Here is a 218896-nt window from a genome sequence, read left to right as displayed (position 1 = left end):
AGGGGCCGTCTGCGGCGTTGCCCGCGCTTGCAAGGCACCAGCCTTGGCTAGCGCGCGGGCGCCTTGCATCCAGCCCCTTCCCGGCACAACGCGATCCCCTGAAATAGCGTTCACAGGCCCTAGCCAGCACAAGAAGACGGCGCGCCATGCAAACGTCGGCGCTGTCTGGCAGACAGCGCTTGGTATGCGATCAGCATCCGAAGGCCACCCGCTCTTCTTTCCTCCCCTTCCTCCAGGAGTCTTGTGCAATGCCTTCCCCCAAGAACACGATCTGCCTGTGGTTCAACAACGATGCCGAAGAAGCCGCACGCTTTTACGCCGCCACCCTTCCGGGCAGCACCATGGGCACCGTGCATTACGCGCCCGGTGACTACCCGGACGGCAAGAAGGGCCAGGCCCTGATGGTGGACTTCACCGTGGCGGGCATCCCCTGCGTGGGCCTCAACGGCGGGCCGACCTTTCCGCAGACCGAGGCTTTCTCCTTCCAGATCGCCACCGACGACCAGGCCGAAACCGACCGGCTGTGGAACGCGATCATCGGCAACGGGGGCAAGGCCAGCGACTGCGGCTGGTGCAAGGACCGCTGGGGCGTTTCGTGGCAGATCACGCCGCGCGCGCTGGTGGCGGGCGTCACCCACAAGGACCCGGCCGTCGCCAAGCGCGTCTTCGACGCCATGATGACCATGCAGAAGATCGACATCGCGAAGATCGAGGCGGCGATGAAGGGGTGAGGCGAGCGGGGCTTTGCGCGCCCGCATGTCATTGCGGCCCAGTGATGACGCGCAGCCCCTGCAGTCGCGAGACATCGCGGTCATGCGTCACCAGCGCCGCGGCGCCCACTTCAAGGGCCGTGGCCGCCTGCAGCGCGTCTGGCAGGCGCAGGCCACCGAGCGTGCGCAGGCGGGCGGCGGCAACAGCGATGGCTTGTGTGACGGGCTCGATGTGGAAGCCGGCCAATTCGGCCTCGTAGCGCATGGCCAGCACCTCCTGGCCGTGCTTGAAAGGCCCGGCCAGCACCTCGGCCACGGCAATGGCAGAGATGGCGATCTGTACCTTGCCGTCGCGATGCAGCTCGAACAAGCCCTCGAATCGCGGCGCGAACTCGGGGTGGTCGTCCAGCAGATAGATAAGCGGCGCGCTGTCCACGACAACAAGATCGCCTTCGCACAGCCCGCCCCACAGCGCGGCGCCTGCCTTGCGCCTGGCCGCCTTGGGTGCCGCGCCAGGCTTTCTTCGGGGACTCAAGCATCCTCCCACTCGTCGCGCAGATCGGCCACATGGCGCGCGGGCGACGAGCCCCAAAGCCCCGTGCCCGTGCCACGCAGGCTCAAGAAATTGGAGGGGCGCCGCGTAGCCTGGGCCAGCAGCGTGGGCGAGACGATGGCCGCATAGGGCTTTCCATGCCGCGTGAGCAGGCTGGGCTCGCCCGCATTCGCACGCGAAGCAAGTTCGGGCAGGTTGTTGCGGCCTTGCTCCAGGCCAACGGTGCGAAGGGACATGCCGGGCTCCTTATTTCTGTACGAACTGTACGCTTTTCCGCGAATGCGGTCATCTGTGAGCCCGGGCCCGCTCGTTCGCAAGTGAATTGAATTCACAAATCCAGTTCCCGCGCGACGGCTGGTGGAGCCAAGGGATAACCCTCACAGTTCATCCCATCATGCCCATCGCTCTTCTTGCCCTCACCGCCGGCGCCTTTGGCATCGGCACCACCGAGTTCGTCATCATGGGCCTGCTGCTGCAAGTTTCGGCGGACCTCCATGTCTCCATTGCGGCCGCGGGCCTGCTGATCTCGGGCTACGCCATCGGCGTGGCCATCGGCGCGCCGGTACTCACCATCGCCACGCGGCGGCTGCCGCGCAAGACGGTGCTGCTGGCCCTGATGGGCGTCTTCACGCTGGGCAACATCGCCTGCGCGCTGGCGCCCAGCTACGAGGCGCTGATGGCCGCGCGGGTCATCACCTCGCTCGCGCACGGCACCTTCTTCGGCGTGGGCTCGGTGGTGGCCACCGGCCTGGTGCCGCCGGAAAAGCGCGCCTCGGCCATCGCCATCATGTTCACGGGCCTGACGGCCGCCACGCTGCTGGGCGTGCCGGCCGGCGCCTGGCTGGGCCTGCACCTGGGCTGGCGCTCCACCTTCTGGGCCGTGGCCCTGATCGGCATCGTGGCGCTGGCCGTGCTGGCGCGCTTCGTGCCGCGCGACGCCGCACGCATCGAGCCCGCACCGCTGCGCGAGGAACTGGCCGTGCTGGCCCGCCCGCAGGTCTGGCTGGGCCTGGGCATGACCGTGCTGGGCTTTGCCGGCGTCTTCGCCTTCTACACCTACGTGCAGCCGGTGCTGACCCAGGTCACGGGCCTGTCGGAAGGCGCGGTGTCGCCGGTGCTGCTGCTCTTTGGCGGCGGCCTGGCCGTGGGCAACCTGCTGGGCGGCAAGCTGGCCGACAAGGCACCGATGCCTGCGGTGATCGGCACCCTGCTCGCGCTGGCCGCCGTGCTGGCCGTGGCGCGCTGGGCCATGCCGCAGGCCGTGGTCGCCATCGTCTTCATCGGCCTGCTGGGCGTAGTGGCCTTCGCCACGGTGGCGCCACTGCAGGTGCGGGTGCTGGAAAAGGCCGCGGGCGCGGGGCAGAACCTCGCGTCCAGTCTCAACATCGCGGCTTTCAACCTGGGCAACGCGCTGGGTGCATGGGTCGGCGGCGTGGTGATCGTGCGCAGCCCGGGCCTGCCCGGCCTGCAGAACCTGGGCCTGGCGGCGGCCGGCCTCACGGCCGCGGGTTTGCTGATCGCGCTGTGGAGCCATGCGCTGGACCGGCGCCGCGCGCCAGCGAGCTGCGCCGCGGCCTGAGCGCTTCCCTTCATTTCCTCAACAAAGGAGTCACTTCATGGAACAACGACTGCTGGGCCGCTCCGGCCTGCGCGTGCCCGCCCTCGGCTTCGGTGCCGGCACCTTCGGGGGCCAGGGCCCGCTGTTCAGCGCCTGGGGCCAGACCGACGTGCAGGGCGCGCGGCGCCTGATCGACATCTGCCTGGAAGCGGGTGTCAATCTCTTCGACACGGCCGACGTGTATTCGGCCGGGGCCTCGGAAGAAATTCTGGGCGCTGCACTCGAAGGCCGGCGCCATGCGGCGCTCATCTCGACCAAGGTCACGCTGCGCACGGGCGACGGGCCCAACGACGCGGGCTGGTCGCGCCACCACCTGACCGAGGCCACGCACGCCGCGCTGCGGCGCCTGAAGACCGATCACATCGACATCCTGCAACTGCACGCCTTCGATGCACACACGCCCGTCGAGCAGATGCTGCGCACGCTCGACGAGCTGGTGCGCGCGGGCAAGGTGCGGGCCATCGGCGCGTCCAACTTCGCGGGCTGGCAGCTCATGAAGGCGCTCGCGGCCGCGGACAGGCTGGGCACCGAGCGCTTCGTGGCCAACCAGACCTACTACTCGCTGATCGGCCGCGACTACGAATGGGAGCTGATGCCGCTGGGCCTGGACCAGGGCGTGGGCGCGCTGGTGTGGAGCCCGCTGGGCTGGGGGCGCCTGACGGGCAAGATCCGCCGCGGTGCTCCGCTGCCCGCAGGCAGCCGGCTGCACGAAACCGCCGGCTTCGCGCCGCCCGTGGGCGAGGAACGGCTCTACCGCGTGGTCGATGCGCTGCTGCAGGTGGCCGAGGAAAGCGGCCGGACCGTGCCGCAGGTGGCCATCAACTGGCTGCTGCAGCGCCCCACCGTGGCCAGCGTGCTGATCGGCGCGCGCGACGAAGCGCAGCTGCGGCAGAACCTGGGCGCCGTGGGCTGGAACCTGACGCCGGCGCAGGTCGCGACGCTCGACGCCGCCAGCGCCGTGACGCCGCCCTACCCGCACTACCCCTACTGGAACGGCCAGTTCACCGAACTGGCGCCGCCGGCCGTGCCGCTGGCGCTGGGCTGAAGCCGCTCAGCGCTTGCGTCCGCCAAAAACCAGCAGCGCGCCGCCCACCACGATGATGGCGATGCTGGCCCATTGCGGGATCAGCACGTTCTCCTGCTCCTTGACCGACAGCTCCAGCGGGCCGATCTTGGCCTGGTGCGTTTCCTTGGTGAAGCTGAAGCCCCCCGTGCCCAGGCCAGCGATGCCTAGCACGATGAGGACGATGCCGATGATGCGGATGGGGGTCATGGAGCTTTCCTTGCGCGGACGGAAATGAGGACGCTGCGAGTATCCACGCCTGCGGACAGCGACCTAGCGCCGCACTACAAAGGGTGGATCTGTCCCGGATCGGGCCGGTGCAGCCACTGCGCCCATTCGTCGGCCAGCGCCTGCGCCATGCGCACGGCCTGGCCCCAGGCCGCGATGCGGGCGTCGGTGTTACCGCCGTAGCCGGTGAAGTCCTTGCGGTCGGGCAGCTTGGCGCGCGGCAGGCTGGCCACCCATTCGGGGCTGGGCGCCAGCACGAGCATGCGGTCCAGGAAGGGCGTGGCGCGATGGCGCCAGCGCAGGCCCTTGTCCAGCCAGCCCGGCACCACGGCGCGCTGGAAATGCGGATACAGCACGATGCCCTCGGTGGCGCGGTACTTCAGGTGCAGGTGGTAGTCGGTGATGCCGCCGTCCCAGTAGGCGCCGGGCGGCGCGCCCGGGATGTCGTGCACGGCCTGCAGCACGAAGGGAATGGAGCACGACGCCTGCAGCGCCGGGTGGAAGCTGCCTTCATCCAGGGGCAGCTGGCGCGTGCGGTAGTCCAGCGTGTCGAAGGGCAAGGCCGCGCCGCCGGTGGAGAACACGCAGCGTTCAAGCCAGCCGCCCAGGCTGCGCCGGCTCAGCGAATTGCTGGCAAAGGCGCCCAGGTAGCCGGCCACCGTGCGTGCGCGGCCCTCGCGGCCCAGGATGTGGCGCCCGCGCGCCGTGACCACGTGCAGCCGAAAGCGCGGATGGCGCAGCACCTCGGCCGCGCGCGGGCCGAAGAAGCCGCGCAGGTCGGCGCCGAAACGCGCGCTCACGTCGGCGGCCGTCAGGCGCGGCGCACCCGGCGCGGTGTCGAAGCGCTGGTGCACGTAATCGTGCGAGAAGCGGGCGAAGGCCTCGGCCGCGTCGTCCAGGCAGGCCGTGGCCAGCCGCCAGGCGCCGATGGAGGCGCCCACCAGGTCGATGGGCTGGTTCGACTGCGGCAGCCAGTGGCCGAAGATGTGCTGGTCCAGCGGCCCCAGGATCAGCCCCTTGGGCCCGCCTGCCGCGCCCGGAATCACGCGCACATCGGCAGGCGCCAGGCCCTGGCGCGCAATGTGTTCGCGCGCGGCGGGGCCGGCAAAAAGACGCAGGGCTTTCATGAAAGGGCGACAAGGCCTTGGCGGATGGCGGGCCGCGATTGTGCAAGAGCGGCACGGCGCCTGCAGCGCAGTGGGCGACACCCGACTGCCCCGGTCGCGGCAAGGCGATGCGAGGGCGCCCGCGCGCGGCAGCGAAGACAATAGCCGGTTCTGCGCCCCGGCCCGCCGGGCCGCCTTTTTCTGCCAGTCGCCGCCCTGCGCGACCCCCTGGACTGCAACGATGACCGACGCACAACCCCTTTCCTTCTTCGCCCGCCTGGGCCTGGCCTTTTCGGTGCTGGGCGATGGCCGCCTGGCGGCCCGCCTGCAGGCGCTGCGCAATGGCGCGGCGCCCGTTGAGGCCGTGGCCCCTGCAGCCACGCCTGCACCCGTGACCCCGCCCGCACCCGCACCGGCCGCCGTGCGCGCCACCGCGAATGTCGATGCCGCCCTGCAACTGCTGGCCGCGCTGCAGCGCGAGGCCCGATTCGTCGATTTCCTGCAGGAGGACATCGCCGCCTATTCCGACGCCGAGGTGGGCGGCGCCGCGCGCATGCTGCATGGCGGTGCACGCAAGGTGCTGCAGGAGAGCTTCGACCTCGAACCCGTGCGCACCGAAAGCGAAGGCAGCCGCCTGACATTGCCGGCCGGCTTCGACGCCTCGGCCGTGCGCCTGACCGGCAACGTCGTGGGCCAGGCGCCCTTCACGGGCACGCTGCAGCACAAGGGCTGGCGCGCCACGGCCGTGCGCCTGCCGGCGCTGACCGAAGGCCATGACGCGCGCGTGATCGCCGCGGCGGAGGTGGAGCTTTGAACAGCCAGAACGGCGCGCGCTACGCCATCGGCATCGACCTGGGCACCACGCACAGCGCGCTGGCGTTTGTCGATTTGCAGGCCGGCGATGCCGCGGGCCCGCAGGTGCTGCCCATCCCGCAGCAAAGCGGCCCCGGCGCGGTGCAGGACTTCGGCCTGCTGCCCTCCTTCCTGTACCTCCCGCATGCGAGCGAGTTCGCGCCCGGCGACCTGGCCCTGCCCTGGCCCGCGGCGCCCGGCGCCGAGCCGGCGCCCATCGTCGGGGAGCTGGCGCGCAGCCACGGCGCGCTCACGCCGATCCGCCTGGTCTCCAGTGCCAAGAGCTGGCTGGGCCATGCGGGCGTGGACCGGCGTGCGCCGATCCTGCCGGCCGACGCGCCGCCCGAAGTGACCCGGCTGTCGCCGCTGGCCGCCAGCACCTGCTACCTGCAGCACCTGCGCGCGGCCTGGAACCAGCGCCATCCCGAGGCGCCCTTCGACCAGCAGGCCGTCACCGTCACCATCCCGGCCTCTTTCGATCCGGCCGCGCGCGAGCTGACGGCCGAAGCGGCCCAGGCCGCGGGGTACCAGGGCATCACGCTGCTGGAGGAACCGCAGGCCGCGCTCTACAGCTGGATCGCCGGCAGCGCGGGCGACTGGCGCAAGCAGGTCAAGGTGGGTGACGTGATCCTGGTGGTGGACGTGGGCGGCGGCACCAGCGACTTCTCGCTGATCGCCGTGACCGAGGATGCCGGCAACCTGCAGCTCACGCGCGTGGCCGTGGGCGAGCACATCCTGCTGGGCGGCGACAACATGGACCTGGCGCTGGCCCACGGCGTGGCGCGCGGGCTGGCCGCCGAAGGCAAGACGCTGGATGCGTGGCAGATGCGCGCGCTGACCTACGCCTGCCGTCTGGCCAAGGAACAGCTGCTGAGCGACGCGCAGTTGCCCGGCGTGCCGCTGGTCGTGCCCAGCCGCGGCTCCAAACTGATCGGCGGCGCCATCCGCACCGAACTTCGGCGCGAGCTGCTCGATGCCATCCTGCTCGAAGGCTTCTTCCCGGCCGTGGCAAGCGATGCGCGGCCCGTCAGCCGGCCGCGCGCGGGCCTCACGCAGATCGGCCTGCCCTATGCGCAGGATGCCGCCGTCACGCGCCACCTGGCCGCGCTGCTGGGCCGGCAGGTGGGCGCCACGGCGCAGCTGGCGGGCTTTGCACCGGCCGAGGGCGCGCGCTTCCTGCACCCCACGGCCGTGCTCTTCAACGGCGGCGTGTTCAAGTCGCAGCTGCTGGCCACGCGCGTGCTGGACACGCTCAACGCCTGGCTGGCCGCCGACGGCGCGCCGGCCGCGCGCCTGCTGCAGGGCGCCGACATGGATCACGCCGTGGCGCGCGGCGCGGCCTACTACGGCCAGGCGCGCGGCGGCCAGGGCATCCGCATCCGCGGTGGCACGGCCCAGGCCTATTACGTGGGCATCGAATCGAGCATGCCGGCCGTGCCCGGCCTGGAGCCGCCCGTGCAGGCGCTGTGCGTGGCGCCCTTCGGCATGGAGGAAGGCACCGAAGCGCCGCTGCCGCCGCAGCAACTGGGCCTGGTGGTGGGCGAATCCGTGGGCTTTCGCTTCTTCGGCTCGTCGGTGCGGCGCGAGGACCAGCCCGGCACCTTGCTGGACTTCTGGGGCCCCGAGGAGCTGCAGGAGCTGGCCGGCATCGAAGCCACCTTGCCGGCCGACGGCCGCGCCGTGGGCGAGGTGGTGCCGGTGCAGCTGCGCGCCCGCGTGACCGAGATCGGCACGCTGGAACTGCTGGCCGAAGCCGCAGGCGGCGCGCAGTGGAAGGTGGAATTCGACGTTCGGCACGGGGGATGACGGCCCGCTTCCACGTCGGCATCGACCTGGGCACCACCCACACCGTGCTGGCCTTCGCGCCGGTCGAGGGCGGCGCGATTCAGGTCTTCGGCATCGCGCAAAGCGTGGCCGCTGGCGAGGTGGCCACGCGCCCTCTCCTGCCCTCGCTGCGCTTTCATGCCCAGGCCAGCGCGCTGGCCGCCGCCGACCTGGGCCTGCCCTGGCCTTCGCCCGAGCGCGCGGTGCTGGGCGCCTTCGCGCGCGAGCTGGGCCAGCAGACGCCGGGCCGGCTGGTGGCCAGCGCCAAGAGCTGGCTCTCGCATCCGGCCGTGGACCGCACGGCCCCCATCCTGCCCTGGGGCGCGCCCGAAGATGTGGACAAGGTCTCGCCGCTGGAGGCCAGCGCGAGCTACCTGCGCCATCTGCGCCAGGCCTGGGACCATGCGCACCCTGCCGCGCCGCTGGCGCAGCAGGCCATCGTGCTCACCGTGCCGGCCTCTTTCGACGAAGGCGCCCGCCAGCTCACGCTGCAGGCGGCTGCGCTGGCCGGCCTGCCGCAGGTCCATCTGCTGGAGGAACCTCAGGCCGCCTTCTACGACTGGGTGCATGCGCGGCGCGGGCAACTGGCCCAGGCGCTGGCCGGCACGCGCCGGCTGCTGGTGGTGGACGTGGGCGGCGGCACCACCGACCTGAGCCTGATCGACATCACGCTCGACGCCCAGGGCCAGCCGCAGCTGGCACGCACCGGCGTGGGCGAGCACCTGGTGCTGGGTGGCGACAACATGGACCTGGCGCTGGCGCGCTGGATCGAACCGCGCCTGTCGGGCAGCGGCCAGGCCGGCGCGCCGCGGCTCAGCGCCGTGCAGCTGGCCCAGCTCACGCAGCGCTGCCGCAGCGCCAAGGAGCGGCTGCTGGCCGCCGACGGACCGCTGGACACCACCGTCACGCTACAAGGCGGCGGCAGCCGGCTGATCGGCGGCGCGCGCTCGGCCCCGCTCACGCGGGCCGACGTGGACGGCTTGCTGATCGACGGCTTCTTCCCGCAGGTGGCGGCCGATGCCAGGCCGCGGCGCGCGCGGGCTGCGCTGGTCGAATTCGGCCTGCCCTATGCCAGCGATGCGGCCATCACGCGCCACATCGCCGCCTTCCTGCAGGACCAGGGCGGCGCCCTGCCCGACGCCGTGTTGCTCAATGGCGGCGTCTTCCATGCCGCCGCGCTGCGCGAGCGCCTGCTGGCCACCCTGCGCAGCTGGCAGCCGGCCGGCGCGACACCGATGCGCCTGCTCGATGCGCCGCAGCTCGATGCCGCCGTGGCCCGTGGCGCGGTGGCCTTTGCGATGGCGCGCGCCGGCCAGGCACCGCGCATCCGCAGTGCCGCCGCGCGCGCCTACTACCTGCTGCTGGACGACGGCCAGGGCGTGTGCCTGCTGCCCCATGGCGCGCCCGAAGGCGAGGTGCAGCGGCTGGATTCACAGCGCTTTGGCCTGCGCCTGGGCCGGCCCGTGCGCTTCAGGCTGGCCACCAGCTCGGTCGACCTGAAGCACCGGGCCGGCGAGCTGATGGCACCGCAGGCCGCCTTGCTGCCGCTGCCGCCCATCGCCACCGTGCTCCACCCACCGGCCGGCGCCGCTGCCGCCCCGGCGCCATTGCCGCAAGTGCAGGTCCGGCTGGAAGCGCAGATCACCGAAGTCGGCACGCTGCAGGTGCATTGCGTGGCGGTGGCCGATGCGCGCCAGCGCTGGCAGCTCGAATTCCAGCTTCGCGGCGACGCGGCAACTCCCTCGCAGCCGGCCGGATCCGCGCCGCGCGCCCACCCCCGGCTGGACGAAGCGCTGGCGGCCATCGCCCGCGTCTACGGCGACAGGAAGAAGGACGTGGACGCGAAGGAGGTGCGCCAGCTGCGCGGCACGCTGGAGCGCCTGCTGGGCGAGCGCGCGCGGTGGGACGCACCACTGCTGCGTGCGCTCTTCGACGCCCTGCTGCAGGGCGCGCGCCGCCGCCGCCGTTCGCTGCAGCACGAGCGCAGCTGGTTCAACCTCGCGGGCTTCACCCTGCGCCCAGGCTATGGCGACGCGCTGGACGACTGGCGCATGCAGCAGATGTGGGAACTGTTTGGCCCGGGCATCGCGCACAGCCACGACAGCCAGCAATGGTCTGAGTGGTGGACCTTGTGGCGCCGCATTGCCGGCGGACTGGACAGCCAGGCGCAGGAGATGGTCTACGAGGTCATCGCCTACTACCTGCAGCCCGAAGGCGGCACCGACATCGCCAGGCCCGAAGGCCCGCCCATGCAGGCGCTGGACGAGCTGCTGCGCATGGCCGCGGCCTTCGAGCGCATCGCGCCCGCGCACAAGACGCAGTTCGGCGGCTGGCTGCTGCAGCGCCTGCAGCGCAGCCCCGCTGCGCACCTGTGGTGGGCGCTGGGCAGGCTGGGCGCGCGCCAGCCGCTTTATGCCAGTGCGCACCACGTGCTGCCCGCTGCCACCGCGCAGGCCTGGCTGGCGCACATCGACGCCGAACACCCCGACTGGGCGCGGCAGGAGGCCGCGGCCTTCGCCGTGGCGCAGATCGCACGCGCCACCGGCGACCGCGCGCGCGACCTGCCGCAAGCGATGCGCCTGCAACTGGCCGATCAACTCGACGCCGCGCGCGCCGCGCCCAGCTGGGCCGCGGGGCTCAGAGAGGTGCAAGCGCTGGACGAGCAGGACACGCGGCGCGTGTTTGGCGACGACATGCCCGCGGGGCTGGTGCTGCTGCGCTAGGAATTTCCCGCGCGCTTTCGCTTTACTTCCTGCTGCTCCCCAGCGGCAGATACAGCGTCAGCGCCGCGCTGGTCGCCGCTCTGAAGCCAAAGCCTTCGTAGAACTGCACCACCCGGGCGTCCTTGGCGTCGACGATCAGCACCCGAATGCCCATCGTCTGCCGCACGGACAAGGCCAGATTGACTGCATGGCCCAACAGCAACGGGCCGTGGCCCCTGCCCTGCTCGTCAACGGAGATGGCCAATCGCCCCATGCGCATGGCCGGCACCGGATAGGCCGGCAGCCGCTTGCGGTCTTCCTCGCGCAATTCGTGCAGATGCAGCTGTGCCGCCGACAGCGAGCAGTAGCCCAGGATTCGGGTGGGCTGCGCATCGTCGATCAGCACATGCGTGGTGGCAATCCCGTCGTGCTGGTGTTGCCCTGCGCGGGTGCGCAGGTAGTCGTCCAGCGCCGCGACGCCGCAGGTGAAGCCCTCACGGTCATGCTGGCGGCCATCAAGGACGGCAACGGTCAATGCCATGCCTTAGCGCTTCGTCAAGCGGGCGGCGGCATCCATCGCCTGCTTCAGGCGGGCATTGGGGACGAAGGGCGCGTCCAGTGCATCCAGAAAGCGACGCGACTCGGCTGCCGACAAGGTGACGACCGTGTTGGCTGCGATGGTGGTGTCCGCTTCGCGCAGCACCGCATCGCGCACGAAGGACGACACCGGCAAGCCGCGCAATGCAGCGGCTTTGGCAATGCGCTCCTTGTCGCGCGCTTCCAGGCGAAGATCCAGGCGGGCGGTGGCGGTGGTCATGGCAAAGCTCCTTGTGTACGGAATTATGCCGTACACAAACTCACTGAGGCGTCAGCAGGTCGCTAGACCAGATCCCGCAGCCGCAACAAGGCCTGTCGTTGCGCCCGGCAGACCTCGCGAAAGCCCTCGCTGATGCGCGAATCACCGGCCGCGCGCTCCCAGAACACCAGCGCGGCCACGCAGGCCTCCAGCCAGGCGGGGCGCTGCTCGGGCAAGGGCAGCGCGAAGTCGGGCTCGGGCGTGCGCACCTCGCCGCCGGCCAGCGGGGCGAAGCGCATGGGGAGCATGTCGTAGGCGGGTGCAAGCCGCAGATGCCCGGCTTCGGGCACGAAGGCCAGGTTGCCGGCGTGCATGTCGGTGTTGGCCACGAGCCGACCGAACCACCACAGCCGCAGCACGGCGGCCCGGTCGGCCGCATCGATGCGTCCCTGCGCCGCCAGCTGGCCCGTGAGCGTGGGCCAGTCGCCGAAGGCGCTGCCCACGAAGGCCGCATTGAGCACGTCCAGCGCCACCAGCGGGCTGCGGCCCGCCTCGCCATGGCGGTCGAAGCGCTCCACCTCCAGGAAGGTGCGTCCCTGCGCCTGCAGCACGCGGCTGGGCGCGGCACGCAGCCCGGTCAGGCTGGCGGCCTGGCTCAGCGCCAGGTGTTCGCAGACCAGCAGATCGGCCCAGCGGCGCACGGTGGCCGAGTCTTCGGCGCCCGAGAACTTGACGATCACATGCGGCGTGGCCGCGCCCTGCAGCTCGCGGCGCGCCGTGAACTTGGGGAATTCGCCGGCCGCGCTGGAGCCGGCGACGCCGGTGGCCACCGCCTGCGCGGCCTGGGCCGCATAGTGCAGGGGCTGGTCTGCAGGCGCGACCGGATCGGTGCCGCGCGCGCGTTCGGCCAGCCACAGCGCGGTGGCGGCCTCGCCCACCACCCAGTCGCCGCTGAGGTCGCTGCCGGTCTGGCTGATTGCGAACAGCGCGTCGTCATCGCTCCACTGCGCCACATCGGCCGGCACCTGCAGCCGCAGGTGTTCGGCGCGCGCAAACTGCCGGCCCATGTAGCCCTGCGGGCGCATCTGGTGCAGCGGGTACGGCAGCCCGGGCCACCAGCCATCGCGCGCTTCCTCGGGTGCAGGCCAGTCGCTGCCGGCCAGGTCCATCAGGCTGCCTGCAGGCGCCACCAGCGAAAGCGGCGGCGCGGCTTGCAGGCGGCCCTGCATGTCCACGCGGTGCACGGGCAAGGTCATGGGGCCGCCGCGCAGCGCCCGGCCCAGCGCGTGGCGGCTGCGGCGGGCCTTGCCTGCGCTCAGCGCCTCACCGGGTTCCAGCCGGGCCAGCAGGCGGTGCACGGTGGGCACGCTGATGCCCAGGGCCGCGGCCAGGTCGCCCGCAGACGCAGCAGGCATGCGGCGCAGCTGGCGCCTCAACGCATCCACGGAAACGGTGGCAGCAGGCATTTCATTGAGAAGATTATTGCTTCGATTTTATCGAAGAACTTTCAATGAAAACAACGCTATTTTCCGATTCCAGCTTTCGTATTGAGAGGATTCTCGAGGCTTTTACCGGCGCAATCCCTGCAGCTTGGCAAAGGCATTGGCCATCTGTCCGCCGGGCTGCGGCGCGCTGTCGCGGCGCGAGCCCTGGTGCTGCCCGCGGCCGGCGCCTTCGAAGCGGTTCTCGCGCGGGCCATCGCGCCTTGCAGGCGACGCATCCAGGCGCATCGACAGGCCGATGCGCTTGCGCGCCACGTCCACCTCCATCACCTTGACCTTCACGATGTCGCCGGTCTTGACGATCTCGCGCGCGTCGTTGACGAACTTGTTGGCCAGCTGGCTCACATGGACCAGCCCGTCCTGGTGGACACCCAGGTCCACGAAGGCGCCGAACTGCGCCACGTTGCTCACCGTGCCCTCGAGGACCATGCCCTCCTTGAGGTCGGTGATGTCTTCCACGCCCTCGTTGAAACGCGCGACCTTGAAGTCCGGGCGCGGGTCGCGGCCGGGCTTTTCCAGCTCGCCCAGGATGTCCTTGACGGTGATGACGCCGAACTTCTCGTTGGCGAACAGCTCGGGCTTCAAGGTCTTGAGCATCTCGGCCCGGCCCATCAGCTCGGCCACGGGCTTGCCGGTCTTTTCGATGATCTTCTCGACCAGCGGGTAGGTCTCGGGGTGCACGCCGGTCATGTCCAGCGGGTCGGCACCGCCGCGGATGCGCAAAAAGCCGGCGCTCTGCTCGAAGGCCTTGGGGCCGAAGCCGCTCACCTCCATGAGCTGCTTGCGCGTGCCGAAGGCGCCGTTGGCCTCGCGCCAGCGCACCACGGCCTTGGCCACGCTGGGCGTGAGGCCCGAGACGCGCGACAGCAGCGGCACGCTGGCGGTGTTCAGGTCCACGCCCACCGAGTTCACGCAGTCCTCGACCACCGCGCCCAGCGTGCGCGCCAGCTCGCTCTGGTTCACGTCGTGCTGGTACTGGCCCACGCCGATGCTCTTGGGGTCGATCTTCACCAGCTCGGCCAGTGGGTCCTGCAGCCGCCGCGCGATGCTGGCGGCACCGCGCAGGCTCACGTCCACGTCGGGCATTTCCTGGCTCGCGTATTCGCTGGCCGAATAGACCGAGGCGCCAGCCTCGCTGACCACCACCTTCTCGACCTTCATCTCGGGCGCGCCGGCCTGGGCGGCCATCCTGGCCAGCAGCTTGATCAGGTCGCCCGCGAGCTTGTCGGTCTCGCGGCTGGCGGTGCCGTTGCCGATCGCGATCAGATTCACGCCATGCTTGGCACACAGCTTGCCCAGCGTGTGCAGCGAGCCTTCCCAGTCCTTGCGCGGCTCGTGCGGGAAGACGGTGGCGGTGTCCACCAGCTTGCCGGTGGCGTCGACCACGGCCACCTTCACGCCGGTGCGGATGCCCGGGTCCAGCCCCATCACCACGCGCGGGCCGGCCGGCGCGGCCAGCAGCAGGTCGCGCAGGTTGTCGGCAAAGACCTTGATCGCCACCTTCTCGGCGTCTTCGCGCAGGCGGGTGAACAGGTCGCGCTCGCTCGACAGGCTCAGCTTCACGCGCCAGGTCCAGGCGATGCACTTGCGGATCAGGTCGTCGGCCTTGCGGCCCGCGTGGCTCCAGCCCAGGTGCAGGGCGATGCGCCCTTCGGCCACGCTGGGCTTGCCGGGCTCGGGCTCCACGGGCAGCACCAGCTTCGCATCCAGGATCTCGAGCTGCCGCCCGCGGAACACCGCCAGCGCGCGGTGCGAGGGCACGCGGCCGATCGGCTCGTCATAGTCGAAGTAGTCGCGGAACTTGGCCACGTCGGCGTTGTTCTCGTCCTTGCCCGCCACCAGCGAGGACTTGAGCAGCCCCTCCGCCCACAGCCATTCGCGCAGCGACTGCACCAGCGCCGGGTCTTCGGCCCAGCGCTCCGAGAGGATGTCGCGCACGCCGTCGAGCACGGCGGGCACGGTGGAGAAATCGGGGCCCGGCTTGCCATCGTCCAGCGTGGTGGCGGGCTTGAGGAAGGCCTGCGCTTCCACGGCCGGGTCCAGCGTGGGGTCGGCCAGCAGCCTGTCGGCCAGCGGCTCGATGCCGAACTCGCGGGCGATCTGGCCCTTGGTGCGGCGCTTCTGCTTGAAGGGCAGGTAGATGTCTTCCAGCTCCTGCTTGGTGGGCGCGGTGGCGATGGCGATGCGCAGCTGATCGGTCAGCTTGCCCTGCTCGTCGATGGCCTTGAGCACCGCGCCGCGACGCTCTTCCAGCTCGCGCAGGTAGACCAGCCGCACTTCCAGTTCGCGCAACTGGGCGTCGTCCAGCCCGCCCGTGGCCTCCTTGCGGTAGCGCGCGATGAAGGGCACCGTGGCCCCTCCATCCAGCAAATCGGTCGCGGCCTGAACCTGGTGCTCGCCCACCTTCAGCTCGGTGGCGATCTGGCGAATGATCTTCTGCATCTTCTGGCGCTCTTGCCCTGGGGAAAAGCGCGGAAGTTTGCCATAGGGCCCCGGCCCGGCCGGCGGGTTGCCGCCAAGCGGCTTCAGTCTGGCGCCGCGGGGCCGGCGCGCAGCCGGGCCATCGGGACCAGCAACTGGATCACCGTACCGCCCTGCGGGCCCGACTCGATGCTCAGCCGCCCTCCCAGAAGCTGCGCGCGCCGCCGCATGCCCGGCAGCCCCTTGCCCAGCGAGCCGCGCCGGCCCGGGCGGATGCCGCGCCCGTCGTCGGCCACGCACAGCAGCAGGCTGTCGATCTCGAGCCGGTGGCGGCACAGCACCGTCACCGTGCGGGCCTTCGAATGGTTGATCACGTTGGCCAGCGCCTCCTGCGTCAGTCGCAGCACATGCTTGGCCGCGTCGCCGCGTACATGGCTCAGGCTGTCTTCGTTGGTCACCAGCCATTCCATGCGGATGTGGGCCGCGGCCAGCAGCGGGTCCATGCGGTAGCGCAGGCTGGCCAGGTGGCTCATCAGCGAGCAGTCGGCCTCCATGCCATCGACCAGCAGCTTCAGCTCGATCAGGCAGCTTTGCAGCGCCTGGGCGGTGCGCCGCTGCGCGGGCGAGCTGGCATCGAGCGAGGACAGGATGCTCACCAGTTGCGAGCCCACGCCGTCGTGCAGCTCCTGCGCCAGCTCGTCGCGGTGCATCCAGCCGCTGGGCACGGGTTCGCGCATGCGAAAGCGCGAGGCCAGCCAGTACGCGAACAGCGCCAGCGCAAACAGGAAGTGCTGGCCCGACGCCGCCCATGGTTGCTGACGGCTGGTTTCCCAGTCGCTCAACAGCATGCCCAGGCCGCAGATCGTGATCAGCAGCGCCATCCAGCGCATGGCCTGAGGCCGCCTGCGCAGCTCGCGCACCAGCAGCAGCGCCACCACGAGCGCCCCCAGCACATTCAGCCCCAGCCACAACTGCAGCGGCCAAAGGCCGGCCGCGGCGGCCAGCCGGTGCAGCGCGGGTGCGTCCGGCGCCAGCGCCAGGGCGCTGCCGGCCAGTGCGAAGGCCAGCCAGCACAGCATGCCGATGCGCCCGCGCGGCCACGACGAATGGCACTGCAGCAGCAACAACAGGGCCGACGCCAGCAGGAGCCACTGGCAGCCCAGGCGCGCCAGCGCGGCAGCGGCCGCGTGACCGGGCAGGTGTTGCAGAACCAGCGAGCTGCACAGGCACAGCAGCCAGGCCAGCATCGCGGCGCCGAAGGCCCAGTCCTGAGGCCGCGGGGCCGCACGGCTGATCCAGGCCACGCCGAACAGCGCTCCCAGCGCCAGCACCACGGCGGCAGCGCTCGTGGGCATCGGGCGTCCCCGCCTGGGCGCAGCGGCCTCAGATCATCCAGTGCCGCTGCAGGGCCAGGCTGACGGCCTGCGCGCGGGTGCGCACATGCAGCTTGCGATAGATGTTCTTGATGTGCGTATTCACGGTCTGCACGCTCACCTGCAGGCGCTGCCCGATCTCGGGGCTGGTGAAACCCACCGACACCAGCTGCAGGATCTCGCGCTCGCGCTCGGACAGCCGTTCGCAGCTGCGCGACGCCGATTCGCCCTGGCGCAGCGCGCGCGCCGGCGGGGCCTGCACCCGGCCCTCGAAGCGATGCAGCAGGCGCCGCGCCAGGTTGGGCGTGATGGCCGCGCCGCCGTTGACCACCTGCAGCACGGCCTGCGCGAAGCTGCCGAACCAGGAGCTCTTGACCAGGTAGCCCGTCGCGCCCATCTCGAAGGCCTGCATGGCGCGGGCTTCGTCCTCGAAGGAAGACACCACCACCGCTTCGGCATTCGGGTGCTCGGCCTTCATCTGCTCGATGAGCTGGAAGCCCGTGCCGTCGGGCAGCTCCAGGTCCACCAGCATCACGTCGAAGGCATGGCGCGAGATCAGGCGCCGGGCCTCGCGCACCGTCGAAGCCTGCGCCTGCAGGCTCACGCGCAGGTCCGCCGTGAGGTTCTGCGCGATCACGCGCCGGATGTGCGGGTCGTCATCGACCAGCAGCACGCGCACCGGCTGCTCGGGCTGGCCCTGCAGGAAGTCCGGCCACATGACGGAGCCGAAGCCCACCTCGCCTGCCAGCACGGTCGCGCCCCGGGTGGGCCAGGGACCAGCGGAAACATTTGTCTCTTCCATGCTTCAGCCCTCATGAGTTTTTGTTCACACACAACAGTCGAGGCGCAACGAAGACATGCTAAGTGTGAATTAGTAATGCGTAAAGACTATTTTTCGGCCTATTTCTTTCAGAAATTCACACGAAAGTTTGCGTTTTGTTTCGTTTAACGCTTTCAGTTTCTTTTTTCAAAGGAGAGCTATTTGCTCCCCTTACGAGAGCAATGCAGCAGATGGCGCCCGGGGTTGCCGAAGCCTTTGCGCAGGCCCGCATGCCAGACGGCCTGTGCGTCCGCCGTATCCACTTGTAGCGATTGGCGGCTGCCGCAGCGCTGCTGAAACTGGAACCCGACAAAGCCACAAGCCTGGGGCTCCAGCGAGGGAGGAAGGGCCGGCAATGTCAAGCACCGGGCCGGCTGCACGCGCAGGGCCGACTCGGGACATCCGTGAGTCAGTCCAACCTCTTTCTTGGAGAGTTCATCATGAAGGCAATCCTGATCCTGGCTACCGCGCTTGCAGCGGGTTCCGTCTTCGCTCAGTCGGCCGACCGCTCCGGCGGTGGCGGCGGCAACCCGCACACCACCCCCGTCTGCACGACCTGCGAAGGCGCCGGCATCTACGTGGGCGCATCCCTGACCCAGACCACCACGGTACGCGACTCGCTGGTCAAGAACGTCGCAGAAGGCGGCTGGGGCAGCGGCGAAGCCAAGGCCGTGCAGAACATCTCGAGCAACACCTATGGCGTGAAGATCGGTGCGGCCACGCGGCAGACCACCTCGCTGAACGACGCGCTGGTGATCAACGTGGCCGACGGCAGTGGCGCCACGGCCGGCCAGAACCTGTCCAGCAACATGGGCGCCGTGCACGTGAATGCCAGCCTGACCCAGTCGGTCTCGGCCAGCGCCGGCTCTGCCATCGTGAACATGGCCAAGGGCAAGGCCCGCGCCGTGCAGAACCTGTCGAGCAACAACGCCTGCGAGGCCTGCCTCTGACCTGAAGAGGGAAGCGCGAGCCGGCCGTGGCGCAGCGAACCGCCGCCGGCTCGCGGGCAGGAGGAGAAGCAGAACAACAAGGACGAAGCGCAACGCGCAACGACAGCGCGGGGAGTCGGACCGCACAACGAGGGGTACAGCCATGATTCGGAGCTTCTTGCACATCTGGGCGGCCGCGGCGGCGCTGTTCGCCGCACAGGCGGTGTGGTCGCAGGGCGCGCCGGGGTCGGACCCGATCGTGCTGCAGGGCCGCGTGAGCTACCTGGAACTGCCCACCGCCGCACCCGCACGGTCCAAGGAAATCGACCGCGCCATCACCATGCCCCCGCGCATCCAGGCCAAGGTCAACCGCTACGAGGCCAAGGCCTTCGCCGCCCTCGAAGGCGCCGACGGCACCCTGCACAGCGGGCAGGACGTGATCAGCACCTCCAGCGGCAATGCGCTGGAGCGCAACTGCACCCAGAGCCTGGCCAGCACCAGCGCGCCGGCCGGCGCGGGGCCCTCGGGCCGCTATGGCGTGGGCGGCGCGGCCGACCAGGTGGTCGTGCTGCGCGGCGACCTCGTGAACATCTGCCGTTGAGCCCCCGCGCGCCGCGCGCGCCTTGGCCCTCATCCATCCATTGAGCTGACACGCCGGCCTCGCGGCAGGGAGACAAGCATGAGAAGCACCAATGCCTGCGCGCAGGCCGGCCGGGCCCTGGGCCTGAGCCTTGTGTGGCCCCTGATGGCCCTGGCCGTGCTGCTGGCCGGCTGCGCCGCCCCGCTGTCACCCAAGGAGGACGCCCGGCTCCAGTCCTATGCCAGCATCAGCGACCGGCCCGCCGTGCGCCCCGTGCGCTCGATGTCCAGCTTCAGCGATTCGCTGGCCTGCATGGACCGCATGATGCGCGACGCCGAGATCCCGACCACGCTGATCACCAGCAAGCAGATCCCGGACTACTCCGGCCGCGTGCCCGTGGCCACCAAGGACATGGTGATCACCGCGCTGTCGCAGATGTCGCGCCTGTCCAATGCCTTCCGCTACGTGGACTTCGAAGTGGACATCGCGCGCCAGGACACGGTGCAGAACCTCACGACCCTGCTGCTCAACAACAACCAGATGCAGCTGCAGCGCCCGGCGCTGTACATGTCGGGCGCGATCTCCTTCGTGGACCAGAACGTGCTCAACGCCAGCCACGGCGCGGGCATCTCGGGCGAGCGGGTGGAGATCGGCTACAGCCGCAGCCGCGGCGCCACCGTGATCGGGCTGGAGCTGCACCTGGGCGACTTTCGCACGCGCACCATCATCCCGGGGCTGGACTCGGCCAACGAGGTGATCATCGGCAACTCCGGCCAGGGGCTGGACCTGGCCGGCAAGATCGGCAGCTACGGCGTGCAGTTCAACGTGGGCCGCGAACTGGCCCAGGGCGCGGGCGCGGCCACGCGCACGCTGGTGGAACTGGCCGTGATCGAGCTGGCCGGCAAGTGGACCCGCCTGCCCTACTGGCGCTGCCTGACGCTGGACAACACCCACCCCGAATTCCAGCGCCAGCTGCGCCAGTGGTACGACGCGGGCAACTGGGTCTCGAACGTGCGACTGGTGGAACGCTATCTGGTCAGCCAGGGCTACCTGCCCAACCAGGCGCAGCCGCTGGCTTCCAGCAGCCCGATGCTGCGCGACGCGGTGGGGCGCTTCCAGACCGACCGCGGCATGGTGGTCACCGGCGTGATCGACTTCCCGACCTACGAGCGGGCCATGCGCGACTTCGTGGCCACGGGCGAGGATGGTTCGCTCACCCGCATCGGCTGGCCCGTGGCCCCGGGCCTGGCAATGGAGATGGCGTCCTTCACCTTGGACATGCAGATCGAGAACCCGGTGCGCGACCGAACGGCCTTCGAGGCCGGCACGCAGATCTTCGCTTCGGCCACCGTGTCGCGGGCCGCGCACCTGTTCTGCTACTTGCATGACTCCAACGGCAATGTGGTGCGCATCCAGCCCAACATGGCCAACCCGTCGACCCTGGTTTCGGCCAACCAGGCGATCCGCCTGCCCGACTGGATGGTGCCCTACCCCGCCTTCGTGCTGGAAGCGGGCACGCAGGGCCGCGAATCGCTCATGTGCGTGGCCACGCCGCAGGACCCGCTGCCGCGCCTGCCCGCGGAGCTGCAGGGCCCGTCGCTGCGGCCCATCCAGCGCATGCCCGGGCTGCAGGCCGTGCTCGACCATTTCATCGCCGCCGTGGGGGCGGACAACGTCGCCTCGCAGAAGCTCGAATGGCGGGTGCTGCCGCGCGCACCGCAGCCAGCACCGGTGTCGGTCCCGCGCCCACGCCCCGGCAGCGCAGCCGGCACTTCGACCTGAGGCCGCCGGGCCGCAGCACCTGCACTGCCGCGCGCGCCGCGGGCCGGCGCCGCGCGAGAGGACGAGCCACATGCGCCACACGATCTCCATCCGCCTCCTGTGGGCCGGCAGCGCGCTATCGATGCTGCTTGCGTGGGCGCCGGCCCGCGCGGCCGGCGATGCACCGGTGCCCGGCCCGGCCGTGCCGGAGCTGGAGGCCAGCCCGCCCGCGTCGTCGACCATCGAGCTGCAGCCGGCTGCGCCGCCGCGCATCGAAGGCCGCCCGCGCGACGCCCGGCCCGTGCTGCGCGCGCCCTCCGCTGCGGCGCCCGAGCCCCTGCAACTGCCCGGCGACGGCCGCGCGGGCGCCGTGGAGCGCGAGCTGCAGCGCCTGATGCGCGTGGCCTATGCAGGCGGGGCCTATGGCAGCACGGCCGCCTCGGCGCAGGCGGCCTGGCAGCTGGGCCTGATCCACCTGCATGGCGCGGGTGTGCCGGCCAACACGGCTTCGGCGCAGCAATGGTTCGCGCGCGCGGCGCGGCTGGGGCTGGAACCCTGGGCCTTCGCAGGCCTGGCCTGGTGCGAGATGGAGGGCTGCGCGGGCCCGCCCGACCTGGCCGCGGCCGAGCGCGCGCTGGCCCGTCTGCGACCGGCCCACCCCGCACGCGCGGACTACCTGGCCTGGCTGCTGGACACCCGCCAGAGCCCCCTCGCGGCAAGCGGCCCCGCGTCGATCCAGCCCGCACTGCCCGCGCCACCTGCACGCACGCCCGAGCGCCAGGGCCTGCTGCGCGCGGCCGCAGCCGGCGATCTGCAGGCCAACATCGAACTGGGCATCGAGGCCTTTGCCGAGCAGCGGCTCGCGCAGTCGGCGCAGTATTTCCGCCGTGCGGCGGCTCGCTCGGCGGTGGCCGGCGCCAACCTCGGCATCGTGCAGGCCCGGCAGGCTGCCGGCGCCGTGGGAGGGCCTTCCACCGCCGCGCCCGCCGAGGGCGCCCCCGCGCAAGCCGCGCTGGCCCAGGCGCGCAAGTACCACCGCGGCGACGGCGTGCCGGCGAACTTTGCCGAGGCCATCCGCTTCTACCGCCTGGCCGAGCAGCGCGGCAGCAGCGAAGCGCGGCGCATGCTGGCGCTGATCGCGTCCAGGCCCGCGCCGGACGGCGGCTTCAATGTGCAGTGGATGCAGCAACTGGCCCATGTGGACCCGGGCCCCACGCTGCCCGCCGTGGGCGGCGCGGCGGGGCTGAACCCGCTGCAGCGCGAGCCCACGCCGCTGTTCGATCAGCTGCCGCCGGCGTGGCAGCGGCGCGTGACGCCGCTGGCGCGCTGAAGCGCGGCGGGCTTCATCAGCCCTGCTGGCAACGCAGCGCCGCGCCGCCCTGCAGCGCCGCGATCTGCTGCGCCAGCGCCTCGGCCGCGCGGGCCGTGAGCCGCTGTGCGCCCTGGGCCACGGCCTCCATCTGCGCGCCGACCGGCTCGCTGCCGCTCCAGCCGCAGGCACCTGCATCGCTGCCGTCGGGCCGACGCAGCCGCCATTGCAGCCGCGCACTCACCTGCTCGGCGGGCACGGCATCGAAGGCCTGCACCTGCACGCTCGCGCGCCACACGGTCTGGCCCTGCACGCGGCCGGCGCGGCTCACGTCGGCCGCGCCCAGCCGCTGGGCCACCGCGGCAGACAGTGCGTCGCGCAATTCCTGTTCGAAGGAGGAGGCCCAGCGGTGCTGCTCCAGCACCTGCAGCTGCGCCACGTCGGCGCCGCCGCGGCGCAGCACCATCTGCGGCCGGGCCAGGCGCTCGGGCACGGCCACGGGGCCGATCTCGATGGCCAGGCCGGGCTGGGCGGGGGCCGGTGCGGCCAGGCCTGCCGCAGGTGGCGGCGCGCTCAGCGTGTAGTAGCGGTCAGGGTCGCTGGCACAGCCGGCCAGCAGCACCAGGGCCGCCACGCTGCCCAGCCCGAGGCGGGCGCGCGAAAAGAGAACGTTCATGGGCGAGGGTCCTTGGGCTTGCCGCGCAGCAGTGATTCGGGATGGCGTTCGAGGTAGTCGGTCAGCACCCGCACGGAGGCCGCCGTGCGCGAAAGCTCCTGCAGCGTCTGGCGCAGGTCCTGCTGCAGCGGCGCGTCCTCGGCCAGGGTCCGGCCGGCGGTGTCGATGGTCTTGCGCGCGTCCTTCAGCGCGGCGGCGATCTCGGGCGTCACGTCGTTGCGGATCGCGGCCACCGTGCTTTCGGCGCTGGTCAGGGTGCTGTTGAGCGTGGCCAGCGAGCGCCGCACGTCGGCCGCCAGTTCCTCGAAGGGAATGCGGTTGATCTTGGTGGCGATCTCCTGCACCTGCGACTGCAGCTCGTCCAGGCTGTTGGCCACCGTGGGCAGCTCGATGGGCGTCTGCTCGGTGTCCACCTTCACGGGCTTTTCCTTGGGGAAGAAGTCCAGCGCCACGTAGATCTGGCCCGTGAGCAGGTTGCCCGTGCGCAGCTGCGCGCGCAGGCCGCGCTCGATCAGGAAGCGCAGCCGCTCGGCCTGCGTGAAACGCGACTCGGGCAGCGGCTCGCCGGTGTTGTTCAGGTCGGCGCGGCGCAGCCGGTCGGGGTAGACCGTGACCAGCACCGGCATGCGGAACTCGCGCTCGGCGCGGTCGAACTGCACGCCGATGGACTTGACCTCGCCGATCACCACGCCGCGGAAGTCCACCGGCGCGCCCGGCGAGAGGCCGCGCAGCGACTGGTTGAAGTACATCAGCAGGGTCTGCGAGGGGCCGTCGGGCGCCTTCATGGCGGCGGTCTCGTCCTTGGCCAGGACGAAGCTGGTGTCGGCCTCGGCCAGCGGGCCCGAGAGGTCGTCGGGTGCCTGGAAGGCGATGCCGCCCAGCAGGATGGAGGCCAGCGACTGGGTGCGCAGCATCACGCCGCTGGCGCCCACCTGCACGTCCAGGCCGCTGGCGTGCCAGAAGCGCGTGTTGACGCCCACGAATCGGTCATAGGGGGCGTTGACGAAGGCACGCAAGGTCACGCCCTTGCCGTCCTCGTCGAGGTTGAAGGAGGAGATCTGCCCCACCTTGATGCGGCGGTAGTAGACGGGCGAGCCGATGTCCAGCGAGCCGATGTCGCGCGCGCGCAGCGTGAACTGCTTGCCCTGCGCATCGCGCGTGACGATGGGTGGCAGCTCCAGCCCCTCGAACTCCTCGCTGGTCTCGGCCGCCACGCCCGCGTCGGCGCCGATGTAGGCGCCCGAAAGCAGCGTGCCCAGGCCCGAGATGCCGGAGGTGTCCAGCCGGGGGCGCACCACCCAGTAGCGCGCGTCTTTCGCGGTGAAGCCCTCGCGCGCGTCCTTGTCGAGCTGGACCCGCACGCGCACGTGCGAGCGGTCGCGCGCCAGGCGGATGTTCTGCACGGTGCCGATCTGCACGTCCTTGTACTTCACGCTGGTCTTGCCCGCCTCCAGCCCTTCGGCGGTCTTGAAGGTCAGCACGACTTCGGGGCCACGGTTCCAGAGGATCCTGGCCACCAGCGTCACGCCCACCAGCGCGGCCACGATGGGGATCAACCAGATCAGCGAGGGCACCCAGTCGCGGCGCCGCACCACGCGCGGCTCGGCCATTGCGGGAGGTGCTGCAGGAGGGGATTGAGGCTGTTCTTCTTCAGTCATTCGCAGTCGGTGAAGGCGGCGGGGATTCTCTCAAAGGCAGGTCCCAGCTCAGCCGGGGATCGAAGCTCAGCGAGGCCAGCATGGTCAGCACCACCACCGCGCCAAAGGCGGCAATGCCCACGCCGGCCTCCACCACGGCGAAGCCCTGGATCTGCACCAGCCCGGCCAGCAGTGCCACGACGAAGACGTCGAGCATGGACCAGCGGCCGATGAACTCCAGCAGCTGATACAGCCGCGCCCTTTCGCGCTGGCGCCAGTCGCTGCCGCTCTGGGCCATCGCCACCAGCACGAACAGTGCCGCCAGCTTGAACAGCGGCACCAGGAAGCTGGCGGTGAAGATCAGCGCCGCCAGGCCGTAGGAGCCGCTGACCCAGAAGAAGATCACGCCGCTGAGGATGGTGTCCTGCTGCGTGCCGAACAGGCTCTTGGTGATCATCACCGGCAGCAGATTGGCCGGCAGGTACATGATGACGGCGGCGATCAGCAGGGCCCAGGTGCGCTGGATGCTGTGCGGCTTGCGTGCGTGCAGCGTGGCGCCGCAGCGCCCGCAGCGCGCGCCCTCGTGGGCATCGCGCCACACGGCGTTGCAGCGGTGGCAACTGATCAGGCCCATCTGCCCGGCCGTCAGCGCCTCGCCCTGCGCGGGCGCCACCGCGGTGTAGGGCGTGGCCTGGGCGGCCAGCGCGTCCAGCCGCGCCTGCAGGCGTGCGCTGCGCCTCACGCCATGCCTTTCATCTCGTCGGCCTCGCGCACGTCCTGCTGCGTGGGGCCATCGAAAGCCAGCTCCCAGAAACCGCGCGGGTCGAAAGACACCACCACCGTCAGCAGCACCGTGAGCCCCACGAAAGCCCACAGCGCAGCGCCGGCCACCACCGTCGCCATGCCGGAGAGCTTGATGATCGCCACCAGCACGCCCAGCAGGAACACCTCGACCATGCCCCAGGGGCGCAGCGCCTGCAGCAGGCCCACCAGCGCCGCAAAGCCCGGCGGCCGCGTGCCGCGCGCCAGCGGCACCAGCAAATAGCACAGCACGCTCAGCTGCACGAGCGGGAACAGCAAGGTGGTGGCCAGCACCAGCAGCGCCACTTCCGACATGCCCTCCCCCGCCAGCGTGAGCACGGCGCCGGCGAGCGTGGTCTGGCTGTGCAGGCCCTGCAGCTCGATCTCGACGATGGGGAACAGGTTGGCGATCGCGAACAGGATCAGGCTGGCCACCGCCAGCGGCAGCAGTCGACGCTGCTGCATGCCCGCGTGGCGCGCCAGCTCGGTGCCGCAGCGCGCGCAATGCGCGATCTCGCGCGGGCGCAGCGCGGGCCGTCGGTAGACCGCATCGCAGCCTTCGCACACCACCAGTCCGTTGACTTCTTTCATGTGCGCGGGATTTTGCGCGATGCAACAAGCACCCTGCCCGCAGCCGCGGCGTCGGCTGACGCGCGCGCTGGTCTTTTGTGAGCAGCTACTTATTTTGCCCGGATGGATTGATTAAAAATATTTGGCCCGGGTAGAATTTGAATCATGTCTACAGACACCTCTTCCGACCCTCCCTCCGAGCCTCCTGCGCCTTCGGTGCTGATCGCCTTCGCGGGCCATCGGCGCATTGCCACCGGCACGCGCGACGAAGTGCTGGCCGTGCTGCGAGCGCAGGCGGACGGCGCGACCGCCGTCGTGTTCGAGCAGGACAGCGGCACCCGCGTCGAGCTGGACCTGCGCCCCGAAGGCAGCGGGCCCGAGCACGCGCCCGACGAAGCACCCGCGCGCGGCGTGGGCCGGCCCAAGCTGGGCGTGGTAGCGCGCGAAGTGACGCTGCTGCCGCGCCACTGGGACTGGCTCAGCCGCCAGCCCGGCGGCGCTTCGGTGGCGCTGCGCCGGCTCATCGACGAGGCCCGGCGCAACTATGCGGAGCGCGACAGTGTGCGCGCCGCGCGCGAAGCCGCCTACCGCGTGATGAGCCTGCTGGGCAGCGAGCTGCCGGGCTTCGAGGAAGCCTCCCGCTCGCTCTTCGCCGGCGAGCGCGCGCGCTTCGACAGCTACGTGAGCGACTGGCCCGCCGACCTGGCGCAGTACGTGCGCCAGCTGGCCGAGCCGGGCTGGGACGCGAGCACGCCGCCGTCGGCCTGAGCACGCGCATGCCCTCTTCTGCTGCAAAGGCCGCGGCCGTGCCAGGCCGCGCCAACGAAGCCATCGCGCCGCCTGCCGAAGGCACGACAACGCATGAGCGCCACGGCCAGCGGCCGCTGTGGCAGACCTTCCTGTTCTTCCTCGCGCCCATGCTGCTGGCCAACATCCTGCAGTCGCTGTCGGGCACGCTGAACAACGTGTTCGTGGGCCAGATGCTGGGCGTCAACGCGATGGCCGCGGTCTCCAGCTTCTTCCCGGTGATGTTCTTCTTCATCGCCTTCGTGATCGGCCTGGGCGCGGGCAGCTCGGTGCTGATCGGCCAGGCCTGGGGTGCGCAGGATGCCGCCAAAGCCCGTGCCATTGCCGGCACCGCGCTGAGCGTGACAGTGCTTTTCGGCCTGCTGATCGCGGTGCTGGGCGGGCTGTTCACCGACGTGCTGCTGCGCCTGCTGGGCACGCCGGCCGACATCCTGCCCGAGGCCACGCGCTACGCGCGCATCATGCTGGTGGCGATGCCGGGGCTGTTCGTGTTCCTGCTGGCCACCTCGCTGCTGCGCGGCGTGGGCGACACCATGACGCCGATGTTCACGCTGCTGATCTCCACCGGCGTGGGGCTGCTGCTCACGCCGGCCCTGATCCGCGGCTGGTTCGGCCTGCCGCCCCAGGGCGTGGCCAGCGCGGCCTGGGGGTCGGTGGCCGCCTTCGTCGTCGCGCTGCTGTGGATGGGCCGGCACCTGCGCCACAAGCGCAGCCCGCTCGCGCCCGACGCGCGGCTCATGCCGCACCTGCGCATCGATGCGGCCCTGCTGCGCAGCGTGCTGCGCGTGGGTGTGCCCACGGGCGTGCAGATGATCGTGGTGGCCGGCGCCGAGCTGGCGCTGCTGACCATGGTCAACGACTTCGGCGCACCCGCCACCGCCGCCTACGGCGCGGTGAACCAGGTGGTGGCCTATGTGCAGTTCCCGGCCATCTCGATCGCCATCACGGCCTCCATCCTCGGTGCGCAGGCCATCGGCGCAGGCCAGGTGCAGCGGCTGGGTGCCATCACGCGCACGGCGCTGGGCATGAACCTGCTGCTCACGGGCAGCCTGGTGGGGCTGGGCTACCTGTTCTCGCGTCCGCTGATGAGCCTGTTCATCACCGACCCTGCAGTGATCGAGATCGCCCAGCGCCTGCTGCACATCATGCTGTGGAGCCTGGTGATCTTCGGCATGGGCTCGGCCCTGTCGGGCATCATGCGCGCCAGCGGCACGGTGCTGGTGCCCACGCTGATCTCGGTGCTGTGCATCGTGCTGATCGAGGTGCCGGTGGCCTGGTTCATGAGCCGCCGGATCGGGCTGGACGGCGTGTGGATCGCCTACCCGGTCTTCTTCGGCTGCATGCTGGCGCTGCAGGCGGCCTACTACCGCTTCGTATGGCGCAAGAAAGCGATTCGCCGCCTGGTCTGAACGGCCGGCCCGTGCTCTATTCCTTTCGCCGCTGCCCCTATGCGATGCGGGCGCGGCTGGCGTTGCTGGCCAGCGGCCAGGCCTGCACGCTGCGCGAAGTGGTGCTGCGCGACAAGCCCGCGGCGCTGCTGGCGGCTTCGCCCAAAGGCACCGTGCCGGTGCTGCAGCTGGCCGACGGGGTGGTGATCGACCAGAGCCTTGACATCATGCGATGGGCGCTCGCACGCCAGGACCCGCTGGGCTGGCTGGTGGGCGACGGCGAGGCGATGCAGGCCCTGATCGCGCAGTGCGATGGCCCCTTCAAGCAGGCCCTGGACGCCTACAAGTACCCCGAGCGCCATCCGCAGTGGGCGCCGGGTGCTGCGCGCGACGCGATCGCCGCGCAGGCCGCGGCCCTCGATGCGCGCCTGCAGTCGCAAGCCTTCCTGTTCGGGCCGCAGGCCCGCCTGGCCGACGTGGCATGGATGCCCTTCGTGCGCCAGGCCGCGCAGGTGGATGCAGCCTGGTTCGGCGCGCAGCCCTGGCCGCGCCTGCAGGCCTGGCTGCAGCAGTGGGTGCAAAGCCCGCTGTTCGAGCGCGCGATGCGCAAGCTGCCGCCCTGGCAGCCGGGGCAGCCCGACGAGGTCTTCGCCTGCGCCAGTTAGCGAACGCGCAGCACGCTGAACACGCCCGCCGCGAGCGCGCACACGGCCGCCAGGCCCAGCGCGATCAGCGGCCCCTGCCCCGCCTGCGGCGGCCAGAGGCTGAAGATGCCCGCCAGCAGCACCGCCCCCAAGGTCTGGCCCGTGAGCCGCGCCGTGCCCTGCATGCCGCTGGCCGCGCCGCTGCGCGACAGCGGCGCCGAACGCACGATCGTGTGGTTGTTGGGCGACTGGAACAGCGCAAAACCCACGCCGCACAGCGCCAGGCGCCAGACCATGGACAGGTCGCTCGCCCCGTCGGGCAGCAGGGCCAGCAGCGACAGGCCGAAGGCCATCAGCACCATGCCGGCACCACCCATCAGCCCGTCGGGCACGCGACCGATCAGCCGCGCCACCACCGGCCCCATGGCCACGATGGCCAGCGGCCAGGCCGTGATCAGCAGGCCCGCCTGCAGATGCGAGCGGCCCCAGCTGTCCAGCAGCAGGAAGGGCAGCGAGAGATAGGCCAGCGTCTGCGCCGAGAAGGCACTGACGGAAGCGCCCATGGACAGCGCGAACACGGGGATGCGCAGCAGATCGACCGGGAACAGCGGCGCCACGCGCCTGCGCTGGCGCTGCACGTGCACCGCGCCCACCAGCAGCCCCGCGGCCAGCAGCGCCAGCCCGTCCAGCGGCAGCGCGGCGGCGCCTGCATCGCGCACGGCCAGGCGGTCGGCGCCCAGGAAGATCAGCGCGAACATCAGCACGTTGAGCAGCACGTCCAGCGGCGCGATGCGTGCGCCCGGCGCGGCGCGGCTCACGTTGGGCGGCAGGGCACGCCGGCCCAGCAGCATCACCAGCAGCCCCAGCGGCAGGTTGAGCGCAAAAAGCCAGGGCCAGTCCGCCACCGACAGGATGGCTGCCGCCACCGTGGGCCCGGCCACCGATGCGGTGGCCACCACCATCGAATTGATGGCCATGCCGCGACCCAGTTGCCCGGGCGCAAAGATCAGCCGCACCAGCGCCGCGTTCACGCTCATCACGCCGGCCGCGCCCAGGCCCTGCAGCGCACGCGCGGCGATCAGCAGCTCCAGCGAGGGCGCCACCATCGCGCCCAGCGAGGCCAGTGCGAACAGCGCCATGCCGCACAGGTACACGCGGCGGTAGCCGATCAGATCGCCCAGCGTGGCCAGCGGCAGCAGCATGACCAGCGTGGCGATCTGGTAGGCGTTGACCACCCAGATCGCATGCGGCGCCGAGGCCGAGAAGCTGCGCGCGATGTCGGGCAGCGCCAGGTTGAGGATGGTGCCGTCGAGCACCGCCAGCGCGATGCCCAGCACCAGCACGCCCATGGCGCGCCAGCGCTGCGCAGCGGGCAGACCTTGCTGGGGCACCTCCGCCAGGGAGGCGCTCACTGGGGTGCCTTCGGACGGCCGGGCGCCGCTCATGCGGCCGCGACCGCGCGGCCGCGCCAGCCCAGCGTGCCCAGGGCGGTGGCCAGCGACAGCAGCGCGCAGATGGCCATGCCCGTGACCATGGGCAGCGGCCGGCTGCTGGCCACCAGGCCGATCAGCGCCATGGCCGCGGCGCCGCCGAGCATCTGCAGTGTGCCCATCAGTGCCGACGCGGTGCCCGCGATGGCGCCATGCGCCTCGAGCGCCAGCACCGCGGTGGTGGGCACCACCTGCCCCATGAAGGCACTGGCGCAGAAAAACAGCACGATCAGCACGGCCAGCGAATCGCCGCCCGCGGCGAAGAACAGCCACATCGCCGCCACCAGCAGGGCCGAAGCCAGCGCCGAAAAGCGCACCAGCGGCACCAGGCCGAAGCGCCGGCCCAGCAGGCCGTTGAGCTGTGCCGCGCCGATGAAGGCCGCCGCATTGAGCGCAAAGGCCAGACTGTACTGCGTGGGCGTCAGGCCATAGTGCTCGATCATCACGAAGGAGGAGTTGGCCAGGTAGGTGAAGAAGCCCGCCATGCCGAAGCCGCCGATGGCCACCAGGCCGAGGTAGTGCCGGTCGCGCAGCAGGTGCGCGTAGGCGCGCCAGGCCGCACCCAGGCTGCTTTGCACGCGCGCCTCGGGGCCGCGGGTTTCCTGCAGCGAACTGGCCATCAGCGCCATGCCGGCCAGCGCCGCCACGGCCACGGCCCAGAACACGGTCCGCCAGCCGGTCCAGGCGATGACGGCGCTGCCCGCCAGGGGCGCCAGGATGGGCGAGACGCTGAAGACCAGCATCAGCAGCGACATCAGCCGGGCCGCATCCACGCCGGTGTGCAGGTCGCGCACCACGGCGCGCGGCACCGCCATGCCCGCGGCCGCGCCCAGCCCCTGGATGAAGCGCAGCGCCACCAGCACATGGATGTCGGTGGCCAGCGCGCAGCCCACGCTGGCCAGCGCAAAAAGGCCCAGGCCGAAGTACAGCGCAGGCTTGCGGCCCAGCATGTCCGACACCGGCCCGTAGACCAGCTGGCCCAGGCCGATGGCCACGAAAAAGACCGTCAGGCTCAACTGCACGGTCTGCATGTCGGCCCCCAGGTCGCGCCCGATCAGCGGCAGCGCGGGCAGGTACATGTCGATGGCAAAGGGGCCGATGGCCGAAAGAAGGCCCAGCACCAGCGCCAGGCCCAGGAATCGCGGGGAAGAACTCATGGCCGGATTGTCGCCAGCGCCCGCCGCCCGCGCTGCGGCGGCTGCGGCTGACCGTGCCCGCTGCTCGGGCAAGGGCGCGCGCCGGCTCAGCTCTCGGGCTCGGCGGGTTGCGCGGGCGCTGCTTCGGCTGGGCGGGCCGAGGGTGCCAGCGCCTGCAGCACGCGCAGCACGCTTTCATTGGCGGTGCCCAGCCGGCGCAGGCCGCCCTGCACGGCCGCCGAGGCCTGCGCGTCCTGGGATTGCAGGGGGGCCAGCTGTGCCAGGCGCTCGAGCTTGCGCGGTATCTGCTCGATCAGCGCCAGGGCGCGCTGGCGCTGGCGTTCGCGCTCGGCAGGGTCGGCGCCTTCATCGTCGTCGGGCTCGATGAGATCGGCATGGGCCTGCCGGGCAGCCTCGGACAGGTCCTCGGCGTCGGCGCGCGTCCACGCCTGCATCACCTCCAGCATCATCAGAAGCTGCAGGCTGTTCAGCGCAGTCAGCCGTACACGCTCGAGCAAGCCCAAGGTCCGCCTCCGAGGTCGATTCCATGCATCGCCAGCTCCCTGGTTCTGCGCAAGCCCCATGCGGCGAGGCCTGCCCGTCGTTGTTGTTGTGGTCGTGCGCCGCAAGCCCATTGCATGGCGGCTTTGGCGGCGATCCATCTTAGGCATTTTGTTAACGCTTCCCAAGAGGGTTGAGCGGCCCGGGCGCGCTCCGGCTGGATCTGCGCCGGCTCAACAGGGCATCCGTCACAGCGGCTGTGGCACGATCCGCGCATGCTCGAACCCACCCGCCGCATTCCCTACCGCACCTGGCCGGCCAGCCTGGCCATCGTGGCGAGCATCGCGGCCTATGTGGGCGGCCTGCAGCTGTGGGACCGGCGAACGCCCGCGATGCGCGCGCTGCCGGCCGAGCAGATGCTCTCGGTGGGTCAGGCCCGCTTCGTGCCGGCGCCCGAGTGGCGGCTCGACGTCGCGCGCTCACGCGCAGGCCAATCGCTGGTGCTGATCAAAAGCGGCCATACCTTCTCGGTCAGGACCGCGCGCTGGATCGGCGGACCCGAAGGGCCGCTGGACCGCCAGCAGCGCATGATCGAGTACGGCGAGCGGCTGCGCATCGAAGGCCAGGTGACGGACTTCTACACCGACTGGGGGCTGCAGGGCATCACCTTCGCCTACTACGGCCCCAAGCTCAGCGGACGCTTCTGGCAGATGGTGGATCCGGCCCGCCAGTCGCTGGTGCAGGTGGATTTCTACGGCCCCAACGACGATGCGCTGGCGGCCTCCGCAGCGCTGGACGATGCGCGGCGCATGCTGGCCTCCATGGACCTGGAGGCTTCCTCGTGAACGCGCCTGCCCATGCGCTGGGCGCGCCGGCCAGGCCGACCGAATGGCCCATCGGCACCGACGCTTTCTTCCAGCCGCGCCGCGCCGCCTTCTGGCTGCTGGCGCTGTGGCTGGTCAACGGGCTGTTCTACACCCTGGCGCTCTTTGCCACGGGCTTCAGGGTGGTGCCCATCGCGGCGGGCCTGGGCCTGGTGGTGTGGAGCCTGTACACCCTGGCCTTCGTCGCGCTGTTCCGCGCGCTCGATCTGCTCGAGCATCTGCCCACCGAAGCCTATGTGCTGGCCTTCGCCTGGGGCGGCCTGGGCGCGGTGCATCTGGCGCTGCCGGCCAACGGCGCCATCCAGAGCCTGACGGCCAAGCTGATCTCGCCCGAGTTCGCCGCCGTCTGGGGACCGGCGCTGGCCGGCCCCATCACCGAGGAGTTCCTCAAGCTGGTGGGCGTGCTGCTGCTCGTGCTCGTGGCGCGCAACCAGTTCCAGACCGAGCTGTCGGTGCTGGTGGTCGGCGCCATGGCCGGGCTGGGCTTCCAGGTGGTGGAGAACCTCAGCTACACCGTGCGGGCCGCCCTCACCTTCCCGCTGGACAACCAGTGGCTGCCCGTGCTGCTGAACCTGGGCACGCGCGGCCTGCTGGCCGGCCTGTGGACGCACGCCGCCTACACCACGCTGGCCGCCTACGGCGTGGCCTGGTACCTGCGCCACACCGAACGCAGCCTGGCCACGCGCCTGGCCGTCGCCGGCCTGTGCTTTGGGCTGGCCTGGTTCATGCACTTCTTCTGGAACTCGCCCTGGCTCGAAGACCGCTTCAGCGAAGGCCCGCTCGGGTTGACGCTGCTGCTGATCACCAAGGGCCTGCCCGTGCTGGCCGCGGCCGCCATGGTGTGGCGTGCCGCGGCGCGCGAAACCGGTGCCCATCTGCACAGCCTGGCCTCGTGGTTCGTGCCCGAACGCGAACTGCTGCGTGACGACGAGTGGCGGCGCCTCGGATCACCCCTGGAGCGCTGGCGCGTGCGCCGCGAGTTGGGGCGCCAGCACGGCCGCCGCGCGCGGCGCCTGAAGACGCGGCTGCAGCGCGAGCAGTTGCGGCTGGTGATGAAGGCCGGCACCCATGGCCGGGGCGCCCACACCCTGCGCCATGAAGTGGCGATCCGGCGCATCCGCGCCAAGCTCGATGCCGTGCTTCTGGCCCAGGCTGCGCCGCGCTGATTCAGAACAGCTGCGCCTGCCCGCCCGGCTGCGCGCCTTCGATGGCCAGCATGCGCAGCTTCAGCGCCACGCCGCCCGGCGCCGAAAAGCCGCCCTGCCAGCCGCGCGCGCCCATCACCCGGTGGCAGGGCACGACGGGCGCAAACGGGTTGGCGCCCAAGGCCTGGCCCACCGCGCGGGCCAGCGTCTTGTCGCCCAGCTCTTCGGCGATGTCGCCATAGGTGCGCACCTGCCCGGGTGCGATGGCGCGTGCGGTTGTATAGAGGCGCAGCTGGAAGTCGCTGAGGCCGCCGGGGTCGAGCACGATCTCGCGCAGATCGCGCGGCTCGCCCGCCAGCAGGGCCTGCACGCCTTCGACGGCGCTGGCCACCGCGGTCGGCCATGCGGCGGGCTCGCATTCAGGCAGGCTCGCAAACTCGCGCGCAAACCTTGAGCGCAGGCGCTGCGCGCTGCCGTCGGCCTCGGGCAGGCGCACGCAGCGCAAGCCGCGCGGGCCCCAGGCCAGGCCGCAATGCCCGACGGCGGTGGCAAACACGGCCCAGCCCGCGGCAGTGGCACAGGGGTTGACGGCGTCGTTCATCGGTGCGGTGCGTGGGTGCGCGGCGGTAGAAGAAAAAAAGAAAAGGGCCCGAAGGCCCTTTCCATTTTGCAGCGGTCGCCGGGAATCAGCGCACCACGGCCAGCTGCGTGCGTTGGCCACCCTTGTAGGTGTACAGCGTCAGCGCACCGCCCTTGATGTCACCCTTCTCGTCGAAGGTGATGGGGCCGGTCAGGCCCTTGTGGTTGACCTTGCCCACCTCGGGCAGGTACTTCTCGGGATCGGCCGAGCCGGCCTTTTCCATGGCAGCGGCCAGCACCTGCACCGCGTCATAGACGTAAGGCGCGTAGATCTGGACGTCGACGCCGTTCTTTTCCTTGAACTTGGCCTTCCAGGTGTCCAGCGGCGCCTTGAAGTCGCCGTCCACACCGCCGGCTTCGGCGCACACCACCATCTCTTCGCCGATGGCATCGCCGGCCAGCTTGGCCAGCTCGCCCGTGCACAGGCCGTCGCCGCCCATGAACTTCACGTTCAGGCCCAGCTGCTTGACCTGCTTGAGCATCGGGCCGCCCACGGCGTCCATGCCGCCGAAGAACAGGATGTCGGGGCTCTGGCCCTTGAGCTTGGTCAGGATGGCATTGAAGTCGGTCGACTTGTCGGTCGTGAACTCGTGGCCCACGATGGTCGCGCCGGCTTCCTTGGCTGCCTTGGAGAACTCTTCGGCCACGCCCTGGCCGTAGGCCGTGCGGTCGTCGATCACGGCGATCTTCTTGCCGTTGAGCGTCTGCACGGCGTAGCGGCCCAGCGTGCCGCCCAGCTGCGTGTCGTCAGCCACGACGCGGAAGGTGGTCTTGAAACCCTGGCGCGTGTACTTGGGGTTGGTGGCCGAAGGCGAAACCTGCGGGATGCCGGCATCGCTGTACAGCTTGGAGGCGGGGATGGTGGTGCCCGAGTTCAGGTGACCGACCACGCCGTTGACCTTGCTGTCGACCAGCTTCTGGGCGACGGCCGTGCCCTGCTTCGGATCGCCGGCGTCGTCTTCTGCCAGCAGCTCGAACTTGGCGACCTTGTCGCCGATCTTCACGCCCTTGGCATTGAGGTCCTCGATCGCCATCTTGGCGCCGAGCTCGTTGTCCTTGCCCAGGTGGGCGATGGGGCCGCTGACGGGCCCCACGTGGCCGATCTTGACCACGAGGGTCTGGGCAGCAGGAGGTGCGGCCGGCGCGGGCGCGGCGGCGGTCGGCGCAGGCGCGGCTGCAGGTGCCGCAGCTTCTTCCTTCTTGCCGCATGCCACCACCGAGAGAGCAGCCAATGCGACCGCAGTCCATTTCAATTGCATGGAAAACCTCCAGAAACTTGAAGAACAAGAGTTGAGTGAACCGGTCTTCGTGACCGGGGCCTTCGCATGGAGCAAATTCCAGGCCGGAGGTCCCGGACTGGCGCCCCTCGCGCCGTCCCGACCTGAAATTCAGTTTAGCCCAAGCATGGTGCGCGACTGCCCCTCAGACCGCGTCTCAGACACCAGGGTTTCCCGGGGGCTCGGAGAGTTCGTGCGCCATCGCTTCGACCACCAGTTGACGCAGCACGGCTTCGACTTCCTGGCGCAGCCTGGGGATCATGGCATCCAGCTGCTGCTGCACGGCCAGGGACACGGCATCGGTGAGCCGTTCTTCCAGCGACAGGTCCATGCGCTGCAGCACGCGATGCAGCAGCTCTTCTTCGATCCGGAAGGCGTCGGCCTCTTCACGCACCGGCAGGGCCTTGAAGCTGGGCGCTGCCGTTGGCGGGGCTGCGTCCTGCGGCGGCGGGGGCGCGACGGGAGCCGTGGGCGCAGCAGGCTCGAACACGGTCTCGAGCACGGGCAGCGAGGCCGGCTTCACGGGCGGTGGGGCATTGACCGGCGAAGGCACCGGCGCGCGCACTACGGGCTGCTGCACGTTCGCGGATTCCCACGGCGCGGAGGCCTGCCGCAACAGGGTCGGCGGCAGCGTCTGCGCGGCCGGCGGCGGGAGCGCGGCTGGCGGGGCTGCTGCACCGCTGCCGGCCGGCAGGTCCAGCGAAGGCAGGGCCGCCAGGTCCGGCATGAGTGGGGCCGGTCCGGCAGCGGGCGCAGCCGCCGGCGCGCCCTCTTCCTGCAGGTCGACCACGGCCGTCAGCGTGGGCACGAAGCGAGGCGGCTGACGCGAGGAGGAAGGCCCGTCGCCGCTCATCCGCTGCTCCTGGCCGCGCCCAGGTCATGGCGCGTGATGGTGTAGCCGCGGGACTGGTAATGGCGCCAGCGCTCGCGGCCCGCTTCGCGCTCCTGCGGTTCCAGGCCCACCACGTCGATCAGGCGTTCGAAACGCTCGAAACCCGTCGGCGTGGCCGTGCCCAGGTTGACCATCACCTCATGGTGCGGCAGCGCGGCGGAAGCCGCCTGCTGCGGCTGCAGCAGCACCACGGGGCTGCGCGAGAGCACGGCCGGCGCCGCCGACGCATCGCAATGGGCGATGAAGTCGCCGGGCGAGAAGGACCACAGCGCTTCGTCCAGCGTCTGCAGCAGCGGCGGCTCGGCCACCACCACCACCTTCGCGCCCGCGCCCATCACGGCCTTGCGAAGCAGGCGACAAGCATGGCCGACCTTGTCGCCGGCGTTGAAGTGGACGTCGATGCCCGTCACGCGCGACGGCCGGCGCGGCCGCCCTTGCCTTCGGGGGCTGCCGTGGCGGCGGACCTGGCTTGCGCGCTGCGCGCTTTTTTGGGGCGCGCTGCGGCTGCGTCCTGCTGCGAGAGCAGGTACTGCAGCAGCAGGCCCACGGGCCGGCCCGTGGCGCCCTTGGCCGCGCCGCTCTTCCAGGCCGTGCCGGCGATGTCCAGGTGCGCCCATCGCAGGTCGGCGGTGAAGCGCTGCAGGAACTTCGCCGCGGTGATGGCGCCACCCGCGCGGCCCGCCACGTTGGCCACGTCGGCGAAATGCGTCTTCAGGCCTTCGCCGTATTCGTCGTCCAGCGGCATGCGCCAGCAGCGGTCCTGCGCCTGCTCGCCAGCCGCCTGCAGGGCCTGCGCGAGCGAATCGTCGCCGGAGAAAAGGCCGCTGCGCACGCCGCCCAGCGCGATCACGCAGGCACCCGTGAGCGTGGCGATGTCGACCACCGCCGCGGGCTTGAAGCGCTTGGCGTATTCCAGCGCGTCGCACAGGATCAGCCGGCCTTCGGCATCGGTGTTGAGCACCTCGATGGTCTGGCCGTTCATGCTGGTGACCACGTCGCCGGGCTTGAGCGCACGCCCGTCGTTCATGTTCTCGCAGGCGGGGATCAGGCCGATCACGTTGACGGCCGGTTGAAGCTCGCCCAGCGCGCGGAACACGCCCAGCACGCTGGCTGCGCCGCCCATGTCGAACTTCATCTCGTCCATCTCGGCCGCGGGCTTGAGCGAGACGCCGCCGGTGTCGAAGGTGATGCCCTTGCCCACCAGCACCTGCGGCGCCACGTCCTTGGCCGCGCCCTGGTAGCGCAGCACGATGAAACGCAGCGGCTCGGCCGAGCCCTGGGCCACGGCCATGAACGAGCCCATCTTGAGCGCAGCCACTTCCTTGGGGCCCAGCACTTCGCAACGCACGCGCGGGGCCTTGGCCAGCGACTGCGCGGCATCGGCCAGCATCGTCGGCGTGCAATGGTTGCCCGGTCGGTTGGCCCATTCCTTGGCGAATTCGACGCCGCGCACGGTGGCCACGGCCGTGGCCAGGGCGGGCTGCAGCGCCTTGGCATCGGCCACGCCCAGCGTCAGCTGGCGGATGCCGCGCGGCTCGGCCTTGCTGCGGGTGGTGGTGTAGACGTAGCTCGCATCGGCGCTGGCGACGACGGCCGCATGCAGCGCGGCAGCGTCGGCGGCGCCTGCCAGCACCAGCGCCACGCGGCGCGGCTGGGCGGCCAGCGCTGCCTGTGTACCGGCAAGGGTTGCGGCGCGGATGTCAGCGGGCGAGCCTTCGCCGGCATGCACGGCCCACACACGCGGTGCGGCCACGCCGGCCGGCCTGTACAGCGCCAGCAGCTTGCCGGCGCGCTCGCCCAAGTCCTTGGCCGCGCGGGCGGAATGCAGGATCCGGCTCAGTGCGTCGCTGCCCTCGAGCGGCTCTGCGCGCGGCACCAGCACCACCAGTGCATCGGTCTTTTCGGCGGCGGCCTGCGCCAGGCTGAGGGTCTTGAGTTGAAAGTCCATAATCTCGCTTTTCCCTCGACGATGTTATTCCATTCCTCTCTACGCAAAGAGCTCTCGCGCAGCTTCGGCGCGACGCTCGTGGTCCTGGCAACCATCGTCATGACCATCATCCTGATCCGTACGCTGGGGCTGGCGTCGCGCGGTGGCGTGAACCCGTCCGAAGTGTTCCTGGTGATGGCCTACACGCTGCTGGGCTACATGCCCACCATCCTGAGCCTGAGCCTGTTCATCTCCATCGTGGGCACGCTCTCGCGCATGTACCGCGACAGCGAAATGGTGATCTGGTTCGCCAGTGGCCGCGGGCTGGGCGATTTCCTGCGTCCGCTGCTGAGCTTTGCCTGGCCGGTGCTGCTGCTGATCGGCGCGCTGGCGCTGGTGGGCTGGCCCTGGGCCAACGCGCAGACGCAGGGCATGCGCGCGCAGTACGAACAGCGCGGCGACCTCGACCGCGTGGCGCCCGGGCAGTTCCAGGAATCGTCGGGGCGCAACCGCGTCTTCTACATCGACAAGAACAGCGCCGACGCCAGCCAGGCCTCGAACGTGTTCATCTCCTCGCTCGAGCGCAACATGGAGATCGTGACCTCGGCCCAGCAGGGCACGGTGGAGACCGAACAGGGCGTGCGCTACCTGATGCTGCGCAACGGCCAGCGCATCGAGAGCCCCTTCGACCGCTCGGGCCTGAAGATCAGCGAGTTCCAGACCTACGGCTCGCGCATCGGCGATGGCGGCGGCATCGGCAGCAACGGCCCGTCGCCGCGCGCCACGCCTTCGCTGGGCCTGATCGGCAACCCCACGCCGCCGAACCTGGGCGAGCTGGGCTGGCGCGTGGGGCTGATGCTGGCCGGCGCCAATTTCGTGCTGCTGGCGTTGGTGGTCTCGGGCGTGAACCCGCGCGTGGGCCGCAGCGCCAACCTGATCTTTGCGCTCTTCTTCTTCGCCGTGTACTACAACCTGCTGAACCTGGGGCAGAACTGGGTGGGCTCCGGGCGCGTGCGCATGGACCTGTTCCTGCTGCTGCTGCACGGCGGCGTGTTCGTCATCACGCTGATCTGGCTGGGCCAGCGCCACAACAACTGGCGCCTGCTGCCGCGCCTGCGCGGGGCTTCGGCATGAGCCGCCTGCGCCACCACGCCGAATCCGGGAGGCCCGCGCCATGGGCATGAGCACCATCCGCCGCCTGATCTACCGCGATGTGCTGCGCTCCATCGCCTTCGTGACGCTGGGCTTTCTGTGCCTGTTCTTCTTCTTCGACTTCGTCGACGAGCTGGACGCCGTGGGCAAGGGCCTGACCGACGCCTACCGCATGCCGCAGGCGCTGGCCTATGTGCTGCTGCAGATTCCTAGCCACCTGTACGAGCTGCTGCCCATCGCGGTGCTGATCGGCACCATCTTCGTGCTCTCGAACCTCGCGCGCAGCTCGGAATTCACCATCCTGCGCACCAGCGGGCTGGGGCCCTGGCGGGCCTTGCGCATGCTGCTGGTGCTGGGCTCGGCCTTCGTGGTCATCACGGCGGCCGTGGGCGACTATGTGTCGCCCTGGGCCAGCCGCACGGCCCAGTTGCTCAAGTCGCAGCACCAGGGCTACCTGCTGTCGGCCGGCCTCACGGGCGGCTGGCTGCGCGAGACGCGCGAGACGCGCACCTTCGCCGTCAACATGCTGTCCATCGAGCAGGACGGCAGCATCAAGCAGCCGCGCATCTTCGAGTTCGACGAGCGTGGCTTTCTGGTGTCGCAGACCAACGCGGCCAGCGCCGGCATCGGGCCGGAGGGCTGGCTGCTCAAGGATGCGCGCCGCCAGGAGTTCCAGACCCGCAACCCCGACGGCTCGGCGCACGTGACCATCACGGAGCTGCCCTACTACGCCTGGCACAGCACGCTGACGGCGGACATGGTGTCGGTCGCGCTGCTGCGGCCCGAACGCATGAAGACGCTGGACCTGTTCGAGTACATCGGCCACCTGGAGGCCAACGGCCAGGACGCGCAGCGCTACGAGATCGAGTTCTGGCGCAAGGTCTTCTACCCGCTGTCCTGCCTGGTGATGGTGGTGCTGGCCTTGCCCTTCGCCTACCTGCACTTCCGCCAGAGCGGCATCGCGGGCTACGTGTTCGGCGGGGTGATGATCGGCATCAGCTTCTTCCTGCTCAACAACGTGTTCGGCTACATCGGCAACCTGCGCAACTGGCTGCCGTGGATCACGGCGGCTGCGCCCGGCCTCATCTATTCGCTGCTGTCGCTGGGCGCGTTCGGCTGGCTGGTGCTGCGGCGCTGAGGGCCGGGCCATGACCCACGCCATCGTGTTGCTGGCCCATGGCTCGCGCGACCCGCAGTGGCGCGAGCCCGTCGAGGCCGTGGCGCGGCGCATCCGCGAGCTGGCACCCGAACGTCCGGTGCGCTGCGCCTACCTGGAGCTGGCCACGCCCGACCTTCAGACCGCCGCCGCCGAACTGGTGGCCGACGAAGGCGCGCGCACGCTGCAGGTGCTTCCCCTGTTCCTGGGCATGGGCCACCATGTGCGCGAAGACCTGCCGCGCCGCGTGGCCCAGCTGCAGGCCCGTTTTCCCGACGTGCCGGTGCGCCTGCGCCCCGCCGTGGGCCAGCATGCATGGCTGCTGGAAACGCTCACGCGCATCGCCTTGCAGGACGATTCCACGCCCCCGGGTGAAGAGCAGCCTTAGATTTGAATGACATAATGATTCACAATTTTTTGATGAATCAGTTATGAATCTTCATCAGTTCAAGTTCGTCCAGGAAGCGGTACGCCGCAACCTCAACCTCACCGAGGCAGCCAAGGCGCTGCACACCTCCCAGCCGGGCGTCTCCAAGGCGATCATCGAGCTGGAAGAGGAACTGGGCATCGAGATCTTCGCGCGCCACGGCAAGCGGCTCAAGCGCATCACCGAGCCGGGCCAGCACGTCATCGCCAGCATCGACCTGATCATGCGCGAGGTGGGCAACCTCAAGCGCATCGGCGAGCAGTTCAGCGCGCAGGACAGCGGCACGCTTTCCATCGCCACCACCCACACCCAGGCGCGCTACGTGCTGCCCGTGCCCGTGGCGCGGCTGCGCGAGGCCTACCCCAAGGTCAACGTCAGCCTGCACCAGGGCTCGCCCGACCAGGTGGCGCGCATGGTGCTCGACGAGGTGGCCGAGATCGGCATCGCCACCGAGTCGCTCGACAACTATTCGGACCTCGTCACCCTGCCCTGCTACGAATGGCAGCACGTGCTGGTGCTGCCCAAGGAACATCCGCTGGCCGCCAAGGAGCGCGTGACGCTGGAGGACCTGGCCACCGAGCCGCTGATCACCTACCACCCCTCCTTCACGGGCCGCACGCGCATCGACCATGCCTTCGCGCAGAAGAAGCTCGCGCCACGCATTGCGCTGGAGGCCATCGACTCCGACGTGATCAAGACCTATGTGCGGCTGGGCCTGGGCGTGGGCATCGTGGCCGAGATGGCGGTGCGCGACGACGGCAACGGCGACCTCGTCGTGCGACCCATGGGCCAGGTCTTCGGCCAGAACATCGCGCGCGTGGCCTTCAAGCGCAGCGCGTACCTGCGCAACTTCGTCTTCAAGTTCGCCGAACTTCTTTCCGACCGGCTGGATCGCCACCTGATCGCCAAGGCCCTGGCCGGCCATTCCAACGACTACGAGCTATGAGCCTTTCTCTTGCGGCACGCACCCCCGACCCCGGCACCAGGCTGCCGAACGTGGGGACCACCATCTTCACCGTGATGTCGGCCCTGGCGGCCGAGAAGAACGCCGTGAACCTGGGCCAGGGATTTCCGGACTTCCACTGCGACCCGGCGCTGACCGAAGCCGTGACGGCCGCCATGCAGGCCGGCCACAACCAGTACCCGCCGATGCCCGGCATTGCGGCGCTGCGCAACGCCATCGCGTCCAAGATCGAGGCGCTGTATGGCCGCAGCTACGACCCGAACGCCGAGATCACCGTCACGGCCGGCGCCACGCAGGCCATCATCACCGCCATCCTCGCGCTGGTGCGGCCGGGCGACGAGGTGATCGTGCTGGAGCCCTGCTACGACAGCTACGTGCCCAACATCGAACTGGCCGGCGGCACGGTGGTGCGGGTGCCGCTGGTGCCCGGCAGCTTCAGGCCCGACTTCGACCGCATCGCAGCGGCGCTCACCCGCCGCACGCGCGCCATCCTCATCAACACGCCGCACAATCCCAGCGCCACCGTGTGGACCGCCGAAGAGATGCGCCAGCTCGAGGCGCTGCTGGCGCCCACCGACGTGTTCGTGATCAGCGACGAGGTCTACGAGCACATGGTCTTCGACGGCGCCGCGCACCAGAGCGCCGCGCGCTTCCCGAGCCTGGCGGCGCGCAGCATCCTGGTCAGCAGCTTCGGCAAGACCTACCACGTCACCGGCTGGAAGGTGGGCTACGTGGCGGCGCCGGCCGCGCTGATGGCCGAGTTCCGCAAGGTGCACCAGTTCAACGTGTTCACCGTCAACACGCCCATGCAGCATGCGCTGGCCAGCTACATGGCCAATCCCGCGCCCTACCTGGAATTGCCCGCCTTCTATCAGCGCAAGCGCGACCTGTTCGCGCAGGGCCTGGCCAGGACGCGCTTCAAGCTGCTGCGCAGCGAAGGCACCTACTTCCAGTGCGTGGACATCTCGGCGGTGAGCGACCTGAACGAAGCCGACTTCTGCCAGTGGCTCACGCGCGAGGTGGGCGTGGCGGCGATCCCGCTGTCGGCCTTCTACGGCAACGGCTTCGACCAGCGCGTGGTGCGTTTTTGCTTCGCCAAGAAAGACCAAACGCTGCTCAGCGCGCTGGAGCGGCTGGCCCGCCTCTGACACGGCGCCCCGCCCGGCCCTGACGCCCCGCAGCGCCCTGCACCCGCGAGCCGCACCCCGGCCGCGGCGCACCATGGCTGCCATCGTTCACTGACATCGATGGAGCCAACTGATGATCTCGACCATTCTTCTGATCGTGCTGATCCTGCTGCTGATCGGGGCGCTGCCCAGCTGGGGCTACAGCCGCAACTGGGGCTATGGGCCCAGCGGCGGCCTGGGCCTGGTGGTGGTGATCGTGATCGTGCTGCTGCTGATGGGACGAATCTAGGGCTGAGCGCAGGCGCGTCCGCGCTCAGCGCGGTGCGTGCCGGCGCAGCCAGTCCTCCAGGAAGGCGATCTCCTTTTCCTGCGCGGCAATGACCTCCTGCGCCAGCTTGCGCAGGGCCGGGTCCTTGCCGTGCTGCAGCTGGATGCGGGCCATGTCGACGGCGCCGCGGTGGTGCGGAATCATCCCGCGCGCAAAGTCCACATCGGCGTTGCCGCTGTACGAAATGCCCATGCCCTCGTGCATGCGCGCCGCGGCGGCCTCATAGGCCTGGGTGCTGGCCGAAGGCTTGGCACCGCCGGCCGGCGGGTGGTTGGCGTGGCCGCCATGGCCTTGCGCGAGGGCGGCAGAGGCCGCCAGGGCCAGCGCCGCCAGTGCGCATCCGATCCTCAGCTGCTTCTTCTTCATGTCTGTGTGTCCTTTTTCCGCGGGTTGATGCGGCGCCAGGACGCAGCAGCGCGCACTCAGCTTTGCAGCTGCGCCCAGGCCTTGTCCAGCCGCTTGAGACTGACTGGCTGTGGCGTGCGAAGTTCCTGCGCGAAGAAGCTCACGCGCAGTTCTTCCAGAAGCCAGCGGAACTCGAGCATGCGCGCATCCACCGCGCCCTTGCGCTCGGCCACCAGGCGCCAGTAGCGCTGCTCCTGTGGTCGCAGCTCGGCCAGCTTTGCAGCGTCGCGCGCGGGGTCGGCGCGCAGCTTGTCCAGCCGCAGCACGATGGCCTTGAGGTAGCGCGCAAAGTGCTGCAGCTGCGACCAGGGCGCCTCGGCAATGAAGCGCTTGGGCACGAGCCGCTGCAACTGCTCCTGCGCGTCCTTCACGGCCTCGGGTGCGTTCTTGGTGTCCTTGATCTTGCGTGCGGCCAGCGCGTATTCGGTCAGCACGGTCAAGGCCAGCCGGGCCACTTCATTGGCGATCAGCGTCAGGCGCCCGCGGCCTTCTTCCACGCGCCGCGCAAAGCCGGCCGCATCGGTGGGCAAGGGATCCTGCAGGAAGGCGCGGTCCACGGCCAGGTCGATGATCTGCGCGCGCAGTTCCTCCATCGTGCCCAACGGCATGTAGGCCACGGCCATCTTCTGCAGGTCGGGAATGTTCTTTTCGAGGTACTTCAGCGCGTCCTTGATCTGCAGCGCCACCAGCCGGCGCAGGCCTGCACGGTGCCTGGCCGAAGCGGCCTCGGGCTCGTCGAAGACTTCGATGGTGACGGCATCGCCGCCATCGACCAGGGCCGGAAAGCCCACCAGCGATTGCGCGCCACGCCGCACTTCCATGAGCTCGGGCAGCTCGCCGAAGGTCCAGGCGGTGTAGCGCTGGGCCGCAGCCGGCGCGGGGGGCGCCGATGCAGACTTTTTGGCCGCGGCCTGAGCGGGTGCCGGGGCGGCCGGGGCCTTGGCCGCAGGTGCCTCGCGCACGCGCAGCCCGGCCAGGGCCTGGAACGCGCCGCGGGCCTTGGCGCCCAGCTCGCCCTTGAGCGCGCCCAGGTTGCGGCCCATGCCCAGCTGGCGGCCATGCTCATCGACCACCACGAGGTTCATGAACAAGTGTGCCGGCAGCATATCGAGCTTGAAGTCGGCACGCTTCACGTCCAGGCTGGTCTCGTCACGCACGCGCTTGAGCAGCGCGTCGGTGAGCGAGCCGCTGCCGAAGGCTTCGCGCGCGCCCAGCTCGCCGGCCAGCCGGGCGGCCGACTCGGCCAGCGGCACGAAGCGCGCGCGCGGCTTCTGCGGCAGGCTCTTGAGCAGCGCCTGCACCTTGTCCTTGAGCATGCCCGGCACCAGCCATTCGCAGCGCTCCTCGCTGACCTGGTTGAGCACGAACAGGGGCACGGTCACCGTCAGCCCATCGCGCGCGTCGCCGGGCTGGTGCAGGTACACCGCCGCGCAATCCACGCCACCCAGCTTCACCGTGGGCGGGAAGGCCTGCGTGGTGATGCCCGCGGCCTGGTGGCGCATCAGCTCTTCCTTGCTCAGGAACAGCAGTCGCGGCTGCGCCTTGGCGCCCTCGCGCCACCAGTGCTCGAAGCTGCGGCCGTCGGCCACGTCCTGCGGCACATGCGCGTCATAGAAGGCGTAGATCAGCGCCTCGTCCACCAGCACGTCCTGCCGGCGCGACTTGTGCTCCAGCCCTTCGACCTCGCGCACCAGCTTGCGGTTGGCGGCCAGGAAGGGCAATTGCGTCTCCCACTCGCCGGCCACCAGCGCTTCGCGGATGAAGATCTCGCGCGCGCCGGCTGCATCGGCCTTGGCAAAGTCCACGCGCCGGCCGCTGTAGACCACCAGGCCATAGAGCGTGGCGCGCTCGAAGGCCGCAACGCGCGCCTCCTTCTTCTCCCAGTGCGGGTCCAGCAGCTGCTTCTTGAGCAGGTGGCCCGCCACTTCCTCGATCCATTGGGGCTCGATGTTGGCGATGCCGCGGCCGAACAGGCGCGTGGTCTCGACCAGTTCGGCACAGACGATCCAGCGCCCGGGCCGCTTGCGCAGGTGCGCGCCCGGATGGCGGTGGAACTTGATGCCGCGCGCGCCCAGGTACTCGCCCGAGGACGAGCCGCCCTCCTCGTCCAGCTTCCATCCGATGTTGCCCAGCAGGCCGGCCAGCATGGACTTGTGGATGGCCTCGTAGGAGGCCGGCGCCGCATTGAGCTTCCACTTGTGCTCGTTCACCACCGTGAGCAGCTGCGAATGGATGTCGCGCCATTCGCGCACGCGGCGCACGTTGACGAAGTTCTGGCGCAGCAGCTGTTCGTACTGGCGGTTGCTGAGCTTGTGGGTGGGCGCGGGGGCGGCCGCTGCAGGCGCAGCCGGCACCGCCTGTTGCTGCAATCGCTGCGCGATGGGCAGCACGGCGGCGCTGGCCTTCCTGGGGCCCTGCGTGGCGGCCTGCATTTCGCGCCGGCTGTGGGCCACGGGCGCGCCGCCACGGGCGTCGTTGATCCACTTCCACAAAGTGAGGTAGCCGCTGAACTCGCTCTTCTCGTCATCGAACTTGGCATGCGCCTGGTCGGCCTGCTGCTGCGCCTCCAGCGGCCGGTCGCGCACGTCCTGCACGCTCATGGCGCTGGCGATGACCAGCACCTCTTCCAGCGCGCCGCGGCTGCGCGCCTCCAGGATCATGCGGCCCACGCGCGGGTCCAGCGGCAGCCGGGCCAGCTCCGCGCCAATGGGCGTGAGCTGGTTGGCCTCGCCCATGGCACCCAGTTCCTGCAGCAGCTGGTAGCCGTCGGCAATCGCGCGGCCTGAGGGTGCTTCGAGGAAAGGGAAAGCGGCCACGTCGCCCAGGTGCAGCGACTTCATCCGCAGGATCACACCGGCCAGCGAAGAGCGCAGGATCTCCGGATCGGTGAAGCGCGGCCGGCTGTTGAAGTCCTTCTCGTCGTACAGGCGGATGCAGATGCCGTTGGCCACGCGCCCGCAGCGCCCGGCGCGCTGGTTGGCCGCGGCCTGGCTCACGGGCTCGACCAGCAGCTGCTCGACCTTGCTGCGGAAGGCATAACGCTTCACGCGCGCCGTGCCTGCATCGATCACGTAGCGGATGCCCGGCACCGTCAACGAGGTTTCGGCAACATTGGTGGCCAGCACGATGCGCCGACCCGTGTGGCCGTCGAAGATGCGGTCCTGCTCGGCCTGCGACAGGCGTGCGAACAGCGGCAGCACTTCGGCGCTGCGCATCACCGGGTGGTGCGACAGGTGCTTGCGCAGGTGGTCCGCGGCCTCGCGGATCTCGCGCTCGCCGGGCAGGAAGACCAGGATGTCGCCGCCCGCGTTGCCCTGCCAGAGCTCGTCCACGCCGTCGGCAATCGCGTCGTTGAGATCGAACTCCTTCGATTCCTCGAAGGGCCGGTAGCGCATCTCGACCGGGAAGGTGCGGCCCGACACATAGATGATCGGCGCCAGCCCCTTGGTGCTTTCGAAATGCTTGGCAAAGCGATCCGCATCGATGGTGGCCGAGGTGACGATCACCTTCAGGTCGGGCCGCCGCGGCAGGATCTCCTTGAGGTAGCCCAGCAGGAAGTCGATGTTCAGCGAGCGCTCGTGTGCCTCGTCGATGATCAGCGTGTCGTAGGCCTTGAGCAAGGGATCGGTCTGCGTCTCGGCCAGCAGGATGCCGTCGGTCATCAGCTTGACCGAGGCATCGCGGCTGAGCCGGTCCTGGAAGCGGACCTTGTAGCCCACCACCTCGCCCAGCGGCGTCTTCAGTTCCTCGGCAATGCGCTTGGCCACCGAACTGGCGGCGATGCGCCGCGGCTGCGTGTGGCCGATGAGCCGGCCCCGACCGGGCTGCGCATTGAGCTTGCCGCGGCCCAGCGCCAGCGCGATCTTGGGCAACTGCGTGGTCTTGCCCGATCCCGTTTCGCCGCAGACGATGACCACCTGATGCGCCGCGATGGCGGCCATGATGTCGTCGCGCTTGCCGCTGACGGGCAGCGATTCGGGGAAGTGGATGGCCAGGGGGGCGCGCGGCGCCGCGGCGGGAGCGGCCGAAGAGGACGGGGGAACATTCATAGAAGCCCGCGATTATCGGAACAGCGCGTCGTTCATGCACCACGAGCCCCACGCCACGCACGGGCCCGGGCGCGGATGGCCGCTCCAGCGCCATGGCTTCATGGACAATCCGCTGTCCCTCATCGCCCCATCCGCCGCCCCGCCCATGTCCGCCGTCTTCAACTTCACCTTCGTGCCCTGGTTCCGTTCGGTGGCGCCCTACATCCACATGCACCGGGGCAAGACCTTCGTGGTGGCGGTGGCAGGGGAAGCCATCGCGGCGGGCAAGCTGCCGGCCATTGCGCAGGACCTGGCGCTGATCCAGTCCATGGGCGTGAAGATCGTGCTGGTGCATGGCTTCCGGCCACAGGTGAACGAGCAGCTTCGCGCCAAGGGCCATGAGCCGCGCTATTCGCACGGCATCCGCGTGACGGACGAAGTGGCACTCGATTGCGCGCAGGAGGCCGCCGGCCAGTTGCGCTACGAGATCGAGGCGGCCTTCAGCCAGGGCCTGCCCAACACGCCGATGGCGGGCTCCACGGTGCGCATGATCTCGGGCAACTTCATCACCGCGCGCCCGGTGGGCGTGGTGGATGGCGTGGACTTCCAGCATTCGGGTCTGGTGCGCAAGGTCGATGCGGCCGGCATCCGCCGATCACTGGACGCGGGCAGCATGGTGCTGATGTCGCCCTTCGGCTTCTCGCCCACGGGCGAGGCCTTCAACCTGACCATGGAGGAAGTGGCGACCAGCGTGGCCGTGTCCATTCAGGCCGACAAGCTGATCTTCCTGACCGAAGTGCCCGGCATTGCCCTGGACCCGACCCGGCCCGTGGACGACGAGAACGCCATCGACACCGAGCTGCCGCTGGATGCCGCCAAGAAGCTGCTGGCCACGCTGGAGCCGGCGCAGCGGCCGTCCGACACGGCCTTCTACCTGCAGCATTGCGTCAAGGCCTGCGAAGGCGGCGTGGAGCGCAGCCACATCCTGCCCTTTGCCGTCGACGGCGCGCTGCTGCTGGAAATCTATGTGCACGACGGCATCGGCACCATGGTGGTGGACGAGAAACTGGAGTCGGTGCGCGAAGCCGACGTGGACGACATCGGCGGCATCCTGCAGCTGATCGAGCCTTTCGAGCGCGATGGCACGCTGGTCAAGCGCAGCCGCACCGAGATCGAGCGCGACATCCAACAGTACACCGTGGTGGAGCACGACGGCGTGATCTTCGGCTGTGCCGCGCTCTACCCCTACCCCGAGGCGGCCACGGCGGAGATGGCCGCGCTCACGGTCTCGCCGCAGTCCCAGGGCCAGGGCGACGGCGAGAAGCTGCTGCGGCGCATCGAGCTGCGCGCCCGCGCGCTGGGCCTGGACAGCATCTTCGTGCTGACCACGCGCACCATGCACTGGTTCATCAAGCGCGGCTTCCAGCAGGTCAACCCCGACTGGCTGCCCGAGGCGCGCAAGAAGAAATACAACTGGGACCGCCGCAGCCAGGTGCTGGTGAAAAAGCTGAAGTGAGGCGGCGCGGCGCCCACGTCGCCGCGCCTTCTTCCTGGCCCTCGCTTAGGCCGCGACGTGCACGCCCGGGCGGCGGCCGTCGTTCCAGCGTCCGCCCAGGGCCCGTTCGATCTGCGCGGCCAGCTGCAGCAGCAGGCCGTCATTGGCCTGGCGCGCCTGGGCGTGGATGCCAAAAGGCAGGCCGTTGTCCTGGCTGGCCATGGGCAGCGAGATACCCGGAATGCCGCACAGGTTGGACAGCGGCGTGTACGAGAAGAACTTCCACAGGTTGTCGAACCAGTCGAGCACGTCGGGGTTGTCGCTGATCGTCAGGTACTCGGTGGTGCCCACGGGCGGCGTGGGCTTGGCGGTGATGGGCGTGAGGATGATGTCCCAGTCTTCGAAGAACTCGCCGAAGGCGCGGGCCGTGCTGTTGAACACGCCCTGCATCCGGTGGCGCTCGGTGTATGAGAGGTCCTTGCCCGCTTCCCAGATGCGGATGTTGATGGGCTCGAACAAGTCGGCCGGTGGGCGATCCAGCCCCCGGCTGGCCAGCAGGCCGTTGATGACCTGGGCGAAATTGCTGATGTAGCAGGTGGTCTGGGCCGCGAAGGCGGCGCGCAGGTCGGCCTGCGGCAGCGCCCACTCGACCTGGTGGCCCAGGCCCTCGAGGAAGCGGCCGGCCTTCTCCAGCTCGGCCACGATGTCTGGCGTGGCGCGATAGTCGCCCCATTCATGCGACAGCGCGATGCGCAGCTTGCCCGGGTCGCGCTGGATCAGCTGCATATAAGGCTCGGCCGGCGTCCAGTAGGGCATGAACTCGCCCGGCGCGCCGCCGCGGCAGGCGTCGATGAAGGCCGCCGTGTCGCGCACCGTGCGGCTGTGGCAGCCCTGGGTGGACACATAGCCCGTGATGTCCGACAGGTTGGGGCCGATGGACAGCACGCCGCGCGAGGGCTTGAGGCCGATGTTGCCGTTGAAGCCGGCCGGGATGCGGATGGAGCCGCCGCCATCGGTGGCGTGCGACAGCGGCACCACGCCCGCAGCCACGGCCGCCGCCGTTCCTGCGGAAGAGCCGCAGGTGGTGTAGTCGGTGTTCCAGGGGTTGCGCGTGACGTACACGGCGGGGTTCTCGGCCGAGCTGCAGACGCCGAACTCCGGCGTGGTGGTGCGGCCGATCAGGTTCAGGCCGGCCTTGCGCATCTGCCGGGTGAGCCAGGCGTCCTGCGAGCCGCGGTTGCCGCGCATGAACAGCGAACCCTGCTCCTGCAGCCGGCCCTTGAGCGTGGGCCCCAGGTCCTTCATGAAGAAGGGCACGCCGGCCAGCGGCCCCTGCGGGTTGAGGCCGTCCTTGAGCGGGTCGGCCACCACATCCTCGAACACCTCGACCACGGCGCTGACGGCCGGGTTGATCTTCTGCACGCCGGCCGCGGCCTGGCGCGCCAGCTCGGCCGCGCTCAGTTCGCCCTTGCGCACGCGCTCGGCCAGGCCCACTGCATCGTGGGAGGTCCATTCGTCCCAGCTCATTGCCAAAGTCATTCTTGCTCTCTGTGTTTGCGCGATGAAAAGCTGCCGAGTCTGCACCTTTCGTGCCACACATGGGCGCACCGGGTTTCTGGCTGCTCAGACCCCGATAATCGCCCGCCATGAATCCCCTGCTTGCCAAGCTGCAGCCCTACCCTTTCGAGCGGCTGCGGCAGCTCTTCGCGGGCGTCGTGCCCGATGCCGCCTACGCGCCCATCAGCCTGGGCATCGGCGAACCCAAACACCCCACGCCCGACTTCATCAAGCAGGCGCTGATCGGCGGCCTGGACGCCCTGGCCGGCTACCCGGCCACGGCCGGCGACATGAAGCTGCGCCAGTCCTTCACCGGCTGGCTGCAGCGCCGCTATGGCCTGGCGCTGGACGCAGCCACACAGGTGCTGCCCGTCAACGGTTCGCGCGAGGCGCTGTTCGCGCTGGCGCAGACGGTGGTGGATGGGACGAAATCACCTGCGCCCGTGGTGGTCTCGCCCAATCCCTTCTATCAGATCTACGAAGGCGCGGCCCTGCTGGCCGGCGCCGAAGTCTGGTACGCACCCAGCGACCCGGCACGCAATTTCGCGGTGGACTGGGACAGCGTGCCCGAGCAGGTCTGGGCCCGCACCCAGCTGGTGTACGTGTGTTCGCCGGGCAACCCCACGGGCGCCGTGATGCCGCTTCAGGAGTGGCGCAAGCTGTTCGAGCTGTCGGACCGCCATGGCTTCGTGATCGCCTCCGACGAGTGCTACAGCGAGATCTACTTCCGCGACGAGCCGCCGCTGGGCGGCCTCGAAGCGGCGGCGCAACTGGGCCGACAGGACTTCCGCCGGCTGATCGCGCTGACCTCGCTGTCCAAGCGCAGCAACGTGCCCGGCCTGCGCAGCGGCTTCGTGGCCGGCGACGCAGGCATCATCAGGAACTTCCTGCTCTACCGCACCTACCACGGCAGCGCCATGAGCGGCAGCGTGGCCGCCGCCAGCATCGCCGCCTGGGGCGACGAGGCCCATGTGGTGGACAACCGCGCCCAGTACCGCGCCAAGTTCGCGGCCGTCACGCCGCTGCTGGAGCCCGTGCTGGACGTGCGCCTGCCCGATGCCAGCTTCTACCTCTGGGCCGGCGTGCCCGCCGCCTGGCAGGGCGACGACGCGGCCTTCGCCCGCGCGCTCTACGCTCAATACAATGTCACGGTGCTGCCGGGCAGCTACCTGGCCCGCGAGTGGCAGGGCCACAACCCCGGTCGGGGGCGCATTCGGATGGCGCTGGTCGCCGACACCGCCGAATGCGTGGAGGCCGCGCAACGCATCGCCGATTTCTGCCGCCGCCCGGTCGCTGCCTGAAAGGCGCCGCGCAGCTTTTTCCTTCTGATTCCTTGTTAGTGCACACCATGACCCAGCAACTGCAACAGCTCATCGACAACGCGTGGGACAACCGCGCCAGCCTTTCGCCCCAGTCGGCGCCCAAGGAGGTGCAGGACGCCGTCGAACACGTGATCGCCGAGCTGGACACCGGCAAGCTGCGCGTAGCCACCCGCGAAGGCGTGGGCCAGTGGACCGTGCACCAGTGGATCAAGAAGGCGGTGCTGCTGTCCTTCCGCCTGAAGGACAACGCGCTCATGCAGTCGGGCGACCTGTCCTTCTTCGACAAGGTCCAAACCAAGTTCTCGGGCCAGTCCGAAGACGCCCTGCGCGCCACCGGCGTGCGCGTGGTGCCGCCGGCCGTGGCGCGCCGCGGCAGCTTCGTGGCCAAGGGCGCGATCCTGATGCCCAGCTACGTGAACATCGGCGCCTATGTGGGCGAAGGCACCATGGTCGACACCTGGGCCACCGTGGGCAGCTGCGCGCAGATCGGCGCCAACGTGCACCTGTCGGGCGGCGTGGGCATCGGCGGCGTGCTGGAGCCGCTGCAGGCCGGCCCCACCATCATCGAAGACAACTGCTTCATCGGCGCACGCTCGGAAGTGGTCGAAGGCGTGATCGTCGAAGAGAACTCGGTGCTGGGCATGGGCGTGTACATCGGCCAGAGCACCCCCATCTTCAACCGCGACACCGGCGAGATCAGCTATGGCCGCGTGCCCTCGGGCTCGGTGGTGATCAGCGGCAACCTGCCCAAGAAGACCAAGTCGGGCCAGGACTACAGCACCTACGCGGCCGTGATCGTCAAGACGGTGGACGCGCAGACCCGCTCGAAAACCAGCCTGAACGATCTGCTTCGGGACTGAGGACGCGCATGGGGCGCGGCCACGCAGATGGCCCGCCCCAAGCTTGCAGGAAACAACGCAGCCAGGAGGACATGTCGATGGGAACGATGGAGCGCATTCTTCGCCTGATGGCCGAACGCAAGGCCTCGGACGTGTACCTCTCACCGGGCGCGCCTGCGCAGATCCGCATCAACGGGCAGTGCCTGCCCGTCAACTCCCAGCTGCTGCCGCCCGACGCGCCGCTGGAGCTGCTGCGCGAGATCCTGCCGGCCCACCGTGTCGAGGAGCTGCTGCGCACCGGCGAGCTCAACACCGCCGTGCCGCTGCCGGGCGTGGGCAGCTTTCGCGTCAGCGCCATGCGCCAGCGCGGCAGCTATTCGGGCGTGGTGCGCTACGTGCAGCACGAGATCCCGGACTTCGAGCAGTTGCACCTGCCTCCGATCCTCAAGACCCTGATCATGGAAAAGCGCGGGCTGATCCTGATGGTGGGCTCCACGGGCGCCGGCAAGACCACCACCATGGCCTCGATGCTGGACTACCGCAACCAGCGCGCCTCGGGCCACATCCTGACCATCGAGGACCCGATCGAGTTCACCTTCCGCAGCAAGCGCTCGGTGGTCAACCAGCGCGAGATCGGCACCGACACCGAGTCGCTGGGCGTGGCGCTGAAGAACGCCCTGCGCCAGGCGCCTGACGTGATCCAGATCGGCGAGATCCGCGACCGCGACACCATGACGGCCGCCATCGCTTATGCGCAGTCGGGCCACCTGGTGCTGGCCACGCTCCACGCCAACAACGCCTACCGCGCACTCAACCGCATCCTGAGCTTCTACCCTGTGGAGGTGCGGCCCACGCTGCTGGGCGACCTGGCCGGCGCGCTGCGCGCCGTGGTGGCCCAGCGCCTGCTGCGCACGCCGCACAACACGCGCCAGCCCGCCGTCGAGATCATGCTCAACACCGCGCTGGTGGCCGAGCTGATCGAGAAGTCCGACTTCTCGGGCATCAAGGAGGCCATGGCCCAGTCCATGGCCGAGGGCTCGCAGACCTTCGAGGAAGCGATCGCGGCCATGATCCTGGACGGCACCGTGGAGCGCGACGAAGGCCTGGCCCATGCCGATTCGCCCACCGACCTGCTGTGGCGCCTGCAGAACCGCAACGTGGCAGCGCCCGCGCAGCAGACCGATCGTCCGCTGATGGAACAGGCCGAGTCCCCTTCCTTCACCGAAATCACGCTGGACGTGCACCACTGATCCCGCAGCGCCGGGCCCGTTCGCAGGGCCTGGCCATCGCCCGCCGGCAGCGCCGGGGGCAGGACATGGCGGCACGCCCGAACCGAACTCCCGAACCTTCCGCCCATGTCCGCCACCCTCCAACTCGCCGAAGCCCTGATCGCCTGCCCTTCCGTCACACCGCAGGACGCCGGCTGCCAGCAGCTGCTGGGCGAACGCCTGGCCCGCCAGGGCTTTGCGCTTGAAACCATCGAAAGCGGCCCGGCGGAATTCCGCGTGCGCAACCTCTGGGCCCTGCGCCGCCCCGTGGGCACGGGCCCCACGCGCACCCTGGTCTTTGCCGGCCACACCGACGTGGTGCCCACCGGCCCGCTCGATCAATGGAGCAGCCCGCCCTTCACGCCCACGCACCGCGACGGCAAGCTCTATGGCCGTGGCGCCTGCGACATGAAAAGCTCGCTGGCCGCCTTCGTGGTCGCCATCGAGGAGTTCCTGGCCGCGCAGCCCGATACGCCGCTGGGCCTGGCGCTGCTGCTGACCAGCGACGAGGAAGGCCCGGCCGTCGATGGCACGGTGGTGGTGTGCAACCAGCTGGCCGCGCGCGGCGAGCAGCTGGACTACTGCATCGTCGGCGAGCCGACCTCGGTCTCGCGCTGCGGCGACATGATCAAGAACGGCCGCCGCGGCACCATGAGTGGCAGGCTCACGGTGCAGGGCGTGCAGGGCCACATCGCCTACCCGCAACTGGCGCTCAACCCGGTGCACGCGTTCGCGCCCGCGCTGGCCGAGCTTGTGGCCATCAACGCCGCGGGCGGCTGGGACGCTGGCAATGCCTTCTTCCAGCCCACCAGCTGGCAGATCAGCAATTTCCATGCGGGCACGGGCGCCAGCAACGTGATCCCCGGCAACGCGGTGGTCGACTTCAACTTCCGCTTCTCGACCGAGTCCACGCCCGAATCGCTGCAGCAGCGCGTGCACGAGGTGCTGGACCGCCATGGCCTGCAGTACGAGCTGACGTGGACCGTGGGCGGCCTGCCCTTCCTCACGCCGCCGGGCGAGCTGGTGGCGGCCGTGCAATCGGCCATCGAGCAAGAGTGCGGCTTCGCCACCGAGCTGTCCACCAGCGGCGGCACCAGCGACGCGCGCTTCATCGCAAAGATCTGCGCGCAGGTGGTGGAGCTGGGCCCGGTCAACGCCAGCATCCACAAGATCGACGAGCATGTGGAAGTGGCGGCCATCGAGACGCTGAAGAACACCTACCGCCGCGTGATCCAGAGGCTGGACGGCGCGCTGCGCATGGTGGCGGCGTGATGGCGCAGGAGCCGGCCCGCGCGCCCACCGTGATCGACCTGGTGGAGGAGTCCGCCCAACGCCTGAGCGAGGCCGGCGTGGCCTTTGGCCATGGCACCGCCAACGCTTTCGACGAAGCCGCCTGGCTGGTGCTGTGGCGCCTGCGGCTGCCGCTGGACGACCTCGACGGTGCGGCCGCGCGCGAGGTCTCGCCCGGCAGCACGGCGCAGGTGCGCGCGCTCATCGATGAGCGCATCGCCAGCCGCAAGCCCGCCGCCTACCTCACGCGCGAGGCCTGGCTGCAGGGCGTGCCCTTCTACGTGGACGAGCGCGCCATCGTGCCGCGCAGCTTCATCGCCGAACTGCTGGCCGACGGCAGCATCGACCACTGGCTGGGCGAACACACGCGCCGTGTGCTGGACCTGTGCACCGGCAACGGCAGCCTGGCCGTGCTGGCCGCCATGGCCTGGCCCGAGGTGCAGGTGGATGCGGCCGACCTTTCGCCCGAGGCCCTGGAAGTGGCGGCCATCAACATCACGCGGCACCAGCTCGATGCGCGCGTGACGCTCAAGACCTCCGACGGCCTGGCCGCCCTGCCCGGCCCGTATGACCTGATTGTGTGCAACCCGCCGTACGTCAATGCGCAGAGCATGGCCGCGCTGCCGGCCGAATACCTGGCCGAGCCCGAAATGGCGCTCTCGGGCAACCTGCACGGCGGCAGCGACGGCATGGATTTCATCCGCCAGTTGCTGCGCGATGCACCCAGCCGCATGAGCGAGCGTGCCGTGCTGGTGCTGGAGATCGGCAACGAGCGCGAGAACTTCGAGGCCGCCTTCCCGACGCTGGAAGCCATCTGGCTCGACACCAGCGCGGGCGAAGATGCGGTGCTGCTGCTCACGCGCGAAGCGCTGCTTCCCTAGCCCGACGGCCAAGGCGGCACACCCCTTTTGATTCGCACGGCACCCAGCCGCGCGAAGCCTGCATTCCCTTTTCCAAATGATCATCCTCAAGAACGTCATCCTGCGCCGCAGCGCCAAAGTGCTGCTGGACGGCGCGACGGTCACCCTCAACCCCGGCGAGAAGGTGGGCCTGGTGGGCCGCAACGGCGCCGGCAAGTCCACGCTGTTCGCGCTGTTCAACGGCACGCTGCATGAAGACGGCGGCGACTTTTCCATGCCCCGGCAATGGCGCCTGGCCCAGGTGGCGCAGAACATGCCCGAGACCCAGGAGTCGGCCACCGATTTCGTGGTGACGGGCGACACGCGCCTTGTGGAAGCGCGCAGCCGGCTGCGGGCTGCCGAAGCCGCGCACCTGGCCGAGCCGGACGATGCCGAGGCCGGCATGGCCCTGGCCCAGGCCTACACCGACCTGCACGACGCGGGCGAGCACGACGCCGTGCCGCGCGCACAGGCGCTGATCCTGGGCCTGGGCTTCCAGGTGCATGAGCTGGACAACCCCGTGGACAGCTTCTCGGGCGGCTGGCGCATGCGGCTGCAACTGGCGCGCGCGCTGATGTGCCCGAGCGACCTGCTGCTTCTGGACGAGCCCACCAACCACCTGGACCTGGACGCCCTGGTGTGGCTTGAAAGCTGGCTGCAGAAATACGCCGGCACCATGATCGTGATCAGCCACGACCGCGAGTTCCTCGACGCGGTGACCGACGTGACCTTGCACATCGAGCATGCCAGGCTCACGCGCTACGGCGGCAACTACAGCAAGTTCGAAGAGATGCGCGCGCTGCAGATGGAGCAGCAGCAGCAGGCCTTCGCGAAGCAGCAGGAGAAGATCGCCCACCTGCAGAAGTTCATCGACCGCTTCAAGGCCAAGGCCAGCAAGGCCAAGCAGGCGCAAAGCCGCGTCAAGGCGCTGGAGCGCATGGAAAAAGTGGCGCCGCTGCTGGCCGAAGCCGACTTCCAGTTCGAGTTCAAGGAGCCGGCCAACATCCCCAACCCCATGCTCTCCGTGAGCGAGGCCAGCTTCGGCTACGTGCAGGAAGGTGCTGCGCCCAAGGTCATCCTCACGGGCGTGAACCGCTCGGTGCTGGCGGGCCAGCGCATCGGCATCCTGGGCGCCAACGGCCAGGGCAAGTCCACCTTCGTCAAGACCATCGCGCGCGAGATGGGCGCGCTGGCCGGCACCGTGACCGAAGGCAAAGGCCTGAACATCGGCTACTTCGCGCAGCAGGAGCTGGACGTGCTGCACCCTGAAAGCAACCCGCTGGAGCACATGGTGCGCCTGGCGCGCGACCTGGGCCCCAACGCGCCAGGCCGCAGCACCGAGCAGGACCTGCGCGGCTTCCTGGGCAGCTTCAACTTCAGCGGCGACATGGTCAAGCAGCCCGTGGGCACCATGAGCGGCGGCGAGAAAGCGCGCCTGGTGCTGGCCATGATGGTGTGGCAGCGCCCCAACCTGCTGCTGCTGGACGAGCCCACCAACCACCTGGACCTGGCCACCCGCGAGGCGCTGGCCGTGGCGCTCAACGAGTTCGAGGGCACGCTGATGCTGGTGAGCCACGACCGCGCGCTGCTGCGTTCGGTGTGCGACGAGTTCTGGCTGGTGGGCCGCGGCGTGGTCAAGGACTTCGATGGCGACCTGGACGACTACCAGCGCTACCTGCTGGAGGAAGCCAAGCGCCAGCGCGAGCTGGCCCGCCAGCAGACCCAGGCCGCCGCGACGGCCGCGGCAGCAGCCCCGGCCCCTGTGGCCGCTGAGCTCGCGCCGCCCGCGCCCACGCCGGCACCGCCTGCCGATGGCGGACGCGCCCAACGCCAGCGCGACGCCCAGGCCCGCCAGCAGTTGGCCGAGCAGAGCCGCCCGCTGCGCAAGGAACTGACGCAGATCGATACCCGCCTGGCCGCCTTGGGCACGGAGAAATCAGCGCGCGAGGCCGAGCTGATGCAGCCGCTGCCTCCCGCGCAGATTGCAGAAGCGGGCCGTCGGCTCAAGCAGATCGATGACGAAGTGGCGAGCCTGGAAGAGCGCTGGCTGGCGCTTTCAGAGCAGCTCGAAGCGCTGCAGGGCTGAAGACGGACAGGGGCGGCTACAGACCGCCCGCCACCTTCAGCACGCTGCCTGTGGCATAGGAGGCCTGTGGCGACAGCAGCCAGACGATGGCCTGCGCGATCTCCTCGGCCTCGCCCGCGCGGCCCATCGGGATGCGCGCGGCCACGCGCTGTGGCCGGCCGGGCTCGCCAGCCGTGGCGTGGATCTCGGTCAGCGTGGTGCCGGGGGAGACGCAGTTCACGCGCACGCCCTGCGGCGCCACCTCCTTCGCCAGACCGACGGTGAAGGCCTCCAGCGCGGCCTTGGAGGCGGCGTAGTGCACGTATTCGCCCGGTGCGCCCAGCGTGGCCGCGATGGAAGAGACGTTCACGATGCTGCGCCCGGGCGCAGGGGCGGCCTGCCAGCGCTGGAGCACCTGCTGGGCCAGCAACATGGCACCCACCACATTCACCTCGAACACATCGCGCAAGGTCGCTTCGCTGAGCTTGTCGAAAGGCCCCAGCGGCCCCGTGATGCCCACGTTGTTGACCAGGCCCACGAGCGGCGGAAAGTCCGAAGGAACTTGCTGCAGCAGCGCTGCCGCGCCGGCGCCATCGCGTACTTCGGCCTGCACCGCATGGACGCGGGCACCGGCCTGCGTCAGCTCGCGCACCAGTGACTGCGCCGTCTCGGCACGCGACTGGTAGGTGAAACACACGGCATGGCCGGCCTGCGCAGCCAGCCGCACCGTCTGTGCCCCGATGCCCCGGCTGCCGCCGGTGACCAGGATCGTGCCCTTGGGCATTGCTTGCATCTGCGACTCCTTCCTTCTTTCTGGTGATTCCTGCAGCTGCGGGGAATTCTCACCTCGTCCCGCGGCCAGACATGGCGGGGGCGGCGCACGGCCTGCGGGCCCCGCGGAGATAATCGGTGAAGACCCGCAGCAGACGGGCTTTGTTCCATCCCCACGACGACACCATGACCACGATCCGCCAAGCCGACCTGATCGAATCGATCGCCGCTGCCTTGCAGTACATCAGCTACTACCACCCGACGGACTACATCGCGCACCTGGCTCGCGCCTATGCGCGCGAACAAAGCCCGGCGGCCAAGGACGCGATGGCGCAGATCCTCACCAACAGCAAGATGAGCGCGACCGGCCAGCGCCCGATCTGCCAGGACACCGGCATCGTCAACGTGTTCCTCAAGGTGGGCATGGACGTGCGCTGGGAAGGCTTCACCGGCAGCCTGGACGACGCGATCAACGAAGGCGTGCGCCGCGGCTACAACCACCCCGACAACACGCTGCGCGCCTCCGTCGTGGCCGACCCGCACTTCGCGCGCAAGAACACCAAGGACAACACGCCGGCCGTGATCTTCACCGAGCTGGTGCCCGGCAACACCGTGGACATCACGGTCGCGGCCAAGGGCGGCGGCAGCGAGAACAAGAGCAAGATGGTGATGCTCAACCCCAGCGACTCCATCGTCGACTGGGTGCTCAAAACCGTGCCCACCATGGGCGCCGGCTGGTGCCCGCCGGGCATGCTGGGCATCGGCATCGGCGGCACGGCCGAGAAGGCGGTGCTGATGGCCAAGGAGTCGCTGATGGACGACCTGGACATGTACGAACTGCAGGCCAAGGCCGGCAAGGGCGAGAAGCTGAGCCAGGTGGAGGAACTGCGCCTGGAGTTGTATGAGAAGGTCAATGCCCTGGGCATCGGCGCGCAGGGCCTGGGCGGCCTCACCACCGTGCTGGACGTCAAGATCAAGATGTACCCCACGCACGCGGCCAGCAAGCCCGTGGCCATGATCCCCAATTGCGCCGCCACGCGCCACGCGCACTTCGTGCTCGACGGCTCGGGGCCGGTCTACCTGGACCCGCCTTCGCTGGACCTGTGGCCCCAGGTGGGCTGGGCGCCCGACTACAACAAGAGCAAGAAGGTCGACCTCAACACGCTGACCAAGGAAGAAGTCGCGAGCTGGAAGCCGGGCGACACCCTGCTGCTCAACGGCAAGATGCTGACCGGCCGCGATGCCGCCCACAAGCGCATCCAGGACATGCTGGCCAAGGGCGAGCCGCTGCCCGTGGACTTCACCAACCGCGTGATCTACTACGTGGGCCCCGTCGACCCGGTGCGTGACGAGGCCGTGGGCCCGGCCGGCCCCACCACCGCCACGCGCATGGACAAGTTCACCGACATGATGCTGGCCCAGACCGGCCTGATCGCGATGATCGGCAAGTCCGAGCGCGGCCCGGTCGCCATCGAGGCCATCCAGAAGCACAAGAGCGCCTACCTGATGGCCGTGGGCGGCGCCGCCTACCTGGTCAGCAAGGCCATCAAGACTGCCAAGGTGGTGGGCTTCGAGGACCTGGGCATGGAGGCCATCTACGAGTTCGACGTGGTCGACATGCCCGTGACCGTGGCCGTGGATGCGGGCGGCACCAGCGCCCACATCACTGGCCCGGCCGAATGGAGCAAGCGCATCGCCAGCGGCGAGTTCAAGGGCATCGCGCTGGCCGAGGCCTGATCGTCCCACCGCACGCCCGCGCGCCGCTCCGATGCACATGCCTCCCCTGCTCCCATCGCCCGACGGCAGCTCGCCGATCGGCGTGTTCGACAGCGGTGTGGGAGGCTTGAGCGTGCTGCGGGCGCTGCGGGCGCTGATGCCGCACGAGCACTTCGTCTACTACGCCGACACCGCCTATGCGCCTTATGGCGAGCGCGGCGACGCCTATGTGATCGAACGCACGCGCGCCGTGACCGAGCTGCTGGTGCGCAGCCACGGCATCAAGGCGCTCGTGGTGGCCTGCAACACGGCCACCACGGCCGCCATCCACGTTCTGCGGGCCGAATACCCCGCGCTGCCGCTGGTGGGGCTGGAGCCGGGCCTCAAGCCCGCCGTGGCGGCCACGCGCACGGGCAGCGTGGCCGTGCTGGCCACGCGCGGCACGCTGGCCAGCGCCAAGTACGCAGCGCTGCAGGCGGCCTACGGCGCCCAGGTGCAGGTGCGCGCGGTGCCTTGCGACGGGCTGGTGCGCGCCATCGAGGCTTTTGACGATGCCGGCGTGGCCGAGCTCTGCGCTCGCTACATGGAGCAGGCCGGCCCGCTGGGCGATGCCCCGGGGCAGGCCGACACCGTGGTGCTGGGCTGCACCCATTACCCGCTGGTGCGCGCGCAGCTGCAGGCGCATGCGCCGGCGGCATTGCGCTTCATCGACACCGGCATTCCCGTCGCGCAGCAGACCCAGCGGCTGCTGCGCGCGGCCGATCTGCTGAGCACGCGCGACGCGCCGGGCTCGCTGCAACTGCTCAGCAGCGGCGACGCCGCCCTGCTGCATCAGGCGGCGCAGCGCTGGCTGCATGCCGAGGTCGACGCGCGCCCGAACCCCGCGCCCGCAGGGGCCTGATGCGCGCGCTCGCCTGCCCTGCCCTGCTGCTATGCCTGTTGCTGGGCAGCACAGCCGCGCAGGCTGCCTGCGAAAGCGGCCTGGCCGAACGCATGCAGGCGCGCCTGTACCCGAACCGCTCGCTGGACCATGGTCTGGCCGCCTGCAAGGCCTGGCCGGCCTTTGCCGGACGCAGCATCGTCGTGCTGCCGCTGCAGCCCCTGGAGGAGCCAGCCATGCCCACGGGTCAGCGCAGCCTGGACCTGGCCGTGCTGCTGATCCAGCGCCCCGACAACGGCAACACCGAGCGCGACGCGGTGATTGCGCAGAGCTACCAGAGCGCCGCGCTGGTCGAAAGCGGCGCGGCGCTGCAGGAGTTGCGCATCGACACCTCACGCTTTCTGCTGGCCACCGGCCAGCGCGCCTTTGGCCTGCGGGCGCGCTACCGCGGCGACGAACTGGCGGCGCCCTTTGCCAGCGAGAGCCTGCGCCTGTACCTGCCGCAGGGCAAAAAGATCCTGGAAGTGCTGGCCGAAACCGAGATGGACCGCGACAGCGGCCGCTGGGACCTGCAATGCGACGGCCAGTTCGAGCGGCTGCGCTCGCAACTGAGCGTCGATGCCGAGCCGGGCCAGCGCTGGGCCGACCTCGTCATCGCGCGCACCTTGACCCCCAGCCGGGCGCGCCTGCAGCCCGATGGCCAGTGCCTGGAACACACCGGACCGAGCCGCCACACGCCGCTGCGCCTGCGGCATGACGGCCAGGGCTACGCAACCCCTGCGCCCGCCAAGTCCGCCGCGCTCAAGTCCCCGCGTTGACCAGGGCCGCCTGGCGCCCGCGGGCCATGTTCAGGGGAAGCAACAGCAGCATGCCGGCGATGAACAGTACCGTGGTGCAGAGGATCGCGATGCGCTGGTTGCCGCCGGTCATCCAGGTGATGGCGCCATAGGACAGCGGTCCGATGATGCTGGCCAGGCGCGTCGCGAAGGTCCACAGCCCGAAGAACTCGGCCAGTTGCGCCGGCGGTGCCAGCACGCCCGTCATGGCGCGCCCGGCCGACTGGCTGGCGCCCATCGCCAGGCCCGCGAGCGCGGCGGCCCACCAGAAGCCGCCCTTGGTCGTGACCATTGCTGCGATCACGCACACGGCCACCCACACCACCAGCGACGCCGCCAGCGCGGGCCGGTGGCCCAGCGCATCCTGCAGATAGCCGAAGGCGAAGGCGCCGCCCGCCGCCGCGAGGTTGAGCACGAAGATCAGCACCATGGTTTCGCTGGGCACGAAGCCGATCACCTGTTCGGCATAGATGGCGGCCAGGGTGATGGCCACGGCCACGCCGCCCTGGTAGCACACGGTGCAGGCCAGCAGCCACATGAAGTCGCGATGCGCCCGCGCGCGGCCAAAGGTCTGCTGCAACTGGCGCCAGGCACTGGGAGCCGCCTGCTGCTGCGGCTGCGCGCGCTCCGGCAGCAGGCTGAAGGTGACGCAGGCGGCCAGCGCATACACCGCAGCCGTGATGAGCAAGGTGACCGGCACGAAATGCGCGGCCGGCAAGCCGCGGCCCTGCGCCCACAACACATAGGCCAGGCACACGCCCAGGGTGAGCATGCCGCCCACGTAGCCCAGGGCCCAGCCCCAGCCACTGACCTTGCCCATGCCTTCTGCCGTGGCCAGCTCGGGCAAAAAGGCGCCGGTGAGCGATTCGCCATAGGAATAGAAGGTGTTGGACAGCACCACCAGCAGCATCGCCAGGGCCACCGCCGTCGAACCCTGGAACTGCGGCGTCAGGGCCAGCGCCGCCGTGCCCGCCACGCAGGCCGCGGTGGTGCTCATCAGCACCTTTTTCTTCGCCCCGTGGCGATCGGCCCAGGCGCCGATGGCGGGCATGGTGAGCATCACCAGCGCGTAGGAGATGCTCAGGGCCAGCGTCCAGGCGAAGGTGGCCCAGGGTGCACCCTGGGCCACCCCGCCGACGAAGTAGGCCGCGAAGACCGCCGTGATGACCACGGTGGTGTAGCCGGAGTTGGCGAAGTCGTACATGGCCCAGCCAAACACTTCGCGCTTGCGCACGCCGGGCCGCAGCACGGCCGGGGAAGAAGAGGACACACAAGGCTCCAGAAGCGGGATGCGGGCGAGCATAACCAAGGCCTTGCCGTGCAGCCGTGACGCCCGGGCGCCGGAAACACGAACGCCTCCCGAAGGAGGCGCTTGTGTCAGGCCTTGCCGGGCCGATCAGTGCAGATGGCGCGGGCGGCGACCACCGCCATGGCCCGACGGGCCGCCGGAGCCACCACCGCCGCTGCCGCGCGGCGGCTTGCCGATCTCCAGCGAGTTGACCAGCGCATCGAAGCGGTCGCTGAACAGCTTGTCGATCTCGGAGACCACGCCGCCGAGTTCGGCGCCGTCGAAGTGGCGCTCCATGAGGTTGACCACGTCCTCCACCAGCAGATCGCGCTGCACCTGCATGATGGCGGCCGGGTTGGGGCCCACGAAGAGCATCACGAAGTCGTCGCGCGACTCTTCCTGCGGATCGCCGCCTTCTTCCTCATCGAACTCGGTGTCATAGAAGGTGACTTCGATCGCAGCGCCCTGGTGGGCCAGCTCGTTCAGGCCCATGCACATTTCGTCAAGCGCCTGGCGGAAATCTTCGTCGCCCGACACCGTCCAGCAGATCTGCAGCACGTGCTCCTTCTGCTCGTAGCGGATGCCGGGTTCTTCCTCGTAGGAACTGGAGGCGCCGTCGGCCAGCGATTTGGCACCGGCATAGACCCACAGGGGCTTGAGCGCCTCCTGGATCTGGGCAAAGGTCACATCGGAGCGCAACGGCACGTCGCCGTGCACATGAATCTCGAATGGAGCGTTGTAGCGAGGCATGAGCAGCTCCTTTTTTGTACTCGTGTTGATGGTGCCCGGAGCGGGGCTCGAACCCGCATGCCCCTTCGCAGGAAAGCGGCGGATTTTAAGTCCGCAGTGTCTACCAATTTCACCATCCGGGCCGCCTGGGGACGAACGACGATAACCCAAAAACGGAACAGCCCCGTTCACCGGGATCGCCGTTGAACGGGGCTGTCCGAAAATTTTGGAGGCGCGAACCAGAGTCGAACTGGTCTAACCGGATTTGCAATCCGGGGCATAACCGCTTTGCTATCGCGCCCTGTCAGAAGCCTTGCGAGCTCCTGAAAAAAAAGGAAGCCTGGGCTTCCCTTTCTCGAAACTGGAGCGGGAAAACGGTCTCGAACCGTCGACCTCAACCTTGGCAAGGTTGCGCTCTACCAACTGAGCTATTCCCGCGTATCTGACAAAAGAGAGTGGAGCGGGAAAACGGTCTCGAACCGTCGACCTCAACCTTGGCAAGGTTGCGCTCTACCAACTGAGCTATTCCCGCATCTCTGACACGAAAGAAACATTGGAGCGGGAAAACGGTCTCGAACCGTCGACCTCAACCTTGGCAAGGTTGCGCTCTACCAACTGAGCTATTCCCGCATTCAGTTGTCAAAACCCATTCAAGTCCTGACTTCTGCTTGTTTCTTCCGTTTGTCGGAAGCCCTGCAGTATATACCTCTTTCCTGCACCCGGACAAGCCGGGCGCAAAAAAGTTGTCAGTGCTTGACCGAATCGCCGCCCTGCACCGGCGCTGCCGCGCGCTGCTTGGCGAGCTCGGCGGCGGCAGCCTGAGAAGCAGCCACTTCCTCGTCGGTCAAGGGCACGGGCATCTTCTCCAGGGCCACTTCCAGCACCTTGTCGATCCATTTGACCGGCACGATCTCGAGCCCGTTCTTCACGTTCTCGGGAATTTCCTGCAGGTCCTTGGCGTTCTCTTCCGGAATCAGCACCGTCTTGATGCCGCCGCGCAGCGCGGCCAGCAGCTTTTCCTTCAAGCCGCCGATGGCCGTCACCTCGCCGCGCAGCGTGATCTCGCCGGTCATGGCGACGTCGCTGCGCACCGGGATGCCGGTCAGCGCCGACACGAAGGCCGTGGTCATCGCGGCACCGGCGCTGGGGCCGTCTTTCGGCGTGGCGCCATCGGGCACGTGGATGTGGATGTCGCGCTTCTCGAAGAGCTCGTCCTTGATGCCCAGGCGCTGGGCGCGGCTGCGCACCACGGTGCGGGCGGCTTCCACCGATTCCTTCATCACATCGCCCAGCGAGCCCGTGCGCGTGATGATGCCCTTGCCCGGCACCGTGGCCGCCTCGATGGTCAGCAGATCGCCGCCCACCTCCGTCCAGGCCAGGCCGACCACCTGGCCCACCTGGTTCTGCTGCTCGGCACGGCCGAAGCTGAACTTGCGCACGCCCAGGAATTCGTTGAGGTTCTCGCTCGTGACCTCGACCTTGGGCTCCAGCTTCTTGAGCTGCAGGCCCTTGACCACCTTGCGGCAGATCTTGGAGAGCTCGCGCTCGAGCGAACGTACGCCGGCCTCACGCGTGTAGTAGCGCACGATGTCGCGCACCGCGTCTTCACTGACGTGCAGCTCCTCATTCTTGACGCCGTTGTTCTCCATCTGCTTGGGCAGCAGGTACTTCAGCGCAATGCTGGTCTTCTCGTCCTCGGTGTAGCCCGACAGGCGGATCACTTCCATCCGGTCCAGCAGCGCTGGCGGAATGTTCATCGAGTTCGAGGTGGCCACGAACATCACGTCGGAAAGGTCGAAGTCGACCTCGACGTAGTGGTCGGCGAAGGTGTGGTTCTGCTCCGGATCCAGCACCTCCAGCAGCGCCGAAGACGGGTCGCCGCGGAAATCCGTGCCCAGCTTGTCGATCTCATCGAGCAGGAACAGCGGATTGCGCGTGCCCACCTTGTTCAGGCTCTGCAGCACCTTGCCCGGCAGCGCGCCGATGTAGGTGCGACGGTGACCGCGGATCTCGGCCTCGTCGCGCATGCCGCCCAGCGCCATGCGCACGTACTTGCGCCCCGTCGCCTTGGCGATGGACTGGCCCAGCGAGGTCTTGCCCACGCCCGGCGGCCCGACCAGGCACAGGATCGGTGCCTTGACCTTGTCCACGCGCTGCTGCACCGCGAGGTACTCGAGGATGCGGTCCTTGACCTTCTCAAGGCCGAAGTGGTCTTCGTTGAGCACCCCCTCGGCGTTGGCCAGGTCGTGTTTGATCTTGGTCTTCTTGGCCCAGGGCAGCCCCACCAGCACGTCGATGTAGTTGCGCACCACGGTGGCCTCTGCTGACATGGGCGACATCAGCTTGAGCTTCTTGAGCTCGCTGTCGGCCTTCTTGCGCGCGTCCTTGGGCATCTTGGCCGCGAGGATCTTCTTCTCGATTTCCTCGATGTCGGCGCCCTCTTCGCCTTCGCCCAGCTCCTTCTGGATCGCCTTGACCTGCTCGTTGAGGTAGAAGTCGCGCTGGTTCTTCTCCATCTGGCGCTTCACGCGGCCGCGGATCTTCTTGTCGACGTTGAGGATGTCGACCTCGCGCTCGAGCTGCGCGAACAGGTTCTCCAGGCGCGCCTTCACCTCGGAGAGGTCCAGCACGGCCTGCTTGTTGTCCAGCTTCAGCGGCAGATGCGCCGCGATGGTGTCGGCCAGCCGGCCGGGGTCGTCGATGCTGGAGATGGACGTGAGGATCTCGGGCGGGATCTTCTTGTTGAGCTTGACGTACTGGTCGAACTGCTGCATCACGGCGCGGCGCAGCGCCTCGACCTCGGTCAGGTCGACGCCCGCGGCCTGCTCCAGCGGCAGCACGGTGGCGGTGAAGTGGGTCTGGGCGTCCTCGATGTGCTGTACGCTGGCGCGCTGCTGGCCTTCCACCAGCACCTTCACGGTGCCGTCGGGCAGCTTGAGCATCTGCAGGATCGTGGAGACGCAGCCGACTTCGAACATGTCGTCCACGGCGGGCTCGTCCTTGGCGGCGGCCTTCTGCGCCACCAGCATGATGCGGCGCTCGGCTTCCATCGCCAGCTCCAGGGCCTTGATGCTCTTGGGGCGGCCGACGAACAGCGGAATCACCATGTGCGGGAACACCACCACGTCGCGCAGGGGCAACAGCGGCAGGTCCAGGGGTTCGGGTGGCAAAGGCTTGTGACCGGACATGAAAATCCTTCAGGAAAGACGCTACACAGATGAGCGGCCCGGCGCGATTTTCAAGGCATCGCGCCGTCCGTCATCCACACGCGTGCCCACAGCACGCGAAGGCAGCAGGGTCAAATCGGGGCTCGCCGCGCGGGCCTCGCTCAGGCCTTCTTGGCCGCTTCGCGATACACCAGCAAAGGCGCCTGATTCTCTTCAATGGTCGATTCGTCCACCACGACCTTTTCCACGTTCGTGGCATTGGGCAGGTCGAACATGGTGTCGATCAGAGACTGCTCGAGGATGGAGCGCAGGCCGCGGGCGCCGGTCTTGCGCGCCAGCGCCTTGCGCGCGATGGCGCGCAGCGCAGCGGACCGCACTTCCAGCTCCACCCCTTCCATCTGCAGCAGCCGCGCAAACTGCTTGACCACCGCGTTGCGGGGCTCGGTCAGGATCTGGATCAGCGCGTCCTCGCTGAGCTCGGCCAGCGAGGCGACCACGGGCAGGCGGCCCACCAGTTCAGGGATCAACCCGAACTTGATCAGATCCTCGGGTTCGACCTCGCGGAACACATCGGTCAGGCTGCGCTGCTTCTTGCTGCGCACGCTGGCGCCGAAGCCGATGCCGGAGGCCTCGGTGCGGGCCTCCACCACCTTCTCCAGGCCGGCGAAGGCGCCGCCGCAGATGAACAGGATATTGGTCGTGTCGATCTGCAGGAAGTCCTGGTTCGGGTGCTTGCGCCCGCCCTGCGGCGGAATGCTGGCCATCGTGCCTTCGATGAGTTTGAGCAGCGCCTGCTGCACGCCCTCGCCCGACACGTCGCGCGTGATGCTGGGGTTGTCGGACTTGCGCGAGATCTTGTCGATCTCGTCGATGTAGACGATGCCGCGCTGGGCCTTGTCCACCTCGTAGTTGCAGCTTTGCAGCAGCTTCTGGATGATGTTCTCGACGTCCTCGCCGACGTAGCCGGCTTCAGTCAGCGTGGTGGCGTCGGCCATCACGAAGGGCACGTCGAGCTGGCGCGCCAGCGTCTGGGCCAGCAGCGTCTTGCCCGAGCCCGTGGGACCGATCAGCAGGATGTTGCTCTTGCTGAGCTCCACGTCGTCCTTGGCCTTGTCGCCCTTTTCCTTGTGGCGCAGGCGCTTGTAGTGGTTGTAGACGGCCACGGCCAGCATGCGCTTGGCGGCTTCCTGCCCGATCACGTAGTTGTCGAGGTTGGCCTTGATTTCCTGCGGCGTGGGCAGGTCGCCACGCGCGTCGCGTTCGGCCTCGCCCGACGGCATCTCTTCGCGCACGATTTCGTTGCACAGGTCGATGCACTCGTCGCAGATGAAGACCGACGGGCCCGCGATGAGTTTCTTGACCTCGTGCTGGCTCTTGCCGCAGAAGGAGCAGTACAGCGTCTTTTCGCTGGAAGAGCCTTTTTTCTCGGCCATGGACAATGCCTCTACAGGGGAATCAATCAATGATAACTAAAGCAAAACGGCGCTTTCCGCACGGGAAAACGCCGTCACCCGACGGGCCGAGGCCATAGGCCGCAAGGCCTGCGACCTGCCCGGCGTCAGCTTCGCTGCGCGATCACCTGGTCGACGATGCCGTATTCCTTGGCTTCGTCGGCCGTCATGTAGTAGTCGCGTTCGGTGTCGGCGCGCACCTTCTCCAGCGGCTGGCCCGTGCGTTCGGCCAGGATGCGGTTCATCTGGTCCTTGGTGCGCAGGATGTCGCGCGCCTGGATCTCGATGTCGGTCGCCTGTCCGCGGGCACCGCCCAGCACCTGGTGGATCATGACCTTGGAGTTGGGCAGCGAATAGCGCTTGCCCTTGGCGCCGGCGGCCAGCAGGAAGGCGCCCATGCTGGCTGCAAAACCCAGGCACATGGTCGACACGTCGGGCTTGATGAACTGCATGGTGTCGTAGATCGACATACCTGCCGTCACGCTGCCGCCCGGCGAGTTGATGTACAGCGAGATGTCCTTGTCCGGGTTTTCGCTTTCCAGGAACAGCAGCTGCGCCACCACGAGGTTGGCGGTCTGGTCGTTCACTTCGCCGACCAGGAAGATCACGCGCTCCTTGAGCAGGCGCGAATAGATGTCGAAGGAGCGTTCGCCGCGCCCCGACTGCTCGATCACCATCGGGATCAGGCCCAGGGCCTGGGTTTCGTGTGCACTCATGTTTCTCTCCGGAAGAGCCGCTACTGTGAGCTGAACTGTACGTCCTAACGAAATGGGGCCTGTGCCACCAGGCACAAGCCCCACCGTGAACGGCAGCTATGCCTGCTGGATGATCAGGCCTGCTGAGCCATCAGGTCGTCGAAGGACAGGGTCTTGTCGCTGACCTTGGCCTTGCCCAGCACGTAGTCGGTGACGTTGTTCTCGATCACCACGGCTTCGACTTCGGCCAGGCGGCGGTTGTCGCCGTAATACCAGCGCACCACGTCGGCCGGCTTCTCGTAGCTGGCAGCCAGCTCTTCGATGTGCGACTTGATCTGCTCGGGCTTGGCCTGCAGTTCATTGGCGCGCACCACCTCGGCCACCACCAGGCCCAGGCGCACGCGGCGCTCGGCCTGCTCGCGGAAGATGTCGGCGGGGATCGGCGCCTTGTCGGCGTCCTTGATGCCGCGCTGCTTCAACTCGGCACGGGCGCCTTCGACCATGCGGTCGATCTCGGCCTGCACGGTGGACTTGGGCAGGTCCAGCTCGGCATTGGCGATCAGCGCATCCATCACGGCGTTCTTGTTGCGCGCCAGCAGGCGGAACTTGACTTCGCGCTCGAGGTTCTTGCGGATGTCGGCGCGCAGGGCTTCCACCGTGCCTTCGGCGATGCCCAGCGACTTGGCCAGGGCTTCGTTCACTTCGGGCAGGTGCGAGGCTTCGATCTTCTTGACGGTGACCAGGAAGTCGGCCGTCTTGCCGGCCACGTCCTTGCCGTGGTAGTCGGCCGGGAAGGCCAGCGGGAAGGTGCGGCTGTCGCCTGCCTTCATGCCGCGCACGGCGTCTTCGAATTCCTTGAGCATCTGGCCTTCGCCGACCACGAACTGGAAGTCGGCAGCCTTGCCGCCTTCGAAGGGTTCGCCATCGATCTTGCCTTCGAAGTCCACGGTCACGCGGTCGCCGTCTTCGGCGGCGGCATCCTGGGCGCGCTGCGCGAAGGTGCGGCGCTGCTTGCGCAGGATGTCCAGCGTGCGGTCGATGGCCTCGTCGCTCACCTCGGCAGAAGCGCGCTCGATCTCGGCCTCGGCCAGGTCCTTGACCTTGACTTCGGGGAAGACTTCGAACACCGCGTCGAAGGCCAGTTGGCCTTCAGGTGCGCCGTCCTTCTCGGTGATCGTGGGCTGACCGGCCACGCGCAGCTTGGCTTCGTTGGCGGCCTGCGAGAAGGCCTCACCGACCTTGTCGTTCACCACTTCGTACTGCACCGAGAAGCCGTAGCGCTGGGCCACCACCGTCATCGGCACCTTGCCGGGACGGAAGCCGTCCATCTTGACGGTGCGGGCCAGGCGCTTGAGGCGCGTGTCGACTTCGTTCTTGATGGTGTCGACGGGCAGCGTCAGAGTGATCTTGCGTTCGAGCTTCTCGAGCGTTTCAACATTCACGGTCATGTGTCTAATCCTTATGAAGATCGCTGGTGCGCGGGGGGGGACTCGAACCCCCACACCATTGCTGGCGTCAGGACCTAAACCTGGTGCGTCTACCAATTTCGCCACCCGCGCAACGTCGATGGAAACGAAAACGGGCGGCCCGATGGGGACCGCCCGTCGAAATCGGTCAACCGCGCATTTTAGTGCGTAAAACGGGGCTCACCGGCTGGCGGCTTCACCGCGAACGCCCTTTTCCTTGAACCAGCGCAGCCGCGGCGCCCTGTCCGGCCCCTGCGATGCGCCGGACACGCCAAAGGCCGCCGCGTACATGGCCGGCAGCGCCAGCAGAGTGAGCACCGTGGCGACGATCAACCCGCCCATGATGGCCACGGCCATGGGGCCCCAGAACACGCTGCGCGACAGCGGGATCATGGCCAGCACCGCGGCCGCGGCCGTGAGCACGATGGGCCGCAGACGCCGCACCGTGGATTCGATGATGGCGTCGCGCGCCGGCACGCCGGCCGCACGGTCGGTCTCGATCTGGTCGATCAGGATCACGGAGTTGCGCTGGATCATGCCCATGAGCGCGATCACCCCGAGCAGCGCCACGAAGCCGAAGGGCCGGTTGAGCAGCAGCAGCGCTGCGGCCACGCCCGCGATGCCCAGCGGCCCGGTCAGGAAGACCAGCAGCGCCCGGCTGAAGCTGTGCAGTTGCAGCATCAGCAAGGTGAAGACCACGAACAGCATGATGGGCACACCCGCCACGATGGAGGACGAACCCTTGCTGCTTTCTTCCACCGCGCCGGCCACCTCGATGCGGTAGCCGGTTTCGCCAGCCGCATGCCAGCGCGCCTCGAGCTCGCGCAGCCCCGGCAGCAACTGGGCCGTCACGGTCGCGCCCTGCAGGCCTTCGGCGATGTCGCCCTGCACCGTCACCGCATAGTTGCGGTTCCAGCGCCACATCACGCCGGGCTCCCAGCCCAGGACCGGGCGCGCGATCTGCGTCAGCGGAATGGCGCGGCCGGTGGCCGTGGTGACATAGGCATTGGCGATGTCCGAGATCTCGCCGCGCTCGTCGGGCGACTGGCGCAGCACGATGTCGATCAGCTTGTCCTGCTCGCGGTACTGGCCGATGGTGGTGCCCGTGAACAGCGTGCGCGACGCCTGGGCGATGGCCTGGCTGCTCAGGCCCAGCGCGCGCGCCTTCGCCTGGTCCACCTCCAGCCGCACGGCCTTGACCGATTCGTTCCAGTTGTCGTTGGTGCCGATCATGGCCGGGTTCTGGCGCACCAGGGCCTTGACCTCGTCTGCATGCTGGCGCAGCCGCGCCGGGTCGTCGCCCACCACGCGGAACATCACGGGATAGGGCACCGGCGGGCCGTTGGGCAGCAGCTTCACCCGGCCGCGCGCCTCGGGGAACTCCTGCGCCAGCACCGTGCGCAGTTCGCGCCGCAGCCGCTCGCGCGTGGGCAGGTCCTGCGCCAGCACGATGAACTGCGAGACATTGCTCTGCGGAAAGACCTGGTCCAGCGGCAGGTAGAAGCGCGGCGTGCCCGAGCCGATCCAGCTGGCCACGCTCACCACGCCCTCGGTGCCCATGAGGCGTTGTTCCAGCCGCCGGGCCACCGCGTCGTTGGCCGGCTGCGACGTGCCTTCGGGGAACCACAGGTCGACCATGATCTCGGGCCGGCTGGAGTCGGGGAAGAACTGCTGCTGCACGCGCGTCATGCCCAGCACACCCAGGCCGAAGATCGCGACCGTGGCGGCAATGGTGAGCCAGCGGTGGTCCACGCACCAGCCCACCGTGCGGCGAAAGCGCTTGTAGAAGGGCGAATCGAAAAGCTCATGCGGCGAAGAAGCCTCGACGCCGGAAGGCTGCGCATCGACGGTCTCGCCCGTCAGCCCGGGCGGTGCAGGGTGCGGCTTGACCTTGAGCAGCAAGGTGCCCAGGTAGGGCACGAAGTACACCGAGACGATCCACGACAGCACCAGCGCGATCACCGTCACCGCGAAGATGGCGAAGGTGTATTCGCCCGTCACCGACTTGGCGATGCCGATGGGCAGGAAGCCCGCGGCCGTGATCAGGGTGCCCGTGAGCATGGGCTTGGCCGTCACGTCGTAGGCGAAGGTGGCGGCCCGCACCTTGTCGTAGCCCTCCTCCATCTTGCGCACCATCATCTCCACCGCAATGATGGCGTCGTCCACCAGCAGGCCCAGCGCGATGATCAGCGAGCCCAGCGACACCTTGTGCAGCCCGATGCCGAAATAGTGCATGGCCAGGAAGGTGACGGCCAGCACCAGCGGAATGGTGATGCCCACCACCAGCCCGGGCCGGTAGTCGATGTACCAGCCGCCCAGAAGCTTGTTGCGCCCGCCCTTGTGCAGGCCCAGCGAGACGAAGCTCACGGCCAGCACGATGACCACGGCCTCGATCAGCACCTTGACGAATTCGTTGACCGAGGCCGCAACGGAGGCCGGCTGGTCCTGCACCTGGGCCAGCGTCAGGCCGGCGGGCAGCGTCTTCTCGATGGCCGCCGTGGCCTCGCGCAGGGCCTTGCCCAGCCCGATGATGTCGCCGCCCTTGGCCATCGAGATGCCCAGCGCGATGGTCTCCTGGCCCTGGAAGCGCACCTTCACGCCCGGCGGGTCCACATAGCCGCGCCGGATCTCGGCGATGTCGCCCAGCCTCAGCTGCAGGCCCGAGCTGCCGCGGATCGGCATGGCCCGCAGTTGCTCCACGTCGTTGAACTGCCCGCCCACGCGCACCTGCACCACGTCCTGCGGCGACTGGATGGTGCCCGCGCTTTCGACCGCGTTCTGCGCGCCCAACTGCTGCAGCACCTGGTTGAAGTCCAGCCCCATCTGCGCCAGGCGCTTGTGCGAGACCTCGACCCAGATCTTTTCGTCCTGCACGCCGAACTGCTCGACCTTGGCCACATCCTTGACGCGCAGCAGCCGCTGGCGCACGTCGTCGGCAAAGTGCTTGAGTTCGGCGTAGCTGTAGCCATCGCCCTGCAACGCGTAGATCACGCCGTAGACATCGCCGAACTCGTCATTGAAGAAAGGGCCCTGGATGTTCTGCGGCAGGGTGGCACGGATGTCGCCGATCTTCTTGCGCACCGTGTACCAGACCTGCGGCACCTCGGCCGGCCTGGAGATGTCCTTGATCTCGAAGATGACCTGCGACTCGCCGGGCTTGGAATAGCTGCGGATCTTGTCCGCATAGGGCACTTCCTGCAGCGTGCGCTCGATCCTGTCGGTGACCTGCTCGGCCACCTGCTGCGCGGTGGCGCCGGGCCAGTAGGTGCGCACCACCATGGCCCTGAAGGTGAAGGGCGGGTCCTCGTCCTGTCCGAGCTGGAAGTAGGCCGCGATGCCCAGCACCATCAGCACGGCCATCAGGTAGCGCGTCAGCGGCCCGTGGTCCAGCGCCCATTTCGACAGGTTGAAGCCGCCGCCCTGCCCGCTGCTGCCGCCGGCCATCAGCGGCTCCCGGCCGCAGGGGCCTGCGCGGCCGCCTCGCCTGCCGGCCTGTTGTAGATGCTGACCTTCTGCCCCGGCGCAAGCACATGCACGCCGGCCGTCACCACCTGCTGCCCGGGGCTCAGGCCCTGCGCGATCACGGCCTCGTTGCCGTCCACGCCCGCCACCTGCACGCTCTGCGAACGCACGCTCATGCTGCCCGGCTCCAGCACCCACACGGCGCTGCCGGCGCCTTCCTGGCGCAGGGCGCTGGTGGGCAGCTTGATCACGGGAGCGCCCTGGGCGCTCAGGGCCTGCGGCCGCGCATAGACCGTGGCGCCCAGCGGCGGTGCCGTGGCGGCAGGGATCTCGACCTTGACCAGATAGGTGCGCGTCACGGGGTCGGCGCTGGCCGCCACCTCGCGCACCTTGCCTTCCTGCTCCTCGCCGGCTGTCCAGCCGCGCACCTGCACGGGGGAGCCCACGCGCAGTTGCGCGGCGCGGTCCTCGGGCACCGAGAAGACCACGTCCCGCGCGCCATCCAGCGCCAGGCGCAGCACCGGCGTGCCTGCCGCCAGCACCTGCCCCACTTCGGCCTCGACGGCGGTCACCACGCCCGGCGCCTGCGCCACCAGCGTGGTGTAGCTCGCCTGGTTGCCTTGCGAGGCCACCTGCGCCTGCGCCTGGTCCAACTGCGCCTGGGCCGAGCGCGCGCTGGCCTCGCGCCGCTCCAGCTCTGCGCTGCTGATGAAGTTCTGCGCGCGCAGTTCGCGGTAGCGCTTCAGGTCCGCCGCCGCCAGGTCGCGCTGGGTCTGCGCCGCCACGGCCTGCGCGCGCGCGGCCTGGGCTGCGAGCTGGTAGTCCTGCGGATCCAGCTGCGCCAGCACCTGGCCGGCCTTCACGTGCTGGCCCGGTTCGGCCTGCCGTTGCGCCAGCTTGCCCGCCACCCTAAAGCCCAGGCGGGCTTCCACGCGCGCGCGCACCTCGGCTGAAAACTCGGCGCCGCCGTTCGAAGGCTGCACGCCCACGGTCATCACCTTCACGGCGCGCAGGGGTTCGGGCGCGGGCGGCGGCCGCGAACAGCCCGCCAGGGCCAGCCCCAGCAGCGCGGGCGCCAGCAGTGGAGAAAGGCGCACACCCGGGTGCGCCCTGCGAGCAGGCAGTTCAGACAACAAAGCCATGGGAAGAACACCCGCTCGCGCAGGCCTGGAACAGCGGCGCCGAAATCGGCACCGTCAAGTTAATGACCGAATGGTTAGTAATTTAGGCGATGCATCCCTCGACTGTCAACGCGCAAAACAGCTTCGTTTCCGTTCACCCGCTGTCCGCCAGGGACGCGCCGGCGCTGCCCTGACAATCGCCGCCGTGCCCCGATCCTCTTCCCCCGTTCCCCGGCAGGCCGCCGCGCCGAACCACTACGAGAACTTCCCGGTCGCGTCGTGGCTGTGCCCACCGCGGCTGCGCCCGCCCATCGCCGCGCTGTATGCCTTCGCGCGCACGGCCGACGACATCGCCGATGAAGGTGATACCGCGGCGCCCGAGCGCCTGGCCCTGCTGCAGGCTTATGGCGAGGACCTCGCAGCCGTGGTGCGCGGCCAGGCCCCTTCGGCACGCTGGCCGCAGGTGTTCGGGCCGCTGCGGCACGCGATCGCCGAATTCAGCCTGCCCGAATCGCTGCTGGCCGACCTGCTCGACGCCTTCCGCCAGGACGTGCGCTGGACGCAGGCCGCGCGCCGCTATGCCGACATGGCCGAGCTGCTGGACTACTGCCGCCGCTCGGCCAATCCGGTCGGGCGCCTGCTGCTGCATCTGGCCGGCCTCGGCGATGCGCGCTCGCTCGCGCAGAGCGACGCGATCTGCAGCGCACTGCAGCTCATCAACTTCTGGCAGGACCTGTCGGTCGATCTGCCACGCGGGCGCCATTACCTGCCGCTGGCCGATTGCGCGGCCTTCGGGCTCGGGCCCGGCGATTTCCAGTCCTTCGCCCCGCTGGGGCCCGCGCGCCCGCCAGCACCGGCGCTGGCCCTGGTCGCGCAGCAGGTGCAGGCCGCGCGTGCGCTGATGCGCGAGGGCGCGCCGCTGGTCCATCGCATGCCCGGCCGCATGGGCCATGAACTGCGCCTGGTCGTTCAAGGCGGCCTGCTCATCCTCGACCGGATCGAGGCCCGGGGCTTCGACAGCTTCAGCCACCGGCCCACGGTCAGGAAGTGGGACGCCCCGCGGCTGCTCTGGCGGGCCTTCAGGATGTAGCGCGCCCGACTCGGCCCGAAGCACCTTCACGCCACCCCGCGACAATCACGCGCCATGAGACCCGCGCCCCGCCGATGAGCACCCCCGAGCAATACGTCCAGAACAAGGCCGCCGCCTCCGGCAGCAGCTTCTATTACGCCTTCCTGTTCCTGCCGCCCGAACGCCGCGCGGCCATCACCGCCTTCTACGCCTTCTGCCGCGAGGTGGACGACGTGGTCGACGAAGTGAGCGATGCGGGCGTGGCCGCGACCAAGCTGGCATGGTGGCGCACCGAGATCGCCAGCGCCTTCGCGGGCCAGCCGCGCCACCCCGTGATGCAGGCCCTGATGCCGCACGCGCCGCGCTTCGACATCGAGGCGCGCCAGCTGCTGGAGGTGGTGGAAGGCTGCGAAATGGACCTGCAGCAGACGCGCTACCTCGACTTTGCCGGCCTGCAGCGCTACTGCCACCTGGTGGCCGGCGTGGTGGGCGAAGTCTCGGCGCGCATCTTCGGCCAGACCGACGCGCAGACCACGCAATACGCCCACAAGCTGGGCCTGGCGCTGCAGCTGACCAACATCATCCGCGACGTGGGCGAGGACGCCATGCGCGGGCGCATCTATCTGCCCGTCAATGAACTGCAGCAGTTCGACGTGAAGGCGCACGAGATCCTGGGCCGCGTGCATTCCGACCGCTTCGTGGCGCTGATGCGCTTTCAGGCCCAGCGGGCCCAGGCGCTGTACGACGAGGCGCTGGCCCTGCTGCCCGCGGCCGACCGCCGCGCACAGAAACCCGGCCTGATGATGGCCAGCATCTACCGCACCTTGCTGGGCGAGATCGAGCACGAGAACTTCCAGGTGCTGCACCAGCGCATCGCGCTCACGCCGCTGCGCAAGCTGTGGCTGGCGTGGAAGGTGCAGGCGCTCGGGCGGATGTGAGCACCGCAGCCCTTCGCACCGCCGTCATCGGCGCCGGCTGGGCCGGCCTGGCCGCAGCCGTGCGGGCCACGCAGGCCGGCCAGGCCGTGACCCTTTACGAGGCCGCGCGCACACCGGGCGGCCGCGCGCGGCGCGTGCTGGCCGATGACGGCACGGTGCTGGACAACGGCCAGCACATCCTCATCGGCGCCTACCGCGCCACGCTGGCGCTGATGCGTGAGGTGGGCGTGTCGCCCGAAGCCACGCTGCGGCGCCTGCCGCTGGCGCTGCGCTTTGCCGATGGCGGCGGCCTCGAAGTGCCTGCCGGCTTGCGCCCGCCGCTGGACCTGCTGGCCGGCATCTGCGCCGCCCGCGGCTGGACCTGGGCCGACCGCTACAGCCTGCTGCGCACCTCGCTGCAATGGCGCCTGCGCGGCTTTGCCTGCGCGCCCACGCTCAGCGTGGCGCAGCTGTGCGCGGCGCTCACGCCGCGCGTGATGACCGAGCTGATCGAGCCCCTGTGCGTGTCGGCCCTGAACGTGCCGCCCGCGCGCGCCAGCGCGCAGGTGTTTCTGCGCGTGCTGCGCGATGCGCTCTTCGGCGAAGCCGGCGGTGCCGATCTGCTGCTGCCCAGAGTGGACCTGGGCGCGCTGCTGCCCGACGCCGCCCTCGACTGGCTGGCTGCACGCCGCGCGCAGCAACGGCTGGGCCACCGCGTCCAGTCCATCGCACGCGATGGCGCGCGATGGCTGGTCGATAGCGATCCCTTCGACCGCGTGCTGCTGGCCACGCCGGTGTGGGAAAGCGCGCGCCTGGTGCAGCAGGCGGCGCTGCCCGAAGCCGCCGACTGGCTGGCCCGCGCGCAGGCCATCGACCATGAGGCCATCGCCACCGTGTACGTGAAAGGCGCGCCGCCCTTGCCGCAGGGCCGCCCCATGCTGGCCCTGCGCAGCGATGCGCAACGCGCGCCCGCGCAGTTCGTGTTCGACCGCGCGCAGCTGGACGGACCCGCGGGCCTGGCCGCCTTCGTGGTCAGTGCCAGCACCCTGCCGCGCGAGGAGCTGCAGGCGCGCGTGCTGGCCCAGGCCAAGGTGCAACTGAACTGGACGGACCTGCAGCCGCTGCAGACCATCGTCGAGAAGCGCGCCACCTTCGCCTGCACGCCCGGGCTGCAGCGACCCGCCATGGACATCGCGCCCGGCCTGCGGGCCTGCGGCGACTGTTGCGAAGGGCCCTACCCCGCCACGCTGGAAGGCGCGGTGCTCAGCGGCGAAGCAGCCGCGCGGCCCTGAGCCCGATCACCAGCCCCAGACCAGCTTGCGCGACACCCAGCCCACGCGGCCGGCCTTGGTGCGCACCTTGACCCAGTCGCCGCGGCGCTCCATCGTGCGCAGCACGTCGCCATAGCCGGCGCGGGCCACCACGCGCGCACGCGTGTTCGGCGTGGCGCGCACATTCAGTGCGCTGGCCTTGGAGACCATGTGCGCCTGCCGGTTGGTGCGCGAGCTCAGCACCCAGGCCCGGTCGCCTTCGAAATCGCTCACCCGCAGCCAGGCCCCCTTGCGGCTGAGCACGCGCAAGGGGTAGCCCTTGTCGATCGACCAGCGCGCTTCGGCACGCTGGCTGGCGGCGGCCCGGAGCATCACGCCATCGCGCGCCGCAGCCACCATCTGCTGGGCATAGGCCGCCGGCAGCGCAAACAAGGTGGCAAGAACCAGAAACAGGGCGGGCAGACGACGCAAGGCGATGGACATTCGGACAGAACCTTTCTGAGCAGGACGAAGAAAAAAAAAAGCGCGGCGCCCTTCCTGCGAAGGGCCCGCGCCCAGTGTGTTTCAGCGATGGCGGATTGGTTCCCGAGTGTTTCCGGAAACCTGTGCGGGGTTGTCCTTAGAACTTCAGGCCCTGCATGCCCTTGAGCAGGCTCTTGCCCGCGCCGATCGGGTCCTGGCGCAGCTTGGTCTCCTCGCGGCCCACATAGGTGAAGATGCCGTCGCTGGTCTTGCCGGCCACGTACTCGCTCAGGCGCGTCTCGTTGAAGCCCAGGGCGGAAAGCTGCTGCGTCTGCGCCAGCACGCCCGACTGCTGCAGCGCCGTGCGCACCAGCGGCAGCAGCTGCGCCTGCACCGAGGCGCCTGCGCTTTTCTTCAGGTAGTCGGTGGCGCCGGTGGCGCCGCCGCGCGCGATGTCCACCGCATCGCTGAAGGAGGCGCGGTCGATGGCTGCGCGGAAGATGGGCTTGGCCTGCGCCGCGGCCTGCTCGGCCGCGCGGTTGAGGCTGCCGTTGATGTCGCCCGTCAACCCGACCTTGCTGGCCAGATCGAGCAGGTTGCCCAGCTTGGCCGCGCCCGGCAGGGCGATGCGGATCGCTTCATCGGCCGAGAAGGCGCCGGGGCGCGCCAGTTGGTCCAGCGCATGGTCGGAAGCCTGGCCCAGCATGGCCTTGACGGGGTTGGTGCCGGTCTGCGCCTGCGCGGCTGGCCAGGCGCCCAGCATCGCAGCCGCGCCCAAAAAGACCGACCGAAGATGATGCCTACGTGATTGCATGGGGGAACCTCCGCTTGAGAAAAGGTGATGTCCGCGCGTGTTCAGGCGCTGCCGTCCAGCGCCGTGCACAGGGCCTGCAGATTGGGCACGATCAATTGGGGCCGCGGGCCTTCGCCCCAGGGCCGATGGTCGCGCACCAGCCAGGCGGCCTGCATGCCCGCATTGAGCGCGCCGGCCACGTCCAGGCCCGCATCGTCGCCCACGTGCAGCATGTCGCGCGGCAGCAGGCCGATGGAGGCCGCCGCCGCGCGGAAGATGGGCGCATGCGGCTTGCCGCTGCCGAAGCTCTTGGCGCTGAAGCCGATGCGAAACCAGCGCGCCACGCCCGTGCGCTCCAGATCGGCATTGCCGTTGGAAACCGCCACCAGCGGATAGCGCTCGCTGAGCCAGCGCAGCGCGGGCAAGGCGTCTTCATACAGCGTCACGCGCTGGCGCTCGGCAAAGAAGACCTCGAAGGCCGGCTCGGCCAGCGCCGGATCGTCGCCCGCGCGCTGCAAGGCACCGCGGATGGATTCGCGCCGCAGCGCGGCCAGGTCATGCGCGAGGTCGGAGCGCTCGCGCGCCGTGGCCTCGCGCAACTCGCGCAGCACCTGCGGGTCGGTCACCAGCGCGGCCGTGCGCGGCGCATGGGCCTGAAGCCAGCCGTGCAGCACGGCCTCGGCGCGTTCGATGGTGGGCCAGATCGGCCACAGGGTGTCGTCAAGGTCCAGGGAGATGCCCTGGATGCGGCGCACGTCCAGAAGTTGCGCGACGCGGGCCGGATCGGCGGAAGTCATGCCCCAGAATATCGCATGCCTCGCACCGTCATTGCGCCCGAAGGCAACTCCGGCGCTTCTTCATCCCCCCTGCCCGCCCCTGCCCCGCACACCGCCGTGCTGTGGTGCAACCTCGGCTCGCCCGAGGCCCCCACGGCCGCCGCCGTGCGGCCCTACCTGGCCCAGTTCCTGAGCGATCCGCGCGTGGTGGAGATCCCGCGCGCCGTGTGGCTGCCGCTGCTGCACGGTGTGATCCTGCGCCGGCGGCCGGCCCGGTCGGCCGCCAAGTACGCCAGCATCTGGATGCCCGAAGGCTCGCCGCTGGCCGTGTGGACGCGCAGGCAGGCCGCCTTGCTGCGCGGCTGGCTCGGCGAGCGCGGCCATCGCGTGCGTGTGGTGGAGGCCATGCGCTATGGACAGCCTTCGCTGGAGCGCCAACTCGATGCACTGCAGGCCGAGGGTGTGAAGCGCGTGCTGGTGCTGCAGGCCTATCCCCAGTACTCGGCCACCACCACGGCCAGCGTGACCGACGCCGTCAACGCCTGGCAGGCGCGCCAGCGCAAACAGCTGGAGCTGCGCTTCGTCAACGACTACCACGACGACGCCGGCTACATCGGCGCGCTGGCCGGCCGCGTGCACCGGCACTGGCAGCAGCATGGCCGGCCCGACCGGCTGCTGATGAGCTTTCATGGCATTCCCGCGCGCAACATCGCGCTGGGCGATCCTTACCAGGCGCAGTGCCTGCGCACCGCGCAGTTGCTGGCCGATCAGCTGCAGTTGCCCCAAGGCTTCTGGCAATGCAGCTTCCAGTCACGGTTCGGCCGCGCGCGCTGGCTGGAGCCCTACACCGAGCCCACCTTGCGCGAACTCGGCGCCTCGGGCGTGGGCCGCGTGGACGTGCTGTGCCCGGGCTTTCCGGCCGACTGCCTGGAGACGCTGGAGGAAATCGCCATGGAAGGCCGCGAGGCTTTCCTGCACAGCGGCGGCAAGGCCTTCCACTACATCCCCGCGCTCAACGACGACCCGGCCTGGATCAGCGCGCTGGCCGATCTGGCTGTGCGTCACCTGGCCGGCTGGCCCACCACGGCGCAAGGCTGAGCGCCGTTCTCAGACCACCCGCGCCGCATCGACCTGCCGCACGCGGTGGTCGATGTAATAGCCGCCGTATTCGGTGTAGCGCAGGAACACGCGCGCGCAGTCGCTGCAGCGGTAGACATCGGCGCGGTTGAAGGGGAAGTACTGCACCGCGATGGGCGCATCGGGCGAGTCGTAGCGCGTGCCTTCGGGGTGGTGTTCCTCGAAGGTGGGCTCGGCCTCGAGGTCGGCGCGCAGGGTGCCGATGCGCACGACTGACGCGGGCCAGCGCGCGTCGGTCACGCTCTCCTACGCAGGCACCTGCAAGGCGCGGCAGCTGCAGCCCGGTTGCGCTGCGGACGGTGCTGCTGCGGCCAGTTGTCGCAGTGCATCTGCGGTGATCAGGGAAGACATGGCAGGAGAAGGCGTGGACGGGCTCGGGTGGATGCACCGAGTAGAGCATGCGCCTCGGGCAAGGCGGCTGAAGTATCGCCATCCAGTACCCAAAGGCCCGGATTCGTCCACAGGGCCATTGATTCGCCTGCGCCGCGCGCTGCAGCCCGGACCATCGCGCCCATGTTCAACAGCCGCCCAACGGGCACCGAATCCATGACCCGCTCCACCGCCCTCCTTCCCCAACGCGACACGCGCGCCTGGCAACTGCAGGTGTGGGTGTCCTTCGGGATCGCCGTCTTCCTGTGCGCCACCGGCCTGGCCTGGCTGCCGGGCGAGCGACTGGAGCAGGTCTTCATGGTCATGGGCTATGTGTTCTGCCTCTCGGCCGCCTTCGTGCTGGCCAAGTTCGTGCGCGACCAGCAGTCGGCACGCCGCAGCGCCGGCGACACGCCGATGTGGAAGCTGGTGGTCTGGGGTGGCTTTGCGGTGGCCATGGGCCTGACGGGCTGGGGCCTGCTGGGCATGCAGATCAACGTCACCTACAAGGCCTTTCTGGGCGTGAGCTGGCTCTACCTGATCACCACCGCCTTCACGCTGGCCAAGATGCTGCGCGACCGCCACGAAGCCGACCTGGCCGAAGCCCGCCTGTCCGCCTCGGTCTCGCTGGGCCAGGCCGAACGCGATGCCGCCTGAACCCCGTCATTGATCGAAAAGGAGCCTGCACCATGACTGCACTGTCGATGATCCCGGCCTTGCCTGCGCTCAGGCGCCTGGCCCTGCACCTGGGCCTGGCCGGCGCGCTGCTTGCGGGCGGTTTCGCCGCCAGCCCGGCGCGCGCCCAGAGCGAAGCCTCCGCAGCCCTGTCGCTGTTGCCCGTGGCCTCGGTCGTGGGTTCGGCCACTGCCGCATCTGCCACGGCCGGCTCCGTGGCCGGCGCCGCCGTGGTGCTGCCTGCGGCCCTGTCGGTGGGCGGCGCGCTGCTCACCGTGGTCGCCGTCGATGCCTCGGCGCGCGGCACGGTCTACCTGCTCGAGCGGGCCTCCGATGGCGCGCAGGTCAGCGTGGAAGTCTCGGGCCGCGCGGCTTCGGCCGCGGCCCATGGCGTGGGCACGTTGGTGAGCTGTAGCGTGATCGGCAGCGGCGTGATCCTCTCGGCGGCCGGCGAGGTGCTGGCGTTCATCCCCAACGCGCTGGGCCGCGCGCTGCTGCACAACGAGGTGCTGTGAGCCATGGCCACGCGCAATGCCAGGCCCGTGGCCACCTGCCGCGCCGCCGCAGTGCTCGCGCTGTGCCTGCTGGCCGCAGGCGGCGCGCAGGCCGGGCGCAGTTGTGAAAGCCGGCCCCTCACGGCCGCGCAGATCGAACGCGGCATGCAGCTGGCCGAGCGCACCGCCCGCGCGCTGGACGCCGAACACGCGCGCAGCGGCGCCCAGGTGGTGGTGCTGGCCCGCGCCGGCCAGGACCTGTCGAAGTACCGCCTGCGCTATTCGCACCTGGGCTGGGCCTTGCGCACGGCCGAAGGCCCGTGGCGCGTGGTGCACAAGCTCAACCATTGCGGCACGGCCGTGGGCCAGCTCTACGCGCAGGGCCTGGGCGAATTCTTCCTCGATGACCTGTGGCGCCACGAAGCCGCCTGGATGGTGCCCAGGCCCGAGGTGCAGCAGCGCCTGCTGCCCGTGCTGCAGGACCGCGTGCGCGTGAAAGCGCTGCACCAGCGCGCGTACAGCATGGTCAGCTATGCGTGGGGGCAGAAGTACCAGCAGTCCAACCAGTGGGCTGCAGAAACCCTGGCCGGCGCGATGGAGAGCGGCACCATCCGCACGCGCGAGCAGGCCCAGGCCTGGCTGCGCTTCAAGGGCTATGAGCCCACCACCCTGCGGCTGGGCCCGCTCACGCGCCTGGGCGGCCGCGTGGGCAGCGCCCACATCGCCTTCGACGACCATCCGAACGACAAGCGCTTTTCGGACCGCATCGAGACCGTGACGGTGGATTCAGTGTTCGACTGGCTGCAGCGCGCACAGCTGGCGGACCCAGTGCGCAGGCTCTGAGCCGCGTGGCAGCGCCTGCTGCGGCGCGGCCTGCCCCGCGTGTTCATTCCTTGGCGCCGTGCCCTGCGCGCCGACGGCCGCCACCAGCCCCAGCGCGCCGGGCTGCGCCTGCAGCCACTGCACCACGCGCGCGGCCCGGGTCACGCCCATGCCGCGCACGGGGTACCACCAGCGTGTGCCGGCCTCGTTGATGCGCTCGGTCAGCGCGCCCAGCGTGCCCATGCCGGCCTGGGCCAGGCGCCGGGCCAGAAGCGGGTCGAACCAGTGCTCGACGGCATCACTGGCGCGTGGCACTGCGCTCATGCCAGGGCCTGCGCCGATTCGATGAAGGCCCGCACCGCGTCGAGCTGCGCCGGTACGTTCAGGGCCGGCGCGTGGCCGCAACCGGGCACCTCGATCATCTGCAGGCGCCCCGCCGCGCCCGGCCCGCGCGTGCGCATGGCCTGCACGGCCGAGGGCAGCACCAGGTCGGAATCGGCGCCACGCAGCAGCAGCACGGGCACCTCGATGGCGTCGTAGTGCGGCCAGATCAGGTAGTCGTTCTCGTGCGCCGTGAACTGGCGCACCATGGCCGGGTCGTAGTGCGGCGTCACGCGGCCGTCGGCCAGGCGGCGCGTGGAGCTTTCGGTCAGGCGGCGCCACTGCGCATCGCTGAGCCAGCCATAGGGCTGGTAGACCGTGCGGAAGAAGGCTTCGAGCTCGCCCACCGTGTCGAAGGCCGGCGGCTGGCCCGCATAGGCCTTGATGCGCTCCAGCGCGGGCGCGGCCAGCTCGGGTGCGTTGTCATTGAGCAAAAGGCTCTGGATGCGCGCCTTCATGCGCGGCACCTGCAGGCCCGAGGCGCAGACGGTGCCGATGGCGCCGCCCATCGACGTGCCCACCCAGTGCACACGCGCCAGTTGCAGGTGCTCGCACAGCGCATCGGCCAGTTGCGCATAAAAGCTCAGCTGGTATTCCTCATCCGGCACGGGGCTCCATTGGCTCAAACCGCGACCCAGGGTGTCGGGGCAGATCACGCGAAAGCCGTGCGCCACGAGGTGGCCGGCCAGCTCGTCCATGTCGCGGCCCGTGCGCGCCAGGCCGTGCCAGGCGATCACCGTGGGCGCCTGCGCCGTGCTGGCGGGCTGCCAGTCCATCCAGTGGATCTCGCGCCCGCACAGCTGCGCATAGCAGGAAAGCGGTGTCACGGCGCTCATCGCAGGGCCCTCGCACGCAGCTTGCCGACGATGCCCGTCGGGAAGTAGTACACCGACAGCACGAACAGCAGGCCCAGCCACAGCAGCCAACGGTCGGGCGAAAGCAGCGCGGCCAGCCAGGGCAGCCCGCTCACGGCCTCGTTGCCCAGGCGCAGAAGGTCCTGCAGGTAGCTCTGGGCCACCACGAAGAGCACCGCGCCAATGGCCGCGCCATAGATGGTGCCCATGCCGCCGATCACCACGATCAGCAGCACGTCGATCATGATCTCGAAGGACAGCGAGGTGTCGGGCCCGTTGTAGCGCAGCCAGATGGCCAGCATGGCGCCGGCCAGCGTGGCAAAGAGCGCCGAAAGCACGGCCGACAAGGTGCGATAGACCACCACGCGGTAGCCGATGGCTTCGGCGCGGAACTCGTTTTCGCGGATGGCCTGCAGCACGCGACCAAAGGGCGAGTTGACGATGCGCAGCAAGGCCAGCACCAGCACCACCGCCACGACGAACAGCAGGTAGTAGCACAGCAGGCGCCCATCGAGCGAGACGCCGAAGAAGGGTTCTTCGCTGAACTCGAAGCTCGGCGAGATCAGCTCGGGCAGCTTGAAGGTCAGGCCGTCTTCGCCGCCCGTGAACTCCGACAGCTGCGAGGCCAGGGTCTGGAAGGCCGAGGCCACGGCCAGCGTGATCATCGCGAAGAAGATGGCCCGCACGCGCAGCGAGAACAGGCCGATGGCCAGCGCCAGCAGCATCGACACCACCAGCGAGCACAGCAGGCCGACCAGGATCGCGTCCCAGCCCGGGCCCATGCGCGTGGCCGCGATCGCGATGCCGTAGGCGCCGATGCCGAAGAACATGGTGTGCGCGAAGCTCACGATGCCCGTATAGCCCAGCAGCAGGTCGAAGCTGGCCACCAGCACGATGAAGACCAGGATCTTGGCCGCCACGTTGAGCGCCTTGACGCCCGGGAAGATGAAGGGCGCGAAGGCCAGGCCCAGCAGCACCGCCAGCAACAGCACGGCCAGCACGCGGCTGCGCGGCAGGTCGTTGGAAAGAAGACGTCGGATCATGGATGTGTTCCCTTTGCGCTCAGCGGCTTCCCGCCACGGGGTACACACCCTGCGGCCGCCACAGCAGGATGGCCACCATCAGCGCGATGTTGGAAAACAGCGCCACCTTGGGCGCGATGAAGCCCGTGTAGTTGGCCATCAGCCCCACCAGCAGCGCGCCGATCAGCGCGCCCGTGGTCGAGCCCAGGCCGCCGATGATGATCACGATGAAGATCAGCACGTTGACCTGCGCGCCCATCTGCGGGATCACGCTCTGCTGGTACAGGCCCCACATCACGCCGCCCAGCCCGGCCAGCGCGCTGCCGGCCACGAAGATGCCCACGAAGAGCACGCGGATGCGGTAGCCCAGCGACTCGACCATCTCGCGGTCCTGCACGCCGGCGCGGATCAGCAGGCCGATCTTGGTGCGCGCCAGGGTCCAGGCCAGCAGGCCGAAGACCAGCGCGCCCACCACCACCGCCAGCACGCGGTACTTCTCCACCGCGGCATCGCCCACCATCGGAATGATCCAGGAGCCGCGCAGGCCCTCGGGCAGCGGCAGCGGGATCTGCGCCGGGCCCCAGATCACCTTGATCAGCTCCTCGCCGATGATCATGCCGCCCATGGTGATCAGGATCTGCTTGAGGTGCTGGCCGTACACGGGCCGCACGATGAAGCGCTCGAAAGCCAGGCCCAGTGCGCCGGCCACCAGCATGGCCACCAGCATGGCCGGCAGCACGGCCAGCAGGTTGGTCAGCAGCGATTGGGACTGCGTCCAGTCGCCCATGCTGCCCAGCACGCTCATGGCCACGAAGGCGCCCAGCGCGATGAACACGCCGTGGCCGAAGTTCAGCACGTCCATCAGGCCGAAGACCAGGGTCAGGCCCGAGGCAATGATGAACACGATCATGCCCATGGCCAGCCCCGCCACCGTGAGCGTGAGCCAGGTGCTGGGCGAGCCCACCAGCGGCAGCGCCAGCAGCGCGAGCACGGGCACCAGGGCCAGCGGCTTCCAGTCGAGTTCTGTTTTCAGGAGATTCATAGTGCCAGCCCCAGCAGGCGCTGCTGCAGTTGCGTATCGGCCGAGAACTCGGCCATCGAACCCGCATGCATCACGCGGCCGTTGTCCATCACGGCCACGGTGTCGCCCAGGCGTTGCGCGAAGTGGATGTTCTGCTCCACCAGCAGGATCGTGACGCCAGCGGCCTTGAGCTCACCAAAGGCGTCGATCATGTTGTTGATGATGGCCGGCGCCAGGCCCTTGCTGGGCTCGTCGATGATCAGCAGCTCGCGCGGCTCCACGATGGCGCGCGAGACGGCCAGCATCTGCTTTTGCCCGCCAGAGAGCTTGCCGGCCGGGTGATTCCAGAACTTCTCCACCGCGGGGAAGAGCCGAAAAATCCACTTCAGGCGCATGTCGTCCATGTCCTGCGCGTTGCGCGCGGCACGCGCGGCCAGCAGCATGTTTTCCTTGACCGTGAGGTCGGCAAAGATGCCCATGGTCTCGGGCACGTAGGCGATGCCCAGCCCCGCGATCTGCGGCGTGCTGAGCTGGGTGATGTCGCGCCCCGCGAAGCGCACGCTGCCCTGCGACGCATGCCACAGGCCCATGATGGTGCGCAAGGTGGTGGACTTGCCCGCGCCATTGCGCCCCAGCAGCATGGTGAGCTCGCCCTTGGGCACCTGCAGGTCGACGCCGTGGAGGATGTGATAGGCGCCGATGTGCGTCTGCACGCCCTGGAGTTCAAGCAGATTCATGCTGCCTCCTTCGCCACGCCCAGGTAAGCCTCTTGCACCACCGGCGAGGCGATCACCTCGGCCGGCTCGCCATCGGCCACCAGCGTGCCGTTGTGCAGCACGATGATGCGGTCGGCCAGCTCGCGCACCACGTCCATCTTGTGTTCCACCAGCAGGATGGTCTTTGACTTGTCCTGCTTGAGTTTGCGGATCAGGTCGAGGATCACCGGCGCCTCGGCCGCGTTCATGCCGGCCGTGGGCTCGTCGAACATGAAGACCTCGGGCTCCAGCGCCATCAGCAGCGCCACTTCGAGCTTGCGCTGGTCGCCGTGCGGCAGGCTGGCCACCACGTCGTGTTCGCGCGCCTTCAGGTGGGTCTGGGCCAGCAAGGCATCGGCACGCTCGGTCAGTTGCCGGTGGTCGCTCCAGATGCTCCACAGGTTCAGGCCGCGCCGGTGCGGCCCTTCATGCGCGGCCTGCACGGCCAGGCGCACGTTCTCCAGCACCGAGAGGTTGGGGAACAGGTTGGTGAGCTGGAAGGCGCGGCCCAGGCCGGCACGCGTGCGCGCGGATGCAGGCAATGCTGAAAGCTCGCGGCCGTTGAGCAGCACCTTGCCGGCCGTGGCCCGGAGCTGGCCGGAGATCAGGTTGAAGTAGGTGGTCTTGCCCGCGCCGTTGGGGCCTACGATGGCCGTGAGCGTGCCGGGCGCAAAGCGGCAGCTCACGGCATTCACCGCCACATGCCCGCCGAAGCGGATGGTCAGGTTCTGGGTCTCAAGCAATTTCCGTGTCTCCCCGGGAGTCATCAATCAGTAGCAGGTGCCGATCTGGTAGTAGCCGCTGGCGGTCTTCTTCAGCGTGGTGGTGATGTAGATGTTCCACAGTCCCATGGCCTGGTTGGAGCCATAGGCATAGGTGAAGCCATAGAGCGCGTAGGCGCGCGCGGCCAGGGTGTGGCTGTAGTTGTCGGTGGTGGTGCACACCGGCGTCATGCCCGTGGTGCTGGCCGTGGCGGTGGCCGATGCGGCGCCGCGCGCGCCGCTGGCGTCCACGGCCTTGACGCTCCAGCTGTAGCTGCTGCCGGCCACGAGGTCGCTGTCGGTGTAGGTGGTGCTGGTGAGCGGCGTGGCGTTGCGCCGCCCGCCATTGCGATACACCACATAGCCGGCCGCGCCGGGCACGGCCGACCAGCTCAGCTTCATGCTGCTGGCCGTGGCGTTCGAGGTGCTCAGGCTGCCCGGCGCGGCCAATGCGGCGGTGGCTGAACCGCCCGCCAAGTGCTTGACCATCGCATGCACGGCCGCCATCTGGGGGCCGGACTTCTTCGCATAGTCGGCGCTGTCGTAGCCCCACCAGTCCCAGCAGCTGTTGGTGGCCGTCACGCCGGTCTGCGGGTACAGCACCACGATGTTGTTGGTGTCGGCCCAGCGGTTGTAGCCCGTGTTGCGCACGAACTGCTCGCCCATGTCGGCCGTGTTCTGCTTGCAGCCATGCAGGGCCACATGCAGGCGGCACTCGGTGCTGCCGCTGGCGCAGGCGGCCGGCACATAGGCCCAGCCGGTCTGGGCCATCGCATGACCGCCCACGAAGCCGCGCTGGTCGAACTCGATGAAGCTGCCGCCCAGCGCCGCCGCGTTGCGCGCATTGAGCGGGCCGTGGATCTGCTGCAGCAGCGCGCCGGCCAGGTCGAAATTGCAGTCGTTGACGTAGGGCTCGGCCTTGACGGAGCAGGCGCTGCCGTAGTCGTCGGTCACCATCGCGTGCTCGGCCGCCAGATCCTTCTTGTAGAGGATGTTGGCGGCGGGCACGAAGGCGCCGTAGTAGCTGTTGAGGTCGTCCACCACCGCGGTCTTGACCGAGCTGTCCAGGGTGCCGGAGAACAGGTAGATGCGGCTGCCCGCAAGGTTGGAGACGGGGTCGATCAGCCCGCTCGTGGCCCACGACTGCGTGGTCGATACCAGGCTGCTCACGGGGATGCTCGTGTCATGCGCCATGCAGCGCCCCGTGGCGTAGACCACCGAGCCGTCGGCGCAGTTGTAGGGCCCGGCCGCCACGACGCCCGCCCCCTTCTTGAAGGTGGCCGAATAGGCCACATGCAGCTGCACCGCCATGTAGCCGCCCGAGGAAATGCCCGAGACGCTGATCTGCGCCGGGTCGATCCGCAGCTCGGGCAGCGGCGTGGCCAGTGCCGCGCCGGCCGCGCCCGCCAGCATCCAGGCCGAAACGAGCACACCGGCGGCGCGCCTGCAGGGCGCTGCGATCTTCTGCATGGTGGTTCTCCTGCGAGGGCTAAAGGGGTGGCAGCGGGCGCTGCCCCCTGGGCGGGTGCCATGGCGCCTGCGCCCACGGCACGCGAAGCGACGATCTCAGCGCTTGTTGCGGATCGGGATGTCCATCTCGGAAGCCTTGATCTCGCGCACCAGCTCGGGCACGCCCCAAGCGAAGGCCGGATCGTTCTTGATCTTGAAGTGGTACATGCTCTGCATGGCCTGGTGGTCTTCCTTGCGGAAGGTCATCTGGCCCTTGGGCGTGTCGAAGCTCATGCCTTCCATGGCCGTGATGAGCTTGTTGGTGTTGACGTCGCCACCGGTCTTCTTGAGCGCCGTCACCGCGGCCATCGCAGCCGTGAAGCCACCGGCCGTGAAGAAGTCCGGCGGGCTCTTGAACTGCTTGTAGTGCGCAGACACCAGCGCCTCGTTCACCGGGTTCTTCGGGATGCCGAAGTAGTAGTAGGTCGCGCCTTCCATGCCCGGGAACTGCTTGTAGCTGGCCATGGCGGGCAGGATGTTGCCGCCCGTGGCCACCTCGATGTTGTAGCGCTTCAAGTCCAGGTCGGCGATCTTGAAGGGGTTGCCCGCGCCCGCCCACACGATCCAGATGATCTTGCGGCCCGGCTGGTCCTTGAGCTTGTCGATCAGGCGCTGCGCGCCGGCCGTGAAGTCGGTGGTGTTCTGCGGCAGGTATTCCTCATGGACGATCTTGGCCTTCTTCACAGCGTCCTTGAAGGCCTTCACGCCATCGCGGCCGAAGGCGTAGTCCTGCGCCAGCGTGGCGATGCTGGTGCCTTCCTTGTCCAGCGCCACGGCATTGCTGATCGCATCCTGGCTCGAGTTGCGGCCGGTGCGGAAGATGTACTTGTTCCACTTGTCGCCCGTGATCGAGTCGGCCACGGCGGGCTCGACGATCAGGATCTTCTTGTACTCCTCGGCCACCGGCAGCAGGGCCAGCGCCACGCCCGAAGAGCTGGGGCCGATGGCCAGCGCCGCCTTGTCGTCGGCATAGGCCGCGGCCAGCTGCGACTTGCCCAGGTCGGGCTTGCCCTGGTCGTCCTTCTCGATCACGACGATCTTCTTGCCGTTGACGGTCATGGTGCCGCCAGTGGCGTATTCCAGGCCCATCATCAGGCCCACCTGCGTCTGCTTGCCGTAGGCCTCCAGCGGACCGGTCTTGCTGTAGACGTGCGCAATGCGGATCTCGTTGGACTGCGCGAGCGCAGGCACCGAGGCACCGAAGGTGGCGATGGCGGCAGCGGCCATGAGATGGCGACGGATCATGAGTGTGTCTCCTTGTTCGAATGACTGAATATTGCACAGTCCGTGCCAGCACTGAAATGCGTTGATATTTATACGTTTTTCATCAATCCAGCCCTGTCACTGCCTGCGTTTCATCCAATTGAATTGTCTGTTTTTCAGTCAATTGTCTGAATCGCGATCAGGGCTTTCCCGATCCATCGTCGCGCGCTGTTCGAGCCATTTCAGCAGGCCATCGAGCGCGGGGCACAGCGCCTGGCCCCAGGCCGTCATGCGGTAGTCCACGCGCGGCGGCACTTCCGGGTGGACGGTGCGCTGCACGATGCCGTCCGCCTCCAGTTGCCGCAGCTGCTGCGCCAGCATCTTCTGGGAGATGCCGTCGATGCGCTTCTCCAGATCGGAAAAGCGCTGCACCTGGCCGTCGAACAGGTGAAAGAGGATGACCAGCTTCCAGCGCCCTTCCAGCAGGCTCAGCGTCGCCTCCACATCGATGGCGGCCGACAGCGGCGTGTAGCTCGGCCGCCTGGCCTTTTCAGGGGCACTTACTTCCAGGTGCGTGCTTGTCATCGCCTGAGCCTATCCCGAGCATCGGCGCTTCGCAATTGAGCCAACACACCGCCGCTACAGCCATGACCCATTCGCTTCCCTCCCCCGTCGCCCGCTACTTCGAGTCGGAACGCCTGAACGACGCCGCGCTGTTCGCCGGCTGCTTCACCGACGACGCCCGGGTGCGCGACAACGGCCACATCGCCCAGGGCCTGGACGCCATCCGCGCCTGGCGGGAGGGTGAACGCAAGCGCTACCAGTTCAGCGTGTCGACACTGGGCAGCACGCAGACTGGCACCGCCTGCCATGTGCTGACGCGCCTGACCGGCACTTTTCCGGGCGGCACGGTGGACCTGATGCAGGTCTTCGAGCTGCGGGACGGGCGCATCGCTGCCCTGGACATCCGCCTGCCGGTCGAACTCGAAGGCCGCCGCGCGCTGGTGACCGGCGGCACCAAGGGCATCGGCCAGGCGGTGGTCGCGCAGCTGGCCACGGCCGGCGCGTGCGTGCTGTCCACCGCCCGCGGCGTTCCTGCCGGGCACAAAACCCCGGCCGGCGTCTCTTTCGTCCAGGCGGACCTCTCCACCACAGAAGGCTGCGACACGGTGGCCCAGGCCGTCGAATCGCTGTGGGGCGGGGTCGACATCCTCGTACACGTCGTTGGCGGATCGAACGCGCCCGGCGGCGGCTTCAAGGCGCTCGACGATGGCGCCTGGCAGCGGGCGCTCGACCAGAACCTGCTGCCGGCCGTGCGCCTGGACCGCGCGCTGGTGCCGGGCATGCTCGCGCGCGGCGCGGGCGTGGTGGTGCATATCACCTCCATCCAGCGCGAACTGCCCCTGCCCGACGCCACCACCGCCTACGCCGCAGCCAAGGCCGCCCTGTCGACATACAGCAAGAGCCTGTCAAAAGAGACATCGCCACGCGGCGTGCGGGTGGTGCGCGTGTCGCCGGGCTGGGTGGAAACCGAAGCGGCCACCGGGCTGGTCGAATCGATTGCGCGTCAGAACGGCACGGATGCCGAGGCCGCCCGGCAGGCGCTGATGGCTTCGCTCGGCGGCATCCCGATCGGCCGGCCGGCCCGGCCGCAGGAGGTGGCGGACCTGGTCGGCTTCCTGGTGTCGTCACGGGCGCAGGCCATCACCGGCACCGAGTACGTGATCGACGGCGGCACCGTGCCTACCGCCTGAGCGCGCCCGCGCCGTCGGCCATGCGGTCGTACAGCGTGGCCCGCGAGATGCCCAGCAGCCGCGAGGCCGCCAGCTTGTTGCCACCGGTCGAAGCCATTGCGGCATCGATCGCACGCGCTTCCAGCTCGGCGATCTGTGCCGCCAGGGGCCGCAGCAGCAAGGCGTCGTCGTCCGAAGCGGCCGCGCCGGCCAGGGCGGCCACGGGTTCGGGCGCGGCGATCTTCTCCAGCCCTGTTTCGGCCAGCACGCGCTTGATCTCTTCGCCGTCGATGCGCTGCATGTCGCTGCGCATGCCGATCTGCTCCAGCACATTGCGCAGCTCGCGCGTGTTGCCGCGCCAGTGCTGCGCGGCCAGCAGCGCCAGTGCGTCGGCCGTCAGCTCCGGTGGCGCTTCGCCGCTGCGCTGTGCGATGTCGTCGCCGAAGGCCTCCACCAAAGCCGGAATGTCGCTGCGCCGCTCGCGCAGCGGCGGCACGCGGATCGGCAGCACGTTCAGGCGGTAATACAGGTCTTCGCGAAAGCGGCCCTGGCGCACCAGCTCCGGCAGGTCGCGCGAGGTGGCGGCGATCACGCGCGCATCAAAACGCACCAGCTGGTTCGAGCCCAGCGGCTCGATCTCGCCTTCCTGCAGCGCGCGCAGCAGCTTGGCCTGCAGGGTCAGCGGCATGTCGCCGATCTCGTCGAGAAACAGCGTGCCGCCATCGGCGAACTTGAACTTGCCCTCACGCCCGCGCCGGTCGGCGCCCGTGAAGGCGCCAGGCGCGAAGCCGAAGAACTCGGCCTCCAGCAAGGTGTCGGGCACCGCCGCGATGTTGACGCTGACAAAAGGCCCGGCCGAGCGGGCAGAGGCACCATGGATGGCATGCGCGAGCAGCTCCTTGCCGGTGCCCGTCTCGCCCAGCAGCAGCACCGGGCTGCTCGACTGCGCGGCCCGACGCGCCTGGCGCTTGACCTCCACCGCCGCCGCGCTGGCGCCAATGAAGCTGGCGAAGCTGTGCTTGGCCTGGCGCGGCGCTTCACCGCTGCGCGCCACGCGGCCGCGCTGGCTGGCCAGCTCGCGCCGCGCCTCGTCCAGGTCGCGCTGCAGCAGCGCGAACTTGGCCATCAGCGGCTGCAGCGCGGTCTGCGCATGGTCGAACAGCACGATGCCGATGGCGCCGATCACCGGCCCGTCGCCCTGCGCGCTTTCCTCGCGCAGCGGCAGGCGGCTCACGGCGAAGGTGCCGGCCTTGTTGGTCAGCAGGTCCACCAGCACGGGCTCGCCCGTTTCCAGCACGCGGCGCATCTGCGTGTTGGGGATCACGTCCTCCACCATGTGGCCGACGAACTGCTCCACCCGCTCGAAACCCAGTGCCGGCAGGAAGCGGCGGTAGCCCTCGTTGATCCAGACGATGCGCCCCGTGCGGTCGATCAGGAACATGCCCTGGCTGATGCTGGAAAAGAGCTGGAACATCGAGCGCGCGGCCAGGCCGAGGATGCCCTTGGCATCGAGCGGCAGCGCGGCAGACGGGGAAACGATAGCCATGGGCCGGATCGTAGCGCGCGCCCCAAGGGCCAGGGGGCGCGCGGCCCCGGCCCTCAGTCCACCTTCACCTGGAACAACACGAAGCCCGTCCCCCCCGGCGCCACGGTGCCGGTGAACTTCCAGCCGATGGGCCCGGTGCCGCCTGCCGGCTGCGCATCCGCGCAGGCCACGGGCGCGGCCGGCGGCGCATTGGCCGGGGTGGTCTTCTGGCAGGCCGTCAAGCTGGCTGGCGTCGTGCCCTGCGTCGCACTCACAAACGTGGTGTAGCCCGGCGTGGTGTCGTTGACGGTCATGGCGCTGATGGGCGCATCGCCGTTGTTGGTGTAGGTGATGCGGTACTCCAGCGTCTCGCCCGACTTGGCCTGGTTGTTCACCCCGAAGGCCGCGCTCTGCGTGACGTTGCGCACTTCCTTCCTCAGCTCCAGCGCCGTGCTCGAGACCGTGGTGATGTCCTCCAGCGTGAAGCTGGCACCCAGCGCCGGGTTGGCATTGAGGTAGTCGAAGTCGGCCCGGATCGTGAGCTTGTTGCTGGCCCCCATGGGCGCGTTGGCCGGCACGAACTGCTTGACGATCACGCAGACCTTGCCCGCGAAGGCCACCGCCGTGGTAGCGGTGCCCGGCGGGTACAGCTGCTGCGCGCCCGGCTGCAGGCTGCCCGTGCAGAGCGGGTCCGCGAAGATCTCCGCGGCCCAGCCTGCCAGGGCCGGGGTGGCGGTCTCGCTGGCGATGCCAAAGCGCACCTGCCCCCCGGTGCCGGCCGTGAAGGTGTGGGGGTAGGTCACGGTGCTGCCGGGCAAGGCCGTCTTGGCGCCGCTGGTGGCGAAGCTGCTGTTGTCCACGTCGCCGAAGTTCAGGTTGGCGTGGCCCGTGCCGTTCCAGCTGAAGGCGATGCGATCAGGTGTGCCCGTGCGCGTGTAGGTGTAGCTGCCGCCGGCCGCAGCCGTGGCGCTGCCCGAAGGCAGAGCGGTGTTGCCCACCGAGGCCCCGGTGGAGATGCGCGTGGCCGGGCTGTTGACCTGCTCCACGCACAGGGCCGCGCCCGCTGCGGTGCCGCTGGGCACGCTCAGGCTGTAGCTGCCCGTGCCGTCGGTCACGCCGCTGGCGTACACGGTGGCCGCGCAGTTGGTCAGGCGCACCGCGATGCCCGCCTGGGGCGCCTCGCCGCCATTGAGGATGCCGTCGTTGGCCGTGCCGCCGCCCGTGCCGTTGTCCAGGAACACCTTGCCGCTGACCGCGGGCACGGCCGGCGTGTTGGTGATCACGCAACTGATCGCATCGCTCGCGGCCGGCGTGACGTTGATGGGCAGCGTGGTGAGCGCGCTCACGTCCGTGGGGCCGGTGTTGCTGCAGGTCACGCTTTGCGTGTAGTTGGCCAGCGCAGAGGTGCTACCTGCGGCCATCGCTTCGTTGAGCGTGTAGGCCGTGCCTGCGGTGGCGGTGAAGGTGTAGGCCGGGGACGTCACGGCTGTTCCCGTGCCGGCAGTGGTCACCGCCGCAGGCGCGCCTGTGCCGGTGGCCGACAAGGTGAACTGGTCGTTCGCTGCGATGCGCCCTGCCCCGCCCAGGGCCTTTTGCAGCGTGATGCTCGGCCCGAGGGTCGAGGTGTTGGTCAGCACGCAGCGCAGGTTGGCGCCCGACAGCGGGATGATCACGCGCCCGGCCACAGGGTCGAAGACCTCGTTGGTCGGCAGGCTGGAAGCGGGCATGACGCCCGCAGCATCGGTACAAGTGAGCCTGCCGCTGTAGTTGCCCAGCACGGCGCCTGCCGCGCCCGCCTCGGTGAGGGTGTAGGCCGTGCGGGGGGTAGTGCGCACGTCGCCCGTGGTGCCCGTGCCGGCATTGACCGTGGCGCCGCTGCCGGTGGTCGTGGAGGCAGCCGTGGAATTGACGACCGTGCCATTGACGCCACCCGTGCGCACCGCGACCGTGAACTGGTCGCCCGCAACGGCACGGCTGCCGCTCAGCGCCTTGCTGAAGTTGATCGTTGAGGTGCTGTTGGTCACGATGCAGCTGGCCACCGTGTCCCTGGGCACGCTGGCGATGCTGATCGTGTTGCCATTGAGCATGGGTGTGAGCCCGTCGGAACAGGTCACGCTGTTGAGCACGAAGCCCGGTGCGGGTGTTTCGGTGATGGTGACGTTGGCGCTTGCCCCCGGGCTCTTGATGAGCAGCGGCTGGGCATTGGTGCGCGTGGCGCTGGCGTCATAGAGCACGGGCGTGTTGACCGCGGCCGTGGTGATGCTGGCCGTGGTGCCGCCACCGCCCATCGTGGTGTCCACGTTGGTGCCGGTGGTGAAGTTGAAGGTGCCCGTGCCCCCTGCGCTGGTCTTGGCCAGGCAGACGCCGGTGTTGAGGATGGACACGGCGGTTCGCACCGTCATGTCGTCCGAGGTTCCACCAAAGGACTGCGCGGTGAAGCGCAGCAGGCCCGAGATGGGGATGCCCGTGGGCAGGCGCAGGCGCACCATGCGGTCCGTCGCCTCGGCCAGGGCACCGCAACCACTGACGCATGAAGCGCCATTGGATGCAGTGGCGGCATCCGAATTCAGGTTGAGCGTTCCGTCATTGGTATTGACGGTCCAATAGGTGACGCCGCCATAGGACAGGCTCAGCCTCGACGCGTTTCCGGCGGATCCCGTGCTGATGATCCCGTTGCGAAAGCGCCAGCTGAAAGTAAGCAGCGCGCCCGGCGTCACACCCGAAACAGACTGGCTCAAGGTGGCCGTGCCGCTGTCCTCGTTCATCGTCACCGCGCCGCTGCTGACCGCATCCCAGTTCGACTTGACCCATTCGGCAGCGGTGAAATTGGTCCCGGAGATGACGGGATCCGCGTTGCAGGTCAGGGCTGCAGGGTCCCCACCGTTCGGCCCGGGGTCGATGATGGTCGCGGGCGTGTTGGTGATCGTGCAGCTGATCGCATCGCCGGCCACCGGCGTCACGTTGATCGGCAGCGTGCTCAGGCCGCTGACGTTCGTCGGGCCTGTGTTCGTGCAGCTGACGGCCTTGTCGTACTGCACCAGCGCCGAGGCGCTGCCCGCGGCCATGGCCTCGTTCAGCGAGTAGCTCGTGCCCGGCGTCGCGTTGAAGCTGTAGGCCGCCGAGGTGATGGCCGTGCCGCTGCCCGTGGTGGTCAGCGCCGCAGGCGCGCCCGTGCCGCTGCCCGACAGCGTGAACTGGTCGCTGGCGCTGATGCGGCCGGAGCCGCCCAGCGCTTTCTGCAGGCTCAGTGTTGCTGGCTTGGGCGTGTTGGTGACCGTGCAACTGACCGCATCACCCACCTGCGGGGTGACATTGATGGGCAGGCTGTTGATGCTGCTGACGTTGGTAGGCCCGGTGTTGGTGCAACTCACGGCCTGGCTGTACTGCGTCAGCAGCGAGGAACTGCCTGCGGCCATCGCCTCCGTCAGCGCATAGGCCGTGCCGGGTGTGGCCGTGATGGTGTAGGCCGCGGAGCTGACCGCAGCGCCCGTGCCTGTGGTCGTGACGGCAGCAGGTGCCCCCGTTCCGGTGCCCGACAGCGAAAACTGGTCACCGCCCGAAATGCGCCCCGTGCCGCCCAGCGCCTTCTGCAGCGTGATGGTCGGCGCGGTGGTGGAGATCCCCAGGCACTGGTCCGTCACGCCATTGACCAGGTTGACCGGCAGCGCCGAGATGTTGCCGCTCGCGTTGGTGGTGGCGGCGCTCGGGCAGGTGGCGGCGCCCTGCCCTGGCGCGCTGGTGACCTGCACGGTGATCTGGCAACTGGAAGGGCCGGCCGGCAGCGAGCCGGCTGCCAGCAGGATGGTTGACCCTCCCGCCGCGCCCGTCACCAGGCCGCCGCACTGATTCAAGGCTGGCGCCTGGGCCAGCACCAGCCCTGCGGGCAGGGTGTCGGTGAAAGTCAGGCCCGCCTGCAGCGGCACACCGGCCAGGCTCTGGATGGTGAAGGTCAGGGTCGCCGTTCCGCCCTGCACGATGGCGGAGGGCGAGAACGCCTTCGTCAGCACCGGCAGCAGCCGCTCATTGGACAGCGTGCAGGTGTAGCTCGTCCCCGGCACGAAGGTGTTGGCCGGAATGGCCGTGGGCGTGTAGGCGGCGCCCGTCGTGCCCACGTTCGTGGCCGTGTGCACGGCCACGCCATCGCTGTCACGCCTGCAGACCATGCCGGTGCCGCGCCAGTTCAGCACGCCGGCCTCCCGCGGCGACGTGGCGGCTGCAGGGTTGGTGATCACCACATAGGTGCTCGGGCCGGTCGCCGCATTGAAGCTCATGCCGCTGGCCGGCAGGCCGTTGCTGGCGATGTTGTTGCTGAAGCTCTGGTTGACGCCCGCGACCGGCGAGGTGGACTTGGCCAGGCGCACCACGGCTGCGCCGTTTGAGAAGGTGCAGGTGTAGTCGTTGCCGGCCTTGAAGGTGCCGGCTGGCACCGCCGTGGTGTAGGCGGTGTTGACTGCAGTGGCCGGCGTGGTGTTGGTCAGCACCGCCGCGCCGGTGGTCTCGCCGTTGAAGCCCGTGTCGGCCGCGCAGGACAGGCCCATGCCGCGCCAGCCCGCCACGGCGTTCTCGGTCAGGTTGCCCGCCGCCAGCGACGTGGGCACGGCATAGGCCGAGGCGCCGCTGCTCGCATTGATGGTGGTGGCCGGCAGGCCGTTGAAGGCCGCCACCGTGAAGTTCTGGTTCTGCCCGGCCGGCAGCGTCGTCTTCTGGAAGCGGATGCGGGTGGCCCGGTTCTCGAAGGTACAGACGATCTTGGCGAAGGGCCGGAGGTTGGCGGCCGGGATCGTCAGCACGGCGCCTGCGAGCGTTCCGAAGCTGGCGGGGTTGCCCGTGGTCGCGGCGTTGGTGTCGGTGCAGCTCGCGCCCGTGAGCGCATGGTTGGCCGGCACCGTCTCCGTCACGGTCACGGGCTGCGCCGTGTTGCTGACAAGGGCCGTCAGGGCCGAGTTGGCAGCAACGCCGTCGCTGGTGGTGCTGATGCTGTCGGTGCTGCTGCCCAGGTTCGTCATCGCGAACCCGAAGGTGCCCGTTGCGCCCGTGCTCCTCTTGGCCAGTTGCACGGTCGGAATCGACGGGTCGCTGGGAGCGGCGAAGAAGTCGATGTCGCGCGTCTCGGCGTAGTTCAGTTGGTTGCCAGTCGCTGCCGAAGGCGTGCTTCCCGACTGATTGGGATAGATGCGGGTCGCGTAGTACGAGGTCACGATCCATCGGACCGTCTTCACGTTGGCCACTGCCGTCGCGAAGCATGAATCCACCGTGGGCGGCGGATTGGTGTCGTTCGAGGGCGACGTGACGCTGGATGGCGTCTGGGGATTGGGGTCGGTATAGGCGGGTGTCGTGGCCAGCACGGCGCCGCTGGCATCAAGCAGCTGGAAGGACCACTGGTAGGGCTGGATGTCGCGCACGCCCCAGGCGTTGTTCACGCGCACCGTCTTGACGGTGTGCGGGCTGCTGAAGGTGAACGTGATGGGGTTGGCCGCAGTCGACGAAATGATCCGTGCGTTGGTTTCCAAGACGTCGTTGGGGTTCGCAGCAGCGTCGTTGTTGTTGAGGAAGGTGCAGGGGCGCGAAGCGTCGCAGCTTCCGCCCGAGACGGTGAGCGTCGCGTCTGCAACGCGCGGGCCGGGCGCGGCGCAGGTCTGCGCAAGCGCCTGTGCCGAAAGCAACGCAAGGCCTGCCACGCAGCCCTGAAGAAGCAGGCGCCGCGCTGCCCCAAGCACCCCGGTACGTGGTGCACAGCTGGCGGCTTTGGGCTGCGGTGCGCCTGCAGCAGCAGGGCGTTCAATGGATGAAGTCATCTGGATAGCCATGGATGGAGCGCCGGAACTCGTGTTCGGCGCCGCGCCCTTCTGCGGGCAAATGGCGGCTCCCTTGATCCAGCCGTCATCCGCCATGCATGGCCAGCCGCTGGAAACGATCGCACCGTTCAATCGATCTTCACCTGGAACAGCACGGTGCCGGTGCCGCCGGGCGCGAGGGAGCCAGTGAACTTCCAGCTGATCGGGCCGGTGCCACCCACGGGTTGTGCATCGGTGCACGGCACGCCGGCCGCCGGCAAGGCATTGGCCGGCGTGTTCTTGACGCAATTGGTGAGCGAGGCCGGCGTGGTGCCAGCCGTGGCGCTCACGAAGGTGGTGTAGCCCGGCGTGGTGTCGTTGACCGTCATGCTGCTGATGGGCGCCGGGCCGTTGTTGGTGTAGGTGATGCGGTACTCCAGCGTCTCGCCCGACTTGGCCTGGTTGTTCACGCCGAAGCTCGCGCCCTGCGTGACGTTGCGCACTTCCTTTCTCAGCTCCAGTGCCGTGGTCGACACCGTGGTGATGTCCTCCAGCGTGAAGCTGGCGCTGAGCGCGGGATTGGCGTTGAGGTAATCGAAGTCGGCCTGCACCGTCAGCCTGTCATTCGCGCCCGGCGGCGCGTTAGCAGGAATGAAGTGCTGCACCACGATGCACACCTGGCCCGCAAATGCGACCGGCGTGGCCGCGGCCGTTGGCGGATACAGCTGCGCGGCACCGGGCTGCAGGCTGCCCGTGCATCCGGGGTCGGCAAAGATCTTTGCGCTCCAGCCGCTGATGGCCGGCGTGGCGGTTTCACCGGCAATGCTGAAACGCACCTGCCCGCCAGTGCCGGCCGTGAAGGTATGCGGGTAGGTCACTGTGGCGCCCGGCGAGCCGTTCTTGGCGCCGCTGGCCGCAAAGCTGCTGTTGTCCACGTCGCCAAAATTCAGGTTGGCGTGGCCGGTGCCATTCCAGCTGAAGGCGATGCGATCGGGCGTGCCCGTGCGCGTGTAGGTATAGCTGCCGCCGGCCGCAGCCGTGGCGCTGCCCGAAGGCAGCGCGGTGTTGCCCACCGAGGCCCCGGTCGACACCCGCGTGGCCGGGCTGTTGACCTGCTCCACGCACATCGCCGTCCCCGCTGCGGTGCCGCTGGGCACGCCCAGGCTGTAGCTGCCCGTCGCGTCGGTCACGCCGCTGGCGTACACGGTGGCCGCGCAGTTGGTCAGGCGCACCGAAATGCCCGCCTGGGGCGCTTCACCACCATTGAGGATGCCGTCGTTGGCCGTGCCGCCGCCCACGCCGTTGTCCAGGAAGACGCGGCCGCTGACCTTGGGCGCTACGGGGGTGTTGGTGATCACGCAGCTGATCGCGTCGCCCATGGCCGGCGTGACGCTGATGGGCAGTGTGCTGATGCCACTGACGTTGGTTGGGCCGGTATTGGTACAGGCCACTGCCTGGCTGTACTGCGCAAGGGTCGAAGCACTGCCCGCGGCCATCGCTTCATTGAGCGTGTAGGCCGTGCCCGCAGTCGCCGTGAAGCTGTATGCAGCAGAACTGACGGTCGTGCCTGTGCCTGTGGTGCTCACCGCCGCAGGCGCCCCGGTTCCAGTGCCGGACAGCGAGAACTGGTCAGCCGCAGCAATGCGCCCCGTGCCGCCCAGCGCCTTCTGCAAGCTCAGCGTCGGTGCTTTCGGACTATTGGTGATCAAGCAACTGATCGCATCGCCCGCCACCGGCGTGACGTTGATGGGCAATGTCGTCAGGCCGCTGACATTGGTTGGACCCGTGTTGGTACAGGCCACCACCTGGCTGTACTGCGCCAGGGTAGAAGCACTGCCCGCGGCCATCGCTTCGTTGAGCGTGTAGGCCGTGCCAGCAGTCGCCGTGAAGCTGTAGGGCGTGGAAGTGATCGCCGCTGCCGTACCGGTCGTGTTCTTGGCCACTGGCGCGCCCGTTCCAGTGCCGGACAAGGCGAACTGGTCAGCCGCAGCAATACGCCCCGTGCCACCCAATGCCTTCTGCAGGCTCAACGTCGGCGCCTTCGGGCTGTTGGTGATCAAACAGCTGATCGCATCGCCCGCCACTGGTGTGACGTTGATGGGCAACGTGGTCAGACCGCTGACGTTGGTCGGCCCGGTATTGGTACAGGCCACCACCTGGCTGTACTGCGCCAGGGTAGAAGCACTGCCCGCGGCCATCGCTTCATTGAGCGTGTAGGCCGTGCCAGCCGTAACGGTAAAGCTGTAAGCCGCTGAAGTGACGGCAGTGCCCGTGCCGGTGGTGTTGATCGCCGCAGGCGCCCCAGTTCCAGTACCAGACAGCGAGAACTGATCGGCCGCAGCAATACGACCCGTGCCACCCAGCGCCTTCTGCAGGCTCAGCGTCGGCGCCTTCGGGCTGTTGGTGATCAAACAGCTGATCGCATCGCCAGCGACCGGCGTGACGCTGACCGGCAACGTGGTCAGGCCGCTGACGTTGGTCGGGCCGGTGTTGGTACAGGCCACCAACTGGCTGTATTGCGCCAGGGTTGAAGCACTGCCCGCAGCCATCGCTTCATCAAGCGTATAGGCCGTGCCTGCGGTGGCTGTGAAGCTGTATGCGGCCGAGCTAATGGCCGTGCCTGCGCCTGTGGTGGTCACTGCAGCTGGCGCGCCCGTGCCGGTGCCAGACAACGAGAACTGGTCTGCCGCAGCAATGCGCCCCGTGCCGCCCAGCGCCTTCTGCAAGCTCAGCGTCGGAGCCTTGGGACTGTTGGTGATCACGCAACTGATCGCATCACCAGCCACCGGCGTGACGTTGATGGGCAACGTGGTCAGGCCACTGACATTGGTCGGACCCGTGTTGGTACAGGCCACCACCTGGCTGTACTGCGCAAGCGTCGAAGCGCTGCCCGCGGCCATCGCTTCGTTGAGTGTGTAGGCCGTGCCCGCAGTCGCCGTGAAGCTGTATGCAGCAGAACTGACGGCCGTGCCTGTGCCTGTGGTGCTCACCGCCGCAGGCGCCCCGGTGCCCGTGCCAGACAGCGAGAACTGGTCTGCGGCTGCAATACGCCCTGTGCCACCCAGAGCCTTCTGCAGGCTCAGCGTCGGAGCCTTCGGGCTGTTGGTGATCAAACAGCTGATCGCGTCACCCGCCACCGGCGTGACATTGATCGGCAGCGTGGTCAGGCCGCTGACGTTGGTGGGACCCGTGTTGGTACAGGCCACCACCTGGCTGTACTGGGCCAAGGTCGAGGTGCTGCCCGCTGCCATCGCTTCGTTAAGCGTGTAAGCGGTGCCTGCGGTGGCCGTGAAGGAATACGCCGCCGAGCTAACGGTGGTTCCCGCACCCGTGGTGTTGACCGCCGCGGGCGCTCCCGTCCCAGTGCCAGACAAGGCGAATTGATCCGCCGCCGCAATACGGCCGCTTCCGCCCAACGCCTTCTGCAGGCTCAGCGTAGGCGCTTTCGGGCTGTTGGTGATCAAACAGCTGATCGCATCACCGGCCACAGGCGTGACATTGATGGGCAGCGTGGTCAGGCCACTGACGTTGGTGGGGCCCGTGTTGGTACAGGCGACCACCTGGCTGTACTGCGCCAGGGTCGAAGCACTGCCTGCGGCCATCGCTTCATTGAGCGTGTAAGCCGTGCCGGCCGTGGCGGTGAAGCTGTACGGCGTGGAAGTGATCGCTGCCGCCGTGCCGGTCGTGTTCTTGGCTGCGGGCGCGCCCGTGCCAGTTCCGGACAAGGCAAATTGATCCGCTGCCGCAATGCGCCCCGTGCCACCCAGCGCCTTCTGCAGACTCAGCGTCGGCGCCTTGGGCGTGTTGGTGATCGTGCAACGCAGGTTGGCACCCGCCACGGGCGTGATCGCGCGGCCCGCCGCGGGGTCGAAGGCTTCATTGGTCGGCAGACTCGCAGCCGGCGTGAGCCCGGCCGAGTCGGTACAGGTCAGGCGCGCGTCGTAATTCGCAAGATTGGCCCCCGCGGCGCCTGCCTCCGTGAGCGTGAAGCTCTGACCGGGCGTGGCGAGGAAGTCGCCCGTGGTGCCCGTGCCGGCATTCACCGTGGCGCCGCTGCCGGTGGTGGTGGCCGTTGCGGTGGAACTGACCACCGTGCCGCTCACGCCGCCGGTGCGCACCGCCACCGAGAACTGGTCTCCAGCGGCAACCCGACTACCGCCCAACGCCTTGGTCAGGTTGATGATCGACGTGCTGTTGGTGAAGGTACAGGTCGCCACCGTGTCCAGCGGCACGCTGGCAATGGTGACCGTGTTCGTGGCGGCATTGAGCACCGGCGTCACGCCGACGCAGGAGACATCGCTCAACACGAAGCCCGGTGCCGGCGTTTCGGTCACGGTGACGTTGGCACTTGCCCCGGGGTTCTGCACGAGCAGCGGCTGGTTGTTGGCGCGCGTGCTGCTTGCGTCGTAGTAGTAGAGCGTGTCCGCCGCAGAGGTGGTGATGCTGGCCGTGGTGCCCCCGCCGCCCATCGTCGTGTCCACGCCCGTGGTGCTGAAGTTGAAGGCCCCCGTGCCGCCCACGCTCTTCTTGACCAGGCAGATGCCCGTGTTGGTCATCGTGATCGGCCCCTTGATGCGGGGGTCGTCATAGCCGCCGGTCAGGTTGCCGATGGTGCGTGCCCTCAACGCCAGGTTGCCGTTCATGGGAATGCCGACGGGCAGGCGCAGGCGCACCGTCCGGTCCACGTTCGGCCCCATGCCGGCGCAGCCGCTCAGGCAGGTGGCGCCGTTGCTGGCGGTCGATGCCGGGCTGTTGGTCACGCCGTCGGCCGCGCTGTCACCCGTCCAGTAGTTGATGCCGCCATAGTTCAACGTTATCCGTATGGCATTTCCGTTGTTGCCACCAGAGGCGTTCTGGTAGCTCCAGGTGAAGGTCACCGTAGCGCCGGGCGAGACACCTTGCAGCATCTGGCTCAAGGTCGCGTCCAGCGAGTCGTTGCTGGATGCAACCTGCCCCCCGGTCACGCTGCCCCAACCGCTCTTGACCCAGGCCGGGTTGGTGAAGTCGCCGCCGGCGATGATGGGATCGCCGTTGCAGACCGGGTAATTCAGATCAATGCCGCCCGGGCCTGGGTCAATGGGCGGCGGCGTGTTCGTGACCACGCAACTGATGTTGTCGCCAGCCACCGGCGTGACGGTGGCCGGCAGCGAAGTCAGGCCGATGACGTCCGTCGGCCCGCTGTTGGTGCAGCTCAGCTCCTGGGTGTACTGCGCCAGCGTCGAAGCGCTGCCGGCCGCCATCGCTTCGTTGAGCGTGTAGGCCGTACCCGGCGTGGCCGTGATGCTGTAGGCCGCCGATGTGACGGCGATGCCCGTGCCGGTGGTGTTGATCGCCGCTGGCGCCCCCGCGCCGCTGGCCGACAGCGTGAACTGGTCGCTGGCCGCAATGCGACCCGTGGTGCCCAATGCCTTCTGCAAGGTGATTGGCACGGGCTTGGGCGTGTTCGTGTAGGTACACACGATCAGCTTGCCCTCGTCGCCCGCGCCGATCACGAGCGTATTCGCGACCTGCCCGTTGGTGCCACTCAGCGCATTCGCCGTCGCGCCGCCGTCGGCAGTGCAGGCCAGCACCGTGTTGTAGTCGGCCAGCGAGCCGGTGGGCATCGTTTCTGCCGGCAGCGTGATGGTGTTCCCCACCGACACCACCACCGCGGTGCCGCTGTTGGCGGCATTGGGAGCCACGGCATTGAAGGCCGCGGTATTGCTCGGGCTGCCGGCGTTGGTGCCGCCGCTGCTGGCACCGATGGCCGCGGTGTTGCCGCTTGCACTGCCGGTGCCCCAGCTCTTGGCCAGTTGCAGGGTGGCCGTGCGGTTGAACTGGATCACCACCAGGCCGGCGCCGCCGTTGCCCGCCTTGGCGCCGCCCACGCCGATGCCGGCCACATATTGCGAGTCGGTGCCGCTGGCCACGGCCTGCCGGTTGCCCGCGACGGTGCTTCCGCCCGTGATGCTTGCCGAGAGAAAGCTGGAGCCGCCGGCACCACCACCTTCCTGGCCAATACTGCTGTTGGCCCCACCACTCGTGCAGTTGCCTGCAAGAAGCTGCCCCTGGCCGCCGCCGCCGCCGAAATGGCCACCGCCACCGCCGCCGCCGCCGCCGGCGTTGAGAACGAGACTGCCCCCACCCGTGCCCCCCGTGAGCGCAGCACCGTTCGCACCTGGATTGCCGCCTGTGCCGCCCGTGCCACCTGCTGCCGCGCCACCCGCGGTCGCCGCGACGCCCGCGACACAGCCGGTATTGAAAGCAGCGTTCTGTCCTCCGGCACCGGCAAAGCTCTGGGCGGAGGCCGTGGTCGAATTGGATGCCGTGGCAGCGGCCGACCCGCCACCACCGCCCGCCGTGATCAGTTCCTCATTGCTGAGCGCGTCATGGATGCCGGAACGGCCACCGCCGCTGCCCCCATCCCAGTCGTCAAGGGTGGCCACGCCACCGGCGCCGCCACCGCCAAAGGTTTGCGCGCCGCCCCGGCTCACGCCCGGCGAGCCGGTCACAACAGTCAGGTTCTGCCCGGGCGTGACAGGCAGCGTGCCCTGGGCAAACCCGCCGCCGCCACCAAGGCCCGTCAGCAGAATCGCATTGTTGGCCCCCGCGCCGCCGCCGCCGGCCCCCCACAGCTTGACCCTCAGCGAAGTGACGCTGGGAGGAACCGTGAATGTCTGGTTGGCACCTGAGTTGGTGATGCGCACGCAGGTGTTGAAGCCCGCATCCGGCGTGCAGGCAACCTGCGCGGCCCAGCCCGGCGCGGTGCCGATGCAAAGCCAGCCGACGCACGCCGCCGCCAGGCCGCGTGCAAGCGTGGAAAACAAGCTTCCTGCGCGTGGACCGCGCGGCGCCAGCGGTCTGTGGCTGAAGCTTGATCGAAGGGCTGCGTGCTGATGCTGATTGCTTGGCATTACACGGCCTCGCTCAAGGTGCTGCGGCCCGCTCGCTTGCCGCGATCAGCACCCAGCGGCTGTTGGCATCACGCGGTTGGCCGTGTTCGCCTTCGGCCGCCTTGGCTTCTTCCGGAAGGCTCGTGCGCAGACGCATGGTGTCGACACCGCGGTTGATGAGGTAGCTGCGAACGGCGTTGGTGCGCTGCGCGTTGAGTTGGAGCGGGTCCTGCGCGCCGTCGGTGGCCTGTGCGTGGCTGATGTGGATCACAACCTCGGCCTCGGTCGCCTTGATGCGGGCGGCCAGCGCGTCCAGCGTGTCGTGGGCCTCGGGCTTGATGAAGGACTTGCCGGCCTCGAACAGCGCCTGCGCCTGCAGCACCGTGCGCGCGGGCAGCGGCGCAAGTTCGGGGGCCGGGGCGAACGAAGCCTTTTCGGCCTGCGCGGGCGCCGGGCCGCCGGCCGAGGCAAAGCCCAGGTTCGTCTCGTCGAACTTGAAGCGCAGGCGCAGGTAGGCGCCCTTGCTGGTGTATTCGTTGGCCGTGAGGTCCTTGTCATGCAGGCCGACGAAGTTGTAGCCCGCCGACAGCCACATGTTCTTGTAGACCTGATAGCCCAGCTCGACGCCGAAGGTCTTCTGCAGCCCGCCGCCCTTGCCCTGCAGCACCCCGCCCTGCACGCCGAAATCCCAGTCGGCGTTGATGTCCTGCGTGTAGCGCGCATGCAGCAGGTGCGCCCAGTAGCTGCTGTCCAGCATGCCGTCGTCGTAGCGGCTGACCTTGGCCGCATAGCGCGCGCTCAGCACGCGCCCGCGCGCGGGGTTGTAGTTCAGGTGGGCCGAGACGATGTCTGCGCTGCTCTTGCCGGGCAGGCTGGCGCCGTTGTCGGAACCGAACACGCGGCTGCCGTTCAGCGCGCCGGCCGCGTTGCCCGAACCCACCACCTCTTCGGAGCGGCGCTCGTAGCGCGCCAGCGCGTTCCAGGTGTCGGTGTCCACCGGGCGGTAGGCCACGCCGATCTGGTGGCGCTGCAGGTGGCGTTCGTTGCCCGCGTTCATGCCCTGCCCTTCGCTGTCGCTCACGATGCTGCGCGCCAGCAGGCTCCAGGCCGGGTCGATCTTGTAGCCGAAGCCTGCGCTCAACAGGCGCGTGTTGGCGTCGTCGCCGCGGCGGGCTTCGAACACGCCGCTGGCCTTGATCCGGTCGGTGAGGTATTCGATGCCGCTGGTCACAGCCGTGGATTCGCCCAGCCCGCCTGCATAGCCGGTGCCCGTGTTGCCGCTGTTGCTGTAGCCGCTCAGGTCGCGCGCATGCTCCACGCCGCCGGTCACGCGGATGTGTTCCGTCACTTTGAAGGTGTTGCGCACGCCGATGGCCGCCTGCACGGCGCGGCCGTCATCGGCGTCGGAGATGCGGTATTCGTTGTACACGCGCCCCCCCTCCATGTAGTTGCTCTCGATCCCGAGAATACCCACATTGTTGCGCTGCGCGCCGTTCAGGTCGTAGGGCCCGTACAGCGAAGAGATCAGTTCATAGCGGCCGTACACGCGCGTCTTGTCGCTCACGGCGTAGTTGCCGCCAATGGCCAGCACGCGCCGGCTGCTGTCCTTGACGTCCTGCTCGCCTTCGACGAAGACCTGGGCGTTGGGCACGCCGGGCACCTGCGTGGACAGCCGCGCGCGCACGGTGGTCTGGGTGTCCAGCTCGGCATTGTTGGCGGCGATGGCGGCGCCCAGCGCCGTGACGCTGTTGGCGCCGATGCTGCTGCCCATCTGGCCGTTGTAGCTGGAGATCTGCCCGTAGTCGAAGCCCGAGCCCGAGCCGAAGCCGCTGTTGCTCTGGCCGTGGCGCAGGCCGGCTTCCAGGGCCGTGCCCTCGCCCAGCTTCTTCTGCACGCTCAGGGTCGCGCCCTTGCGCGCTTTCTCCTCGATGGCGTCCTTGCTGTAGAGCACTTCAGCGCGCACCGCCAGAGTCGGGTCCACGCGGTATTCAGCGCGCGCCGAAGCCTCTGCATGGCCGCCCGCAAAGCTGGCGCCCGGGTTGTCGAATCCCTCGCTGGTCTTGGCCGCCAGCGCGACCACGGCCAGCTTCTCGTCCTGGTAGCGTGCTTCCACGCGCGCGCCATGGCCGTCGCCGTTCTCGTCGGTGCGGGTCTTGACCACTTCGGCCGCCACGGTCGTGTTCTCGCCGATGCGGGCGATGCCGGTGACGGCGCGCAGTTCGCGCCGGTTCTGCGGGTTGCGGTCGGTGCTGGCCACCACGCCCAGCTGCAGCGCGTCGGTGACCTTGACCTGCACGTCGGTGCCGGCGACGGTGAACTTCGGCCCGCCCGAATCCACTTCGTAGGTCACGCGGATCGACTGCGGGTTGAGGTTCGCATCGACCGAGGAGATCGGGTGCGTGAACAGGATGCGGCCCGTCAGCGGCTCGACCGTGTAGTCCACAAAGCGGGCAACGGGCGTGCGCTGGAGCACGATGTTGGGCTGGTTGCGGTCGCGCACCACGATCTCGATCTGTTCGCTGTTGTCGACGAACTCGCCGTTGCTGCTGTTCAGGTAGTAGGGGCCCGAGGTGCCCAGCGCGCGGAATTCCTCCACCTGCTGCGTCTGCGCGGTGCGCGATGCGTAGGTGGTCGCGCGCACGCGGTCGCTTTCGTAGACATGCTTGAGGCCCGTGAGCGAACGGTTGCTCTGGCTCAGGCTGCGCACTTCGGTGCTGCTGGTGGTGGTGAAGTCGCCGTACAGCAGGTAGGAGCGGTTCTTGTCGATGCGCACATACAGCTTCTGCGTGCTCTGGGCGTCAAAGCCCTTGAGCGAGGAGTCGCCGTAGATCGGATAGAACTCGTCGGGCCGGATGTCGCGGAACAGGCGGTCCTTCTGCGTCTTGTCGGAATCGTAGGCCGCCGTCAGCAGGTACTCGCCCTTGATCGTGCCCTTGAAGAAGAAGGCCGCGCGGCCGCTGGCGCGGCTGTTGCGCTTGTCGTCCTTCAGGCCGGAAAGCTCCGCCTCGAAGGCCGCGCCCGCGGGCATGGCGCCCAGCGGCAGCTTGCCGCGCTTGGTGAAGTCGAGCACGCCTTCGACGATGCCCACGCCGATCATCGGGCGCAGTTCGGGCAGCAGCGCAAGCCGCACTTCCTTGACCAGGTTGGCCGCAGACACGCGGATGCGCGCGTCGCCGGGCTCGCCGGGCGGCAGCAGGCGGAATTGCGCGGCGCCGCCTTCCATGAAGACCTGGGCGCCGGGCTCGTCGGGGTTCAGGTCCTCGTCCAGCCAGCGGCCGCGGTCGGCTTCCAGCGTGAGCTGGGTGCGGGCCGTGATGGGCACGCCGGCTGCATCGACCAGCCGCACCTTGATGAGCACGGGCGTGCGCAGGTCGGCATAGGCTGCTTCGGGCAGGTCGATCTCGACGGCCGAGAGCTTGTCGGGCGCGACGATGGTGATCTCCTGCGCCGTGCCGCGCACGTTGCCGAAGGGGTCCACCGCCTCGAGCTTGAGCTGGTTGGCGCCGGGCTTGAGCACCACGCCGATGTATTCCCAGGCCAGGAGTTTCTTGGACGGCAGCTGGGACTTCTTGCCCACGCGCCGCTCGTCCACCGCGCTGCCGTTGACGCTGAGCCTGAAGCCGCCGTCGGCGTTGCCCTTCACGCGCACGTTGATGGACTGGCCGGCCACGGTGTCCCGGTCCTTGAGCTCGATGAAGGCCAGCGCATTGCCCTCCATCTGGGGCAGCAGGTTTTCGAGCGGCACGGGGCCGGGCGCGGGCTGGGCCAGCAGGGGCTGGCCGCCCGGCTCCAGCATGGCGCCGCCCATGCCGATGGGCCGCACGGGCAACACGCCCACGCCGGTGGCCGAACCCGCCGTGGCCGATGCGGACTGGCCCGCCGTCGGCAGGCCGCCCAGCGGCTTGAACAGGCTGCCCGCGGGGATGGGCGTGGGCGTCGCGCTCAGCGGCATGCTGGCGTTGGGCTGGGTGCCGAGCGTGCCGCCGATGGTGCCGCCCACGCCGCCGACGAAGGTGCTGCTGTTGGTGGACGGAGCGGGCAGCGCGATCAGCGGTGCCGAAGTGGTCTGCACGATGCCCGTGCTGCCGCTGGCCAGGGCCTGGCCCGATGCGGGCATGCCGCGGCGGTCGCCCACCGGCAGCACCCGGCCCTCGGGGTCCAGCCGCAGGCGCACCTGGGCTTCGGCCTCGGTGTCGGGCTGGGCGGCAATCGCGGCGCGGCGCGCGGCCACTTCGTCGAGCACGGCCTTGTTGTCGCAGTTGTCGACGATGAAGTTGGCCTTGTGGAACTCGCCCTTCTTCAGGTCGACGAAGCGGCTTTCGGGCGCGCCCGCGTTGCGGTTGTCCAGCAGCGCCAGGCGTGCGCCCGCGGGCAGCGTGGTCTGGTCGACGCGCAGCACATGCGTCACGGGCTTGAGGCCATACAGGCTCCACTTGCCCTCGACGTCGGTGATGACGTGGGTGCCGTTTTCCAGGTACAGCCGCACGCCGGGCACGCCGATCTCGTCGGTGCCTTCCTGCCGGCCGTCGCGCTTGCAGTCCATGTAGACCTTGCCGAAGGCAAAGGCTTCGTCCGAGAAGACGCCGCCGGTCACGCGCACCTTCCAGCTCGCGAGGTTGGACTGCATGGGACCGGAGACGGCGCGGGCGCGGTTGATGGCGTCGCCTTCGGTGGGGGCGCCCACGCCGATGCGGGCGCGGTAGCGCACCATCGCCGACTGGTCGGGCGCGATGACCAGCGAGGGGAAGTTGAAGATCAGCCCCGGCCCGGCGCCGCCGGCCGGGTTGGGCACCACCTGGCCATTGAGCCGCGCGCTGTTGGCCACGTAGGCAAAGCCGGGCGGCAGCGAGTCGTTGAAGCTCACGCCCGTGACCGGGAAGCCAGTCTTGTTGGTGATGGTCAGCGCGTAGTCGATGAAGTCGCCGAACTCGGCCTGCCGCTTGCTGCCTTCCTTGCGCAGCACCAGCCCCAGCACGTTGCCCGGGTCGAGCGGAATGTGGTTGTGAACGGCCTCGCAGGCCGTGCCGTCGGGGTTGACCCCGGCACGCACCTGGAAGTGGTGCGTGGTGGGCTCGCCGTCCTTCGGCGCCAGCGCGTTGGGCACCACGGCGCCGCAACTGGAAAAGCTGCCGCCCGTGACCGGGATCAGCTGCGAAGGCGCCACGTAGCCGCTGCCCACGGGCGGCACGACGGACAGGCCGTAGGTGCACAGGCCGCTGACCGGCGGCGAGCGCAGGTAGAACTGGTAGGCGCCGTCGGCACCGGTGACCATCGACACGCTGCCGTTGGCGTTGAAGCTGTAGAGGCCGGTGTCGCTGCCGTGGATCTCGGCCGCGGTGATGGGGCCGCTGGCGCCACTGCTGCAGGACTGACGCACATAGGTCACCACGGCGCCGGCCACCGGCTGGCGGGTCACGGCGTTGTAGACCACGCCCTGCGGATCGATCAGCAGCACCTGGGTCGACGCAGCCGCTGCGGCCACCAGGGCGCTGGGCGTGACGTTGACGGTGTTCTGCTCGAAGGCGGCCGCCCAGGCCTTGTTGGTCAGCGTGACGCGGCTGCCGATGGCGCTGGGCTTTTCGGTCAGGCGGACCGTGAAGCGCGCGAGTTCGCTCTGGCCCGGGGCCAGCGCGCGGCTGCCGTCGGTCAGGCTCAGCACAATCTCGGTCGGCACCTGGTAGGGGTCATCGCTTTGCAGCTTGGCCCGGTCGCAGGTGGCGCGACCCGTGAAGCCCTTGGCCGCGACCAGCGCGCCGTTGGCCATGGTCGGCACGCCAACCAGCTCCCACGAAGCGACCTGCCCATCGGCCTTGTCCATCTCGAAGGTGCAGTTCAGGTTGTCGATGAGGCGCACATTGGGCGCCGGCACCGTCCCGGTGTTGCTGACCTTCAGCGTGTAGTCCAGCTCATAGACGCCCGGCGCGATGCGGCGCGGCACGGACACCTGCTTGCTCAGGGTCAGGGCCGGCAGCTGCGTGCTCACGGGCGTGGGCGAGGCGTTGTTGCCGGGGTTGCCGTCGCCGTCCGGATCCGGGTTGTCGCCGTTGACCGAGTCGTCGGTCGCCGCCGTCGGGCCGCCCGCAGAAAGCGCGCCGGTGGCCTTGGCCGTGTTGAGCAGCGGCACGCCACGGCCCGTGAAATTGATGCGCGCGTCGAACTCGATCACGATCTGCGCGCCCGGCGCGAGCACCGCGCCCGGAGCCAGCAGGTTCTGCGCGTCGGCGGTGCCCTTGAAGGCCGGGTTAACGGCCGGGGCCGTTGCGCCCGTCGTCCCCGATGACGTCAGCGCCAGCGACCCCGGCACGATGGTGTACTGGTTGGCCGCCGGCACTGCGGCCGCCACGTAGGTGCCGAACTGCGTGGCATCGGCCCCTTCCATCAGGTCGGTGGCCTGCACGCCGTAAAGCCATGAAGTGCCGTAGTTGCGCAGGCTCACCTTGAAGCGCACATTCGAGGTGCCGTCGGGCTGGCCGTCGGCACCGCGGTTGGGCCGCGGCACCGAAGCCGACTTGGCCACGCCCAGCCGCGCCTGGCTCAGCGGGATCACCACGGTGTTCGAAGGCACGGTGGCGGCCATCGTGCCGTCGTTGTAGTAGCCCTGCGCGGTGTTGCGGATGTCGCCACCCGCATCGGCCAGGACCTTCACGGCGAACTGCATCGCGATGGAGCCGTTGCGCACCACCGACTGGGGAATGCCAATGGCCACTTCGACCACCGATGCGTCGTCGGCATTCGTCCGGTAGCTGAAGGGCGCGTCCCCCGCAAGGCGGAACAGCCGCCTGGCGCCGGCCGCCGTGCTCTGCAAGGTGCCGGGGATGTACTGCGTGCCCGCCGGCACCAGGTCGCGCACCAGCACCAGCGCGGTGGAAGCGCCGTCCACCAGCAGCGGCGTGCCGGTGGGCGCGACGGTGTTGCTGGGCTGCGCATCCTGCGCGCCGATGTTGGAGCCCGTGACCGTGAAGTCGATGCGCGTCTGGCCCGGCAGCACGGGGCTGGGGTAGCTGGCCGATTTGACCAGCGTGAGCGCGGCGGCCGTGCCCACGTTGATCGTGTCGCGATTGGTGTCCGACAGCCTCTGCAGCGCGGTGGTGGCGCTCAGGCCCACGCAGGCCGCGCCCGCGGGCACATTGGGCACCGTGCCTTGCACCAGCAGCGAGACCGCTTCACCCGGCTGCAAGGTCAGCGCGCCTGCCGCATCCAGCACGACGGGCGGGTCGGCCGGATCGGCCACGCCGTTGTTGTTGGTGTCGCGCAGCACGCGCAGCGATGAGAGGTCCAGCGTGTCGGCAGCGCAGCCCGCGGCGTTGTTGAGCAGGCTGATGGTGTAGCTGGAAGCCACGTTGCCGGTGTTTGCCAGCAGGTGGCTCAGGGTGACGATGCTGCCGGGCGGGCGCGACACGGTCTGGTCCTGTGTCAGCACCAGCGCCTCCACGGGCAGAACCGTGGCGATCACCTCGTTGGAGTTGACGGTTTCCGTCTGTGCGATTCCGCCGGGGTTGTAGGTGGCGGTGGCAAAGCTGCGGATGACGGTGCCCGCGGGCACGGGCACGGCATGGGCGGCCATCGGCATGGCCAGCAGATGCGCCAGACCCATGGCGAACGCGAAGGCAAGCGCCCGCCGCGATCGCAGGCCGAAGCCTCTGAGCCAGGAAATCAACAACATGCCGATGGACCTTTGGATGCCCCCTGGGACAGGAGGCGGGAAAAACGCGGAACGAGCTTTCCTCTGCACCCTCCCGAAGGAAGGCGCAAACGAAAGAAAGCTGGCTGTGGAGCCAACACGGCGCCGACGGAACCTGAGGGTCCCGTCGGCGCTGGGTTCAGGACGTGAGGAACGTCACTGGTTGACCTTCACCGAGAAAGTCAGCGTGGCCGTGCCGCCGGGGGCCACGGTGTTGGCCGTGCTGCCGCAGGCCACGGTGGTGCCGGTCGAGCTGTAGGCCAGCGCGGTACCGGTCACGCCGGTGGAGACGCACTGGTTGCTCGGCTGCGGAGACGCCAAGGTGGTGTACGCAGGGACCGCATCGTTGATCGAGATGTTGGTCACCGGTGCCACGCCTTCGTTGGTCGCCACCACGCGATACACCAGGCATTCGCCGGGCTTGGCCGTCAGCGGAGCCGACGAGGTGGGGACTTCAGCGGCGTTGCAGTCCACGTCCAGGATCTGCGTCTTGACCAGACGCAGCTGGCCCGTGATGACCGTGGTCACATCGGTGGCCGTGGGCGTGCCGCACGAGGTGGCGCCTGCCGGGAAGGTCACCGTCACGGTGGCCGTGTCGACGGTGCCTGCCGTTGCGCCGCCCGGTGCGAACACCTTGACCAGCAGCTTCTGCTTGGCACCCACCGCCAGCGGGCCGGCAATGGGACCGGTCACCAGCGTGTCGCCGGCGTCGATCTGGCCGTCTTCGTTGACGTCGATGTACAGCGCCGTGGTCCAGCCGGCCGAGACATCACCCGCAGGCAGCGTGGCCGTGAAGGTGTAGGGGCCTGCACAGACCTGCGCGCCGGTGTTGGTCAGCGTGTGGGCATACACCACCGAGCCGCCGGGAGCGACCTGGCCGTTGTTGTTCGGCGTGAGGGTCGCGCCGTAGGTGTTGGCCGCAGTCACGTTCACCGCATCGGTCTTGGTGTCGATGGCCGTCACACCCGTGGAGGTGTTGATGGTCGATACCACGCGGAAGTAGATGTACTGGCCGGTGATGGGCGCTTGTGAAGCAGGCGGCGTCACGCAGGCGTCGACGGGCGTCTGGCCTCCGTTGGCGGCCACGTTCACGGTCGTGATCGCGGCACCTGCGCAACCCGTGCCGGCAGCCGAGAACTTCACCGTCCAGCCTGCGGGCAGGCTGCCGGGGAAGTTGTTGGTCTGGCTGGCCGCGAGGCTGTAGGTGTTGGCCGTGATGTCGTTGTTCTTGACGAACAGCGTGAAGACCGTACCGGTGCCTGCAGGCGTGGTGTTGGTCGTCGTCGGCTGCGGGCTCGGGCCCGTGCCCACGTCGCCGTTGGCCGTGCTGCCAGCGATGCCGTTGCCGGGCGCGGTGTTGGTCAGGTCAACCAGCACGCCGATCATGGCCGTCAGCACGTCCTGGGCAGCGTCGACCTTGGTGCTGTCGCCCGTGGAGGTACCGGTGACGATCGCGTTGAACGGACCCGTGGGCACCACCGTCGGCGAAGGCAGCGTGGCCGCCAGCACGACGTTGACGTTGCCGCCAGCCGCGATCGGGCCAGTGTCGACGATGCCGTCGCTGTTGTTGTCGATCAGCGGCGTGAGGCCGTCAGCAGCAAAGAACTTGAAGGTCGTGCCTGCAGGGAAGCCTTGCGTTGCCGCGCTGGCCGCTGCGAGGTTCACGATGTCGCTCGTGTTGCCGATGTTGAACACCGTCTGCGTGAACTTCACGACCGTGCCCGCGCCGGCGCTGGGCTGGGTGTTGGTATCCGCGGCGGTGCCGTTAGGCGTGCCGGCGGTGCCGTCCACCGAAGCGGTGGCCGTACCGGTTGCCGAACCCACCACGATGCCGAAGCTGCCGGTGACGGTGTAGGGCGACGGGTTGGTCGGCGAAGGCGGATAGGTCGTGGTGTCCGGCGGCGTGGTGGTGGTCGTGGTCGGCGGCACGGTGACCGGCACGTAGCTGGCCGTGTTGGTCGTCGTCGACGTGCCCACGGTGGCCGTGTCGTTGATCATCACCATGAAGCTGACGGTCTGCGTGACGTTGGGCGCCAGCGAAGCCACCACGAAGGACAGCGTGTTGCCGCTCGCCTGGAAGTCGATGCCAGTGGTGTCGCCACCCGAAGCGTCGGTCAGCGCGGTGCCCGGAGCACTGCTCCACACGGCGGAGCCCGGCACATAGGTCATGCCGGAGGGCAGCACGTCGCTCATGTAGAACGTACCGGCCGCGCCACCCGTGTTGTTGAAGCGCAGGGTGTAGGTGGTGTACGAACAGCCTGCTGCACCTGCAACCGCTGCGGTGGGCGTCAGTGCGCAGCTGGGTGCCGAGCGCTGGCCGGTCGTCGACGCGGCAGGCCAGGCGCCGCCAGCGACGGACGACGCAACCGCGGGTGCCGCGATGCTCTTGGTGGCACTGAAGGCCGCGACGTTGGTGAGGTTCACCTGGTCACGGTCAGCAGCCTGGGTGCTGGCATACGGAATGGCCGAAGGCACCGGCGATGCCGTGATGGTCGCCAGCGCAGGGAAGGTGCCAGCACCGTTGCTCGGGATGGTGTAGGCCACCACGAACGGGAAGGTGCCGTTGCTGCCAGCAACGGTTTGCGGCGGCACGACGCAGGTCGCGCCCGTGCTCGGCACGGAGCACAGCGGCGTCGTGTTGTCGGGCACGCCGTCGGCGTTGGCGTCGGCGAAGACTTCAACCTTCGAGAACTGGTTGGCGGCGGGGTTGGCCGGATCCACCACGATGTTGAAGGCGTCCGGACCGTTGCCGGTGTTGGTCAGCACGTGGGGCGCGTACACGGTGGTGCCGACCGCGCCGGTCTTGGTGTTGACCACGTTGGTGGTCACGCTGGTGTAGGTGTCCAGGTTGAAGGATCCCACCTGCTGCACCGTGGTCTGCACCAGGTTGGAGGTGGCGAGCTGGCTTGCGCCATTCGGGTCCAGGTAGGTGGCCGAGGCCTGGTTGCCGATGATGGTGTTGGCGGGTGGAGCCGCGGCGAAGGCCTGCGGGCTTCCGAGCAGGAAGCCCACTGTCAGCGCAGCGGCACCCGCCCAGAACGCGCGCGGCGCGAGGCCGCGGCGACGGGCTGGCAGGTTAGGGGTCACAGTCTTCTCCTAGGGGTGGTGGTCAAGAAACGGGGACAAAGGCTCCCCCAGCCGCCCACCAAACGGCGGGGCGGACATGTGCGGGGAATGGTTGGAGTGGAGGTGGCCGGGCGGGCGGTTCAGCGCTGGGTCTTAGCGCGACACGGGCTTGGCAGCCGGCGCGGCAGCGGCCACGGGTTGCGCGGGCGCAACCTCCTCGACCTTGGCGCGCGCGCTGACGACGGTCACCGCGTTCGCCTGCAGCTGACCCAGCGTCCAGCGCAGCGAGCGGTATTCGTTGTAGGGAACGGGTTCGGTCTTGCCATTGACCACCCGCGCCAGCGGTTCGGCGGCGAACTGCCCGTCTTTCGCCGCAGCCGCAACCTTGACGCGGTCCGGACCGGGCTGCGCCGTCTTGGGCAGGTATTCCAGGCCTTCGGGAATTGGCAGTTCGGCGACCAAACCAGTCACGGGTTTACCCGTCTTGTTTGTGTAAGTCGCCTGGTATTGAAGGATGTCGCCCGGCTTGACGGTATCGGCGGCGACCAGTTGCTCGCGGCCCTGCGCGTCTTTGACGACCTTTGATTGAACCAGGACGACTTCGACCTGCTTCTTGGCGGCGCTTTGGGCCGCAGGCGGGGCGAATTGCGCCTGGGCCGTGCCGGAAATTCCGGCAATTAACAATGTGGCAACAATTGCTGCTTTACGAAGGGCTGTGGTCATGGCGGCGGCTCCTGAACCAATGAATTGCGGGACATGAACATCCCGATCAACGGGATAAGGGTTGTTACCGATAGGCGCTTGCGGGAGGGCACTCCCTTGCGGCTGAAAAATACAAAGTGCCGTCATTCTCAAATACCAGAAGCGTCCTTTTTTGTGGTCCATAGCGTTACATGAGAAGACTGCCGAAAAGTTACGTGAACTTTTGCCCAACACAGGAAAGCACCTATCGCGCAACAATTCTTGTCAATGTCGCGCGCGAAAGCCATGGTTGAAAAATCACTCAAGCCATTGAATCTCCAAAAAAATCACATATGTAAAGGTTTGTGATTTGGTAATTAACGATTGATTGACAGTAAGAACAAGGTGTTCTTTTTCTAAGGGTGGTTCATGATTTGGAAGGCCTCCTTGTCCAGCGGCCAATGGGTGGGGCGCAGGGGCGGATGGCGGGCCGTGGCGCGCGCTTGCGCCCATCTGTCTACCCAGGTAACAGATCAATCAATCGTTTGATGTCGTGCTGTAATGCGGCACTCATGAGCACGACTGACTCTCCTCGCGCACCGGCCGGCCGTGGGCTTCGCGCGTCCCGCAGCGACGGCGCCGAGGCCCGGCAGCGGCTGCTGCTGTGCGCCCTGTCGCTGTTCGCCCAGAAGGGTTTCGCCAAGACTTCCACGCGCGAGATCGCGCAGGCGGCCGGCGCGAACATCGCGGCCATCAGCTACTACTTCGGCGACAAGGCCGGCCTGTACGCAGCCTGCTTCAACGAGCCGCTGTGCGGCGATGCGAATGATCTGGCGGCCCTGCAGGACGCCACCGACCTGCCCGCGAGGGAAGCCCTGCGCCTGTTCCTGTTGGCCTACGTGCAGCCGCTCAAGCAGGGCGAGATCATGCGCCAATGCACCCGACTGCACCTGCGCGAGATGCTCGAACCGACCAGCCAATGGGCCAAGGAGGTCGAGCGCGACATCAAGGGCCCGCACGGGGTGCTGGTGAACGTGCTGAGCCGACATCTGGGCGTGGCGCCCGACGACGACGTGCACCGGCTGGCCTTCGCAATCACGGGCCTGGCGCTGCAGCTGTTCGTGACCCACGATTTCATCGACGTGATCCGCCCTTCGCTGGTTCACGATGCAGCGGCGATCGACCGCTGGGCCGACCGCCTGGTGCGCTATGCCCACGCCCTGCTCGACGACGAGGTGCAGCGCCGCGCCGCATCGGCCCAGGCTGCTGCCTTCGCCTCTCCTGGCACCCCTCCTGCCGCCTCCCCGAAGCCTTCGCGCCGACGCGCCTCTTCGCCATGACTTCTCGCCCTGCCTTCTTCCTGTGGCGCCGTTACGCGCTGGCCGCCCTGCCGCTGGCCCTGAGCGCCTGCGGCCTCACGCGCCCGCCGGCGCAGATCGACACGCCCGTGCCGCCGGCCTGGCAGACACCCCTGCCCGATGCGGCAGCCACCCTGCCGCATGCGGGCTCGCAGGCCGCGCTGGCGCAGTGGTGGCAGGGCGCGGGCGATCCGCTGCTGACCGAACTGATCGAAGCAGCACAGGCCGCCAGCCCCAACCTCGCCAGCGCCGCCGCGCGCGTGAGCGAAGCCCGCGCCGCCCGCGTGCAGGCCGGCGCGGCGCTGCTGCCCAACCTGGACGGCTCGCTCACGGCCAGCCGCGGCAACAGCATGAGCGCCTCAGGCGGGCTGGGCGGCGGCGTGGGCAGCACGGGCACCAGCGCCACGGGGGGCGCCGGCAGCTCGCTGCCGGCCATCACCACCTTGCAGGCCGGCCTCCAGGCGGGCTGGGAAATCGACCTCTTCGGCGGCCTGCGCGCCAGCCGCGATGCGGCCAGCGCGCGGCTCGACGCCAGCCAGGCGCAATGGCATGAGGCGCGGGTGTCGGTGGCGGCCGAAACCGCCAATGGCTACTTCGCCGAACGCGCCTGCTCGCGCCAGTTGGCGGTGGCCGAAAGCGATGCCGCCTCGCGGCGCGAAAGCGCACGCCTGACGCAGCTTTCGGCCGATGCCGGCTTCACGGCCCCTGCCGATGCGGCCCTGGCGCGCGCGGGTGCCGCCGATGCGGGCGCGCGGCTGACGCAGCAGCGCACCCAGTGCGCGCTGCTGCGCCAGAGCCTGGTGGCGCTCACGGGCCTGGAGGCCGGCGCGCTGGCCCGCAGGCTGGATGCCGCCCCCGTGCAACTGGCGCTGCCGGCCCTGCACCCGGTGGACAGCGTGCCGGCCCGCGTGCTCGCCCAGCGCCCCGACGTGTTCGCAGCCGAGCAGGCCGTGGCCGCCGCCAGCGCCGAAGTAGGCTCGGCCCAGGCGCAGCGCTACCCGCGGCTGACGCTGGGCGGCAACATCGGCCGGCTGCAGCTTCGCAGCGGCGAGTTCCGCCAGACGCTGGACACCTGGAGCGTGGGCCCGGTCTCGCTCACCGCGCCGATCTTCGATGGCGGCACGCGCCGCGCCAACGCCGAGGCTGCGCAGGCCCGCTACGACGAAGCCGCGAGCCAGTACCGCGCGAAGGTGCGCCAGGCCGTGCGCGAAGTGGAGGAAGCCCTGCTCAAGCTGCAGGACACCGATGCCCGCGCGGCCGACGCCGACACGGCCGTAGCCGGCTACGACGCCGCATTGCGCGCCGCGCAGACGCGCTACGACAGCGGGCTGGCCAGCCAGTTCGAGCTGGAGGACGCGCGCCGCACGCTCTTCGCAGCCCAGACTGCGCGCGTGGCGCTGCAGCGCGAGCGCGCCGAAGCCTGGGTGCTGCTGTACCGCGCCGTGGGCGGCGGTTGGCAGCGCGAAGGCCAGGCCGTCGCGTCGACCGGCGCCGCAGCCCCCTCATCCCCCACATCCTCCTCGTCCCCTTCTACCGAGCCAGCCCAGGCGCCCCGCCGCTGAAAGCCCGCCAGAGACTCTTTTCTTCACGCACCATGACTTCCAAGAAACGTCTCGTCCTGATCCTCCTTGCCGTGGCCGTCCTCGTGCTGGCCGCCCTGGCCTTCCTCAAGGGGCGCGGCGGCCCGGAACCGGCCGACAAGGCCCAGAGCGCGGGCGGCACGCCGGCTGCCGATGCGGCACGCCCTGCGCTGACCGTGCGCGTGGCCCGGCCCACGACCGCGCAGTTGCCCATCACGCTGGCGGCCAACGGCAACGTCGCGGCCTGGCAGGAAGCCAGCGTGGGCTCCGAATCGAACGGCCTGCGCCTGGCCGAGGTGCGCGTGAACGTGGGCGACCGCGTGAAGAAGGGCCAGGTGCTCGCGCTGTTCTCGCCCGAGACGGTCAATGCCGACGTGGCGCAGGCCCGCGCCTCGCTGGCCGAGGCCCGCGCCAGCGCCGCCGATGCCGCCGGCAACGCCGCGCGCGCGCGCACGCTGGCCCAGACTGGTGCCATGAGCCAGCAGCAGATCAACCAGTACCAGACCACCGAGCAGACGGCCAGGGCGCGCGTGGAAGCTGCCGAGGCCGTGCTGGCCGCCCAGCAGGTGCGCGGACGCAACACGCAGGTGCTGGCGCCCGATGACGGCGTGATCTCCTCGCGCACGGCCACGGTGGGCAGCGTGGTGGGCGCAGGCACCGAGCTGTTCAAGCTGATCCGCCAGGGCCGCCTGGAATGGCGCGCCGAAGTGGGTTCTGCCGAGCTGGGCCAACTCAGCGTGGGCCTGCCCGCCACCGTCACCGCGCCCGGCGGCGGACAGGTTCAGGGCAAGCTGCGCAGCATCGCGCCCACGGTCGATCCGCAGACGCGCAATGCGCTTGTCTACGTCGATCTGCCGGGCCTGATGCAGAGCGAAGGCGCCCTGCGCGCGGGCATGTTCGCGCGCGGCGAGTTCCTGATTGGCCAGAGCGAGGCGCTCACCGTCCCGCAGGTGGCGGTGGTGCCGCGCGACGGCTTCAACACCGTGATGGTGCTGCAGGACGACCAGCGCGTGCGGCTCACGCGCGTGCAGGCCGGGCGCCGCATCGGCGATCGCATCGAGGTCAAGGGCGAGCAGTTCGGACCCGATTCGCAGGTGGTGGTGGAAGGCGCAGGCTTTCTCAACGACGGCGACCTGGTGCGCGTGGCCGAGGCCGCAGCCCAGCCCGGCCAGCCTGCCCCGTCCCCCGCGCCTGCGGCACCGGCCGCCACCCCGGCCCGCTGAATGTGCGCCGCCGCATGCCGCTGTTGTCTCTTTTGTTCTGAAGGCGCCCGCCCATGAACCTCTCTTCCTGGTCGATCAAGAACCCCATCCCGGCGGCGATGATCTTCGTGCTGCTCACCTTGGCGGGCCTGTTCTCCTTCAAGCAGATGAAGGTGCAGAACTTCCCCGACATGGACCTGCCGGTGGTGATCGTCACCGCCGCGCTGCCCGGCGCCTCGCCCGCGCAGCTTGAAAACGACGTGGCCCGCAAGGTCGAGAACGCCATCGCCACCTTGCAGGGCCTCAAGCACGTCACCACCACCCTGACCGACGGCTCGGCCACCATCGCGGCCGAGTTCGTGCTCGAGAAGCCGATCCAGGAGGCCGTCGACGACGTGCGCTCGGCCGTGAGCCGCGTGCGCTCGGACATGCCGGCCGACCTGCGCGATCCCATCGTCACCAAGCTGGACCTGGCTTCGCAGCCCATCCTGGCCTTCGCCATCCATTCAGACCGGATGGACGACGAGGCCCTGTCCTGGTTCGTGGACGACACCATCGCACGCCGGCTCATGGCCGTGCCCGGCGTGGGCGCGGTCAACCGCGTGGGCGGCGCGGCGCGCGAGATCCGCGTGGCCCTTGACCCAGCCCGGCTCCAGGCACTGGGCGCCACGGCGGCCGATGTGTCGCGCCAGCTGCGCCAGGTGCAGCAGGAAAGCGCGGGCGGGCGCACCGACCTGGGCCACACCGAGCAGCCGGTGCGCACCATCGCCACCGTGGCCTCGGCCGACGAGCTGCGGCGCATGCAGATTCCGCTGGCCGACGGGCGCCGCATTGCGCTGGCTGACGTGGCCAGCATCGAGGACACGGTGGCCGAGCAGCGCGCCGCCGCGCTGCTCAACGGCAAGCAGGTGGTGGGCTTCGAAGTGGCCCGCAGCCGCGGCGCCAGCGAAGTTGAAGTGGGCGGGGGCGTGGAGAAGGCCCTGGCCCAGTTGCAGAAGGACTTCCCGCACATCCAGCTCACGCGCACGCTGGACTTCGTGAAGATCGCGGCCGAGGAATACGACGCCTCGATGAAGCTGTTGTACGAGGGCGCCCTCCTCGCCGTGCTGGTGGTGTGGCTGTTCCTGCGCGACTGGCGTGCCACCATCGTCTCGGCCGTGGCGCTGCCGCTGTCGGTGATCCCGGCCTTCATCGGCATGTACCTGCTGGGCTTCTCGATCAACATCATCACGCTGCTGGCCCTGTCGCTGGTGGTGGGCATCCTGGTCGACGATGCCATCGTGGAGGTGGAGAACATCGTGCGCCACCTGCGCATGGGCAAGAGCCCCTACCAGGCGGCGATGGAAGCGGCCGACGAGATCGGCCTGGCCGTGATCGCGACCACCTTCACGCTGATCGCGGTGTTCCTGCCCACGGCCTTCATGAGCGGCGTGGTCGGCAAGTTCTTCAAGCAGTTCGGCTGGACCGCCTCGCTCGCGGTCTTTGCCTCGCTGGTGGTGGCGCGGCTGCTCACACCCATGATGGCGGCCTACATGCTCAAGCCGCTGGTCACGCACGACGACAAGGACCCGGGCTGGCTCGCCATCTACATGCGCTGGGTCAAGGCCTGCCTGCACCACCGGGTGCTCACCATGGTGGGCGCCACTGTGTTCTTCTTCGCCTCGCTGGCCATGATCCCGCTGCTGCCCTCGGGCTTCATCCCGCCCGACGACAACGTGCAGACCCAGGTGCGCGTGGAGCTGCCGCCGGGCACCAAGCTGCAGCAGACCATGGAAGCGGCCGAGCGCGTGCGCCAGCGCCTGCTCAAGATCGACCACATCCACGACATCTACACTGCCATCGGCGCGGGCAGCGCGGGGGCCGATCCGTTCTCGGGCAACTTCGTGGAATCGCGCAAGGCCACGCTCACGCTGCAGCTCTCGCCGCGCGGCGAACGGCCCAAGAAGCAGGTGATCGAAGCCCAGATCCGCGAGGCCCTTCAGGACCTGCCGGGCGCGCGCTTCGGTGTGGGTCTGGGCGGCTCCAACGACAAGTACGTGCTGGCCCTGTCCAGCCAGGACCCGCACGCGCTGCGCCAGGCCGCCACGGCCGTGGAGCGCGAACTGCGCACGCTGCCGGGCATCGGCAACGTCACCTCGCTGGCCAGCCTGGTGCGGCCCGAGATCGTGGTGCGCCCCGACTTCGCGCGTGCCGCCGACCTGGGCGTGACCAGCGCGGCCATTGCCGACACCCTGCGCGTGGCCACGATGGGCGACTACGACAACAACCTGCCCAAGCTGAACCTGGCCGAGCGCCAGGTGCCGATCATGGTGCGCCTGGCCGACGACGCGCGCGAAGACCTGGCGCAGCTGGAACGCCTGACGGTGCCGGGCAGCCGGGGCCCGGTGCGCCTGGGCGAAGTGGCCAGCTTCGAGCTGGCGGGCGGGCCGGCCGTGATCAGCCGCTACGACCGCGCGCGCAACATGAACTTCGAGATCGAGCTGGGCTCGCGCGGCCTGAGCGACCTGACCGAAGCCGTGCGCCAGCTGCCCTCGGTCAAGGCGCTGCCGGCCAGCGTGCGCATCATCGACATCGGCGACGCCGAGGCCATGGGCGAGCTGTTCACGGGCTTCGGCCTGGCCATGCTCACGGGCATCCTGTGCATCTACATCGTGCTGGTGCTGCTGTTCAAGGACTTCCTGCAGCCGGCCACCATCCTGGCCGCGCTGCCGCTGTCGCTGGGCGGCGCCTTCGTGGGCCTCCTGATCGCCAACAAGAGCTTCTCCATGCCTTCGCTCATCGGGCTGATCATGCTCATGGGCATCGCGACCAAGAACTCGATCCTGCTTGTGGAGTACGCCATCGTGGCGCGGCGCGACCACGGCCTGAGCCGCTGGGACGCGCTGCTGGACGCCTGCCACAAGCGCGCGCGCCCCATCATCATGACCACGCTGGCCATGGGCGCGGGCATGCTGCCCATCGCCATCGGCTGGGGCGCGGCCGACGCGAGCTTCCGCTCGCCCATGGCCACGGCCGTGATCGGCGGCCTCATCACCTCCACGGTGCTGAGCCTGCTGGTGGTGCCCGCGGTGTTCACCTATGTGGACGACTTCGAGCATTGGCTCAGGCGCCAGTTCGGCCGCCTGCGCCGCCAGCCGCCAGCCGCCCAGACCGCCGCCCTGCCCCCAGCGGCCCGGCCGCCCCGGCATGAAGGTTGAAGCTGCGCGCCGTGCGCCTACCGCGGCTGCGGCCGAAGGCGCACAACGCCCGCGTGCGCGCCGGCGCATGCTGAAGGCATGAGCTTCCAGCACTTGCATCCACTTCTGGCGACGGCGGCCCTGGCGCTACTGCCGGTGCTGGCCACGCCCACGGCGCGGGCGCAGGTCGGCACGGCTGCGCAGCAGCGCTACGAGCAGCAGATCGCGCGCTGCAACCGCGCCGGCCTGCCCGCGCCGCAGCGCCAGGCCTGTGTGCGCGGCGCCGGCCAGCAGCTGGACCGCGCCACCAGCGGCGGCGCGCCTCTGCAGGCTCCCCAACGCTCGGCCGACGGGCGCGCCGAAGTGATGGCGCCACCGCGTCCGCCCAGCGCGCCCATGCCGCCCAGCGGGCCGCAGTTCGTGCCTTCACCGGATGGCCGCGCGGTGCTGGGCCTGCCGCCCCCGGGGGATCGGCTGGAACGGCCCTGAGGTCGCGAGCCCGCTGTGCCGCCTACTCGGGCTCAATCCCCGCAGCCTTGATCAGTTGCCCCCAGCGCGCGGAGTCCTTGTCGATCAGCGCCTTGAGCGACTGCGGCGTGCCCGGAAACGGCAGCGCATACATCCGGGCAAGGTACTCCTGCATGCCGGGGCTGCGCACGATGCCGTCTGCGGTTTCCGCGAGTCTGGCAACCACGGGCTGGGGCGTTCTGGCCGGCGCGAACAGCGCCAGCCAGGCGGTGAACTCGTAGCCCGGCAGGCCGGCTTCGGTCATGGTCGGCAGCTCTGGGATGGCCGGCACGCGCTGGGCCGAGGTGACGGCCAGCGCCTTCACCTTGCCGCCCTGCCACTGCGCCACGCCCAGGCCCGCATCGGTCACCAGGAAATGCAACTGGCCGCTCACGAGGTCGGTGATGGCCTGCGCCGAGGTCTTGTACGGGATGTGGACGGCGTCGATGCCGGCCATCTGGCGGAAGGCCTCGGAGGCCACGCGGCCGGTGGCGCTGGAGCTGCCGTAGTTCAGCTTGCCGGGCTGCTGCCTGGCCAGTGCCATCAGCTCGCGCAGGCTGTTGACGTTCAAGGTCGGCGAGACCACCAGCACCTGGGGAATGGTCGCCAGCGTGGTGATCGGCGCGAAGTCGGCCACCGGGTCGTAGGGAATGCTCTTGAACAGGTGGACGTTGGCCGCGTGCGTGGAGTTGGCGCCGAACAGCAGCGTATAGCCATCAGGCTGCGCGCGTGCAACGTAGGAGGCCGCAACGCCGCCCAGCGCGCCCTGCTTCGCTTCGACGATGAAGGGCTGGCCCAGCGCATCGCGCAGGCGCTCGCCCAGGTAGCGCGCCATCATGTCGTAGGCATTGCCAGGGCCGAAGGGCACGATGATGCTCACCGTGCGCGTGGGATAGGCCTGCGCATGCGCGTGGCCAAGCGGCGCGAGGGTGGCCGCGAGCGCAGAGCCCAGCAGCGTGCGGCGGCGCATGTTCGAGCGGTGGGGATCGTCGTTCGTCAAGGGCCTCTCCTCGGTGGGTCGCGTCACAGGTAGCCGTGCTCGCGGTAGTAGCGCTCGGCGCCAGGATGCAGCGGCGCATCCACGTCGTGCGGCATGCGCTTCGGGTCGATGGGATAGGTGAGCGGACTCTGATGCACCGGCATGTGGCGAAAGCGCGCCTCGAACTCGGCGCGCTCTTCCACCATCACGGCCGTGACGCGGTAGGCGACATCGTCGGGCATGTCGTCGCGGCACAGCACGCCCCAGTTCGACCAGTCCAGGCAGGGCACGTCCTGATCGTTGCGCAGGCGCCCCTTCTCGATCACGGCGGGCCTGAGGCCGTACTCGCCGGTGAGGGTCTGCATGGCCTCGGGCTCGATGGGGATGAAGTTCATCGGAAACTGCGCCACCAGCTCGCTCCAGTTCGAGACCATGATGGCCTCGTTGAACACCGCGTTGCAGTGGCCGGCCTGCGCGGCCTTCAGCGTTGCGCGCGGGTTCTCATGCTCGAAGTACGAGCCGCCCCACTTCACGATGTCCATCGGATCGATGCCGTGGGCCCGGAAGATCAGGTCGATCACGTAGCTGCAAAGGCAATCGTTGTCGCGCGGGGGCATGGCGATGTGCAGGGCGGGCTTTTTCTCGCGGATGTCCGCGAAGGAGCGGATGCCCGTCTCGGCGCGCACCGCCAGCGTGAGCCGGTCGTCCTGCGGCAGGTGACCCAGGGTGCGCAGGTTGGGGAAGGCGCGGTTGGCATAGAAGTGCTTCCCTTCGCGCGCCCAGCGCACGCCGATGTGGATGGGCGTGGTCACCGAGAGGTCGGCTTCGCCCATGCCCACGAGCTCGACGCTGTCGCGGTAGGCGCTGCCGGTGCGGATGTTGAACTTCGACAGCGGTGCCGAGCGCCAGCGCAGGTGCGCCGAAACCCAGCCCCAGATGGTGTGGAAGTTGGCCGTGCCCCAGTCGCCGACCATCGTGAGATCGAGGCGCGCGCCCTTGTCTTGCTGTGTCATCGTGCTGCTCAGTGTGAAGGTTGTTCAGTCGATCTTGATGCCGGCCGCCTTGATCACCGCAGCGTAGCGCGACAGGTCGGCGGCCATGTCCTCGCGCAGCTGCGCGGGCGTGCCCGGTGTGGCTTCGATGCCCAGCGTGCGCAGCTTCTCGCGCGCCTCGGGGTCATTGAGCACCGCATTGAGCTCGGTGTTCAGGCGCGCCGCCACCTCGGGCGGCAGGCCGGCGGGCGCCAGCAGCGCGACCCACGAATCCACCACGTAGTCCGGCACGCCCGCTTCGGCGAAGGTCGGCACCTCCGGCAGCGCCGACGAGCGCCTGGCGCTGGAGACCGCAATGGCGCGCACCTTGCCGTTCTTCACGAAGCCATGGGCACCCGCCACGGCGGTGTAGACCAGCGGAATCTGCCCACCCACCACATCGGTCAGCGCCTGGCCGCCGCCCTTGTACGGCACATGCGTGAGCTTCGCGCCGGTCTTCATCTTCAGCAGTTCGCCCGCGATGTGCGGCGTACCGCCCGTGCCCGATGTGCCGTAGGCATAGCCGCCGGCGCTGGTCTTCGAGGACTCGATCAGCTCGGCCGCAGTCTTGACCGGCAGGGCCGGGTTGGCCACCAGCAGCAGCGTTGCGTTGCCGATCTTGCCGATGGGCGTGAAGTCCTTGAGCGTGTCGAAGGGCACCTTGGCGAACACATGGGGGTTGATGACCATGGTGCCGTCGAAGCCCAGCACCAGCGTGTAGCCGTCGGCCGGCGCATCCTTCGCCAGCGCCATGCCGATGTTGCCGGACGCGCCGGGCTTGTTGTCCACCAGCACCTGCTGGCCCAGGCGCCGGCCGAGGAAGTCGGCGACCACGCGCCCGCTCGTGTCGGTCACGCCGCCGGGGGTGAAGGGCACGATCAGGCGGATGGGCTTGGTGGGCTGCCAGGTGGGTTGCCCTGTGGCCTGTGCGCGGGCCGCAGGCGCGGGCAGCGCACAGGCAATGGCGACTGCGCCCAGTACGGCCAGCCAGCTTCGGCGTGATTGGATAGGTTGCATGCTTGTCTCGTCCTCGTTTTCGTTGTGGGCATGGAGCGGAAAAAAACAGAGAAATCAGCCCGGTGCCGGCCGGGCGCGGCGGCGCCACCATCCAAGGCTGCGGCCCCCGAGCGGCCGGTCGAGTTGCTGTTCGGCAAATGCGACCGCGGCAGCCAGCCCATCGAGCGAGATGCCGGTGGCCAGGCCCGACTGCTGCGCCAGCAGCACCAGATCCTCCGTCGCCAAATTGCCTGCGGCACCGGGCGCAAAGGGGCAGCCGCCGATGCCGCCGGCACTGGCGTCGAAGCGGCGGATGCCGGCCTCGAGCGCGACCCACGCATTGGCCACGCCGAAGCCGCGCGTGTCGTGCAGATGGACGCCCGTCTGCGCCACGGGAATGCTGGGCGCGGCGGCCCGTAGCAGCGCGCGCACCTGCCCGGGCGAGGCGGCACCGATGGTGTCGGCCAGCACGATCTCGTCAGCGCCGGCCGCAAGCATGCGCTCGGCGAGTTCAACGACCACGCCGGGCGCGACGGCCCCCTCGAACGGGCACTCCACCGCCACGGCGACGTAGGCGCGCGTGGCGAGCCCGTGCCCGCGCGCCGCACGCAGGGTTTCTTCAGACACGGCGGTCGCGTCGGCCAGGCCCATGTTGATGTTGCGCCGGTTCATGGTTTCGGTGGCCGAGAGCACCACCGCGACCTCGCGGGCGCCGGCCGCCAGCGCCCGGTCCAGGCCCTTGAGGTTCGGCGCCAGCACCGAGGCGCGCAGCCCCGGCGCGGCCTGCGCAAGACCGGCCAGCACCGCGGCGGCGTCGGCCATCTGCGGCACCGCCTTGGGCGAAACGAAGCTGGTGGCCTCGATGCTGGGCACGCCTGCGGCCGCCAGCAGGCGGATCAGTTCGAGCTTGGCCGGCGTGGACACCGGCACCGGTTGGCTCTGCAGCCCGTCGCGCGGCGACACGTCGGTGACGACGATGCGCTCATCCGTCGCCTGCAGCACGCCCTGCCCCTGCGTCATGCGATCACTCCGGCCGCCCGCAGCGCGGCAAGCTGCGGCGCGGGGTAGGCCAGCAGCTCGCGCAGCACCTCCTCGGTGTTTTGGCCGATCGCGGGCGGCGCCGTGAAACGCGTGTCGTCTTCCTCGGTCGCTTCCGACAGCTTGATGGGGTTGCCGGGCATGCGCACGCTGCTGCCATCGGCCAGCGGCACTTCCACCACCATGTGGCGGGCCAGCACCTGTGGATCGGCCAGCGCCTGGGCAAAGTCGTTGACCGGCCCGCAGGGCACGCGCGCCGCGCGCAGGCGGGCCAGCCAGTGGGCCGAAGTGTCCTGCGCGAAAAGCTCGTTCAGCACCGCGTCGATGCGCGCCTTGTCGGCCAGCCGGGCCGGCTGGTGCCTGTACTGCGGCTCGCGCAGCGCCGGGTGCTCGATGACGTCCAGCAGCCGCTCGAAGAAGGCGTCGCCAATGCACGCGACGATGATGTGGCCGTCGCGCGTGGCGTAGGTGTTGTAGGGCACGTGCACGAAGTGGCTGTTGCCGATGCGCTCGGGCAGCCGGCCCGACATGAGGTGCATCGTGGCCATGTAGTTCAGCATCGACACCTGCGCGTCGAGCATGGACACGTCCACATGCTGGCCGCGGCCGGTGCTCTCGCGCGCCGTCAGCGCGGCCAGCACGCCGAGCGCGCCGAACAGGCCGCCGCCGAGGTCGCCGATGGGAATGCCGGCGCGGATCGGCGGGCCGTCCTGCAGCCCCGTGATGCTCATGCCGCCGCCCATGGCCTGCACCACCTGGTCGAAGGCCGGGCGGTGGATGTCGGGCCCGGTCTCACCGAAGCCGGTCACCGAGCAGGTCACGATGCGCGGATTGATCTGCGCCAGCGCCTCGTGGTGGATGCCCAGCCGCCGGGTCACCCCGGCCGCGAAGTTGTCGAACACCACGTCGGCCTGCCTCACCAGGTCGTGGAACACGGCCCGGCCGGCATCGGCCTTGAGGTCGATGCACACGCTTTCCTTGCCGCGGTTGAGGGTGAGGAAGTACGCGCCCATGCCCTGGCGCGAATGCTCGGGGTCCCGCGCCAGCAGCTCCCGCGTGCCTTCACCGCGTCCGGGCGGCTCCACCTTGATGGTGCGTGCGCCCAGGTCGGTCAGCAGCATGGTGCCGTAGGGACCGGAGAGCATGTGGGTCAGGTCGAGGACCAGCTTGCCGTGCAAAGGTTTCATGAAAAGGGGTGTTCAGCGGCTCTGTGCCCGTTCATCGCAAGGGGCATGCCAAAGCCCGAACGGTGGATTCATCCCTTTCAAATCAATGACTTGCGTGCCACCGCCTGCCTGGTCAGAATGCCGGATCCGTTTCATGAAACGCGATGAAACGTCGCAAGAATGATGGCCAGTCCTCCCCTTCGCAAAATCCGCCTGTGCTTCCTCAGCTATGCCAACCTGAGCCGCATGGCCATGGAGGTCGCGGCCGAGTTCGAGGCGGTGGCAGAGATCGAGTTCGTGGACCGCGCCTTTGACGACGCCGTTGCCCAGGCGCGCGAACGCGAGCAGGCCAAGGCCGTGGACGCCTTCGTGAGTGCCGGCTCCAACGCCGCGCTGCTGAAGGCGGCGCTCGGTGCGCCGGTGGCGACCATCAAGGTCACGGGCTACGACATCCTGGTGGCCCTGCGCGCGGCGCGCCAGCTCGACCGGCGCGTGGCGATCATCACTTACGGCGACACCATCGCCGAACTGGACGCCGCCCGTGCGCTGCTCGACATCGAGATCGCGCAACGCGCCTACCGAACGCTGCAGGACGCACGCATCGCCTTCGACGAACTGGTCGCGCAGGGCTTCAGGGTCTTCATCGGATCGAGCATCGTGGTCGAGCTGGCTGAAGCCGCCGGGCTGCGCGGCATCCTGGCCTATTCGCCGGCTTCGGTGCGCCAGGGCTTCCAGGACGCGGTGGAACTGGCCCGCGCCGCGCAGCGCGACGCCGCGCGCTACGACCAGCTCAACGGCGTGCTGCACAACCTCCAGGAAGCGGTGCTCGCCGTCGATGTGAACGGCGTGGTGATCGCGCTGAACACGCCGATGGAACGCGTGCTGGGCCAGTTGCGTGCCACCGTGATGGGCCAGCGCCTGGACGAGGTGCATCCCCTGCTCTCGCTCACCGACACGCTGGCCAGCCGCGCGGAGGAGCGCCAGCGCGTCACGCAGATCGACCGGCGCGAATGGCTGGTCAACCGCACCCTGATGCGCGAGCGCGGCGAAGTGGTGGGCGCCATGGTCACGCTGTATGACGCGACCACCATCGAGCAGGCCGACACCGCGCTGCGCACGCAGCGCCGCAGCCGCCAGCATCCCAGCGCGCGCTGGCACTTCGATCAGCTGCAGGGCGACAGCGTGGCCTTCGAGCGCGCACGCGCCAGCGCCCGGCGCTTCGCGACCTCGGGCAAGACCATCCTCATCACCGGCGAAAGCGGCACCGGCAAGGAACTGTTCGCGCAGGCCGTGCACAACGCGAGCGCCCGAAGCGACCGCCCCTTCCTGGCCATCAACTGCGCGGCCGTGCCCGAGACGCTGCTGGAAAGCGAGCTGTTCGGCTACGAGGAAGGCGCGTTCTCGGGTTCGCGCAAGGGCGGCAAGGTCGGCCTGCTGGAGGCCGCGCACACCGGCACGCTCTTTCTCGACGAGATCGGCGACATGCCGGTGCTGCTGCAGACACGGCTGCTGCGCGTGCTGCAGGAGCGCGAGGTGGTACGCGTGGGCGGCGTGATGCCGGTGCCGGTGGACGTGCGCGTCATTGCCGCCACCAACCAGCCGCTCGATGAACTGGTGCAGAGCCGGCGCTTCCGTGCCGACCTCTACTACCGCCTCAACATCCTGCGGCTGCGGCTGCCGCCGCTGCGCGATCGCGCTGCCGACGTGCAGGCCCTCGCCCACGCCTTCGTGGCCCGCAGCCTGCGCGAGCTGGGTTGCCGCATCCCGGCGCAGGAACTGCTGGCGCCGCTCGCGGCACGCCTGCAGGCCTACCGCTGGCCCGGCAACGTGCGCGAGCTGGAGAACGTCTGCGAGCGCATGGCGGTGGTGTTTGCAGACCGCAAGCAGCTGAGCGCGGCCGGCTACGAGGACCTGGCCGCAGACTGCCCCGAGCTGTTCGTCACGGCCGAAGGCGCAGGCACGGCGCCGGGTTCCGCGGGCGTCTCGGCGCAGGCCATCGCCGACGCGCTGGCCGCCTGCAACGGCAGCCGCGCCGAAGCGGCTCGCCGGCTGGGCATCAGCCGATCGACGCTGTGGCGCCGGCTCAAGGAAGGCGAAGCGCAGGCGCCCGGCTGAACGCGACCCGAGCGCGCACCGCAAGGCCTGCCCAAGGCCCGTGCGGCGGTGCGCGGAGAATGTCCAGACCCCCGTCACCTCGGCCTCCACCATGCCCAATCTCCGCCGCTACCGCATCGACCCCGACCGCGCCTTCAGCCTGTCCAGCATCGACCCCGGCGCCAAGCCCTTTGCCGAAGGCAGCAAGGACGAGCAGATCGCCCTGCTCGACACGCTGGCGCAGGAGCTGGACGAACTGCAGAACCTGCTGCATGCCGAGAACCGGCGCAAGCTGCTGCTGGTGCTGCAGGGCATGGACACCAGCGGCAAGGACGGCACCATCCGCTGGGTCTTCTCGCGCACTTCGCCGCTGGGCGTGCGCGTGTCGGCCTTCAAGGCGCCCAGCGAGGACGAGCGCGCACGCGACTACCTCTGGCGCTGCCATGCGGTGGTGCCGCGCACGGGCGAGATCATGGTCTGGAATCGCAGCCACTATGAAGACGTGCTGGTGCCCGTGGTCGAAGGCTGGATCGACGAGGACGAAACCGCGCGCCGCTATGCGCAGATCAACGACTTCGAGCGTCTGCTGACCGAGACGGGCACGGTGGTCGTCAAGTGCATGCTGCACATCAGCAAGGACGAGCAGCGCGAGCGCCTGCAGGCCCGCATCGACGAGCCCGGCAAGCAGTGGAAGTTCGCGCTGGGCGACATCGACGCGCGCAAGAAGTGGGACGACTACCAGCGCGCCTACGAAAGGCTGCTCCCCGCCACCTCCACCGCGCACGCGCCCTGGCACGTGATCCCGGCCGACAGCAAGCGCCATCGCAACCTCATGGTGGCCAGGCTGCTGGTGCAAACGCTCAAGGGCATGAAGTTCGTGACGCCCGCAGGCGATCCAGCGCTCAAGGGCCTGGTCATCGAGTAGGCCCATGCCGGGGCGCATGCCGCTGCGCCTTGCAGGGACATTCAGACCACCGGGTTGACCGTCGCCCACTCATGCAACATCATAAGTTACATGAAACGCGACAGCCGACTCTCGTCCGTCCTCCATGCGCTGCTGCACATGGCCGAGCAGGATGGACCCATGACTTCCGACGCCCTGGCCCAATGCCTGGGCACCAACCCCGTGGTCGTCCGGCGCACCATGGGTTTTCTGCGTGATGCGGGCATCGTCAGTGCCGACCGCGGCCATGCCGGGGGCTGGCGCATCCAGGCCGATCTGCGCAACATCACCCTGCGCCAATTGCATGAGGCGCTGGGCGAGCCCGCGATGTTTGCGATGGGCATCCGCAACGAAGCGCCCGAATGCCTGGTCGAACAGGCCGTCAATGCCGCGCTCGAAGAGAGCTTTGCCGAGGCCGAAGCCCTGCTTCTGAAGCGCTTCTCTCAGATCACGCTGGCCGATCTGGCCAAAGACTTTGCGCGCCGCCATGCCGCGGTGCGCCGTGCAAGGAAATGAGCACCATGCCCGCACCCCATGATGTCATCGTCATCGGCGGCAGCTACGCCGGCATGGCCGCTGCCCTGCAACTGCTGCGCGCGCGCCGCTCGGTGCGCGTGATCGACGCGGGCGAGCGCCGCAACCGCTTCGCCAGCCATTCGCACGGCTTCCTGGGCCAGGACGGCGTGCCGCCCGGGCAGATCGCGGCCCAGGCGCGCGCGCAGTTGCAGGCCTACCCCACCCTGAGCTGGCAGGACGGCCGCGTGGAAGCCGTCAGCGGGCAGCTCGACGACTTCATCGTGCGCACCGCGGACGGCGCCGTGCACCGCGCGCGCCGGCTGCTGCTGGCCATGGGCGTGAGCGACCAGTTGCCCGCAGTGCCCGGCCTGGCCGAACGCTGGGGCCGCGCCATCTTCCATTGCCCCTACTGCCATGGCTACGAGCTGGACCGGGGCCGCATCGGCATCATCGGCGCCGGGCCGCTCTCCTCGCACCAGGCCGAACTGCTGACCGACTGGGGCGATGTGACCCTGCTGCCCAACGGCGTCACCGAGCTGGACCCGGCGCTGCGCGAGACGCTGCAGGGCCGGGGCGTGCAGATCGAGGAAACGCCCATCCGCCAGATCGAAGGCCATGCCGATGTGTGCCTGGCCGACGGCCGGCTGCTGCATTTCGCGGGCCTGTTCACGGCCACCCGCACCGCACCGGCCGGCACGCTGGCGCAGAGCCTGGGTTGCGCGCTCGAGGAAACGCCCATGGGCCTGCAGATCCGCACCGATGCCGAAGCCAGGACCAGCGTGCGCGGCGTCTTCGCCTGCGGCGATGTGGCACGCGTGCCGCATTCGGTCTCGCTGGCCGTGGGCAGCGGCGCGATGGCCGGCGCGCAGGTGCATCGCTCGCTGCTGTGGCCGCAGACGCTGTGGGCATGACAACCCCCTTCACCGACCCCGCGCAGGTGGCCGGCTATGCGCAGCGCACCGAGCGGCTGGTGCCGGGCCTGCACGACCTGCACCGCATGGCCTGCGTGCTGCTGGCCGAAGGCGCTGGCGACGATGCGCGGCTTCTCGTGCTGGGCGCGGGCGGCGGGCTGGAGCTCAAGGCCTTCGCAGACCTTCAGCCCAGCTGGCGCTTCGACGGCGTGGACCCCTCGGCGCCCATGCTGCAGCTGGCGCGCGAAACACTGGGCCCGCTGGCCGCGCGGGTGCGCTGGCATGAAGGCCTGATCGACACCGCGCCGCCCGGGCCTTTTGACGGTGCGAGCTGCCTGCTGACCCTGCACTTTCTGCCGCCTGCGCAGCGCTTGGAAACACTGATGGCGCTGCACGCGCGGCTGTGCAGCGGCGCGCGGCTGGTGGTGGCGCAGCACAGCTTTGACCTGCAAGGCCCCGAGGCCGAACGCTGGCTGCGCCGCAACGCGGCCTTTGCCGATCCTTCATGCCGGCCACCGGCCGATGCGGCGCAGAGCATCGCGAACATGCGCAAGAACCTGCCCGTGCTCGCGCCCGCGCAAGACGTGGAGCTGATGGCCCGCGCGGGCTTTGCCAACATCGAACTGTTCTACAGCGCCTTCAGCTTCAAGGGCTGGGTGGCCACCCGCCCCTGAAATGAAACAGCCCCCACGCTCCCCCGCTTCGCGAGGTCCGCTGCCCCCCGGGGGGGCCTCAGTGCCTTCGGGCGGCCGGGCGCCACTGAGAAAAAAACAAACCCGGCCGAAGCCGGGTTGTTGGGGAGAGGCTCAGGCCTCAGGCGTCCAGTTGCTCCAGCCGCGCCAGCTTGCGCTGCGACAGGTGCTTGAACAGGCGCGGCAGGATCAGCACGGCCAGCACGACCACGATCAGCGCCAGCGACATGGGCCGCTGCAGGAACACCATCGCGCTGCCTTCGCCGATGGACACCGCGTTGCGAAGCTGCGCCTCGGCCAGCGGGCCGAGGATCATGCCCACCACCACCGGCGCCGTCGGAAAGTCGAAGCGCCGCATCACCACGCCCAGCAGGCCGATCACCAGCAGCAGGTACAAATCGAAGGTGCTCTGGCGCATGCCGTAGGCGCCCACGGTCGCGAAGATCAGGATGCCGGCATAGAGCTGCGGCTTGGGGATCTTGAGCAGCTTGACCCACAGGCCCACCATGGGCAGGTTCAGCACCAGCAGCATCACGTTGCCGATGTACAGCGAGGCGATCAGCGCCCACACCAGCGCGGCCGAGGTGGTGAACAGCTGCGGCCCGGGCTGGATGCCGTAGTTCTGGAAGGCGCCCAGCAGCACGGCGGTGGTGTTGCTGGTCGGGATGCCCAAGGTCAGCAGCGGGATCATCGCGGCCGTCACGGTCGCATTGTTGGCCGCTTCGGGCCCGGCCACGCCTTCGATGGCGCCTTGGGTGCCGAACTCGGCCTTGTCCTGCGGGTCCTTGACCAGCTTCTTCTCGGCGGCGTAGCTCAGGAAGGTCGGGATCTCGGTGCCGCCGGCCGGGATGCAGCCAAAGGGCGTGCCGATGGCCGTGCCGCGCAGCCAGGCCGGGATGGAGCGCTTCCAGTCGCGCGCCGTCATGTGGACGCGGCTGAGCTGGTTCTGCGTTTCCTTCACGCGCCCTTCGAAGAGCACCGCATGCAGCACCTCGGCCACCGCGAACAGGCCCACGGCCACCAGCACGATGTCGATGCCGTCCATCAGTTCCGGCACGTTGCCGATGTAGCGGCCCTGGCCCGAGATCTGGTCCAGGCCCACGCAGCCGATGGCCAGGCCGATGAACAGCGCCGTCATGCCGCGCAGCGTGCTCTTGCCCAGCACCGCGCTCACGGTGGTGAAGGCCAGCACCATCAGCATGAAGTACTCGGGCGGGCCCAGCTTGACGGCGAACTCGGCCACGCTGGGCGCGAACAGCGTCACCACCACGGTCGCGATGGTGCCGGCGAAGAAGGAGCCGATGGCCGCCGTGGCCAGCGCCGCGCCGGCGCGCCCGCTCTTGGCCATCTTGTTGCCTTCCATCGCCGTGACCATGGAACTGGTCTCGCCCGGCGTGTTCAGCAGGATGGAAGTGGTGGAGCCGCCGTACATCGCGCCGTAGTAGATGCCGGCGAAGAAGATCATGGAGGCGGTGACGTCCACCTTGGCCGTGATGGGCAGCAGCATGGCCACGGCCACGGCCGGGCCGATGCCGGGCAGCACGCCCACGGCCGTGCCCAGGGCGCAGCCGACCAGGCACCAGATCAGGTTGGAAACGGTGATGGCCTGGGCAAAGCCCTGCAGCAGTGCGTTGAAGATATCCATGGCAGTTGCGCCCTCAGAGCCAGCCGGAGCGGGTCAGGCCCGGCAGATTGATGGCCAGGAACTGGGTGAACATCCAGAACACGGGCGCGGCGATGACCAGGCCGGTGACCAGGTCCTTGATCCAGGTGCCGATGGCGCCGGCCAGCGCCTGCCCCTGCGAGCGGCGCAGCCCCTGCACGGCCAGCAGGTAGCACAGCGCGCAACTCAGGATGAAGCCCAGGTGCACGATCAGCGCCGCGTTCAGCAGCAGGCCCGCCGTCACCCAGACCAGCCCACTCCAGTTGGCCGGCTCGGCGGGGCCGGCGTCGGGGTCCATCTCGCGAAAGCCGCCCGTGCGTGCCTCCCAGGTGATCCACAGGCCGCAGATGGTGAGCACCACGGCGCACAGCCAGGGCATGAAGTTGGGCCCCACGCCGCCGTAGCCTGCGTCCGACGAAATGCCGCGCGCGCCGATGCCCAGCCCGATGCCCGTGAGCGTCACGCCCACGCCCACCAGCGTCTGCGGCCAGTTGCCACCCGCCCCGCCTGCGGGTGTGCCCGATGTATTTGTTGTCATTGGAACTCCTCAGGAGATAGGCCCAGAACGCGCCGCGCCTGTATTCATCCAAGCCGGCAAGCGAAGCGAAGCCCTCAGGGCACCCACGGCACCGGCTTTGCCGGACCGTTGGGTGCGCCCCCTTCGGGAACCAGAAGGGGGAGCCGCGAAGCGGCCTGGGGGTTGCTTACTGCACCATCCCCGCCTTGGTCATCACATCGCGCAGATTGGCGAACTCGGCCTCGACGAACTTGTCGAAGTCCGGGCCGCTGAGCACCGCGGGCGTCCAGTCGTTCTTCTTCACCGCCTCGGCCCACGACGGGCTCTTGACGGCGGCCAGCACCATGTCGGTCAGGGCCTTGCGCTGCTCGGCGCTGATGCCGGGCGCGCCATACACGCCGCGCCAGTTGCCGATCTCCACATCGATGCCCTGTTCCTTGAGCGTGGGCACCTTGCTGCCTTCCAGGCGCTGGGCCGAGGTGACGGCGATGGGCTTCATCTTGCCGTCGGCGATGTAGGGGGCGAACTCGCTCATGCCGCTGCCGCCGACCGTGACGTTGCCGCCCAGGATGGCGGCGATGGCCTCACCGCCCCCGCGGAAGGCGACGTAGTTGATCTTGGCCGGGTCCACGCCTGCCTTCTGCGCGATCATGGCCGCGGCGATGTGTTCGGTCGATCCGCGCGAGCCGCCGCCCCACTTGACGCTGCCCGGGTCCTTCTTGAGCTGGGCGACCACGTCGGCCATGGTCTTGAAGGGCGAATTGGCCGGCAGCACGAACACGTTGTATTCGCTGGTGATGCGCGCGATGGGCGTGGCCTGCGAGAGGTTCACGGGCGGCTTGCCGGTGATGATGCCGCCCAGCATCACGGCGCCCATCACCATCAGCGCGTTCGGGTCGCCCTTGGAGCCGTTGACGAACTGCGCCAGGCCCAGCGCGCCCGCGGCGCCGCCCTTGTTGTCGTAGCTCACCGAATCGGCCAGCTTGGCGTCCGTGAGCGCCTTGCCCAGGGCGCGGCCGGTGATGTCCCAGCCACCGCCGGGATTGGCCGGGATCAGCATCTTCACGTTGGCTGCGGCGCGCGCCGAAAGGGGCAATGCACCGGCGGCGGCCAGCGCGGCCAGCGATTTCAGGAAGGTGTCACGACGCATGATGTCTCTCCTTGTTGGACGGGTGAAGGCACGGAGCCCGGGGCTGACCAGCACCTGACTCGGCGCCTGTCGCGTGGCTATGATGCGCGCCCCGCCTGTCAGTTGGCTGTCCAGCGGACTGGGGTTAACACTAGGGCCTGTTAACAGGCCCTAGAACCCTCACGCGCCATCGCCTTAGAAACGACATGAAGCTGCTGCTGATCGAAGACGACCCGGGCATGCAACTGACCCTGCAGCGCAGCCTGGGGCGCAGGCAGATCGACGTGCGCGTGTGCGGTGACGGCGCTGCCGCGCTGGCGCTGTGGCAGGCGCACGAGCCCGAAGTGGTGGCGCTGGACCTGAGCCTGCCGGGCCTGGACGGCCTGCAGGTGCTGGCCCAGGCGCGCGCCGCGGGCCTGCGCACGCCCGTGCTGCTGCTCACCGCGCGCGGCACCGTGGGCGACCGCATCATGGGCCTGAATGCCGGCGCCGACGACTACCTGCCCAAGCCCTTCGACCTGGACGAGCTGGAAGCGCGCCTGCGCGCCCTGCGCCGCCGCGCGCAGAGCGCGGCCGGCCTGCCCGCCACCGAGTCCATGCAGTGGCAGGTGGGCGCCCTGCACGGCGATGCCGAAGGCGCGATCTACCTGCGCGGCGAGCCGCTGGAGCTGACGCCGCGCGAGCTGGCCCTGCTGCGCGCGCTGATGCCCAAGCCCGGCCACGCGGTGAGCAAGGAAAGGCTGTTCGAGCTGGTCTTCCCGGGCCAGGCCGATGTGCAGTACGAAGCCATCGAGGTGGTGGTCTACCGCCTGCGCAAGAAGCTGCAGGACACGGGCGTGCAGCTGGTCACCCTGCGCGGCCTGGGCTATTTGCTGCGCGAAGGCTGATGCGCCGCACCTCCCTGCGTTTTCGGCTGCTGCTGGGCCTGCTGGTGCCGGTGGTGCTGTTCATCGTGCTCAACAGCATCAGCATCTACCGCCAGGCGCTGCAGGCGGCCACCACGGCCTACGACCGCACCTTGCTGGCCTCGGCCAAGACCATCGGCGAACAGCTGGACGTGGACGGCTACGACGAAACCGCCTCGCTGCAGGCCAAGGTGCCCTACTCGGCGCTCGAGGCCTTCGAGGCCGACAACCAGAGCCGCATGTACTACCGCGTGTCCACCCAGGCCGGCGAGATGGTCTCGGGCTTTGCCGAGCTGCCCTTCTGGCGCGGCCGCATCCCGGACCGGCCACCGTATTCGGCGCTGGTGGATTTCTACGACGACGTCTTCCGCGGCCTGCCCGTGCGCGTGGCCGTGCTGCTGCAGCCCGTGGCCAGCGAGCGCGGGCGCAGCATGGCCGTGGTGCAGGTGGCCGAAACCCTGGAGCTGCGCCAGACGCTGGCGCGCCGCCTGCTGCTGGACATGCTGTGGCGCCAGTTGCTGCTGCTGGCGGTGGTGGCCGCGTCGGTGGTCTTCGTAGTGCAGTGGGCCACGCAGCCGCTGCGCGCGCTGGGCCGCACGCTGGAGTCGCGCGCCGCCGACGATCTCTCGCCCGTGCGCGCGCCAGACCTGCCGCGCGAGCTGCAGCCCGTGGTGCAGGCGCTCACGGCGCTGATGCGCCGGCTGCAAAGCCTGCTGGACAACCAGAAGCGCTTCGTGCGCGATTCGGCGCACCAGCTGCGCACGCCGCTGGCCGTGCTCAAGGTGCAGGTGCAGTCCGCGCGCCGCGGCGACATGCCGCCCGAGCAGGCCCTGGCCGAGATCGCCGGCACCGTGGACCGCGCCACCGTGCTGGCCAACCAGATGCTGTCGCTGGCCAAGATCGAGCAGTTGCGCCAGGTGCCCGAATCGGAGCGGCTGGACCTGGCCGAAGCCGTGCGCCAGGTGGCGCTGGACGTCTCGCCGCTGATCGCGGGCCAGTCGCTGGATTTCGAGCTCGACGTGCAGCCGGCCTTCGTGCAGGCTCACCGCTGGATGCTGCAGGAGCTCACGCGCAACCTGCTGCACAACGCCATCAAGCACAGCCCCGCGGGGGGCGCGCTCACGGTGCGCGTGCGCGCGGTGGCCGGCCAGGCCGAACTGCTGATCTCCGACCAGGGCCCGGGCATCGGCCCCGAACTGCGCCAGCGACTGTTCGCGCCCTTCGCGGCGGGCGACAGCACGCGCGGCTCGGGCCTGGGGCTGGCGATCTGCCGCGAGATCGTGCAGGCCCTGGGCGGGCGCATCGCGTTGGACAATCGCCCCGGGGCCGGCCCCATGCCGGGGCTGGATGCCCGGGTGCTTGTGCCCCTTGCAAAGCCCTGAGGGCGCCTCCAGCTGGAAGGCCCTGCACCCCGATCGGAGAAGTCTTTTCCTTCATGGAGCGAATGCGCATCGACAAGTGGCTGTGGGCCGCCCGCTTCTACAAGACCCGTTCGCTGGCGGCCGATGAGATCGGCAAGCACCGCGTGCAGGTCAATGGCGACGTCGCCAAACCCGCGCGCGAGGTGAAGGTGGGCGACACGGTGGCCCTGCGCCAGGGCCCCGTCACCCGCACGGTGCATGTGCGCGGCCTCAGCGCCCAGCGCGGCCCTGCGCCGGTGGCCCAGCAGCTTTATGAGGAAACGGCCGAAAGCCTGGCCGCGCAGGTGCAGGCCCGCGAACAGCGGCGCCTGGCGCGCGAACCCGCACTGAGCATCGAGCAGGGCCGCCCCACCAAGCGCGACCGGCGCCAACTCGACACCGCGCGCCGCAGCGGGGCCCCCGGCTGGGGGGAGCGCTGGAGCGCCAGCATCGACGATTCCGGCGAGGAGCGGGGCTGACAGCGCCCCGACGCACGCCCGCAGCGGCCGTGCGGGCGCGCCTACAGGCCCGTGCGCGGCGCGACGACGCCACTGCCACGGGGACTTGCGCAGCATGGCGTTCAGCAAGTCAGCCACTCGAACGGCGCGCAGCGACGAATGCGCACCCCGGGATGGCCGACTGCATTCGTTCCCTCCATCTTCGAAAGGATTACCCATGGCAGATCTGCGCTCCGACGTCATCGACGTTCTCAACGACCTGATCGAAAACTCGCGCGACGGCGAGTACGGCTTCCGCACCCTGGCCGAGCGCGTGGAAGGCACGCGCCTGAAGCAGCTCTTCACCGACCGCTCGGTGCAATGTGCCCAGGCAGCCCAGGAACTGTCGCAGTGGGTGCGTGCCCAGGGCGGCACGCCGGCCGACGGCGGCACCGCCAGCGGCGCTCTGCACCGCGGCTGGGTCAAGGTCAAGGGCGCCATGGGCGCCGACAGCGAAGTGTCGATGCTGGAAGAGGCCGAGCGTGGTGAAGACGCGGCCCTCGCCCGCTACCGCAAGGCGCTGAAGGAAGACCTGCCGGCCGACGTGCGCGCGCTGGTGGAACGCCAGGCCCAGGGCGCCCAGCAGAACCACGACCAGATCAAGCTGCTGCGCGACGAGGCCCGCGCCCACAGCTGATCTCCCTGCGCAGGCGGGCCGACCGCGTCGACCCGCCCTGCTCCGCAAGGCGCGCCACGGGCGCGCCTTGTTTTTTGGCGCGTCGCGCAGGCCACAGTCGGGCTGCGGCAGCCGGTTTAGAGTGGGCCCATGAACGCGCCTTCCAGTTCCGTCCTCGATGCCGTGCGCTCGCGCCTGTCGGTGCGCGCCTTCCTTCCTGAGCCGGTGCCGCCTTCGCTGATCCGCGAGCTGCTGGTGCAGGCTGCGCGGGCGCCTTCGGGCGGCAATGTGCAGCCCTGGCACATCGACGTGCTGGCCGGTGAGGCGCTGGCGGCCTTTCGCCAGCGCATGCGCGAACGGCTGGCACCCGGCGCCGAGCCCGAGGAGCCGGCCTACGAGATCTACCCGGCCGCCCTGCCCGAGCCCTGGCGCTCACGGCGCTTCCGCATCGGCGAGGCGCTGTATGCGCGGCTGCGCATCCCGCGCGAGGACAAGGCGGCGCGGCTGCGCTGGTTTGCCAACAACTTCGATTTCTTCGGCGCGCCCCTGGCGCTGATGTGCTCGGTGGACCGGCGCATGGGCCCGCCGCAGTGGTCGGACCTGGGCATGTTCCTGCAGACCCTGATGCTGCTGCTGCGCGAGCGCGGCCTGGACAGCTGCGCGCAGGAATGCTGGGCGCTGTACCCGCGCACCGTCGCAGGCTTCCTGCAGTGGCCCGGGGACCGCATGATCTTCTGCGGCATGGCCATCGGCCGGCGCGATGCGGCGCACCCCGTCAACGGCCTGCAAAGCGAACGCGCGCCGCTGCAGGAGTGGGCGCGCTTTCATGGCTGCTGAGCCCGCTCACACCGGTACCTTGGACTCCTTGAGCACGCGCAGCACGAAGTGCGACTTGCTGTGGCGGATGCCGGGGATCTTGTAGAGCTTCTCGCGCAGCAGCCGCTCGTAGTCGCGCGTGTCGCGCACCGCGATGCGGATGTAGTAGTCGTAGTCGCCCGAGACGAGGTAGGCCTCCAGGATCTCCGGGATGGTGGCCAGCACCTGGCCGAAGGCGTAGAGCGTGTCTTCGGTGTGGCTCTCCAGGGTGAGCTGCACGATCACGGTGTCGTGGTAGCCCAGGCTGCGCGGATTGACCTGGATGGTGTAGCGCTCGATCACGCCCTCGTCCTGCAGCCGCTTGATGCGGCTCCAGCAACTGGTGGGCGAGAGCCCCACTTCGGCCCCGATCTCCTGCAGCGTGCGCCGGGCGTCCTGCAAAAGGATGCGCAGGATGGCCAGATCGGTCTTGTCGAAAATTTTCTCGCCCGCCATGCATATCTCCGAATGATTTTCGAATCATAGGCCAACACCTCCGAACATTCGGAAGCCTATTCGGCGCCGCTGCCTGAAGAATTGAGGGCATGAACTCCCTTGTCGCGCCCTCTTCCCCCGCCAGTGCCCAGCCGCTGGCCCCGCAGCCTTTGCCCAGCGCCCCGCGCAACGGCGCCCAGGCGCTGCTGGACACGCTGGTCGAATGCGGGGTCGACACGCTCTTCGGCTATCCCGGCGGCGCCGCGCTGCCGCTGTATGACGCGCTGCATGGCGAGCCGCGCCTGCGCCACATCCTCGTGCGCCATGAGCAGGCCGCCGTGCATGCGGCCGAGGGCTATGCGCGCAGCACCGGCAAGGTGGGCGTGGTGCTGGTCACCTCGGGCCCGGGCGTGGGCAACACCATCACCGGCCTGCTCGATGCCATGAGCGATTCGGTGCCCGTGCTGTGCATCAGCGGCCAGGTGGCCACGGCCGTGATCGGCACGCAGGCGTTCCAGGAAAGCGATGCGCTGGGCATGTCGCGCCCCGTCACCAAGTGGAACTTCCAGCCGCGCAGCGCGGCCCAGGTGGCCGACGCCACGCGCCGCGCGCTGGCCATCGCCGCCGGCGGGCGGCCCGGCCCGGTGCTGCTGGACGTGCCCAAGGACGTGCAGCTGGCGCCCGTGCACAGCCCGGAACCCGCACGGCCCCAGCGTGCGCCGCAGGACGTGGCCGTGGCGCAGCCGCGCGCGGGCAGCCTGCAGCGTGCGGCCGACCTGATCTCGACCGCGCGCCGCCCCGTGTTCTACGGCGGCGGCGGCCTGGTCAACGCGGGCCCTGCCGCCTGCGAGGCTTTTGCGCAGCTGGTGCGCCAGGTGGGCGGGCCCTGCACGCTCACGCTGATGGGGCTGGGCGCCTTCCCCGCGTCAGACCCGGCCTTCGTGGGCATGCTGGGCATGCACGGCACCCTGGAGGCCAACCTGGCCATGCACGAGGCCGACTTGGTCATCAACGTGGGTGCGCGCTTTGACGACCGCGTGACCGGCAAGCTCGACGAGTTCTGTCCCCATGCGCGCAAGATCCACATCGACATCGACCCCAGCGCCATCCACCGCACCGTGAAGGTGGACGTGCCCATCGTCGGCGACTGCGGCGCCGTGCTGCGGGCGCTGCTGGCCCTGCCCGAGCTGCAGGGGCTGGCGCCCGAACGGCTGGCGCCCTGGTGGCAGCGCATCGAGCGCTGGCGCGCCGCGCGCTGCCTGGACTTCGCGCCCGATGCGCAGCAGATCCTGCCGCAGCAGCTGATGGCGGCGCTGCAGGCGCAGCTGGCCGGGCGCGACGCCATCGTGTCCACCGACGTGGGCCAGCACCAGATGTGGGCCGCCCAGTACCTGCGCTTCGACCGGCCGCGGCACTGGCTCACCTCGGGCGGCGCCGGCACCATGGGCTACGGCCTGCCGGCGGCCATCGGCGCGCAGGTGGCGCACCCCGATGCGCTGGTGTGCTGCGTCAGCGGCGACGCCTCGGTGCTGATGAACATCCAGGAGCTTTCCACCGCCGTGCAGCACGAGGCCAGGGTCAAGCTGATCCTGTCGAACAACGGCTACATGGGCATGGTGCGCCAGTGGCAGGAGCTGAACCACGGCAACCGCCTCTCGCACAGCTGGAACGCGGCGCTGCCCAACTTCGTGGCGCTGGCCCGGGCCTTCGGCTGGGGCGCGCGCCGCGTGAGCGAGCCGGCCGAGCTGGAAGCCGCGCTGGCCGAATGCCTGGCCTGGGACGGCCCCTTCTTCCTCGACGTGCAGGTGGCCGCGCAGGAGAACTGCTTCCCCATGATGCCCGCCGGCGTGGGCCACCACCGCATCATGCTGGGCAAGGACCGCTGGTACGTGGAGGACTGAGCGCGACGCCGCTCAGGCCGGATTAAGCAGCGCGGGGGTCTCGTCCTGCGCATCCACGCGCACGGTCTGCGTGGGCAAGGCGATCTCGGCCCCATGCGCCGCCACGATGCGGCCGATGCGCAGCAGCACATCCTGCTTGATGTGCTGGAACGGCACCCAGGCCGTGGTCGTGGTGAAGGCGTAGACCATGACCTCCAGCGAACTCGGGCCGAAGGCGTTGAGGTTGACGATGGTGGTCTGGGTGTTGTCGATGGCCTCGTGCGCGGCCAGCATGGCGCGGATGTCGTGGACGATGGCTTCGACCACGCCGAAATCCTTGAAGCGCACGCCGATGGTCTCGCGCAGGCGCCGGTGCGTCATGCGCGAGGGGTTTTCGACCACGATGTTGGTGAACACCGAGTTGGGCACGTAGATCGGGTTCTTGTTGAAGCCGCGGATGCGCGTGTGGCGCCAGCTGATGTATTCGACCGAGCCTTCGATGGCCTTGTCGGGGCTGCGGATCCAGTCGCCCACGCTGAAGGGCCGGTCCAGGTAGATGGTGAGGCCGCCGAAGAAGTTGGCCAGCAGGTCCTTGGCCGCGAAGCCCACCGCGATGCCACCCACGCCGCCCAGCGCCAGCAGGCCGCTGATCTGGAAGCCCAGGGTCTGCGCCACCGTGATGACGGCCACCACCACCACGACCAGGCAGGCCAGCTTGACCAGCGCGTCGAAGGTGGTGGTGTCCACCTCCTCGCCGCGCCCGCGCCGCCGCGCCTCCACGTTGTGCCCCACCAGGCGTGCAAAGCGCAGCAGGAACCACGAGACGCAGATCACGGCCAGCACGTCGCGCGTGCGGCGCACGTCCTGGATGAAATCGGCGTCCACCTGCCGCTGCAGCACGGAGGCCATGAAGTCCAGCCCCACCACCCAGACCAGCACGCGCAGCGGGCTGCGCGCGGCCTGCACCAGGGCGTCGTCCCACACGGTCTGGGTCTTGCCCGAAATGCGCTCGACGCGGCTGAGCAGTGCCTGTGCGATGAAGTTGACGAGAAAGGTGGCCAGCGCGATGACCAGCAGGGATGCGACCCAGAGCTCCAGCCCCAGGTGTTCACTCAGATAAAGACTCAGGCGATTCATGGGCCGGCACTCTAAACGCAGCGCGCGGCCCGCGTTTGACACCGGTCTTTGGCCGGGTTCAGACGAAACGCGGTGCGCGCTTTTGCAGGTTGGCCAGCACCGCTTCGGTCTGGTTGGGGCTGCCGATCAGCTTCTGCTGTTCCTGCGATTCGGCCAGCAGCAGTTGGGCATCGTTCACGCGGCTGTCGGCCATGGCGTTCATCAGGCGCTTGCCGGCGCGGATGGCATCGGGGCTGCGCGAGGCGATCTCGTGCGCCATGTGCTGCGCCTGCGCCAACGGGTCGGCCACCACGCGCGTGGCCAGTCCCAGGGCCACGGCCTCCTCGCCCAGCACGATGCGGCCGGTGTAGGTCAGCTCGCGCGCCACGTCGTCACGCACCAGCGGGCGCATCAGCGGCAGGCCGCCCATGTCGGGCACCAGGCCCCACTTGATCTCCATCACCGACAGCCGCGTGTCGGCCGTCACCAGCCGCAGGTCGGCCCCCAGCGCCAGTTGCAGGCCACCGCCGAAGGCCACGCCATGCACGGCGGCGATGACGGGCACCGGCACATCGCGCCACACGGTGGCGATGTACTGCGGCTTGTTGGCCAGGCCGTGGGTGCGCGGCAGCAGGTCCATGTTGCCGCCCTCGCCCATCTTGGCGAAGGACTCCATGTCCAGCCCCGCGCAGAAGGCCCGGCCGCGGCCCGTGAGCACCACGGCGCGCACGCCGCGGTCTTCGCGCAGCTGCTCGCCGTGGTGGATCAGCGCGTCGAACATTGCGCTGTCCAGCGCGTTCATCTTGTCTTCGCGCGCGAGGTGCAGCTCCACCACGCCATCGTCGTGGCGGATCGATTGGATGCGTTCAGTCATGGCTTGTTGATCTCCTGCGGTCAGTATCCGCGCGGCCTTCGTCGGGGCCTATCGCACGCGCTACAGTGCAGCGCAGAAGCTTGCAGGGAATCCAAGGAGGCAGACCATGAGCATCCGCATCGTGCAACTGGGCAGCGCGCGCCACCCTGACGAAGGCCTGCGCATCGGCACCGTGCGCCGGCCACCGCGCGGCGTGCCCAAGGCGGAATTTGCGCGCCAGAACTGGTACGACGTCTGGTACCCGAATCTCGCGCCTTCGGCCGAGACCATGAAGCTGGGCCAGGCGGCGCAGGCCTCGCAGGCGCCGGCCGACTGGACGGCCTTCGTGCGCCGCTACAAGGCCGAGATGGCCGAGGCCGAGCCCGGCCGCAGCCTCGATCTGCTGGCGGCGCTGTCGCACCACACGGCGCTGTCGGTGGGCTGCTACTGCGAGGACGAATCGCGCTGCCATCGCAGCCTGCTGCGCGGGCTGCTGGCCGAGCGCGGCGCGGACATCAGCGGCTGAGATCGCCTCCGGACCCTCTCAGAGCTTCTTCTGCAGGAACAGCGCCTGGCCGAAAGCCGGGTCCAGCTGGTAGCCGGCAAAGCCTTCGCGTTCATAGGTGCGCAGCGCCGGCGCATTGCCCGACAGCACTTCGAGCGTGAGCTTGCAGGCACCGCGGCGGCGCGCTTCGGCTTCCACCGCTTCGAACATGCGCCGGGCCACGCGCTGCCCGCGATGGCTGGGCAGCACCACCACGTCGTGCACATTCACCAGCGGCTGGCAGGCGAAGGTCGAAAAGCCCTCGATGCAGTTGATCAAGCCCACGGGCTGATCACCGTCGAAAGCCAGCACGCTGAAGGCCTGCGGCCGCGCCGCCAGCGCCGCTGGCAGGCCCGCCTTCACGGCCTCGGCCAGCGGCGTGCCGCCGCCCGCAGGGTCGCGCGCGTAGGCATCGAGCAGCTCGACCAGCGCTTGGCTATGGCGCGGGTCGCGGTAGTCGGCAAGCAGGGACTGGATCACACGGGCTCCAAGGCATGATGAGGAGGAAGGGGCAAGAGCACGGTGATGGCATCGCCGGCCTGCACCAGGCCGCCGCGGGTGACGACGGCCATGACACCGGCCTTGCGCACCAGACCGCCATCGGCATCGCGCGCCAGGGTGGCCGCCATCAGGCCTTTCTGAAAGCGGTCGATCTGGACGCAGGGGTTGCGCAGGCCGGTGATCTCCACCTCGGCCTCGGCGCCCAGACGCAGCCGCGTGCCCGCGGGCAGGGCCAGCAGGTCGATGCCGCGCGTCGTAATGTTCTCGCCCAGATCGCCAGGGAACACCGCGAAGCCGGCGTGCACCAGTTCGTCGAAGAGTTCGGCGTGCATCAGATGCACCTGCCGCAGATTGGGCGCATCGGGGTTGCGCGCGACGCGCGAGCGATGCTGCACAGTGCGGCCGGCATGCGTGTCGCCCGCCACGCCCCAGCCTTCGAGCAGGCGAATCGCCGGCTCGGCGAACTTGGAAAAGCCGTGCACGTCGCTGGCGTGCACCGCGAGCACCCGTGGCGCGACCGGCTCGCCCAAGGCGGCTACCCCAGCGTGGCCGCAATGCGCCGAGCGCAGGCCTCGGCCTGCTGCGCATCGCGCGCCTCGACCATCACGCGCAGCAGCGGCTCGGTGCCACTGGCGCGGATGAGCACGCGGCCGCTGTCGCCCAGTTCGATTTCGGCGCGTTCGCTTTCCTCGGCCAGCGCGCAGTTGGATTGCCAGTCCTGACCATCCTTGAGCCGCACGTTGATCAGGGTCTGCGGGAACAGTTCTACGCCCTCGAGCAGCTGAGCCACGGTGCGGCCGCTGCGCACGCAGGCCTGCAGCACCTGCAGCGCGCTGACCAGCCCATCGCCGGTGGTGTGACGGTCCAGCGCCAGCAGGTGGCCCGAGCCCTCGCCGCCCAGCAGCCAGCCGCGCTTGCCCAGTTCTTCGAGCACGTAGCGGTCGCCGACCTTGGCGCGCACGAACTCCACGCCCGCGGCCTTGAAGGCCATTTCCACGGCCTTGTTGGTCATCAGCGTGCCCACCACACCTTCGGGCTTGCGGCCTTGCGCCATGCGATCGGCGGCCATGAGCCACAGCAGTTCGTCGCCGTTGTAGAGGCGCCCCTGCGCATCGACCAGTTGAAGCCGGTCAGCGTCGCCGTCGAGTGCAATGCCGTAGTCCGCGCCGCGGGCCTTGACGGCCTCGATCAGCGCCTGGGGGTGGGTGGCGCCCACGCCCTTGTTGATGTTCAGGCCGTCGGGCTGCACGCCGATGCTGACCACGTCGGCACCGAGTTCGTGGAACACGTTGGGCGCCACGTGGTAGGCCGCGCCATGGGCGGCGTCCACCACCAGCTTCAGGCCGCGCAGGCTCAGATCGGCCGGGAAGGTGCTCTTGCAGAACTCGATGTAGCGGCCCGCCGCATCGTCGAGCCGGCGCGCGCGGCCCAGCGCGGCCGAATCGGCCCACACGGGCGGCTCGGCCAAAGCGGCTTCCACGGCCAGTTCCCACTCGTCGCTGAGCTTGGTGCCTTGCGCGCTGAAGAACTTGATGCCGTTGTCGGCGAAGGGGTTGTGGCTGGCGCTGATCACCACGCCCAGGCTGGCGCGCTGCGCGCGTGTCAGGTAGGCCACGCCCGGCGTGGGCAAGGGCCCCAGCAGCACCACGTTGACGCCGGCCGAGTTGAAGCCCGACTCCAGCGCCGACTCCAGCATGTAGCCCGAGATCCGCGTGTCCTTGCCGATCAGCACCGTGGGCCGCGCCTCGGTCTTCTTGAGCACGCGGCCCACCGCATGCGCAAGGCGCAGCACGAAGTCGGGCGTGATGGGCGGCTTGCCGACCGTGCCGCGGATGCCGTCGGTGCCGAAGTACTGTCTGGCCGTCATGGATGAATGCTCCTCGCGTTGTTGTTATGACCTGTTTGGCACATTTTCCCCATCGTGATGGGAAACCAGCCAATCCGTTCAAAGAGGCCGGTGCCGGCCGCCTTCGCCCTGCTCGGCCTGCATGGCACGCCACACGGAGAGCGCCTGCACCGTTTCGCGCACGTCATGCACGCGCACGATGCGCGCCCCGCGCTCGACGGCCAGCACGGCCGCGGCGGTGCTGGCCACCATGCGGTCGGCCGGCACCTGCAGGCCCGTGACGGCGCCCAGCGACGACTTGCGCGACCAGCCGGCCAGCAGCGGATAGCCCAGCGTCAACAGCTCGCCCTGGCGCGCCAGCAGCGCGAAGTTCTGTTCCACCGTCTTGCCGAAGCCGATGCCTGGGTCGAGCACGATGCGCCCGGCCGCCACGCCCCGCGCGCGCAGGCACTGCACCGCCTCGGACAGGAAGCTGCGCACCAGGGGCACGCCGTCGCCGGCCATCGGCAGCGCCTGCATGGTCTGGGGGTCGCGGTGCATGTGCATCAGGCACACGCCGCAGTTCGGGTGCGCGGCCACCGCCTCGAGCGCGCCGGGCTGGCGCAGCGCCCAGATGTCGTTGACGACGTCCGCGCCCAGGTCCAGCACGGCCTGCATCAGCGCAGGCTTGTAGGTATCGATGGACAGCGGCACGCCCAAGCGCAGCGCCTCGCGCACCACGGGCAGCACGCGCGCGCTTTCCTCGTCGAGCGGCACCGCGGGGCTGCCGGGGCGCGTCGATTCGCCACCGATGTCGAGAATGTCGGCGCCGTCGCGGATCAGTTGCTCGCAATGGCGCAGCGCGGCGGCGGTGCCGGCATGGGCGCCGCCGTCCGAGAAGGAATCGGGCGTGACGTTGACGATGCCCATCACCTGCGGGCGCCGCAGGTCGATGGCAAAGCGCGTGGTCTGCCAGGAGGCGGAGAAGGAAGAGGCCGGGGTCATCGAAGCCATGGAATGCGGCAAGACGTTTGCGATGGATGATGCATGCGCCACCCCGGCACTTCAACGAAAAACGGGGCCTGAGCCCCGTTTCGCTGCTGCCAGGCAGCCTGCACCTGAACCAGGCGGCCGGTCAGGCCGCTGATGGCGCCGGATCGGCAGGCTTGACGGCCGCGGAGCCGCCGCTGCTGCCGCCGTTGTTGGAGGGGGGCGTGCGCGGCGTGAAGTCCTTGGGCGGACGCGGTTCGCGGCCGGCCATGATGTCGTCCAGCTGCTCGGTGTCGATGGTTTCCCATTCGAGCAGGGCCTTGGCCATGGCGTGCATCTTGTCGCTGTTCTCCTCGATCAGGCGGCGCGCCAGCGCGTACTGCTCGTCGATGATGCGGCGCACCTCGGCGTCCACCTTCTGCATGGTGGTTTCGCTCATGTTGGTGGTCTTGGTCACCGAGCGGCCCAGGAAGACCTCGCCTTCGTTTTCGGCATAGACCATCGGCCCCAGGGCTTCGCTCATGCCGTACTTCATGACCATGTCGCGCGCCAGGTTCGTGGCACGCTCGAAGTCGTTGCTCGCGCCCGTGGTCATCTGGTTCATGAACACTTCTTCGGCGATGCGGCCACCGAAGAGCATGCTGATCTGGTTCAGCATGTATTCGCGGTCATAGCTGTAGCGGTCCTGCTCGGGCAGGCTCATGGTCACGCCCAGCGCACGGCCGCGCGGGATGATGGTGACCTTGTGCACCGGGTCGCACTTGGGCAGCAGCTTGCCGATCAGGGCGTGGCCGGCCTCGTGGTAGGCGGTGTTGCGGCGCTCGTGCTCGGGCATGACCATGCTCTTGCGCTCGGGGCCCATGAAGATCTTGTCCTTGGCCTTCTCGAAGTCCTGCATTTCCACCACGCGCGCATTGCGGCGGGCGGCCATCAGGGCGGCTTCGTTGCAGAGGTTGGCCAGATCGGCGCCCGACATGCCGGGCGTGCCGCGCGCGATGATGCTGGCGTTCACGTCCTGGCCCAGCGGCACCTTGCGCATGTGCACGTTCAGGATCTGCTCGCGGCCACGGATGTCGGGCAGCGTCACGTAGACCTGGCGGTCGAAACGGCCCGGGCGCAGCAGCGCGGCGTCCAGAATGTCCGGGCGGTTGGTGGCAGCCACCACGATCACGCCCAGGTTGGTTTCGAAACCGTCCATCTCCACGAGCATCTGGTTCAGCGTCTGCTCGCGCTCGTCGTTGCCGCCACCCAGGCCTGCGCCACGCTGGCGGCCCACGGCGTCGATTTCGTCGATGAAGATGATGCAGGGCGCATTCTTCTTGGCGTTCTCGAACATGTCGCGCACGCGGGCTGCGCCCACGCCAACGAACATTTCAACGAAGTCCGAACCCGAGATCGAGAAGAAGGGAACCTTGGCCTCGCCGGCGATGGACTTGGCCAGCAGCGTCTTGCCGGTGCCCGGGGGGCCAACCAGCAGCAGGCCACGCGGAATGCGGCCGCCGAGCTTCTGGAACTTTTGCGGGTCCTTCAGGAAGTCGACGACTTCCTTGACCTCTTCCTTGGCCTCGTCGCAGCCGGCGACGTCGGCAAAAGTGACGGTGTTGTTGTTCTCGTCCAGCATGCGGGCCTTGGACTTGCCGAAGCTGAACGCCCCGCCCTTGCCGCCGCCCTGCATCTGGCGCATGAAGTAGATCCACACGCCGATCAGCAGCAGCATCGGGCCCCAGCTCACGAGCAGGGTCATGAGCAGCGAGCCTTCCTCGCGCGGCTTGACGTCGAACTTGACGTTGTGGTCGATCAGGTCGCCCACCAGGCCCCGGTCCAGCACCGTGGCGTTGGTGCGGATGCGGCGGTCGTCGTTGGTGACCGCGACGATTTCGCCGCCGGCCAGGCCCTCAGGGATGGTGGCACTCTTGATCTGGTTGTTGCGGACCTGATCGATGAATTCCGAATAGCTCACCGTGCCGGCGCTGCCACCCGCGCGGGTGTCGAACTGCTTGAACACAGTGAACAACACCATCGCGATGACGAGCCAGACGGCGACCTTGGAAAACCACTGATTGTTCAAACGATGCTCCAGTCGGTGACGCGGGGATGACAGAAAGGCCCACTACGCAGTCAATTGGGCCGGATTCTAGGCTTTTCAAGCTGCGAAACCGCCCCAAAGCCCTATGGCAACCCCGGAGCCCCAGAGGGCAGACCCGGCATAAGACACACAAGGCCACATTGCTTGCAATTTCCCTCAGGCTTCGGGGCGCAGGCCGATGCCGACCAGGAAGTTCTCGGCAGATTTGTCGCGCGAGGACTTGGGCTTGAGCGGCTTGACGATGCGGAAATTGGCCTTGAACAGGCGCACCAGCTCGTCATAGCCGCCGCCATGGAAGACCTTGGCGACCAGCGCACCTTCGGGCTTGAGATGGGCTCGCGAAAACTCCACGGCCAGTTCGACCAGATGGACCACCCGCGCCGCGTCGGCCGAGCCGATGCCCGAAAGGTTGGGCGCCATGTCGGATACCACCACGTCCACCGCCCGACCCTGCACCGCCGCCTCCAGCTGCGCCAGCACCTCGGGTTCGCGGAAGTCGCCCTGGATGAATTGCACGCCCTCGATGGGCTCCATGGGCAGCAGGTCCAGCGCGATGATGGCGCCGGCCAACTCCCCCACCGCAGCACCCTGCGGTGACAGCCGGCGCCGCACGTACTGGCTCCAGGCACCGGGTGTGGAGCCCAGGTCCACCACCACCTGGCCGGGCCGGATCAGGTTCAGCGTCTCGTCGATTTCCTTGAGTTTGTACGCGGCGCGCGCGCGATAGCCGTCCTTCTGGGCCTGCTTGACCCAGGGATCGTTCACATGGTCGTTGAGCCAGGACTTGTTGACCTTGGCGCTCTTTGTTTTCACCTTCATTGCGGCTCGATAATAGGGCCATGCCCGCCATTCAACTCACCCCCGCGCAGCGCAAAGTGCACCGCGCTGACGCCCACCACCTCGATCCGATCGTCATGATCGGTGGCGATGGGCTCACCCCGGCCGTCAAGAAGGAGGCCGATGCCGCCCTCAAGGCCCATGGACTGATCAAGATCCGCGTGTTTTCCGACGACCGCCTGGCGCGCGACGCCATGCTGGCCGAGCTGGCCGACACGCTGGACGCCGCCCCCATCCAGCACATCGGCAAGCTGCTGGTGCTGTGGCGCCCCAAGCCCGTCAAGGAACGCGCCGTCGACGAGGACCGCATGCCCGGCCCGAAGGACGTGAAGGTGCTCAAGTACGGCAAGGGCGGCCAGCGCCCCGAGGTGAAGATCCTGCGCGTGCTGGGCAACCAGCGCCTGACGCCGGGCGGCACCATCAAGCGCGCCAAGCCCAAGCAGAAGTCCGTCAAGAAGCGGCAGGCGGATTGATCTGCGATGAGCGGCCAGCGCCACATCCTGTGCATGAAATGGGGCACCAAATATGGCCCCGAATACGTCAACCGCCTCTATGCCATGGTGCGCCGCCATCTGAGCGGCGACTTCAATTTCGTCTGCCTGACCGATCGCAGCGAGGGCATCCGGGCCGAAGTGCAGTGCCTGCCGATCCCGCCGCTGGCCCTTGAACTCAAGCCCGGCCAGCCCGACCGGGCCTGGAAGAAGCTGACCACCTTCGAGGCCGACCTCCATGGCCTGCGGGGCACGGCGCTGTTCCTGGACCTGGACGTGGTGATCGTCGGCTCGCTCGACGAATTCTTCACCCTGCCCGGCCAGTTCCTGATCATTCACGACTACCCGCGCTTCTGGCGTTTTGGCGAGCGCGTGACCGGCAATTCCTCGGTCTACCGCTTCGAGCTGGGCGCGCATGCCGACGTGCTGGCCCACTTCCGGGCCCACATGGACGAGGTGCCCAGGCAGTTCCGCAACGAGCAGGCCTTCCTCTCGGACTTCCTGCACCGCCAGCGCAAGCTGGGCTACTGGCCCAGCGCCTGGTGCCCCAGCTTCAAGTACCACGGCATCCCGAGCTGGCCCAGCAACTACTGGAAGCCGCCCTTCGTGCCGGACGATGCGCGCATCGTGATCTTCCACGGCGAATGCAATCCGCCCGATGCCCTGGTGGGCCGGCGCAACAAGCGCTTTGCCCACATCGAGCCGGCGACCTGGATCGCCGAGCACTGGAAGGAGTGAGGCCCGCTGCGCCGGGCGAGCCAAAGCCGCTCAGCGCGCGCCGACCAGCGGGCGGCCCGTGAGCCTCTGCAGGATGGCCAGTGGGCTGGCCTTCGGGTCGTACTCCTGGCCGGGGGGCAGGTACAGCGTCTGCTCCATCATGTACTGGCCCGACATGACGGCATGCGAGGTCTGGTCTGAAAAGCACACCCAGGTGGAACCGGCCGGGAAGGCCATCGTTTCCTGCGGCGCCCGGGCCTGGTAGTCCAGGTCGCTCTTCATGCCGTCATGCAGCTGCAGCATCAGGTGGTCGTATTCGCTGCGCAGCGACTTGGTGACGTGCAGCGCCTGCAGCGCCCTCGCCTTCCAGGCCGAATAGGGCGTGGCGCGCGGCAGGAAGCGCCGGGCCACGTCCTCGAAGGGCTCACCCACGCGCCAGACCCGCGGCTGCCCTTGCGGGTTGAGGTTGGTGAACACGCGCAGGATGCGCTCGCCGTAATTGGGGCGTGAAGGAAAGGAGTCCACATGCAGCCGGCGGTCGTCCGCGCGCCAGGACTGGGTGCGCGTCTCCACCTGCATGGGTCTAAAGCTCGTGGGCGCGGCACGCAGCTTGGGGGCGTAATCGGGCAACAGGCCATCGATCAGCGCCCGCGCCTGCGCACGGAAGCGACGGACCATGCGCGCCACGGCCTCCTGCGTGGCCGCGTCGCCGGCGGCGCCCTTGAGGCGGTCGTCGATGCCCAGGCTGATGTTGCGGCTCTTGGGGTCGCGCACCTCGGGGCGCAGCAGCGCTTCTTCGCCGGCCTCCAGCGCAAAGCGCAGCTTCGGGAAGTACAGCACCTTGCCGGCCTCCAGCGCCGCCGTCCAGGCCGGGTTGCTGGCTACGCCGTGCCAGTCGCTGGCCTCCAGATTCAGAATCTGCGATTCCATCGCACTCACTCCAATCGCGCCTTCGGCCGGCGCAGCCACAGCCCAGTGCCTCAGCGTGCCGGCAAGGTGCGCGCCAGCCGCCACAGGGCCAGGCCGGCACACAGCCACTGCAGCAGGTACATGCCGGTACCCAGGTTGTGCCACAGCTTGAGGCTCTCTCGCGCCACGATGCGGGGCGCAACCGCGTATTCGATCAGCAAGGCCAGCAGCAGCCCGCCCATGACGGGCATCACGGCGGCCGGCGGCGGTGCGGGAAGGTCGTCTTCCCCTTCGGGGCGCTTCGTCAAGGCCAGCAACAGCAGCAGCGCGCAACCCACCGACAGCCAGCTCTGCGCCGTGAACAGGCGCGCCGCCATGGCGCCGGCCATGGCCGGCGTGGCCAGGTGCATGAACAGAAGCGGCACCACCACGAAGCCGATGGCCGTGAGGCTGCCCCACCAGAGGGCGGCACTCATCAGGGCGATGCGCTGTCTCATGCCGCTTGAACTCAGCGGTAGCTCACACCCACGATCTCGTAGTGCTTCTCGCCGCCCGGTGCCTGCACCACGGCGGTGTCGCCCTCTTCCTTGCCGATCAGCGCGCGCGCGATGGGGCTGGACACGTTGATCAGGCCCTTCTTGAGATCGGCCTCGTCCTCGCCCACGATCTGGTAGGTCACGCCTTCGCCGCTGTCTTCTTCCTCCAGCTCCACCGTGGCGCCGAAGACCACCTTGCCGCCGGCATCCACGTCGGCCGGGTTGATGATCTGGGCCACCGACAGCTTGCCTTCGATTTCCTGGATGCGGCCTTCGATGAAGCCCTGGCGGTCCTTGGCTGCGTCGTAGTCGGCGTTCTCGCTCAGGTCCCCCTGCGCGCGCGCTTCGGCGATCGCGTTGATCACCGAAGGACGCTCCACCGTCTTGAGGCGGTGCAGTTCCTCGCGCAGCATTTCTGCGCCGCGCGTGGTGATGGGAAGGGTCGTGGCCATTGCTCGGTTCTCCGTCATTGTGGAGGCGGCGCCGCTGCAACTGCATGCGGGGCCGCCATCAAAAGCAAAACCGCCGGGCGTTGCCGCCTGGCGGTATGGGAAGGCCCTGATTATGCCGCGCCCGGAAGGCGCGGCAAGGCCGTGCTGTCCGGGCGCCTGCGCGCTCAGGCGGCAGCCAGCTGGGCGTGCATTTCCTGGACCGAGATCACGTCCAGCGCATGCATGTGCTGCATGCCTTCCACCGCCGCTTCGGCACCGAAGATGGTGGTGAAGGTAGTCACGCGGGCCAGCAGGGCCGAGGTGCGGATCTGGCGCGAATCGGCGATCGCGTTGCGGCGCTCCTCGACCGTGTTGATCACCAGCGCGATCTCGTTGTTCTTGAGCATGTCGACGATGTGCGGCCGGCCCTCGGTGACCTTGTTGACCGTCGCGCAGGCGATGCCCGCCGCGTTGATGGCCGCGGCCGTCCCCTTGGTGGCGATCAGCTCGAAGCCCAGCTTGACCAGCCCGCGCGCGATCTCCACCGCGCGCGCCTTGTCGTTGTTCTTGACCGAGATGAACACCTTGCCCGACTTGGGCAGGTGCGTGCCCGCGCCGAGCTGGCTCTTGACGAAAGCTTCGCCGAAGGTCTTGCCCACACCCATCACTTCTCCTGTGGACTTCATCTCGGGGCCGAGGATGGTGTCCACGCCGGGGAACTTGACGAAGGGGAAGACCGCTTCCTTGACGCTGTAGTAAGGCGGCGTGACTTCCTTCGTGATGCCCTGCGAGGCCAGCGACTGTCCGGCCATGCAGCGCGCGGCCACCTTGGCCAGCTGCACGCCGGTGGCCTTGCTCACGTAAGGCACGGTGCGCGAGGCACGCGGGTTCACTTCCAGCACGTAGATCACGTCCTGGCCGTCCTTTTCCTGGATCGCGAACTGCACGTTCATCAGGCCCACCACGTTCAGCGCCTTGGCCATGGCGGCGCTCTGGCGCTTGAGCTCGGCGATGGTTTCGGCCTTGAGGCTGTAGGGCGGCAGCGAACAGGCGGAGTCGCCCGAGTGCACGCCGGCCTGCTCGATGTGCTCCATCACGCCGCCGATCAGCACCTGGCCTTCGCCGTCGCGCAGGCAGTCCACGTCGCATTCCACGGCGTCATTGAGGAAGCGGTCCAGCAGCACGGGCGAGTCGTTGCTCACCTTGACGGCTTCGCGCATGTAGCGCTCCAGGTCGCGCTGCTCGTGCACGATTTCCATCGCACGCCCGCCCAGCACGTAGCTGGGGCGCACCACCAGCGGGTAGCCCAGCGCAGCGGCCTTCTCCAGCGCCTCGGCCTCGGTGCGGGCCGTGGCGTTGGGCGGCTGCAGCAGCTTGAGCTCATGCAGCAGCTTCTGGAAGCGCTCGCGGTCTTCCGCCGCGTCAATCATGTCGGGACTGGTGCCGATGATCGGCACGCCGTTGGCCTCCAGGTCCAGCGCCAGCTTCAGCGGCGTCTGGCCGCCGTACTGCACGATCACGCCGGCCGGCTTTTCCTTGTCCACGATCTCCAGCACGTCTTCTAGCGTCAGCGGCTCGAAGTACAGGCGGTCCGAGGTGTCGTAGTCGGTGGAAACCGTCTCGGGGTTGCAGTTGACCATGATGGTCTCGTAGCCGTCCTCGCGCATGGCGAGCGCGGCATGCACGCAGCAGTAGTCGAACTCGATGCCCTGGCCGATGCGGTTGGGGCCACCGCCCAGCACCATGATCTTCTTCTTGTCGGTGGGCTCGGCCTCGCACTCTTCCTCGTAGGTCGAGTACATGTAGGCCGTGTTGGTCGGGAACTCCGCCGCGCAGGTGTCCACGCGCTTGTAGACCGGGCGCACGCCCAGCTCGCGGCGCTTGTTGCGCACGGCGGTGTCGGTGGTCCGAAGCTGCTTGGCCAGGCGGCGGTCCGAGAAGCCCTTCTGCTTGAGCACGCGCAGCGTGTCGGCATCGATATCTTCCAGGCTCTTGGTTTCCAGCTCGAGCTCGATCTTCACGATCTCCTCGATCTGCACCAGGAACCAGGGATCGATCTTGGTCAGCGCGAAAACCTCATCCACGCTCATGCCCTGCGCGAAGGCATCGCCCACGTACCAGATGCGCTCGGGGCCGGGCTCGCCCAGTTCCTTTTCGAGCACTTCGCGGTCCTGGGTCTTCTCGTTCATGCCGTCCACGCCCACTTCCAGGCCGCGCAGCGCCTTCTGGAACGACTCCTGGAAGGTGCGGCCCATGGCCATCACCTCACCCACGGACTTCATCTGCGTGGTCAGGCGTGAATCGGCGGCGGGGAACTTCTCGAACGCGAAGCGCGGGATCTTGGTGACCACGTAGTCGATGCTGGGCTCGAAGCTCGCGGGGGTGGCGCCGCCCGTGATCTCGTTGCGCAGCTCGTCGAGCGTGTAGCCCACGGCCAGCTTGGCCGCGACCTTGGCGATGGGAAAGCCCGTGGCCTTGGAAGCCAGCGCCGAGGAACGCGACACGCGCGGGTTCATCTCGATGACGATCATGCGGCCGTCCTTCGGATTGACCGAGAACTGCACGTTGGAGCCGCCGGTGTCGACGCCGATCTCGCGCAGCACCGCCAGGCTGGCGTTGCGCATGATCTGGTATTCCTTGTCGGTCAGCGTCTGCGCGGGCGCCACGGTGATCGAGTCGCCGGTGTGCACGCCCATCGGGTCCAGGTTCTCGATCGAGCACACGATGATGCAGTTGTCCGCCTTGTCGCGGACCACTTCCATCTCGTACTCCTTCCAGCCCAGCAGCGACTCTTCGATCAGCAGCTCGTTGGTGGGCGAGGCTTCGAGGCCGCGCTTGCAGATGGTCTCGAACTCTTCGGAGTTGTAGGCGATGCCGCCGCCCGTGCCGCCCAGCGTGAAGCTGGGGCGGATCACCGTCGGGAAGCCCACGTTCTTCTGCACGGCCCAGGCCTCGTCCATGCTGTGGGCGATGCCCGAACGCGCCGAGCCCAGACCGATCTTGGTCATCGCGTCCTTGAACTTCAGACGGTCCTCGGCCTTGTCGATGGCCTCGGGCGTGGCGCCGATCAGCTCGACCTCGTACTTGTCGAGCACGCCGTTGCGCCACAGGTCCAGCGCGCAGTTCAGCGCGGTCTGGCCGCCCATGGTGGGCAGGATGGCGTCGGGGCGCTCCTTGGCGATGATCTTCTCGACCGTCTGCCAGGTGATGGGCTCGATGTAGGTGACGTCGGCCGTGGCCGGGTCGGTCATGATCGTCGCGGGGTTGCTGTTGATCAGGATGACCTTGAAACCTTCTTCGCGCAGCGCCTTGCAGGCCTGCACGCCGGAGTAGTCGAATTCGCAGGCCTGGCCGATGACGATGGGGCCGGCGCCGATGATGAGGATGCTCTTGAGGTCTGTGCGCTTAGGCATTCGCGGCCTCCGCCTTGTGTTGGTCCATGAGTGCCGCGAAGCGGTCGAACAGGTAGCCGATGTCGTGCGGGCCGGGCGAGGCTTCGGGGTGGCCCTGGAAGCAGAAGGCCGGCTTGTCGGTGCGGGCCAGGCCCTGCAGCGTGTTGTCGAACAGGCTGATGTGCGTGGCGCGCAGGTTGGAAGGCAGCGACTGCGCGTCCACCGCAAAGCCATGGTTCTGGCTGGTGATGCTCACGCGGCCATCGTCCAGGTCCTTGACCGGATGGTTGGCGCCGTGGTGGCCGTTCTTCATCTTGAAGGTCTTGGCACCGGAAGCCAGCGCCATGATCTGGTGCCCCAGGCAGATGCCGAAGGTGGGGATGCCGGTCTCGATCAGTTCGCGCGCCGCGGCGATGGCGTAGTCGCAAGGTTGCGGGTCACCCGGGCCGTTGGCCAGGAAGATGCCATCGGGCTTGAGCTTGAGCACGTCGGCCGCAGGCGTCCTGGCCGGCACCACCGTGATGCGCGCGCCGCGCTGCGCCAGCATGCGCAGGATGTTCTTCTTGACGCCGTAGTCGTAGGCCACCACGTGATGACGCGGCGTGATCTGCACGCCGTAGCCGGCGCCCAGCTTCCACTCGGTCTGGGTCCACTCGTAGGTCTGCTGCACCGAAACCACCTGGGCCAGGTCCAGGCCAGCCATGTTCGGCGCGCTGCGCGCGGCGGCCAAGGCGGCGTCGATGCGCGCCTGCGTCACGGCTTCGCCATGTGCCAGCCCCACAATCGCGCCGTTCTGGGCACCCTTTTCGCGCAGCAGGCGCGTGAGCTTGCGGGTGTCGATGCCGGCGATGGCCACGGTCTTGCCGTCCACCAGGTACTGCGAGAGCGTGCGGCTCTTGCGGAAGTTGGATGCAACGAGGGGCAGGTCCTTGATGATCAGCCCGGCAGCGTGGATCTTGTCGGCTTCGATGTCCTCGTCGTTCACCCCGTAGTTGCCGATGTGCGGATACGTCAGCGTGACGATCTGCTGGCAATAGCTGGGGTCGGTGAGGATTTCCTGGTAGCCGGTGATGGCGGTGTTGAACACCACTTCACCGACCGTGGTGCCGGTGGCACCGATCGACTTGCCGAGAAAGACCGTGCCGTCTGCGAGCGCCAGGATGGCGGGCGGGAAGGATCCCTGGAGGGATGAAAGCACTGGGTTCTCCGTTGGATGGATGACGCCCAAAGCGAACCCAAGAGGCCCGGCCGGCCGTGGCCATCGGACATGAAGGTTGCGGCTTTCGTCGAAGAAATGGCTTGTGCGCGCAGTGGGCGTGGGTCGAGGCGAAAAGCCGCTGATTATAGCCTGCGAACCCCGTGTTTTCCCCAGGGGCGAGGCAATTAACGCACCAGAAACGGGCGAGGCCCGTGGCGGCCCAAAGCCGCCCTTTTTCAGGAGGTCGTACGGGCCGCTGCGCCGGCCGCATCCATGGCCTGCGCGGCGCTGGCATGCAGGCAGATGGCTGCCGCCGCCGCCACGTTGAGCGACTCTTCACCGCCCGGCTGCGCGATGCGGATGCGCTGGCTGGCCATGGCCTCCAGCGCTGCGCAGACGCCCTGCCCTTCATGGCCCATGAGCCAGGCGCAGGGCCACGGCAGGCGCGTGTCGTGCAGCAGCGCGCCTTCATGCGAGCTGGTGGCCAGCATCGGCAGCCCCAGCGCGCTCAGGTCCGCGGGGCTCAGCCCTTCCACCAGGTGCAGGCCGAAATGCGCGCCCATGCCTGCGCGCAGCACCTTGGGCGCCCACAACGCTGCCGTGCCCTTGAGCGCAAGCACCTGCGTGAAGCCGAAGGCCGCGGCGCTGCGCAGCACCGAGCCCACGTTGCCGGCGTCCTGCAAACGGTCCAGCACCACGGCCGCAGCGGTGGGCTGCAAGGCGGCCGCAGGCGGCAGCTCCAGCACAAAGCCCATGGGCGCGGGCGATTCAAGCGTGCTCAGCGCGGGCCAGAGGGCGTCGTCCACCACCAGCATGCGCGGCGCGGCACCAGCCCATTGCGGGCCCAGCGAGGGCCAGGCCGATTGACTGAACAGCGCCATGGCCGGACGCCAGCCGCGCTGCAGCGCGGCGCGGCACAGGTGATCGCCTTCGATCCACACGCGACCCTGACGGCGATAGCCACCCGGGTCCTGCACCAGCCGGCGCAGCTCCTTGAGCAAGGGGTTGTCGCGCGACTGAATGGGCGTGACGCGGTCAGCAGTGTTCACGATGCGGCCTCGGGCAGGTGCAGCTCGGTGCTCGCTGAGATGCTGGTGACTTGAACCGCCACGGGCTGCTCGATGGGCCCGAGCACAACGGCCTGCGCCACAGGCGCAAAAGAGCGCCGATGGTGCACGCAGGCACCATGGCGCTGCAGCGCTTCCAGATGTTCACGCGTGCCATAGCCCTTGTGGCCTGCAAAGCCATAGACCGGAAACTCCTCGTGCAGCTGCGCACAGAGCCGGTCGCGGTGCACCTTGGCCAGAATGGACGCGGCCGAAATCGCCTTCACCAGCGAATCACCTTTGACCACGGCCTCGGCCAACACATCCAGCGTGGGCAGGCGGTTGCCGTCCACCAGCACTTTCACTGGCTTCAGGCGCAGCCCCTCCACGGCGCGGCGCATGGCCAGCAGGGTGGCCTGCAGGATGTTGAGCCGGTCGATCTCTTCCACCGTGGCCAGCGCCACGGAGCAGCACAAGGCCTTGGCCATGATTTCGTCATGCAGCCGTTCGCGCCGCGCGGACGTGAGCACCTTGGAGTCGGCCAGGCCGGCGATGGGCTGGCGTTCGTCGAGGATCACGGCAGCCGCCACCACCGGGCCGGCCAGCGGGCCGCGACCGGCCTCGTCCACGCCGGCCAGAAGGCCGGGCACGCTCCAGTTCAGCGGCGTCTGCACCGGCTCCGCGAGCTTGCGGCGGCGCACCCGCGTCGTGGTCTTCTCGCGCGTCATGCGGCCAGCACCTGGGCAACGGCTTCGGCGCAGAGGCTGGGCGTGTCGCGTCGCAACTCCTCATGCAGCCGGCCAAAGCGCGCCTGCAGCGCCTGCACCTTTTGCGGCGACTGCAGCCATTCCAGCGTGGCCTCGGCCAGCGCCTTGGGCGTGGCGGCATCCTGCAGCAGCTCGGGCACCACGAAGTCCTCGCACAGGATGTTGGGCAGGCCCACCCAGGGCTGCAACTGCTGGCGGTGCATGAGGCGCCAGGACATCCTGTTCATGTTGTACGCGATCACCATGGGCCGCTTGAACAGCGCAGCCTCCAGCGTGGCCGTGCCGCTGGCGATCAGCGTCACGTCGCAGGCCGCCAGCGCCGCATGCGACTGGCCCTGCAGCAGCGTGACCTGCCCCGCCATGGGGCTGGCCTGCAGCAGTTGCGTCATCTCGGGCAGCAGGCTGGGCACCACGGGGCAGATGAACTGCAGCTCGGGCCGGGCCTGTCGCATCAGCGCTGCCGCCTCGAAGAAGCGCGCGGCCAGGTAGCGCATTTCGGAGCGCCGGCTGCCCGGCAGCAGGGCCACCACGGCCGCGTCTTCGCGCAGGCCCAATGCCTGTCGCGCGGCGGCTGCATCCGGCTGCGCGGGAATGACCTGCGCCAGCGGATGCCCCACGTAGCTGGCCTGCACGCCATGCGAGGCCAGCAGCGCCGGCTCGAAGGGAAAGATGCACAGAACATGGTCGGCGGCGGCGCGGATCTTGTCGATGCGCTCGGGGCGCCAGGCCCAGATCGAAGGACACACGAAGTGCACGGTGCGGATGCCGCGCGAGCGCAGGCCGGCTTCGAGGTCCAGGTTGAAGTCAGGCGCGTCCACGCCGATGAACAGCTGCGGCCATTCGCGCAGCAGGCGCGCCTTCAGCTGGCGTCGGATGCTCGCGATCTCGGCATAGTGGCGCAGCACTTCGATGTAGCCGCGCACGGCCAGCTTGTCCATGGGCCACCAGCTCTGGAAACCGCGGGCCAGCATCTGCGGGCCGCCGATGCCCACGCTCGCGACCTCGGGCCATCGCGTCTGCAGCCCGTCCATCAGCAGTCCGGCCAGCAGGTCGCCCGAAGGCTCGCCCGCCACCAGGCTGAACACGGGCCTGGAAGGCATCGCCGCCGCCCCGCTCATCGCCCCACCCCGCCGCTCATCGTGCAATGCCGTAGGCCGCGCTGCCCAGGAAGCGGTCCATCAGGGCCACGTCGGCCGCCACCTCGGCGTCGTCGGCCGCCAGTGCGGCGATGGCCGCGCGCGCTTCGTCCAGGGTGCGGCCCTGGCGGTACAGCAGCTTGTGCATCTCGCGCACGGCCGCCTGACGCCCGACCGAAAAGCCGCGGCGCTTGAGGCCCACCAGATTCACGCCGCGCACGGCCAGCGGATGGCCATCGACCACCATGAAGGGCGGCACGTCCTTGTTCACATGGCTGCCGAAGCCGATCATGGCGTGATCCCCCAGGCGCATGCGCTGCAGCACGCCCGTGAGCCCGCCCACCGTGACCCAGTCGCCCACCACCACATGGCCGGCCAGCGTGGCGTTGTTCGCCATGGTGATCTGGTTGCCGAGCTGGCAGTCGTGCGCGATGTGCACATAGGCCATGATCCAGTTGTCATCGCCCAGGCGCGTGACACCCGCATCCTGGGCCGTGCCCAGGTTGAAGGTGCAGAACTCGCGGATGGTGTTGCGGTCGCCGATCACCAGTTCGGTAGGTTCGCCGGCGTATTTCTTGTCTTGCGGAATGGCGCCCAGCGAAGCGAACTGGAAGATCCGATTGTCCCGGCCGATAGTGGTGCGGCCCTCGATCACGCAATGCGGGCCCACGCGCGTGCCTGCACCGATGCGCACGTGCGGGCCGATGACCGCATAGGGGCCAATTTCCACCCCGGCATCGAGCTGCGCACGCGCATCGACCACCGCCGTCGCATGGATCTGCGTCATTGCACCCGTCAACGGTCCACGCGCCGCATGGCGCACATCAGCTCGGCTTCGCAGGCCAGCTCTTCACCCACGCGGGCCTTGCCGCGGAACTTGGAGATGCCGCCCTTGGAGCGCTCGAACTCCACCTCGATCATCAACTGATCGCCGGGCTCCACGGGGCGCTTGAAGCGTGCGCCGTCCACGGCCGCGAAGTAGTACACAGAGTCGTCGCCGGGCGTGACGTGGCCCGACTTGAAGGACAGCAGCGCGCCGGCCTGCGCCATCGCTTCGAGGATCAGCACGCCAGGCATCACCGGTCGATGCGGGAAGTGGCCGTTGAAGAAGGGCTCGTTGATGGTGACGTTCTTGACGGCGGTGATGCGCTTGCCCAGTTCCATGTCCACCACGCGGTCCACCAGCAGGAAGGGATAGCGGTGCGGCAGGAGCTTGAGGATCTCGTGAATGTCGATCTGGTTGTTTGTCGTCATGGTGTGTTGGGCTGACTGCGCGCGGGGGTGGCCCTCTCGAGGGCGCGAAGACGCTCACGCAGGCCATGAAGATGACGCAGCGTCGCTGCATTCTTCTCCCAGGCTGCGTTGTCATCAATGGGAAACATGCCAGTGTACTGGCCGGGCTTGAGGATGGAGCGCGTGACCACGCTGGCGGCCGACACATGCACGCCATCGGCCAGCTCCAGGTGGCCCAGCACGATCGCGCCGCCGCCCAGCGTGCATCCGGCGCCGATGCGGGCGCTGCCGGCCACGCCCACGCAGCCGGCCATGGCCGTGTTGCGGCCCACATGCACGTTGTGGCCGATCTGGATCAGGTTGTCCAGCTTCACGCCATCCTCGATCACCGTGTCGTCCAGCGCCCCTCGGTCGATGCAGGTGTTGGCGCCGATCTCTACGTCGTCGCCGATGCGCACGGCGCCCAGCTGCTCAATCTTGACCCAGGCCCCGGCATGCGGCGCCAGGCCGAAGCCGTCGGCCCCGATCACCACGCCCGGATGCAGCAGGCAGCGCGCGCCGATCACGCAGTCTTCGCTCACCGTCACGCGGGACTTGAGCACCGTGTGTTCGCCAATGCGCGCGCCTCGCTCCACCACACACAGGGCGCCGATGCGCGCGGTGTCGGCGATCTGCGCCGAAGGGTCGATGACCGCGCTGGGATGGATGCGCGGCCCTTCGGGCGGCGCATGGCGGCTGCGCCACAGCTGGGTCAGGTGGGCAAAGTAGAGGTAGGGATCGGGCGTGGCGATGAAGGCCCCGCGCGCCGCCGCCGCCTCACGCATCGCGGGCGACACGATCACGCAGGCCGCACCACTGGCAGCCAGTTCCTTGATGTATTTGGGGTGGCTCAGAAAGGCAAGCGCCTCGGGCCCGGCAGCAGCCAGGGGCGCGAGGCGCTCGATGATCTGACCTTCGTCGCCGTGCAGCTCGCCACCGAGCGCCGCAACGATTTCACCCAGCCGCAGGGCCATGGGTGCCAGGCCTCACTTGCCGCCGGTCGAGGCGTTGAGAGCCTTGATCACCTTCTCGGTGATGTCGTGCTTGGGGTTCACGTAAACGGCATCCTGGAGGATGACGTCGTACTTCTCGGCCTCGGCCACCTGCTTGATGGCACGCTGCGCGCTTTCGTAGACCTTCTGCAGCTCTTCGCTGCGGCGCAGGTTCAGGTCTTCCTGGAACTCGCGGCTCTTGCGCTGGAAGTCGCGGTCCTGGTCCACGAGCTGGCGCTGGCGTGTGGTCCGCTGGGCCTCCGACAGGGTCGGCGCCTCGCGTTCAAGCTTTTCGGATGCCGTCTTGAGGGTGGCTTCCTGGTCCTTGAGGTCACGCTCGCGCTTGAGGAACTCCTGTTCCAGCCGCGTCTGGGCGGCCTTGGCCACGGGAGCCTCGCGCATCACGCGATCGGGATTCACCACACCGAAACGGAAAGCATCCTGGGCGAAGGCCGGTGCCGAGAGCACCGCACCCATCAGCACGGCAGGACCGATCCATTGAGAAAAAGACTTCATCAGAAAGAGGTTCCGATCTGGAATTGAATGCGTTGAATTCTATCGCCCGGGATCAGCGGGATGAACGGGTTGCTCGGGTCCACAACCTCCTTCTGCTGGCGGATCGGCACGGCATAGGCCAGGCGCAGCGGGCCCAGCGGCGAGATCCAGCTGATGCCCACGCCAGCCGACGCGCGCCACTTCTTGGCCGCCTTCCACTGCTCGTCGGACACCGTGAGGAAGCCGCTGGTCGGACGGTCGCCGAAAACGTTGCCCACGTCCAGGAAGGTGAACATGCGCAGCGTGCGGTCGTTGCCGGCACCCGGGAAGGGCGAGCTGACCTCGAAGTTGAAGATGGCCTTCTTGGTGCCGCCCAGGGGCGACTGGGTCAGCGCGTCGCGCGGGCCCAGGGAGTTCTGCTCGAAGCCACGCACGGAGCCCAGGCCGCCGGCGTAGAAGTTCTTGAAGATCGGGTAGTCCTTGCCGCCGAATGGCTTGCCGTAGCCCAGCTCCGCATTCACCGCAAAGGTGTATTGCTTATTGATGGGGATGTACTGCTGGAACTGGTAGCTGGTCTTGAGGTAGCGCATGTCGCCGCCCACGCCCACTTCCAGGTTGGCGCGCTGCACGCGGCCGCTGGTGGGCACCAGCGCGCTGTCACGGCTGTCGCGGGCCCAGCCGATGGTCAGCGGCACACCCCACACGCTGTCGCGCGAGCATTCGGTCGTGAAGTTGGCCACGTCGGGCTCGGAGCAGCCGAAGTACTGCAGATAGGCATTGGGCACCATCTGACGATACGCGTAGCGGTAGTAGTCCGCGTATTGCGGCTGGAGCTGCGACAACAGCCACAGGCCGTCCGACTGCTCGGGCTTGAACTTGAAGCGCTCCAGGCCGGCGCCGAAGAACACGGTGTCCTTCTCGCTGAAGGGCACGCCAAAGCGGATCGAGCCCCCCTCGTTGACGATGGAGTAGCTGCCGTCCAGTTCGGAGTACGGGCGCGAGGTCGTGTGATAGACGCTCAGCGTGCGCGAGATGCCATCCTGCGTGAAGTACGGATCGGTCGTCGTGAGCGACAGCGCGCGGTTGTACTTGCTGGTGTTGATGTTCAGGCCCAGGTAGTTGCCCGAACCGAACACGTTCTCCTGCGTGATGCCGAAGTTGAAGGACACCTTCTCGGCGCTCGAGAAGCCGGCACCCAGTTGCAGGCTGCCCGTGGGTTTTTCGACCACGGAGATCACCAGGTCCACCTGGTCGGGCGTGCCCGCCACTTCCTGGGTGTCGACGTTGACTTCGGTGAAGTAGCCCAGCCGGTCCACGCGGTCGCGCGAGAGCTTGATGCGGTCGCCGTCGTACCAGGAGGCCTCGTACTGGCGGAACTCGCGTCGGATCACTTCATCGCGCGTCTTGTTGTTGCCGGCCACGTTGACGCGGCGCACGTAGACGCGGCGCACCGGCTCGGCCTGCAGCACCAGTGCCACGCGGTTGTTCTGGCGGTCGATCTCGGGCTGGGCCTGCACGCGCGCGAAGGCGTAGCCGAAGCTCGCGAAGTAGTCGCTGAACGCCTTGGTGGTGGCCGTGACCTGGTCGCCGTTGTAGGGCTCACCCGGCTGGATGGTGACCAGGGACTTGAACTCTTCCTCGCGGCCCAGGTAGTTGCCGTTCAGGCGCACGCCCGAAACGACGTACTTGGGGCCTTCGTGGATGTTCACCGTGACCGACAGATCCTTGCGGTCGGGCGAGATCGCGACCTGCGAGGATTCGACGCGGAACTCCATGTAGCCGCGCGTCAAGTAGTAGGAACGCAGCGTCTCCAGGTCGGCGTTGAGCTTGGCGCGCGAGTACTGGTTGGACTTGGTGTACCAGGACAGCCAGCCGCCCGTGTCCTGGTCGAACAGGCCCAGCAGCGTCGATTCGCTGAAGGCCTGGGCGCCGACGATGCGGATGTCGCGGATGCGGGCGGACTCGCCCTCCACCACCGAGAAGGTCAGGTTGACGCGGTTGCGCTCGATCGGCGTCACCGTGGTCACGACTTCGGCGCTGTACAGGCCGCGCGAGACGTACTGGCGCTTGAGCTCCTGCTCGGCGCGGTCGGCCAGGGCCTTGTCGTAGGGGCGCCCATCGGCCAGGCCCACGTCGCGCAGCGCCTTGGTCAGGGCGTCCTTGTCGAACTCCTTGGTGCCCGAGAACTCCACGGCCGCAATGGTGGGACGCTCTTCCACGATCACCACCAGCACGTTGCCGTTCACGTCGATCCGCACGTCGGTGAACAGGCCCAGGTCGAACAGCGCGCGGATGGCGGCCGAGCCGCGGTCATCGGTGTAGGTCTCGCCCACGCGGATCGGCATGGAGGCGAAGATGGTGCCGGGTTCGACACGCTGCAGGCCCTCGACGCGGATGTCGCGAACGGTGAATGGCTCGACGGCCCAGGCTGCGGTGGCAGCCAGTGTGCCCAGCACGAGCGCGGCCACACGACGCAGGCGAAAGCGACGGAAGTGTTGGTTCATGTGTGTGAATTGGGCCGGCGCGCGCGGGCCGGCATTGAGTTAACCAAGGAGTCGAGTCACGTCGTTGTAGAGTGCAATCGACATCATGATCAGCAGCACCGCGAAGCCTCCGCGCTGCAGCCGATCCATCCAGGCGTCGGACACGCCCTTGCCGGTCAGGCCCTCCCAAAGATAATACATCAGGTGCCCCCCATCGAGGACCGGCAAAGGCATCAGGTTCAGCACGCCCAGGCTCACGCTGATGAGCGCCAGGAAGATGAGGTACTGCGTCAGGCCCATGCTGGCCGACTTGCCGGCGTAATCTGCAATGGTCAGCGGGCCGCTGATGTTCTTGAGCGATGCCTCGCCGATCAGCATCTTGCCCAGCATGCGCACCGTCAGCACCGACACCTCCCAGGTGCGCACCACGCCGTGCCACAGCCCGTCGAGCGCGCCACGGCGCACCGTGACCATCTCGGGCGCGCTTCCCACGTAGGCCGCGATGCGGCCCACCCAGGCATCGCCCTCCTGGCGCGCCTCGGGCGTCACTTCCAGGTTCACGATCTGCCCGTCGCGCTCGATGCGCCAGATCTGCGTGCGCGGCTCCTTGCCATTGACCGAGGCGCGGATCAGCTCGCGCAGTTGCGGGCCGTCCACCGCGGGGGTCTCGCCGATGGCCAGCACCCGGTCGCCCTCACGCAGGCCGGCCCGTGCACCGGCGCCATCAGCCATCACCTCGCCGATCTCGGGCCGGGTCCAGGGGGCCCAGATGCCGATGCGGCGGAACATCTGCGGGTCGGCCTCGGAGGCGCCCAGGCGGCCCAGCGGCAGCGCCAGCGTCTGTGCGCCCTGCGTGCCGGGCCCTGTCACTTCCAGCGTCAGGTCGCGGCCGTCGATCACGCCGCGGGTCATGCGCCAACGCAGGTCCTCGAAGGACGCGACCTCGCTGAGCTCGCCGCCGAAGCCGGCGCGCGTGACGCGTTCGCCCCCCTTGAGCCCCGCCTCGGCCGCCAGCGAACCCGCCACGGGCTGCCCCAGCACGGGGCTGGGCTCCTGCACGCCCACCCAGTTGACGACGCTGTACAGCAGCACCGCCAGCAGCAGGTTGATCAGCGGCCCTGCCGCCACGATGGCCGCGCGCTGGCGCAGGGGCTTGGTGTTGAAGGCGCGGTGCCGCTCTTCGGGCGCCACCGGCGCCACCTGCTCGTTGAGCATGGAGACGTAGCCGCCAAAGGGGAACAGGCCAATGGAGAACTCGGTGTCCTGGCCCGGGTGCTGGCGGCGCGGCTTCCAGCGCAGCACGGGTTTGCTGATCCACCAGAGGAAACGGTCGAAGCGCGACGCGCTGTCCGGGCTGCCCAGCGGCAGCGTGCAGACACCGAAGCACTCCACCTTCACGCCACAGGCCACGGCCACGCGGTAGTGCCCGTACTCATGCACGGCGATCAGCAGGCCCAGGGCGATGACGAAGGCAACAACGGTGAGCATGAGGGCCGCAGCTCCAGAGATTGGGCGATCAGAGCGCGTGCTGGTTGACGACCTGGCGCGCGCACGCGCGCGCCGCCTCGTCCAGGGCCAGCAAGTCGCCCAGAGATGCCGGATTGGAGGCCGGCACCCGCGCCAGAGTTTCCAGGTTCACGGTGTGAATGCGATCGAAACCCAGGCGGCGCGCCAGGAAAGCCTCCACCGCCACCTCGTTGGCTGCGTTGAGCACCGCCGGCGTGCCAGGCGCCGCGCGCAGGCTGTCCCAGGCGAGCGACAGGCCCGGGAAGCGCTCATCGTCCGGCGCCTCGAACTCCAGGGCCGCCATCTGCCTGAAGTCCAGCCGCTGCGCGCCGCTTTCGATGCGTTCGGGCCAAGCCAGACCGCAGGCGATGGGCACTCGCATGTCGGGAGTGCCCAGTTGGGCGATCACCGAGCCGTCGGTGAACTGCACCATCGAATGGATCACGCTTTGCGGATGGATCACCACCTCCAGTTGATCGGGCGTCACGCCGAACAGGAAGCGCGCCTCGATCACCTCCAGCGCCTTGTTCATCATCGTGGCCGAATCGACCGAGATCTTGCGCCCCATCACCCAGTTCGGGTGCGCGCAGGCCTGCTCGGGCGTCACGTCGCACAGCGTGCCGGGTGCGCGCGTGCGGAAGGGACCACCAGAGGCCGTCAGGATGATCTTGTCGATGCGCCGCGACCACGTGCGCGGGTCTTCGGGCAGCGACTGGAAGATGGCTGAATGCTCGCTGTCGATGGGGATCAGCGTGGCGCCGCCCTCGCGCACCGCCGAGAGGAAGAACTCGCCACCGACGACCAGCGCCTCCTTGTTGGCCAGCAGCAGGCGCTTGCCGGCGCGCGCGGCAGCCAGGCAGGGCGCCAGCCCCGCCGCGCCGACGATGGCGGCCATCACGGCATCCACCTGCTCGTGCGCGGCGATCTGCTCGAGCGCATCTGCGCCGCGCAGCACCTGCGTGCCCAGCTCGTGCCTGCGCAACGCATCGGCCAGTTGCGCCGCATGGGCATCGCTGGCCATCACCGCAAAGCGCGGCCTGAAACGCTGGCACTGGGCCAGCATTTCGTCGACCCGGGTGGCCGCGGACAGTGCGAAGACTTCGAAACGGTCGGGGTGGCGCGCGATCACGTCCAGCGTGCTCACGCCGATGGAGCCCGTGGAACCGAGCACCGTCACGCGTTGGATTGGAATTGTCACGTACTCAGCGTATGAAGCATCAGCGCCACTGGCAGCACCGGCAGCAGCGCATCCACGCGGTCCAGCACGCCGCCATGGCCCGGCAGCAGCTGGCTGCTGTCCTTGGCGCCCGCGCTGCGCTTGATGAGGGATTCGACCAGATCGCCAGCGACGCTCATGGTGCACAGGAACACGGCAGCCAGCAGCAGCAGCCACCAGCCGCGTGCCGCCAGTGCGGTGTAGAGGCTGGGCACCGTTGCCTGCCAATGTGCGTCGCCCCAGACCCAGGCCAGGGCCAGGATCAGCACGCCCAGCATGCCGCCCCAGACCCCCTCCCAGCTCTTGCCGGGACTGATCGCAGGCGCCAGCTTGCCGCGCGTGAAGCGCAGCCCGAAGGCGCGGCCGGCGAAATAGGCGAACACATCGGCCACCCACACCAGCACCAGGATCGAAAGCAGGAAGTTGATGCCCTGCATGCGCGCCTGCACCGCAGCCAGCCAGGCCACCCACAGCGCGAGCAACCCGCCGACCAGCCGCAGACCGCGCGGCACGCGCGGCCACCCGGACACGCCCGCGCGCAGCAGCCAGGCGGCAGCCAGCACCCAGGCCGCGCCGGCCAGCAACCACAGCAGCGGCAGATCACGCGCAGGCAGGCCCAGCCACCAGCTCAGCAGGCACAGCGCCAGGGCCTCCACGCCCAGGAAGACGCTCATGCCGGCGCTGCAGCCATTGAGCCGCCCCCACTCCCAGCCCGCAGCGCTGATGACCACCAGCATCACCAGCGTGAAAGGCAGGGGCGACGGATAGAACAGCGCTGGCAGCAACACGGCCAGCAGCAGTAGCGCGGTGATGATGCGTTGCTTGAGCATGAAGGGCCTGCTGACTGCCTACGCAGAAGCCGGATTCAGGGCCGCTGGTTCTGCGAGCGGTGCAGCCGCATCCGCGCGCTGCGCGGAGGTCTGGCCGAAGCGCCGTTCGCGGCGGGCGAAGGCCGCCAGCGCTTCATCGAGCGCCGCCTCGTCGAACTCGGGCCACAGCTTGTCGCTGAAGAACAGCTCCGAGTACGCGCTTTGCCAAAGAAGAAAGTTCGACAAACGCTGCTCGCCACCGGTGCGGATGACCAGATCCGGATCTGGTACATGCGCCAGCGCCATCGCGCGGTCGAGGTTCAGCTCGGTCAGCGGCAGCCCCTGCGCGACGACCTTGGCCGCGGCCTGGGCCATGTCCCAGCGCCCGCCGTAGTTGAAGCAGATGTTGAGCACCAGCCGCTGGTTGCTGCGCGTGGCGGCCTCGGCCTGCGCAATGCCTTCGGCGATGCGCGCCGACAGGCCCGAACGCTCGCCGATGAAATGCACCTGCACGCCATCGGCCGCCAGTCGCGGCACTTCGCGCGCGAGGGCCCCCACCAGCAGGTCCATCAGGCCCGACACTTCATCGGCAGGCCGGTTCCAGTTTTCGGACGAGAAGGCGAACACCGACAGCGCCGCCACCCCACGGTCCACGCAGGCCTTCACGCAGCGGCGCAACGAATCCACGCCCTGCTTGTGCCCGGCCACCCGCGGCAGCAGGCGGCGTGTGGCCCATCGGCCATTGCCATCCATGACGATGGCGACGTGCTGCGGCACCACCGCGGCCGGCGGCGCCTGCGTCTGCGCGCGCTTTTTCAGACCCAGGCTCAAGCCACTCACAGCGTGCGGCCTCAGACAGCCATGATCTCCGCCTCTTTGGCGGCAACCATCTTGTCGATCTCGGCGATGAAACGGTCCGTGATCTTCTGGACTTCGGCTTCGGCGCGCTTCTGGTCGTCCTCGGACGCCAGCTTCTCCTTGACCAGCTTCTTGACCGCTTCGTTGGCGTCGCGGCGCAGGTTGCGCGTGGCAATCTTGGCGTTCTCGCCTTCGTTGCGCGCAAGCTTGGTCATTTCCTTGCGGCGCTCCTCGCTCATGGGCGGCATGGGCACGCGGATCAGGTCGCCCATGCTGGCGGGGTTCAGGCCCAGGTCGCTTTCGCGGATGGCCTTCTCGATCTTGGCGCCCATGCCCTTTTCCCACGGCTGGACGCTGATGGTGCGCGCGTCGATCAGGGCCACGTTGGCCACCTGGGAAAGCGGCACCTGCGAGCCGTAGTACTCCACATGGATCGAATCCAGCAGCGCCGGATTGGCGCGGCCCGTGCGGATCTTCGACAGGTTGTTCTGGAAAGCCGTGATGGACTGATTCATCTTGGCTTCGGCCTGGGTGCGGATATCAGCAATGGTCATTTTCTTGAACTCCTAGACGTGCACCAGCGTACCTTCGTCCTCGCCCATCACCACGCGCTTGAGCGCACCGCTCTTGAGAATCGAGAACACCTTGATCGGCAGCTTCTGGTCGCGGCACAGGGCAAAGGCCGTGGCGTCCATGATGCCGAGATTCTGCGCGATCGCCTGGTCGAAGCTGAGCTCCGAGTAGCGCTTCGCGCTGGGATCCTTGTTCGGGTCGGCGCTGTAGACCCCGTCCACCTTGGTGGCCTTGAGCACCAGCTGCGCACCGATCTCGGCACCACGCAGCGCAGCGGCCGTGTCGGTGGTGAAGAAGGGGTTGCCCGTACCGGCCGCGAAGATCACGACCTTGCCCTCTTCCAGGTACTGCAGCGCCTTCGGTCGCACATAGGGCTCCACCACCTGATCGATGGCGATGGCGGACATCACACGCGCCGTGAGCCCCTGCTTGTTCATGGCGTCGGCCAGCGCCAGCGAGTTCATCACCGTCGCCAGCATGCCCATGTAGTCGGCGGTTGCGCGGTCCATGCCCACGGAGCCTCCCGCGACGCCGCGGAAGATGTTGCCGCCACCGATGACCACCGCCACCTCAACGCCCAGGTTCACGACCTCGGCAACCTCTTCCACCATGCGCACGATGGTCGCACGGTTGATGCCGAAGGCGTCGTCACCCATCAAGGCCTCGCCCGACAACTTCAGCAAGATGCGTTGATGGGCAGGCTTGAGTTCGGTCATGGGCACGGTCCTGTAAATGAACGGAGGAGAAGTTTAAATCTGGGGAAAGAAAAAAGGCGGTGGCACGGCCACGCCGCACCATCCCGCCTTGGGCTCGATCAGGCTGCGGACTTGGCAGCGGCCACCTGGGCAGCCACTTCGGCAGCGAAGTCGTCCACCTTCTTCTCGATGCCTTCGCCCACCACGTACAGCGTGAAGGCCTTCACCGTCGTGCCCTTTTCCTTGAGCATCTGCTCGACGGTCTGCTTGTCGTTCTTCACGAAGGCCTGGTTGAACAGGGAGACTTCCTTGAGGAACTTCTGCACGCCACCTTCGATGCGCTTGGCCACGATGTCGGCGGGCTGCGCGGGCTTGCCGGCGGCTTCGGCGGTCTTGCGGTCTTCTTCGGCCTTGCCGGCGGCCACGGCGCGTTCCTTCTCGATCAGTTCGGCCGGCACGTCAGCGCTGGTCAGCGCCACGGGCTTCATGGCGGCCACGTGCATGGCCACGTCCTTGGCGGCCACTTCGTCGCCTTCGAACTCGACCAGCACGCCGATGCGCGTGCCGTGCAGGTACGAAGCGAGCTTGGCGCCGCCGTCAAAACGCTTGAAGCGGCGGAAGCTCATGTTCTCGCCGATCTTGCCGATCAGGCCCTTGCGCACGTCTTCCAGCGTGGGGCCGAAGCCGTCCTGGCTGTAGGGCAGCGCGCCCAGGGCAGCGAGGTCAGCCGGGTTGTTCTTGGCGATCAGTTCGGCAGCAGCCTGGGCCAGCGCGATGAACGAGTCGTTCTTGCTCACGAAGTCGGTTTCGCTGTTGACTTCGATGATGGCGCCCGTGGTGCCTTCGATGAACGCGGCCACCACGCCTTCGGCCGTGATGCGGGTTGCAGCCTTGCCTGCCTTGTTGCCCAGCTTCACACGCAGCAGCTCTTCAGCCTTTTCCATGTCGCCGCCGGCCTCGGTCAGGGCCTTCTTGCACTCCATCATGGGAGCGTCGGTCTTGGCGCGCAGCTCGGCGACCATCTTTGCGGTGATTTCAGCCATATGAATACTCCGTCTGTCTTCAGAATTTGGTTAAAAAAAAGGGGCAACGAAGCCCCTTCTTCAGGCGTGCACCCGGCCGCAATCAGGCCGATGCGCCCTCTTCGACTTCCACGAACTCGTCGTCGCCTTCGGACACGGCCTTGACCACGTCGTTCACGGCGTTGGCACGGCCTTCCAGGATCGCATCGGCGATGCCGCGGGCGTACAGCGCCACGGCCTTGGACGAATCATCGTTGCCCGGGATGACATAGTCGATACCTTCGGGCGAGTGGTTGGAGTCCACCACGCCGATCAGCGGGATGCCCAGCTTCTTGGCTTCGGACACGGCGATCTTGTGGAAGCCCACGTCGATCACGAAGATGGCGTCAGGCAGCGCAGCCATGTCCTGGATGCCGCCGATGTCCTTCTCGAGCTTCTCGATTTCGCGCGTGAAGGTCAGCTGCTCCTTCTTGGACAGGCCGTCCAGACCGGCTTCCTGCTGCGCCTTCATGTCCTTCAGACGCTTGATGGAGGTCTTGACGGTCTTGAAGTTGGTCAGCATGCCGCCGAGCCAACGGGTCTCGACGTAGGGCATGCCGGCGCGACGCGCTTCGTCGGCCACCAGTTCACGCGCCTGGCGCTTGGTGCCCACGAACAGGATGGTGCCGCGGTTGGCAGCCAGCTGCTTCGCGTACTTTTGCGCTTCCTGGAACAGCGGCAGCGACTTTTCCAGGTTGATGATGTGGATCTTGTTGCGATGGCCGAAGATATACGGGGCCATCTTGGGGTTCCAGAAGCGGGTTTGGTGACCGAAGTGGACACCGGCTTCCAGCATTTCGCGCATGGTGGTCGACATTGAATTTCTCCAAAGGTTAGGTCTTGAAGCCAGCCCGCCTCCGCTGCAGCGGCCGTGTGACGGCACGCCTGCAACGAACACCTTGAAAGGACTGGTTCGCGGATGAATTCCCCCGACCCTTGCGCCTGCGCACTTGCAACACAAGTTGCAGAACCGTCACCGGGACGGCACACTGGTTTCGGGGAAACCCGCGGAGTATAGCATCCGGCTCGACGCGAACCGCTCGTCACCTGACCGACAACCACGGCACGGCACGGCCGTCGGGCCATCGCCACACCCGCCCTTTGTCGGCCTGCTGCAGCCCTCGCCTCGACTATGCTCCTGCCATCCGGTGCGCGTGGCGCACCCTCTTTTTCGAAGGCGCCGGCCCCGCCGGTCTGTGCGCTGCTTTTGCACCCATCATGAAAATCGCCATCGTGGGCGCCGGCATCGTCGGTGTCACCACTGCCTGGGAGCTGGCCTGCGACGGCCACGAAGTCCAGGTGTTCGACCGCCGCAGCGCGGCCGCCGAGGCCTCCAGCTTCGCCAATGCCGGCGTGGTCGCGCCAGGTTATGTCACTCCCTGGGCCGCACCGGGCATGCAGCGCAAGGTGCTGCAGTCGCTGCTGTCCAGCCACGGCGCGATCAAGCTGCGCTGGCCGCTGGGCACCGAGCATCTGGCCTGGGTCCGCCAATGGCGCCGCGCCTGCAAGCTCGAGAACTACCTGGCCAATCGCACCCGCCTGCAGCGCCTGGCCTTCTACAGCAAGTCGCGGCTGCACGGGATCGTGGCGCAGCGCGAACTGGTCTATGAACGCAGCGAAGGCTACCTGGTTCTGCTGCGCGACAGGCGGGAGCAGAAGATGGCCCAGGCCGGCCTGGAGGTGCTGCGGCAGGCCGGCACCGTGTTCAGGCAAATCGATGCCGACGAGGCGCGGCGCCTGGAGCCGGCGCTGTCCAGCCACACCCGCCTGCTGGGCGCCATCCACCTGCCCGAAGACGAGGTGGGCAACTGCCGCCAGTTTGCCCTGCTGCTCAAGCGCGAAGCCGAGGCGCTGGGCGTTCAGTTCTTTTTCGACTGCGACATCGCGCCGCTGAGCGCCGCTGCGCCGCGCTCGCTGCGCCTGGCGGGAGGCTCCGAGGACGCGCGCTACGACGCCGTGGTCATCTGCGCCGGCGTGGATTCACCGGCCCTGCTGCGGCCGCTTGGCGTGCGCGTGCCCGTGATGCCCGTGTACGGCTATTCGATCACGGCCAGCATTCGCGAGCCACTCTACGCCCCGCGCAGCGCCGTGATGGACGAGCGCTACAAGGTCGCGATTTCACGCCTGGGCCTGCGGGTGCGGGTCGCCGGCAGCGCCGAGCTTGGCGGCGACGCACGCACCCAGCACCCCGCCGCGATCCAGACGCTGTACAAGGTGCTGCACGACTGGTTCCCCGGCGGCGCACAGCTCGACTCAGGCGTGCAGCACTGGAAAGGCGCGCGCCCCATGCTGCCCGATGGCCCGCCCCTCATCGGCTCCAGCGGCGTGCCCGGCGTGTGGCTCAACCTGGGCCACGGCTCCAGCGGCTGGGCGCTGTCGTGCGGCAGCGCACGCGTGCTGGCCGACATGGTGGGCGGCCGCTCCTCCGAGATCGACCTCGAAGGCCTCGGCCTGGAGCGCTTTGGTTCGCACTGACGGATGCATGCTGGCGCGCGCCGCCAGCCCCGCCGCGCACAATGCGGCATGCAACGCATCAGCACCCATACCCGGGCCCCGCTGTGGGGCAAGGCTGGCACACGCCGGATCGAAGCGCAGGCCAGCGCATCACTGCCGCCGCACACCCTGATGCGGCGTGCCGGCCTGGGCATCGCGCGCCTGGCCATGGCCCTGGCACCGCATGCACGGCACATCTGGGTGGCGTGCGGCCCCGGCAACAACGGCGGCGATGGCTTCGAGGCTGCCGTGCAGTTGCAAGCCTGCGGCTTCCACACCACCGTGAGCTGGCGCGGCGATGCAACCGCCCTGCCCTCCGACGCACGCGCTGCGCTGACGCGCCTGCACGCCGCCGGGCTGAGCTGCACGCCAGAGGCGCCTTCTCACTGGGACCTGGCCATCGATGCCCTGCTGGGCCTGGGCAGCCGTCGCCCACCCGATGGCCATCTGGCCGACTGGCTGCAGCGCATGCATGCGGCCGACGCGCCCCTGCTCAGCGTGGACCTGCCCTCCGGCCTGGATGCAGACACCGGCGTCGGCACAGGCCCGGTGCTGGTCAGCCGTGCGCCGCGCCATTGCCTGAGCCTGCTGAGCCTCAAGCCGGGGCAGTTCACGGCGGACGGGCGCGACCGCTGCGGCACGCTGTGGCTCGACGACCTGGGCTGCGCAGTGGACGACGCTTCCGGCTCGGCCGACGCCTGGCTTCCGGGCTTTGCCCCCGATCAACCCCGCCTGCACGCCACGCACAAAGGCAGCTACGGCGACGTGGCTGTGCTGGGCGGCGCCCCCGGCATGGTGGGCGCGCCCATCCTCGCAGCCACTGCAGCGCTGCACGCGGGTGCTGGCCGGGTGTTCGTGGGCTTGCTTGACCCCGCGGCAGCCGCCTGGGATGCCACAGCGCCCGAATTGATGTTCCGGCCGCACCACACGCTGCCGCAACACGGCCAGGCGCTGGTCTGCGGCTGCGGCGGCGGGGAGGCCCTGGCCGCGATGCTGCCCGCCCTGCTGGACCACGCGGGTCCGCTGGTGCTGGATGCCGATGCACTCAACGCCCTGGCTGGCCAGGACGCGCTGCAGAAGCGGCTGCACCAGCGCGCCTCGCCCGCCGTGCTCACGCCTCATCCGCTGGAAGCCGCGCGCCTGCTCAACTGCAGCACCGCGCAGGTGCAGGCCGATCGCCTCGCCGCCGCCCGCACGCTGGCCGAGCGCATGAACAGCGTGGTGCTGCTCAAGGGCTCGGGCAGCGTGATCGCCAGTCCTGGCGCACCCGCATTGATCAACCCCAGCGGCAATGCCCGGCTGGCCAGTGCCGGCACCGGGGATGTGCTTGCGGGCTTCATCGGCGCCCTGCTGGCGCAGGGACTGGATCCGCGCAGCGCCGCCTGGCGCGCCGCCTGGCGGCATGGCGATCTGGCAGATCGCTGGCCTGCGCATCGGCCGCTGACGGCCTCGGCACTGGCCAGGGCCTGGCCGGCGCGCGCTTGAATCCGAGGGCCGCTTCGCTCGAGGGGGGCTGCCCTTACCCGCGGCCCACGAAAGGCATCTTGGTTGCCATCACCGTGTGGAAGAGCACATTGGCCTCCAGCGGCAGGTTGGCCATGTAGAGCACGGACTGGCCGACGATCTTCACGTCCATCATGGGTTCCACGGCAATCTCGCCGTTGGCTTGCGGCACGCCCTTGGCCATGCGCGCGGCCAGTTCGGTCATGGCGTTGCCCACGTCGATCTGGCCCACTGCGATGTCCCACTTGCGGCCATCCAGCGAAGCCGTCTTGGTCAGGCCTTCCACGGCATGCTTGGTGGCCGTATAGGCCTCCGAGTTGGGCCGCGGCGTGGTCGCTGAAATGGAGCCGTTGTTGATGATGCGCCCACCGCGCGGCGACTGCGCCTTCATCGTGCGAAAGGCCTGCTGCAGGCAATAGAACATGCCGTTGAGGTTGATGTCGACCACGCCCTTCCACTGGTCGGCGGTCCAGTCCTCGAAGGGTCCGGGGGGATTGCTGACGCCCGCATTGTTGAACAGCAGATCGACCCGGCCGCAGCGCTCAACCACAGCGGCAAAGAGTGAAGCCACCGAAGGCTGGTGGGCCACGTCGGTGGGCACGACGAAAACGCGCGCGCCGGCGCCGGACTCATCGGCCACCGCCTCCAGCGGCTCGAGCCGGCGACCGGCCAGGGCCACTGTCCAGCCATCGGCCAGCAGTGCCAGCGCGGCCGCGCGGCCAATGCCGGTGCCGGCGCCCGTCACGATCGCAACGCGGGAAGTCTTCTTGTTGTCTGTCATGGTGAATTTCTTTTGTGGAACGGGCGCGGCGCAATTCAGGCGCGCGGCCCCTTCTTCTTGTTGCGCATCTTGCCCGCAGCGGTCTTGACCGCAGCCTTGAGCGCCTGCACCGGCGACACCGCGCGCTTGGCATCGGCATCGCGCGCCTTGCTGCGCGACTGGCGCTTCTTGTCCGACGCCTTCAGCGGCACACCCGAAGGCGGCGCAATACCCTTGTCCCGCAGCGCTCGCGCTGCCAGTTCCTCTCCATCGCGCACCAGACGGAAATCGATCTTGCGACCATCCAGGTCGACACGGCTCACCTGCACCCGCACACGGCTGCCAATGGCATAGCGGATGCCGGTGCGCTCGCCGCGCAACTCCTGGCGCGCCTCGTCGAACTTGAAGTACTCCCCGCCCAGCTCGGTGATGTGGACCAGCCCCTCCACATACATGGCGTCCAGCGTCACGAAGATGCCAAAGGTGGTCACCGCCGTCACAAGGCCGCCGTACTCCTCGCCCAGATGCTCGCGCATGTACTTGCACTTGAGCCAGGCTTCCACGTCGCGGCTGGCCTCGTCGGCGCGACGTTCGTTGGCGCTGCAATGCAATCCCGCTGCTTCCCAGCCCTGGATGTCCTTGGGCGTGCCGCCCGCGGGTTTGGCCAGCCGCGCGGTCGGCGCTTTCACGCGCGCCGCCAGGCGCTTGGCCAGCTTGGCGTGGGCCTCGCCGGGCGTGGGCAGCAAGGGCAACTGGTAGCGCGTCTTGCCCAGGATGGCCTTGATCACGCGGTGCACGAGCAGGTCCGGATAGCGCCGGATCGGGCTCGTGAAGTGTGTGTAGGCCTCGTAGGCCAGACCGAAGTGGCCGCTGTTGATCGGCGTGTAGATGGCTTGCTGCATGGAGCGCAGCAGCATGGTGTGGATCTGCTGCGCGTCCGGGCGCTCCTTCGTCGCCTCGGCGATGGCCTGGAACTCGGAGGGATGCGGCTCGTCGCTGATGGACATGCCCACACCCATCGCACGCAGGTAATTGCGCAGGATCTCTTTCTTCTCGGGCGTGGGGCCCTCGTGCACGCGGAACAGCCCCGGATGCTTGCCCTGCGCGATGAAGTCCGCACTGCAGACATTGGCCGCCAGCATGGCCTCCTCGATCAGGCGGTGTGCCTCGGTCCGCACCCGCGGCACGATCTTCTCGATGCGGCCGGCGTCATCGCACACGATCTGCGTTTCGGTGGTCTCGAAATCCACCGCGCCGCGGCGGGCGCGCTGACCCAGCAGTGCGCGGTACACGTCTGCCAGGTTCAGCAGATCCTGCACACGCTCCTTGCGTCGGGCGGCCTCGGGGCCGCGCGTGTTCGCCAGAATGGCCGCGACTTCGGTGTACGTGAAGCGCGCATGGCTCCACATCACGGCGGGATAGAACTGATAGGCCTCGATGTCGCCCGCCGCGCTGATCACCATGTCGCAGACCATGCACAGACGCTCCACTTCCGGGTTCAGCGAGCACAGGCCGTTCGACAGCTTCTCGGGCAGCATGGGAATGACGCGTCGCGGGAAGTACACGCTGGTGGCCCGGTCGTAGGCATCGATGTCGATGGGCGAACCGGTCTTCACGTAGGCGCTGACGTCGGCGATGGCCACCAGCAGGCGCCAGCCGTTCTTGGCGGATCGGCCGCGGCCGATCTTCATGGGCTCGCAGTAGACGGCGTCGTCGAAGTCGCGCGCATCCTCGCCATCGATCGTGACCAGGGGCACGTCCGTGAGGTCCACGCGGTTGCGCTTGTCGGCAGCACGCACCTTGTCGGGCAGGGCCCTCGCCTCAAGCAGGCAAGCCTCGGAAAATTCGTGGGGCACACCGTACTTGCGCACGGCGATCTCGATCTCCATGCCGGGATCGTCAATCTCCCCGAGCACCTCCGTCACGCGGCCCACGGGCTGGCCGTAAAGGGCGGGCGGCTCGGTCAGTTGCACGACCACCACCTGACCTGTCTTAGCCGTGCCGGTCGCCCCCTTGGGAATGAGCACGTCCTGACCGTAGCGCTTGTCTTCCGGCGCCACCAGCCAGATGCCGCCTTCATGCAGCAGCCGGCCGATCAGCGGCTGCTCAGGGCGCTCCACGATTTCAACCACGCGGCCCTCCGGGCGACCGCGCCGATCCAGGCGCACCACGCGCGCCTTGACGCGGTCCTTGTGCAGGACGGCTCGCATCTCGTTGGGAGGCAGGTAGACGTCGGCCTCACCGTCATCGCGCTGCACGAAGCCGTGACCGTCGCGATGACCAAGGACCGTCCCTTCAAATTCTTCCAGCAGGGAGCCGGAGGGAGCCAAACTTTTGATATGATCACCTTCTGTTCTGAAACACAGAACATAACTGAAAAACCAAGCGGTCGATCAGTTGTGTGAGGCCCAGGTGGCGGAATTGGTAGACGCACTAGTTTCAGGTACTAGCGAGTAACATCGTGGAGGTTCGAGTCCTCTCCTGGGCACCAAACAAGACAGAAAGCTACCGGCATGTGCGGTGGCTTTTTTAACGCCTCGACGCGGCATTCGCCGCCCAGAAGCAGAACTTCAGAACAGAACGCGTGCGAACGCAAGCAGGGCCCGGTCAAAGGCACATTGCTCTGAACGCAAGAAAATTTGTTGATGACAATTTTTCCTGTGCTATGATCTAAGGCTTGCTGAAACACAGAAGAAAAGACCAAGCTCTTTTTTTCATGCCCAGGTGGCGGAATTGGTAGACGCACTAGTTTCAGGTACTAGCGAGTAACATCGTGGAGGTTCGAGTCCTCTCCTGGGCACCATAAAGAAAAAGCCACCGGTTTCCGGTGGCTTTTTTCTTGTCTGCGCATTTGTGGGGCTTGCTGCACCGCCAGCATGAGGATGACGCTGCAGCCTTCCTCCCGGCCACAGCGCTCCATATCTTCCTGGCCTCAGATCGGCACGGCCACCAGATCGTGGCCTTCGGTGCCCACGATGCGCACACGCGTGAACTCGCCCACGCGCAGTTGCTTGCTGATCTTCTCGGGCGGCAGGAGGCGCACCACGCCGTCGATCTCCGGCGCATCGGCATAGCTGCGCCCCACCCCACCCTTGCGGCCCAGCGCCGGCGCCGAATCCACCAATACCTGCATCTGCGCACCGATGCGGCGCTTGAGCCGCTCCGTCGAGACCGCCTCGGCCACCTGCATGAAGCGGGCGCGACGCGCTTCGCGCTCGGCCTCGGGCAGCATGCCCGGCAACGCATTCGCAGTGGCACCCTCCACGGGACTGTAGGCAAAGCATCCTGCACGATCGATGCCTGCCTCACGGATGAAGTCCAGCAGATGCTCGAACTCGGCTTCCGTTTCGCCCGGGAACCCGGCAATGAAAGTGCTGCGGATCACCAGTTCGGGGCACTGCTCGCGCCAACGCAGAATGCGCTCGAGGTTCTTCTCTCCACTCGCAGGGCGCTTCATGCGACGCAGCACATCCGGATGACTGTGTTGAAGCGGCACATCCAGGTACGGCAGCACCCGCCCCTCGGCCATCAGCGGGATCACTTCGTCCACGCTCGGATAGGGGTAGACGTAATGCAGACGCACCCAAGCCCCATAGGGCTCCGCAATCTCGCCCAAGGTGCGAACCAGCTCCAGCATGCGCGTCTTGACCGGCTTGCCATCCCAGAAGCCCATGCGGTACTTCACGTCCACGCCATAGGCCGAGGTGTCCTGGCTGATCACCAGAAGCTCCTTCACCCCACCCTCGAACAGCGCCCTGGCCTCTTTCAGCACGTCGCCCACCGGCCGGGACACCAGGTCGCCGCGCATGGACGGAATGATGCAGAAGGTGCAGCGATGGTTGCACCCTTCGCTGATCTTCAAGTAGGCATAGTGCTTGGGCGTCAGTTTGATGCCCATGGGAGGCACGAGGTCCACAAAGGGGTCGTGCGGCTTGGGCAGGTTGGCATGCACCGCATCCATCACTTCCTGCGTGGCATGCGGGCCGGTCACGGCCAGCACGCTGGGGTGCATCTGACGCACCAGGTTGCCGCCGTCTTCACCTGACTTGGCGCCCAGGCAACCCGTCACGATCACACGGCCGTTCTCGGCCAGTGCCTCGCCGATGGTGTCCAGGCTTTCACGCACGGCGTCATCGATGAAGCCGCAGGTGTTGACGATCACGAGATCGGCACCTTCGAAAGTCTTTGAAGTCTGATAACCCTCGGCGCTCAGTTGCGTCAGGATCAGTTCGGAATCGGTCAAGGCCTTGGGGCATCCAAGACTGACGAAGCCCACGCGTGGGACGACCTGGCTTCGTTCGGGAGTGGCTACATCGCTCATCCCGCGATTGTCCCAGTTCCGCCGCGCCCCGGTGCACGGCATGGACGGCAAGCCGCGATTCAGGGACGTTTGATGCCGAAAGCACCCAACACCTGTTCGGTGTTCTTCTGCATCTGTTCCTGCAGTTGCGTGAACATGGTTTTGGACTGCTCGGCATAACTGCCCAGAGCCCCCTGGAGCATGGGCGATTGCATCGTCAGGAACTGGGCCCACATCTCGGGCGTCAGCGGCTGAGCGCTTTGTGCCATGTGTCTCTGGAGTTCTGCCATGGCCTGGATGTTCTTCTCCAGGTAAGGCCCCATCACGCTCTGCATGGCATGCCCGTAGAAGCGGATGATGCCGGCCAGGGCCTGTTCGGTGAACATGGGCGCACCGCCCGCCTCTTCTTCCAGAATGATCTGCAGCAGGATGCTGCGTGTCAGGTCGTCCCCGCTTTTGGCGTCGCGCACCACGAAGGCAGCGCCCTCCATCACGAGCTGCTTCACCTCTGCCAGGGTGATGTACGCAGAGGCGTCGGTGTCGTAGAGCCGGCGGTTCGGATACTTCTTGATCACGCGAATCGGCGATTTGGAAGCGGCCTTTTTGCTCTGCACTACAACACTCCTCGACACGCGGGGTCAGTCACGAAAATCATTCTAGGAAGGCGCATTGCTGCACTGCGCCAAGGTTTACCCTGAGCATTCAGGGCGCATTCACGTACTCGGCGTCGCAATGGGCGCAGCGTGCAGTCTCGAGGCCATGACCCGCTCTGGCCGGCGTCATCTGCAGCAGATTCTTGGCGCCGTGCAACACCCAGCAGCGCGGACAGTGCGCACGCCCCAAGACTGGCAAGTAGGCACGGGCCCGCTGCTCGGCCCGCTCACGGGTGACTTGCGAGCCCTGCTCCTGTGCCTGCCGTACCGCCAAGGCCACTGTCGTATCGAGCCGGCCATGCGCGCAATCGCCCAGTCCGTACACCACGCGCGCGAACTCCAGAGGGGCCTGCTGCGCAAGCGCGGACACCCAGCGCTCATGCACGGATCCGGCCGCTGCCTTCGCACGCATTTCCTCGTCGTCGGGACCCATGGGTGCCAGTTCCTGAAAAAAGTCGTTACCAGCACTGAACGTACCACAGAGCCCAGGCCAGCCCCATCCCCTGTTCGGCTTCATGGCGTGCAAATCGCCGCATCCGCCAAAAGAAAAAGCCTTCCAGACCGAGGATCTGGAAGGCTTTTTTACCAATGGTTAGTTGGTAGGCGCGATTGGACTCGAACCAACGACCCCCACCATGTCAAGGTGGTGCTCTAACCAGCTGAGCTACGCGCCTGAATTTGTTCGAGACAGCAATGATAGCAGAGAAATTGACGCTTTCTCACCGCCTTCTCGCAGAGCGAACACCCGTGACGCCCGAGACCGTGTCGAGCACCTGCGCCAGGCGACCCGTGTGCCCGATCTCCACCGTGAAGGTCATCCACGCCGTGCCCTTCACGGACTGGGTCTGCACGCCAATGACGTTCATCTTCTCGCGCGCGAACACTTCGGAGATGTCACGCAGCAGGCCCTGGCGATCCGCAGCCTCCACCGCCACTTCCACGGCATACACGGCTTCGCCGCTGTCGCGTTGAGGGCCCCATTCCACATCGATGATGCGCTCGGCTTCGCGGGCCGCCATGGTTCGGAAGTTGCGGCAGTCGGCGCGGTGGATGCTCACGCCGTGGCCGCGCGTGACAAAACCGCGGATCACGTCGGGCGGCGCCGGCCTGCAGCACTTGGCCAATTGCGTCATGAGCGAGGAAACGCCCACCACCAGCACCCCACCGCGCCCGGACGCATCCTTGCTCGGCTTGCGGATCAAAGGCGCTTCGTGCGCCGGGTTGGGCGCGTCTTGCGGGCGCAGCAGGTTTTCGATGTTGCGCAGCGAAAACTCGTCCTTGCCCACCACTTCGAACAGGTGATCGGCCGAGCGAAAGCCCAGCTGCGTGGCCAGATCATCCAGCTTCACGGCGGTGCGACCTTCGCGCTGCAGCAGCTTTTCGACCGCCTCACGCCCGCGCGCCACCGTCTCGTGCGTGGCCTGCGCGTTGAACCAGGCCCGCACCTTCGCGCGTGCGCGATGGCTGGCCAGATAGCCCAGATCCTGGTTGAGCCAGTCCCGCGAAGGACCGCCCTCCTTCGCCGCGATGATCTCGATGGTTTGGCCGTTCTGCAGTGGCGTGTTCAGCGGCAGCATGGCGCCGTCCACGCGCGCGCCACGGCATCGATGACCGAGCTGCGTATGCACGGTGTAGGCAAAGTCCACCGCCGTCGCGCCCTGTGGCAACTCGACGATGGCGGCGTCGGGCGTCAGCACGTAGATGCGGTCCTCGAACAGGCCCTGCCCCTGGCGCGAGTGCGAAAGATCGCGCTCCCACGCCAGCAGCTGGCGCAGCACGGCGATCTTGGCGTCGTATTCACCGCCGGCCCACACGCCGGCGTAGCCGCGCGGGCCGGCCTCCTTGTAGGCCCAGTGCGCGGCCACGCCGTGTTCGGCATGGTCGTGCATCTCCTCGGTGCGGATCTGGATCTCGATGGGCCGATCGGGCCGCCCGCTCTGCGCATCACGCACCACGGTGTGCAGCGACTGGTAGCCGTTAGCCTTGGGGCGGGCGATGTAGTCGTCGAACTCCTCGACGATGGGCTGGAAGTGCGAATGCACCCAGGCCAGCACCGCATAGCAGTCCTTCACATCAGGCACGATCACGCGCAGCGCCAGGATGTCGAAGACCTGGCCGAAGTCCAGCGACTTGCCGCGCATCTTCTTGACGATGCTGTAGATGTTCTTGGGCCGCCCCTGCACGGTGGCGCGGATGCCCTGGGTCTGCAGCTCCGATTCCAGTTGCGTGCGCAACTGCGCCACGTACTCCTCGCGCTCGATGCGCTTCTCGTCGAGCAGGCGCGCGATCAGCTTGTAGGTCTCGGGCTCCAGGAAACGGAAGGACAGATCCTCCAGCTCCCACTTGACCTGCCAGATGCCCAGCCGGCTGGCCAGCGGCGCGAACACCTCCAGCGACTCGCGGGCCACGCTTTCGATCACCGGCTTTCTCACGGACGCCGCATAGCGCAGCGTCTGCAGGCGCGAGGCCAGGCGCAACATCACCACGCGCAGGTCGCGCGAGAAGGCCAGCAGCATGCGGCGCACGCTTTCGGTCTGCCCACCCCCGCCTTCGCCCGAATGGGCCTGGCGCGTCTGCTTCTGGACCTGGATCAGCTTGGTCGTTTCCACGGCCAGGAGCGCGAAGTTCTGGCCAAAAGCCTTGGCGATGACTTCCTGCGGCCGGTTCAGGTGATGGCAGGCGTAGACCAGGTAGCTGGCTGCCTGCATGGCCTCGGAGCCGCCCATGGCAGCCACGATGCCCGCCACGGCATCGGCGTGGGCCAGGGTGTTCTCGCCGCTGTCCAGCACTTCGTCCGCGATCAGCGGCACGGCAAAGGCCCGGGCCTTCTCCAGCATGCGGTCGGTGACCGGCGCGGCGGCAGTGGCCACCGACAGGGCATGGGCGGCAAAGGCGGGTTCGGAGATTTCAGACACCGGTTGTTGTACTTCTTGGTATTCAGATCAGCAGAAAGGCGCTCACGGCCTCGCACTGCTCAGGGGTGACGAAAGTGGGTGCATGACCCACGCCTTCGAATTCGATCAGGCTTGCCCGCGGCCCGCGCACACGCATGGCCGCCGCAGTGGCCGGCGACAGCAGATCGGAATCGGCGCCACGGATCAGCAAGGTGGGGGCGGTGATGGCCTCATACAAGGCCCACACCGCGGCCTCGGCCTGCGACATCGCTTCAGGCGTGATCGCCCGCAAGGGCTGCGCGATGGCCGGGTCGTAATGCAGCCGCACGGGCCCTTGCGCAGGTGCGGCTTCCGGCGCGCCGGCCACCCGGGCCCGGCCATCGACCGAGCGTGCCGCGGCCGGCACCACCATCGGTGTGCTAAGCGCCAGCCATTGCTCCGGCGTGTGCGGACCGAAGCCGGTAGAGATGGCCGCCATGGCATCCGCGGCCGAAGCCAGGCTGTCGAAGACCATGTCCTGGCCCACATAGGCGCTGATGCGCGCCAGCGCAGACGCTTCGATCTGCGGCCCCACATCGTTGAGTACCAGCCTTCGCACGGGCTGCGGCAGGGGCAGCTCGCGATGCCCGGCCAGCGCCATGCCGATGAGCCCACCCATGCTCGTGCCCACATGGTCAAGCAGCGCAATGGGATGGCGTGCATGCAGCGCATGGAGCAAGGCCAGCATGTCGCTCGCGTACTGAGGCACCTGGTAGCCCATCGGATCGGCCAGCCAGTCGCTGCGGCCACGTCCCACCACGTCGGGGCAAATCACCCGCAGCGGCTGGCTCGAGCGCGCAATCAGATGCCGGGCCAGCACGTCGAAGTCGCGGCCCTGGCGCGTGAGGCCGTGCACGCACAGCACCACATGCGCCGCCTGCGCCGGGCCCCATTGCCAGAAAGCCATCCGATGGCCGCCGCGGGCATCTGGGCAGTGGACGAAATCAAGCACGGGTTCGGTCATGAAAGACGGGCTCGCGGCTGCTGATAATGGTTGTGTCTCATCCTAATTCATCGGAGTAAGGTGACCATGCTCAAAGGAAAAACGGCGCTTGTCACGGGCTCGACCAGTGGCATCGGACTGGGCATCGCGAAAGCGTTGGCCCAGCAAGGCGCAAACATCGTGCTCAACGGCTTTGGCGACGCCAAGGCCGCGCAGGCCGAAATCGAGGCGCTGGGCGTCAAGACCGCCTACCACGGCGCGGACATGAGCAAGCCGGAGCAGATCGAGGCCCTCATGCAGACGGCCGCCGAAGCCTTTGGCCGCGTGGACGTGCTGGTCAACAACGCCGGCATCCAGCATGTGGCCAAGGTCGAGGACTTCCCGGTCGAGAAGTGGGACGCGATCATCGCCATCAACCTGACCAGCGCCTTCCACACCACGCGCCTGGCGCTGCCGGCGATGCGTGAGGCCAACTGGGGCCGCATCATCAACATCGCCTCGGCCCATGGCCTGGTGGCATCGGCCCAGAAGTCGGCCTACGTGGCTGCCAAGCATGGCATCGTGGGCCTGACCAAATCGGTGGCGCTGGAAACCGCGACCACGGGCGTGACGGTCAATGCCATCTGCCCGGGCTGGGTGCTGACGCCGCTGGTGCAAAAGCAGATCGATGACCGCGCCGCCCGCGAAGGCATCAGCATGGCGCAGGCCAGCAAGGATCTGCTGGGTGAAAAGCAGCCCTCGCTGCAGTTCACGACCGTCGAACAGCTTGGCGCACTGGCGGTGTTCCTGAGCTCGGCGGCCGCGGACCAGGTCCGCGGCGTGGCCTGGGCCATGGACGGCGGCTGGACCGCGCAGTAAATAGCAAGCAACGCCTCGTCAGGCCATGCACGGCAGCCGCCGTGCATGGGCTCAGCGGCTCAGCGCAGCTGCACCGACCCCGACACCGTGACCACCACCGTGGCCTTGCCCGCTTCCACGGGCACCGGGGCGTCGGCCGACGAGAAGGACTTGGCCTGCGCCGCCATCATCCGCGGCGGGCGGGCGCCGCCGTCATGGCTGTCGTTGACCGAGACCTCGCGCAGGGCGTAGTCGGCAAAGCCAAAGCCCCGGGCCAGTTCGGACGCCTTCTGGCGGAAGCTGTCGATCGCGAGCTTCTGCGCTTCGGAAGCCGAACGCTGGCGCTGCTCCCGGCTCAAGTCGAAGCCCACGTGTTCGACATTGAGCGGGGTGATGCGGCCGGCGGTCTGGGTGATGCGCGCAAAGTCGCGGCCCTCGAGCACCAGCTCGGCGCGACCTTGCCAGCCATTGATCTTGCCTTCGCGGGTGTAGCGCGGCGACAGGTTGAAATTGCCCGTGCGCACGTCGAGCTGGCCAGCCTGGGCCTGCTTCTTGGCCTCCTGCAGCGCCGCGTCCAGCGCCGCCTTCAGCTGCGACTGGACCGTGGCAGCCTCCGTCCCGTCACGCGTGGCCACCAGCGTCATCTGCAGCAGGTCTTGCTGCACCTCCACCGTGCCTTGAGCAGACAGCTGCAGCACGTTCTGGGGCGCAGCGGTGATGACGTTCTGCGCAAGGGCCGAGCCGGCCATTGCAAGGGCTGCGCCTGCGACGATGAGCTTCAAGGCATTCAAGGCGTTTCTCCGTTCAAAAGATAAGGGTTGACCAGGCCGTCACCGTGATGGGTGAAGCCTGCAGGCCATGACAACTGGCGGTGTGCCGGAGAACTCCGGCTCTGGAAAGAAGACCGCGCCTCAGGGCGTCGACGAGCGGCCCCAGGGCAGGATATCGCGCCAGGACCAGCTGCTCTTGTGCGCCGTGGCGGGCGCCGCGGGCTCCGGCGTGGTGGCTGCTCGCTGCGCCCATTCGTGTCGCAGCTGTGCGCGCAGTTCAGAACGCTCGGCCGCGGTGAGCCGCCGCCCCGCCATCGCTTCGTCGCGCTGGATCTGCTCGTGCTCGGCGGCACGGTGGGCCATCACGGCCTCGCGCACCTGCTCGCGCGTGGGCGCCTGCCTGTAGGCCACGCCTTGCTGGCCTGCGGCCTGCGCCCCAGCGGACACGGTCAGGGCGCTCATGACCAACAACATGGCCAGCACCAGGGAGGGGGAAGCACGACGATTCGACATCACGGCCCGCACTGTGCCACCGCTTCATGTCGTTCTGCTTTTCCTTGAGAGAGCGAGAGCAAGTTCTGTAACTTAGTGTCAGACAAAGGCGCATTTGCCGCGAATCGGGTTCTGGCGGCCTCAGAATCCGGCCTGTTACAAATTCATCGCTCACTTCGCCCGCCAATGACACAAACACCTGCCCGTACCGACAAGATCGTGATCGTTGATGACGACGCACGAATCCGCGACCTGCTGCGCCGCTACCTGACCCAGGAAGGCTTCGAAGTGATCGTGGCCGAAGACGGCAAGGCGCTCAACCGCATCCTGCTGCGCGACACGGTCGACCTGATCGTGCTCGACCTCATGATGCCGGGCGAAGACGGCCTGTCGATCTGCCGCCGACTGCGCGCCGCCAACGACCGCACGCCCATCATCATGCTCACCGCCAAGGGCGAGGACGTGGACCGCATCGTGGGTCTGGAAGTCGGCGCCGACGACTACCTCGGAAAGCCCTTCAACCCCCGTGAACTGCTGGCCCGCGTGCATGCAGTGCTGCGCCGCCGCCCGCCGCAGGAGGCCCCCGGCGCACCCTCCACCGAGAACGAGACGGTGAGCTTCGGCCCCTTCGAATTCGACCTGGGCTCGCGCACGCTGAAGAAGGACGGCGAGGAGCTGTCGCTGACCACCGGCGAGTTCGCGATGCTCAAGGCGCTGGTGCGCCATCCGCGCCAGCCGCTGTCCCGCGAGAAGCTCGCGCAGCTGGCACGCGGGCGCGAATTCGAGCCCTTCGACCGCAGCCTGGACGTGCAGGTTTCGCGCCTGCGCAAGCTGATCGAATCAGACGCCGCGGCGCCGCGCTACATCCAGACGGTCTGGGGCGTGGGCTATGTTTTCGTACCGGACGGTACGGCCTGAGCGAGTGAACGCCGCCGCTTCACGCCACGCGACGCAGCCCAGTCCGCTCGAGGAGGCCGGCTCCGTCACGCTGGCAAGTCCGCTTGAATCCTTTGCCGGCTCGCGCCGCGGCGGGCGGCTGCGCGTGGGTTTCAGCCTGTTCTGGCGAACCTTCTTCCTGCTGGCCCTGCTGCTGCTGGTGTGCATCTACGGCTGGCTGCAGACCTTCCGCGCCTTCGAGGACGAACCCCGCGCCGTGCAGACGGCGCATCAGATTGCCTCGCTGGTCAACCTCACGCGCGCGGCGCTGGTGTATTCGGACGCCATCACGCGGGTGTCGCTCATCAAGACCCTGGCCGACCAGGAAGGCGTGCGCATCCTGCCGCGCGAGCCCGGCGACCGCTTCGACGCCTACACCAGCGGCACGCTGGACCAGCGCGTGACCGAGGAACTGATCGACCGCCTGGGCGAAGGCACGACCATCGCCAGCCAGGTCAATGACGAGGCGGGCCTGTGGATCGGCTTCACCATCGACAGCGACAACTACTGGCTGCTGCTGGACCCGACGCGCTTCTCGCGCGTGGGCGGGCGCACCTGGCTGACCTGGCTGATCACGGCCATCCTGCTCTCGCTGGCCGGCTCGGCCGTCATCACGCGCTTCATCAACCGGCCGCTCAAGCAGCTCTCGCGCGCCACCACGCAGGTGCGCGAAGGCGAGTACGAAGCGCACCGGCTCGACGAGCATGCGCGCACCAACGAGATCCGGGCCGTGAACATCGGCTTCAACCGCATGGCCGACCAGTTGGCCAAGATCGAGCAGGACCGCGCGGTGATGCTGGCCGGCATCTCGCATGACCTGCGCACGCCGCTGGCACGCCTGCGCCTGGAAACCGAGATGAGCGTGGCCGACGAGGACGCGCGGGCGCACATGGCGGCCGACATCCAGCAGCTGGACGCGATCATCGACAAGTTCCTGGATTACGCCCGTCCCGACCACGTGAAGCTGCGGCCCATCCGCCTGCTGGAAGTGGTGGACGCCTGCACCTATGCCGTGCAGGACCACGACGACATGGCGATCACGGTAGACATGCCCGACTCGGTGGCCGTGCTGGCCGACGAGGTGGAGCTGACCCGCGTGATCTCTAACCTGCTGGAGAACGCGCGCCGCTACGGTCGCACGCCGGGCACTGACCAGGCCGAGCTCAGCATCCAGGCGCATGCGCAGGGCGATGCGGTGCTCATCAAGGTCCGCGACCATGGCCCCGGCGTTCCCCCTGCCACCCTGTCGCAGCTGACCAAGCCCTTCTTCCGCGGTGACGTGGCCCGCACCTCGGCCGCCGGTGCAGGGCTGGGTCTGTCCATCGTGGCCAAGAACGTGGAGCGCATGGGCGGCACTTTCGCCCTCACCAGCACGCCGGGCCGGGGTTTTGCGGCACACATCCGGCTGCAGCGCGCGCCCGACATCCAGCCCGAGCCCGCGGTGGATGCCCAGGGGCTGGCGCCGGACGACGAGCCGCCGCACCACGGCCGCGACCGCTCGCAGGCCATGGGCTGACCAGAGCCCTGCCCTGCCCGCCCCCCGCGGCCAGGCCGGGCATCAGGCTTTGTTTTCAGCGATGCAGCAGCGCGATGGCGCGGGCCTCCATGGCCCGCCCCTCGCCCACCGGCCCCAGCTTCTCGGCCGTCTTGGCCTTCACGTTGACCTGCCCCAACTCCAGCGCCAGCGCCTGCGCGATGCGCGCGCACATGGCCGGGATGTGTGGCGCGAGCTTGGGCGCCTGCGCGATGACGGTGCTGTCCACGTTGCCGATCTGCCAGCCCTGGGCCCGCACGCGCCGTGCCGCCTCGGCCAGCAGCACGATGGAATCGGCGCCGCGGAACTGCGGGTCGGTGTCAGGGAAATGCCGGCCGATGTCGCCGAGCGCCGCAGCCCCCAGCAGGGCGTCGGTGATCGCATGCAGCAGCACGTCTGCATCGGAATGGCCCAGCAGACCCATGCTGTGCGGCACCTCGATGCCGCCAAGGATCAGCTTGCGCCCGGCGGCCAGCTGGTGAACGTCCCAGCCCTCCCCCACGCGGATGGAAAAAGGAGCGGCGGAGGAAGACGGCGACGGGGAGGAAGACATGGTGCGCTGCTCAAAAAAACTCAGGGCTCAGGACGAGGCACGCGAGCGGGCCTGCAGCACCGCTTGCGCAAGGGCGAAGTCGTCGGGATAGGTGATCTTGAAATTCTGGGCGCTGCCGGGCACCAGCCGCGGCTTGAAGCCCTGCGCCTCGATGGCGCTGGCCTCGTCGGTCACGCCCACGCCCCTGCGCTCGCATTGCGCCAGGGCCTGGTCCAGCACGCCCAGCCTGAACATCTGCGGCGTCTGCGCCAGCCACTTGCCTTCGCGCGACAGCGTGGCGGCGACGCGGCCTTCGCCATCGGATGCCTTCAGGGTGTCGGGCAGGGGCAGCGCCAGCAGGCCACCCACGGCATCGTCCTCGCAGGCCGCGATCAAGGCCTCGATCTGCGCCGGTGTGACCAGGCAGCGTGCGGCGTCATGCACCAGCACCCAATCCTGCGGCTGTGCGCCGCGCGCCTGCAGGGCCTGCAGGCCGGCCTGCACCGTGGCCGCGCGCGTGGCGCCGCCCACGCGCAGCAGGCACTGCTCGGGCGCATCTGCGCTTGCCAGTGCGGGAAAGCCCGGCAGGGCCTGCGCCACATGCGTATCGTCCAAAGCCACCACGAGCGCGATGCTCGCCAGCGGCACACGCACCGCCGCGAAGGCGGCCAGGGTGTGCGCCACAAGGGGCTGTCCATCGAGCAGCTGGTACTGCTTGGGCCCTGCGCCACCGGCCCGCAAGCCCACGCCCGCGGCGGGAATCAGCACATGAAGACGGGGGTGGGATGTGGACACGATGAGGCAGGCAAGGCGCCCGCGGGGCCGGTGCCGCGAGCGTTCGGGGGCGCCATTCTAGGAGTGCCCCTGCGCGCCCTGCCCCGGCGTCACGCCGCCGCTTCGCGTGCCACGCGGCGGTTGACGTAGCTGGCGTTGCCCAGCCCCGTGCCGATGGTCAGCACGGCCCAGCGCTTGACGTCGCGCATGCGCGGCACTTCGCTCAGGCCCTGCACCACTGCATCGTTGTGCATCAGCACCTGCGTCGCATGCCCGTCGATCACGGGCAACGCCTCGCGCAGTGCCGTGGGCAGATGGAAGCTGTCGGCGGCCCAGTTGCCGGGCAGGTTCTGCGCGCCCCGCGCGATGCTGCCGTCGGCGCGGATCAGGCCCGGGCAGGCAATGCCCACGAAGGGCGCCAGCCTGAGCTTCTTCCTCGCGGCCCAGGCGATCTGCTCCTCCAGCAGTGTCGCCAGGCCCTGCACCAGCCCCGTCCGGCTGGGGTCGTCGTCGGCGTGGCGCCACTTCACACGTCGTTCCACGCGGGCGCGCGAGAAGTCCGCGGCCTTGTTGCGCCTGAAGCTCACGATGCCGCAGCGCGCGTTGGTGCCGCCAAGGTCGATGGCCAGCAGCGCGTCGTAGTGCTCGGCCAGCCCTGCCGGCGCCAGATGCACCCAGCCGATGAGTCCGCCGTCGTCCACGTGGTGGCTCAGCCGTGCCAGATGCACGGGCAGCTCCGCGGCCTCGCACAGCGCCGCGGCCTGCAGGATGGCGCGTTCGCCCACATCGCTTTCAGGAAAGCCGCCACCGATCACGATGCGCTGCACGCCGCTCCAGCTTTTCTGGCGCATGAAACGCTGGATCACCTGCGCCAGCTCGACGGCGAACTCCTCGATCACGCCGTGCACGATGTCGGCCGCGGGCGAAGCGCGCTCAGCGCCGATGGCCCGGTCCAGCACCTTCTTGCCCAATGCGGATGAAGGCCGCTTGCCCAGCGGATCGGCCAGGCCCTTGCTGCGGTAGCGGCGCCGCCATTGGTCGAGCAGCGCCCGAAAAGCGGTCTGGCTGGCGCGGTCGCCGATGAAGCCTTCGCCATCGGCCACTTCCAGGTTGTAGCCCGCGATCTCCAGCATCTCCAGCTTCAGGGCTCCGTGGTGCATGCCCACGATGCTGGGCGCGTGCGGCGGGCGCGTCCGGGGGCGCGCCTTCTTTGTCGGGGCCTGGTCGGCAGTCTTGCGGGGCGTTTTTCTGGAAGACGGTGCGGGCGTGGGCATAGGCTTGCAGCATGCCCGCAGCCCAGTCCCGTGCCCGTAGGCCGACGCCGTGCCAGCGGCCGCGCAATCTCTGCTGGCGTGCGGGCGCCGCCTACACTGCCTGCATGCGGCGCCCACGCCTGACCCGCCCCCCGAGCTGCCTGATCGGCTTGATCGGCCTCATGGCCTTGTTGCTGATGCTGGCCAGCCCCGGCGCGCGCGCAAGCGACGAACAGGCGCTGCGCATCGGCTCCAAGCGTTTCACAGAGTCGTACATCCTGGCCGAAGTGCTGGCGCAGACCGCCGCGCCGCATCTGCGCCAACGGCCCGAACTTCGCCAGGGCCTGGGCAACACCGCCGTCGTGTACGAAGCCCTCAGAAGCGGCAGCATCGACCTGTACGTCGAATACACCGGCACCATCGCGCTGGAAATCCTCAAGAGCCCCCAGCCCCTGTCGCTGCAGGCCATGCAGGCCGGGCTGCAGCCGCTGGGCCTGGGCGTGGCCGTGCCGCTGGGCTTCAACGACGGCTACGCTTTTGCCATGCGCGCCGAGCGTGCGCAGCAATTGGGCATCCGCTCGCTGAGCGACCTGGCCCGGCACCCCGAACTGAAGCTGGGCCTGAGCAACGAATTCATCGGCCGCGCCGACGGCTGGCGCGGCGTGGCTCAGCGCTACGGGCTCAAGCAATCGCCCACGGGGCTGGACCACGGCATCGCCTACGAGGCGATCGGTGCCGGCCAGGTGGACGTGATCGACATCTACACCACCGACGCGAAGATCGACCACCTGGGCCTGGTGGTGCTGCAGGATGACCTGGGCCACTTCCCGCGCTACGACGCGATGCTTTTGTACCGGCTCGATGTGCCGCAGCGCCTGCCGCAGGCCTGGGCCGCGCTGCAGCAACTGGAAGGCCGCATCGACGAGCGCGCGATGATCGGCATGAATGCGCGGGCCGAACTGCAGGGCACCGACTTCGCCACCATCGCGCGTGAATTTCTTACGGGCAAGACGCCCACCGCTTCAAACAAGCAGGAAGCCAGGGGCTTCGTGGCCAAGCTGCTGGGCCCGGACCTCGCGCGCCTGGCACGCCAGCACCTGATGCTGGTCTTCGTGTCGGTCGGCCTGGCGACGCTGATCGGCCTGCCGCTGGCGATTGCGGTGTTCACGCACCTGCGGCTGCGCGCCGTCGTGCTCGGTGCCACCGGGCTGCTGCAGACCGTGCCTTCGCTGGCGCTGCTGGCCGTGCTCATCTCGCTGCTGGGCGCCATCGGCACGCTGCCGGCGCTGATCGCGCTCACGCTCTATTCGCTGCTGCCCATCATGCGCAACGCAGTCACGGGCCTGGCCGAAGTGCCTGCGGGCGTGAAGCAGGCCGGCCAGGCGCTGGGCCTGAGCGGCGCGCAAAACCTGTGGCTGGTGCAACTGCCGCTGGCGCTGCCCACCTTGATCGCGGGCATCCGCACGGCCACCACCATCGCGATTGGCACCGCAACCATCGCGGCCTTCATCGGCGCGGGTGGCTTTGGCGAGCGCATCGTCACGGGCCTGGCACTCAACGACCGCGCGCTGTTGATGGCGGGTGCGGTGCCTGCGGCTGCGCTGGCCTTGTTGAGCGAACTGCTGTTCGAGGGGCTGGAGATGCTGATGCGGCGCTGGCGAGGTTGAGCAAGGGCAAGGCAACTTTTGGGCAAGCAGGGCTTGGCGGTGAGGAATGGCAGTTGCGTGCACATTGGTGGCGCACAGAGCCAAGGCGAAGGTTCGCTTCGCAGCGGGTGCGGTCCGTCGCCCCCGCTGCTCCAACTCACGCTGACTGTCACTAAGCGGTCGCTCGGACCAACCAACTGCGCGAGTGCTATAGGCCGCTGGTGACGCCCGTATGCGTAACAATGTGTGCTGTCACTAATGCACAAGACCAGCACGCTCGACGCGCGCGAGTGAGGCTACAGGAGGCATGACAGGATGATTTACTTCTCCGACGTGTTCGGTGTCGAGCCTGAGGTTGTGGACACCTACGGCGCTTTCAACATCGCGCTGGTCAATGACCTGCCGCTGTTTGTCGACCCATTCCTGCTATTCGACAGCGAGCGTCCGGAGTACCGCGAGCTTCACGACGACATCATCAAGTATCTCGTTTTCGTGCGCGACAGAGCCCAGGCCGACGAGCTCACCGAAGGCGCCATTTCTCAGTGGCTCTTCTTTCGTGAGGTCAAGCAGAATTGGCTGGGCTTCAGTCGGCAGGGAAACAGCGGCACCGGACTGGGCAAGCACTTCGCCGAGGCGCTCGCGCGCAACTTCAAGCGGGTGTTTCGCAACTTCGGTGACGAGACTCTGACCCGCAGCTCGCACCTCGAAAAGCTAGGCCTGTTGAGCGGCGGTGTAGGCCGCGACCACCTCAGCGACTTCACGACGAATCTCATCAAGGGCTACTTGCTGAAGTACACCGAGGACTTTGCGGCAGCGCACCTGCAGCCCGGCCAACTCAAGCGTGTGCACATCGAGCGCGTCGCCTTTAACTACGAGACGCGACGCTGGCAATCGGGGCACTTCATGCTGCCTTGGCACGCCGGCGACTACGTCATCCTCACGCCGTGCGAGATGCTGACCCGCGACGAGGCGTGGATTAATCAGGGAGACATGGTCAGCCAGTTCTTTCAGCTGCGGCTCTCGCTCCCAGACGAAGCGCTTCGTGCTCAGGTCAACGACCACTTCCTTCGCCAAATCAGCGAGCGATCGACGCAGGAGGAACGTAAGGCCGCGGCGCTGCGTACCATCGAGCAATTCACGGACCTCATCGACTACTACATCAAGTGGAAGGAGGACCACGCCGCGGAGGCGCACGCTGTCAGTACCGCGAAGGTCCAGCAGACGCACGCACAGTTCGTGGAGAACATCCGGGAGCTGGTGCTGAAGCACCTGATCGGCACGGAGTTCTACGAGCGCGGCGATTCCTACGAGGAAGCGCTGCAACGAGCGAAGTACCTGAAGCACGTCATCGAGGACAACGACGGCTACCGAGTGTTCTACGTGGACGGCAAGCCGGTGAAGCGCGAGAGCGACCTACACACGATGTTTCGGCTGACGTGGTACGCAACCGCCTTCGACGTGAACGCAGAGGTAAACAACGGGCGCGGCCCAGTCGACTACAAGGTCTCGAAGGGCAAGCAGAACGCAAGCTTGGTAGAGTTCAAGCTGGCTAGTAACTCGAGCCTGCGGCGCAACCTGGAGAAGCAGGTAGAGGTTTACGCCAAGGCCAGCCAGACCGAGAAGTCCATCAAGGTCATCATGTACTTCTCGGACCGCGAGCTCGAGAAGGTCACCGGCATCCTGCGGGAGTTGAAGCTGAAAGACCGAGAGGACATCGTACTCATCGACGCGGGGCGTGACAACAAGCCGTCGGCGTCGAATGCCTGACCGGCCAGATAGTCTAGCCGGCGCTAGCCCCAGGATTGACGCGACGCTTGGAGGCCATATGACCGCCGACGATTCTCTCTACAACGTCCTCCTCAACGGCATCGTCAAGGACGTCAATGACGCGTGGGACCGCAAGTCGTATAGGGCCACGCTGATCCTCGTGTACAGCGGCATCGACGCCATGTCGCACCTAACGATGCCAGATGGCAAGAACAAGGTGACCCGGGCCGACTTCGTAGCCTGGGCAGAGAAGTACCTTCAGTTTCGGGACGCCGATAAAAACCCGACGCTAACGCTGCCAGGCATCGAGCTCTACGCCGCGCGGTGCGCACTGGTGCATACCTACAGCAGCGAGGCTGAACTTCACAAAGAGGGTAAGGTCAAGCGCCAGATTGGCTACGGCGACGAGTTCCTTCCTGAGATCGCCGAGAAGGCTGACATCGAGCATCTCGTCATAGTTTCAATTCGCGGGCTGGTAGACGCGTTTGCCCGTGGCATCGCGGCGACCTTGCAAGACATCAAGGGCGATGAGCCGCGCCGCAGGTTGTTCGCAGAGCGGCTGGACAAGATGGTGCACGAACTGCCGTTCACGGGGTGAGCGACCATGGCGTCTTTGCTGCCCAGAGGCCCGATAGGCGGTCCTGTAGTCGCCGAAAAGTTGCCAGCTCTGATTCTCGCCAGCGCCTCTTCCAGGAAGCATCTATGGCGTTGATCTCTACGCTATCGGGTCATCAGCTCGATAACACTCCGCACGAGCCCCAAGGGGGCCGACGGGCCGCTGCCGCCGGGACCAGCCATTCGTTTGCGGGCACTGCCGTCGGAAGCATTCGGACATCGCTGACATTCGCCTTCACAAGCCGAACGTCTCCAACCAGTCTGAAGCAGTCGCCCACGACCCGTCCGCGAACAGCTGCTGTCGGCCAACAGCAACTATGTGGCTCCCTACCACGAGAGCAACCGTCGCGAAGCACTGTGTCCTCCAGAGCTATGACGACGCTCACCAGTCCCCCTTGCCACCCCTCGGCTGATCAGTAAGGCGGCGCCTGCACGGCCCGCTGCGCGCGCGCCGCATTTGTCCACCAGGCCAGGTCGTCAGCCCATCGGCCAAAGGCGCGTGTCAGGCTCGCACCTGCATCGCCCGTGGCCTGGCCCTGCGCATCCAAGGTCTGCGAGATCGGCCCCACCGCCAAGGTGCTGGAAACCACCACCATCCCCATCTCGGAGAGGATCGAATGCCAGGCCGTGCCCGAGCGCACGCCCGAGAAACGGCCGGCCGAGTAGCTGGCGATGGCGGCTGGCCGCCAGAACCATTCCTCGAGAAAGTGGTCGGTGAGGTTCTTCAAACCGGGCTGCACGCCCCAGTTGTATTCGCCGGTGACGAAGACAAAGGCGTTGGCCGCGCGGATCTTGCCGGCCAGCGCCTCCATGGCGGCGGGCGCCTGGCCCTTGGGGTATTCCTTGTACATGCGGTCGAGCATGGGCAGATCGACGGCCTTGGCATCGATCAGCTCGGGCTCGGCGCCGCGCGCTTGCAACCCCTTGACGATGAAGTCCGCAAGCCGGATGCCCATGCGGTCGGCCCGGTAGGAACCATAGAAAACGAGGATCTTGTCGGCCATGGCGGCTCCAATACAAACAACAAGGGCCCGATCATCCTCTGATCGAGCCCCGCAGGCAGTGCTTGTTCAGCCTCAGGCCAGGGTATAGGCCGTCTTCACCGTGGTGAAGAACTCCTGTGCATAGCGGCCCTGCTCGCGCGGGCCGTAGCTGCTGCCCTTGCGGCCGCCGAAGGGCACGTGGTAGTCCACACCGGCCGTGGGCAGGTTCACCATCACCATGCCGGCCTGGCTGTGGCGCTTGAAGTGCGTGGCGTACTTCAGGCTGGTGGTGGCAATGCCGGCCGACAGGCCGAACTCGGTGTCATTGGCCGTGGCCAGCGCTTCTTCATAGTCCTTCACGCGGATCACGCTGGCCACCGGGCCGAAGACTTCCTCGCGGTTGATGCGCATGGCCTTGCCGCTGTCGCTGAACAGCGCCGGCGCCATGTAGTAGCCCTCGGTGCCCAGCTTCAGGCGCTCGCCGCCCATGGCCAGCGTCGCGCCTTCGTCCTGGCCGATCTTCACGTACTCCAGGTCCTGGTCCAGCTGGCTCTGGCTGGAGACCGGGCCGATGTCCGTGCCCTGGGCCAGCGCGTCGCCCACCTTGATCTTGGCCATGCGCGCCTTCATCGCCTCGATGAACTTCGGGTAGATGCCTTCGGTCACGATCAGGCGGCTCGAAGCCGTGCAGCGCTGGCCCGTGGAATAGAAGGCGCTTTGCACGCTCAGTTCCACGGCCTGCTCGAGGTTGGCGTCGTCCAGCACCACCTGCGGGTTCTTGCCGCCCATCTCCAGCTGCACCTTCTTGCCGCTCTTGACGCATTCGAGCGCCAGCGCGCGGCCCACGCCAACCGAGCCGGTGAAGCTGATCGCGTGGATGCCGGCGTGCTGCACCAGCGCATTGCCGATCACGCTGCCGCGCCCCATCACCAGGTTGAACACGCCCGCGGGGATGCCCGAGCGGCTGATGATCTCCGCCAGCGCCCAGGCGCTGCCCGGGACCAGGTCGGCGGGCTTGAGCACCACGCAGTTGCCAAAGGCCAGGGCCGGCGCGATCTTCCAGGCCGGAATGGCGATGGGGAAGTTCCAGGGCGTGATCAGGCCCACCACGCCGATGGGCTCGCGCGTGATCTCCACGCCGATGCCGGGGCGCACGGAGGGGATCGTCTCGCCCGCCAGGCGCAGGCATTCACCGGCGAAGAACTTGAAGATCTGGCCGGCGCGGGTGGCCTCGCCAATGCCTTCGGCCTTGGTCTTGCCTTCCTCGCGCGCCAGCAAGGTGCCCAGCTCTTCCTTGCGCGCCAGGATCTCGCTGCCGATCTTGTCCAGCGCGTCGCTGCGCGCCTGCACCGAGCCCGTGGCCCAGGCCGGGAAGGCCGCGGTGGCAGCGGCCACCGCCGCCTCCACCTGGGCCGCATCGCCCTGCGCGTACTGGCCCAGCACGTCGGCCAGGTTGCTGGGGTTGAGGTTGGGGCTGTAGCTCTGGCCGGCAACCCATTCGCCGTTGATCAGGTTCTTGAATTCACTCATCTGAAAGTCCTCGAAGTTTTTGGCAGTCGTGTGATCGAAGGCCCGCGCGCTCACACGGCCCCATGCGTTTCCACATACAGCGCATAGAGCGAGTGGCTGCTGGCCATGTAGAGCCGGTTGCGCTTGGGGCCGCCGAACTCCAGGTTGGCGCAGCGCTCGGGCAGGCGGATGAAACCGATGGGCTTGCCGTCCTTGTTGAACACCTTCACGCCGTCCATCTCGTCGGAGCGGGCCAGCGGCAGGTGCGCCTTCATGCCGCCACCGATGTCGGTGGCCTCGGGCGCGAAGGCGCCCGAAAAGCCCCAGCCGCACCACAGGTTGCCGTCGCGGTCCACGCGAAAGCCGTCGAAGGCGCCGGGGCCGCCCGCGTCGATGAGCTTGGTCTTGTTCGACAGCGTGGCGCCATCGGCCGAGACGTCGAAGCGCCACATGCTGCGGTTGGGCGTGCCCTTCCATTCGACGACATACAGGTGCTTCTCATCGGGCGAGAAGGCCAGTCCGTTGGGATTGACCAGGTCCGTCACCACTGCCGTGATCGCACCGTCCTTGCCGATGCGATAGACGTTGGTCGTGGCCTGCTCGGGCGTGGCGCGCGCACCTTCCCATTCGCCGTTGATGCCGAAGAGCGGGTCGGTGAACCACACGCTGTCGTCCGACTTCACGACCACGTCGTTGGGCGCGTTCAGGCGCTTGCCCTCGAAGCGATCGGCCAGCACGGTGAGGCTGCCGTTCTTTTCGGTGCGCACCACGCGCCGCGTGACCGAGTGCTCGCAGCTGATCAGCCGGCCCTGGCGGTCGCGCGTGTTGCCGTTGGCGTAGTTCACGCCTTCCTTGTGCACCGAGAACCTGCCGCTCTTCTCCTCGTACTTCATGAGCCGGTTGTTCGGGATGTCCGACAGGATCAGCGTGCCCGTTTCGGGGAAGTAGGCCGGCCCCTCGGCCCAGCGCATGCCGCTGCCCAGCTGTTCGACGGTGCTGCTGTAGATGCGGTACTTCGCGAAGCTCGGATCGAGGATGTAGACCGCCGGGTCGGGGTAGCGCTGGTTGGGCTTGAAGTCGAAATGCTGCGCGAGCGCGGCGGTGCCCAGTGCGCCGAGCGCGGTGGCGCCGGCGTTCTGCAGCAAGCGGCGGCGGTTGAGGGTCTTGTGTGTCATGGCTCTTGTCTCCTTCTGTTGTTGATCTTTTTCTTGATGCCAGCCGCGCGGGGATGTCAGCGCACCATGCAGGGCCGCTTGTTGTCGAACTTCCAGCCCGGGATCAGGGCCTGCATGGCGATGGCGTCGTCGCGCGCGCCCAGACCATGCTCCAGATACAGGGCGTTGGCGCGCTTGAGGGCCTCGCGGTCCACCGTCACGCCCAGGCCCGGGGTCTTGGGCACCTCGACGAAGCCGTCCCTGATCTGGAACGGGTTCTTCGTCAGGAACTGGCCGTCCTGCCAGATCCAGTGCGTGTCGATGGCCGTCACCTTGCCCGGCACGGCGGCGGCCACGTGCGTGAACATGGCCAGCGAGATGTCGAAGTGGTTGTTGGAGTGCGAGCCCCAGGTCAGGCCCCAGTCGCGGCAGGTCTGGCCCACGCGCACGCTGCCGGCCATGGTCCAGAAATGCGGGTCGGCCAGCGGAATGTCCACCGACTGCAGCGACAGCGCATGCACCATCTGCCGCCAGTCGGTGGCGATCATGTTGGTGGCCGTGGGCAGGCCCGTGGCGCGGCGGAACTCCGCCATCACCTCGCGGCCCGAGAAGCCGCCTTCGGCCCCGCAGGGGTCTTCGGCATAGGCCACCACGCCACGCATGCGCTGGCCCAGGCGGATCGCGTCCTTGAGCAGCCAGCCGCCGTTCGGGTCCAGCGTGACGCGCGCCTGCGGGAAGCGCTCGTGCAGCGCCACCACGGCATCGACCTCCTCGTCGCCGGCCAGCACGCCGCCCTTGAGCTTGAAGTCGTTGAAGCCATAGCGCGCATGCGCCGCTTCGGCCTGGCGCACGATGGCCTCGGGCGTCATCGCCGTCATGTGGCGCACCTGCGCCCAGTCGTCGGTGCCGGTCGTGTCCTCGCCCGGCTTGATGTAGGGCAGACCGGTCTTCTCGCTCGGGCCGATGAAGAACAGGTAGCCCAGCATCTCCACGCGCTCGCGCTGCTGGCCTTCGCCCAGCAGCGCCGCCACGGGCACGCCCAGGTGCTGGCCCAGCAGATCCAGCAGCGCCGATTCGATGGCCGTGACCGCATGCACGCCGATGCGCAGGTCGAAGGTCTGCAGGCCGCGCCCGCCGGGGTCGCGCCCGGCCAGTGCCTGCTGCACGCGCTGCAGCAGCTGCAGATGCGTGCCCACCGACTGGCCCACCAGCAGCGGCCGGCTGTCTTCCAGCGCCTGGCGGATGCCCTCGCCGCCCGGCACCTCGCCCACGCCCGTGCGGCCGGCGCTGTCGTGCACCAGCAGCACGTTGCGCGTGAAGTACGGGCCGTGCGCGCCGCTGAGGTTCATCAGCATGCCGTCGCGGCCGGCCACGGGGATGACTTCGATCTCGGTGATGGTGGGGGTGTGGGACATGATCGGGTCCGTCAAAAGGAAGAAGGCGAGCGGGCGTCAGCGCGTCAGTGTCACTGCGCGGCGGACCAGGGCACTTCGGCCACCGGCCGGCCGGTGGCCAGACAGGATTCGAGGTTGCGCAGCACCAGATCGGCCATGGCGCGGCGGGTCTCGTGCGTGCCGCTGGCCACATGCGGCGCCAGCACCACGTTGTCCAGTGTCAGCAGTTCGGGCAGCGGGTGCGGCTCGTCCTCGAACACGTCGAGGCCGGCGCCCGCGATGCGCCTGTCGCGCAGCGCCCGCGCCAGCGCCGCTTCGTCCACCACGCTGCCGCGCGCCACATTGATGAGAAAGCCCTGCGGCCCCAGCGCGTCCAGCACCTCGTCGTTGACGAGGTGGCGCGTGCCCTCCCCGCCCGCGGCCGTGACGACCAGGAAATCGCACGCACGCGCCAGCGCCAGCAGGCTGGGCTGGTAGGCATGGGGCGAGCCATCCACCGGCCGGCGGTTGTGGTAGCTCACCTGCATGTCGAAGCCGGCCGCCCGGCGGGCCACCGCGCCGCCGATGCGGCCCATGCCGAAGATGCCCAGTCGCTTGCCCGAGGCCCGCGTCTGGATGCCGAAGCGCTGCGTGGCCCAGTCGCCGCGCCGCACGAAGCGGTCGGCCGCGCTCAGGCCGCGCGCAGCGTCCAGCAGCAAGGCAAAGGCCATGTCGGCCACGCAGTCGTCCAGCACGCCGGGCGTGTAGCCCACGCGCGCGCCGCGGCGCAGGAGGGAGGCCTTGTCCAGCGAGTCGAAGCCGACGCCAAAGCTGCTGACGAAGCGCAGGTTGGGCAGCGCGTCGATCACGTGGGCCGGCACGCCCATCGCCGCCGAGGTGACCAGCAGCTCGAACTGCGCGCCCTGCTCGGCCAGGAAGCGCGCCGGGTCGCTCTGGGCCGACAGCAGGCTGACGTCATAGCGCTGCGCGAGTTCGCTGTCGAGCTGGGGCAGCGGCAGCTTGCCGTACTGCAGCAGACGGGGGCGGGACGACGACATGCAGACTTACTGCGGGCCCAGCTTTTCGATCAGCGCAGCCAGTTCCTGGCTTTCCGCGGCCGACAGGTCCGACAGCGGCGGGCGCACCGGGCCGGCACCGTGGCCGACGATCTGCGCACCGGCCTTGACGATGCTCACGGCATAGCCCTGCTTCTTGTTGCGGATGTCCAGGTAGGGCATGAAGAAGTCCTTGAGCAGCTGGTGCTGGGTCTTCTGGTCGTCGTCACGCACGGCTTCGTAGAACTTCATGGCCGTCTTGGGAATGAAGTTGAAGACGGCCGACGAGTACACGGGCGTGCCCAGCGCCTTGTAGGCTGCGGCGTAGACCTCGGCCGTGGGCAGGCCGCCCAGGTAGCTGAAGCGGTCGCCCATCTTCTGGAACACCGAGACCATGGCCTCGATGTCGCCCACGCCGTCCTTGAAGCCCACCAGGTTGGGGCAGGCGTCGGCCAGGCGGGCCAGGGTGTCGGGCTTGTACTTGGCCTGGGCACGGTTGTAGATGATCACGCCGAAATCGACGCTGTCGCAGATGGCCTTGACGTGGTTGTACAGGCCTTCCTGGCTGGCTTCGGTCAGGTAGTGCGGCATCAGCAGGATGCCGTGCGCGCCGGCCTTCTCGGCCGCCTGCGCATAGGCGATGGTCTGGCGCGTGGGGCCGCCGGCGCCGGCAATGATGGGCACCGTGCCGCGGCACACGTCCACGGCGGTCTTGATGATTTCGGGATATTCCTCGGGCGTGAGCGAGAAGAACTCGCCGGTGCCGCCCGCCGCGAACAGCGCGCTGGCGCCGTAGGGGCCCAGCCATTCCAGGCGCTTGATGTAGCCCTCGCGGTTGAAATTGCCTTCGGCATCGAAGTCCGTCACGGGGAAGGACAGCAGGCCGGAGCTCATGATCGATTTGAGTTCCTGGGGGGTGAAGCTCATGGGGATTCCTTAAGACGTTGAAAGATGGGGGAAGGTCGGGCGCTTCGCGATCAGGAGTCGATGCGCAGGTTGGCGTCCTTGACCAGCTGCGCCCAGCGGGCGCGCTCCTTGTTGAAGAACTGCTCTTCCTCGGCCGGCGACATGGTCACGACCTCGGCGCCCTGCCCGGCCAGGCGCGAGCGGATGTCGGCCGCACGGATGACGGAGATCAGCTCACGGTTGAGGCGATTGACGATGGCGTCGGGCGTGCCGCGCGGGGCGCGCACGCCCTGCCAGGTGCCCGATTCGAAACCGGGCACGCCCTGCTCGGCAATGGTAGGCACCGAGCCCACCAGCGGCATGCGCGTGGCCTTGGAGACGCCCAGCAGCTTGAGCTTGCCGCTTTGCACATGCGGCAGCGTGGCCAGCATGCCGTTCATCAGCACCTGGGTCTGGCCGGCGACGGTGTCCTGGATGGACTGCACGCCGCCCTTGTAGGGCACATAGACCCACTTGGCGCCCGTGGCGCGCTCCACCGCCACGCCCGCCAGGTGCGGTGCGCTGCCGGTGGCCGTGACGGCGAAGTTCAGGTCGCTGGTTTTGGACAGGGCCACCAGCTCCTTGAGGTTGCTGGCCTTGACCGAGGGGTGCACCACCAGCAGGTGGGGCGAATACGCCAGCATGGTCACGCCGCGCAGGTCCTTGGAAGGATCGAAAGCCAGCTTGGTGTAGATGGAGGGGCTGATGGCCAGCGCGCCCACGTCGCACAGCAGCAGCGTGTAGCCGTCCGGCGCGGCCTTGGCCACGAAGTCCGCGCCGAGGTTGCCGTTGGCGCCGGGCTTGTTGTCGATGATCACGGGCTGCTTGAGCGCCTCGGACAGCGGCTGGCTGATCGAGCGCGCAATGATGTCCGAGGAGCCGCCGGGCGGGTACGGCACCACGATGCGGATCGGCTTGTTGGGCCAGGCATCGGCACCGCGCACCGACCAGGGGGCGGCAATGGCGGCGGCGCCCAGGGCGGTGCCCAGCAGTTGGCGTCGGTTCAGGCTCATGGTCTTTGTCTCCGGAGGAAATGGAAGGGCGGGATGGGCGATCCGCAGCGCTCTGCCTCGATCACTCATTGTCAGTCATCGTACAACTAAGAACGACCGATGCCAAGAGGCGATCACAAATTTTCTGATGTGCGGCGATGCGCCGCATCGGCCCGGAGCCGGGCTTGACAACCGGCCCGCGCAGCGGCTCAGCGTGCGCTTGCCGCCCCGCCCTCTTCCCGCTGCGCTGCCTCCTGCGCCAGGCGCAGGCGCTCGCGGCTGTTGGTCAGGTGGATGCGCATGGCAGCGCGCGCCGAATCGGGGTCGCGCCGGGCAATGGCCGCGAAGATCTCTTCGTGCTCGCGGTTCACGCGGCTCAGATACTCGCCGCCCTTGTTGTGGTTGCGGATGGCGTTGACCCGGGTGCGCGGGATGATCGTGGTCCCCAGATGCGTCATGATGTCCGCGAAGTAGGGATTGCCGGTGGCCTGCGCGATCTGCAGGTGGAAGCGGAAGTCCGGCGACACGGTATCGCCGGCCGCCAGCACATTGCGCTCGAACTCGTCCAGCGCCTCGCGCATGCCCAGCAGGTGCTCCTCGGTGCGGCGCAGCGCCGCCAGCCCGGCCGATTCGGTCTCCAGGCTGATGCGCAGCTCCAGCACCGCCAGCACATCGACCGTGGTGGCGATGTCCGCCGCCTCCAGCCTGAACATGCCGGCCATGCCGCCGCCGCGCGGCTGCAGCACGAAGGTGCCGATGCCGTGGTGGGTCTCGACCAGCCCGGCGGCCTGCAGCTTGGACAGCGCCTCGCGCACCACGGTGCGGCTGACGCCGTAGTTCTGCATGATGGCCGACTCGGTGGGCAGCTTGTCGCCCGGGCGCAGCTGCTGGCCGCGGATCTTGTCGCCCAGGTCTTCCACCAGCCCCTGCGCCAGGTTGCGCCCCCGGCGCCGGGGCGCCGGACCGGAAGGCGCCGCCGCAGCCGCTGACGCCGCTGCTGCACGCGCCGCCCCGGGCCACGCATCGGTGGGCTCGGGAAGCGGGGGCACCCCCGTTGACACGCTAGACATGGCCTCATCATAATCGCCGCAGATGTTGTACGACAACCGATGACGTACAGCTTGTGCAACGACAAGAGCTGGAGACTTTGACGGTGAGCGCCTCGAACGAAGCTGGAACGCCCCGGGTGCCGACACGGCCCCTGCCCCGCCTGCTGCTGACCGGCGCGGCCGGCGGCCTGGGCCGCGTGCTGCGCGAACGCCTTCGGCCACTGGCGCAGGTGCTGCGCGTGTCGGACATCGCGGCGCTGGGCGAGGCCCACGGCCCGCACGAGGAAGTGATGCCCTGCGACCTGGCCGACAAGAAGGCCGTGGATGCGCTGCTGGCCGGCTGCGACGCCCTCGTGCACCTGGGCGGCGTGTCGGTGGAGCGGCCCTTCGAGGAAATCCTCGAGGCCAACATCAAGGGCATCTTCCACATCTATGAGGCGGCGCGGCGCCGGGGCGTGCGGCGCGTGGTCTTCGCCAGCTCCAACCATGTGATCGGTTTCTACAAACAGACCGAAACGCTGGACGCCCATGTGCTGCGCCGGCCCGACGGCTACTACGGCCTGTCCAAGTCCTTCGGCGAGGACATGGCCCAGTTCTACTGGGACCGCTGGGGCATCGAGACCGTCAGCATCCGCATCGGCTCGTCCTTCCCCGAGCCCGCCAACCGCCGGATGATGAGCACCTGGCTCAGCTACGACGACCTCACGCGGCTGATCGAGAAGGCGCTGTTCACGCCCGGCGTGGGCCACACGGTGGTCTATGGCGCCTCGGCCAATGCGCAGGTCTGGTGGGACAACCATGCCGCCGCCGGCCTGGGCTGGGCGCCGCAGGACAGCTCCGAGCCCTTCCGCGCCAAGGTGGAAGCCCAGCCGCCCGTGGCCGCCGACGATCCGAACGCGATCTACCAGGGCGGCGCCTTCACCGCCCAGGGCCCTTTCGGCGACTGAGCGCGCACCGGATACAGGGGCCGCTGATGGCAGAACTCGTGCTCGACGTGCGCAACGGCACCGGCGAAAGCCCCGTGTGGCATGCCGGCGAACAGGCGCTGTACTGGGTCGATATTCCGGGCCGCGCGGTGCACCGCTGGTCCCCCGCCCAGGGCCATCGCCACTGGCGTTGTGAAGAGATGCCGGCCTGCCTGGCCGCCACCGCCACGCCCGGTCGCTGGATTGCCGGCATGGAAAGCGGCCTGTTCGCGCTGGCGCTGGGCGATGACGGGCTGGCCCAGCCCACCCGCCTGGCCGCCGTGGCGCATGCCGCGCCGGCGATGCGCTTCAACGATGGCCGCTGTGATCGCGAAGGGCGCCTGTGGGCCGGCACCATGTGCCTGGACATGGCGGCCGGCATCCGCGCCGGCGCCTGGTACCGCTTTGGCGCCGGTGACGGCGCCCTGCCCCCGCAGCTGACGGATTTCATCGTGCCCAACGGCCTGGCCTTCAGCCCGGACGGCCGCACCATGTACGTCTCGGACTCGCACCCCAGCGTGCAGGCCATCTGGGCCTTCGACTACGACACGGACAGCGGCACGCCCCACAACCGGCGCCTGTTCGTCGACATGACCGCGCTGCCGGGCCGCCCCGACGGCGCGGCCATCGACGTGGACGGCGGCTACTGGATCTGCGGCAACGACGCGGGCCTGGTGCACCGCTTCACGCCCGACGGCCGGCTGGACCGCTCGCTCCCCGTCCCCGTGAAGAAGCCTGCGATGTGCGCCTTTGGCGGTGCGCGGCTGGACACGCTGTACGTCACCTCCATCCGCCCCGCAGGCGACCTGAGCGACCAGCCGCTGGCCGGCGGCGTCTTCGCGCTGCGGCCGGGCACGCAGGGCATTCCCGAACCCGCCTTCGCGGGCTGAGCCTGCTGCGCAGGACTCCCAGAACCCATCACACGACACCACCCAGAGAGAAAGAGGAAGACAAGCATGAACACCATCAAGACAACATGGATCGCCCTGGCCGCAGCCGCCTGCTGCCTGGGCGCACAGGCGCGCGATTTCCGCTCCGCCGACGTGCACAACAGCGACGACTACCCCACGGTGGCCGCCGTCAAGCACATGAGCCAGCTGCTCGACCAGCGCAGCGGCGGCAAGTACAAGATCAAGGTCTTCAACAAGAGCGCGCTGGGCTCCGAGAAGGAGACGCTGGACCAGGTCAAGATCGGCGCGCTGGAGATGAACCGCGTGAACATCAGCGCGCTGAACTCCATCTGCCCGAAGACGCTGGTGCCGACCATGCCCTTCCTCTTCGATTCGATCGCCCACATGCGCAAGACGCTGGACGGCCCGGTCGGCGACGAGATCCTCAAGGGCTGCGAGCACGAAGGCCTGGTGGGCCTGGCCTTCTACGACAGCGGCGCGCGCTCCATCTATGCCAAGAAGCCGGTCAAGACCGTCGCCGACACCAAGGGCCTGAAGATCCGCGTGCAGCAGTCCGATCTGTGGGTGGCGCTGGTCAGCGCCATGGGCGCCAACGCCACGCCCATGCCCGCAGGCGAGGTCTACACCGCGCTCAAGACCGGCCTGATCGACGCGGCCGAGAACAACATCCCCTCCTACGAAGGCTTCAAGCACTACGAGGCCGTGAAGTTCTATTCGCACACCGAGCACTCGATGGCACCCGAGGTGCTGGTGATCTCCAAGACGGTGTTCGACAAGATGTCCAAGGCCGATCAGGACATGTTCCGCGCCGCGGCCAAGGAATCGGTGAAGTTCCAGCGCCAGAAGTGGGACGAGCAGGAGGCCAAGGCGCTGGACATCGTGGTCAAGGCCGGCTCCACCATCGTCAAGGACGTGGACAAGGCCTCCTTCAAGGCCGTGATGCAGCCGGTGTATGACAAGTTCATCACCACGCCCGACCTCAAGCGCCTGGTCAAGGCCGTCCAGGACAACAAGTGAGCCACCCCATCGAGGAGCTGGCAGCGGGCCTCGAGCCGCCGCAGGCCGCGCGGCCCGCGGCGCGCCATGGCTACACGCGCCTGTGTGCCGCGCTGTCCAAGGCCAGCCTGGTGCTGGCGGTGGTGATGCTGATCGTCATCATCCTGGCCGTGCAGTACCAGGTGGTGGGCCGCTACATCTTCAACGACACGCCCACCTGGGCCGAAGGCCTGGCGCTGCAGCTGGTGCTCTACGTCACGGCGCTGGCCGTGGCCGTGGGCGTGCGCGACGCCGGCCACATCGGGCTGGAATCGCTGGTCTCGCTGCTGCCCGAAGGCCTGCGCCTGAAGCTGGAAGTGCTGATCCACGCGCTGGTGGCCCTGTTCGGCGCCGTCATGGTGCACAGCGGCTGGCAATGGACCGTGCTCAAGTGGAGCGACATGAAGCCCATGATGCATGTGCCCGTGGGCATGGACTACCTGGCCCTGGTGGTGGCCGGCGCGCTGATCGTGATGTTCTCGATCGAGCACATCGTCGCGCTGCTGCGCGGCGAAGACGTCGAGCCCGCCTGGCACTGAGCGCGCTCCCCCGACAACAACAGACGACAAAACAAGAGACGGAGACATTGCAGTGGAACTGGCGGTCCTTTCCCTGAGCTTCCTGGCCCTTCTGGTGCTGGGTGTGCCAGTGGCTTTTTCCATCGGGCTGGCCTCGGTGGCCACGGTGCTTTATGCCGGCCTGCCCGTGGCGGTGGTGTTCCAGAAGATGGTCGGCGGCATGCAGATCTTTTCCTTCCTGGCCATTCCCTTCTTCGTGTTCGCGGGCGAGCTGATGCTCTACGGCGGCATCGCGCAGCGCATCGTGCGCTTTGCCAACAGCCTGGTGGGCCATGTGCGCGGCGGCCTGGGCATGAGCAACGTGGTGGGCTGCACGCTGTTCGGCGGCGTGGCGGGCTCGCCGGTGGCCGACGTGTCGGCCATGGGCTCCGTGATGATCCCGCTGATGAAGAAGGAAGGCTACGACGCCGACTACGCCGTCAACGTGACCACGCACGCGGCGCTGGTCGGGGCGCTGATGCCCACCTCGCACAACCTGATCATCTTCACGCTGGCCACCACGGGCATCGCCTCGGTCAGCGTGCTGAGCCTCATCCTGGCCGGGCTGATTCCCGCGCTGCTGCTGACGGCCTGCAACCTGGCTGCGGCCTACTGGGTCGCGATCAAGCGCGGCTACCCGATCCGCGGCGCCTTCCCCGGCTGGGGCGAGGTACTGGCCGCCTTCATCGGCGCGCTGCCGGGGTTGATGATCGTGGTCATCATCCTGGTGGGCATCCTCTCGGGCGTGTTCACGGCCACCGAATCGGCGGCCACGGCCGTGATGTGGGCGCTGCTGGTCACGGTGCTGGTCTACCGCTCGCTTTCGTGGAAGGACTTCCTCAAGGCCTGCGCCAAGGCCTGCAAGACCACCGGCATCGTGCTGCTGCTGATCGGCATCAGCTCGGCCTTCGGCTACTTCATGGCGCTCTACGAGGTGCCACAGAAGACCGGCGAGCTGATGACCAGCGTCTCCAGCAGCCCCTGGGTGATCTTTCTGATGATCAACGTGCTGCTGTTCCTGCTGGGCACCTTCCTGGACATGGCGGCCACCATCCTGATCTGCACGCCGATCTTCCTGCCCATCGCGATGGAGTTCGGCATGAGCCCGGTGCAGTTCGGCATCGTGATGCTCATCAACTGCGCGCTGGGCCTGAACACGCCACCCGTGGGCACCACGCAGTTCATCGGATGCGCGATCGGGGGCGTGTCGGTGGGCGAGGTGATGCGCTCGATCCTGCCCTTCTATGGCGCGCTGATCGTGTGCCTGATGCTGGTGACCTACGTGCCGCTGTTCTCCACCTGGCTGCCCACGCTGCTCAATGCGCCGCTGAAGTAGCGGCGCTTTTTCGCGCCTCCCGTTTCGCCCGCCCGCCCGCCTGCCTGCCTGCCTGCCATGTCCACGTCCCACGACATCCGCCACGTCCGCATCACGCCCATCGCCTTTCGCGACCCGCCGCTGCTCAACGCCGCCGGCATCCACGAGCCGTGGGCGCTGCGTTCCATCATCGAGATCGAGACCGCCTCGGGCCTGGTCGGCATCAACGAAAGCTATGGCGACCTGCCGATGTTGGAGGCGCTGGCCAAGGCGGCCCCCGCGCTGACGGGGCTGTCGCCCTGGGCGCTCAACGAGATGGAAACGCGCGTTGCGGCACTGGTCACGCCGCCGAAGATGACGGCCTCGGAGTTCCTCGGCCAGCAGGTCTCGCTGGCCCCCGGCACCCACGTGTCCAAGACGGTGGCCAAGGTCATCAGCGCCTTCGAGGTGGCCATGCTCGACCTGCAGGGCCAGATGGCGGGCGCGCCCGTGGTCGATCTGCTGGGCGGCGCAGCGCGCGAGAGCGTGCCCTTCTCCGCCTACCTGTTCTACAAGTACGCCGAGCACATCGAACAGCCCTACGCGCCCGACGCCTGGGGCGAGGCGCTCACGCCCGACCAGCTGGTGGCGCAGGCGCGGCGCATGATCGACCAGTACGGCTTCCAGAGCATCAAGCTCAAGGCCGGCGCGCTGCAACCCGAACAGGAGGCCGACGGCATCCTGGCGCTGGCCAAAGCCTTTCCGGGCACGCCGCTGCGCATCGACCCGAACGGCAACTGGACCGTGCCCACCAGCCTGAAGAT

The 218896-nt window shown here is 68.6% G+C and carries 183 protein-coding genes, 9 tRNA genes and 1 pseudogene (1 of these 193 running past the window's edge); 75 read left to right on the top strand and 118 right to left on the bottom strand.

What is annotated here, in order from left to right:
* Positions 1 to 248 precede the first annotated feature (248 nt).
* Entirely contained in the window at positions 249 to 731 is a 483-nt protein-coding gene (locus PGB34_RS14810; RefSeq protein ID WP_271428841.1) for a VOC family protein, read from the top strand.
* 28 nt (positions 732 to 759) lie between these two features.
* On the opposite strand, the gene PGB34_RS14805 is transcribed toward PGB34_RS14810, so the two are convergent.
* Entirely contained in the window at positions 760 to 1245 is a 486-nt protein-coding gene (locus PGB34_RS14805) for a type II toxin-antitoxin system VapC family toxin (protein WP_271428840.1), read from the bottom strand.
* Positions 1242 to 1499 carry a type II toxin-antitoxin system Phd/YefM family antitoxin gene (locus PGB34_RS14800; protein ID WP_271428839.1) on the bottom strand — a complete coding sequence of 86 codons (258 nt, stop codon included), beginning with the start codon at positions 1497 to 1499 and terminating at the stop codon, positions 1242 to 1244. The genes PGB34_RS14805 and PGB34_RS14800 overlap by 4 nt, the downstream gene beginning before the upstream one ends.
* A gap of 158 nt (positions 1500 to 1657) precedes the next feature.
* Here PGB34_RS14800 and PGB34_RS14795 point away from each other — a divergent pair, with 158 nt between their 5' ends.
* Positions 1658 to 2842 (top strand): MFS transporter, encoded by a 1185-nt coding sequence (locus PGB34_RS14795; RefSeq protein WP_271428838.1) that lies wholly within the window; start codon positions 1658 to 1660, stop codon positions 2840 to 2842.
* Positions 2843 to 2879: 37 nt separating this feature from the next.
* Positions 2880 to 3926 (top strand): aldo/keto reductase, encoded by a 1047-nt coding sequence (locus tag PGB34_RS14790; protein WP_271428837.1) that lies wholly within the window; start codon positions 2880 to 2882, stop codon positions 3924 to 3926.
* A 6-nt stretch (positions 3927 to 3932) separates the two neighbouring features.
* On the opposite strand, the gene PGB34_RS14785 is transcribed toward PGB34_RS14790, so the two are convergent.
* A complete protein-coding gene (locus PGB34_RS14785; RefSeq protein WP_271428836.1) occupies positions 3933 to 4154 on the bottom strand; it encodes a hypothetical protein in 222 nt (73 codons plus the stop codon).
* A 74-nt stretch (positions 4155 to 4228) separates the two neighbouring features.
* Positions 4229 to 5299 carry a patatin-like phospholipase domain-containing protein gene (locus PGB34_RS14780; protein ID WP_271428835.1) on the bottom strand — a complete coding sequence of 357 codons (1071 nt, stop codon included), beginning with the start codon at positions 5297 to 5299 and terminating at the stop codon, positions 4229 to 4231.
* A 220-nt stretch (positions 5300 to 5519) separates the two neighbouring features.
* Between PGB34_RS14780 and PGB34_RS14775 the strand changes: the two genes are divergently transcribed.
* The 3 genes from PGB34_RS14775 to PGB34_RS14765 are packed head-to-tail and all read left to right on the top strand — an operon-like array spanning position 5520 to position 10677.
* Positions 5520 to 6092, top strand: coding sequence for a DUF2760 domain-containing protein (locus PGB34_RS14775; RefSeq protein ID WP_271428834.1), 573 nt, complete (start codon positions 5520 to 5522; stop codon positions 6090 to 6092).
* Positions 6089 to 7936 carry an Hsp70 family protein gene (locus PGB34_RS14770; RefSeq protein WP_271428833.1) on the top strand — a complete coding sequence of 616 codons (1848 nt, stop codon included), beginning with the start codon at positions 6089 to 6091 and terminating at the stop codon, positions 7934 to 7936. The genes PGB34_RS14775 and PGB34_RS14770 overlap by 4 nt, the downstream gene beginning before the upstream one ends.
* Positions 7933 to 10677, top strand: coding sequence for an Hsp70 family protein (locus PGB34_RS14765; RefSeq protein WP_271428832.1), 2745 nt, complete (start codon positions 7933 to 7935; stop codon positions 10675 to 10677). The genes PGB34_RS14770 and PGB34_RS14765 overlap by 4 nt, the downstream gene beginning before the upstream one ends.
* A gap of 22 nt (positions 10678 to 10699) precedes the next feature.
* On the opposite strand, the gene PGB34_RS14760 is transcribed toward PGB34_RS14765, so the two are convergent.
* From PGB34_RS14760 to PGB34_RS14735, 6 genes are all read right to left on the bottom strand, one after another.
* Positions 10700 to 11197: a GNAT family N-acetyltransferase gene (locus PGB34_RS14760; RefSeq protein ID WP_271428831.1), complete on the bottom strand. Its 498-nt coding sequence runs from the start codon at positions 11195 to 11197 to the stop codon at positions 10700 to 10702.
* 3 nt (positions 11198 to 11200) lie between these two features.
* Positions 11201 to 11473, bottom strand: coding sequence for a type II toxin-antitoxin system TacA family antitoxin (locus tag PGB34_RS14755; RefSeq protein ID WP_271428830.1), 273 nt, complete (start codon positions 11471 to 11473; stop codon positions 11201 to 11203).
* A gap of 62 nt (positions 11474 to 11535) precedes the next feature.
* Positions 11536 to 12918, bottom strand: coding sequence for a type II toxin-antitoxin system HipA family toxin YjjJ (gene yjjJ / locus PGB34_RS14750; RefSeq protein WP_271428829.1), 1383 nt, complete (start codon positions 12916 to 12918; stop codon positions 11536 to 11538).
* Between the two features lie 102 nt (positions 12919 to 13020).
* Entirely contained in the window at positions 13021 to 15396 is a 2376-nt protein-coding gene (locus PGB34_RS14745; protein WP_271428828.1) for a Tex family protein, read from the bottom strand.
* Positions 15397 to 15479: 83 nt separating this feature from the next.
* Positions 15480 to 16730, bottom strand: coding sequence for a sensor histidine kinase (locus PGB34_RS14740; protein WP_271428827.1), 1251 nt, complete (start codon positions 16728 to 16730; stop codon positions 15480 to 15482).
* Positions 16731 to 16758: 28 nt separating this feature from the next.
* On the bottom strand, positions 16759 to 17466 hold the full coding sequence (locus PGB34_RS14735) for a response regulator (RefSeq protein ID WP_271428875.1): 708 nt from the start codon (positions 17464 to 17466) through the stop codon (positions 16759 to 16761).
* Between the two features lie 542 nt (positions 17467 to 18008).
* Here PGB34_RS14735 and PGB34_RS14730 point away from each other — a divergent pair.
* The 4 genes from PGB34_RS14730 (at position 18009) to PGB34_RS14715 (ending at position 22168) form a co-directional block, all read left to right on the top strand.
* The gene (locus PGB34_RS14730) at positions 18009 to 18518 is read left to right on the top strand and encodes a hypothetical protein (RefSeq protein ID WP_271428826.1); all 510 of its coding nucleotides are present in this window, start codon (positions 18009 to 18011) and stop codon (positions 18516 to 18518) included.
* A gap of 142 nt (positions 18519 to 18660) precedes the next feature.
* The gene (locus PGB34_RS14725) at positions 18661 to 19098 is read left to right on the top strand and encodes a hypothetical protein (RefSeq protein WP_271428825.1); all 438 of its coding nucleotides are present in this window, start codon (positions 18661 to 18663) and stop codon (positions 19096 to 19098) included.
* Between the two features lie 78 nt (positions 19099 to 19176).
* Entirely contained in the window at positions 19177 to 20859 is a 1683-nt protein-coding gene (locus PGB34_RS14720; RefSeq protein WP_271428824.1) for a DUF4384 domain-containing protein, read from the top strand.
* Between the two features lie 70 nt (positions 20860 to 20929).
* Entirely contained in the window at positions 20930 to 22168 is a 1239-nt protein-coding gene (locus PGB34_RS14715; RefSeq protein WP_271428823.1) for a hypothetical protein, read from the top strand.
* Between the two features lie 16 nt (positions 22169 to 22184).
* On the opposite strand, the gene PGB34_RS14710 is transcribed toward PGB34_RS14715, so the two are convergent.
* From PGB34_RS14710 to PGB34_RS14695, 4 genes are all read right to left on the bottom strand, one after another.
* On the bottom strand, positions 22185 to 22823 hold the full coding sequence (locus PGB34_RS14710; protein WP_271428822.1) for a PqiC family protein: 639 nt from the start codon (positions 22821 to 22823) through the stop codon (positions 22185 to 22187).
* On the bottom strand, positions 22820 to 24481 hold the full coding sequence (locus PGB34_RS14705) for a PqiB family protein (RefSeq protein WP_271428821.1): 1662 nt from the start codon (positions 24479 to 24481) through the stop codon (positions 22820 to 22822). Before PGB34_RS14705 ends, PGB34_RS14710 begins: the two co-directional genes overlap by 4 nt.
* A complete protein-coding gene (locus PGB34_RS14700; protein ID WP_271428874.1) occupies positions 24474 to 25094 on the bottom strand; it encodes a paraquat-inducible protein A in 621 nt (206 codons plus the stop codon). Before PGB34_RS14700 ends, PGB34_RS14705 begins: the two co-directional genes overlap by 8 nt.
* Positions 25095 to 25198: 104 nt before the next feature.
* Entirely contained in the window at positions 25199 to 25852 is a 654-nt protein-coding gene (locus PGB34_RS14695; RefSeq protein ID WP_271428820.1) for a paraquat-inducible protein A, read from the bottom strand.
* A 144-nt stretch (positions 25853 to 25996) separates the two neighbouring features.
* Here PGB34_RS14695 and PGB34_RS14690 point away from each other — a divergent pair, with 144 nt between their 5' ends.
* The 3 genes from PGB34_RS14690 to PGB34_RS14680 all read left to right on the top strand — a co-directional run bounded on the left by PGB34_RS14690 (position 25997) and on the right by PGB34_RS14680 (position 28691).
* Entirely contained in the window at positions 25997 to 26599 is a 603-nt protein-coding gene (locus PGB34_RS14690) for a DUF2239 family protein (RefSeq protein ID WP_271428819.1), read from the top strand.
* 149 nt (positions 26600 to 26748) lie between these two features.
* Positions 26749 to 28047, top strand: a complete 1299-nt coding sequence (locus PGB34_RS14685) for an MATE family efflux transporter (RefSeq protein ID WP_271428873.1) — start codon at positions 26749 to 26751, stop codon at positions 28045 to 28047.
* Positions 28014 to 28691: a glutathione S-transferase N-terminal domain-containing protein gene (locus PGB34_RS14680; RefSeq protein WP_271428818.1), complete on the top strand. Its 678-nt coding sequence runs from the start codon at positions 28014 to 28016 to the stop codon at positions 28689 to 28691. Before PGB34_RS14685 ends, PGB34_RS14680 begins: the two co-directional genes overlap by 34 nt.
* Here PGB34_RS14680 and PGB34_RS14675 read toward each other — a convergent pair.
* The 3 genes from PGB34_RS14675 to PGB34_RS14665 form a co-directional block, all read right to left on the bottom strand.
* Positions 28688 to 30115 (bottom strand): MFS transporter, encoded by a 1428-nt coding sequence (locus PGB34_RS14675; protein ID WP_408647896.1) that lies wholly within the window; start codon positions 30113 to 30115, stop codon positions 28688 to 28690. The genes PGB34_RS14680 and PGB34_RS14675 overlap by 4 nt on opposite strands.
* Positions 30112 to 31317 (bottom strand): multidrug effflux MFS transporter, encoded by a 1206-nt coding sequence (locus tag PGB34_RS14670; RefSeq protein WP_271428817.1) that lies wholly within the window; start codon positions 31315 to 31317, stop codon positions 30112 to 30114. The genes PGB34_RS14675 and PGB34_RS14670 overlap by 4 nt, the downstream gene beginning before the upstream one ends.
* A gap of 86 nt (positions 31318 to 31403) precedes the next feature.
* Entirely contained in the window at positions 31404 to 31820 is a 417-nt protein-coding gene (locus PGB34_RS14665; RefSeq protein WP_271428816.1) for a hypothetical protein, read from the bottom strand.
* A gap of 252 nt (positions 31821 to 32072) precedes the next feature.
* Here PGB34_RS14665 and PGB34_RS14660 point away from each other — a divergent pair, with 252 nt between their 5' ends.
* Both PGB34_RS14660 and PGB34_RS14655 read left to right on the top strand, forming a co-directional pair.
* On the top strand, positions 32073 to 32642 hold the full coding sequence (locus tag PGB34_RS14660; RefSeq protein ID WP_271428815.1) for a hypothetical protein: 570 nt from the start codon (positions 32073 to 32075) through the stop codon (positions 32640 to 32642).
* On the top strand, positions 32639 to 33847 hold the full coding sequence (locus PGB34_RS14655) for a PrsW family intramembrane metalloprotease (protein WP_271428814.1): 1209 nt from the start codon (positions 32639 to 32641) through the stop codon (positions 33845 to 33847). Before PGB34_RS14660 ends, PGB34_RS14655 begins: the two co-directional genes overlap by 4 nt.
* A gap of 1 nt (position 33848) precedes the next feature.
* Here the strand turns inward: PGB34_RS14655 and PGB34_RS14650 are convergent, their stop codons facing one another.
* The 5 genes from PGB34_RS14650 to PGB34_RS14630 all read right to left on the bottom strand — a co-directional run bounded on the left by PGB34_RS14650 (position 33849) and on the right by PGB34_RS14630 (position 38582).
* A complete protein-coding gene (locus PGB34_RS14650; protein WP_271428813.1) occupies positions 33849 to 34427 on the bottom strand; it encodes a methylated-DNA--[protein]-cysteine S-methyltransferase in 579 nt (192 codons plus the stop codon).
* An 85-nt stretch (positions 34428 to 34512) separates the two neighbouring features.
* Positions 34513 to 35724, bottom strand: coding sequence for a branched-chain amino acid ABC transporter substrate-binding protein (locus PGB34_RS14645; RefSeq protein ID WP_271428812.1), 1212 nt, complete (start codon positions 35722 to 35724; stop codon positions 34513 to 34515).
* A 175-nt stretch (positions 35725 to 35899) separates the two neighbouring features.
* Positions 35900 to 36595 (bottom strand): hypothetical protein, encoded by a 696-nt coding sequence (locus PGB34_RS14640; RefSeq protein WP_271428811.1) that lies wholly within the window; start codon positions 36593 to 36595, stop codon positions 35900 to 35902.
* A complete protein-coding gene (locus PGB34_RS14635; protein WP_271428810.1) occupies positions 36592 to 37044 on the bottom strand; it encodes a DNA polymerase III subunit chi in 453 nt (150 codons plus the stop codon). The genes PGB34_RS14640 and PGB34_RS14635 overlap by 4 nt, the downstream gene beginning before the upstream one ends.
* Positions 37041 to 38582, bottom strand: coding sequence for a leucyl aminopeptidase (locus PGB34_RS14630; RefSeq protein WP_271428809.1), 1542 nt, complete (start codon positions 38580 to 38582; stop codon positions 37041 to 37043). The genes PGB34_RS14635 and PGB34_RS14630 overlap by 4 nt, the downstream gene beginning before the upstream one ends.
* Positions 38583 to 38603: 21 nt before the next feature.
* On the opposite strand from PGB34_RS14630, the gene lptF reads away from it, so the two are divergent.
* The 6 genes from lptF to PGB34_RS14600 all read left to right on the top strand — a co-directional run bounded on the left by lptF (position 38604) and on the right by PGB34_RS14600 (position 43676).
* Complete coding sequence (gene lptF / locus PGB34_RS14625) at positions 38604 to 39695, top strand: LPS export ABC transporter permease LptF (RefSeq protein ID WP_271428808.1); 1092 nt, start codon at positions 38604 to 38606, stop codon at positions 39693 to 39695.
* A 46-nt stretch (positions 39696 to 39741) separates the two neighbouring features.
* The gene (lptG, locus tag PGB34_RS14620; RefSeq protein WP_271428871.1) at positions 39742 to 40851 is read left to right on the top strand and encodes an LPS export ABC transporter permease LptG; all 1110 of its coding nucleotides are present in this window, start codon (positions 39742 to 39744) and stop codon (positions 40849 to 40851) included.
* A 10-nt stretch (positions 40852 to 40861) separates the two neighbouring features.
* Positions 40862 to 41257, top strand: a complete 396-nt coding sequence (locus PGB34_RS14615) for a sirohydrochlorin chelatase (protein ID WP_271428807.1) — start codon at positions 40862 to 40864, stop codon at positions 41255 to 41257.
* A gap of 43 nt (positions 41258 to 41300) precedes the next feature.
* Positions 41301 to 42242 carry a CysB family HTH-type transcriptional regulator gene (locus PGB34_RS14610; RefSeq protein WP_271428806.1) on the top strand — a complete coding sequence of 314 codons (942 nt, stop codon included), beginning with the start codon at positions 41301 to 41303 and terminating at the stop codon, positions 42240 to 42242.
* Positions 42239 to 43408 carry a pyridoxal phosphate-dependent aminotransferase gene (locus PGB34_RS14605; RefSeq protein ID WP_271428805.1) on the top strand — a complete coding sequence of 390 codons (1170 nt, stop codon included), beginning with the start codon at positions 42239 to 42241 and terminating at the stop codon, positions 43406 to 43408. The genes PGB34_RS14610 and PGB34_RS14605 overlap by 4 nt, the downstream gene beginning before the upstream one ends.
* 109 nt (positions 43409 to 43517) lie before the next feature.
* The gene (locus PGB34_RS14600) at positions 43518 to 43676 is read left to right on the top strand and encodes a DUF3309 family protein (RefSeq protein ID WP_271428870.1); all 159 of its coding nucleotides are present in this window, start codon (positions 43518 to 43520) and stop codon (positions 43674 to 43676) included.
* 24 nt (positions 43677 to 43700) lie between these two features.
* Here PGB34_RS14600 and copM read toward each other — a convergent pair whose 3' ends face one another.
* The gene (gene copM, locus PGB34_RS14595) at positions 43701 to 44081 is read right to left on the bottom strand and encodes a CopM family metallochaperone (RefSeq protein ID WP_271428804.1); all 381 of its coding nucleotides are present in this window, start codon (positions 44079 to 44081) and stop codon (positions 43701 to 43703) included.
* 56 nt (positions 44082 to 44137) lie between these two features.
* The gene (hrpA, locus tag PGB34_RS14590; protein ID WP_271428803.1) at positions 44138 to 48169 is read right to left on the bottom strand and encodes an ATP-dependent RNA helicase HrpA; all 4032 of its coding nucleotides are present in this window, start codon (positions 48167 to 48169) and stop codon (positions 44138 to 44140) included.
* A 145-nt stretch (positions 48170 to 48314) separates the two neighbouring features.
* Here hrpA and argA point away from each other — a divergent pair, with 145 nt between their 5' ends.
* Complete coding sequence (gene argA, locus PGB34_RS14585) at positions 48315 to 49664, top strand: amino-acid N-acetyltransferase (protein ID WP_271428802.1); 1350 nt, start codon at positions 48315 to 48317, stop codon at positions 49662 to 49664.
* Positions 49665 to 49709: 45 nt separating this feature from the next.
* Here the strand turns inward: argA and PGB34_RS14580 are convergent, their stop codons facing one another.
* Positions 49710 to 51182, bottom strand: coding sequence for an amidase (locus tag PGB34_RS14580; RefSeq protein WP_271428801.1), 1473 nt, complete (start codon positions 51180 to 51182; stop codon positions 49710 to 49712).
* Positions 51183 to 51289: 107 nt separating this feature from the next.
* Here PGB34_RS14580 and dapC point away from each other — a divergent pair, with 107 nt between their 5' ends.
* From dapC to PGB34_RS14550, 6 genes are all read left to right on the top strand, one after another.
* Positions 51290 to 52501 (top strand): succinyldiaminopimelate transaminase, encoded by a 1212-nt coding sequence (gene dapC / locus PGB34_RS14575; RefSeq protein WP_271428800.1) that lies wholly within the window; start codon positions 51290 to 51292, stop codon positions 52499 to 52501.
* Positions 52502 to 52548: 47 nt separating this feature from the next.
* A complete protein-coding gene (gene dapD / locus PGB34_RS14570; RefSeq protein WP_271428799.1) occupies positions 52549 to 53382 on the top strand; it encodes a 2,3,4,5-tetrahydropyridine-2,6-dicarboxylate N-succinyltransferase in 834 nt (277 codons plus the stop codon).
* 77 nt (positions 53383 to 53459) lie between these two features.
* On the top strand, positions 53460 to 54611 hold the full coding sequence (locus PGB34_RS14565) for a PilT/PilU family type 4a pilus ATPase (RefSeq protein WP_271428798.1): 1152 nt from the start codon (positions 53460 to 53462) through the stop codon (positions 54609 to 54611).
* 105 nt (positions 54612 to 54716) lie between these two features.
* A complete protein-coding gene (gene dapE / locus PGB34_RS14560) occupies positions 54717 to 55901 on the top strand; it encodes a succinyl-diaminopimelate desuccinylase (RefSeq protein WP_271428797.1) in 1185 nt (394 codons plus the stop codon).
* Entirely contained in the window at positions 55901 to 56800 is a 900-nt protein-coding gene (gene prmB / locus PGB34_RS14555) for a 50S ribosomal protein L3 N(5)-glutamine methyltransferase (RefSeq protein WP_271428796.1), read from the top strand. The genes dapE and prmB overlap by 1 nt, the downstream gene beginning before the upstream one ends.
* Before the next feature lie 76 nt (positions 56801 to 56876).
* On the top strand, positions 56877 to 58904 hold the full coding sequence (locus PGB34_RS14550; protein WP_271428795.1) for an ABC-F family ATP-binding cassette domain-containing protein: 2028 nt from the start codon (positions 56877 to 56879) through the stop codon (positions 58902 to 58904).
* A 16-nt stretch (positions 58905 to 58920) separates the two neighbouring features.
* Here the strand turns inward: PGB34_RS14550 and PGB34_RS14545 are convergent, their stop codons facing one another.
* Complete coding sequence (locus PGB34_RS14545) at positions 58921 to 59676, bottom strand: SDR family oxidoreductase (RefSeq protein ID WP_271428794.1); 756 nt, start codon at positions 59674 to 59676, stop codon at positions 58921 to 58923.
* A 164-nt stretch (positions 59677 to 59840) separates the two neighbouring features.
* On the opposite strand from PGB34_RS14545, the gene PGB34_RS14540 reads away from it, so the two are divergent.
* The 3 genes from PGB34_RS14540 to PGB34_RS14530 are packed head-to-tail and all read left to right on the top strand — an operon-like array spanning position 59841 to position 63068.
* Entirely contained in the window at positions 59841 to 61391 is a 1551-nt protein-coding gene (locus PGB34_RS14540) for a fumarate hydratase (RefSeq protein WP_271428793.1), read from the top strand.
* A 37-nt stretch (positions 61392 to 61428) separates the two neighbouring features.
* A complete protein-coding gene (gene murI / locus PGB34_RS14535) occupies positions 61429 to 62271 on the top strand; it encodes a glutamate racemase (protein WP_271428792.1) in 843 nt (280 codons plus the stop codon).
* Positions 62271 to 63068 carry a PA3715 family protein gene (locus PGB34_RS14530; protein ID WP_271428791.1) on the top strand — a complete coding sequence of 266 codons (798 nt, stop codon included), beginning with the start codon at positions 62271 to 62273 and terminating at the stop codon, positions 63066 to 63068. Before murI ends, PGB34_RS14530 begins: the two co-directional genes overlap by 1 nt.
* Here PGB34_RS14530 and PGB34_RS14525 read toward each other — a convergent pair.
* From PGB34_RS14525 to PGB34_RS14460, 14 genes are all read right to left on the bottom strand, one after another.
* Positions 63052 to 64389, bottom strand: a complete 1338-nt coding sequence (locus PGB34_RS14525) for an MFS transporter (RefSeq protein WP_408647895.1) — start codon at positions 64387 to 64389, stop codon at positions 63052 to 63054. The two genes, PGB34_RS14530 and PGB34_RS14525, sit on opposite strands and share 17 nt — an antisense overlap.
* A 93-nt stretch (positions 64390 to 64482) precedes the next feature.
* Positions 64483 to 65124, bottom strand: a complete 642-nt coding sequence (locus PGB34_RS14520) for a DUF6806 family protein (protein WP_271428789.1) — start codon at positions 65122 to 65124, stop codon at positions 64483 to 64485.
* Between the two features lie 29 nt (positions 65125 to 65153).
* Positions 65154 to 65246 (bottom strand) — tRNA-Leu (locus tag PGB34_RS14515).
* A gap of 84 nt (positions 65247 to 65330) precedes the next feature.
* A tRNA-Cys gene (locus PGB34_RS14510) sits at positions 65331 to 65404 on the bottom strand.
* A 61-nt stretch (positions 65405 to 65465) separates the two neighbouring features.
* Positions 65466 to 65541 (bottom strand) — tRNA-Gly (locus PGB34_RS14505).
* Positions 65542 to 65559: 18 nt separating this feature from the next.
* Positions 65560 to 65635: transfer RNA gene (locus PGB34_RS14500), tRNA-Gly, on the bottom strand.
* 22 nt (positions 65636 to 65657) lie between these two features.
* Positions 65658 to 65733, bottom strand: a tRNA-Gly gene (locus tag PGB34_RS14495).
* Between the two features lie 116 nt (positions 65734 to 65849).
* The gene (gene lon, locus PGB34_RS14490; RefSeq protein WP_271428788.1) at positions 65850 to 68291 is read right to left on the bottom strand and encodes an endopeptidase La; all 2442 of its coding nucleotides are present in this window, start codon (positions 68289 to 68291) and stop codon (positions 65850 to 65852) included.
* A 140-nt stretch (positions 68292 to 68431) separates the two neighbouring features.
* Positions 68432 to 69703, bottom strand: coding sequence for an ATP-dependent Clp protease ATP-binding subunit ClpX (clpX, locus tag PGB34_RS14485; RefSeq protein WP_271428787.1), 1272 nt, complete (start codon positions 69701 to 69703; stop codon positions 68432 to 68434).
* 125 nt (positions 69704 to 69828) lie between these two features.
* The gene (gene clpP / locus PGB34_RS14480; RefSeq protein ID WP_271428786.1) at positions 69829 to 70437 is read right to left on the bottom strand and encodes an ATP-dependent Clp endopeptidase proteolytic subunit ClpP; all 609 of its coding nucleotides are present in this window, start codon (positions 70435 to 70437) and stop codon (positions 69829 to 69831) included.
* 113 nt (positions 70438 to 70550) lie between these two features.
* A complete protein-coding gene (gene tig, locus PGB34_RS14475) occupies positions 70551 to 71864 on the bottom strand; it encodes a trigger factor (RefSeq protein ID WP_271428785.1) in 1314 nt (437 codons plus the stop codon).
* A gap of 24 nt (positions 71865 to 71888) precedes the next feature.
* Positions 71889 to 71975 (bottom strand) — tRNA-Leu (locus tag PGB34_RS14470).
* 87 nt (positions 71976 to 72062) lie between these two features.
* Positions 72063 to 75326, bottom strand: coding sequence for an efflux RND transporter permease subunit (locus PGB34_RS14465; RefSeq protein WP_271428784.1), 3264 nt, complete (start codon positions 75324 to 75326; stop codon positions 72063 to 72065).
* The gene (locus PGB34_RS14460) at positions 75326 to 76486 is read right to left on the bottom strand and encodes an efflux RND transporter periplasmic adaptor subunit (RefSeq protein ID WP_271428783.1); all 1161 of its coding nucleotides are present in this window, start codon (positions 76484 to 76486) and stop codon (positions 75326 to 75328) included. Before PGB34_RS14460 ends, PGB34_RS14465 begins: the two co-directional genes overlap by 1 nt.
* A gap of 175 nt (positions 76487 to 76661) precedes the next feature.
* On the opposite strand from PGB34_RS14460, the gene hpnC reads away from it, so the two are divergent.
* The 3 genes from hpnC to hpnE all read left to right on the top strand — a co-directional run bounded on the left by hpnC (position 76662) and on the right by hpnE (position 79743).
* The gene (hpnC, locus tag PGB34_RS14455; protein WP_408647903.1) at positions 76662 to 77555 is read left to right on the top strand and encodes a squalene synthase HpnC; all 894 of its coding nucleotides are present in this window, start codon (positions 76662 to 76664) and stop codon (positions 77553 to 77555) included.
* Between the two features lie 74 nt (positions 77556 to 77629).
* Positions 77630 to 78472 carry a presqualene diphosphate synthase HpnD gene (gene hpnD / locus PGB34_RS14450; RefSeq protein ID WP_271428781.1) on the top strand — a complete coding sequence of 281 codons (843 nt, stop codon included), beginning with the start codon at positions 77630 to 77632 and terminating at the stop codon, positions 78470 to 78472.
* Positions 78469 to 79743 (top strand): hydroxysqualene dehydroxylase HpnE, encoded by a 1275-nt coding sequence (gene hpnE / locus PGB34_RS14445; protein ID WP_271428780.1) that lies wholly within the window; start codon positions 78469 to 78471, stop codon positions 79741 to 79743. Before hpnD ends, hpnE begins: the two co-directional genes overlap by 4 nt.
* Before the next feature lie 6 nt (positions 79744 to 79749).
* Here the strand turns inward: hpnE and PGB34_RS14440 are convergent, their stop codons facing one another.
* The 3 genes from PGB34_RS14440 to PGB34_RS14430 all read right to left on the bottom strand — a co-directional run bounded on the left by PGB34_RS14440 (position 79750) and on the right by PGB34_RS14430 (position 81774).
* The gene (locus tag PGB34_RS14440; RefSeq protein ID WP_271428779.1) at positions 79750 to 80205 is read right to left on the bottom strand and encodes an SH3 domain-containing protein; all 456 of its coding nucleotides are present in this window, start codon (positions 80203 to 80205) and stop codon (positions 79750 to 79752) included.
* A gap of 136 nt (positions 80206 to 80341) precedes the next feature.
* Positions 80342 to 80998: a DUF4197 domain-containing protein gene (locus tag PGB34_RS14435; protein WP_271428778.1), complete on the bottom strand. Its 657-nt coding sequence runs from the start codon at positions 80996 to 80998 to the stop codon at positions 80342 to 80344.
* 41 nt (positions 80999 to 81039) lie between these two features.
* On the bottom strand, positions 81040 to 81774 hold the full coding sequence (locus PGB34_RS14430; RefSeq protein ID WP_271428777.1) for an HAD family hydrolase: 735 nt from the start codon (positions 81772 to 81774) through the stop codon (positions 81040 to 81042).
* 15 nt (positions 81775 to 81789) lie between these two features.
* On the opposite strand from PGB34_RS14430, the gene hemH reads away from it, so the two are divergent.
* Complete coding sequence (hemH, locus tag PGB34_RS14425; RefSeq protein WP_271428776.1) at positions 81790 to 82851, top strand: ferrochelatase; 1062 nt, start codon at positions 81790 to 81792, stop codon at positions 82849 to 82851.
* Between the two features lie 9 nt (positions 82852 to 82860).
* Here hemH and PGB34_RS14420 read toward each other — a convergent pair whose 3' ends face one another.
* Positions 82861 to 83130, bottom strand: a complete 270-nt coding sequence (locus tag PGB34_RS14420) for a hypothetical protein (RefSeq protein ID WP_271428775.1) — start codon at positions 83128 to 83130, stop codon at positions 82861 to 82863.
* 306 nt (positions 83131 to 83436) lie between these two features.
* Between PGB34_RS14420 and PGB34_RS14415 the strand changes: the two genes are divergently transcribed.
* Genes PGB34_RS14415 through PGB34_RS14405 form a run of 3 tightly spaced genes read left to right on the top strand, consistent with a single transcriptional unit; the run spans position 83437 to position 85271 of the window.
* Positions 83437 to 83916, top strand: a complete 480-nt coding sequence (locus tag PGB34_RS14415; RefSeq protein WP_271428774.1) for a YiaA/YiaB family inner membrane protein — start codon at positions 83437 to 83439, stop codon at positions 83914 to 83916.
* A 47-nt stretch (positions 83917 to 83963) separates the two neighbouring features.
* Complete coding sequence (locus PGB34_RS14410) at positions 83964 to 84449, top strand: hypothetical protein (protein WP_271428869.1); 486 nt, start codon at positions 83964 to 83966, stop codon at positions 84447 to 84449.
* 3 nt (positions 84450 to 84452) lie between these two features.
* The gene (locus PGB34_RS14405; RefSeq protein WP_271428773.1) at positions 84453 to 85271 is read left to right on the top strand and encodes a DUF2145 domain-containing protein; all 819 of its coding nucleotides are present in this window, start codon (positions 84453 to 84455) and stop codon (positions 85269 to 85271) included.
* On the opposite strand, the gene PGB34_RS14400 is transcribed toward PGB34_RS14405, so the two are convergent.
* From PGB34_RS14400 to PGB34_RS14360, 9 genes are all read right to left on the bottom strand, one after another.
* Positions 85215 to 85574 carry a phage integrase family protein gene (locus tag PGB34_RS14400; protein ID WP_271428772.1) on the bottom strand — a complete coding sequence of 120 codons (360 nt, stop codon included), beginning with the start codon at positions 85572 to 85574 and terminating at the stop codon, positions 85215 to 85217. The two genes, PGB34_RS14405 and PGB34_RS14400, sit on opposite strands and share 57 nt — an antisense overlap.
* Positions 85571 to 86467 (bottom strand): alpha/beta fold hydrolase, encoded by an 897-nt coding sequence (locus PGB34_RS14395; RefSeq protein WP_271428771.1) that lies wholly within the window; start codon positions 86465 to 86467, stop codon positions 85571 to 85573. Before PGB34_RS14395 ends, PGB34_RS14400 begins: the two co-directional genes overlap by 4 nt.
* Entirely contained in the window at positions 86464 to 87528 is a 1065-nt protein-coding gene (locus PGB34_RS14390; protein WP_271428770.1) for a branched-chain amino acid ABC transporter permease, read from the bottom strand. The genes PGB34_RS14395 and PGB34_RS14390 overlap by 4 nt, the downstream gene beginning before the upstream one ends.
* A 19-nt stretch (positions 87529 to 87547) precedes the next feature.
* On the bottom strand, positions 87548 to 88549 hold the full coding sequence (locus PGB34_RS14385; protein WP_271428769.1) for a branched-chain amino acid ABC transporter permease: 1002 nt from the start codon (positions 88547 to 88549) through the stop codon (positions 87548 to 87550).
* Entirely contained in the window at positions 88546 to 89265 is a 720-nt protein-coding gene (locus PGB34_RS14380) for an ABC transporter ATP-binding protein (protein ID WP_271428768.1), read from the bottom strand. Before PGB34_RS14380 ends, PGB34_RS14385 begins: the two co-directional genes overlap by 4 nt.
* Positions 89262 to 90026 (bottom strand): ABC transporter ATP-binding protein, encoded by a 765-nt coding sequence (locus tag PGB34_RS14375; RefSeq protein WP_271428767.1) that lies wholly within the window; start codon positions 90024 to 90026, stop codon positions 89262 to 89264. Before PGB34_RS14375 ends, PGB34_RS14380 begins: the two co-directional genes overlap by 4 nt.
* A gap of 27 nt (positions 90027 to 90053) precedes the next feature.
* Positions 90054 to 91514: an extracellular catalytic domain type 2 short-chain-length polyhydroxyalkanoate depolymerase gene (locus tag PGB34_RS14370; RefSeq protein WP_408647894.1), complete on the bottom strand. Its 1461-nt coding sequence runs from the start codon at positions 91512 to 91514 to the stop codon at positions 90054 to 90056.
* Between the two features lie 96 nt (positions 91515 to 91610).
* Entirely contained in the window at positions 91611 to 92798 is a 1188-nt protein-coding gene (locus tag PGB34_RS14365) for a substrate-binding domain-containing protein (RefSeq protein ID WP_271428766.1), read from the bottom strand.
* 138 nt (positions 92799 to 92936) lie between these two features.
* On the bottom strand, positions 92937 to 93341 hold the full coding sequence (locus PGB34_RS14360; RefSeq protein ID WP_271428765.1) for a winged helix-turn-helix transcriptional regulator: 405 nt from the start codon (positions 93339 to 93341) through the stop codon (positions 92937 to 92939).
* Positions 93342 to 93403: 62 nt separating this feature from the next.
* On the opposite strand from PGB34_RS14360, the pseudogene PGB34_RS14355 reads away from it, so the two are divergent.
* Together PGB34_RS14355 and PGB34_RS14350 are read left to right on the top strand one after the other, a co-directional pair.
* Positions 93404 to 93703 (top strand): annotated as a pseudogene (locus tag PGB34_RS14355) (nuclear transport factor 2 family protein); the annotation flags it as partial.
* Between the two features lie 18 nt (positions 93704 to 93721).
* Positions 93722 to 94510, top strand: a complete 789-nt coding sequence (locus PGB34_RS14350) for an SDR family oxidoreductase (RefSeq protein WP_271428867.1) — start codon at positions 93722 to 93724, stop codon at positions 94508 to 94510.
* Here PGB34_RS14350 and PGB34_RS14345 read toward each other — a convergent pair.
* The 6 genes from PGB34_RS14345 to PGB34_RS14320 all read right to left on the bottom strand — a co-directional run bounded on the left by PGB34_RS14345 (position 94500) and on the right by PGB34_RS14320 (position 120130).
* Entirely contained in the window at positions 94500 to 96035 is a 1536-nt protein-coding gene (locus PGB34_RS14345) for a sigma-54 interaction domain-containing protein (protein ID WP_271428764.1), read from the bottom strand. The genes PGB34_RS14350 and PGB34_RS14345 overlap by 11 nt on opposite strands.
* 53 nt (positions 96036 to 96088) lie before the next feature.
* Entirely contained in the window at positions 96089 to 101692 is a 5604-nt protein-coding gene (locus PGB34_RS14340) for a prealbumin-like fold domain-containing protein (RefSeq protein WP_271428763.1), read from the bottom strand.
* 245 nt (positions 101693 to 101937) lie between these two features.
* Positions 101938 to 108594: a prealbumin-like fold domain-containing protein gene (locus PGB34_RS14335; protein WP_271428762.1), complete on the bottom strand. Its 6657-nt coding sequence runs from the start codon at positions 108592 to 108594 to the stop codon at positions 101938 to 101940.
* 100 nt (positions 108595 to 108694) lie between these two features.
* The gene (locus tag PGB34_RS14330; RefSeq protein ID WP_271428761.1) at positions 108695 to 116254 is read right to left on the bottom strand and encodes an OmpA family protein; all 7560 of its coding nucleotides are present in this window, start codon (positions 116252 to 116254) and stop codon (positions 108695 to 108697) included.
* A 243-nt stretch (positions 116255 to 116497) separates the two neighbouring features.
* On the bottom strand, positions 116498 to 119428 hold the full coding sequence (locus tag PGB34_RS14325) for a hypothetical protein (protein ID WP_271428760.1): 2931 nt from the start codon (positions 119426 to 119428) through the stop codon (positions 116498 to 116500).
* 132 nt (positions 119429 to 119560) lie between these two features.
* Complete coding sequence (locus PGB34_RS14320) at positions 119561 to 120130, bottom strand: hypothetical protein (protein ID WP_271428759.1); 570 nt, start codon at positions 120128 to 120130, stop codon at positions 119561 to 119563.
* 530 nt (positions 120131 to 120660) lie between these two features.
* Here PGB34_RS14320 and PGB34_RS14315 point away from each other — a divergent pair.
* The 5 genes from PGB34_RS14315 to PGB34_RS14295 all read left to right on the top strand — a co-directional run bounded on the left by PGB34_RS14315 (position 120661) and on the right by PGB34_RS14295 (position 127893).
* The gene (locus tag PGB34_RS14315; protein WP_271428758.1) at positions 120661 to 121428 is read left to right on the top strand and encodes a CerR family C-terminal domain-containing protein; all 768 of its coding nucleotides are present in this window, start codon (positions 120661 to 120663) and stop codon (positions 121426 to 121428) included.
* Positions 121425 to 123008, top strand: a complete 1584-nt coding sequence (locus PGB34_RS14310) for an efflux transporter outer membrane subunit (RefSeq protein ID WP_271428757.1) — start codon at positions 121425 to 121427, stop codon at positions 123006 to 123008. The genes PGB34_RS14315 and PGB34_RS14310 overlap by 4 nt, the downstream gene beginning before the upstream one ends.
* A gap of 32 nt (positions 123009 to 123040) precedes the next feature.
* Entirely contained in the window at positions 123041 to 124249 is a 1209-nt protein-coding gene (locus tag PGB34_RS14305; protein ID WP_271428756.1) for an efflux RND transporter periplasmic adaptor subunit, read from the top strand.
* 53 nt (positions 124250 to 124302) lie between these two features.
* Positions 124303 to 127425, top strand: a complete 3123-nt coding sequence (locus PGB34_RS14300; RefSeq protein WP_271428755.1) for an efflux RND transporter permease subunit — start codon at positions 124303 to 124305, stop codon at positions 127423 to 127425.
* Between the two features lie 78 nt (positions 127426 to 127503).
* Positions 127504 to 127893 (top strand): hypothetical protein, encoded by a 390-nt coding sequence (locus PGB34_RS14295; protein WP_271428754.1) that lies wholly within the window; start codon positions 127504 to 127506, stop codon positions 127891 to 127893.
* Between the two features lie 22 nt (positions 127894 to 127915).
* On the opposite strand, the gene PGB34_RS14290 is transcribed toward PGB34_RS14295, so the two are convergent.
* The 5 genes from PGB34_RS14290 to PGB34_RS14270 are packed head-to-tail and all read right to left on the bottom strand — an operon-like array spanning position 127916 to position 133142.
* The gene (locus tag PGB34_RS14290; protein WP_271428753.1) at positions 127916 to 128911 is read right to left on the bottom strand and encodes a Bug family tripartite tricarboxylate transporter substrate binding protein; all 996 of its coding nucleotides are present in this window, start codon (positions 128909 to 128911) and stop codon (positions 127916 to 127918) included.
* Between the two features lie 23 nt (positions 128912 to 128934).
* On the bottom strand, positions 128935 to 129903 hold the full coding sequence (locus PGB34_RS14285) for a TAXI family TRAP transporter solute-binding subunit (RefSeq protein ID WP_271428752.1): 969 nt from the start codon (positions 129901 to 129903) through the stop codon (positions 128935 to 128937).
* Between the two features lie 24 nt (positions 129904 to 129927).
* Complete coding sequence (locus PGB34_RS14280) at positions 129928 to 130938, bottom strand: Bug family tripartite tricarboxylate transporter substrate binding protein (protein WP_271428751.1); 1011 nt, start codon at positions 130936 to 130938, stop codon at positions 129928 to 129930.
* Positions 130939 to 130992: 54 nt separating this feature from the next.
* Positions 130993 to 131937: a hydroxymethylglutaryl-CoA lyase gene (locus PGB34_RS14275; RefSeq protein ID WP_271428750.1), complete on the bottom strand. Its 945-nt coding sequence runs from the start codon at positions 131935 to 131937 to the stop codon at positions 130993 to 130995.
* A complete protein-coding gene (locus PGB34_RS14270) occupies positions 131934 to 133142 on the bottom strand; it encodes a CaiB/BaiF CoA transferase family protein (protein WP_271428749.1) in 1209 nt (402 codons plus the stop codon). The genes PGB34_RS14275 and PGB34_RS14270 overlap by 4 nt, the downstream gene beginning before the upstream one ends.
* Positions 133143 to 133301: 159 nt before the next feature.
* On the opposite strand from PGB34_RS14270, the gene prpR reads away from it, so the two are divergent.
* The 5 genes from prpR (at position 133302) to PGB34_RS14245 (ending at position 138259) form a co-directional block, all read left to right on the top strand.
* Positions 133302 to 135236: a propionate catabolism operon regulatory protein PrpR gene (prpR, locus tag PGB34_RS14265; protein ID WP_271428748.1), complete on the top strand. Its 1935-nt coding sequence runs from the start codon at positions 133302 to 133304 to the stop codon at positions 135234 to 135236.
* A 91-nt stretch (positions 135237 to 135327) separates the two neighbouring features.
* Positions 135328 to 136140 carry a PPK2 family polyphosphate kinase gene (locus PGB34_RS14260; protein WP_271428747.1) on the top strand — a complete coding sequence of 271 codons (813 nt, stop codon included), beginning with the start codon at positions 135328 to 135330 and terminating at the stop codon, positions 136138 to 136140.
* 90 nt (positions 136141 to 136230) lie between these two features.
* The gene (locus tag PGB34_RS14255; protein ID WP_271428746.1) at positions 136231 to 136674 is read left to right on the top strand and encodes an Rrf2 family transcriptional regulator; all 444 of its coding nucleotides are present in this window, start codon (positions 136231 to 136233) and stop codon (positions 136672 to 136674) included.
* A gap of 5 nt (positions 136675 to 136679) precedes the next feature.
* Positions 136680 to 137585 carry an NAD(P)/FAD-dependent oxidoreductase gene (locus PGB34_RS14250; protein WP_271428745.1) on the top strand — a complete coding sequence of 302 codons (906 nt, stop codon included), beginning with the start codon at positions 136680 to 136682 and terminating at the stop codon, positions 137583 to 137585.
* Complete coding sequence (locus PGB34_RS14245; protein WP_271428744.1) at positions 137582 to 138259, top strand: class I SAM-dependent methyltransferase; 678 nt, start codon at positions 137582 to 137584, stop codon at positions 138257 to 138259. The genes PGB34_RS14250 and PGB34_RS14245 overlap by 4 nt, the downstream gene beginning before the upstream one ends.
* 139 nt (positions 138260 to 138398) lie before the next feature.
* Here the strand turns inward: PGB34_RS14245 and PGB34_RS14240 are convergent, their stop codons facing one another.
* From PGB34_RS14240 to PGB34_RS14230, 3 genes are all read right to left on the bottom strand, one after another.
* Entirely contained in the window at positions 138399 to 139922 is a 1524-nt protein-coding gene (locus tag PGB34_RS14240; RefSeq protein WP_271428743.1) for a tripartite tricarboxylate transporter permease, read from the bottom strand.
* Between the two features lie 13 nt (positions 139923 to 139935).
* Positions 139936 to 140478, bottom strand: a complete 543-nt coding sequence (locus tag PGB34_RS14235) for a tripartite tricarboxylate transporter TctB family protein (RefSeq protein ID WP_271428742.1) — start codon at positions 140476 to 140478, stop codon at positions 139936 to 139938.
* A gap of 166 nt (positions 140479 to 140644) precedes the next feature.
* On the bottom strand, positions 140645 to 141607 hold the full coding sequence (locus PGB34_RS14230) for a Bug family tripartite tricarboxylate transporter substrate binding protein (RefSeq protein WP_271428741.1): 963 nt from the start codon (positions 141605 to 141607) through the stop codon (positions 140645 to 140647).
* Positions 141608 to 141792: 185 nt separating this feature from the next.
* Between PGB34_RS14230 and PGB34_RS14225 the strand changes: the two genes are divergently transcribed.
* The 5 genes from PGB34_RS14225 to PGB34_RS14205 all read left to right on the top strand — a co-directional run bounded on the left by PGB34_RS14225 (position 141793) and on the right by PGB34_RS14205 (position 145841).
* Positions 141793 to 142473, top strand: coding sequence for a response regulator (locus PGB34_RS14225; RefSeq protein ID WP_271428740.1), 681 nt, complete (start codon positions 141793 to 141795; stop codon positions 142471 to 142473).
* The gene (locus PGB34_RS14220; protein WP_271428866.1) at positions 142470 to 143873 is read left to right on the top strand and encodes a sensor histidine kinase; all 1404 of its coding nucleotides are present in this window, start codon (positions 142470 to 142472) and stop codon (positions 143871 to 143873) included. The genes PGB34_RS14225 and PGB34_RS14220 overlap by 4 nt, the downstream gene beginning before the upstream one ends.
* Before the next feature lie 53 nt (positions 143874 to 143926).
* Positions 143927 to 144370 carry an RNA-binding S4 domain-containing protein gene (locus PGB34_RS14215; protein ID WP_271428739.1) on the top strand — a complete coding sequence of 148 codons (444 nt, stop codon included), beginning with the start codon at positions 143927 to 143929 and terminating at the stop codon, positions 144368 to 144370.
* Between the two features lie 196 nt (positions 144371 to 144566).
* Positions 144567 to 145025: a ferritin-like domain-containing protein gene (locus PGB34_RS14210; RefSeq protein ID WP_271428738.1), complete on the top strand. Its 459-nt coding sequence runs from the start codon at positions 144567 to 144569 to the stop codon at positions 145023 to 145025.
* Between the two features lie 129 nt (positions 145026 to 145154).
* Entirely contained in the window at positions 145155 to 145841 is a 687-nt protein-coding gene (locus tag PGB34_RS14205; RefSeq protein ID WP_271428737.1) for a nitroreductase, read from the top strand.
* Between the two features lie 6 nt (positions 145842 to 145847).
* Here PGB34_RS14205 and PGB34_RS14200 read toward each other — a convergent pair whose 3' ends face one another.
* Positions 145848 to 146315: an Lrp/AsnC family transcriptional regulator gene (locus tag PGB34_RS14200; protein WP_271428736.1), complete on the bottom strand. Its 468-nt coding sequence runs from the start codon at positions 146313 to 146315 to the stop codon at positions 145848 to 145850.
* 89 nt (positions 146316 to 146404) lie between these two features.
* Here PGB34_RS14200 and ilvB point away from each other — a divergent pair, with 89 nt between their 5' ends.
* On the top strand, positions 146405 to 148195 hold the full coding sequence (ilvB, locus tag PGB34_RS14195; protein ID WP_271428735.1) for a biosynthetic-type acetolactate synthase large subunit: 1791 nt from the start codon (positions 146405 to 146407) through the stop codon (positions 148193 to 148195).
* Between the two features lie 12 nt (positions 148196 to 148207).
* On the opposite strand, the gene PGB34_RS14190 is transcribed toward ilvB, so the two are convergent.
* Entirely contained in the window at positions 148208 to 149311 is a 1104-nt protein-coding gene (locus PGB34_RS14190) for a mechanosensitive ion channel family protein (RefSeq protein ID WP_271428734.1), read from the bottom strand.
* 58 nt (positions 149312 to 149369) lie between these two features.
* The gene (locus PGB34_RS14185) at positions 149370 to 150164 is read right to left on the bottom strand and encodes a crotonase/enoyl-CoA hydratase family protein (protein WP_271428733.1); all 795 of its coding nucleotides are present in this window, start codon (positions 150162 to 150164) and stop codon (positions 149370 to 149372) included.
* Between the two features lie 106 nt (positions 150165 to 150270).
* Here PGB34_RS14185 and PGB34_RS14180 point away from each other — a divergent pair, with 106 nt between their 5' ends.
* The gene (locus tag PGB34_RS14180; RefSeq protein ID WP_271428732.1) at positions 150271 to 150669 is read left to right on the top strand and encodes a DUF488 domain-containing protein; all 399 of its coding nucleotides are present in this window, start codon (positions 150271 to 150273) and stop codon (positions 150667 to 150669) included.
* 18 nt (positions 150670 to 150687) lie between these two features.
* Here the strand turns inward: PGB34_RS14180 and PGB34_RS14175 are convergent, their stop codons facing one another.
* The 6 genes from PGB34_RS14175 to PGB34_RS14150 form a co-directional block, all read right to left on the bottom strand.
* On the bottom strand, positions 150688 to 151167 hold the full coding sequence (locus tag PGB34_RS14175; protein WP_271428731.1) for a GNAT family N-acetyltransferase: 480 nt from the start codon (positions 151165 to 151167) through the stop codon (positions 150688 to 150690).
* Positions 151164 to 151718 (bottom strand): MOSC domain-containing protein, encoded by a 555-nt coding sequence (locus tag PGB34_RS14170; protein WP_271428730.1) that lies wholly within the window; start codon positions 151716 to 151718, stop codon positions 151164 to 151166. The genes PGB34_RS14175 and PGB34_RS14170 overlap by 4 nt, the downstream gene beginning before the upstream one ends.
* A 5-nt stretch (positions 151719 to 151723) precedes the next feature.
* Positions 151724 to 153055: a phosphoglucosamine mutase gene (glmM, locus tag PGB34_RS14165; RefSeq protein ID WP_271428729.1), complete on the bottom strand. Its 1332-nt coding sequence runs from the start codon at positions 153053 to 153055 to the stop codon at positions 151724 to 151726.
* A gap of 78 nt (positions 153056 to 153133) precedes the next feature.
* Positions 153134 to 154027 (bottom strand): dihydropteroate synthase, encoded by an 894-nt coding sequence (gene folP, locus PGB34_RS14160; protein WP_271428728.1) that lies wholly within the window; start codon positions 154025 to 154027, stop codon positions 153134 to 153136.
* A gap of 121 nt (positions 154028 to 154148) precedes the next feature.
* Entirely contained in the window at positions 154149 to 156071 is a 1923-nt protein-coding gene (gene ftsH / locus PGB34_RS14155) for an ATP-dependent zinc metalloprotease FtsH (RefSeq protein WP_271428727.1), read from the bottom strand.
* A 174-nt stretch (positions 156072 to 156245) separates the two neighbouring features.
* Entirely contained in the window at positions 156246 to 156908 is a 663-nt protein-coding gene (locus PGB34_RS14150) for an RlmE family RNA methyltransferase (protein ID WP_271428726.1), read from the bottom strand.
* A gap of 20 nt (positions 156909 to 156928) precedes the next feature.
* On the opposite strand from PGB34_RS14150, the gene PGB34_RS14145 reads away from it, so the two are divergent.
* Together PGB34_RS14145 and PGB34_RS14140 are read left to right on the top strand one after the other, a co-directional pair.
* The gene (locus PGB34_RS14145) at positions 156929 to 157399 is read left to right on the top strand and encodes a YhbY family RNA-binding protein (RefSeq protein ID WP_271428725.1); all 471 of its coding nucleotides are present in this window, start codon (positions 156929 to 156931) and stop codon (positions 157397 to 157399) included.
* Positions 157400 to 157405: 6 nt separating this feature from the next.
* Positions 157406 to 158155, top strand: coding sequence for a glycosyltransferase (locus PGB34_RS14140; protein WP_271428724.1), 750 nt, complete (start codon positions 157406 to 157408; stop codon positions 158153 to 158155).
* Positions 158156 to 158185: 30 nt separating this feature from the next.
* On the opposite strand, the gene PGB34_RS14135 is transcribed toward PGB34_RS14140, so the two are convergent.
* The 21 genes from PGB34_RS14135 to rpsB all read right to left on the bottom strand — a co-directional run bounded on the left by PGB34_RS14135 (position 158186) and on the right by rpsB (position 180326).
* A complete protein-coding gene (locus PGB34_RS14135; RefSeq protein WP_271428723.1) occupies positions 158186 to 159064 on the bottom strand; it encodes a Kdo hydroxylase family protein in 879 nt (292 codons plus the stop codon).
* A gap of 50 nt (positions 159065 to 159114) precedes the next feature.
* Positions 159115 to 159540, bottom strand: a complete 426-nt coding sequence (locus tag PGB34_RS14130) for a DUF4149 domain-containing protein (protein WP_271428722.1) — start codon at positions 159538 to 159540, stop codon at positions 159115 to 159117.
* An 11-nt stretch (positions 159541 to 159551) separates the two neighbouring features.
* A complete protein-coding gene (greA, locus tag PGB34_RS14125; RefSeq protein WP_271428721.1) occupies positions 159552 to 160031 on the bottom strand; it encodes a transcription elongation factor GreA in 480 nt (159 codons plus the stop codon).
* A 164-nt stretch (positions 160032 to 160195) separates the two neighbouring features.
* On the bottom strand, positions 160196 to 163423 hold the full coding sequence (gene carB / locus PGB34_RS14120; RefSeq protein WP_271428720.1) for a carbamoyl-phosphate synthase large subunit: 3228 nt from the start codon (positions 163421 to 163423) through the stop codon (positions 160196 to 160198).
* A complete protein-coding gene (gene carA / locus PGB34_RS14115; protein ID WP_271428719.1) occupies positions 163416 to 164600 on the bottom strand; it encodes a glutamine-hydrolyzing carbamoyl-phosphate synthase small subunit in 1185 nt (394 codons plus the stop codon). Before carA ends, carB begins: the two co-directional genes overlap by 8 nt.
* A 236-nt stretch (positions 164601 to 164836) precedes the next feature.
* Positions 164837 to 165649 (bottom strand): TrmH family RNA methyltransferase, encoded by an 813-nt coding sequence (locus PGB34_RS14110; protein ID WP_271428718.1) that lies wholly within the window; start codon positions 165647 to 165649, stop codon positions 164837 to 164839.
* A complete protein-coding gene (gene rnhB, locus PGB34_RS14105) occupies positions 165646 to 166374 on the bottom strand; it encodes a ribonuclease HII (RefSeq protein WP_271428717.1) in 729 nt (242 codons plus the stop codon). Before rnhB ends, PGB34_RS14110 begins: the two co-directional genes overlap by 4 nt.
* A complete protein-coding gene (lpxB, locus tag PGB34_RS14100) occupies positions 166371 to 167513 on the bottom strand; it encodes a lipid-A-disaccharide synthase (RefSeq protein ID WP_271428716.1) in 1143 nt (380 codons plus the stop codon). Before lpxB ends, rnhB begins: the two co-directional genes overlap by 4 nt.
* A gap of 34 nt (positions 167514 to 167547) precedes the next feature.
* Positions 167548 to 168336: an acyl-ACP--UDP-N-acetylglucosamine O-acyltransferase gene (lpxA, locus tag PGB34_RS14095; protein WP_271428715.1), complete on the bottom strand. Its 789-nt coding sequence runs from the start codon at positions 168334 to 168336 to the stop codon at positions 167548 to 167550.
* Positions 168337 to 168344: 8 nt separating this feature from the next.
* Positions 168345 to 168803 (bottom strand): 3-hydroxyacyl-ACP dehydratase FabZ, encoded by a 459-nt coding sequence (gene fabZ, locus PGB34_RS14090; protein ID WP_271428714.1) that lies wholly within the window; start codon positions 168801 to 168803, stop codon positions 168345 to 168347.
* On the bottom strand, positions 168800 to 169795 hold the full coding sequence (lpxD, locus tag PGB34_RS14085; protein WP_271428713.1) for a UDP-3-O-(3-hydroxymyristoyl)glucosamine N-acyltransferase: 996 nt from the start codon (positions 169793 to 169795) through the stop codon (positions 168800 to 168802). Before lpxD ends, fabZ begins: the two co-directional genes overlap by 4 nt.
* Positions 169796 to 169807: 12 nt before the next feature.
* Positions 169808 to 170329, bottom strand: coding sequence for an OmpH family outer membrane protein (locus tag PGB34_RS14080; protein ID WP_271428712.1), 522 nt, complete (start codon positions 170327 to 170329; stop codon positions 169808 to 169810).
* Positions 170329 to 172812 (bottom strand): outer membrane protein assembly factor BamA, encoded by a 2484-nt coding sequence (gene bamA / locus PGB34_RS14075; RefSeq protein ID WP_271428711.1) that lies wholly within the window; start codon positions 172810 to 172812, stop codon positions 170329 to 170331. Before bamA ends, PGB34_RS14080 begins: the two co-directional genes overlap by 1 nt.
* A gap of 39 nt (positions 172813 to 172851) precedes the next feature.
* Positions 172852 to 174279 (bottom strand): RIP metalloprotease RseP, encoded by a 1428-nt coding sequence (gene rseP / locus PGB34_RS14070; protein WP_271428710.1) that lies wholly within the window; start codon positions 174277 to 174279, stop codon positions 172852 to 172854.
* Positions 174280 to 174307: 28 nt separating this feature from the next.
* The gene (ispC, locus tag PGB34_RS14065; protein ID WP_271428709.1) at positions 174308 to 175495 is read right to left on the bottom strand and encodes a 1-deoxy-D-xylulose-5-phosphate reductoisomerase; all 1188 of its coding nucleotides are present in this window, start codon (positions 175493 to 175495) and stop codon (positions 174308 to 174310) included.
* A complete protein-coding gene (locus PGB34_RS14060; RefSeq protein WP_271428708.1) occupies positions 175492 to 176343 on the bottom strand; it encodes a phosphatidate cytidylyltransferase in 852 nt (283 codons plus the stop codon). Before PGB34_RS14060 ends, ispC begins: the two co-directional genes overlap by 4 nt.
* 18 nt (positions 176344 to 176361) lie before the next feature.
* Complete coding sequence (gene uppS / locus PGB34_RS14055) at positions 176362 to 177153, bottom strand: polyprenyl diphosphate synthase (RefSeq protein ID WP_271428707.1); 792 nt, start codon at positions 177151 to 177153, stop codon at positions 176362 to 176364.
* 20 nt (positions 177154 to 177173) lie between these two features.
* Positions 177174 to 177734 carry a ribosome recycling factor gene (gene frr, locus PGB34_RS14050; RefSeq protein WP_271428706.1) on the bottom strand — a complete coding sequence of 187 codons (561 nt, stop codon included), beginning with the start codon at positions 177732 to 177734 and terminating at the stop codon, positions 177174 to 177176.
* Between the two features lie 12 nt (positions 177735 to 177746).
* Positions 177747 to 178469 carry a UMP kinase gene (gene pyrH / locus PGB34_RS14045; protein ID WP_271428705.1) on the bottom strand — a complete coding sequence of 241 codons (723 nt, stop codon included), beginning with the start codon at positions 178467 to 178469 and terminating at the stop codon, positions 177747 to 177749.
* A 98-nt stretch (positions 178470 to 178567) separates the two neighbouring features.
* The gene (gene tsf / locus PGB34_RS14040) at positions 178568 to 179491 is read right to left on the bottom strand and encodes a translation elongation factor Ts (protein WP_271428704.1); all 924 of its coding nucleotides are present in this window, start codon (positions 179489 to 179491) and stop codon (positions 178568 to 178570) included.
* 82 nt (positions 179492 to 179573) lie between these two features.
* Entirely contained in the window at positions 179574 to 180326 is a 753-nt protein-coding gene (gene rpsB, locus PGB34_RS14035; protein ID WP_271428703.1) for a 30S ribosomal protein S2, read from the bottom strand.
* A gap of 401 nt (positions 180327 to 180727) precedes the next feature.
* Between rpsB and PGB34_RS14030 the strand changes: the two genes are divergently transcribed.
* A complete protein-coding gene (locus PGB34_RS14030) occupies positions 180728 to 181984 on the top strand; it encodes a D-amino acid dehydrogenase (protein ID WP_271428702.1) in 1257 nt (418 codons plus the stop codon).
* Between the two features lie 48 nt (positions 181985 to 182032).
* The gene (locus PGB34_RS14025) at positions 182033 to 183487 is read left to right on the top strand and encodes an NAD(P)H-hydrate dehydratase (RefSeq protein ID WP_271428701.1); all 1455 of its coding nucleotides are present in this window, start codon (positions 182033 to 182035) and stop codon (positions 183485 to 183487) included.
* A gap of 34 nt (positions 183488 to 183521) precedes the next feature.
* Here the strand turns inward: PGB34_RS14025 and PGB34_RS14020 are convergent, their stop codons facing one another.
* Together PGB34_RS14020 and rnr are read right to left on the bottom strand one after the other, a co-directional pair.
* Positions 183522 to 184286: an SDR family oxidoreductase gene (locus PGB34_RS14020; protein ID WP_271428700.1), complete on the bottom strand. Its 765-nt coding sequence runs from the start codon at positions 184284 to 184286 to the stop codon at positions 183522 to 183524.
* Between the two features lie 35 nt (positions 184287 to 184321).
* Entirely contained in the window at positions 184322 to 186577 is a 2256-nt protein-coding gene (gene rnr / locus PGB34_RS14015) for a ribonuclease R (RefSeq protein ID WP_271428865.1), read from the bottom strand.
* Positions 186578 to 186671: 94 nt separating this feature from the next.
* Here rnr and PGB34_RS14010 point away from each other — a divergent pair.
* Positions 186672 to 186756, top strand: a tRNA-Leu gene (locus PGB34_RS14010).
* 227 nt (positions 186757 to 186983) lie between these two features.
* Positions 186984 to 187068, top strand: a tRNA-Leu gene (locus tag PGB34_RS14005).
* A gap of 129 nt (positions 187069 to 187197) precedes the next feature.
* Here the strand turns inward: PGB34_RS14005 and rimO are convergent.
* From rimO to PGB34_RS13975, 6 genes are all read right to left on the bottom strand, one after another.
* Complete coding sequence (rimO, locus tag PGB34_RS14000) at positions 187198 to 188586, bottom strand: 30S ribosomal protein S12 methylthiotransferase RimO (protein ID WP_271428864.1); 1389 nt, start codon at positions 188584 to 188586, stop codon at positions 187198 to 187200.
* A 59-nt stretch (positions 188587 to 188645) separates the two neighbouring features.
* Positions 188646 to 189179 (bottom strand): polyhydroxyalkanoate synthesis repressor PhaR, encoded by a 534-nt coding sequence (gene phaR / locus PGB34_RS13995; protein WP_271428699.1) that lies wholly within the window; start codon positions 189177 to 189179, stop codon positions 188646 to 188648.
* Positions 189180 to 189267: 88 nt separating this feature from the next.
* Positions 189268 to 189651 carry a hypothetical protein gene (locus PGB34_RS13990; protein ID WP_271428698.1) on the bottom strand — a complete coding sequence of 128 codons (384 nt, stop codon included), beginning with the start codon at positions 189649 to 189651 and terminating at the stop codon, positions 189268 to 189270.
* A gap of 164 nt (positions 189652 to 189815) precedes the next feature.
* Positions 189816 to 189892 (bottom strand) — tRNA-Val (locus PGB34_RS13985).
* A gap of 45 nt (positions 189893 to 189937) precedes the next feature.
* The gene (locus tag PGB34_RS13980) at positions 189938 to 192133 is read right to left on the bottom strand and encodes a RelA/SpoT family protein (protein ID WP_408647893.1); all 2196 of its coding nucleotides are present in this window, start codon (positions 192131 to 192133) and stop codon (positions 189938 to 189940) included.
* Positions 192134 to 192155: 22 nt separating this feature from the next.
* Entirely contained in the window at positions 192156 to 193115 is a 960-nt protein-coding gene (locus PGB34_RS13975) for an alpha/beta fold hydrolase (protein ID WP_271428697.1), read from the bottom strand.
* 66 nt (positions 193116 to 193181) lie between these two features.
* Between PGB34_RS13975 and PGB34_RS13970 the strand changes: the two genes are divergently transcribed.
* Positions 193182 to 193952 (top strand): 3-hydroxybutyrate dehydrogenase, encoded by a 771-nt coding sequence (locus PGB34_RS13970; RefSeq protein WP_271428696.1) that lies wholly within the window; start codon positions 193182 to 193184, stop codon positions 193950 to 193952.
* A gap of 59 nt (positions 193953 to 194011) precedes the next feature.
* Here the strand turns inward: PGB34_RS13970 and PGB34_RS13965 are convergent, their stop codons facing one another.
* Positions 194012 to 194680, bottom strand: a complete 669-nt coding sequence (locus PGB34_RS13965; RefSeq protein ID WP_408647902.1) for an SIMPL domain-containing protein — start codon at positions 194678 to 194680, stop codon at positions 194012 to 194014.
* A 162-nt stretch (positions 194681 to 194842) separates the two neighbouring features.
* Positions 194843 to 195163: a hypothetical protein gene (locus PGB34_RS13960; protein WP_271428694.1), complete on the bottom strand. Its 321-nt coding sequence runs from the start codon at positions 195161 to 195163 to the stop codon at positions 194843 to 194845.
* Between the two features lie 216 nt (positions 195164 to 195379).
* Here PGB34_RS13960 and ompR point away from each other — a divergent pair, with 216 nt between their 5' ends.
* On the top strand, positions 195380 to 196111 hold the full coding sequence (gene ompR / locus PGB34_RS13955; RefSeq protein WP_225784712.1) for an osmolarity response regulator transcription factor OmpR: 732 nt from the start codon (positions 195380 to 195382) through the stop codon (positions 196109 to 196111).
* A 70-nt stretch (positions 196112 to 196181) separates the two neighbouring features.
* Positions 196182 to 197645 carry a sensor histidine kinase gene (locus PGB34_RS13950; RefSeq protein WP_271428862.1) on the top strand — a complete coding sequence of 488 codons (1464 nt, stop codon included), beginning with the start codon at positions 196182 to 196184 and terminating at the stop codon, positions 197643 to 197645.
* 55 nt (positions 197646 to 197700) lie between these two features.
* Here PGB34_RS13950 and ispF read toward each other — a convergent pair whose 3' ends face one another.
* From ispF to PGB34_RS13935, 3 genes are all read right to left on the bottom strand, one after another.
* Positions 197701 to 198216, bottom strand: a complete 516-nt coding sequence (gene ispF / locus PGB34_RS13945; RefSeq protein WP_271428693.1) for a 2-C-methyl-D-erythritol 2,4-cyclodiphosphate synthase — start codon at positions 198214 to 198216, stop codon at positions 197701 to 197703.
* 27 nt (positions 198217 to 198243) lie between these two features.
* A complete protein-coding gene (gene ispD, locus PGB34_RS13940; protein WP_271428692.1) occupies positions 198244 to 198990 on the bottom strand; it encodes a 2-C-methyl-D-erythritol 4-phosphate cytidylyltransferase in 747 nt (248 codons plus the stop codon).
* Positions 198991 to 199079: 89 nt separating this feature from the next.
* Positions 199080 to 200129, bottom strand: a complete 1050-nt coding sequence (locus PGB34_RS13935; RefSeq protein WP_271428691.1) for an ROK family protein — start codon at positions 200127 to 200129, stop codon at positions 199080 to 199082.
* A 275-nt stretch (positions 200130 to 200404) separates the two neighbouring features.
* Between PGB34_RS13935 and PGB34_RS13930 the strand changes: the two genes are divergently transcribed.
* From PGB34_RS13930 to PGB34_RS13920, 3 genes are all read left to right on the top strand, one after another.
* Entirely contained in the window at positions 200405 to 201889 is a 1485-nt protein-coding gene (locus tag PGB34_RS13930) for an ABC transporter permease/substrate-binding protein (RefSeq protein WP_271428690.1), read from the top strand.
* Between the two features lie 294 nt (positions 201890 to 202183).
* A complete protein-coding gene (locus PGB34_RS13925) occupies positions 202184 to 203635 on the top strand; it encodes a hypothetical protein (protein WP_271428689.1) in 1452 nt (483 codons plus the stop codon).
* A 58-nt stretch (positions 203636 to 203693) separates the two neighbouring features.
* Complete coding sequence (locus PGB34_RS13920; RefSeq protein ID WP_271428688.1) at positions 203694 to 204233, top strand: hypothetical protein; 540 nt, start codon at positions 203694 to 203696, stop codon at positions 204231 to 204233.
* 430 nt (positions 204234 to 204663) lie between these two features.
* Here the strand turns inward: PGB34_RS13920 and PGB34_RS13915 are convergent, their stop codons facing one another.
* The 8 genes from PGB34_RS13915 to PGB34_RS13880 form a co-directional block, all read right to left on the bottom strand.
* Positions 204664 to 205254 carry an NADPH-dependent FMN reductase gene (locus PGB34_RS13915; RefSeq protein ID WP_271428687.1) on the bottom strand — a complete coding sequence of 197 codons (591 nt, stop codon included), beginning with the start codon at positions 205252 to 205254 and terminating at the stop codon, positions 204664 to 204666.
* Positions 205255 to 205326: 72 nt separating this feature from the next.
* Positions 205327 to 206763 carry an aldehyde dehydrogenase family protein gene (locus PGB34_RS13910; RefSeq protein ID WP_271428686.1) on the bottom strand — a complete coding sequence of 479 codons (1437 nt, stop codon included), beginning with the start codon at positions 206761 to 206763 and terminating at the stop codon, positions 205327 to 205329.
* 50 nt (positions 206764 to 206813) lie between these two features.
* On the bottom strand, positions 206814 to 207917 hold the full coding sequence (locus PGB34_RS13905; protein ID WP_271428685.1) for an SMP-30/gluconolactonase/LRE family protein: 1104 nt from the start codon (positions 207915 to 207917) through the stop codon (positions 206814 to 206816).
* A 56-nt stretch (positions 207918 to 207973) separates the two neighbouring features.
* Positions 207974 to 209311, bottom strand: coding sequence for an enolase C-terminal domain-like protein (locus tag PGB34_RS13900; protein WP_271428684.1), 1338 nt, complete (start codon positions 209309 to 209311; stop codon positions 207974 to 207976).
* Positions 209312 to 209361: 50 nt separating this feature from the next.
* Positions 209362 to 210327: a 2-hydroxyacid dehydrogenase gene (locus PGB34_RS13895; protein WP_271428683.1), complete on the bottom strand. Its 966-nt coding sequence runs from the start codon at positions 210325 to 210327 to the stop codon at positions 209362 to 209364.
* 6 nt (positions 210328 to 210333) lie between these two features.
* On the bottom strand, positions 210334 to 211251 hold the full coding sequence (kdgD, locus tag PGB34_RS13890) for a 5-dehydro-4-deoxyglucarate dehydratase (protein WP_271428682.1): 918 nt from the start codon (positions 211249 to 211251) through the stop codon (positions 210334 to 210336).
* A 50-nt stretch (positions 211252 to 211301) separates the two neighbouring features.
* Complete coding sequence (locus tag PGB34_RS13885) at positions 211302 to 212282, bottom strand: Bug family tripartite tricarboxylate transporter substrate binding protein (RefSeq protein ID WP_271428681.1); 981 nt, start codon at positions 212280 to 212282, stop codon at positions 211302 to 211304.
* Between the two features lie 188 nt (positions 212283 to 212470).
* On the bottom strand, positions 212471 to 213331 hold the full coding sequence (locus PGB34_RS13880) for a FadR/GntR family transcriptional regulator (protein ID WP_271428680.1): 861 nt from the start codon (positions 213329 to 213331) through the stop codon (positions 212471 to 212473).
* Positions 213332 to 213408: 77 nt separating this feature from the next.
* On the opposite strand from PGB34_RS13880, the gene PGB34_RS13875 reads away from it, so the two are divergent.
* The 6 genes from PGB34_RS13875 to PGB34_RS13850 form a co-directional block, all read left to right on the top strand.
* The gene (locus PGB34_RS13875) at positions 213409 to 214257 is read left to right on the top strand and encodes an NAD-dependent epimerase/dehydratase family protein (RefSeq protein WP_408647901.1); all 849 of its coding nucleotides are present in this window, start codon (positions 213409 to 213411) and stop codon (positions 214255 to 214257) included.
* A 26-nt stretch (positions 214258 to 214283) separates the two neighbouring features.
* Positions 214284 to 215165: an SMP-30/gluconolactonase/LRE family protein gene (locus PGB34_RS13870; RefSeq protein ID WP_271428679.1), complete on the top strand. Its 882-nt coding sequence runs from the start codon at positions 214284 to 214286 to the stop codon at positions 215163 to 215165.
* A gap of 66 nt (positions 215166 to 215231) precedes the next feature.
* Complete coding sequence (locus PGB34_RS13865) at positions 215232 to 216203, top strand: TRAP transporter substrate-binding protein (protein ID WP_271428678.1); 972 nt, start codon at positions 215232 to 215234, stop codon at positions 216201 to 216203.
* A gap of 125 nt (positions 216204 to 216328) precedes the next feature.
* Positions 216329 to 216760, top strand: a complete 432-nt coding sequence (locus PGB34_RS13860) for a TRAP transporter small permease (RefSeq protein ID WP_271428860.1) — start codon at positions 216329 to 216331, stop codon at positions 216758 to 216760.
* 52 nt (positions 216761 to 216812) lie between these two features.
* On the top strand, positions 216813 to 218114 hold the full coding sequence (locus tag PGB34_RS13855; RefSeq protein WP_271428677.1) for a TRAP transporter large permease: 1302 nt from the start codon (positions 216813 to 216815) through the stop codon (positions 218112 to 218114).
* Positions 218115 to 218171: 57 nt separating this feature from the next.
* Positions 218172 to 218896: the 5' portion of a glucarate dehydratase family protein gene (locus PGB34_RS13850; RefSeq protein ID WP_271428676.1), read on the top strand. Its footprint extends 571 nt past the window's final position; the window shows 725 of its 1296 coding nt (coding positions 1-725); its start codon is at positions 218172 to 218174; its stop codon lies beyond the right edge, outside the window.

This window comes from Xenophilus arseniciresistens (genome assembly GCF_028023875.1).
Taxonomy (GTDB): domain Bacteria; phylum Pseudomonadota; class Gammaproteobacteria; order Burkholderiales; family Burkholderiaceae_C; genus Xenophilus; species Xenophilus arseniciresistens.
The sequence above is the reverse complement of the archived record's forward strand: the minus strand, read 5'-3'. Positions and strand labels throughout refer to the sequence as shown.

Bases quoted from the DNA above. Each gene is read 5' to 3' on its own strand.
- PGB34_RS14810 (WP_271428841.1), top strand. From the start codon at position 249: ATGCCTTCCCCCAAGAACACGATCTGCCTGTGGTTCAACAACGATGCC.
- PGB34_RS14800 (WP_271428839.1), bottom strand. From the start codon at position 1,499: ATGTCCCTTCGCACCGTTGGCCTGGAGCAAGGCCGCAACAACCTGCCC.
- PGB34_RS14795 (WP_271428838.1), top strand. From the start codon at position 1,658: ATGCCCATCGCTCTTCTTGCCCTCACCGCCGGCGCCTTTGGCATCGGC.
- PGB34_RS14790 (WP_271428837.1), top strand. From the start codon at position 2,880: ATGGAACAACGACTGCTGGGCCGCTCCGGCCTGCGCGTGCCCGCCCTC.
- PGB34_RS14785 (WP_271428836.1), bottom strand. From the start codon at position 4,154: ATGACCCCCATCCGCATCATCGGCATCGTCCTCATCGTGCTAGGCATC.
- PGB34_RS14780 (WP_271428835.1), bottom strand. From the start codon at position 5,299: ATGAAAGCCCTGCGTCTTTTTGCCGGCCCCGCCGCGCGCGAACACATT.
- PGB34_RS14775 (WP_271428834.1), top strand. From the start codon at position 5,520: ATGACCGACGCACAACCCCTTTCCTTCTTCGCCCGCCTGGGCCTGGCC.
- PGB34_RS14765 (WP_271428832.1), top strand. From the start codon at position 7,933: ATGACGGCCCGCTTCCACGTCGGCATCGACCTGGGCACCACCCACACC.
- PGB34_RS14760 (WP_271428831.1), bottom strand. From the start codon at position 11,197: ATGGCATTGACCGTTGCCGTCCTTGATGGCCGCCAGCATGACCGTGAG.
- PGB34_RS14755 (WP_271428830.1), bottom strand. From the start codon at position 11,473: ATGACCACCGCCACCGCCCGCCTGGATCTTCGCCTGGAAGCGCGCGAC.
- yjjJ (WP_271428829.1), bottom strand. From the start codon at position 12,918: ATGCCTGCTGCCACCGTTTCCGTGGATGCGTTGAGGCGCCAGCTGCGC.
- PGB34_RS14745 (WP_271428828.1), bottom strand. From the start codon at position 15,396: ATGCAGAAGATCATTCGCCAGATCGCCACCGAGCTGAAGGTGGGCGAG.
- PGB34_RS14740 (WP_271428827.1), bottom strand. From the start codon at position 16,730: ATGCCCACGAGCGCTGCCGCCGTGGTGCTGGCGCTGGGAGCGCTGTTC.
- PGB34_RS14735 (WP_271428875.1), bottom strand. From the start codon at position 17,466: ATGTGGCCGGACTTCCTGCAGGGCCAGCCCGAGCAGCCGGTGCGCGTG.
- PGB34_RS14730 (WP_271428826.1), top strand. From the start codon at position 18,009: ATGAAGGCAATCCTGATCCTGGCTACCGCGCTTGCAGCGGGTTCCGTC.
- PGB34_RS14725 (WP_271428825.1), top strand. From the start codon at position 18,661: ATGATTCGGAGCTTCTTGCACATCTGGGCGGCCGCGGCGGCGCTGTTC.
- PGB34_RS14720 (WP_271428824.1), top strand. From the start codon at position 19,177: ATGAGAAGCACCAATGCCTGCGCGCAGGCCGGCCGGGCCCTGGGCCTG.
- PGB34_RS14715 (WP_271428823.1), top strand. From the start codon at position 20,930: ATGCGCCACACGATCTCCATCCGCCTCCTGTGGGCCGGCAGCGCGCTA.
- PGB34_RS14710 (WP_271428822.1), bottom strand. From the start codon at position 22,823: ATGAACGTTCTCTTTTCGCGCGCCCGCCTCGGGCTGGGCAGCGTGGCG.
- PGB34_RS14705 (WP_271428821.1), bottom strand. From the start codon at position 24,481: ATGACTGAAGAAGAACAGCCTCAATCCCCTCCTGCAGCACCTCCCGCA.
- PGB34_RS14700 (WP_271428874.1), bottom strand. From the start codon at position 25,094: ATGGGCCTGATCAGTTGCCACCGCTGCAACGCCGTGTGGCGCGATGCC.
- PGB34_RS14695 (WP_271428820.1), bottom strand. From the start codon at position 25,852: ATGAAAGAAGTCAACGGACTGGTGGTGTGCGAAGGCTGCGATGCGGTC.
- PGB34_RS14690 (WP_271428819.1), top strand. From the start codon at position 25,997: ATGTCTACAGACACCTCTTCCGACCCTCCCTCCGAGCCTCCTGCGCCT.
- PGB34_RS14685 (WP_271428873.1), top strand. From the start codon at position 26,749: ATGCTGCTGGCCAACATCCTGCAGTCGCTGTCGGGCACGCTGAACAAC.
- PGB34_RS14680 (WP_271428818.1), top strand. From the start codon at position 28,014: ATGGCGCAAGAAAGCGATTCGCCGCCTGGTCTGAACGGCCGGCCCGTG.
- PGB34_RS14675 (WP_408647896.1), bottom strand. From the start codon at position 30,115: ATGAGCGGCGCCCGGCCGTCCGAAGGCACCCCAGTGAGCGCCTCCCTG.
- PGB34_RS14670 (WP_271428817.1), bottom strand. From the start codon at position 31,317: ATGAGTTCTTCCCCGCGATTCCTGGGCCTGGCGCTGGTGCTGGGCCTT.
- PGB34_RS14660 (WP_271428815.1), top strand. From the start codon at position 32,073: ATGCTCGAACCCACCCGCCGCATTCCCTACCGCACCTGGCCGGCCAGC.
- PGB34_RS14650 (WP_271428813.1), bottom strand. From the start codon at position 34,427: ATGAACGACGCCGTCAACCCCTGTGCCACTGCCGCGGGCTGGGCCGTG.
- PGB34_RS14645 (WP_271428812.1), bottom strand. From the start codon at position 35,724: ATGCAATTGAAATGGACTGCGGTCGCATTGGCTGCTCTCTCGGTGGTG.
- PGB34_RS14640 (WP_271428811.1), bottom strand. From the start codon at position 36,595: ATGAGCGGCGACGGGCCTTCCTCCTCGCGTCAGCCGCCTCGCTTCGTG.
- PGB34_RS14630 (WP_271428809.1), bottom strand. From the start codon at position 38,582: ATGGACTTTCAACTCAAGACCCTCAGCCTGGCGCAGGCCGCCGCCGAA.
- lptF (WP_271428808.1), top strand. From the start codon at position 38,604: ATGTTATTCCATTCCTCTCTACGCAAAGAGCTCTCGCGCAGCTTCGGC.
- lptG (WP_271428871.1), top strand. From the start codon at position 39,742: ATGAGCACCATCCGCCGCCTGATCTACCGCGATGTGCTGCGCTCCATC.
- PGB34_RS14615 (WP_271428807.1), top strand. From the start codon at position 40,862: ATGACCCACGCCATCGTGTTGCTGGCCCATGGCTCGCGCGACCCGCAG.
- PGB34_RS14610 (WP_271428806.1), top strand. From the start codon at position 41,301: ATGAATCTTCATCAGTTCAAGTTCGTCCAGGAAGCGGTACGCCGCAAC.
- PGB34_RS14605 (WP_271428805.1), top strand. From the start codon at position 42,239: ATGAGCCTTTCTCTTGCGGCACGCACCCCCGACCCCGGCACCAGGCTG.
- copM (WP_271428804.1), bottom strand. From the start codon at position 44,081: ATGAAGAAGAAGCAGCTGAGGATCGGATGCGCACTGGCGGCGCTGGCC.
- hrpA (WP_271428803.1), bottom strand. From the start codon at position 48,169: ATGAATGTTCCCCCGTCCTCTTCGGCCGCTCCCGCCGCGGCGCCGCGC.
- argA (WP_271428802.1), top strand. From the start codon at position 48,315: ATGTCCGCCGTCTTCAACTTCACCTTCGTGCCCTGGTTCCGTTCGGTG.
- PGB34_RS14580 (WP_271428801.1), bottom strand. From the start codon at position 51,182: ATGACTTTGGCAATGAGCTGGGACGAATGGACCTCCCACGATGCAGTG.
- dapC (WP_271428800.1), top strand. From the start codon at position 51,290: ATGAATCCCCTGCTTGCCAAGCTGCAGCCCTACCCTTTCGAGCGGCTG.
- dapD (WP_271428799.1), top strand. From the start codon at position 52,549: ATGACCCAGCAACTGCAACAGCTCATCGACAACGCGTGGGACAACCGC.
- PGB34_RS14565 (WP_271428798.1), top strand. From the start codon at position 53,460: ATGGGAACGATGGAGCGCATTCTTCGCCTGATGGCCGAACGCAAGGCC.
- dapE (WP_271428797.1), top strand. From the start codon at position 54,717: ATGTCCGCCACCCTCCAACTCGCCGAAGCCCTGATCGCCTGCCCTTCC.
- prmB (WP_271428796.1), top strand. From the start codon at position 55,901: ATGGCGCAGGAGCCGGCCCGCGCGCCCACCGTGATCGACCTGGTGGAG.
- PGB34_RS14550 (WP_271428795.1), top strand. From the start codon at position 56,877: ATGATCATCCTCAAGAACGTCATCCTGCGCCGCAGCGCCAAAGTGCTG.
- PGB34_RS14545 (WP_271428794.1), bottom strand. From the start codon at position 59,676: ATGCAAGCAATGCCCAAGGGCACGATCCTGGTCACCGGCGGCAGCCGG.
- PGB34_RS14540 (WP_271428793.1), top strand. From the start codon at position 59,841: ATGACCACGATCCGCCAAGCCGACCTGATCGAATCGATCGCCGCTGCC.
- murI (WP_271428792.1), top strand. From the start codon at position 61,429: ATGCCTCCCCTGCTCCCATCGCCCGACGGCAGCTCGCCGATCGGCGTG.
- PGB34_RS14530 (WP_271428791.1), top strand. From the start codon at position 62,271: ATGCGCGCGCTCGCCTGCCCTGCCCTGCTGCTATGCCTGTTGCTGGGC.
- PGB34_RS14525 (WP_408647895.1), bottom strand. From the start codon at position 64,389: ATGCTCGCCCGCATCCCGCTTCTGGAGCCTTGTGTGTCCTCTTCTTCC.
- PGB34_RS14520 (WP_271428789.1), bottom strand. From the start codon at position 65,124: ATGCCTCGCTACAACGCTCCATTCGAGATTCATGTGCACGGCGACGTG.
- lon (WP_271428788.1), bottom strand. From the start codon at position 68,291: ATGTCCGGTCACAAGCCTTTGCCACCCGAACCCCTGGACCTGCCGCTG.
- clpX (WP_271428787.1), bottom strand. From the start codon at position 69,703: ATGGCCGAGAAAAAAGGCTCTTCCAGCGAAAAGACGCTGTACTGCTCC.
- clpP (WP_271428786.1), bottom strand. From the start codon at position 70,437: ATGAGTGCACACGAAACCCAGGCCCTGGGCCTGATCCCGATGGTGATC.
- tig (WP_271428785.1), bottom strand. From the start codon at position 71,864: ATGACCGTGAATGTTGAAACGCTCGAGAAGCTCGAACGCAAGATCACT.
- PGB34_RS14465 (WP_271428784.1), bottom strand. From the start codon at position 75,326: ATGGCCGGCGGCAGCAGCGGGCAGGGCGGCGGCTTCAACCTGTCGAAA.
- PGB34_RS14460 (WP_271428783.1), bottom strand. From the start codon at position 76,486: ATGGCTTTGTTGTCTGAACTGCCTGCTCGCAGGGCGCACCCGGGTGTG.
- hpnD (WP_271428781.1), top strand. From the start codon at position 77,630: ATGAGCACCCCCGAGCAATACGTCCAGAACAAGGCCGCCGCCTCCGGC.
- PGB34_RS14440 (WP_271428779.1), bottom strand. From the start codon at position 80,205: ATGTCCATCGCCTTGCGTCGTCTGCCCGCCCTGTTTCTGGTTCTTGCC.
- PGB34_RS14435 (WP_271428778.1), bottom strand. From the start codon at position 80,998: ATGCAATCACGTAGGCATCATCTTCGGTCGGTCTTTTTGGGCGCGGCT.
- PGB34_RS14430 (WP_271428777.1), bottom strand. From the start codon at position 81,774: ATGACTTCCGCCGATCCGGCCCGCGTCGCGCAACTTCTGGACGTGCGC.
- hemH (WP_271428776.1), top strand. From the start codon at position 81,790: ATGCCTCGCACCGTCATTGCGCCCGAAGGCAACTCCGGCGCTTCTTCA.
- PGB34_RS14415 (WP_271428774.1), top strand. From the start codon at position 83,437: ATGACCCGCTCCACCGCCCTCCTTCCCCAACGCGACACGCGCGCCTGG.
- PGB34_RS14410 (WP_271428869.1), top strand. From the start codon at position 83,964: ATGATCCCGGCCTTGCCTGCGCTCAGGCGCCTGGCCCTGCACCTGGGC.
- PGB34_RS14405 (WP_271428773.1), top strand. From the start codon at position 84,453: ATGGCCACGCGCAATGCCAGGCCCGTGGCCACCTGCCGCGCCGCCGCA.
- PGB34_RS14400 (WP_271428772.1), bottom strand. From the start codon at position 85,574: ATGAGCGCAGTGCCACGCGCCAGTGATGCCGTCGAGCACTGGTTCGAC.
- PGB34_RS14395 (WP_271428771.1), bottom strand. From the start codon at position 86,467: ATGAGCGCCGTGACACCGCTTTCCTGCTATGCGCAGCTGTGCGGGCGC.
- PGB34_RS14390 (WP_271428770.1), bottom strand. From the start codon at position 87,528: ATGATCCGACGTCTTCTTTCCAACGACCTGCCGCGCAGCCGCGTGCTG.
- PGB34_RS14385 (WP_271428769.1), bottom strand. From the start codon at position 88,549: ATGAATCTCCTGAAAACAGAACTCGACTGGAAGCCGCTGGCCCTGGTG.
- PGB34_RS14380 (WP_271428768.1), bottom strand. From the start codon at position 89,265: ATGAATCTGCTTGAACTCCAGGGCGTGCAGACGCACATCGGCGCCTAT.
- PGB34_RS14370 (WP_408647894.1), bottom strand. From the start codon at position 91,514: ATGCAGAAGATCGCAGCGCCCTGCAGGCGCGCCGCCGGTGTGCTCGTT.
- PGB34_RS14365 (WP_271428766.1), bottom strand. From the start codon at position 92,798: ATGATCCGTCGCCATCTCATGGCCGCTGCCGCCATCGCCACCTTCGGT.
- PGB34_RS14360 (WP_271428765.1), bottom strand. From the start codon at position 93,341: ATGACAAGCACGCACCTGGAAGTAAGTGCCCCTGAAAAGGCCAGGCGG.
- PGB34_RS14345 (WP_271428764.1), bottom strand. From the start codon at position 96,035: ATGGCTATCGTTTCCCCGTCTGCCGCGCTGCCGCTCGATGCCAAGGGC.
- PGB34_RS14330 (WP_271428761.1), bottom strand. From the start codon at position 116,254: ATGGGTCTGGCGCATCTGCTGGCCATGCCGATGGCCGCCCATGCCGTG.
- PGB34_RS14320 (WP_271428759.1), bottom strand. From the start codon at position 120,130: ATGACCACAGCCCTTCGTAAAGCAGCAATTGTTGCCACATTGTTAATT.
- PGB34_RS14315 (WP_271428758.1), top strand. From the start codon at position 120,661: ATGAGCACGACTGACTCTCCTCGCGCACCGGCCGGCCGTGGGCTTCGC.
- PGB34_RS14310 (WP_271428757.1), top strand. From the start codon at position 121,425: ATGACTTCTCGCCCTGCCTTCTTCCTGTGGCGCCGTTACGCGCTGGCC.
- PGB34_RS14305 (WP_271428756.1), top strand. From the start codon at position 123,041: ATGACTTCCAAGAAACGTCTCGTCCTGATCCTCCTTGCCGTGGCCGTC.
- PGB34_RS14300 (WP_271428755.1), top strand. From the start codon at position 124,303: ATGAACCTCTCTTCCTGGTCGATCAAGAACCCCATCCCGGCGGCGATG.
- PGB34_RS14295 (WP_271428754.1), top strand. From the start codon at position 127,504: ATGAGCTTCCAGCACTTGCATCCACTTCTGGCGACGGCGGCCCTGGCG.
- PGB34_RS14285 (WP_271428752.1), bottom strand. From the start codon at position 129,903: ATGACACAGCAAGACAAGGGCGCGCGCCTCGATCTCACGATGGTCGGC.
- PGB34_RS14280 (WP_271428751.1), bottom strand. From the start codon at position 130,938: ATGCAACCTATCCAATCACGCCGAAGCTGGCTGGCCGTACTGGGCGCA.
- PGB34_RS14275 (WP_271428750.1), bottom strand. From the start codon at position 131,937: ATGACGCAGGGGCAGGGCGTGCTGCAGGCGACGGATGAGCGCATCGTC.
- PGB34_RS14270 (WP_271428749.1), bottom strand. From the start codon at position 133,142: ATGAAACCTTTGCACGGCAAGCTGGTCCTCGACCTGACCCACATGCTC.
- prpR (WP_271428748.1), top strand. From the start codon at position 133,302: ATGATGGCCAGTCCTCCCCTTCGCAAAATCCGCCTGTGCTTCCTCAGC.
- PGB34_RS14260 (WP_271428747.1), top strand. From the start codon at position 135,328: ATGCCCAATCTCCGCCGCTACCGCATCGACCCCGACCGCGCCTTCAGC.
- PGB34_RS14255 (WP_271428746.1), top strand. From the start codon at position 136,231: ATGAAACGCGACAGCCGACTCTCGTCCGTCCTCCATGCGCTGCTGCAC.
- PGB34_RS14250 (WP_271428745.1), top strand. From the start codon at position 136,680: ATGCCCGCACCCCATGATGTCATCGTCATCGGCGGCAGCTACGCCGGC.
- PGB34_RS14245 (WP_271428744.1), top strand. From the start codon at position 137,582: ATGACAACCCCCTTCACCGACCCCGCGCAGGTGGCCGGCTATGCGCAG.
- PGB34_RS14240 (WP_271428743.1), bottom strand. From the start codon at position 139,922: ATGGATATCTTCAACGCACTGCTGCAGGGCTTTGCCCAGGCCATCACC.
- PGB34_RS14235 (WP_271428742.1), bottom strand. From the start codon at position 140,478: ATGACAACAAATACATCGGGCACACCCGCAGGCGGGGCGGGTGGCAAC.
- PGB34_RS14230 (WP_271428741.1), bottom strand. From the start codon at position 141,607: ATGCGTCGTGACACCTTCCTGAAATCGCTGGCCGCGCTGGCCGCCGCC.
- PGB34_RS14225 (WP_271428740.1), top strand. From the start codon at position 141,793: ATGAAGCTGCTGCTGATCGAAGACGACCCGGGCATGCAACTGACCCTG.
- PGB34_RS14215 (WP_271428739.1), top strand. From the start codon at position 143,927: ATGGAGCGAATGCGCATCGACAAGTGGCTGTGGGCCGCCCGCTTCTAC.
- PGB34_RS14210 (WP_271428738.1), top strand. From the start codon at position 144,567: ATGGCAGATCTGCGCTCCGACGTCATCGACGTTCTCAACGACCTGATC.
- PGB34_RS14205 (WP_271428737.1), top strand. From the start codon at position 145,155: ATGAACGCGCCTTCCAGTTCCGTCCTCGATGCCGTGCGCTCGCGCCTG.
- PGB34_RS14200 (WP_271428736.1), bottom strand. From the start codon at position 146,315: ATGGCGGGCGAGAAAATTTTCGACAAGACCGATCTGGCCATCCTGCGC.
- ilvB (WP_271428735.1), top strand. From the start codon at position 146,405: ATGAACTCCCTTGTCGCGCCCTCTTCCCCCGCCAGTGCCCAGCCGCTG.
- PGB34_RS14190 (WP_271428734.1), bottom strand. From the start codon at position 149,311: ATGAATCGCCTGAGTCTTTATCTGAGTGAACACCTGGGGCTGGAGCTC.
- PGB34_RS14185 (WP_271428733.1), bottom strand. From the start codon at position 150,164: ATGACTGAACGCATCCAATCGATCCGCCACGACGATGGCGTGGTGGAG.
- PGB34_RS14180 (WP_271428732.1), top strand. From the start codon at position 150,271: ATGAGCATCCGCATCGTGCAACTGGGCAGCGCGCGCCACCCTGACGAA.
- glmM (WP_271428729.1), bottom strand. From the start codon at position 153,055: ATGACGGCCAGACAGTACTTCGGCACCGACGGCATCCGCGGCACGGTC.
- folP (WP_271428728.1), bottom strand. From the start codon at position 154,027: ATGGCTTCGATGACCCCGGCCTCTTCCTTCTCCGCCTCCTGGCAGACC.
- PGB34_RS14150 (WP_271428726.1), bottom strand. From the start codon at position 156,908: ATGAAGGTGAAAACAAAGAGCGCCAAGGTCAACAAGTCCTGGCTCAAC.
- PGB34_RS14145 (WP_271428725.1), top strand. From the start codon at position 156,929: ATGCCCGCCATTCAACTCACCCCCGCGCAGCGCAAAGTGCACCGCGCT.
- PGB34_RS14140 (WP_271428724.1), top strand. From the start codon at position 157,406: ATGAGCGGCCAGCGCCACATCCTGTGCATGAAATGGGGCACCAAATAT.
- PGB34_RS14135 (WP_271428723.1), bottom strand. From the start codon at position 159,064: ATGGAATCGCAGATTCTGAATCTGGAGGCCAGCGACTGGCACGGCGTA.
- PGB34_RS14130 (WP_271428722.1), bottom strand. From the start codon at position 159,540: ATGAGACAGCGCATCGCCCTGATGAGTGCCGCCCTCTGGTGGGGCAGC.
- greA (WP_271428721.1), bottom strand. From the start codon at position 160,031: ATGGCCACGACCCTTCCCATCACCACGCGCGGCGCAGAAATGCTGCGC.
- carB (WP_271428720.1), bottom strand. From the start codon at position 163,423: ATGCCTAAGCGCACAGACCTCAAGAGCATCCTCATCATCGGCGCCGGC.
- rnhB (WP_271428717.1), bottom strand. From the start codon at position 166,374: ATGACGCGCGAGAAGACCACGACGCGGGTGCGCCGCCGCAAGCTCGCG.
- lpxB (WP_271428716.1), bottom strand. From the start codon at position 167,513: ATGCCTTCCAGGCCCGTGTTCAGCCTGGTGGCGGGCGAGCCTTCGGGC.
- lpxA (WP_271428715.1), bottom strand. From the start codon at position 168,336: ATGACGCAGATCCATGCGACGGCGGTGGTCGATGCGCGTGCGCAGCTC.
- fabZ (WP_271428714.1), bottom strand. From the start codon at position 168,803: ATGACGACAAACAACCAGATCGACATTCACGAGATCCTCAAGCTCCTG.
- lpxD (WP_271428713.1), bottom strand. From the start codon at position 169,795: ATGGCCCTGCGGCTGGGTGAAATCGTTGCGGCGCTCGGTGGCGAGCTG.
- PGB34_RS14080 (WP_271428712.1), bottom strand. From the start codon at position 170,329: ATGAAGTCTTTTTCTCAATGGATCGGTCCTGCCGTGCTGATGGGTGCG.
- bamA (WP_271428711.1), bottom strand. From the start codon at position 172,812: ATGAACCAACACTTCCGTCGCTTTCGCCTGCGTCGTGTGGCCGCGCTC.
- rseP (WP_271428710.1), bottom strand. From the start codon at position 174,279: ATGCTCACCGTTGTTGCCTTCGTCATCGCCCTGGGCCTGCTGATCGCC.
- PGB34_RS14060 (WP_271428708.1), bottom strand. From the start codon at position 176,343: ATGCTCAAGCAACGCATCATCACCGCGCTACTGCTGCTGGCCGTGTTG.
- frr (WP_271428706.1), bottom strand. From the start codon at position 177,734: ATGACCATTGCTGATATCCGCACCCAGGCCGAAGCCAAGATGAATCAG.
- pyrH (WP_271428705.1), bottom strand. From the start codon at position 178,469: ATGACCGAACTCAAGCCTGCCCATCAACGCATCTTGCTGAAGTTGTCG.
- tsf (WP_271428704.1), bottom strand. From the start codon at position 179,491: ATGGCTGAAATCACCGCAAAGATGGTCGCCGAGCTGCGCGCCAAGACC.
- rpsB (WP_271428703.1), bottom strand. From the start codon at position 180,326: ATGTCGACCACCATGCGCGAAATGCTGGAAGCCGGTGTCCACTTCGGT.
- PGB34_RS14030 (WP_271428702.1), top strand. From the start codon at position 180,728: ATGAAAATCGCCATCGTGGGCGCCGGCATCGTCGGTGTCACCACTGCC.
- PGB34_RS14025 (WP_271428701.1), top strand. From the start codon at position 182,033: ATGCAACGCATCAGCACCCATACCCGGGCCCCGCTGTGGGGCAAGGCT.
- PGB34_RS14020 (WP_271428700.1), bottom strand. From the start codon at position 184,286: ATGACAGACAACAAGAAGACTTCCCGCGTTGCGATCGTGACGGGCGCC.
- rimO (WP_271428864.1), bottom strand. From the start codon at position 188,586: ATGAGCGATGTAGCCACTCCCGAACGAAGCCAGGTCGTCCCACGCGTG.
- PGB34_RS13990 (WP_271428698.1), bottom strand. From the start codon at position 189,651: ATGGGTCCCGACGACGAGGAAATGCGTGCGAAGGCAGCGGCCGGATCC.
- PGB34_RS13975 (WP_271428697.1), bottom strand. From the start codon at position 193,115: ATGACCGAACCCGTGCTTGATTTCGTCCACTGCCCAGATGCCCGCGGC.
- PGB34_RS13970 (WP_271428696.1), top strand. From the start codon at position 193,182: ATGCTCAAAGGAAAAACGGCGCTTGTCACGGGCTCGACCAGTGGCATC.
- PGB34_RS13965 (WP_408647902.1), bottom strand. From the start codon at position 194,680: ATGGCCGGCTCGGCCCTTGCGCAGAACGTCATCACCGCTGCGCCCCAG.
- PGB34_RS13960 (WP_271428694.1), bottom strand. From the start codon at position 195,163: ATGAGCGCCCTGACCGTGTCCGCTGGGGCGCAGGCCGCAGGCCAGCAA.
- ompR (WP_225784712.1), top strand. From the start codon at position 195,380: ATGACACAAACACCTGCCCGTACCGACAAGATCGTGATCGTTGATGAC.
- ispF (WP_271428693.1), bottom strand. From the start codon at position 198,216: ATGTCTTCCTCCCCGTCGCCGTCTTCCTCCGCCGCTCCTTTTTCCATC.
- PGB34_RS13935 (WP_271428691.1), bottom strand. From the start codon at position 200,129: ATGCACCACGGAGCCCTGAAGCTGGAGATGCTGGAGATCGCGGGCTAC.
- PGB34_RS13930 (WP_271428690.1), top strand. From the start codon at position 200,405: ATGGCCTTGTTGCTGATGCTGGCCAGCCCCGGCGCGCGCGCAAGCGAC.
- PGB34_RS13925 (WP_271428689.1), top strand. From the start codon at position 202,184: ATGATTTACTTCTCCGACGTGTTCGGTGTCGAGCCTGAGGTTGTGGAC.
- PGB34_RS13920 (WP_271428688.1), top strand. From the start codon at position 203,694: ATGACCGCCGACGATTCTCTCTACAACGTCCTCCTCAACGGCATCGTC.
- PGB34_RS13915 (WP_271428687.1), bottom strand. From the start codon at position 205,254: ATGGCCGACAAGATCCTCGTTTTCTATGGTTCCTACCGGGCCGACCGC.
- PGB34_RS13910 (WP_271428686.1), bottom strand. From the start codon at position 206,763: ATGAGTGAATTCAAGAACCTGATCAACGGCGAATGGGTTGCCGGCCAG.
- PGB34_RS13905 (WP_271428685.1), bottom strand. From the start codon at position 207,917: ATGACACACAAGACCCTCAACCGCCGCCGCTTGCTGCAGAACGCCGGC.
- PGB34_RS13900 (WP_271428684.1), bottom strand. From the start codon at position 209,311: ATGTCCCACACCCCCACCATCACCGAGATCGAAGTCATCCCCGTGGCC.
- PGB34_RS13895 (WP_271428683.1), bottom strand. From the start codon at position 210,327: ATGTCGTCGTCCCGCCCCCGTCTGCTGCAGTACGGCAAGCTGCCGCTG.
- kdgD (WP_271428682.1), bottom strand. From the start codon at position 211,251: ATGAGCTTCACCCCCCAGGAACTCAAATCGATCATGAGCTCCGGCCTG.
- PGB34_RS13885 (WP_271428681.1), bottom strand. From the start codon at position 212,282: ATGAGCCTGAACCGACGCCAACTGCTGGGCACCGCCCTGGGCGCCGCC.
- PGB34_RS13880 (WP_271428680.1), bottom strand. From the start codon at position 213,331: ATGTCTAGCGTGTCAACGGGGGTGCCCCCGCTTCCCGAGCCCACCGAT.
- PGB34_RS13870 (WP_271428679.1), top strand. From the start codon at position 214,284: ATGGCAGAACTCGTGCTCGACGTGCGCAACGGCACCGGCGAAAGCCCC.
- PGB34_RS13865 (WP_271428678.1), top strand. From the start codon at position 215,232: ATGAACACCATCAAGACAACATGGATCGCCCTGGCCGCAGCCGCCTGC.
- PGB34_RS13860 (WP_271428860.1), top strand. From the start codon at position 216,329: ATGCTGATCGTCATCATCCTGGCCGTGCAGTACCAGGTGGTGGGCCGC.